Consider the following 219979-nt stretch of genomic DNA (forward strand, 5'->3'; position numbering starts at 1 on the left):
TCGGGCTTCTGGGCCTTGATGTGCGCCCGGCCAATCTGGTGCGTATCGGCGGTGTGCTCCTTCTCGTCGCCGGTGCCATCATGGTGGTGCGCGGCTGACCGGCTTGCCAGCGCCCCTGCAAGCGCGTATCACCCGCCCCCTTTCCACGGGCGTCCCGGTTCAATCCCGGCCCGTCCTGCGCGGAAACGAGGTAATTGCCCATGAAAGCCCAGTCACAAAGGCAGTTGCGCGCCGGCGAGCTTGTCCGCCGCGCGCTGGCCGACATCATTGCCGAAGGCGCCATCCATGATCCGGCGGTAGCCGGTGTGCCGGTGACCGTAACAGAGGCCCGTATGAGCCCGGATTTGCGTCATGCGACCGTGTTCGTCGCGGCCATGGGCCAGACGGACCGGGTGAAGCTGGCAAAGGCGCTCGATCACGCGGCCGGCTATCTCCAGCGCGAGCTCGCCCGCCGGATCGATCTGCGCTTCACCCCGAAGCTGCGCTTTGAACCCGATGACCGGTTCGACGAAGCCGCTCATGTGGACGAAGTGCTCTCGCGCCCTCATGTGAAACGCGATCTGGACTGAACCGGCATGGCACGCAGGAAAAAGGGAAATCCGGTCGATGGCTGGGTCTTGCTGGACAAGCCGGCTGAAATGACCTCCACGCAGGCTGTGTCCGCCGTGCGGCGCATTTTCGATGCCCGCAAGGCCGGTCACGCCGGTACGCTGGACCCGCTGGCGACGGGGCTTTTGCCCATTGCGCTGGGCGAGGCCACCAAAACGGTGCCGTTCGCGCAGGACGGGATGAAGACCTACCGCTTCACCATTCGCTGGGGTGTTTCCACCGACACGCTGGACGCGGAAGGCGAGGAGACGGCAGCAAGCGATGTGCGCCCTGAGCGTGAGGCCATAGAGGCCGTGCTGGGACGCTTTACCGGCGAGATCGACCAGATACCACCTGCCTTCTCGGCGATCCGTGTCGATGGCGAGCGGGCCTATGATCTGGCCCGTGCCGGTGAGATTGTGGAGCTGGACGCGCGCACGGTGCGCATTGATGATGTGCGCCTGCTTGATACGCCGACAGCAGACCTTGCCGTGCTGGAAATGGTCTGCGGCAAGGGGACGTATGTACGCTCTCTGGTGCGCGACATCGCCGCCGCGCTGGGCGCCGAGGGCCATGTCGCGGCATTGCGCCGGGTGGCGGTCGGGCCGTTCGATATTGCCGATGCCATCACGCTTGCCGGTCTTGAAGCCCTGAAGGCCGAGGCCCGCGAGGCGCAAGCGCTCGAGCCGCTGCACGCAGCGGCGAGTGAGCTGCCCGTGCTGGAGGTTACACCCGATCAGGTGGCGTATCTGAGACAGGGGCGGGCCATAGTGGTGCCGCCTCGCCGGGTGGAGGCGCTGCGGGCGCTACGCTGCGAACGCTGGATAGGCGACCGGGACTGTTCGCGCTCGGTGCTGGCGATGGATGGCGACGAACCGGTGGCCATTGGCGACCTTCAGGCGGGCAAGCTCTCACCCTGGCGCGTATTTGTGCCGGCTGGCACCTGAGCCTCGCGCCGATGTGAGCGTGAAATGGCCTTGCACGCCTTGCTATCGGCACACTTTGCGTCCATAAGCACCGCGCATGACTGCCGACCTTGCTGGACGGTGCCCTGGCAAGGCCGGAATTGATCGGCACTGAGGAGATGACGAATGTCAATCACTGCAGAGCGCAAGGCTGCGCTCATCAAGGAATATGCCCGTGAGGCCAACGACACCGGTTCGCCGGAAGTCCAGGTGGCCGTGCTCTCCGAGCGCATCGCCAACCTCACCGAGCATTTCAAGACTCACAAGAAGGACAATCACTCGCGCCGGGGCCTGCTCAAGCTCGTCTCCCAGCGCCGCCGCCTTCTTGATTATCTGGCCCGTATTGACGAACCGCGTTACCGGGTCCTGATCGCAAAGCTGGGCCTGCGCCGCTAGGCTCTGCTTCCCTTCAACGCCGGTCACCCCTGGTGACCGGCGTTTCCTTAAGGGCCGTGATGGTCATGGCCCTGTCCGTACGTACGAGAGAACATGTTCAATATTCAAAAAGAGACGATCGAATGGGCTGGACGCCAGCTCACCATTGAAACCGGCCGCATGGCCCGCCAGGCGACCGGATCGGTTCTGGTCACTTACGGCGACACAAGCGTGCTCGCGACCGCCGTGGCGATGAAACAGGTCAAGGACGGGATCGACTTCTTCCCGCTGACCGTGAACTACCAGGAAAAATACTTCGCAGCCGGCAAGATCCCCGGTGGCTTCTTCAAGCGCGAAGGCCGTCCGACCGACAAGGAGACGCTGACCTCGCGCCTCATCGACCGGCCGATCCGCCCGCTCTTCCCCAAAGGCTTCAAGAACGACACCCAGGTCATGCTGACCGTCCTGTCGCACGACATGGAAAACGATCCCGATATCGTGGCCATGGTCGGCGCGTCGGCGGCGCTGGTGCTGTCGGGCCTGCCCTTCCTCGGTCCCATCGGCGCGGCGCGCGTGGGTTACAAGGATGGCGGCTATGTCATCAACCCGACCATTGACGAGATGAAAGAGTCCGAGCTCGACCTCGTCGTTGCCGGTACCGGCGACGCCGTGATGATGGTCGAGTCCGAAGCCAAGGAACTGACCGAAGAGGTCATGCTCGGCGCCGTGATGGCCGGCCACGAGGCCTTCCAGCCCGTGATCGACATGATCATCCGCCTGGCGGAAAAAGCGGCGAAGGAGCCGTGGGACTTCGTGCCGGAAGACCATTCCGAGCTGGAAGCGAAAGTTCAAAAGCTTGTCGGCAAGGAGATTGCCAAAGCCTACACCATCAAGGACAAGACCGAGCGCTATGCTGCGGTTGGCGCCGCGAAGGAAAAGGCCATTGCCGAGCTTGCCCTGTCGGAAACCAATCCGGACGGTGTCGATCCGGCGGTGCTCAAGGGCGTGCTGAAAGATGTGGAAGCGTCTGTCGTGCGCGGCGGCATCATCAAGACCGGCAAGCGCATCGATGGCCGCAAGCTGGACGATGTGCGCCAGATCGTGTCGGAAGTCGGTATCCTGCCGCGCACGCACGGCTCTGCGCTCTTCACCCGCGGTGAAACCCAGGCCCTCGTCGTTGCCACGCTCGGCACCGGCGAAGACGAGCAGATGATCGATGATCTGACGGGGATGTATAAGGAGCGCTTCATGCTCCACTACAACTTCCCGCCCTACTCGGTCGGTGAAACCTCGTTCCGCCTGGCTCCGGGCCGCCGCGAGATCGGCCATGGCAAGCTGGCCTGGCGGGCCATGCGCGCGGTGCTGCCGGGTGCGGAAGACTTCCCTTACACGATCCGTCTGGTCTCGGAGATCACCGAGTCCAATGGCTCGTCCTCGATGGCAACGGTGTGTGGTTCATCCCTCGCGCTGATGGATGCCGGTGTGCCGATCAAGCGTCCGGTTTCGGGCATCGCGATGGGCCTGATCAAGGACCCTGAAGGCATCGCCGTCCTCTCTGACATTCTCGGAGACGAGGACCATCTGGGCGATATGGACTTCAAGGTGGCGGGTACCGAAGTGGGTATCACCTCGCTGCAGATGGACATCAAGATCGCCGGCATCACGAAAGAGATCATGGAAACCGCGCTGAGCCAGGCTCATGCCGGTCGCGCCTATATTCTCAACGAGATGAACAAGGCGCTTACCGGTGCCCGCGGCGAGCTCGCCGAGACCGCGCCGCGCATTGAGCAGATGAAAATTCCGGTCGACAAGATCCGGGACGTCATCGGCACGGGCGGCAAGGTGATCCGCGAAATCGTGGAGAAAACCGGCGCCAAGGTGAATGTCGAGGACGATGGCACGATCAAGATCGCCTCGTCGGACGGCGCATCCATCAAGGCGGCCCGCGACTGGATCCACTCGCTCACGGCCGAGCCGGAGCAGGGCGCGATCTATCAGGGCAAGGTGGTCAAGGTGATGGACTTTGGCGCCTTCGTGAACTTCTTCGGCGCGCGTGACGGGCTGGTGCACGTCTCGCAACTCAAAGCCGAGCGCGTCAATCACCCCAACGATGTCGTCAAGGAAGGCGACCTTGTATGGGTGAAGCTGATGGGCTTTGACGATCGCGGGAAGGTCAAACTTTCCATGAAGGTCGTTGATCAGGACACGGGTGAGGAAATCGCCGCTGAAGGCGACGCAGCGTAAGCTTCGTTCCCTTGCCTGACATGAAAAACCCCGGACGGTAACGTCCGGGGTTTTTTTGTTGCTGAAAACCAGTCCTGTGGTGGTTGACCCTCTGATCACTTGCTTTAAGAAACTTGCGCGCCGGGCGGGGCCGGCGCGCGAATCAGCGGGAGTTATCCAATAAAATGAAATATTTGTTTGCCGGTGCGGTGATAGCGGCCGCCATCGGGGGCTTTGCGCATGGCCAGAATCCGGTTGAAGGAGAACAGGCCTATTCACCGCTCGGTCAGTATGTCCGGGTAAATCCGGCGGTGAGCCTCGCCATGACCGATACACAGGAATTTGTGACCGGCGATGCGCCGTGGCTGCTGCGGGCGCGCCGCGCCGGTGTCATTGACGCCAATACGCTGACGATTGGCGGATACTTCAAGGCGGCACAATTCTTCGAACGGACGGACACGGCCGGGAAATTCCCGATCCTCAACCGTTTTCCCAACCAGCATGGCCCCGGCACGCGCAATGATGACTTCGTGGTCAATGCCGCGGGTATAGCCTTTACCGGAACGCTGGGTGACTGGCTGACGGGCTATCTGCAATACGAATACTCCGAAGTGACCTTCACCGGCGATCAGAACCAGGTGCAGGCGCGGGAATTCTACGCCGTCCTCGGTAATCTTGATGTGTTCGGCGGCTATATCGCCTATGGCCGCAAGACCATCGATTTCGGCGAGCAGACCGGCTACAATCCGTTCACCCACACCATCAACCAGCACTTCTTCTGGACGCTGGCGGACTCGCCTGTAGTCGAGCTCGGCTATATCGGTGATGACTGGCGTGTCTCTGCCACGCTTGCCGATGGTGACCGCATGCTGCGCACCGGCCAGACACTCGACCGCAATGGAGGCCTCGGCAGCAATTTTGCCCTGAAGGCGGAGCGCGTCTTCCGCTTCGATGAGGCGCGTGCCTTGCGCATCTCGGCCAGCTATCTGCACGACACGATCTACAACAATAATTTCACCGCCCACACCTTCCAGGCGATCAATCGCTTCGGGCCGCCCAACGCGCCGCGTCCGCCACGCGTCTATATCGCCGAGCGGGTTGGCCTGTGGGATGTGGCGGCGGAATACACCACGCCGCGCTACGATCTCGCGGTCGAATATACCCAGACAACGCGCCCCTGGGTGGCGGTGTCCTACAATAACGATACAGGACAGCCCCTGCCGGGCGCCCGAGAGCTCTCGGCGTTGAGCATTATGGGCCGTTACCGTACCGAAGTGGCCGGCTATGACGCGACGCTGGCGGCGGTGCTGTCCGGCTCCATTCTGGGTCCGGACGGAACCGAATTCGATGCTGTCTACCAGCACGTGATCAGCGGCGAACTTCACCTGAACCGCTTTGTCGATCTGGGAGTGGAGCTGGTGCTGAATGAAGGTTGGCAGCCCTTTGTCGGCATCCAGGATGTCGCTGACAGCAGCGTGCAATCGCAAGCCCTGCTGATCGGACTGACCGCCCGCTTCTGAGCGCGCATTCCGACAACAGACATGAAAAGCCCCGGACGGAAACGTCCGGGGTTTTTTTGTTGTTCTGGCCCGACCCGCGTCCGCCTTTTTGCAATCAGCTGCGCGGGTTTCTTCTGGATCCCCGGTCAAGCCGGGGAACCCGGTCTAGGGGTTTTGGTTCCACATTCCGGGGTCCCCGCCCCCGAGCGGGGACCCAGTACCCGCATGTTTGCAAAACAAAGCCCCGGACGTTTCCATCCGGGGCCTTGCATTCATATCGCTACGGAAGGTCCCTACGCCGCCGCGCGCTGACGCAGGACGTAGTGCAGGATGCCGCCATTCTTGAAGTAGTCGAGCTCGTTCTCGGTATCGATGGCGGCGCGCAGCGTCACCGTTTTCGAAGAACCGTCCGACGAAGTGATCACCGCTTTCACATCCGCCCGCGGAGTGATGGCCGAAACGCCGTCGAGCGTGACCGTCTCGTCGCCCTTCAGGCCCAGCGAAGACCAGCTCTGCCCGTCCTTGAAGACCAGCGGGAGCACGCCCATGCCGATCAGGTTGGAGCGGTGGATACGCTCAAAGCTCTCGGTGATGACAGCGCGCACGCCCAGAAGGCGCGTGCCCTTGGCCGCCCAGTCGCGGGAAGAACCGGTGCCGTATTCCTTGCCGCCAAAGACGACCAGCGGACGGCTTTCCTCGGCATATTTCATCGCCGCGTCATAGATGGACATCTGTTCGCCCGACGGGTGATGGATGGTCACGCCGCCTTCAACGCCAGGCACCATCTGGTTCTTGATGCGGATATTGGCAAACGTGCCGCGCATCATCACGTCGTGATGGCCACGGCGCGCGCCGTAGGAGTTGAACTCGAGCGGCTCGACGCCGTGCGTCTGCAGCCAGCGCCCGGCGGGGCTGGAGGCCTTGATGGAGCCGGCCGGCGAGATGTGGTCGGTGGTGATGCTATCGCCAAACAGGCCGAGTATCCGCGCATCCTTCACATCTGACGGCGGGGTCACATCCGTCGTCATGCCTTCAAAGAAGGGCGGGTTGGCGACATAGGTGGAGTCCGGCCAATCGTAGGTGAGGCCCGAACCGCTCTCGATGCCCTGCCAGTACTCATCGCCCTTGAAGACGTCGGCATAGCGGCTGGCGAACATGTCCGGCGTGACGGCCGAGCGGACCACTTCGGCGATCTCGGCGGATGTCGGCCAGATGTCTTTGAGATAAACCGGCTCGTTATTGCCGTCATAGCCGATCGGGTCTTCGGTGAGGTTGATATTCATCGTGCCGGCAAGTGCGTACGCGACGACCAGGGGCGGGCTCGCCAGATAGTTGGCCCGCACGTCCGGATTGACCCGGCCTTCAAAATTGCGATTGCCCGACAGGACCGAGCAGGCCACGAGATCGCCCTCGGCAATCGCCTTGGAGACTTTTTCAGGCAAAGGCCCGGAATTGCCGATACAGGTCGTGCAGCCATAGCCTACGAGATTGAAGCCGAGCGCATCGAGATCGTCCTGCAGGCCGGCGCGCAACAGATAGTCGGTGACGACCTGGCTGCCCGGCGCCAGTGACGTCTTCACCCAGGGCTGGACTTTCAGGCCGCGCTTTACCGCGTTGCGGGCGACAAGGCCCGCGCCCAGCATGACGGACGGGTTGGAGGTGTTGGTGCAGGAGGTGATGGCCGCGATCACCACGCTGCCATGACCGACCGAGTATTGCTCGCCCTCGACGCGCACCTGACGGGCGCCGTCCTCGAGCTTTTTAAACTCGGCATCGAGCACCTGCGCGAACTCGTCTGCGGCGTCTTTCAGGGCCACGCGGTCCTGCGGGCGCTTCGGCCCGGCGAGGGAGGGCTCTACCGAGCCGAGATCAAGGTGCAGCGTGTCGGTATAGACGGGCTCGTCGGTGCGTTCGGGGCGGAACATGCCCTGAGCGCGCGAGTATTCCTTCACCAGCTTGACGCGCGATGCGTCACGGCCGGTGGAGGCGAGATAGTCGATGGTCTCGTTATCGACGGGGAAGAAGCCGCAGGTCGCGCCGTACTCAGGGGCCATGTTGGCAATAGTCGCCGCGTCTTCCAGCGAGAGCGTATCGATGCCTGCGCCGTAGAATTCCACGAATTTGCCGACCACGCCCTTCTTGCGCAGCATCTGCACGACGGTCAGCACCAGATCGGTGGCGGTCGCACCTTCGGGCAGCTTGCCGGTCAGTTTAAAGCCGATCACTTCCGGGATCAGCATGGAGACCGGTTGGCCGAGCATGGCGGCCTCTGCCTCGATACCGCCCACACCCCAGCCGAGAACGGCCATGCCGTTGACCATGGTGGTGTGGCTGTCGGTGCCTACAAGCGTGTCCGGGAAGGCGTAAGCGACACCGTCCTCTTCCTTGGTCCAGACGGTCTGGGCAAGGTATTCGAGATTCACCTGGTGGCAGATGCCGGTACCGGGCGGAACGACGCGGAAATTGTCAAACGCGCTCGCGCCCCATTTGAGGAATTTGTAGCGCTCGCCATTGCGCTCGTATTCGCGCTCGACATTGCTTCTGAAGCTGTCGGCCGTGCCGAACGTATCCACCATGACCGAGTGGTCGATGACCAGATCGACCGGCACCAGCGGGTTGACGCTTTTGGGATCACCGCCAAGGGCCTTGGTGGCGTCGCGCATGGCGGCGAGGTCCACCACGGCGGGAACGCCGGTGAAATCCTGCATCAGAACGCGCGCCGGGCGGTACTGGATTTCGTGGGAGGACTTGCCGGTCTTGACCCATTCGGCCACGGCCTCGATATCGGCCTTGGTGACGGTCGAGCCGTCTTCAAAGCGCAGCAGGTTCTCCAGAAGGACCTTGAGCGTGTAGGGCAGTTTCGACACGCCGGTCAGGCCGTTCTTCTCGGCCTCTTTCAGGTCGAAATACTGGTAGGATTTGCCGTCTACGGTCATTTCGCGGCGGCATTTGAAGCTGTCCAGAGAAGCCATGTCACATCCTTATCGCGGGTCTGCCCTGCCGATGGTGCGGGGGAGAGGGATATCCCGCGATCCGGCTCGTCAGGCTTAAGAGGAGACGGTTTCCCGCTGGCCTACGCATATCGATGAGCGCATCCGGCGCGAAAGCCGCCCTTGGCGCGCCTTTTAGCCCTGCTTCCCCTGCGCTGCAATGCATCAAGGCGCTATTTCACCGGTCTTGGGGCCACAATGTCCCATTGGCGTGTGCGGGCATATTGCGCTAGTGGCTTGGCGATGAGCGTCACTGCCCTTGATACCACCGCCAGTCTTGGCGTTCAAAGCCTGATCCTGTCGCGCGGCGGGCGTGTGCTGGTGCGCGATCTCACTTTCAGCCTCAAGCCCGGTGAGGCGCTGGTGCTGACGGGCCCCAACGGCACGGGCAAGACGACGCTGCTGCGCGCGATTGCAGGTCTGGTCCGGCCCGATGCGGGCAGCATCACGGCGGCGCCTCTGGCGTATCTGGGCCATGGCGATGCGCTGAAATCCGCCGAGACGGTGATGCAAGCCATGTCTTTTGCGGCCCGTCTGCACGGGGCAGGCGATGGCAGGGCCGCTCTGGAGGTGATGGGCTTGAGCGCCCTTGTGTTTCGCACTTGTGGCCAGCTTTCTGCCGGGCAGAAGCGCCGTCTGGCGCTGGCGCGGATGACGCTCGACCCGCACGCCCGGCTCTGGCTGCTGGATGAACCGGCGGCCCCGCTGGACGCGGAAGGCAAGGCGCTGCTCGCAGCTCTGGTGGCGGATTTCCGCGCCTCGGGCGGCATGGTCATCGCCGCTACACATGCAGACCTTGGCTGGAGCGATGTGCGCACGCTCGAGATGGGTGTATCGGAGGCGGGTACATGAGCGCGTTTGCCGCCGTCTTCGTGCGCGAATGGCGTCTGGCGGCTGCGGGCGGCGGCGGACCGGCCGGGCCTGCCGCCTTCATGCTCGCAGCGCTGGCTCTGGTGCCGCTGGCCATCGGGCCGGACCCCGATATTTTGCGTGCGGCGGCGCCGGGCGTCATCGCCTTTGCGGCCCTGCTGGCCAGCTTGCAGGGCGCAGAGCGCCTGTTTGGCGATGATCTCTCCGATGGCACGCTGGAGCTTTACGCGCTCTCTCCGGTCTCCCTGACCGCGCTTTCGGTCATCAAGGCCGGCGCCTATGTCAGCGCGGTGCTCTGGCCTGCGCCTCTGATCGGGTTTGTGGCCGCCATGGCCTATGGCATGGACGGACCTTCTGCCGGAGCGCTCAGTCTGGGCCTGGTCCTGGCCCTTCCCGGTCTCGCGCTGGTGTCGGGTTTTGCCGGCGCGCTGGCGGCGGGGGTGAAGCGCTCCGGGCTGCTCATCGCGCTCATCGCCGCGCCGTTGCAGGTGCCGCTGCTGGTGTTCGTGGCGGGTGCAGGCCGCGCTGCGCTGGAAGGGACGGGCCTTGCCGGGGCAAACCTGATGCTGGCGGGTGCGTTTTCGTTGGCAGCCCTCGCGCTGGCGCCGTTCGGAATGGCGGCGGCGTTGAGGGGGCGGTTGGAGTGATTTTTCCCTCGTCCTTCGAGACGCTCACTTACGTTCGCCCTCAGGATGAGGGGAAAGATTACCCCGGCGCGCAGCGCCGCAAGGGCGACCGCCCGCCCGCAGCGATAGCGAGCCTGCGAGCGGCAAGCGAGGACCGACCCCACGAATGTGGGGGAGGACAAAAAAGGTGCGGCGCTGCGTCCGCTTGCGGATGAAGGGCGCAAAGTCTAGGTGAAGCCCGATGTGGAGCGCCTTTGCCAATCCTGAACGTTTCGAGCGTCTTGCGGCGCGGCTTGTGCCGTGGTTCGGCTGGGGCGCAGCGATCCTGTTTGCCATCGGCCTGCCCTGGGCGCTGATCATCTCCCCGCCGGACTATCAGCAGGGCGATACGGTGCGCATCATGTATGTGCACGTACCGTCGGCCTGGCTGTCGATGGCGGCCTATGCGGGCCTCGGCGGGGCGAGCTTTGTCTATTTCATCTGGCGCCACAATATCGCAGACCTCGCCGCGCAGGCGCTGGCGCCTATCGGGGCGGTCTTCGCCTTCCTGACGCTGGCCACCGGTTCGCTCTGGGGCCGGCCCATGTGGGGGACGTGGTGGGAATGGGATGCGCGCCTGACCTCCATGCTGGTCCTGTTCCTGCTGTATCTGGGATACATGGCCCTCAGGGCTGCCATCGAGGATGAGCGCCTCGCTGCGCGCGCGGGCGCGATCCTGGCCATGGCGGGGCTCATCAATCTGCCCATCATCAAATTCTCCGTGGACTGGTGGAATACGCTGCACCAGCCGGCCAGCGTGATCCGGCTTGACGGCCCGACCATTCACATGAGCCAGCTCTGGCCACTTCTCGTGATGGCGCTGGCGTTTACCGCGCTGATGACCGCGCTCGTCCTCATGAATGTGCGCAATATGAGCCTGGCAAAGCGCGCCGAGGCGCGCGCTCGCCGCCGTATCGAGGGGGAGGGCACGTGATGGCCGAGTTCTTCGCGATGGGCGGGCATGCGGTCTGGGTGTGGAGCTGTTATGGCCTCAGTGCTGGCGGCATTGCGTTTCTCATCTGGCTCAGCTTTCGCCAGAGGGCCAGGGCGCGCGAATGGCAGAAACTGTCCGGAGACGGCCAGCCATGAACCGGATCGTGTTCTGGGCGCCGCTGGGCGCGATTGCCCTTCTCCTTGTGGTGTTTGCCATCGCGCTGACAGGCGAACGTGAAGGCACGCCGGGCGATCCGATGACGGGGCGGGCGCTGCCGGAGCTTCCCGTTACGGAATTTGGCGCAGGGTTCGCCCATTTCGATCCTGACGTGATCGAAGGCCCGTACCTCTTGAACTTCTGGGCGAGCTGGTGCGCGCCGTGCGAGATCGAGCACCCGCTGCTGGAAGAGCTGGCGGCGGGCGGCATTCCCATTCACGGCATCACCTATGCCGACCGGCCGGAAAACAGCCTCGCCTTCCTGGCCCGGCTGGGTAATCCGTTCGCGACACTGGCCGCAGATCATGAGCGCCGCGCCGCGCTGGAGCTGGGCGTTACCGGCGCGCCGGAGACCTTCATCATTGATGGAGAGGGCATTATCCGTGCGCGCTGGCGCGGGGCGATCACGCCGGAGATATGGGACAGGCGTCTGGCGCCGGTCTGGAATGCGGCGGTGAGAGAGGCTGAGGCCAGCCCCGGCACGAGCGGCCGGTAGAGCCTACTTCTTCTTTTTCTTCTTTTTCTTCTTGTCTTTGTCCTTGGCGTCCTTCTTGGCCGCCTTGTCCTTGCCCTTGGGGCCGGCGTCCGGATCCAGCGCGCGCGATATGCGCACCAGCGCATCGACAAAGTTGGAACGCTTGTTCTTGGCGAGGACGGACAGGATCGCCTCATCCGCGGCTTTTGCGCCATCCACCGCAGTCTGATGGAGGGCGCGGCCCTCATCGGTCAGTTTCACCGCATTGGCACGTGCATCGCCGGGGGCTTTTTCGCGGGCCAAAAGCCCGCGCGTGGCCATGCGGCTGACCAGTTCTGCCAGCGTTGAGCGGTCAATCCCGGTGCGCTGGACCAGCTGGGTCTGGGTCTGTCCGTCGGCTTCTTTCAGCGCGCTCAAAACCGCAAACTGGCGCTGGGTGATCTCCACCCCGCCAGTGGCCGCCGAGAAGCGCTCGGAAGCAAATTGCTGAGCCCGGTGGAGGAGCTGGCCCGGCGAGGCGGCCAGATCAAATTCTGCCTTGTCACCCATAATGCCCTCTTCATCCGATGACTGAGCTTCGGCTAGACTACACGTGAAATGTCACGGTTCAATGTCAATTCCGTCCTGATACGGAAAAGGGGCGGTGTCAGGCAATCCATGAGGAGGCCAGCGCAGCATCATGCCAGACCAGCCGGTAAAGTTCGAACGCACCGTCCCGGAAGGCGATAACCGCACCCGCAATGTATGCTCCACCTGCGGATTTGTTGATTATGTGAACCCGAAAATCGTCGCTGGCTCTGTCGTGTTCAATGCGGCCGGGGAGATATTGATGTGCCGCCGGGCGATAGAGCCGCGTTCGGGCTTCTGGACACTGCCTGCCGGTTTCATGGAGCAGGGCGAGAGCGTGGAGGAGGCGGCGAAACGCGAAGCCTGGGAGGAGGCGTATGCGGTGATCGCGATTGAAGATCTGATCGGCGTCTATTCGGTGCCGCGCATATCACAGGTGCAGATTTTCTTCCGCGCGCGGCTTGCCGAGCCGGAGATCAGGCCCGGCCCGGAGAGTCTGGAGGTGCGCTTCTTCGCGCTCGACGATCTGCCCGAAGCCGAGTTTGCCTTTCCGTCGGTACGCTGGGCAGTCGACGATTATCTCGCCCGGCAGGGCAAGAGCGGTGTCGCGCCGGAAATGCGCACCCAGGCCAAGGGGATCACGCCTTACTGATACGCCGCCTCGATCAGCCTTATCGCGCGAGGGTCGCCCACCAGCACATCCATCTGCCGGTTCATCACATAGGCACCGGACAGGCCCGTTACCGGGTCTGCAAAGGCGCATGAGCCGCCAAACCCGTAATGGCCGACGGCCTTGGGCTCCGGGCCGAACCAGCCGGAATCGCGGTTCACATTCACGCCTGCACCAAACGCGATGTCGAAAGGCAGGACGCGGTCTTCGCCCGCCACGCGGATTTCCATCGCCTCGGCAGTGACCGCTTCGCTCAGGAGGCGTTCACCGCGCAAGAGCCCGCCTGCTGCGAACACGCCCATCAGCTCGGCCAGCCCTCTGGCGGTGGCGTGCGCATTGGCGGCGGGAAATTCGGCCGTGCGCCACTCGGCTGCGCCGCGCCGTCCGGGTGATGACCAGGCTTTCAGGAAGGCGGCCTGCTTTTCGGCATTCATCTTGCCCAGATGCGGCGGGCGGGGCGGCAATACGTGTTCGCCTGCGCGGGCATGTTCGGCTTCAGGCAGGCCGATATGGACATCAATACCGCGCGGTCCTGCGATAACTTCGCGAAGCAGCCCGCCAATCGTGCGGCCTTGTCGATCAGCCCGCCGGATGGCGGCATCGGCCAGAAATCCGAATGTGATCGGGTGATAGCCGCTGCCTTCACCCAGCGGCCACATTGGCGCCATGGCAGCAAGGCGTTCTTCTATCAGCTCGCGGTTGAACCAGTCAGACGCCTCCATGGCTTCGGTGAAGCCCGGCAGGCCCGCCTGATGGGAGAGCGCATCGCCGAAGGTGACGCGCTCTTTGCCTTCGGCGGCAAACTCCGGCCAGATACCGGCCAGCTTCGTATCGTAGGAGAGCCAGCCCTGATCGACAGCGTAAGCTGCCACAGTCGCGCTGATCGCCTTGCCGGTGGAGAAGACCGGGATGAGGGTGTCCTCGCTCCAGTCCCTGGTGCGCGCGCGGTCGGCATGGCCTGCCCAGATATCGACGCGCTTCTCGCCCTTCTCGTAAAGGGCAAAAGCCGCGCCGATCTCGTCACCGGCCTCGAAATTGGCGCGCATGGCGTCGGCTACGGCTTCAAAGCCGGGCGCGACATGTCCGTGTATCGTGATGCTCATGGGGCAAGGCCGTAGCCCGGCTTCGCGGCGCGATCAAGGCTTCAAAGAACAATGCGCATGGGCAGGCCGCGCGCGTCCACAGGCGGGTCGGGTGGCAGGCTCATCGCCTCACCGTGCGCGATGCGCCGGGCGGTCAGGGCGCACATCGCAGCGTCCAGTACATCGTCCGGCGCACAGCGGGTTTTGGGATAGGGGTGCGGGTCAACGATAGAGGCGGGGATGGCGTAGCGGGCGAGCAGAGCCAGGCGTTCGGCCCGGCCCTCCGCTGTCTTCTTGTTGTGAGCCATCGGCGACCCGCTCAGAAGGGCAAAACCCGCTTCCGGGTGCGTCTCGAAGACACGCGCGCTCATGTCAGGGGTCAGGGCTGCATCCACTTCGCGGAGCTTTTTGAACAACGCAAAGCTCTGTGCGGAGAGGCCGGGGCCCCCGGCAGCGCGGTTCAGGGCGATGGCCTCTGCATGGGTGGTGGCGGTGAGGGCGGCACGCAAGGGTGATGAAAACACGCTGGAGGCCCGGCTCTTCAGCAGCTTGCGCACCAGACGCTCGCACGCGCGGGCCGGCCCGCTGGGCGTGTCTTCAAACCCGATGGGAATGTCGATGGCGATGATGGCGGGCTTTTCCGGAGCATTCAAAGCATCGGACAGGGCGGGAAACAGCCGCAATCGCGGCTCTGTCCTGTGGCCGATGTCCAGCAGCAGCCCGACCCAGCCGGATTTGCAGCCATCCAGGCCGAGCACCCATTGCGGGGCTGTCATGGCATCGCGTCCAGCACCAGATCATGGCTGCCAGCATCAAGGCTGACGCGAATGACGCGCTCACAGGCCTTTGTGACGTGATCACACAAGGCCTGCCCGCCCTCGCCCCGGAGGTGCGCTACGAGTGCCAGCGCAGCCAGCAGATCGCCCGTTCCGTGCGGCACGCCCTCCAGCCGGTCGACGCTGGCAGAGCAGCTTGCCCCCGCGTCCGTCATCATGACACGCAGCCTGCCGGGGCCGTCCGGCACGGAGGTGACGAGGACGGGCCTTGCAAGCGTGCGTGCGGCGGCTTCTGCCGAGCTGGCATCAGTGACGGGCCTGCCCGTCAGGAAGGCCAGCTCGAACGCGTTGGGGGTGATGAGATCTGCCAGCGGGATCAGCCGGGCGGCGATGGCCTCTGCGGTCTCGCGCTTCACATAGAGCCCGCCTGCGGTGCCATCGGCCACGCCATCGCCGCAGATCGGGTCGACAAGGACGAAGAGGTCCGGGTTGGCCACCTTTGCGGTCTGGATAAAGGCGCTCGCGGCGCGGACCTGTTCGGCGCTGGCGAAATAGCCGGTCAATATGGCGTGTGCGCGGATGTGGGCACCATGGGCGAGCAGCCCCTCCAGCGCTCCGGAAAACACCGGGTCCGGGACAGCTCCGCCGCCAGGTGCGCCCAGGCCCGGATGGCGGCCGAAAATCACGGTCGGCACATGTTCGGGCGTAAATCCGGCGCGCGTGAGCACAGCGGCGCTCACGCCGCCGCCAACCCGGCTGCCCGCCACCAATGAGCTCAGGATAATGGCGCTGCGGTCCAAAGGGACTTATTCCAGCTCGGGCCGTTGCACGTTGACGGCAAGGCCCAGCCGGTCAAGGTCGAACTCGCCGGCGGGGCTGACAAGCGAAGGCAGTGGCACGGGCTCTGGCGGATCAAGTGTGATGACCAGCGTGCCGCCATCGCGCACAAAGTCGGACAGGGGCCGGGCGATGGCATTGATGAAAGGCCGGGGGATTTCGGCTGGCAGGGCGGAGAGCCCCAGCGCGATGAGCGCGGAGGCCTGCACGCGCATCTGCGCCGGAGTGACGTTGTTCATCTGGGCATAGGCCGAAAAGCTGCGGTCGAGAAGCGACTGGTCCTCCAGCCGGATTTCGAGCCGGTGCAGCCGGAGCAGACGTTCAAGGCGGGCCAGCGTGTCAGGATCATCCGTGCCGCCGGCGCGCGCGGCGGCGACCGCATCGCCATAGGCCTGCACACCGGAAATTTCCTGATGTGCCGACAGGGTCAGCCCGTCTTCCCAGACAAAACGATTATTGTTCTGGGTCCGGATCGTGTCGGTTTCGGGATCGTAGATGGTATCGGTCTCGAAACGCAGAACCACTTCCTCATAGCCGAGAAAACCGAGCACGTTATGGACATGTTCGCCCGGATCGCTGCCGCGCTCGGCCGAAAGGCGCATGGCGGGCATGGAGGCGAGCGTGCGCAGGCGCCCGGCTTCGGGTGTTACCTCTGCAGTGAAGCTGTCCATCTCGTAGACCACCCCGCTGGCCACGCCCGACAGGCCTGTCACAGAGAGACTGCGGTAGTAATCGGCCGGGTTGCCGGAAATGGCAGTCTGGAGAAGGGTCGCGGCCTCGTCGTCAAACAGGGAGGCGAGAAAGCGCGCGCCAACGGTGTCCATTTCAACGCTTTCGATCTCGAAGCGTGTAGCAGGGCCGTCAAAGCTGATGCTTTCGGCGCGTGCCAGTTCCAGTCCGGTTTCGTCCAGCCCGCGCAAGGTGATATTGGCGGCCTGCAAAGTGCCATCGCCCTCAGGCAGAGTTGCCGACAGGCCCGCCAGGGACATTTCGCGGAAACTGTAGGCGGCAAGATTACTGGCGAGACCGGGAAGCTTGTCTGTCTCGCCGGTGAAGGAAGCGGCGATGGAACGTGACAGGGCCGGGCCCGGCCGGTCGATGACGAGGCGCTCGAAGCGGGTCTCGCCGCCCTCCAGATCGGTGAGGACCGCATTTTCCAGTGTCAGCCGGTCAAAACGCACCGCGTCCTCTTCAAGGCGCGGTGCGGCGATCTCCATGATTTCGGCGGTGAGCCGGCTCTGCACGAGGCGGGGGCCGTCCTCGCCGCCCTCCTCGATCTCCAGTTCCGCGAGCAACAGCGTGAAGCCCTCGAACCGGAAGATGCCATTGGCAAAGTCGCGCTCCTCCCAGTCCGCCCGGCCGGGCTCTTCCAGTCCCAGTATGCGGGCCGCCTCGGCGGCGGCACCGGTGGTGACGCGCGTCGCCGGCGGCTCGCGCTCCTCCTGCCTGTCTCCGCACGCGGTCAGCAGCAGGGCGGAGAGACACAGGGAGGGCAGGACGCGCAAGAGGGACATGAGACGGGCTTCCGGGCTGATAGCGGGTGAAGCGCCAGCCTAAAGCGTCCAAAGCCGCAGAGCTAGACGCTCAGTCCTGCGGCAGTCTTGCCAGCAATCCCGCGATCGGATCTTCCGGTATGTCATCGTCTGACGGTTCGGGGAGCATCGGCTCGCCCGGGGATGCCGTCAGAAGGTTTTCGTCCTCCAGCGCGCTCAGGAGGCGCGCGAGCCTGTCGGGATCGGCCGCCGGAGCGCGCGGCATGCCGTCAGGCGCGGCGATGACCGGCGCATTGGCGATCAGCGAGGCGAAAATGCGGGCCGGTCCGGTGCCGCCCGACCCTGCATCGGTGGGAGCATTTGTGTCATTGCCGGTCCAGACGACGGCGACCATTCCGTCCGCCCACCCGGCGAACCAGGCATCGCGGAAGGCGTTGCTGGTGCCGGTCTTGCCGCGCACCTCGCGCCCGGGTACGGCGGCGGAGCGGCCGGTGCCGTAGCTGATGGTTGCAGCAAAAAGCTGGTCCATTTCGCGCACGACCCGCTCGGCCAGAACGACCGGGCCCGGCGATGTCCCGCGTTCCCACAGCGTGTCGCCGGAGGGTGTTTCGAGCCGGGTGACGGCATGGGTTTCCGCGGCCCGCCCGCCATTCATGAACGGCACATAGGCACGCGCCAGTTCCAGCGGCGTCACCTCGTAGGCGCCCAGCGACAGCGAATGGGTGTTCTCCATCGGGCTTTCAATGCCCAGCCGCCTTGCAAGGCGCAGCGTGTAGGCGCGCCCGGTGGCTTCGGCCAGCTGGACCGCGATGGAGTTGGACGAGCGGGCGAAGGCGCGCTCCAGCGTCATCTCGCCCTCATAGCGGTTTTCCCAGTTGGCCGGTGACCAGCTGCCATAGCTGACCGGCTCGTCGATCATGCGGTCTGCGGGAGACCAGCCGGCCTCGAAGGCGGAGGCATAGATGAAGGGCTTGAAGGCGGAGCCGGGCTGGCGGCGCGCGGCAGTCGCCCGGTTGAAGGGCGAGCGGGCATAGTCAGTGCCGCCACTCATGGCGGCTACGCCTCCGGTTGCATCCAGCGCGATAATGGCGCCATTGGCGGCGCCGCGCGCAATCTCGGGGTCTGCCAGCCCGCGCGTCAGCGCACCGTCGGCGGCACGCTGGGCGTCCACATCCAGCGTGGTGCGCACCACCACATCGCCTTCCCAGGACGGCGCATGCAGGGCCAGAAGGGTGCGCGCCTCGCTGGCGGCAAAGTCGGCAAACCAGCCGGCGCCCGGGCTGGAGGAGCCGCGCGAGACCCGGATAGGCGCGGAGGCGGCGATAAGCCTTTCTTCCTCGGTGATCCGGCCCGTCGCCAGCATCAGGTCGAGAACCACGGTGGCGCGCACGGCGGCGCGGGTGGTGTCATTGGCCGGCGAGTAGCGCGAGGGGGCTTTGAGAAGGCCTGCCAGCAGGGCAGCCTCGCCAATATCCAGCTCATGCGGCCCGCGCCCGAAATAGCGGCGGGCGGCGTTCTCCGCGCCCCAGGCTCCGGCGCCGAAATAGACGCGGTTCAGGTAAAGGGCGAGTATCTCGTCCTTGGTGAAACGTGTTTCCAGCCAGAAGGCCAGCATCATTTCCTGCATCTTGCGCCGCATCGTGCGGTCTGGCGTCAGGAACAGGTTCTTGGCCAGCTGCTGGGTGATGGTAGAGCCACCCTGCACCACGCGTCCGGCGCGCAAATTTGCCAGTGCGGCGCGGGTGGTGCCGATCAGATCGATGCCGAAATGGTGATAGAAGCGCCTGTCTTCCACCGCCAGCACGGCATCGACAAGGTGTTCTGGCAGGGAATCGGCGCTGATCGTGGTGCCGGAACTATCCCCGCGCCGCGCGATCACCCGCCCATGCCGGTCCAGAAATGTCATGGATGCGCCGGCAGGGGCTATGGCAAGCGAAGAGGTGTCAGGCAGGTCACGGGCAAGGGCGACCAGATACATGGCCGCCAGCAGGACCGTCACTGTTGCCAGTGCCGCCAGCGCGCGCACCAGCAACATCCAGGCCTTCGGGCGGCGTGTGTGCCTGCCGACAGGCACGCGTATGGAGGTGCGGGTCACGGTCTCTCGCAATTTTTGGTCACTGGGCGGTCATGAGCTAACGCCAACAGCGTTAAGGCGCCGTGAACCGTAACCGGTGACGCAAAACACCTTGCCAGCGCTGAGGCGAGAGGTGATCATCGCGCGAGCTTGAGGGAGCACATTCATCATGTCCTTGACGCGGCGCTTTGGGCGCACTGCCCTGCTTGCAGGTTTCACCACGGCGCTCGGTCTGCTGGCCGCATGCGCCAACGTGCCCGGTGAAACCGTCTGCCCCGAACGCGGACAGAATTCGGCCAGCTGGCCCTATTGTGCGCCGTCCGATCCCGGCGGCGGGGGCGGCATCATGCGGGATGACCGGATCAATCCGTCAGGCGGGCGCAACTAGGACGCACTGCCTGCCTTATGTGGAGCGCGCGGGCATGGCAGAAATTCCTTATGAAATACAGATATTTGCTGTAGCGCTTGTGGCCAGCCTGGTCATCGGGCTGCCGGTGCGCATTGCCGGCTGGCGGGCGAGCGTGATGGCTGTGCGCGGTTTCTGGCGTCTGACACGCCGTTACCGGATCTGGATATTGCTCATCGCCCTTGCCGGCATGATCGCAGGCCTGTGGAGCTTTGAAAGCATTCGCGGCCTCGTTTTCGGGTGGTGGAGCTAGCTTTCCCGCGAGACGGCCATCACCCCCTTTCCATTGGCGCGATTAGCTCGCAAACTGATCACTCAGCGAAATGCGGATCACGCATTCACGAATGACATGTCCGGGGAGGATAATCCGATGAGAGCTATGTGGCGCGCCGGGCTGGCGGCTTTTTCCGCACTGATCGTGCTGCAGGCCTGTGGCCAGCAGAGTGGCGAAACCCGCGATATTTCCGATGCAGATCGCGAATACCAGCACGTGCTGATGGAGGCGCTGCTGGATGCCGCGCCGGGCAGCGTGATCGAGATTCCTGCCGGCGTGTTCGTTATAGAGCGCGGCCTGTCACTGGCGAATGTGGATGGCGTGACGATCCGCGGCGCCGGCATGGATGAGACGATCCTCTCCTTTGCCGGACAGCGTGCGGGCGCCGAAGGCCTTCTCGTCACCAGCGCCAACAATTTCACCATTGAGGACCTGGCCATCGAGGATTCCATCGGTGATGCACTGAAAATCACCGGCTCTGAGAACGTCATCATCCGCCGGGTGCGCACCGAATGGACACGCGGCGCGTCCACCGATAACGGCGCTTATGGCATCTATCCTGTGCTGACCACGAATGTGCTGATCGAGGAATCGGTGGCCATTGGGGCGTCCGATGCCGGCATCTATGTCGGTCAGTCGGACAATATCATCGTGCGCAACAACCGCGCCGAGTACAATGTGGCGGGAATCGAGATCGAGAACTCGATGGACGCCGATGTCTACGGCAATACCGCCACCAACAATACGGGCGGCATTCTGGTGTTCAACATGCCGAACCTGCCCCGTCCCGGCCACGGCACGCGGGTGTTCGACAATGATGTGTTCGAGAACAATACCCGCAATTTCGGCCATGCAGGCACGCCGGTGGCCAATGTGCCGGCCGGTACGGGTATCCTGGTGAACTCCAATGATGATGTGGAGATTTTCAATAATCGCGTGGCGCGTAACCGCACGGCCAATGTGATCATCTCCTCGCTGCATTCGGCCGGCTTTTCAGAGCTCGGCGTGGAAAGCGATTTCGACCCGTACCCTGAGCGCATCCACATCCACTCCAACACGTTCGAGGGTGGCGGCAACAATCCTGACGGTATGGATCTGCAGGCCTTGCGTATCGCCCTGTTCGGACCCACGGGCCGCATCCCGGACGTGCTGTGGGACGGCTATGTGGACGAGGCGAAGATGGTCGATGGCACGCTGCCCGATGATTTGCGCATCTGCGTATCCGGTGCCGAGGTGCTGAACGCCGACGGCCCTGGCGGCTATGGCAATCCGCGCATCGTGACGGCCGAACATGATTGCAGCCATGCGCCGCGCGCTGCGGTGGAACTGCCTTTCTAGGCTGGCTTGATGATACGCGCCCTCACCCTCCTCGCGGCGGCATTTCTGCTGGCCGCATGTGGCAATGACGCCGGAGAGCCCCCTTCGCGGGCGCCGGTGGATATGGCGGCGTGGGAGGCCGAAACGGTTTTCCATGCCAGCGGCAATCCGGCGCGCCTGGAGGATTGGGGCCAGTTTCGCATTGAGGACGGGCGCCTGGTGCTGGCAGAGGGCGTCGTGCCCTACGGGCTCAACACGGCGCTTTTCTCCGATTATGCACTGAAGCTCAGGACGGTGTGGCTGCCGGAAGGCGCCGCGCCCGCAATCTGGCACGATACCGAGACGTTCGACTTTCCCGTCGGTACGGTGATCACCAAGACCTTCTACTATCCGCGCGGTGGCGGCGGTTTTGAAACCGTCGCGCTGGAGCTGGACCCCAATGCCCATTTCGACGGGGCGGCGCTGGACCTGTCTGCGGTACGCGTCATCGAGACACGCATACTGGTGCGCCGGGAAGAGGGCTGGGCGGCCATTCCCTATGTCTGGAACGATAATCAGCGTTCCACGCGCCTTGCCCGCGCAGGCGCGTTTGTGGACCTGACCCTGCTGGAGGCGGGCGGGCGCTCGGGCGCGCTATCCTATCAGGTGCCGGACGTGAACCAGTGCGCCCAATGCCACGTCACCAATGCCGCCGACGGGCAGGTGCGCCCTATCGGTCCGCGCGCCCGTCATCTCAACGGCGATTACGTCTATGCGCACGGAGAGCACAACCAGCTCGATCACTGGCGCGAGGCGGGGCTTCTGACTGGCGGTCCGGCCAGTGCTGGCGCGCCGCGTAATGCAGTCTGGCATGGCGAGACAACACTGTCAGGCATGGCGCTGGAAGCGGCCGCGCGCGCCTATATCGACATCAATTGCGCGCACTGCCATTCGCGCACGGGACATGCGCGCACTTCCGGCCTCTATCTGGAGCCCTCCGACCCTGTGGGGCCAGCCTTTGGCGTGTGCAAGCCGCCGATCGCCGCCGGACGCGGGACGGGTAACCGGCGCTATTCCATCGTGCCGGGCGACAGCCAGGCCTCGATCTTCACCTTCCGCATGGAAACCGTGCGGCCCGACGCGATGATGCCGGAGCTCGGGCGCAGCAGGGCGCACAGCGAAGGCGTGGCCCTGGTGGCGGCGTGGATCGATGCGATGGCGGGCGGATGCTAAATTGCCAGGCTGGTGCCAAGCCCCGCTTGGCGAAGCCCTCCCGCTGAGGCATTGTCAGCGCCACACGCGAACGGAGTTGATCTGCGCCATGAAACGCCTCGCCCTTGCCGCCGCCATGTCAGGCCTTGCTGTCAGTGCCTGCGCCACGACCTCGCCCACCTGCCGCGAGGCCGATGCCGCCGAACGCATGGCCTTTGGCCAGATCGTGGCCGGACACGCGGGCGGGCTGGCTGACAGCCTGCCGGAGGAAAGCGCGGCACTGGCCGGGCAGCTGCGCGGCGATGACCCGGCCCTTCGCCACCAGATTTTCGGCCAGCGCATGGGTGATTATTCGGTGCGTACCGTGCTGATGCAGCCGCCCTTGTGCGTCTATGAGCAGAGCGTATCGCCCACCGAGCGGATATCCTATGTGTTCCCCAATGGCCGCTTCCAGACGTTGAACCCTGAAGGTTCGACAGAGGCGAGCCTTGGCATGCCGGCGCGCGATCACGCCCGCTGCCATTTCCGTCTTATCGACGGACACTGGCGCCTGACCGATGCCTGCACCTCGACCTTCCAGACTCCGGCGCCAGTAAGCTAGGACGCCTCGCGCAGCGCATTGCGGAAGCCTGCCAGCTCGGCATCAAGGCGCTCGGCGGCCTGACCCAGCGCTCTGGATGAGCCGGTAAACCGGTCGGCTGCGTCATGTGTGCGCCCGGCGGCCGTGTTCACGCTGGCGATACGGTCGTTTATTCCGCCAGTCGATGCGGCGGCTCGCTCTGCCAGCTGGGCGATCTCGCTGGTAGCCCCTGATTGCTCGCCAAAGGCGCCGCGCGCGCTTGCCGAGGTAGCGCGGACTTCCTCGATTATCTGAGAAATGCGCGCCAGCGCATCACCGGCGCCGCTCGATGCCGAGCTGATGGCCTCGACGCGCGCCCGGATATCGGCTGTAGCCCTGGAGGTCTGTTCGGCCAGAGCCTTGACCTCGCTGGCAACGACCGCGAATCCCTTGCCTGCCTCGCCTGCCCGCGCGGCCTCGATGGTCGCATTGAGCGCCAGCAAATTGGTCTGCTCGGCAATGTCGGCGACCAGCCCGGCGATGGTTTCAACCTCGCGCCCGGCCTTGTCCAGTTCGCGCATGGAGGTGCTGGCTCTCGCCGCCTCATCTGTGGCCCTTGCCGATACGGTGTCGGCATTCTCCATGATGCGCGAGACTTCGCTAATGGAGGCAGAAAGCTCCTGTGCGGCGGCAGCCACGGCTTCAAAATGGGCAGACGTCTCCGCTGATTTTCCGGCGGCCTCGCGCGCGCCCTCGCGCGTCAAACCCGCATCGTTGCGCAGCTCGGCGGCCAGCCGGTCCATCTCGGCGGATACGTCATGCAGTTCCCGCAATATGTCTGCGACAGACCGTTCAAAGCTGCCGGCCAGCGTGTTCACCGCCTCACGGCTTGCCTCGATTTCGCGGGAGCGTTCCCGGTCGGCATCAGCGAGCTGGCGCGCCTGCATGTTGGCCGCTTGCGCTTCGGCGATGGCCATGCCGGCATTATCGAGCGCGTTGGTAATGCGCTGGCAGAGCCAGACAAGCGCGCCTGTCTGAACGACCACTATCGTGGCGTGCAGCAGGACCCGCCCGAAATTGGCGCCGTCGGGAAACACGGCGAAGGGCAGGGCGAAATTCAGTATCAGGTGATGAAAGGCGGTTACCGCCGCCGCCGCCAGCACGGCGCGCCAGTCACACAGCAGGGTCGCTGCGGCCAGCACGGCGAAGAACACCATGTGCATGTCCAGTTGCAGCGCCGTGCCGGATGCCATCCAGGTCAGCGCTGCCGGAAAGGCGATGAGGCCGGACGCGATAGTGATGCGCGTGGAGGCCGATTGCGGCGCGCTGCGCCAGGCCAGAAAGGCCAGTGCTGCCACCACAAGGAGGAAAATTGTCCCCGCCACCAGCTTTTCAGGGGCAACAAGGGCGGCGGCCAGCCCGTATACGGCGGTAAACGCCCCCAAGAGGGCAAGCAGAACACGTTGGGACTGGTCCCTTACGGCATCAATTCGGGTCACGGACGGCTCTCCCTTGGAGCAGACAGGCCAGGCCTGCAGGCCCAGCCGGACAATGGGGCAAAAACGAATATGGCGCCGCGCGCGCGCAGTGCTGCTGCGGCGGAGGCCTGTGGCACGCCTTCAGGCATGTCGGCGCGTATCAGCATGCCGCCGCCGAGAGGCTCTGCAGCCCGTGCGCCGGCCGAGGTGGCCGCCATCAGCGCGCCTGTGGGCGATGTTCCCGGTGCGAAGATGGCCAGCACCGTGCCGCCAGACGGCGGGGCCAACATGAGGGTTGGCGGCGTAAGGCAGACGAGCGCCAGCATCGCCGCCATGGTCCAGCCTGCATTGTTTTGACCGGGCTTCATAAAGCAGTGGTGTCCTGATTGCGGCCAGCGCCTGTTCGCGTTCCGCGCAAATTCAAGACCGTTCTATTCCCCTGTTCTGGCTAATAAACGGTTAGCCCTTCAGGCGCGCCGTCGAGCGCGCTGCATTTTTTGTGCACAGGGCCGGGGAACGTTTCGAAGGGGCATCGCATTGATCCCATGTCTGGCCGGTCTGCCCCCGCTTCCCCCGCAATGACGGACCGGCGCAACAGAGGAATGACAGACATGAAGACGTTTCTGATTTCTGGCGTTTCGGCTCTCGCGCTGGCCGGCATGGCTTTCGCGGCTCCGTTTGAGGAGGCCGATACCGATGGTGATGGCCGCATCTCGCTGAGCGAGGTCCAGGCGCTGGACAGCGCCACGACCGAAGCCGAGTTCACGCTCTATGATGTGGATCTCGACGGCGGTCTGGATGAAGACGAATACGCTGCTTGGCGTGTTGCCACGCAAGGCGATGCCGAGGCCGATTACTCCACCGACCCGGTGATGGATGATCCGATGGCCGATGATCCCATGGCCGAGGAAGATCCGGTTGAGCTGGAAGATGTCCCGGCTGACCCGTACGAGCCGTCCGCCGAGAAGTCGCTCGATGATCATGGCGACAAGGACGAGTATGGTGACGAGGACCGCGAAGAAGGCGGTGAAGGCGATTACAGCGAAAGCGACGCCGCCTACGGTGAAGGTGATGTCAGCCATGACGATGACGCCGACGCTGACGAAATCACCGAGGACCTCAATGAAGAACAGGCCGAGGATCTCGAATCTGACGCCGACGAAGACGGTGACGAGAACGAACCCTGGAAATAGGGTTTAGTTCCTGACACCGGCCTGGCCCTCCGTCACCCGCCTCCTCCCCGCCCAATCCCCGGAGGCGGGCTGGCGGGGGGTCCGGCACTCCAGGCGAGGCAGTGCGTCCCGCCACACGCCTTGCCCGAAGAGCCGCTCGAAAGAGCGGCTCTTTGCGTTCCGGGTGCGGGGTCTTACCCCCAGGGCCCGCCAAAGCCGGACCGGTCAGGACCCTTGCTTCCCGCAGGCCCGCGCGACCACGGCCCTTCCTCGCCCCACGGCCCGCCCGGATAGCGCCCGTCACCGGCCATCTGGCGCAGGCGCGCGATGCGGTTGGCGGTCGAGGGGTGGGTGGAGAACAGATTGTCCGCACCCTGCCCGTTGAGCGGGTTGATGATGAACATATGGGCCGTCGCCGGATTACGCTCGGCGGCAGGGTTCAGCGTGGTGCGCGCGCCGCGCTCGATCTTCTCCAGTGCCGCAGCAAGCGATATCGGGTTGCCCGCAATCTCGGCGCCTACCCGGTCTGCCTCATACTCGCGCGAGCGCGATATCGCCATCTGCACAAGGCCCGCCGCCATGGGCGCAAAAATCGCCAGCGCAATGGCGCCGATCAGCCCGCCCCGGTCACGTCCGCCGCCGAAAAACAGCGCGAAATTGGCCAGAAAGCCGATCGCGCCTGCCAGCGTCGCCGTCACGGTCATGGTCAGCGTGTCACGGTTCTTCACATGGGCCAGCTCATGGGCCATCACCCCGGCCACCTCCTCGCGCGTCAGGCGGGAGAGCAGGCCGGTAGTTGCTGCGACAGCCGCGTTGTTGGGGTCACGCCCGGTCGCGAAGGCATTGGGCTGTGGCGTGTCGATGACATAGACGCGCGGGCGCGGCATGCCTGCGCGGTCAGCCAGCGCAATCGTGTCTTCAGCGTAGCGGCGAAGCCCAGGATCGCGCTCATCGGGCGTAATCTCGCGCGCGCCGTGCATGCGCAGCACCATCTTGTCGGAATTCCACCAGGCCATCACGTTCAGCGCACCGGCAATGACCAGCGCAATCGCGGCGCCGCCCGGCCCGCCAATGAGATAGCCCACCGCGCCGAACAGGCCGGTCAGGGCGGCAAGCAGGATGAAAGTGCGCATCGTATTGGCGGTCATGGGAGGTCCTGTCAGTGATGGATGCTGCAAGGCATGCCGCGCACTGGCACGATGGCCGCGCGGCGACTAGATATCTGGTATGAGCGATGACACTTCACAAGAGACGAAACGGCCGTTGAGCGCTGCGGCGCAGCGTGCGCTGGCCGAAGCGGCCGAGCGCCGCAAGGCGGCTGAAAGCGCGGCAACGCTGCCCGAAGAACTGGGCGGCCCCAAGGGACCTGAGCCCACGCGCTATGGCGACTGGGAGAAAAAGGGCATCGCCCACGATTTTTGAGGCAATTCCGCCAGTGGCCGCGGACAGGTTTGCGTGCTCACCGGATTTGTCCGGCAAGGGCGGGATGGCGCAGCGGATGGCCCGGATGCCGGGCGGAATGCTTTTTCACTTTCAGGCGGAAGTCTCATGCCCATCTGCGGGCTATCCGCTGCTGGCAGGGCTGAAAAACGCGTTGCCGTATCCCCATTAAGCGCCACCAGGGCACAGTGAACCAGCTTTTGCGCCCCCTTGCGGGGACACGCCGGACACCCGGAGCGGCAGGCGCTATCACCTGCCCCCGGATCGTTTTCAGCCGCCGTCGCGAACCTCAGCCATCCCTCGAACCGGGACATGAAGCATAAGGGCAGCGTGTGAGGGGTTGGATAGATTGGGAGTGCGGCGCGTCCCCGGCCTGACCCGATTTGATTGTTTCCCCCGTCATTCCGGGCGAACCCCGCACTTGATCCGGGGGAGACCTGGAACCCAGCTTTTACATCCATGCCCGCAAAGCCGGGCAGTGGCGGGACTCCGCAGCGCGGACGCGTTGCGGAGCAAAAACATGCTGGGTTCCGGATAAGCGCTGACGCGCTTTCCGGAATGACGAGGCGAAGGGACATAGCGCAGTTCGAACAGCGCCTCATACTTGGAATCAGGAATATATTCCGATATTGTGGCTATATGCGGACTATTATCATTTGTTAAGCATGCTGACCGCGCCTTTGGCGGCCGCGCAGCACGTCATTCCCGGCCCGATAGAGGCTGAAGTCGTGCGTATCATTGACGGCGATACGATTGAGGTGCGTGCGTTTATCTGGCCCGGTCACAGCGTGGAAACGCGGGTGCGGCTGGCCGGTGTGGACGCGCCTGAAATCCGCCGCGTGCAATGCGAGGCCGAACGCGAGGCCGGACACAGGGCAAAGGCGTTTGTGGAAGGGCTGCTCGCGCCGGATGGCGGGATGCGCGCCCGCATTGCCATCCGCAATGTCCAGCTGGGCAGTTTTGCCGGGCGGGTGATCGCGGCCATGGATCTGCCGGACGGGCGCGATCTGGGCACGGTGTTGCTGGTGGAGGGGCTGGTGAGCCCTTACAATGCGCGCGGGGGCTGGTGCCCCTCTCTGGAATCGTCGCTGGAGACCGCTCAGGAGGCTTCGGCGAGCCGTTCCTGACGGCGCTTTTCCGCCTTGGCCCAAGCCTTTTCATGGAAATAATAGGCAACCGTCTGGACAGCCGGTTCGATCAGGCCGATGGCCAGTGCAGCGCGCCAGTCCCAGGTCAGAAGGAAGGCCACGGTCATCGCCACGAGCAAATGCATGACGGCGTAGGTGACGGCCTTGGCCGTATTGCGCGAGGGACGGAACAGGGCGAGGAAGCCGGGCGCGCACGGCCGGCCATCTTCCATGGTACCGTGCCGGTGCAGGAGCATTCTGAAGAATTCCGCCATGACCAGTGTCCTTGCGAGCTTGCAGGTCAGGATATGGCGTTAATTACGCCGTGCACAATGGATAGTTTCTATCAAATCCATTCAAGGCCTCGTCAGCCGGGCGTGACGAGGGGGGCCTCACCGCCCAGACTCAAGGCATGGCCGGCCAGATATAGCGAGCCGCAAATCATCACGCGCGGGCGCTCCACCAGATGGCAGGCATCGTGAACCGCCTCGCTCAGGCCAGCACTGGTCTGGACCAGGTGCCCGGCCTTGCGTGCGGCCTCTGCTGCGTCCTGTGCGCTCATCGCGCCTTCGCGTGCGGCAAAGCCCGAAACCGTAATGACAAGGGCTGCAAGGCCGGCAAACGGCTTGAGGAAAGCGCTTGCATCGCGCCCGGCGGAAAAGCCGCAGATCAGGACCAGCGTGCGCTCCTCACGGGATTCCAGCTCGCCCATGACCTGGGCCAGCACCTCGCCTGCGGCCGGATTATGCCCGCCATCGAGCCAGAGCTCGGCGCCGCCTGCTCTGGCAATATCGGCGAGCGGGCCGTCGACCAGGCGCTGCATGCGGGCTGGCCAGCGGGCGTGCGGCAGGCCCGTCCGCACCGCTTCCTCGGACAGTCCAAGCTGGCGGGCGACTGCGATGGCGCCGGCGGCATTGGCGATCTGGTGTGAGCCTATGAGGCCCGGCAGGGGCAGGTCCCAGACAAGGTTCTCCTCTTCATAGACCAGCCGGTCATGCTCCACATAGGCCCGGTAATCACGATCATGAAGCGTGATGACCGCCCCGGCCCTGAATGCGGCGCGCTCGATGGCCATGCGCGCATCATCGTCCTGCGGGCCCACGACACACGGCACGCCGCGCTTGATGATGCCGGCTTTCTCGCCTGCGATCTTTTCCAGCGTGTCGCCGAGATAGGCCTGATGGTCATAGCTGACCGGGGTAATGAGCGTGACGGCCGGATTTTCCACGACATTGGTGGCATCCAGCCGGCCGCCCAGCCCGACCTCCAGGATCAGCCGGTCCGCAGGCGTTTCGCTGAACAGGATGAAGGCGGCGGCTGTAGTGGCCTCAAAGAAAGTGAGCGGCTGGCCGGCATTGGCCGCCTCCACGCGTTCCAGGGCCGCCAGCAGGCGCGCGTCCTCCACCTCCTTGCCTGCCAGCACGATGCGCTCGTTAAAGCGCACCAGATGGGGTGAGGTGTAGACATGGACGCGCTCTCCGGCCGCCTCGCACATGGCTTTGAGGAAAGCCGCGCTGGAGCCCTTGCCATTGGTCCCTGCGATATGGATGGTGGACGGCAGGCGATCCTGCGGATTGCCGAGCGCCGTCAGCAGGCGCCGCAAGCGGTCCAGAGAGAGGTCCATGCTGGCCGGATGCAGGTTGGCAAGCCGGGCCAGCGCGTCGGGAATGGCCATCGGATCAGGCGGCAGGGGCGGGCACGTTGGCGCTGGCTGCAGGCCGCTTCATCAGCGTGCGCAGCACATTGCCCAGCACCTTTGGCAGGTCGCGGCGATGCACCACACGGTCCACCATGCCCTTTTCCAGCAGGTATTCCGCGCGCTGGAAGCCTTCCGGCAGTTTTTCGCGGATGGTCTGCTCGATCACGCGCTGGCCGGCAAAGCCGATAAGCGCGCCCGGCTCGGCCAGATGCACATCGCCCAGCATGGCGTAGGAGGCCGTGACGCCGCCCGTGGTCGGGTCGGTCAGCACCACAATGTAAGGCAGTTTCGCCTCGCGCATCATCTCCACGCCAATGGTCGTGCGCGGCATCTGCATCAAGGACAGGCAGCCCTCCTGCATGCGCGCGCCGCCAGCAGCGGTGAACACCACCAGTGGCGTGCGGCGCTCCACGGCGGTTTCAGCCGCTTTCAGGAACGATTCGCCTGCCGCCATGCCCAGCGATCCGCCCATGAAGGAGAAGTCCTGCACCAGAACGGTGGTCTCGATGCCCTGAATGCGCCCGACCGATATCACCATTGCATCCTCGCGGCCGGTCTTCTTGCGGGCGGCGGCCAGACGCGATGAATAGGGCTTGTCGTCGCGGAATTTCAGCGGGTCTTTCGCCACTTCCGGCAGGGCGATTTCTTCCCAGGTGGCGTCAAAGGTGTAGCGCAGGCGCGTTTCCGGATTGATGCGCACATGATGGCCGGCAGGCGTGACATGCAGGGCCGCTTCGAGATCCTTGTGGAACACCATCTCGCCCGAAACCGGGCATTTCATCCAGAGATTTTCCGGCGTGTCGCGCTTGTCGAACATGCGCGAAACACCCGGAGGGGTAAGCTTGGAAAGCCAGTTCATACGATTGTCCCAGGCTGCCTGTTGCCGCGATTATCGCGCATTATGGGTGGCCGATGCCAGTTCTTTGGCCAGTTTGACCGCTCCGGCCACACCGCCCTCTGCCAGCGCGTCCACAATCGCCGATCCGACGACCACCGCATCGGCGACTTTCGCGATCTCTGCAGCACGCTCTGTCGTCTTCACGCCAAAGCCTACCGCGACCGGCAATCCGGACGCCTTGCGCACCCGGTCGACCGCCCCTGAAACCACCGCTGTCTGGCCGATACCGGCGCCCGTGACCCCTGTGGTAGAGACGTAATAGACAAAGCCGGACGTGTTCTTGACCACTTGCGGCAGACGGTCATCGTCCGTGGTGGGGGTCGCAAGGCGGATGAGGGAAAGCCCGGCCCGCTCCATCGGCTCGCGAAACGGCGCGTCTTCCTCAGGCGGCAGGTCCACGCAGATCACGCCGTCCGCGCCCGCAGCTGCTGCCGCATCGACAAAGGCCTGATAGCCAAAAGCATGGAAGGGGTTGGCATAACCCATGATAACAACGGGCGTCGCCGCATTGGTTTTGCGGAACTCCGCGATCAGCTGAAGCACGCCCTTCAGCGTCATGCCGCTGTCGAGTGCCCGCAGGGCGGCACGCTGGATGGGCGGGCCGTCGGCCATCGGATCAGTAAACGGCGCACCCAGCTCGATAACATCGGCCCCGGCTTCGACAAGCCCGTGCATCACTTCCAGCGTCGTGGCGGCATCAGGATCGCCTGCCATCACATAGGCAACAAACCCTGCCTTGCCCTCAGATGCCAGGCGCGCAAACGTGTCAGAAAGGCGTGTCATGGATGGCCTTTACTTCCCAGATGAAACCCCGGACGCTCTGGCAGAGCGGTCCGGGGTCTGAATAACGCTTTATGCCTGATCGGCAAGGGGGCGGTGCGGCCTATTCCGCCGGGGTTTTGCGCTGGGCTTCCATGAAGGCGCGCAAGGCCGCGTTGATGCGGGTCTGATAGCCGCGCCCGCCTTTCTTGAAGAAGGCGAGCACATCCTTGTCCAGCCGCACCGTTACCTGCTGCTTGCCATGACCGGTGTGCCAGACAGCGTTGGCGAACTCCTCCTCGGTCCATTCGGGAATGTCAGAGGTATCGATCTCGTCGTCGGGAAGTTCCGCAAGACGGCGCAATGCCTCACGGTCCGCTTCCGTCAGCGGCGGCAGGTCTTCAAGTCTTACCCGGACCGTACGTCCCATAATAGAAAGCCCTTTCGTTGCGCTTGGCCGGGCGGGCCGAGATAAGCCGTGTGACGCTCTGCCGGTCGGTGTGGATGATGCTGACCATCAGCACGTTATCCAGCATGCCAATCGTCTTCAGGCGCACTTCACCATCAGGTGTTAGGCGAGCCGATGTGGTGACATAGTGGCCTTCGAACACCCGGACCGCCCGATCGAAACTGATCCCGTGCTTTTCCTGGTTGGCGCGGTTCTTCGCCTCGTCCCATTCGAACTCCATCAAATGTAACTACAAGTGTCGTTACATTCAAGGCGCATCGCTACAGCTCCACCCCTAGCGCCTGCGCCACCGAGAACACGTCCTTGTCGCCGCGCCCGCACATATTCATCAGGATCACGCCGTCCTTGCCCAGTTCCTTGGCGAGATCGCGCACGCGGGCGAGCGCGTGGGCGGGTTCGAGCGCCGGGATGATGCCTTCAAGTTTCGAGCAGAGCTGGAACATGTCCAGCGCCTCGGCGTCGGTGGCGTGGCGGTATTCGGCGCGCCCTGCATCGTGCAGGAAGGCGTGTTCCGGCCCGATACCGGGATAGTCGAGACCGGCAGAGATGGAGTGACCCTCTACGATCTGGCCGTCCTCATCCTGCAACAGATAGGTCCGGTTACCGTGGAGGATGCCCGGCTTGCCGCCATTGAGGCTCGCCGCGTGGTCGGGCGTATCGACGCCCTTGCCCGCGGCTTCAACGCCAATGAGGCGGACGCTCTCGTCTTCCAGGAAGGGATAGAACAGGCCCATCGCGTTTGATCCGCCGCCAATGCAGGCAACCGCCGCGTCGGGCAGGCGGCCAATGCGTTCCAGCATCTGCGCGCGCGCCTCACGGCCGATCACGCTCTGGAAATCGCGCACCATCGCCGGATAGGGGTGGGGGCCCGCCACCGTGCCGATCACGTAGAAAGTGTCGTCCGGATTGGTCACCCAGTCGCGCAGCGCCTCGTTCATCGCGTCTTTCAGCGTGCCGCGCCCCGACGTGACGGCATGCACTTTCGCGCCGAGCAGCTTCATGCGGAAGACGTTGGGCTTCTGGCGCTCCACGTCCGTGGCGCCCATATAGACCTCGCAAGGAATTCCGAAGCGGGCGGCAACCGTGGCAGTGGCGACGCCATGCTGGCCTGCGCCGGTTTCGGCGATGATGCGTGTTTTGCCCATCAGGCGGGCGAGCAGCACCTGGCCGAGGCAGTTATTGATCTTGTGCGCGCCGGTGTGATTGAGCTCATCGCGCTTGAACCAGATTTGCGCCCCGCCAAACTCTTCGGTCAGGCGCTCGGCGAAATAGAGCGGGCTCGGACGGCCGACGAAATCGCGCGCGAAATCCTCCAGCTCTTTCACGAAGGCCGGATCGTCCTTCCATTTGGCATAGGCCTTCTCGAGCGCCAGCACGTTCGGCATCAGCGTCTCGGCGACAAAGCGCCCGCCATACTCGCCAAACAGGCCGCTGGCATCGGGATAGTGGGAAAAGGCGTTGGGCTGGGTCATCAGATCAATCACGGGCTGGGAGAATAGGAGGTCTGATCTAGAGCGTGCGGGCAGATGAGGGAAGCACTCAGGTGCGCGGCCCTGCTTCAGGCGATGTCTGCGCCGAGCGCGGCCATGTCGTCAAAGAAGCCGGGATAGGAGGTGGCGATCATTGCTACGTCGTCGACCGTCACCGGGTCTTTCGCGCCGAGGCCCAGCACCAGCCCCGCCATGGCGAGGCGGTGATCGTGAAGAGTCTTGACCAGCCCGCCGCCCGGCACGTCGCCTTGTCCCATGCCGTGAACTGTCAGGCTGTCCTCGCCCAGCTCCACCTTCACGCCATTGGCGGCCAGCAGGGCGGCAGAGGCGGCCAGCCGGTCGCTTTCCTTGGCGCGCAGCTCTGCCAGACCCGTCATGTGTGTCACGCCCTCTGCGAACGCCGCGATCACGGACAGGATCGGGTATTCGTCAATCATGGACGGGGCGATGTGCGGCTCCACCTGGACGCCCTTCAGAGTTCCCGGCCGCACGGTGATATCGGCCAGCGCCTCGCCGGCGCGGCTGCCGGCGGGGGTTATGCTGATGTCCGCGCCCATCATCTCCAGCACCCGGTAGAGCCCGAAGCGGGCCGGATTGGTCATCACGCCCGTCACGGTGACAGGGCCGGTGCCCGCCACCAGCCCGGCCGCCAGCGGGAAGGCAGCAGAGGAGGGATCGCCCGGCACATGCACATCCGCTGCGTGCAGCGCCTTGCCGCCGCGAACCCGCGCAACGAGGCCCGCACCGTCACGCTCCATGGTCATGTCTGCGCCAAACAGGGGTGCCAGAGTCTCGGTATGAGCGCGTGTGGCTTCCGGCTCGATCACCACCGTCTCGCCCATTGCCCCAAGTCCCGCCAGCAATATGGCGCTCTTTACCTGCGCAGATGCCACGGGCGGCGTGTAGGTGATGGCATTCAGACGGGTAGAGCCGTTGAGTGTTACCGGCAGGCGGCCGCCATCGGCGGCGATGGTGGTGACGCCCATCAGGCGCAAGGGCGCCAGTACGCGCTCCATGGGCCGGGAGGACAGAGAGACATCGCCGGTAAAGCGGGCCGTGAGGTCAAAGCGGGCCGCAGCGCCCATCAGCAGGCGCACGCCGGTGCCGGAATTGCCAAGGTCAAGATCGCCGTCGGGGGAGCGCCATTGCGGTGCGCCTTTTACCTGCCATTGCCCGTCCCCTGTACGTTCCACATTGGCCCCCAGCGCGCGTACGGCCCCGGCGGTTGCCAGCACGTCTGCGCTTTCCAGCAGGCCCTCGATATGGCTGATGCCCTGCGCCATGCCCGCCAGCATGATGGCCCGGTGCGAGATGGACTTGTCCGGCGAGGCTGCCCGGATGCCCTCGATCCGGCTGCTTCTGCGCGCGGTGCGCGGGCCGGATGCAGCCGGATGCTCGGCTGCTTTGCCGTTGGAAACCATGGGTTTGACTTTCACGCTTGTAACGGGCTGAAAATCGGGTTTTGACAGCGCGGCGCAGACGTGGCAACAGGCGCGCCGCCTCAAAGACCAATCCAGCGCTGAAGGATCAAGTCCCGTGCCCAAACCCGATCTTGGCGTCAAGCGAATCTGCCCTGAAACCGGCAAGAAATTCTATGACCTCGGCAAAGACCCGATTGTCTCGCCGTTTACCGGCAAGGAATATCCGGTCTCCTATTTTGCAGAGGTCGTAATGAAACCGGCCCGCAAGTCGCCCAAGCCGAAGGTTGAGGACGACAAGGAAGAAGAAGGGCTGGAGGACGATGAAGAGCTGGAAGCGGCGGACGACGCGGCCGAAAGCGATGACGACGATGACGCCGACGATGATGCGCCCGAGCTCGACGAGGAGCCCATTGATCTGGGTGATGACGAGGACGAGGACGACGATGTTGCTCCGGTGAAGGGCAAGAAAGCTCCCGTTGACGACGATCTGGAAGGTTTCTCCGACGAAGAAGCCGATCTGGACGACGAGGACGAGGATGACGGCATCCTGCTGGATGAGGATGACGACGATTTCGACGCCGATATCGGCATCGAGGACGAGGATGACGACACCCCGTAGAAGGGTGCTGCAGGACACGCGGACGGCGATTGCGTTTGCCACTTGATCGGCGCACGCAAGCTGACTAGTTTCCGCGCTCCAATTCCGGCGGGCCCCAACCCGCCGCGCGATGAGACAAAGGGGCCATAGCTCAGTTGGGAGAGCGCTTGAATGGCATTCAAGAGGTCGGCGGTTCGATTCCGCCTGGCTCCACCATCACACCGGAAACCCCGCCCGCGAGATGCTGGCGGGGTTTTTGTTTTTTGCCCCGTCCGGTTGTCCGGTCCCTCCCTACCCGGTTTGTCTTCACCGCCGTTTCGCCTATCCTCGCTGCCAGAGCGATCAAAGAAGGGAGCGGGACATGGCCAGACAGGGTATCAGCCGCCGGGGTTTGCTGGGCGGCACGGCGGCGGCGGCAGGCGCGATCGGCGCCGTGGCCGCATCCTCGCCGGCACTCGGCAAGGCACTGCGCTCCGAGCCATCCCTTGAAGGCAAGACGATCCTGATCACCGGCGCGTCGTCGGGCTTCGGGCGGCTTGGCGCCGAGCATTATGCACGCCTCGGCGCGCGGGTCTTCGCCTCCATGCGCAATCTGCCCCGGCCTGAAGCCGATGAGCTTGCCGCCCTGGCAGAGGCCGAAAACCTCGCCATCGAATTGGTGGAGATCGATGTCACCTCCGATGCCAGCGTGGAACGCGGCGTGGCGGACGTGCTGGAGGCGACCGGGGGGACGCTCGATGTGCTGATAAACAATGCCGGGATCGCGCTTGCCGGACCGATCGAGCTTCAGGACATGGAGGCCACGCGCCTCATTTTCGAGACCAACACGTTCGGGCCGCACCGCATGGCGCGCGCCGTCCTGCCGGCCATGCGCGCGGCGGGCAGCGGCCTGATCGTACAGATATCCTCTCAGCTCGGCCGGGTGATCGTGCCGGGGCTGGGCCATTATTCGCCGGTCAAGTTCGCGCTGGAAGCCATGAGCGAGGCGATGGCCTATGAGCTCGTGCCCCATGGCATTGATGTAACCATCATCCAGCCGGGCGGCTATCCCACGCAGATCTGGGACAATGCCAGCGTTCTGACGGCTGCGCTGCTCGAGCGCGCACCGGAAGAGCGGCTGGCCGCCTATCCCGAGCTGGTGGCGGGGATGGGAACAGGCGGCGGGGGCGGCGACACCGATCCTATGGACATACCCGAGGCTATTGTGCAGCTGATTGCCAGCCCCGGCGGGACACGGCCCTTGCGTGTGGCCGTGCATCCCAATGCCCGGCCACAGCTGGGCATTAACGAGGTCAGCCGCGAGACACAGCTGGCCATGCTGGGCAGCTCGCCCTATGGCCCGTGGGTGAGGGATGTGCTGGAACGCTAAGCGGCGGACGGCGGAATTTCTGAACGTCCGCTAAATACTGCGCTCTGCCTGCGTTCAGCTGGCACATGGCAATGTCCTGCCCAGCAGCCGGGTATTGTCCGGCCCTGAACGGGAGTTTTGCCATGTCATGTTCTGAACACGACGCGTCCGAGAGGCGGCGGGGCCGCTTTGCCGCGAGGGCTGCCATCAGCGCGGCCATGCTGGCGCTGGGACTGTCGCTTCCGGGCACCGCGGCCGCCCAGCAACCCTGGTTCAACCCGCCCCCGCCGCGCGCGCCGGATATACGGCCGGGTGAAGCCTGCTCGCTCGTGCTGGTGCAGAGCCGCGGCTCGCGCCAGCTCATTGCACGCGCGGCGCCGGGCATTGCGGGGCACTGGTCCTTGAGCGTGCGCAGTGACGGGCTGGAAAGCGACCAGTCCGGTCCCCTGCAGGCCCGTCCCGGCGTGCAGGAGCTGACGCGGATGACGCTGGAAGGACAATTCCGCCCGGTAGTGGATCACAGTGCCGCGGGCCTTTACGGCCCGGTGGCCCGGCCCGGAGCGCGCCCGGTCCATGCCGTGCTGGTCGTGCGCGACAGGCGGGGCCGGGTATTGTGCCGTGCCGTACCGGAGCTGCGATAGGCGCATTCTTACAAGACTGTAACGCACCTGATCACACAGTTGCGACTTGCTCCTTGCGGGCTTGCCGGTAGGTTTTTGGCCAGCGGTCACCAGAACCGGGGGAATTCAAGTTGATAGCTGTCAGCACGGTACTGGCAATAACGGCGGCAGCGGCCCTTGGCACCGCGGTGTCCGGCCCGCCCATATTGCAGCCCGGCGCGCCGGGCGAGCCGAGCCGGGAGATAAGCGCGGAGCGTTCGCGTGCGCTCAGCCAGACGCGTCACACGGCCGCCGATACGCGCTTCATGCAGCACATGATCGTCCATCACCAGCAGGCGGTGGACATGGTCGCCCTGATCGAGGGGCGGACGGACAATCCTGCGATCATCGCCATGGGCAGGCGCATCTCGCGCTCACAGGATGATGAAATCACCATGATGCGCAGCTGGCTGGAGCGCCGCGGCGAGGCGCCGGAGGCCGATGATCTGCACAGGCATCATGAACATGGCGGCCATGAGCATCACCAACACGCTTCTGGTGATCCCGACGATATTCCGCTGATGACGGGCATGCTGTCGGTCAATCAGATGCGTGCGCTGGCCGCTGCTGAAGGGACCGCTTTCGACCGGCTCTTCCTGGAAGGCATGATTCATCACCATGAAGGCGCGCTTCTCATGGTTGACGAGCTGATGGAACAGCCTGGCGCCGGTGAAGACATCATCATGTCGGACTTTACCGGCCATATCGTGGCCGACCAGACGGCGGAAATCCTGCGCATGCAGAATCTTCTGGAAGACCTGCCGCCGGCGGACACGCCCGGCGCGGATCCGCACGCTCACCACCGCCATCAACATCACTAGACGCAAGGAAAGCCTGCGCAAAAACGGGGAAAGACCAGTTACGATGAAACATCTGCTAAAATGTACCGCCGCCATTGGTGCCCTTTCGCTGGCCATGGGCGCCGCGCAGGCCCAGGTGAATGCCGTTGGCGAAGATGAACGCACGGCGCTTGCCGGCGGGCTCACCGGGGCCGAAAGCGCGAGCTGGAACATGGCGCTGGAGCACAATGTGCCGCCCATCGACGCCTTCTTTGACGAGCGCGCCCTGTTTGCGCCTGCGCAGTTCATGGAAGCGATGCGGGCAGCGCGCGAGGCCGAGGAGCGCGGCGAGGAGGCCTCGCCGCCTGCTTTCACGCCGCTTGCCATGGCCAATACCGATTTCGCTTTCCAGGGCGACCATGTGATCATGGGTAATTATCATGGCTTTCTGGTCTACAATATTGCCGGTGACGCGCCCGAGCTGGTGACGGCGGTCGTATGTCCGGGCGGGCAGGGCGATGTGTCGGTGCACGGCGATCTGCTTTTCCTGTCGGTGGAGCATAACCGGGCGCGGCTCGATTGCGGGTCGGAGGCTGCCGAAGGCGATGTGAATCCCGACCGGTTCCGCGGCATCCGGATTTTTGACATTTCCGACATCACCGCGCCGCGCCAGGTTGCGGCGGTACAGACCTGCCGGGGATCGCACACCCACACGCTGGTGCCGGACCCCGCCGATGCGAACGTGATCTATGTGTATAATTCGGGTACCCAGCCTGTGCGCTCCGGCGACGAGCTGGAGTTCTGCTCGGATGGGCAGCCCGGCGAGAATCCGGAGACCTCGCTCTACTCCATCGACATTATCCGCGTGCCGCTGGATGCGCCCGGGACAGCGGAGCTGATCGACAGCCCGCGTATCTTTGCCGACCGTGAAACCGGCGAGATTGCCGGCCTGTGGCTTGGCGGGCGGATGGGCGTAGCCAGCCAGCGCACGGCCCAGACCAATCACTGCCACGACATCACGGTCTATCCCGAGATCGGCATTGCAGGCGGGGCGTGCAGCGGTAACGGCATCCTCCTAGACATCACCGATCCGGCCAATCCGACACGCATCGCGGAGCTGTTTGATCCGGACATGGCCTACTGGCACTCGGCGACCTTCAACAATGAGGGCGATGTCGTTGTCTTCACCGATGAGTGGGGCGGGGGCACCGCGGCGCGCTGCCGGGCCGAGGATCCGGCCAATTGGGGCGCCAACCTGATCGCCACGATCGAAGACAATGTGCTGCGCGGGCAGGCTTTCTACAAGCTGCCCTCCATCCAGGGGGCGAGCGAGAACTGCGTGGCGCACAATGGTTCGCTGGTGCCGGTGCCGGGCCGCGATATCATGGTCCAGTCCTGGTATCAGGGCGGTATTTCGGTGATGGACTTCACCGATCCGCAAGCCCCCTTCGAGATCGCCTATTTCGACCGCGGCCCGGTTGACCCGGACAATCTCATTGTTGCCGGTTACTGGTCTTCCTACTGGTATAATGGCCGCATCTACGCCAGCGAGATCGCGCGCGGTCTCGATGTGTTGCGCCTGGAGGCGGGCGAGCACCTGTCAGAGGCCGAACTGGCCGCCGCCGAGGCGGTGATGGAGACGCAAGTCAATCCGCAGACCCAGACCCGCATTGTGTGGGAGGATAGCGCTGTGGTGGCCCAGGCCTATCTGGACCAGCTGGCACGCGGCGAGTCGGTCGAGGCGCGCCTTCTGGAGCGCGCGGGCACGGAAGTCTCCCGCTGGGCCGATGGCCGCATGAACCGCGGCAATCTGCGCCGCCTGTCGCGTGACCTGATCTCGGCTGCGGCTGATGTCGAAGGCCGTGATGGTGCGCGTCTGACGGCCCTTGGCGAGCTGCTGGGCCGCGTCGCGGGCTAGCGGTTTCTCCCCACAGTCATGAGCCCCGTCAGCATAGGCTGGCGGGGCTTTTTCATGGCGCGATGCCTCCTGCAAGCGCCCTCTTGAACCGGCGCTTTGCACCCCCCATTTCTAATTTCGAGGGCATTGAAGAGGAGGTCCGCAAAATGGCTCCTGAAGAGTTTGAACAAGGCCAGTCCGGCACGCCTGCAACCGTCTATGTGCGCCCGATTGCGGCCGCAGATGTGTTCGAGCAGGTACAGCCCGGCAATGCGATTGAAATTGATGGTGTCACGCTGGAACCCGATCAGCAGTTATACGCTATCCATGATGAAGACGGGCGCCGTGTAGGCCTGTTTGCCGACCGCGATGCAGCCTTTGCCGCTGCGCGCTGGCATGGCGCGGCCCCGGTAAGCGTGCACTAGCACGCGCAACGAAAAGCGTGTCAGTCAGTCCCTCCCCCCGGACGGCACGCTTCACTGGAACGCCTCCCGGTCCCCCGCCGGGAGGCGTTCTGCGTTTTGGGGGTCCCTTGAAGTCCCGGGCGAGCGTCGCGAGACCCGGGACCTCGTGCAGAATAGGTCTGAGCGGACCCCGGATCGCTTCGCGTCCGGGGTTTCACAAGACGAGCTAGAGCCTCAGGGCTTCACCCTTTAGCAGGCGCGGCAGATCGCCGGTCTCACCGCCTGCCGTGCGCATGAAGAAGCGGCGGGCCTGCGGCACTGCATTGGCCAGTGACAGGCCAAGGCCGCGTACATGACGCAGGGCCGTGTTGTCGTTGGAAAACAGCAGGTTGAACATGTCTGTGCCGAGCGCCAGGGCGGCGGAATCGGTCTTGCGCCAGCGCTCATAGCGGGTCAGCACTGCCTGCGACCCCGGATCGAGCCCCGCGCGCAGGGCGTCGACCACCACTTCGGACAGTGCCGCTGCATCACGAATGCCCAGATTGAAGCCCTGCCCGGCAATCGGGTGGATGGTGCGCGCTGCATCACCGGCCAGCGCCAGGCGCTCTGCGGTAAAGCGCTCGGCCAGCATCAGGCCCAGCGGATAGATGTGCACCGGGCTGACCGGCTTCACCCGGCCCAGAAAGTCGCCAAAACGCGCTTCAAGCGCTTCCTGAAAGCCTTGGGGGTCGAGCGCGGCTATGGCGCGCGCAGGCGCATCCTTCTCCGTCCACACGAGGCTGGAGCGGTTGCCGGTCAGCGGCAATATGGCGAACGGCCCGCCGGGCATGAAATACTCGTATGCCACGCCTTCATGGGGCAATTCATGCTCCACGGTCAGCACAATGGCCGACTGGCCATACCGGCGGCCGAGCGACCGGATACCGGCCTGTTCGCGCAGGCGCGACATCTTGCCGTCACAGGCCACGATGAGCCGGGCCTTCAGACGGTCGCCGCCTTCCAGCGCCAGCTCGCCATGTCCGGCCTGCGTCTGCATGGCGTGCGCGCGGCGCGGCGCAAAGACCGGCAGGCCGGCCTCGCTTGCGCATTTTGCCGCTGCGATACGCGTATGGCGGTTTTCCACCATGTAGCCTAGCGGCTCGCCCTCCTCGCGCGGATGGATCTCGCGCCGGTCGAAATGCAGGCTGTCCACTCCCGGCCCGCCGGGTTTCAATCCGTCGAGCGGACGTCCGTCCACGACCAGAATGTCCTCGATACGCTGGGACTGGCCTTTGAGGTGCTTGGCAATGCCGATCTCTTGGAGCATGCGCCAGGAGGTGTAGGCGAGCGCGGATGCGCGTCCGTCAAAGGCGGTATCGGCATGCGCATCCAGCGGCAGAGCGTCGATAACGGCCACTTTCACGCCGGCACGGTGCAGGGCGAGCGCGAGTGTCAGCCCGGCAAGCCCGCCGCCGGAAATCACCACATCGCCATCAAAGAGGGTCTTGCCTGTCATGGACGCCAGACTAGCCGATCAGGCGCTCAAGGAAAGCGGGGCAAATGCCGCAGGGCGCGCTAGTTCATTCCTCCGAGCGCGCGCTGCACCCAGCCCAGCGGGCCGGTGAAGGCGAGCGGGCCGTCGGTGACGGCCAGCGCTATGCAGACCTCGCCCGGTTCTGCCACCGGCTTGTGCTCGATTTGCGGGTCAGCGACGCTCAGATCGCCTTTCGCGTAGCGGGCAAGCCCGTCATGGAAGGCGCCGCACAGCACGAGCGTGAACTCCTTGCAGTCATGGGTGTGGCGGGGCACGCCATGGCCAGGCTCCAGCCGGATCAGCTCGGCCTTGGCGCCGTCCTGACGCATAAGCTCCATGACACGCACGCCAGGCCCGGCAAACTGCCAGCTTCCGCCGGCCTCCAGCGCAAGATCACGCACCGGCTCCGGCAGGTTCAGAAGTTCATCGAGCGACTGGCTGGCCAGCCGGGCGGCCTGCTGGCGTGTTTCCGGGTTTACGCCCTGCGACGGACCGGCCTCGCCTGCCGAAGCGGCTTCGGCATCCAGAATGGCAAACAGGTCCTCCATCGCGCCAGCGCGCATCGAAGCGGGCGGCATCGAGGTCAGAAGCACGCCTGCGATACGCTCGGCATCATCGCATAGCCGGGAGATTTCAGGGTCGATCGCGGCCTGCGTATCCAGAAGGAGGCGCATGGGACCGGACAATGTGCCGGAGGCGTAAGCGGAGAAAATTTCGTCACCGAGGCGCTGGTGTGTCATGGCGGCAGTCTGGTCTCATCTGGATGCGAGATGGGGGATATTGATCGCACCTATAACACTTCAAGGGTTGGCCGATAGTTATTGCAGTCCGGGGTGGTCACAGATCCTCAGCGTCGAGATGCTTGCGCAGCTTGTCGAAGGCAAGGCGCAGGCGCGACTTCACGGTGCCCAGCGGCATATCGAGCTGATCGGCTATCTCGCGATGGGACAGCCCGTCGAAGAAGGCCAGCTGCAACAGTGAAAGCTGTTCTGGCGGCAATTCCTTCAGCGCGGCCTGCACGCGCAGATCGCGGGCGCTGGCATGGGTGGCTTCGTCAGGGGCAATGTCCGGCGGCGGCAGCAGGGAGGGTTCTTCCGGGTCCAGTGCGGGTTTTGAGGCGCGCCGCGCAATATCGATGCGCTTGTTGCGCGCTATGCGGAATATCCATGTCGAGGCGGAGGCCTGCGTCCGGTCAAACTGATGGGCCTTGCGCCAGACGGTGAGCATCACTTCCTGGGCGATTTCCTCGGCCAGCGCGTCATCCGCACTCAGGCGCAAAAGGTAGGATTTCACACGCGGCGCAAAGAAGTTGAACAATGTGGCAAAGGCCGCCCGGTTCTGCCGGGCGGTTTCCTCCACAAGCGCATCGAGCGTTTCGCGCCCCTGCGGGGCGTCAGTCCTGATCTTGAAGTCCGCCAAGGAGGATAATCGCTCTCGCGCCCCGGATTGCACCAAACAGACATGCACCTTAACGCGGTTTAAAGGGCTGCGCGCCTTGAAATCGCCGTTACCAGAGCAGAAACATAACCGGCCTGCAGTCAGCCGCCATCAGAGGAACCCGCGCCATGCGCCTCGCCCTTGCCTCCGCCGCCCTTTGCGCCCTTGCCGTTTGCGCTCCTAGCCTTGCCCAGGCGCCTGATTTTCAGGGCCAGCACAATGACTGGCGTGTCTTCACACGTGGCAGCGGGGCAGAGCGCATCTGCTATGCGGTTTCGCGCCCGACCGATTCCCGCCCCGGAACGGTAGATCATGGCGATGTGTATTTCTTTGTGTCCAGCTGGGCGAACGGGGCCGCGCGCGAGCAGCCGAGCTTTCTGGCAGGCTACGAGCTGCGCGCCGACAATCCGCCACGCGCCTCGGTCGGCTCTGACAGGGTGGGGATGTATGTCGATGAGCGCGAAGGCTTTGTCGAGGAACCGCGCGAGGAAGCCAGGCTGGTTGATGCCATGCGCCGGGGTGCCACCATGCGTATCGAGGCGGTCTCGGCGCGCGGGACCAATACCGCCTATACCTTCTCGCTATCGGGCGTGACAGCCGCGCTGAGGCAGGCCAGCGAGCTTTGCCGCTAGGAGGCCGTGCCCTTTGCCGGGCGGGCGTGGCGCTCCATGAAGGCGTTCATGCGCGGCACGATCTCCTCGCGGAAGCGCCGTCCGTTGAATACGCCATAATGGCCGACATCGGGCTGGATATAGTCCGCGCGCAGGGCTTCGGGCAGGCCCGAGCAGAGCGTATGGGCGGCCTGTGTCTGGCCGATGCCGGAAATATCGTCATTCTCGCCCTCGACGGTGAGAAGCGCGATATCGGTGATCGCTGACGGATCGACAACGCGGCCCTTCACCTCGAACTTGCCCTGCGGCAGGGCGTGGGCCTGGAACACATCGGCGATGGTTTCCAGATAGAACTCCTCGGTCAGGTCCATGACCGAAAGATATTCATCATAGAACTGGCGGTGCTTGTCGGTGCTGTCGCCATCGCCCTTCACCAGATTGGCAAAGTAGTCGTAATGGGCGTCGACATGGCGCTCATAATTCATGTTGATGAAGCCGGTGAGCTGCAGAAAGCCCGGATAGACCCGGCGCAGTGCGCCAGGATACACCGCCGGCACGGTGTGGATCAGATTGTCCCGGAACCATTCAAACGGGCGCTCTTCGGCCAGCTTGTTGGGCACGGTCGGGCTTTTGCGCGCATCGATGGGCGAGCCCATAAAGGTCATGGTGGCCGGACGCGCCGGATCCTTGTCTTCAGCCATCAGCGATAGCGCGGCCAGCACGGGCGGGCCGGGCTGGCAGACGGCGGCGACGTGGGCGCCCGGGCCGATCACCGTGATCATCTCGCGGACATAATCGGCATAGTCACCCAGCCCGAACCGGCCTTCCATCACCGGCACCATGCGGGCATCGGCCCAGTCGGTGATGTAAACCTCATGGGTTGGCAGGAAGGCTTCCACCGTGCCGCGCAGCAGCGTCGCGTAATGGCCCGACATGGGCGCAACCAGCAGGAGTTTCGGGTCGGCGAGCTGTGGCTCTTTCACCTTGCGCGCGGCGGCGAGTGCGGCGCGGTCGCGGGTGAAATGCACCAGATTGCAGAAAGGCTTCTGCCAGATGGTCTCGACTTCGACGCCCACCGGCAGGCCGTTCACCTCGGTGGCTTCAATGCCCCATTCCGGCTTGCCGTAATAGCGCGTCAGGCTTTCAAACACGTCGGCAGCGGCCGCCGCGGTACGCCCGGCCAGCGTGTCACCCATCGGGTTGAGCGGCGAGCGCAGCGTGGTGCGGGCCATATTGGCTGCGGTGCGCCAGGGCAGCATCGCTGCGCGGGTCATTTCCATAAAGGTGTAAAGCATTGAAAATCAGGCCTCCGGCCTAGCGGGTATCAGCGTCCCCAGGATTTCAGGACGGCGATCATGCGCCCTCTTCCTGTAAAAACCGTTGCAGGGATTGCGCAATGCGCCCGGGCGGCGTGGCGTGGGGGAAAACCTCCACAAAACGGCCCTCACGGTCCATCAGATAGATAAGCGAGGAATGGTCGATCAGGTATTCGGCCATCGAGGCGTCGGCTTCGGAGCGGGCATAGTAGACGCGGTAGGCGCGCGCGGCGGCGGCCACCTGTTCCGGGCTGCCGGTCAGGCCAATCAGGTCTTCGGGAAAGACCGGTGTCTCGACATATTGCGCCAGCGCTTCGGGCGTGTCGCGTTCAGGATCAAGGCTGATGAGAAGGGGCTGGAACTGGGCGCGCTGCGTCTCGTCCAGCTCCTGCAGAGCCTGCGCCATCAGCTGCAACGACATCGGGCAAATGTCAGGGCAATAGGTGAAGCCGAAATAGATGAGCATGGGCCGGCCTTCAAAGTCGGCATGCGTCACCGTCTCGCCGGTATGGGCCACAAGCTCGAAATCGCCGCCAATCAGGGCCTGGCCGCTTTCACGCACCCCGGGCGCGGCGTTGGTGCGCTGTCCGCTGGCATAGACCAGCGCGATAACCGCAATGATGACGCAGACGGCGCTGGCAATGACAGGAAAAAGCCAGGCAGGACGGTTTGACCAGTTCACGTGCGCGAACTCCCCGGTATGCTTCTGACGAATAGATAGGGCGCAAATCATCGTCCTGTCGAGGCGCTACGCTGCAACGCAGCACGACCCGGGAGAGCTGTCTTGGCCTTTTTCCACGCCGACGCTGATGAAAACAGCGCCGATCCGTCCCTTACCCCGCTTTTCGGGCGGGTCAGGCTGCGCACCCTTATTGTGTTGAGATGGCTGGCGGTTACCGGCCAGACCATCACCGTGTTCGGGGTGCATTTCATCCTCGGCTTCGACCTGCCGCTGGCCTTGTGCCTTGCCGCGATCGGTGCCAGCGCCGCTCTCAACCTTGTGATCGCCTACACCCAGCCCGTCCAGCGCTTTGCCAGCGAACCCGAAAGCTTCGCCCAGCTCGCCTTTGACGTGATGCAGGTGATCGTTCTGGTGGCGCTGACAGGCGGCACGTCCAACCCGTTTGCCTTTGTGGTAGCCGCGCCGGTACTCATCGGGGTGGCGGCCCTGCCGGTACGCTGGTGGATGACGCTGGCCGCACTGACCATTGCCGGATCGCTGGCTATGAGCGTCTGGCATATGCCCTTGCCGTGGAATGAGTGGGCGGGGCCGTTGAGCCTGCCGCCCCTCTATCAAGCGGGACTGTGGCTGGCACTGGTCATCACCATCGCCTTTACTGCCGTCTACGCTTGGCGGGTGGGCAGCGAGGCACGGCGCATGGGGGCTGCGCTGGCCGCAACCCAGAGCGTGCTGGCGCGCGAGCAGCGCCTGTCGGCACTGGGCGCGCTGTCGGCGGCAGCGGCCCATGAACTCGGCACGCCGCTGGCTACGATCCAATTGACGGCCAAGGAGATGGCGCGCGCTCTGAAAGACCCCGAATTGCAGGAGGATGCAGCGCTTCTGGTGTCGCAGGCCGAGCGTTGCCGCGACATTCTCAGACGCCTCTCACAGGCCCCCAGCGACACCGACCAGATGCATGACCGGATGGCTCTTGGCGATGTGCTGGACGAGGCTGCAGCCCCGCTGAAGGGTGTAGGGGCAGCCATACTGATTGATCTTGATGGCGCAGATGACACACCGCTCCTCCGCCGCCGGCCAGAACTGATCTATGCGCTGGGCAATTTTGTTGAAAATGCCGTCGACTTCGCCCGCAACGAGGTGCATCTGCAGGCAGGCTGGAGGGATGATCTCATCACGATCACTGTCAGCGATGACGGGCCGGGCTTTCCGGCCGATATCCTGTCCAAGCTGGGCGAGCCCTATATCACCACGCGCCGGCATGAGCCGGGGCCGGGCGGGCTGGGGCTCGGCGTGTTCATTGCCACAACGCTGATAGAGCGGCTGGGAGGCCAGGTCCGGTTTGAAAACCGGCCGGGTCGCTCAGGCGCGCAAGTGGTCATGACCCTGCCACGAAAGGGGCTTGCCCTTCCCGCCTGAGCGGGCATGGGCGGCGTCAGGCCTTTTACTTCCCGCCCGCCTGTCCTAGATCAGGTAACATATACTCATTGCGATGCCTGTACCTGAAAGGAACCGGGCCAAACCATGACAGAAATGCTCGACCTGCCCGCCGACCGCACGCTTCTCATCCTTGATGACGACGCGCCCTTTCGTAACCGGCTTGACCGGGCCATGACGCAGCGCGGCTTCGAGGTGACGGCAGTAGGCAGTGTCGCCGAAGCGCTGGAGGTGGCGCGCAGCGCGCCGCCGGCCTTTGCGGTTGTGGATCTGCGTCTGGAGGACGGGGACGGGCTGGACGTGGTGCGCGCCCTGCACCGGCAGCGCCCCGATTGCCGCGCGGTCATGCTGACCGGCTATGGCAATATCGCAACCGCGGTGGCGGCGGTGAAATCGGGCGCTATCGACTATCTCTCCAAGCCCGCCGATGCCGATGATGTGGTGAAAGCCCTGCTGGCTGCGCCCGGCACCAAGCCGGAACCGCCGGAAAACCCGATGAGCGCGGACCGTGTGCGCTGGGAGCATATCCAGCGCGTGTTCGAGCTGTGCGATCACAACGTGTCGGAAACCGCCCGGCGGCTGAACATGCACCGGCGCACCCTGCAGCGTATCCTCGCCAAGCGCGCGCCGCGCTAGGACTTGCCTGAATCCGGCACTTCGTCATCCGCCTGGCCTTCGGGCGGATGGGTGTGGAGTTGCAGGATATAGGCCCGCAGGCGCTGGCGCATCTGCCGGTGGTGTTCCACCATCTCTTCGGTGAGCACGACTGAAGGCTGCAGCGCGCGTTGTTCGTAGTCCAGTGTCAGCAGTCCATTCTCGTAGTGCGTGGTGTAGCTGAATTCGAAGGCTTCATTGGCAAATACGTCGCGAGTGTCCTGCAGCTGCCAGAAATTGCCGTCGCTATAGTCGATACCGCCCTCAATGATGTGGCGGCGATGGACCGGATACGCGGTTGCGACAGGCGAGCGCCGGTCCATCGCGGTTGCTGCCAGCATGTCGTCCAGCGTGTGGGGCCTGAGCCGGATCTCACGCACACCATCGGCGTCTGCAGGGCTTACCAGCGGTGCAACCTGCCAGCTGGCGGTGAAGATGAGCGTGTTCATTTCCTCGTCATCTTCCATCTGCAGGGGCGTCTCCAGCTCGGCGGACTGACGATAGCTGCTGTAGAACAGGGTGTAGGCCTGTTCCAGCTGGCTCAGCCCCATCTCGCGGACGATATTGCGCCACTGGTCCGCCATATGTCCGCGATGGGTCACCTCAATCGACCAGCTCAGCGGGTCTTCCAGTGACTGGTTCAGCAGTTCGAAGGATTCCAGAAAGACGGTGGACGCCACCGGCGGTTCGGCGGTGGCCATGCTGGTAAGGCGGCTCGCCTGGTCATCGAGAACCAGCACCAGCCCGTAATCGGGCTGGCTGCGGTTGAAAAGCGAGCCGCGCTGACCGGCCATCGCCGGCTCGAGCCAGAATGTATGGCCGTCAAGGCGGGCCTGGACGAAAACATGGTCGAAAAGCTGCGGGCTCGGCGGATAGCCGTCCAGTCCACGCCCGGCCGTGGTGTGGGCCAGAACCGGGTAGGCTTCGATACCAAGCGCATCCAGCAAAGCGAGCAGGAGCAAGGTCTTGGCCTTGCAGTCACCGGTACGCGTGCGCAATGTTTCGCTGGTAGAGGCTGGGACATAGGTGCCGTCACCAAGCAGGACGGCCTGATAGCGGATCTCATCCTGAACGAATTCCAGCGCGGCCGTCAGTTGACGTGCCGGAGCGCCATGAGCCTCGCGAAAGCGGGCAGCCAGCGCGGCGATCTCGGCATCGGGTTCAGCTGGCAGGCGGTAGAAGCTCCGGCCCCAGTCGGCCACACTCGCCCAGTCCGGCCAGGACGACACCATCAGGACCGGCAGTTGCGGGTGATCGGCGGGCGCGCCATCCTCCAGCTGGACCGGGGCAATGCGATGCGGGCCGAAACCATAGACGGTCTGTCCCCGGCGGTGCTCGACCGTCACGTCTTCCTCACTGGTGCCGATAACGCGGTAAGATGCGCCGCGGGGCCAGCTTGTACGGACGGAGAGCTGTTCGATTCCGGTTATCGAGGCCAGTGGAAAGCTGCGGGTATCGTGGGGCGCAAGCAGCGGATTGGCACCGGTCACGGAATAGGACAGATCGAGCGTATCGCCTTGGCGGACATCCTCGATACGGAGCACGGCCACTTCCATTCCGGTGATAATGCCGTAGGCCAGTTCCGGCTCCTGGCGGAGAAATTCGGCAGCCACCCGGCCCTCGCGGCTTTCGCGCTCGCCGCCGCGGATAATGACTGCCTCGTGAATGATAATGGACTGATAACGGGGGTCCAGATTGATCTGGAAGCGGGAAATTGCCGCCAGGCCGGCGCCGGCCACTGCCTCGATCACATAGCGTGTGTAGAGGCCGGCTTCGGGATTTCGAGCATCGTATTGGAAATCCGCGAGCAACAGGCGGGCGCCGCCTGTCGGTTCAACGCCAGCTGTGGCCGGGTCGGGCATCGGTACAGGCTGAACAAAGGCCGGGGCCGGTCCGAATTCCAGTGTGCGCGCGGACGCCGTTGCCGGGAGCAGTTCGCGTGCTTGCGGAGTGCGTGCGTCGTTGGTGGCGATTAACCCTGGCGGGTCCGCAGGGCCATCACCGGGATAGTGAAAGGCCAGATAGGCCAACGCCATGATCACGGCAAATCCCAGCCCGCAAAATGCGAGCACACGCCCAACGCTCATCGCCTACCCCCTCAAGCAAGCCCCTCTACGGTCAGTATTGTCGGGTATGGGCCGGGCTACAACCTGAATCTGCAAATCTCAGGACGTTCGGTCGAGCCGCATGGCCCTTTCGGCTGCGGTTCGGGCAAAGCGCAAGGTGATGGATTTGCGCCGGGCGGGGGCTAGCGGGTTGACCGGGCTTTCGCGCACGATGGCGCCCCCAAACCCGTCCGCGATGATGAGGCCGGTATGTTCGGGCAGCAGGGTGCGCGGAAACCGTTCCGATACGGCGAAGAAATACCGGTCACACCAGTCGAAATATTCCGGCCATTTGCCATCGGCGCGGAAATCGGCTGCGCCGGACTTCACCTCGACAATGACCAGCTCGCCTTTCGGCCCCAGTGCCATCAAATCCGCCCGCCGCCCGCAGGGCAGGGAAAATTCCGGTATGGCGGCAAGGCCAAAGCTTGCCAGCACACGCGCCGCCCCGCGCATCAGGCCTTGCGCATCATCAATGGCCGGGTTGGTCAGTGAGGCAATCGGGAGGGTTTCAGGCTTCATGGGCGAAATAGTGTTCGAACTTTGTTCTGTTTGCAAGCCTGGCCCCCGAGTCCATCTAGGCGGCCACGCCGCGCCGGGCTAGGTAAGAGGCATGACATCGATTTTCAAAGACCAGCTTGCCCCGTCCGAAGCCGATTTCCTCGATATCGCGGAAACGGCCTTTTCGTCCCTGCCGGAGGCCTTCCGCCAGCTATGCGGCAATGTGGTGATCCAGATTGCCGATTTTGCCGACGAAGAGACGCTCAAAGCACTTGAGATGGAAAACCCGTATGAACTGACCGGGCTTTATCACGGTGTTGATCTGACGGAAAAATCACTGATGGATCCAGCGGCGATGCCCGACCATGTCTTCCTCTACCGCTTGCCCGTATTGCTGGAATGGTGCGAGCGCGGGGATGTGAGCCTTGGCGATCTCATCACCCATGTGCTCGTCCACGAGATCGGCCACCATTTCGGCCTGTCAGACGATGACATGCACGCCATTGAGGACAGTGTGGATTAGGGTCCCTCTCAAACCCGCCCCGCCCAGTCCGGCACTATTTTGGTCGCCGGGCCGTAATGGCGCTCGTCAAAGAGCGTGCTGACCTCCCCCGGCTCCAGTGACAATTCCACCGTCCACGCGCCGGCGGCTTTGGCTTCGGTCACGAACCCCGCGGCCGGATAGACCGTGCCGGACGTGCCGATGGCCACGAAGAGACCGCACGCCGAAAGGGCCTCATAGATCGTGTCGAGGCCCAGCGGCATTTCGCCGAACCACACGACATGCGGGCGCAAGCCGCCTGCGCGTCCGCAGGACGGGCAGGGCGAGTCCGGCGTGATGGCGTGCTCATGTTCGAACAGATGGCTGCAATGGTTGCAGCGGCTTTTGAGCAATTCGCCGTGCATGTGCAGCACTGCGTTCGAGCCGCCACGCGCATGCAGATCATCGATATTCTGCGTGACGAGCAGGAAGCTGCCGCGTTCCTCGGCCTGCCAGATGAGCTCCAGCGCAGCGAGCGCGCGGTGGGCATCGTTGGGCTCAGCGGCGAGCAGATTGTCGCGGCGTGCATTGTAGAAGGCGTGGACGCTCTCAGGGTCGGCGGCGAAGGCCTCAGGCGTGGCCAGCTTCTGCCAGTCGAACTTGTCCCAGATACCACCCTTGTCGCGAAATGTGCCGAGGCCGGACTCGGCGCTGATACCTGCCCCGGTCAGGATCACGATATTGCGGGCCGCCCGGGCGTTCATCCGGCCGGGCGCTGAAGGGTGTAGACGGCAAGCTGCCCGGTCTGTCCAGAGCTGTCCTCGCCCGTCATCACGAAGCCGCTTTTCTCCAGAACGCGCCGCGAGGCAGCGGCGGAAACCAGGGTGCGTGCCGTGATCGCCGTCACGCCGGGCTGGCTGAACGCCCAACCCGCGAGCCCCTGGACGGCCTCGGTGGCCAAACCCTGTTCGCGGAAGCTTGGCAGCATGGAGTAGCCCACCTCGACCGTCCCGCTCTTGTCAGGCGGACCATAGAAGCCGCCATTGCCGACAAGGCGTCCGGGCGCATCATCGGCCCAGCGCATGATGAAAACCCAGCCGTGCCAGCCGGCCTCCGCAGGGCGATCCGTCAGACGGTCGCGCGTCTGCGTCATGCTTTCGGTATTGTTGAGCTCGGGTGGCCAGCTGGCTTCCGGTGATACGTTCAGTGCACGGAAAAACTGTTTGCGATCGTCAAGCTGAAGGCACGCCAGGGCCGTATCCAGCGCCACAAGGCGCAGGCGCGGCGTTGCCCACATCGGGCCTGCTGAAACGGTCTCGTGCGCTGTCATGGTCCCGCCTGCCGGGGAGTTGCGGTGCTGGGCGCAGTCTACATCTGCATCGTCCAGCCCTCTACCCCCATGGCTGCCTGCCGGATGGCTTCTGACAATGTGGGGTGGGCATGGCTGGTGCGGGCAATGTCTTCAGAGGCGGCGCGGAACTCCATGGCCAGAGCGATCTCGCCGATCATTTCGCCTGCGTGCGGGCCCATGATGTGCCCGCCCAGGATCTCGTCGGTCTTCGCATCGGCAAGGATTTTCACAAATCCGTCCGTATCGTGATTGGTGCGTGCGCGGCTGTTGGCCATGAACGGGAATTTGCCGGTTTTGTATTCCCGGCCCATCTCCTTGAGCTGTTCCTCGGTATAACCGACGCTGGCAATCTCGGGCCGGGTATAGACGACGCTGGGCGTGGCCAAATAGTTCACATGGCCTGCCTTGCCGGCGATCAGCTCGGCGCAGGCCGTGCCGTCATCCTCGGCCTTGTGGGCCAGCATGGGCCCGTGTGTCGTGTCGCCGATCACCCACACTCCGTCAGCCGAGGTCCTGAAGTGCTCGTTCGGGATGAAACCGCGCTTGTCGGTCTCGATGCCTACGCTCTCCAGACCCAGACCCTCGGTGTAGGGGCGCCGGCCTATGCAGACCAGCACCACATCGGCGTCCAGCACCTCTTCCTCGCCGCCGCTGGCGGCCTCGGTCTTCACTTTCAGTGCCTTGGCGTCCTTCTCCACGCCCGTCACCTTGCGGCCGAGCTTGAAAATCATGCCCTGCTTTTCAAACAGGCGCTTGGCCTGTTTGGAAATCTCGCCATCCATGGTCGGCAGGACCCGGTCGAGATACTCAACCACCATCACTTCCGATCCGAGACGGCGCCAGACTGAACCCAGCTCCAGCCCGATCACGCCTGCGCCGATCAGAACGAGCTTCTCCGGCACGCTTTCCAGCTCCAGCGCGCCGGTGGAAGAAACGATCTGTTTTTCATCAATCTCCACGCCCGGCAGCGGAGTGACCTCCGAGCCGGTCGCGATGACGATGTTTTTCGTCTCCAGCGTCTTTTCCGAGCCGTCTTCCAGCGTGACCGTAACCTTGCCCTTGCCGGCAATCTTCCCCTTGCCGTGGAAATGCTCGACCTTGTTCTTCTTCATCAGGCCGGCGACGCCCTTGGTCAGGCCCTCCACGGCGTCAGCCTTCTGGCCCATCATCTTTTCCAGGTTGAGCGTGATCTTGCCGGTGCCGATACCCATGCCGGCAAATTCGCTATTGGCCATCTCGTAGAGTTCAGAGGCGTGCAGCAGCGCCTTGGACGGGATGCAGCCGACATTGAGACAGGTTCCGCCCAGCGTCTTGCGCATCTCGATGATGGCCGTCTTCAGACCCAGCTGCCCCGCACGGATCGCGCAGTTATAGCCGCCCGGCCCGCCGCCAATGATTACAACGTCATACGTGTCAGCCATGAGATGTCCTCCGGCCCGGCAGATAGGAACGGGGAGGGGGTCCGGGCCTGTCATTTCGCAACCTAGCCAAGCAGGCCAGCGCGTCAATCACATCTGCCCGCAAGCCTGCCTTGCGGCCGTGCATGTCTTCAGCCCCAGCATCAGGGCTTGATCCGCGCGCCGGTCTGGCTTTTGATCCGCGAACGGGGGCTCGCTACGGGCAAAGGGACAGTACCGCTTGGAAACGTTTCTGGTATCGCTGGTGTCCGGGCTGATCGCGTCGGCCCTGTTCGAGGTCTTGCACAATCCCGAAAGCCGCAAGCGTTATGCGGGCGTTGCGCGCCTGTCGGGCCGGCTTTTTGTGTCCGATCACAATCGTCCGCGTCACAAGGCGGCCCTGTGGGCGGTCGCCGGGCTGCGCTGGACAATGGTTGCGCTCGGCGCCGGGGCGGGCAGTGCCGTGATGTCGGGCATGCTGAACGAGGCCAGCGCCGGCACGGTGGGCCCCAGCGTACCGGCCGCGATAGGCCTCGGCATTGTCAGCGGGCTTTACCTTGTCACGATCAGCCAGAGCCGCGGTTATCTGATACGCGGCATTGTCGCGCTGATCGCGGGGTTTGGCGTCGCTGTCGGCATATTGCGCCTGCTGGGCGGCGTGCCGTCAGCCGACGAGGCGGTAACCGCCATCCTTGTCTTTGGCCTGTCGATCGCGTTCTGCTGGCGCGCGCTGGGGCTGATTCCGGTGCTACGCCAGTAGATTTCTAGATATCCAGCAGCAGGCGCTCCGGCTTCTCAAGGCTCTCCTTCACGCGCACCAGGAAGGTGACAGCTTCCTTGCCGTCCACGATGCGGTGATCATAGGACAGGGCCAGATACATCATCGGGCGGATCACGACCTGGCCATTAATGGCGACCGGGCGCTCCTGGATCTTGTGCATGCCGAGAATGCCCGATTGCGGCGCATTGAGGATGGGCGAACTCATCAGCGAGCCATAGACCCCGCCATTGGAGATGGTGAAGGTTGCCCCTTGCATGTCCTCAAGGCCCAGCTGGCCGTCGCGGGCGCGCTTGCCGAGATCCATGATGCCCTTCTCGATACCCGCCAGCGATTTCTGGTCACAATCGCGCACCACCGGCACGACGAGGCCGCGATCAGTGCCGACCGCCACGCCGATATCATAGTAATTCTTGTAGATGATGTCGGTGCCGTCGATTTCGGCATTGACCGCCGGGATGTCCTGCAGCGCGGCCACACATGCCTTCACAAAGAAACTCATGAAGCCGAGCTTGATGCCGTGCTTCGCGGTGAAATCGTCCTGCACCTCCTTGCGCAGCGCCATGATCGCGCTCATGTCAGCCTCGTTATACGTGGTCAGCATGGCAGCAGAGTTCTGCGCTTCCTTCAGGCGGCGCGCGATGGTCTGGCGCAGCCGGGTCATTTTCACGCGTTCCTCGCGCTCGCCCGTCTCGCGCGGGGCGGACGCTTGCGCCACCGCAGCCGGTTCGGGTGCGCGCGCGCCCTGCTCCACGGCTTTGAGCGCATCGCCCTTGGTCACGCGGCCATCGCGGCCAGTGCCCTCGACCTTGGACAGATCAACCTTGTTCTCGGACGCCACGCGCTGGGCGGATGGCATCGCCTTAACATCGTCCGATGATTTGCTTTCCGCCTTGGGGGCTTCGGACTTGCTTTCCGATTTTGCAGACCCGCCGGACGCGCCTTCACGGATTTTCGCCACGACCTGGCCCGGCTCCACGCTATCGCCTTCCTTGACCAGCGCCTCTTCCAGCACGCCTGCGACCGGCGAGGGCACTTCAACGGCCACCTTGTCGGTCTCGATTTCCATGAGCGGCTGATCGACGCTGACGCTATCGCCGACTTTCACCAGCCAGTTACCGACCGTGCCTTCAGCGACGCTTTCGCCCATGACCGGAACCTTGGCATCGGTCAGCGCGCCGCCGGCGCCGGATTTCGCCTGATCGGACTTGGCCTCATCAGACTTGGCCTCGGATTTCTCCGCAGGCTTGTCGTCCTTTTTCGGTGCCTCGTCTTTCTTCTCGGCTTTTTTGGGTTCGGGCGATTTCGCCCCGGATGCGCCCGCCTCGAACTCGGCGAGTGCGGCGCCAATCTCGACCGTCTCGCCCTCTTTGGCCTTGATGGCGGTGATGACCCCGTCTTCCTCGGCGCGGACCTCTACCGATACCTTGTCGGTTTCCAGCTCGACCAGGACATCGTCCTTCTTCACGGACTGACCTTCAGATACCAGCCAGCTTCCGACGGTGGCTTCGGAAACGGATTCGCCAAGTGTGGGGACGGTGATTGCGCTCATGATACGGTCATCCAGATCGGGTGTGAGAGGGGTCAGTCTTTGGCGAGGGCTTCGTCGACCAGGGCCTGCTGCTGGGCCTGGTGACGCGAAAGCAGTCCGGTAGCCGTGGAAGCAGATGGCGCGCGCCCGACATAGCGCGGCCGCTTCGACTTGCCGCCCACCTTTTCAAGGCAGAACTCCAGATAGGGTTCCACGAAGGTCCAGCCGCCCATATTCTTGGGTTCTTCCTGGCACCATACGATATCGGCCTGCGGGAAACGCTTCAGCTCGTCGATGATGGACTTGGCCGGGAAGGGGTAGAACTGCTCCACGCGCAAGAGATAGACGTCATTTAGACCCTTGTTCTCGCGCGCTTCAAGCAGATCGTAATAGACCTTGCCCGAACACAGCACGACACGGCGGATATCCTTGTCGGCCACCACCGGTTCGGCGCGCAATTGCGCAAACTCGCCCCGGTCGGTGCGCACGCTGGTATCGCCATCATCCCACAGGACGCGGTGGAAGGAGGAGCCGGGCCCGAACTCGGAGAGATCCGACACGCAGCGCTTGTGCCGCAGCAGCGATTTCGGGGTCATGATGACCAGCGGCTTTCTGAAGCCGCGATGGATCTGACGGCGCAGAATATGGAAATAGTTCGCCGGCGTGGAGCAGTTGGCAACCTGCATATTGTCTTCGGCGCATTGCTGCAGGAAGCGCTCCAGCCGCGCGGAGGAGTGCTCCGGTCCCTGGCCCTCATAGCCGTGCGGCAGAAGCATGACGAGGCCGGACATGCGCAGCCATTTGCGCTCCGAGGAGGAAATGAACTGGTCGATGATGACCTGCGCGCCATTGGTGAAATCGCCGAACTGGGCTTCCCACATCACCAGCGTATTGGGCGCCGAGAGCGAGTAGCCATACTCAAAGCCGAGCACGGCTTCTTCCGACAGCATGGAATCGATCACTTCATAGCGCGCCTGGTCGTCGCTCAAATGGTTGAGGAAGGTATGGCGCTCCTGCGTTTCCTGATCGATCAGATGGGAATGGCGCTGGGAGAAGGTGCCGCGCCCGCAATCCTGCCCGGACAGGCGCACCGGAAAGCCTTCGGTGAGAAGCGTGCCGAAGGCGAGATGCTCGGCGGTTGCCCAGTCCAGCCCCTCGCCCTTCTCGATCGTCTCGCGGCGGTTGGTAATGACGCGTTTCAGGGTCTTGTGGATATTGTACTCTTCGGGAATGCGCGTCATCGCCTCCCCGACAGCCTTCAGGGCGTCGATATCCACCGCCGTCTGACCGCGCCGGTCATCCTCGTCCGGCAGGCCCAGGCCTGACCACACGCCATCCAGCCAGTCGGCCTTGTTGGTCTTGTAGGACTTGCCCAGTTCGAACTCATCATCGAGGAAGGCTTCCAGCTCACTCACCCAGCCATCGACATCCTCGCGGGTGACAATGCCCTCCTCGACAAGACGATCAGTATAAAGCTCGCGCGTGGTCGGGTGGCCGCTGATTGCCTTGTACATGAGCGGCTGGGTGAAGGAGGGATCGTCGCCCTCATTGTGGCCGAAGCGGCGGTAGCAGAACATGTCGATGACGACATCCTTGCCGAATTTCTGCCGGTATTCGGTCGCCACCTTGGCGGCAAACACCACGGCCTCGGGATCGTCGCCATTGGCGTGGAAGATCGGCGCCTGCACCATCAGGGCCACGTCGGACGGGTAGGGAGAGGAGCGGCTGTCACGCGGATCGGTGGTGAAACCGATCTGGTTGTTGACGATGAAATGGATGGCGCCGCCCGTACGGTGGCCGCGCAGGCCCGAAAGGCCAAAGCATTCTGCCACGATGCCCTGACCGGCAAAGGCCGCGTCGCCGTGCAGCAGAAGCGGCAGCACTTTATGGCTGGACGGTTCGCCCGTCTGCATCTGGTATTTGCTCATCTTGGCGCGCGCCTTGCCCAGCACGACAGGGTCAACGGCCTCCAGGTGCGAGGGGTTGGCTGTCAGCGACAAATGGACGTTATTGCCGTCGAACTCGCGTGTGGATGATGAACCCAGATGGTATTTCACGTCGCCGGACGAGAACTCGTCTTCACCGATTGTCGAGCCGCCCTGGAATTCGTGGAAGATGACGTGATAGGGCTTGCCCATCACGGCGGCCAGCACGTTAAGGCGGCCGCGGTGGGGCATCCCGACAATGATGTCGCTTACCCCCATGGCGCCGCCGCGCTTGATGATCTGCTCCAGCGCCGGAACCATGGCCTCGCCGCCATCAATGCCGAAACGCTTGGTGCCGGGATAACGCTTGTGCAGGAATCGTTCGAAGGCTTCGGTCTCGACGAGCTTGCGCAGGATGGCCTTCTTGCCGTTCTTCGAGAACGCAATCTCCTTGTCCGGCCCTTCAATGCGTTCCTGCAGCCACGCTTTCTCCTCCGGGTTGGAGATGTGCATGAACTCGATGCCCAGAGTGCCGCAATAGGTGCGCTTGAGGATGTCGAGAATCTCGCGCACGGTCGCTGTTTCAAGGCCCAGATAGCCATTGATGAAAATCTCGCGGTCGAGATCGGCCTCGCCAAACCCGTAGCTCTCCGGGTCCAGCTCCGGCTGCGGCTCGCGCTCGCCCAGCTTCAACGGGTCGAGATCCGCCGCCAGATGCCCGCGCATGCGGTAGGCACGGATCAGCATGATGGCTGAAATGCTGTCCTTGACCGCCGAGTGCACATCAGCGGGAGAGGCAGTTTCGCCCATGCGGGCTGCAACCTTTTCCGGCAGGCTGGGTACGACACTTTCAATATCGCCGAGCGCCGAGACCATCTCGCCATTGGACTTGCGCGGCCAGCCTTCGCGTTTCCAGCCCGGCCCCTTCGCGGCGCGCTTCGAGCTGGCGGCTTCATCGCCAACCGCGTCGAAAAACTTGCGCCATGAAGCCGGCACCGATGCCGGGTTGCTCGCATAGCGCGCGGCCATGTCTTCCAGATAGATGGCGTTGGCGCCAAACAGGAAGGAAGTGTCGAGGAAGGTCTGGTTCGAGGAGGAGCGAGCGTCGGTCATCTTGGCCCTTCAGGGCAGGTTATCGTGAGCGCCGGGGCGGCGCCGGGTTGCATAATCGACACTTATGCCTCTCCGGCGCAAAAGAGAAGCCCAAATGGGTGCAAATCGGCCCGTGGAACGGTAACCCGCACGAACGGGCGTGCTATTTGGGCGCTGACAGGTCCGATCACGCAAATTTGCCGCGGTGAGTTGCCGGTAGCTCCTTACCTGGCCCTTATGTGAAAGCGAACTTTAACCAGCAATTCATCGTGTCATTGAACTATCACAGCGAATGGCGTTCGCTGATGGCGAAGGCGGAACATATTCAGCAGCCCGCCCGTTTCGTGCCATGAGTACGCTTTCGATGCTCGCGCAGTACCGCCACTCGCTCAAAGGGGCGACCCATCTGGAGACCACCCAGCTCCAGCTGATCAATCTCGACTTGCTGAAAACACGCTACCAGGAGCGCTGGCCGAAGGTGCGCTCGCGCATCTTCGATACCTGCGAGCAGTTCATCCGGAAGCGTATTGGTCCGGGTGATGCGCTTTTGCGCGCCAATACCGGCTTTGTCATTCTGCCGGGGCCGGATCGTGAGGAGCCGCCCGAACAGTTTACGGCGCGCATCGAGACCGAGCTGAGGGCGTTCTTTCTGGGAACTGATTACCTCAAGGAGCTTGGGCTGGAGGCCGAAACCGTCAACCTTGCCGTGGCCGATCTGTTTGGCAAGGGTGCGCCCGAGCCGCGCGGAGAAAAGCCGGACGGACAAGATGCCACCAGCCCCAGGGCCGCCGGAAAGCCTGCGCCCGGGCCGCTTACCTTCTCGCCGTTCTCGCTGAGCTTTGAGCCGCTCTGGGCGTCGGCCACCGGCTATGTGGCGCTGCACCGCGTCCGCGCAGTGGGCCGCATGGATGTGAAAGGTCCGGTGGTCCGCGATCATAAGCTGTGCCCGGCAGAGGGCGGCGGCTTGCTGCGAAGCGCGTTCGACAAGGCGCTGCTTCAGAAGACGGCCTGCACGCTCCTGGCGTGCCCTGTTCCCGGGTTGGCCGCAGTCGCGGTGCATTTCGACACGCTGGCCACAGTGAAATACCGCCTGCCCTACATGCATGCCTTCGACGTGATCGGCGAGTCTGTCCGGGCGCGGCTGATGCTGCTCATTACAGGCATGCCAATGGATGCGCCCGCAGGCCTGATTACCGAAGTGACCCGGTTCGCGCGTATGCTGACGCGCCGGATAGTGGTCGATATTGATCAGGGCGCGCTGCGGCTTGAACGCTTTGATGACGCTGCCGTCGACATCATGTCCATGAGGGCGCCGGCCCTGTCCCAGTTCGAGCGCCGCCGCACGAATATCGGACAACTGAACGAGCGGATATGCCGCGCAGGGCGTATGCTGGCGATCGAAGGGTGTGACCAGGAAGGCCAGCTTGCCCTGGCGCACGCCCTGCGCCCGGCCTATCTGGGCGGTCTGACTGTCGGGCCGGAAACGCGCACGCTGAGCGCACCCTATTTGCTGGCATTGAAGCTCCCGTCCCGGCCGGAACGGGAGCCGGCAGATTGCGCCGGCTTCCCGCTCTGACAGCTGGAGCCCTAGCCTTTGAGGACGTCGACGAGTGTCTTGCCGAGACGGGCCGGACTGTCTGAGACGACGATCCCGGCGGATTTCATCGCCTCGATCTTGCTTTCCGCATCACCCTTGCCGCCAGCGACAATCGCGCCGGCATGGCCCATGGTGCGGCCCTTGGGCGCCGTGCGCCCTGCGATAAAGCCTGCCATTGGTTTCTTGCGGCCCTTTTTCGCCTCATCGCGCAGGAACTGGGCGGCTTCCTCCTCGGCCGAGCCCCCAATTTCGCCGATCATGATGATCGACTTGGTTTCATCGTCGGCCAGGAACATCTCCAGCACATCAATGAACTCGGTGCCCTTGACCGGGTCGCCGCCAATGCCGACCGCCGTCGTCTGGCCGAGGCCCTCGGCGGTGGTCTGGAACACGGCCTCATAGGTGAGGGTGCCTGAACGCGAGACCACGCCGACAGAGCCCTTCTTGAAGATATTGCCCGGCATGATGCCGATCTTGCACTCTTCGGGGGTCAGCACGCCGGGGCAGTTCGGGCCCAGAAGGCGCGAGTTCGACTTCTCAAGGCGTGCCTTCACCTTGACCATGTCCATGACCGGGATGCCCTCGGTAATACACACGATCAGTTCAATGCCCGCATCGATCGCCTCGATTATCGCTGCGCCCGCGCCAGCCGGCGGGACATAGACCACGCTGGCGGTTGCGCCCGTGCGCTCCTTGCCTTCGGCGACGGTTGAGAAGATCGGCAGCGAGGCCGCGCCGTCCATGCCGCTGGTCCAGCTCTCACCACCCTTTTTCGGATGGATGCCGCCGACCATCTTGGTGCCGAAATAGGCCAGAGCCTGCTCGGTGTGGAAGGTGCCGGTCTTGCCGGTCAGGCCCTGAACGAGAACCTTCGTGTCTTTGTTTACCAGTACGGACATGGGGAGACCCTTTTTGTCTAGGCGAGGAAATCTTCGATGAACGGATTGCAGACCCTGACCGGGCCATACATCTGCCCGTGATTGAGGTCTTCGGTGTAGACGAGATTGAGGCCGGCCTTGCCGGCGGCTTGCAGGATCAGACCGTCCCAATGAGAAATTTCGAAGCGGTGGGAGATGTCTATGGCGGAGATCACGTCTTCGGGGCCGGGTACGATAACTGTCTCATCCCTCAGGGTGCGTACCCAGTCCGCTGCCTCCTGGGCCGCATAGCCGAGTTTCCGGCGCAAGACGGAATAGACCTCCATCAACACCTGAGTAGAGACGGTCACGTCCCGGTTGAGGAGCAGGCTGCGCGCCATATCGCGCCGCTCTGGAGCTTCGCAATCTGTATCAGCAGCGTAGACGATGAGATTGGTGTCAAAGAAGGCCCCGCTCACGCATCACCTCCTCGTAAAATTCCTCGCGGTCGAAAGTCGGCTTGTCGCCACTCACCCGCCGCTCTCGCCGCTGGGAATTCTGGTCCGAAGCCTTGAACCGGTCGTTCCACTTTTCCATGCGGGCTGCCACCGACGACTCGCGCTTCACCTCGCGTTCGAGAAACTCGCGCACCATCGCATTGACGCTGGTGCGCCGTATGGCGGCGATAATCCGCGCCCGGTCGAGAAGTTCATCCTCGATGGCCAGTGTGAGATTCTTGGTCACGAAACTCGTGGCTCCACGTATCCTGTGTTACACATAACCTGTGGAGCAGGTGCGATCAATCGGGCAAATCAGGGGCGGAGGACTCTCCGATCTGTGTTTCAGACTGCATGAAGTACCGGCGCACGATCGTCACGCCCGTTTCGCCGGATTGGGCAGGCACAATGAACTCGATCTCATGCCATTCGCGCGGATAGACCGACAGGATCCGGCGGTAGCTGGTCGCCACCGGGTCGCCATTTGCATTGCGGGCCGCACTCCACATATCGTCCGCCGTCAGCCCGTACTGGTTCCGCAATGCTTGACCGTCAGCGCGGGTTAGATGCGGCGCGTGGGCGACACACACGTCGGCCATCTCGAAAGACCGGCGTTCGTAACCGCCCGCGGAGAATCTGCTGGAGCTGTTCACCTGCACAATGCTGCGATAGTTGATCTCGCCCGGCCCGAAGCGACCGCGCCATATGGTGGTCCTGGAACCCAGCCCGGTGGATGCGACCCAAGACTCGTCGACGAGTTCGGCGTCGATAGCGGGATCGGTCATGTACGCCCCGCCGTCAGCGCTTAGCCCAAGCCTGTCGGCCCGCGACTGAAACTCGCCAAATTCGAACAGTGCGTTGTTGCACAGGGCGGTGAGTTGCCCGTTCAGGCTGGACCGCATCCGGCGTTCATCCTGGCTGTCGCAAGCGGTGACGCTGAGCGTCAAGGTCAGAGCAGGAAAAAGCGTTCGGAACAGAATCGACAAAGGCGACATCCTTAAACAACAAGACAAACCGACGTTATTCGTCCGGCCGCCCGGACTGGCAAGCAATATCTCAAACGAAACCGGGCCGCCCCATGGGGCGGCCCGGGATCAAAGGATCAACGGACGGTGGGGCCGACCCCTACCCCTGCACCGCCTTCACGATTTTCTGGGCGGCGTCGTCGAGATCGTCGGCAGACGTGATGTCCAGCCCGCTCTCATTGAGGATTTTCTTGCCGAGATCGACATTGGTGCCTTCAAGGCGTACCACCAGCGGCACTTTCAGGCCCACTTCCTTCACCGCGGCGACGACGCCTTCGGCGATCACATCGCAGCGCATGATGCCGCCAAAGATGTTTACCAGAATGCCTTTGACGTTCTTGTCGGCGGTGATGATCTTGAAGGCGTGGGTGACTTTTTCCTTCGAGGCGCCGCCGCCCACGTCGAGGAAGTTGGCGGGCTCTGCGCCATAGAGCTTGATGATGTCCATCGTGGCCATGGCAAGGCCTGCCCCGTTCACCATGCAGCCGATATTGCCGTCGAGCGCCACATAGGCGAGGTCGTATTTGGACGCCTCGATTTCCTTTTCATCCTCTTCGGTGAGGTCGCGCAGGGCGCGGATATCGTCGTGCCGGAACAGCGCATTACCGTCGAAGGACACCTTGGCGTCCAGAACGCGCAAATGCCCGTCCTTCATCACGATGAGCGGATTGACCTCCAGAAGGCTCATATCCTTCTCGGTGAAGGCCCGGTAGAGGATGGGGGCGAGCGACAGCATGTCCTCGCGCGCGGCGCCTTTCAGCTCCAGCGCATCGGCGATCTTGCCGGCGTCGGACGAGGTTACCCCCGTTTCCGGGTCGATATTGATGGTGAGGATTTTTTCGGGCGTCTCTTCGGCGACCGCCTCGATATCCATGCCGCCTTCGGTGGAGACCACGAAGGCCACCCGGCCGGTCTCGCGATTGACCAGAAGCGAGAGGTAAAGCTCTGTCTCGATATCGGCCCCGTCCTCGATATAGAGCCGGTTGACCTGCTTGCCGGCGGGGCCGGTCTGATGGGTGACGAGCGTGTTGCCGAGCATGTCTTTGGCGTGGGCGATCACTTCATCGCGCGAGAAGGCGAGGCGCACACCGCCCTTGGCGTCGGCGGGCAGTTCCTTGAACTTGCCCTTGCCGCGCCCGCCGGCATGGATCTGCGATTTCACGACCCAGAGCGGCCCGGGCAGCTTGTCGGCGGCGGCGCCGGCCTCATCGGCAGAGAAAATGGCAACGCCATCGGCTACGGGGGCGCCAAAGGCTTTCAGGACGGCCTTGGCCTGATGCTCGTGGATGTTCATGGGGCAGCACTCACCTAGTTACCGGGGAGGGGCGGACCGGCAAAGCGGCCCGCCGCAGGAGAAGAGTCGCGTCGGCTTATACCATTGCCTTGCCGCAGTGCAACGCAAGGCATGTAGGCTATCGTGATTGCCGGTAAGTCAGGCGCAGGCCAGCCACGCAGGCGGCCCAGGCAAGGCCTGCACCCAGCCCTGAAGCGAGCAGCGGGACGGCAAGGGCGGGTGTGTCTCCCGGCGCCTGTGCCAGCCACAGAAAGCCCAGCTGGCCAGCCAGCACCGGAATGCCTGTTCCCACCAGAAGCCAGCCTATCCAGGTCAGAAAGGCCAGTGTGGCGAGGCGCTGCCGCAAGCTGAATGCCGCCGCCACGCCGATCATGGTGCCAAGGACGATGGCGATGATCACGACATGTCCTCCGTGCGGCGCGGTGCATCGTCTGTTTCGGGTGCATCGATCTCGGCCAGTTGCGCCGATGTGGCCATGAGATTGATGAAGGGCTCGCGCTCGTCCTCGGGCACGGCCACGCGTGCGCGCGATCGCAGAAGGGCGAACACGCACAAGGCCAGATTGCCAGCTGCGCCAACCAGGAAAAGCCCGCGGCTGCCGAGCACGCTTTCATAGGCAAAGCCTGCGATCAGCGGCCCTACCATGGATCCGGCAGCCCAGAGCAGCAGCACGCCCGAAGCAATTGCCGGTAATTCCTCGGCCTTTGCCCGGTCGGCTGCGTGCGCCACGGCGACGCCGTAATAGCACAGGCTGGCCGCGCCCCAGGCGCCGGCCATGACCGCACCCCAGAGAAGGCCCGGCATCACGAACAGAGCCAGAAGACCGGCCAGAATGGCCGCCAGGCCTGCGCTGACGGCGATCACGAGCCGGCGGTCGAGCCGGTCTGAAATGCGCCCCACCGGCCACTGGACGACCATGGAGGTGCCATAGATCACGGCCATGACAAGGGCGGCCGCGCCGGTGGCCCGCGCCGGATCAAGACTGTCGGCCCAGATGGGCACGAAAGCCAGAAGACCCGAATTGACCAGCCCGGCGGCGAAGGCGGCAAGCGCAGCGGTGGGCGCTATGGCAAACACGCGCCAGGGCGGGGCGCGTTCACCGTCCGGGATGGAGGGCTGGGCCCGGCGCGTCACGGTCATCGGAACCAGCGCCAGTGCCAGGAATATCCCGGCGACGATGAAGCTCTGGGTCAGCTCAAGCCCCGACATTGCGATGATGAACGGGCCGAGGATCAATCCGGCGCGCCCGATGATCTGATAGGCGGAAATGACCGCGCCGCGCCGCTGGGAAGGGGTTGCGTCAGCAATCCAGCTCTCGGCCACCGCGAACAGGCCAGCCGTGCACACGCCAAAGCCGAACCGGGCGGCCAGCCACCAGATGACGTGGGACTCCAGCGCAAGCAGGAGTATCAGCGCAGCCGACAGTCCGGCAAAGGCCGCATAGGCGCGGATATGCCCGATGCGGCGGATCGATCCGGGCGCGATCCATGCCCCGGCCATGAAGCCTGCGCCGTAGGCGGCGGCGACAAGGCCGATTGTCGATCCGGACCATCCGGCGGCCGCCATCGCCAGTGGCAGCGACACGCCGAGCACGCCGACAGAAATCTGAAGCAGCAGGGCGCCGCCAAGCACGGCACCGACATTTCTGTAAATCAGCATGGGCAGGGCAGTCCGGGGGCGTGTGAAGCGTGAAACTGAACGGATGCCAACTCATCACGCCCGCCCGTCCGGTTCAAGGCTGCGGGCGCAGGGGCGGCCCGGCTATCCCATCCGGGTAAGGCGGGCGGCACCCCAGTCAACCGAAAGCGGCCCGGCACCCCGCAAGGCGAGATAAAGGCCAAGAGCGCCCGCGACGAGCGCAAAGCTCCACCCTTGCGGCTCGATGGCGATGGTAAAGAAAGCCGCGCACAGGAGCACGCCGAGACCCGCGAGCCGCGTCAGAAATCCGGCCAGCAACACAACCGGCAGAAGCGTACCCCACAGGACAAGCTGGAAGGCAGCGGCCTGTGCGTCGGCGAGGCCGCCGAACCAGACCGAGGCTGCCGTGACAAGTCCCGGGTCCGGCTGGAACCAGCTGTGCCAGTCATTCCAGTCGCGTACGGGCTGGGCATTGGCCCGTGCCCAGCTCCACAGCGCGGCAGCAAGTCCGAGGCGAACGGCTATGCCGACAATGGCATCGATCGGTGTGCTGCCATGGCGGCGTGGCGGAGGACAGGGCGGACACCAGGAATCCATGGGGTGCGCGCCGGGGCCAGATGCTTCCCCGCCTGCGTCGGCATACAGCCGCAAGAATTGCGTCGTGCGTTGATCGCGCATCCATCCCCCCATTTCGCCAGATCATAATGCCGGGCACGTCCAGCGCAATCAGAACCCCTCCGCACGGACAGCACGGGGGGGCAGGTATGGCTTTGGCGCAACGGCGCTATCCGCCCGTGACCACCGTATGCATGAGCCGTCCGGGCAGGAAGCTGAACGCGCCGGGGATCATCAGCGCGCCGATATAAAGGCCCATGACCGTGCCGCGGTGCCTGGCGACCAGTCCTTTGCGGGCCGCGAGGATAAGGCTGGCCACCCCGATCAGTGTCAATGGCACGAAAATGTGGATCCAGCTGAAACTCCCGCCCGACCGGATGAAGATGGCTGTGATGGCAACGGTCAGCATCAGCGCGACCCAGACATAGCCGAGCTGGCGGTGGGGCAGCGTGCCTTTCGGGGCGATCAGCTGGACGGCCCCCAGCAGCACGGCCGCAATGGCCGCTCCCGCGTGAAGCTGGACATGCCAGGGCGCCTGGAAGAAGGCTTCGATATTCATTGGACCATCGCTCCGGACAGGCGGATGTATTCGACGCGGTCCTCACCGGCCGCCAGTGTCACCGCCGCCGCATCGAAGCGGGCCGGCCCGAACCGGCCGCGCGCGCCTGCGCTATAGCCTATCGGCTCGGAGGGAATGCGCATGGCACCGGTATCCAGCTCTCCATTGGCGTTCACATCATGATAGGCAATGGCGGCGTACTGGCCGGGCGCCAGGCCGTCGAACACGACAGTGACGCTGGCGCCGTCAACCGGGACACTGGCACTGGCAACCGCACCCTCGCCGAGCCAGCTTTGCGCATCGCCGTAGAGCGCCACGGAGACGTCTCCCGTCTGATCGGCAAATCCGGTCAGCTCGACGCGCAAGCTTGCTGTCTCTTGCGAGGTCCGGGCCGATGCCGCGAAGCCGCCAAGGCTGGCAGAGAGAGGCAGTATCACCGTGCCTGCCAGTGCGACGGACCCGGCAAAGCCTGCGAGCGCGTGTTTGAAACCGTGCAACATGTCTGGAATATCCCCTGTGGCTGCATGACTGTCAGAGGCGGCGCAGATGCGTGCCGCTGACCCGAGCCATTGCCGCAGAGCCTGTCCGGTTCCAGCGCCGTTTCGCTGATTGACTGGACCTGTTCGTGAATGGCGCTATGCCTGTCATTCACGTTTCGTGAGTGGCAGGAGGAGCAATGCTGCCGGTTTCTGAAAACGCGCAGACCGTGTTGCGCCGGTGGTCGGTGCGGGCCGTCTGGATTGTCGCGATCGGTACATTCCTCGCCATACTTGGCCCTTACGGCACCGGCCAGGTAGGCTGGCCGCGCGTATGGGTTTACTGGGTGGGGCTGATTGCGCTGGGTGCTGTTGTCGGCTGGACGGCCGGTCCGCTGGCCCAACGCCTGTTCCCCGGCCTGCCGGACTGGGCCCACTACGCTGTGGCGGGGTTTTGCATTTCCGTTCCCGTCACGGCGGCGGTTTTCACCATTAACATACTCATGCAAGGACGGGTCGTATGGTCCGCTCTTCCGGTAACCTGGTTTTTCGTGCTGGTTATCTGTGCGTTCGTCACCGGCATCGCCTGGCTGGCTGACCATATGCAGCTTTTGCGCGCGGCCGCGCACAGTGCGGCCGATACCGCTGCCACGGCATCTGCCGCCCTGACAGACAAGCTGCCCCATCGCCTGCGCCGGGCGCGCCTGATCGCCATGAGTGCGGAGGATCATTATCTGCGCGTGCGCACCGATGCGGGCGAAGCGCTGATCCTGATGCGTCTCTCCGACGCGGTGGCCGCGTGTTCTGCCCTAAACGGGGCGCAGGTTCACCGCTCATGGTGGGTGGCGCGTGACGCGGTTGCCGATGCGCGCAAGGGCGATGGCCGCGGCACGCTCATTCTCGAAGATGGCAGCGAAGTGCCGGTCAGCCGCAGCTATTATCCGGCGCTTCGCGAGGCAGGGTGGTTCTGATCTTCGCTTACTTGAACATGCCCTCGCGCAGATTGATGCCGTGTTCGGTCCAGGCCTTCAGCGCGCACAGCATCTGCATCCAGCCGCTGCAATTGCCGTAGGAGGCCTTCAAGCCCTCCGCCGTCTGGCGCCAGCCCTCTTCCTGCACGGACACCAGCGTGCGCCCGTCCTCCAGTGCCTCGAAACTCATCGTCACGCGCGTCTTGTAGGGCGCATCGGGCTCGTCGGCGTCCCAGTCGAAGACGATGCGCTCATTGTCGATGACTTCCACCACATTGACGGGGAAGCTGCCGGGAAAGTCATGAAACGACCAGTGGACGACCGCACCGGTTTCCAGCCGGCCCCTGGCGCCGCCAGTGGTAAAATAGCGCGACAGCGTATCGGGGTTCACCACTGCCTCGAACACGTCTGCGACCGGCCGGGCGATGCGTGCGCCGACCCTGAATTTCAGTTCCATATCCATGATGCACCTGTCCTGATTTTGAGGTTGCCCTGACGAGCCCAAATCATGTTATAAAAATATAACATGTCAAGCGATGATAAAATGGACCGTGTTTTCAAGGCTCTGGCGTCCCGCATCCGGCGGGAGTTGCTGGACTGCCTGAAGGATAATCCGCGCACGACGGGCGAGCTTTGCGAGCGCTTTGATACGCTCGACCGCTGTACGGTCATGCAGCATCTCAAAGTGCTTGAGCGCGCTGATCTGATCATCGTCCAGCGCAAGGGACGCGAACGCTGGAACCATCTCAACCCGCTGCCCATCCGGCATATCCAGGATCGCTGGATCGGACCGCATGCAGACCAGGCCGTCACCCTGCTGGACCGGCTGAAATCCGATCTTGAAGGAACAGACTAGCGTTTGCGCCAGAGGATGAGGGCGCACACGCCGATAACGGCGGCAATGGCGAGAAGCTCAAGAATGGAAGCGCCGAACAGGCGCGGCTCGGCCAGCGGGGCCAGCCGCGCGACCAGGCCGCCGACACCGCGCGCGGTTTCCTCGCCTCTGAAACCGGCCGCAACCGCCAGTGCCACCAGCACCAGCGCCACCAGAACGGCGAGCCGCATGCTGCCGCCCGGATCACCCGATGCGTTCTGGCGTGCGCGTGCCGCGCGGGCGCGGTGGGTGCGGGAGAGGAAAGGACGGCGGGTCATGGCTGCAAGCTAGCATCCCTGCGGGCGGGTTCAACGCCAGTGCGCCTATCGCCTTGTCTTGCCGGGCAGGCGATTTTGCGGCATAACAGACCCGCACGGGCGGCCGTTTCGGCCCGGCGGAATACTGGAAGACCCCGCGTGATACAACGCCTACCCCTTCAGCCTTCCCCGCATTGCAAGTCCGTTCGCCGCGACCGGGACGCCGGACGCGACTGAACTCTTGCGCCGGACGCGGCGCAGCACTACGGGAAAGGTTACCCCGAAAATGACGACCGGTACTGTCAAATTCTTCAATACCACCAAAGGATTCGGCTTCATCACCCCGGATGATGGCGGCAAGGACGTGTTCGTGCACATCACGGCTGTCCAGGCTGCTGGCCTGACGGGCCTGAATGATGGCCAGCGCGTGTCTTTCGAGACCGAGCCGGACACACGCGGCAAGGGCCCGAAGGCGGTTGATCTGCAACTGGCCGACTAAAGCTGCGCCCAAAGCTCCCTGATCAGGGGCGGGCATTGGCAAAAAATGGCGCGGAGGGGTTTTCCTTCCGCGCTTTTTTGTGCCCGAGACTGACATGTAATAGTATTACGTGATCACACCTTCGTGCGCCAACAGCGCCGATGTCTTTAATTGTCCGCGCACAGCGCTAGGATGCCCGCCGATTTCCTGAACTGAACCCCACGAACCATACCAAAGGTGAGGATATGATTGATCGTCTGATGTACGGCGCAGCCGCCGCAGCCCTGGTGCTGGCAGCCTGCGAGCAGCCACCTGCGGCCCCCGCACCGGAAGAAAACGGCACAAGCGAAGCTGAAATGTCCGCTTCTGACGCGGCGGCTGATGCCGCTGCCATGCCTGCCGCGGAAGGCGGCGCGCTGGCCGCGCTGGACAATAATCCGTTTGCCGAGGAGTGGACCGAGAATTTCGGCGCACCGCCGCTGGACCAGATCAACGAAGCACACTTCATGCCGGCGTTTGAGGCCGCGATTGCCGATCATGCGGCCGAGATCGCCGCCATTGCCGGCAATCCCGAGGAGCCGACCTTCGAAAACACCATGCTGGCCATGGAAATGTCGGGCCGTGGCCTTAGCCGGGTTGCCGCCGTGTTCGGCAATCTGACGAGTTCTGCGTCCAATGACGAGCTGCGCGCCATCCAGCGCGAAGTGAGCCCGATGCTGGCCCGCCACAGCGCGTCCATCACGCTGAATGGTGATCTGTTTGCCCGCATCGACACGCTCTACCAGAACCGCGCCGATCTCGACCTGTCGGAGCAGCAGGCCCGCCTTCTGGAAGTGACCCATGACCAGTTTGTGCGCGCCGGTGCGCAGCTGGGCGAGGAGGAGCGCGCGCGCTATGCGGAAATCCGTTCCGAGCTGGCCACGCTCTACACGCAGTTCTCCCAGAACGAGCTGGGCGACCGCGAGAGCTGGTACATGGAATTGCCGGAGGGCGCGCTGGAGGACCTGCCCGCCTCCATGGTGAGTGCTGCGCGCGCCGCTGCCCGTGCGCGTGACATGGACGGGGCCATCATCACGCTGGACCGTTCCAGCGTGGAGCCCTTCCTTGAAACCTCGCCTGATCGCGAGCTTCGCGAGCGTGCCTGGCGCGGCTTCTACAATCGCGGCAATAACGATAACGAGTTCAACAATAACCAGCTGATCCGCGATATTCTGGTGCTGCGCCAGGAACAGGCGCAATTGCTGGGCTTTGAGAGCTGGGCGCATTACCGCACCGCCGGCACGATGGCCGAAACGCCCGAAGCGGCCATCGACCTGATGGAACAGGTCTGGTGGCCTGCCCGCCAGCGCGCGCTCGAAGAGCTGGCCGACATTCAGGCCATGATCGATGCCGAAGGCGGCGATTTTGAAGCCGAGGGCTGGGACTGGCGCTACTATACCCAGCGCGTGCGCGAGGAGCGTTACAGCATCGATCCTGCCGAAGTGGCCCAATATCTTGAGCTCGACCGCATGATCGACGCGATGTTCTACACGGCCGGGCGCCTGTTCAATATCAGCTTCCACGAGCGCAACGACATTCCGGTCTATCATCCCGATGTTCGCGTCTGGGAAGTCCATAACGCCGAAGGTGATGTGATCGCCCTGTTCTACGGCGACTATTTCGCCCGCCAGGGCAAGCGTTCCGGCGCCTGGATGAGCTCGTTCCGGGCCCAGAACGGGATTACCGGCGAAATTCCGCTGATCCTGAACAATTGCAACTACAACCGGCCGGCGGAGGGCGAGCCTGCGCTGATCTCCTTCACCGATGCGACGACGCTCTTCCATGAGCTCGGCCACGGCCTGCATGGCATCCTGTCCAATACCGAGTATCCGTCCTTGGCGGGCACATCGGTGGACCGCGACTTTGTCGAATTCCATGCGCAGATTCTCGAGCACTGGCTGGCCCAGCCGGAAATTCTCGAGACCTATGCTACCCACTATGAGACCGGCGAACCGATGCCTGTGGAATTGCTGGAGCGGGTGCTGGAAGCCCAGACCTTCAATGCCGGGTTCGAGAATGTCGAATTCCTCAATTCCGGCTTTGTGGACATGGCCTTCCACCTGGAAGAAAACCCGTCGGAGATCGACGTGGAAGCGTTCGAAGCTGAAGTTCTCGAAAGCCGCCAGAATCTGCGCCAGATCCCGATGCGTCACCGCTCAACCCACTTCCTGCACAGCTTCTCCGGTGAGGGCTATGCAGCCGGCTATTACAGCTATCTGTGGGCGGGCGTGCTCGACAATGACGGGTTTGCGGTCTTCGAGGAAGCCGGTGACATTTTCGATCCCGAAGCCTCGCAGCGCCTCTATGAGGTGTTCTCCGGCGGCAATACCCGTCCGGCCATGGAGCTCTATACCGGCTTCCGCGGGCGGGAGCCTTCGGTGGAGCCGCTGCTTCGCAACCGGGGCCTGCTGACCGAGGTCGAAGGCTAGGCCAGCTTCTGCCTGTTGAATGGGAAGGGCGCGCTCCGGTTTCGGGGCGCGCCTTTTTCGTGAGCGGCCGCCGTGTTTCTAGGCGCTGAAATAGCCCTTCAGATTGCGCGCCGCCTGGCGGATGCGCTGCTCGTTCTCGACCAGCGCCAGACGGATATGGGTGTCGCCGCGCTCGCCAAAGCCGAGGCCCGGGGCAACGGCCACGCCGGTCTTGTCCAGCAAGTCCTTGGCGAACTCTACCGAGCCCATATGGGCAAATCGCTCCGGTATGGGTGCCCAGGCAAACATGGTGGCGGGCGGTGACGGGATGTCGAAGCCTGCCCGGCCAAAGCTTTCCACCAGCACGTCGCGGCGCTTCTGATAGGTCTCGCGGGCGAAGGCGACATGGTCCTGAGGACCGTCCAGCGCGGCGACAGCCGCGATCTGGACCGGCGTGAAGGCGCCGTAATCGAGATAGGATTTCACCCGTTTCAGAGCCGCTATCAGACGGGCGGACCCGGCCGCAAACCCGATCCTCCAGCCCGGCATGGAGTAGGTTTTCGACATGGAGGTGAACTCCACCGCCACCTCGCGCGCGCCCTCGACCTGCAGGATGGAGGGCGGCGGGTTGCCGTCGAAATAGATCTCCGAATAGGCGAGGTCGGAGATGAGGACGATATCGTTAGCTTTCGCGACCTTCACCGCCTCGCGGTAGAAATCCAGATCGACCACTTGGGCGGTCGGGTTGGAGGGGAAGTTCAGCACCATGGCGGACGGCGCGGGCACTGAGCGCCTGCACGCTGTCACCGCATCGGCGAGGAATTGTTCAGGCGAGCTGAAGCTGACTGCCCGCACTGCCGCGCCCGCAATGATGAAGCCGAACATGTGAATGGGGTAGGAGGGGTCCGGCACGATAATGACATCGCCCGGCGCTGTAATGGCCTGCGCCAGATTGGCCAGCCCCTCCTTCGAGCCCAGCGTCACGCAGACTTCCGTTTCCGGGTTCAGGCCTACATCAAAGCGGCGCTCGTAATATCGGGTGAAGGCCCGGCGCAGGGCGGGCACGCCCTGGCTTGCTGAATAGCGGTGGGCGCGCGGGTCGCCCGCCACCTCTTTGAGCTTTTCCACGATATGCGGCGCAGGCGCGAGATCAGGATTGCCCATGCCAAAATCGATGATGTCGCGGCCTTCCTTGCGCCAGGCGGCCTTCATCCGGTTCACTTCGGCAAAGACATAAGGCGGCAGGCGGCGTTCGCGGTAGAAAGGATCGTTTCCGGTCTGGCCCATGGCCGCCTATTCCTCGTCCCTGACAGGCTTCTTGCGTGAAAATATCCGTTTTACGGAATCGGCATTGGCGTGGCCGAGCGCGCCTTGCTGGAAGACCGATGCGGCGCCCCAGAGCACCAGGAACAAGGTGAGCAGCATGACCGCGGTGGTGCCGGCTATCTCCCACAGGGGCGGGTCGGACGGCAGGCGCGCAATCATGATGAAGGGCGTCCAGATGGGTACCCAGGACACGATCTGGACCGCCACCGAATCGATGGAGCGCATGGCAAAGACCAGGATCATCAGGGGCAGCATCAGCACCAGAATGAGCGGACTCATCAGCGTCTGGGCATCATGCAGCGTTTCGCAGAGCGAGCCGAGCGCGAGGAAGATGGCGCCATACATCAGATAGCCGACCATGAAATAGCCCAGTGCCGCCAGGAAGAGGCCGGGTTGTACCGCTTCGCCGATCAGGCCGGCCAGCTCCGGGTCGATTCCCTGCAGGAAGGTGCCCGCCAGCAGCATCACCGTCGTGCCGATCAGTCCCCACACGGCGAACAGGGTGAAGGATACGGCCGCGACACCCAGAAGCTTGCCGACCAGCAGGTCGCGCACCCGCACGGTAGACAGCAGCAGCTCGATGATCTTGCCGCCCTTCTCCTCGATCAGGCTGGTCAGCAGCATGTTGGCGACCGAGAAGATCGCGGTCCACAGCATGATCGCAAGGACTATTGCCACGATGAAGGGCGCCCAGTCGGCCGCGCCTACCTCGCTGTCATCGACGGTGGCGGGATTGAAATTGCGGATTTCCGGCTCAAGCGAAGACAGTTCGCGGATCTCGGCAGGGTCCAGCCCGCGTTCGGCAAGAGCCTGTTCGCGGACGTGGTCGCGCAGGGCGCGCCGGGCTGCGCCCGACAGGCTCTGCTCGGTAACATTGGTGGAGTAGTAGTTGATCAGCGGCAGGTCGGAACCGGCCTCCTGGCTGATGAACACGGCGGCGAACAGGCTGCGCGGACCGTCCGGCGTTGCCACCTGACGCTCGCCCAGCAGATAGGGCCGCAACCCTTCCAGCGTGCGGGCCGGTGCGTCCAGCCGTATCAGGCGTCCGGTGCCCGCCGCGATCATGTCGGCGCTGCCCTGCATGCCGAGGATTTCCAGCGCGTCGTCCAGCCCGTCCAGGCCGAGCGGATCGGCATCAAATGCCGCCAGCGCGCGTTCGCGTGTTGCGGCATCTGCCGACACGGCAGCGGCCGCCTCCAGGGCGGCGCGCGTCTGCTCGCGCCGTTCCCGCTCGATGGATGCCTGGATCACGTCATCAAGACCAGTATTGGTCTCGTCAATGATGACGTAATGGCGCACAGGCTGCGCCGACTGGACAAGCGCCGGGATCGACGCGCCGATGAGCATGAAAAGCGGCACCGAGGCGAGCGACAGCCAGAAGCCCCAGGTCGCCACATAGGACAGGTATTCGCGGCGGGCGATAAGATAGATGGCGCGCATGGCTTACTGGCCTTCCACAGGCTGAAGGGGGTCACTGGCCGATACCAGCCGGACAAAGGCATCATGAAGATGGGGGCGGACCGGCTCGAACCGGGTCAGGCGCACGCCCGCCTCGACGCAGGCACGCAGAACATGCTGGGGATCGATGCCGGCAGCCAGTGCGACCTGCCAGAGCGTGACCCCGTCCACGTCCTTCTCAAGGCGTGTAACCTCGCCGAAGCGCGAGAGCAGGGCGCTGATATCGTCGTCTGAATCAACACCGATGGTGACAAGGCGCGGCACGACGGCCAGCGCCTCATCCACCTTGCCATCAAAGATTTTCTGCCCTCGCGCCATCAGGACAATGCGGTCACAAATGCGCTCGGCCTGCGCCATGACATGGGTGGAGAAGAGTATGGTCCGGCCGGCGGCAGCCTGTTCGAGGATCACATCTTCCAGCATGGCCTGATTGACCGGATCGAGTCCCGAGAACGGCTCGTCGAGAATGATGAAATCGGGTTCGTGGATGATGGCCGCGATGATCTGGACCTTCTGGGCCATGCCCTTGGACAATTCCTTGACCTTCTTGCCGGCGCTGGCGGCCAGCCCGAAACGTTCGAGAGCCGCCGCGGCCCGGCGCCTGGCTTCGGCTGCCGGAACGCCTTTCAGGCGGGCGAACAGGGCGATGACCTGCTCGGCGGTCATCTTGCGGTAGACGCCGCGTTCCTCAGGCAGGAAGCCGACGCGGTCGAGCGCCCGCAGGGTGGGCGGCTGACCGAACAGTTTCGCACTGCCCGCATCGGGGCGGATAATACCCAGCGCCATGCGCAGCGTGGTCGTCTTGCCTGCGCCATTGGGGCCGAGAAAGCCTGTGATGGAACCGGCAGGCACGCTGAAGCTGACATCCCTGACCGCGGGAAAGCCGGAGAAGGTCTTGGTCAGTCCGCTTACGTCCAGGGCAGGCATTGTCATCGTCGAAAAATCCGGTTGTCTGGCGGGAAATCACACTATGTTGAACCGTGTTTAGGGTGCCCGTTCCGGCCTGTCATCCCGGTCAGCCCGAAATAGCGACGTCTAACACCGATTTAATGTCAGGAGAGCAGGCATGAGCCCCGCAGCAGAAGGATGTCCACTGGATTTTTCAACCCTGACACCGCCGCGCCAGCCGCGCTGGTATCTGGCCCTGCCGGAAGGCTTTGAAGCCGGGGCCGAGCCCCATGAACGCACGGCCGGGATTGCCTTGGCGCAGGCCGATGCTCTGGCGTGCTTCAAGGCCATTGCGCTGGATGCGCCGCGGACGCGAATTGTCCGCGAGGCGGGCGCCCAGCTGGAGCTTGAACAGAAAAGCGCAGTGTTCGGCTTCACGGACAAGATCACAATCGAAGCGATGGATGCCGGGCCAGGCATGGCCGCCCTGGCCATATATTCGCGCGCACTGATCGGCTATTACGACTTTGGTGTAAACCGCAAACGCGTGCGCCGCTGGCTGGATGCCTTCTATGCAGCGGGCAAGGCGAAATAAAGAAGGTCCAGCGACGGCGGCTCGGTGACGCCCAGCTGGCGCAATATGTGGCTGGCCTGGCCGCGATGATGGGTCTGGTGGTTGAACAGATGCGCCAGGATCACGCCCAGCGGCAATTCCTTGGCCTCGCCGCGCGTGTTTCCATAACGGATCACGGTCGCAAAATCGGCAGAGTCCAGGCCGGTGACATAGGTCATCAGCCGCTGGTCCTCCGCCTCGCGGGCGGCGCGCAGATCACCGAAATTTTCGTAGAGAATGGTGTCGAGACGGGCAGGAGCCTCGCCTTCGCCGGTCAGCCGGTAGAGCCAGATCCGGTCCGCCACCAGCAGGTGGTTGAGCGTGCCGTGGAGGCTGCGGAAATAGGCCTTCACATCCTTCTTGCGCTCGGTGTCTTTCAGCGCGGTCGCCGCGTCGTAAAGCCGGGCATTGGCCCATGCATTATAGGCGGCAAATCGGCGGAAATGATCGTGCACGGCTCTGTATTCCCTCGCTGACAGCGTTTCTCCCAGACGATCAGGTGTAGAGCAAGGAATGGTCCGGTCAAATCCCGGCCCGCACAATGGCAGGCCGGGAGGGTCCGATCCGGATTACTGGCGCGTGATTGCAGGCTGGACCGCAAATTGCGGCGCGATCCGCAGATCGCTCGCCCATTTGAGCTTTTCAAACAGGAGAAGCAGCGTGCCGTTATAGTCAACCACCCGGTTGATAAGCCCCTTGCGCGGCAGGTGCAGCGCGCTTTGCGGGTGCTCGTGATGGTGGTCGTGAATGGCCTCGCCACCTGTGAGCAGGGCGAGCGTCCAGTCAAGCCAGGCAGGCGTCTTCAGGTGCCCGAACACGTTCACGCCCAGCGTCGTGGCGTGAAACTGCACGCCGCGGGCCGTGACGGCGGCGGCATGGAGCAGGAAGGTCAGCAGGAGCGATCCGCCCGAGAGGAAGACGGCCAGATAGATCAGGGCCGGGATCACCAGATGTACTACAAGCGACAGCCAGTTATAGTGGTGATCGACCCATTTCACGCCCGGCATGTCGCGCAGCCACATGGCCAGAGGGCGCTGAAGATCATTGGGATCACGGAAGATGATCCAGCCAAACCATGCCCACACCTTGCTTTCATGCGGGTTGTGCGGGTCGCCCGGCTTGTCGGACAGGCGGTGGTGCTGGGAGTGGTAGTTGATCCAGTCCTTGAACCGGCCCTGCATCGCGATCACGCAATTGAGGGCGGTCAGCATCTGCGCGGGCCATTTCAGCTCGCCGGAGCGATGCTGCCAGATCCGGTGCAGGACACCGATGCCGAAATTGCAGATCACCAGGGTCACCGCGCCGACCGCCATGGCCAGCGGCACATACCACCAGTGGAAACTCAGGCCTTCAAGCGCCAGGCCAAGCACAATGGCGCCAATCATCCCGATGACACCTATGGCCGGGTAGATCAGCGCGGCAAACACGCTGGTCCAGTCCAGATTGCCCCAGCTTTTCTCGATGGCCTCGGAGCGGGGGCGGGCAACAATTTTCGTCAAACTCAAACCTCGACTTTAAGGGGCGGCCGGCCGCACAAGCGTGCGAATTGCGGAGCAAACGCTGGCACGATCTGCCACCTCTGACCAGCCGGTTTGGCCATCATGACCCCATCAAATTGACGTCATTATGACCGGAAAGTTCACATGCGTGCGGCTCGACGCCGCAGCCCCTATCCGCTATTCGACGGGAAACAGCCTTGCACCGGCCCGGAATCACCGGCCGGACGCAGCCAACATATCGGGAGGGATTTCCCCATGAGCGACAGCGTGTTTCCGGCCGGCAATCTGATGAAGGGCAAGCGCGGGCTTGTCATGGGTGTGGCCAACAAGAACTCGATTGCCTGGGGCATCGCCCAGCAGCTCGCTGCGCAGGGCGCAGAGCTCGCCTTCTCCTATCAGGGCGAGGAGCTGGAAAAGCGCGTGCGCCCGCTGGTGGAAAGCCTGCCCGGAGAGCCCTTCATGGTCACCGCCGACGTGACCGATGACGCCTCCATGGATGCCTGCTTTGAAGCCCTGAAGAAGAAGTGGGGCAAGATGGACTTCCTCGTCCACGCCATTGCCTTTGCGGGCAAGGACGAGCTGCAGGGCTCCTTCACCCACAACACGACGCGTGAGGGCTTCAAGCGCGCCATGGACGTGTCGGCCTTCTCCTTCGTCGACGCGGCCAAACGTGCCAGCGCGATGATGCCGAGCCGCGAGGAAGGCGGCGGCGCGATGATCTCCATGACCTATCTGGGGTCCGAACGCGTTGTGCCCAACTACAATGTGATGGGGGTGGCCAAGGCGGCTCTGGAAGCCTCCACCCGCTATATCGCGCGCGATCTCGGCCCTCTGGGTATTCGCGTGAATGCGATTTCGGCCGGCCCGATGCGCACGCTCGCCATGGCTGGCATTTCGGGCGGCCGCACGCTGATGAAGACCGGCAAGGACTGGTCGATGCTCAAGGAGGACACCCGCATGGAGGGTGTCGCCGGGGCCGCGCTCTACCTGCTCTCCGATCTTGGCCATTCGTGCACCGGTGAAGTGCTCCACGTGGATGCCGGCTTCCACGCGGTGGGCGTGCCGGATATCGGCGAGGAAGGCTAGGCGGAGTTCGACAGCCGGCCTCCGGCATGTTACATGTAACGGTCGGAGGGCGTCATGGGTATCAATGAACGGGTGAGCAAACATCGCGAAGCCCTGCGGGCAGCGGGCTTGCGTCCCTTGCAGATATGGGTGCCGGATACGCGCCAGCCGGGCTTTGAGGACGCGTGCCGTGAACAGGCCGCGCGCACCGCAGATGCCGACCGCGCTGATGCCGGTCTCAGCGCCTTTGCCGACGCGGCGCTCGCCGACCTGGACGAGCATTAGGGCGGTGAAGCGCGGGGATATTGTCATCGTCGCCATGCCGGGCGATTTCGGCAAGCCGCGCCCCGCGCTCGTGCTGCAGGCGGATTATTTCGCGCAGACGTCCACCGTCACGCTCGCCCTCATTTCTTCGACCCTCGTGGATGCGCCATTGCTACGGATCACGCTTGACCCGTCAGAAGAGAACGGGCTGCGGGCCCGCTCGCAGATCATGGTCGACAAGGTGATGAGCGTGCGCCGCGAGCGCGTCGGCAAGATTATCGGCAAGGCCGATTCCGACACGCTATTGAGCGTGAACAGGTCTCTTGCCGTGTTCCTGGGCTTTGCTTAGGGCCTGAATTTCATGCCCATCAGGGGCCGCAGGATCGCTATGCGTGATGCGGCCTCTGCGATGGCCCAGCTGCCAAGCAGCGTGATCGCGGCCACGAGCAGAAACTCGCCCGGTCCGCCAAGGCGGATATTCCACGCCGTGATCAGGTAGATCGCGCTGACCGTGATGGTCTGGTGGACGATAAAGACCGGGAAGATCAGCACGTTCAGCCGCGCGAGCAGGGCCGAACCGGCGCGTATGAGCCGTCTTGCCAGCCAGATCAGTGTGACAATCATCCACCAGGCGTAGGCAAGGCGCATGATGCGCCAGAGCGTGGCTTCCACAGGGTTGGCAAAGCGGGCATCGAAATCGAGATAGGCGAAGACCAGCAGGCCCGCGCCTGCCAGCGTCAGGGCCAGCGCAAGCGGTCCGGCCCGGTCTGCTACCTGCCAGAAGCCGTGTGACCGGCCTGCCAGCACACCGAAGATCACGAAAGTCAGCGAGTAGGCGTGGGTTGCCCAGTCCCACACCAGATTGTGGGTCGCCGGAAAGCTGTCAGCCAGCGTGAAGCGGATCAGCAGGAGGGGCAGGACGGGCAGGACGAGGAAGGCGGCAGGCCCAGCAGGCCCTTGCCACACCCGCTCCAGCCTGAAACGCGCCAAAGCGGGTGTATGGGGCAGGACAGGTGCCAGGATCAGCGCGTAGACGAGGATATAGACGACATACCAGAAGTGGTTCCACGTGGGTGTGACGATCGAGAACGCGCTGCCAAAATCGAGATAGTGCGGCCAGAAGGCGAGAATGCCGGGTTCGATCTCGCCGTTGGTGCGAAGCTCGAAATAGGCCTGCGGCATCACGATCACCGCCATGCCGAACACCAGCGGCACTAAGAGCCGCCAGACGCGCTCCAGCATGAAGCGGCCCGTGCCGAGCTTTCCTGCCAGCATGGCCATAGCCACGCCCGAGATGAAGAAGAGCAGGGGCAGACGCCACGGGCTCATCAGCATCATGGGCAGTTCCAGCGTGGTGCCCGCATACGCGCTTTTGACATGCCAGCCCCACGTCACATAGCCCATGCCGGTGTGATAGAGGATCAGCATGGCGAAGGCGAAGACGCGCAAGGCGTCGAGATCGGGGCGGCGGGCGGAAGGGATCCGCGCGTCCATCAGCCGAACCGCCGTCCCAGCCAGTCGAGGAGATGGGCGTTCAGGGTCTCCGGAGCTTCATACTGCGTCCAGTGGCCGATATCCTCGATGACATGCATCTCCAGATCCTTGCACAGGGCCGGCATCCATGCGGTGAGTTTTGGCGGCAGCATGAAGTCGCATTCGGCAGAGATCATCAGGCAGGGCATGGAAAGCCGGTGATCGACACCGCCCATGCGCTGCCAGTTCGCATCGAAATTGCGGTACCAGTTGATGCCGCCCCGGAATCCCGTTTGCGCGTAGATTCGGGCATATTGCGCGCGTGTCTGCTTTGGTACCACCACATCGTCTTCTGATTTCAGCCCGCCGCGCGCGACGAAGTTCTCAAAGCGCTTTGGCAGATGGGTGATGGAGGGCGGCAGCTTTTCCAGATCGGCCGAGGGAGGCGGCGCGCCGAAGACGAAGTCGAAGAAATCGCTTTCGCGGCCCGTGAACAGATTGTCTGCGGCCTCGTCCTGGAAGCGCACGATATAGTGTTCGTCCCCGCCCAGTTCGCGGAAAACCTCCAGTGGCGGCTTCGATCCACGTGGCAAATGGGGTGTGTTCACCCCTACCGCGCCCAGGAAGCGCTCCGGGATCAGACAGGCCGCGTGCCACATCAATATGCCGCCCCAGTCATGGCCCACCATCACCGCCTTCTCGATGCCAAGCGCATCTAGAAGGCCCGCAATGTCGCCGGTCAGCCGGTCGACATGGTAGGCGTCCACCTGATGGGGTGCATCCGATGCGCCAAAGCCGCGATTGTCCGGCGCGATGACCCGGTAGCCTGCGCGGGCCAGTGCCTCGATCTGCGCCGCCCATGACAAGGCCAGCTCTGGCCAGCCATGCAGGAGCAGGACGGGCAGGCCGCCGGCTGGTCCCGCCTCGTGAACGGACAGCGTGACCTGGCCCACATTGATGCGGCGGGCGGGCGGCATGGACGGGTGGGTCATCTAGCTCTCCCTCGCTATGGCGCGTCGGCGTGAGCTTAGAAGATCAAGGGTGAAGACGGCCAGTCCCGCCCAGATGAAGGCAAAGGTGATGGCGTGAGCAAAGGTGAATGTCTCGCCCCAGATAATGCCGACGCTGAACTGCAAGGTGGGGGCGACGAATTGCAACAGGCCGATCGTGGCAAAGTGCAGCCCCCTTGCCCCGATGATGAAGAGCAGCAGCGGCGCCACCGTCATCGGGCCGGTGAGAATGAGCAGTATGGCCTGTCCCGGCGCGGCGAGAAACGAGCCGCCTCCGCCGGAGGCTTCAAGGAAGAACAGGGCCACAAGCGAGGGCAGGGAGATGATCAGCGTTTCCCAGAACAGGCCGACACGGCCGTCGGTGGCGATCGTCTTCCTGATATAGCCATAGGCGGTGAAGGAGGCGGCGAGAAACAGCCCGATCCAGGGTATCTCGCCGACGGCCACGATCTGGTTGATGACGCCGATGACGGCAAGTCCCACCGCCACCATGCGCAAGCGTCCGAAGCGCTCGCCTGCGATAAACACACCAACCGCCACATTCATCAGCGGATTGATGAAATAGCCGAGCGATACGTCCAGTACGCGGTCGGCATTGATCGCCCAGACAAACACCCACCAGTTCGACGCGATGAGGATCGCGCTGAAGAGCAGCATCGCCATGGCCCGCCTGTCAGTCATCAGCCGCCAGGCGGTGGGCGCGCGGCCCGCCATCCAGACCAGAAGCGCCAGCAGGGGCACCGACCATACGGCCCGGTGCAGCACGATCTCGGTGGCGCTGGCAAAGCCCAGGAATTTGTAGAAGGCCGCTGAAAGCCCCCAGATCACATAGGCCGACAGGGCCGCCGCGCCTGCTCGTCCGGCATCCAGACGTCCGCTATCAGGTGGCGGTGCAACAGGAGCGGCGGACGGATCAGCAGGGGCAGCCATGCCCGGGCTCTTACTCCCGCTGGCACCTCAAAGTCATTCTGTTTCTTGCGTCAGATGCAGTACGGGCAAGCAAAGGCCCCGCTCCGGGTGGAGCGGGGCCGGTTGCACGCAAGGCCAGACAAGGTGCCTAGCGGTTTTCCATCATGGCGTCGCGAAGGCCGCGGAACTCATTGCCCTCATACCAGTTCGGCCATTCATCACTGTCGGCGATGCGGCGCGCGACGGTGTAGAGCAGGCGTGTATCCTCCTCCAGGCCGGACAGATCCCAGTCCGGGTTATATTCGTCGGCAGGCTGGTGGTAGCGGTTCATGCGGTAGGCCAGTGCCGCCGTCTCCACATATTCGCGGCCATGCTCGACATGCACCGAGCCGCCACCGGCATACAGCATGGGCACGCCGACGCGTGCCAGGCTGACATGGTCGGAGCGGTAGAAATAACCCGCTTCCGGGTTGGGATCGGGTGTGAGATAGCGTCCACCCTGGGCTTCGGCTTCTTCGCGCAGAATGTCCTCGATCTCCGACGCTCCGTAGCCCACAACCACGACATCTTCAGTGCGGCCAACGGGGAGTTCGCCATCGATATTGAGGCCGGCCACGATGGAATTGAGCGGCACGGTCGGGTTGGCTCCGAACCAGGCCGAGCCCAGCAGGCCTGACTCCTCGGCCGTCACGGCAACAAAGAGGATCGAGCGGCGCGGCTGCTCGCCCAGCGCAAAGGCTTCCATCATTTCCATGATGGCGGCGGTGCCGGTCGCGTTATCGACCGCGCCATTATAGATATTGTTCTCTGCCGAAAAGTTGAGCCGCACGCCCAGATGATCCCAGTGCGCCATCAGCAGGACATACTCGTCCGGTGCTTCGGCCCCTTCGACCATGCCGATGACATTGTTGGACGTCAGGCGGCGCAGGCTGGTGTGCAGTTCGGCGCTCATTGCCGCGCCCTCCAGCGCGACCGGCGTGAAGTCCGGTTCTGCCGCTGCTTCAGCCAGGGTGTCGAAGTCATGGCCCGTGGCGGCAAACAGCGCGCGCGCGGCATCAAGGTGGATCCAGCCCTGCACCGGCACCAGATCGGATGGCGGCATGTCGAGCGTGAACTGCGGGCCCGTCCATGAGGCAACCACCGTGTCCCAGCCATAGCTGGCCGGTTCGGTCTGGTGGACGATAATGGCACCGGCCGCGCCCTGACGGCCCGCCTCCTCATACTTGTATGTCCAGCGCCCGTAATAGGTCATCGCCTCGCCATTGAAGCGGCCGGCATTGGGCTGGGCATAGCCGGGATCATTGACGAGAATGACCACCGTCTTGCCCTCGACATCAAGCCCCTCATAGTCGTTCCAGCCATATTCCGGCGCCACGACGCCATAGCCGACAAACACCAGCTCGGTATCGGCGATGGCGACATGCTCTTCCGGGTTCTGGCTCCAGTAGACAACGTCCTGTCCCATCGTCATGCCCATGGGTTCGCCATTGACGGAGATGTCCAGGCGCGAACGCTCTTCATCCAGCGTTGCCTCGATCAGCGGTACGGGCTGGTACCAGCCCTCGGTACCGGCCGGTTGCACGCCTACACGCGCCAGCTCGTCGGCAATCCATTGTGCTGCGCGTTCACCGGCTTCAGCGGCCGGCGCGCGGCCCTCGAAACGGTCATCGGCAAGCGTCGCGATGCGGAAATGCAGGTCGTCCTGTGTGATCTGCGCGCTGGTATCGCCGGCTGGTGGCCAGTCTCCCGCATCGGCGGAGGGCTCGGCAGATGTTTCCGGAGCGCTTTCCCCGGCGGGCGCCCCGGCCGGTGCGGCAGGCTCATCACTGACGGGTTCACTGCAAGCTGCCAGCAGCGCGGCGGCCGCTGTCAGGGTCCACAAACGTAACATTATAACGCCCTCCCAAGGGTTTAGCGGATTTTTGGCCAGCATGCCCTGTCTGGCGTAAAGGTCCAAGCCTGCATTGCCGGTACTCGACAGGACGGGCTTGAACCGTTCAAGGTGCGCGGCCCGGCAACCACCAGTCCTGAGAGCGCCCGATGACCGATCCTGCCAGCCTTGATGCGGTCCAGCTCAGCCTTGGCCCCGTGTTTCAAAGCGTTCTGCCGGTCAGCCTGGCGGTCATCATGTTTGCGGTGGCCCTCACCTTGCGCGTGGAGGATTTTCTGGCACTGGCCAGACGCCCTGCGCAGTTTGCCGGTGCGGCCCTGACCCAGATCCTCCTCTTGCCGCTGGCAACGCTGGGCCTCGTCATGGTGCTGCAGCCCCAGCCCTCCATCGCGCTGGGCATGATCGTGGTGGCGTGCTGCCCGGGCGGGAATGTCTCGAACTTCTTCACCCATCTTGGCCGGGGCGATACCGCGCTTTCGGTGTCGCTGACGGCAACCTCCAGCCTTCTGGCGGCGCTGGCGACGCCGGTCTCCATATTGTTCTGGAGCGGGCTTTACGGCCCGACGCGCGAACTGGTCGATGCGCTGGATGTCGATGCGCTGCCGTTTGTCATGCAGACCATGGTAATCCTTGCCGTGCCGCTGGTCCTGGGCATGGCACTGGCGGCGCGGGCGCCCGGATTTGCGCGCCGCTTGCGGCCCGTCACGTCGATGCTCGCCATGGCGATCCTTGTCCTGATCATCCTTGGCAGCCTTGCGGGCAATGCGGACCTGCTGCTCATGGGCGCGGTCGCCATCTTGCCGACCGTCATCCTGCACAACGCCATGGCGTTGCTGCTGGGCTATGCGACCGGCTGGGCCTTGCGTTTCGATGCCCGCGGGCGGCGCGCCATGACGATTGAAATTGGCATTCAGAATTCAGGCCTCGGCCTTGTAATCCTGCTGGGTGCGCTTGGCGGGCTTGGCGGTGCTGCCGCGGTCATTGCCGTCTGGGGCATCTGGCATCTTCTGTCGGGTCTGGGGCTTGCCTATGCGTTCCGTCTGACCGACCATTTGCGCCAGCACAAACTTGCCGGAGGACGCCCATGACCCACCAGCTGAAGATCGTGAACGGCCTCGTCCATGACGGTTCGGGGGCGCAGCCCTACAGGGCCGATATCGCCATCGACCATGGCCGGATCAGCGCGGTGGGCACTGATCTGGGCGAGGCGCGCGAGACCATCGATGCAACAGGATGCATCGTGACGCCGGGCTTTATCGACATTCACACCCATTACGATGGACAGGCGACCTGGGATGACCGGATGGAGCCTTCCATCCGCCATGGCATCACCACCGCCATCATGGGTAATTGCGGGGTGGGCTTTGCGCCGGTGCGCAAGAACGACCATGACCGCCTCGTACGCCTGATGGAGGGGGTGGAGGATATTCCCGGCACCGCGCTCCATGAGGGCCTGAAATGGAACTGGGAGAGCTTCCCCGACTATCTCGATGCGCTGGAGGCGATGCCGCGCACGATCGATATCGCGGCCATGATCACCCACGACCCGCTGCGCGTGTATGTGATGGATGAGCGCGCGAGCTTTGATGCGCAGGCCTCTGACGAGGACATCGCACGCATGCGAAAGCTGGTACGCGAGGCGCTGGAGGCGGGCGCGATAGGTTTCTCGACCGGGCGCTCGGACCTGCACCGTACAGCCGATGGCGAGTGGACACCGGCATCCGAAGCTACCGCCAAGGAGCTCACGGGTATTGCCGAGGCCTTCAAGGGCCTCACCCATGGCGTGCTGCAGGCGGTGTCTGACTTTGACTTGCAACGTTCGGAGGAAGCCTTCCCGAAGGAGTGGGAGGTGGTGGAGAAATACGTGAAGGCGGGTGGCGGGCGCCCGGCTTCCATCTCCCTCATGCAGCGCGATCTGGCGCCCGATCAGTGGCGCGACATTCTTAAAGGAGTCGAGAAACTCAACGCCGAGGGCGTGGATATGCGCGTGCAGGTCGCCCCGCGCGCGATTGGCGTGTTCCTCGGTCTGCAATGCACCTTCCACCCCTTCATGGGCCACCCCTCCTACAAGGCGATCGCGCACCTGACGCTGGAGGAACGGGGCGCCCGCATGAAGGAACCGGCCGTCAAGGCGCAAATCCTCTCTGAAAAGCCCGACAAGGTGTCCGTCGAAGGCTCGTCGGTACCGCCGATAGCCGATGTGATGCTGGAAGCGATGGAGTTCGTCGCCGAGAAGCTGTTCATGCTGAGCGATGATCCCGATTACGAGCAGTCCGGCGAACAGTCGATTGCGGGCCGGGCCCGTGCGCGCGGCGTGTCAGTCTGGGAAGAGCTTTATGACACGGTGACCGCGCGCGACGGCAAGGAGCTGATCTATCTGCCCATCTATAACTATACCGAGATGAGCTATGACAATGTGCTGACCATGATGCGCCACCCGCAGGCCCTGATCGGGCTGTCCGATGGCGGCGCGCATGTCGGCACGGTCTGTGATGCAAGCTTCCCGAGCTATCTTTTGAAATACTGGACCCAGGAGCGCACGCGCGGCGAGCGCATGGAGCTTTCCCGCGCCGTGCAGATGCTCTCTGCCGACATCGCCGACTTCCTGGGGCTCAATGACCGGGGCCGGATAAGGGTGGGCCTGAAGGCCGATCTCAACGTGATCGATCTCGATAATCTCAAACTGGAAGCTCCGCACATGGTTGCCGACCTGCCCGCAGGCGGTCAGCGCCTGTTGCAAGGGGCAAGCGGCTACCGGGCGACCATCGTCTCGGGCGAGGTCGTGGTGCGTGATGACAGCGTGACCGAGGCCCGCCCCGGCCGCCTCATCCGCGCCGGCCGGCAAATGGCGATGGCGGCAGAGTAATCGCCATCGACAAGACGACCGTTCAGGCGCATGATTCAAGGCTCAGGGATCAGCGCGCCATCCGCCAAAGGGACGGATGGCAGACCGGCGCGCCCTGCCCGCCACGGCATGGGCCGTAATCTCGCGGGTCAGCCGGCGGAGTGACGCCCATGGCCAAAGGCCAGATGCGGGGCAATAAGGAAGCCAAAAAACCCAAGAAGGAAAAGCCGAAAGTGACGGCCGCCGCGCCGCCGCGTACGGCTATCGACCGGATGAAAGAGTCGCAGGACCGCTCCAAGGCGCGCAAGCCGAGCTAGGCGGTCCTAGCCGTTCAGCGGCTCAACCTCGCGCTCGATCTGTGACACGCGGTCGCCCAGTACGGCTATGTCGTACTGGGATTGCAGGCTGAGCCAAAAGGCTGGCGTGGTGCCGAGCGCACGCGCCAGACGGCAGGCCATTTCTGCTGATATGGCCTGCTTTGCGTTCACAATACGCGATATGCTTGCAGGCGTAGTGCGCAGGCGGGCCGCCAATGCGCTCGCGGACAAGCTTAGCGGCACCATGAAGTCCTCCTTGAGCACTTCACCGGGGTGAATGCCCAGACCCAGAAGAGGGATGTTAGCGCCGTCCATTTTTCAGCTCCGCTAGTGGTAGTCTGTGATCTCGACATCGGCAGGACCCGCATCGGTCCACACAAAACATACCCGCCACTGATCATTGATCCGGATCGAGTATTGTCCGGCGCGATTGCCCTTTAGCGGCTCAAGCCGGTTTCCCGGCGGGGCCCTGAGGTCATCGAGCGCTGACGCGGCGTTGAGCTGCGCCAGTTTGCGTGCGGCAATGCGGGTCACGCTCGCCCATCCGGCCTTTCGCGGCACATTTCCGGTTTCCGCAAACCTGCGGGCCTCCTGATCACGCCACGAAACGATCATACGACGAAAATATTACGCATTACGCAATGCGTCAAACTTTCACTTTCTCCACGCCGCCGCTCTCCACATAACCTGCCTCGAAGGGGCGGACATGGCGGATGGCGCGCTTGCGGCGCTCCCAGTCGGCCAGGATCGCCGCGCCATGGCGTGAGCCTGTGGCCTCGACATGCGCCTCGATCAGTGACCGGCAGCGGGCTTCTGCATCGGCGTCGAGATCGCTGACGAACACAGTCTCTGCATTGAGGCGCGGTTCCAGCCTGTCTCCCTCGTCCAGCACGAAGGCTTCCCCGCCGGTCATGCCGGCGGCGAAATTGTCGCCCACCTTGCCCAGGATCACCGCCACGCCGCCTGTCATGTACTCGCAGCCATTGGCGCCGCATCCCTCGACCACGACTGTCGCACCGGAATTGCGCACCGCAAAGCGCTGGCCCGCCCCGCCAGCGGCGTAGAGTTCACCCGATGTCGCCCCGTAGAGCACCGTGTTGCCGATGATCGCATCGCCCGGTGCCTCGCGAGTGCAACCGCCGAACGGACGGATGGCGATGACGGCACCGGAGAGGCCCTTGCCGACATAGTCATTGGCATCGCCTTCCAGCTCAATGCGCAAGCCCTTTGCCGCGAAGGCGCCCAGTGACTGGCCGGCAGAGCCGTTCAGATGAAGCGTGAGCTGGCCATCGCTTAGCCCATCTGGGCCGAACTTGCGCACAATGGCAGAGGAGACGCGCGTGCCGACCGCGCGGTCGGTGTTTCTGACATCATAGACAAGCTGCATCTTCTCAGCGCGCGAGAAGACGGCGCTGGCGTCTTTGAGAATCTGTTCGTCCAGGCTCGGCGCGACCGCATTGCGCTGGGTGCGCGTGGAGCGCGGCGGACGGGCATGGGGATCGACCCGGACCAGAAGCGGATTGAGGTCGAGATCATCGAGATGCTCCGCGCCCCGGCTGACCTGATCAAGCAGATCGGCGCGTCCGATCACGTCCTCGATGGAGCTCGCGCCGAGGCGGGCCAGAATCTCTCGCGCATCGCGCGCGATAAACGTCATCAGGTTGACCACATGGTCGGCCAGGCCGGTAAAGCGCTTGCGAAGTTCATCATCCTGCGTGCACACGCCGACCGGGCAGGTATTGGAATGGCACTGGCGCACCATCAGGCAGCCCAGCGCCACAAGGCTTGTGGTGCCGATGCCGAACTCTTCAGCGCCCAGCATGGCGGCGATTACGATGTCGCGGCCCGTACGTATCCCGCCATCGGCGCGCAGGGTGACGCGCTCACGCAGGCCATTGAGGGAGAGCACCTGATGGGCTTCAGAGAGGCCCAGCTCCAATGGCGCACCGGCAAACTTGATGGAGGTCTGGGGGCTTGCGCCCGTACCGCCCACATTGCCGGAGATGAGGATCACGTCCGCATGGGCCTTGGCAACGCCTGCCGCCACTGCGCCCACACCGGCCGCGCTGACGAGTTTCACCGCTACGCGCGCGTCGGGGTTGATCTGTTTGAGGTCATAGATGAGCTGGGCCAGATCCTCGATGGAGTAGATATCGTGGTGGGGCGGAGGGCTGATCAGCGTCGTGCCGGGAATGGCGTGGCGCATTTTCGCGATGAACTTCGTCACCTTGAAGCCGGGCAGCTGGCCTCCCTCGCCGGGCTTGGCCCCTTGTGCCACCTTGATCTCAATCTCGCGGCATTCATTGAGATATTGCGCCGTTACTCCGAACCGGCCCGAGGCGATCTGCTTGACGGCCGAGTTCATGTTGTCGCCATTGGGCAGGGGCTTGTAACGGGCGGGATCCTCCCCGCCCTCGCCGGAGACGGATTTGGCCCCGATCCGGTTCATGGCGACGTTGAGCGCCCCGTGGGCTTCGGGCGACAGCGCGCCCAGGCTCATGCCGGGCGTGACAAAGCGCTGGCGTATCTCGTTGACGCTCTCGCAGGCCGAAATATCGATGGCCGGGCCCAGGGCACGCATGTCCAGAAGGTCACGCAGCTGGATGGGGGGCTTGGACTGCTGCAGCTCCACGAACTGGCGGAAGGCTGAGTAATCCTCATTACGCACGGCTTTCTGCAGGGCGGTGACGCTCTGGGCCTCCACCGCGTGCACTTCGCCGGAGCTGCGCTGGCGGTAGAAGCCGCCGACGGGCAGGCGCACCGCGCCTTCCATTCCCCACGCCCAGCGGTGCAGCTCGGCAAGCTTCTGTTCAAGGCCGGACAGGCCCACGCCGGAAATACGGCTGGTCACCCCGCCGAGATATTCGGACGCCACCGCGCGCGAGAGGCCGAGCACCTCGAAATTGCATCCGCCGCGATAGGAGGAGATGACCGCAATCCCCATCTTGGAGAGGATTTTCATCAGGCCGGCATCGAGCGCCTTCTTCATCTGGAAAGCGCGCTTTTCCGGTGTCAGCTGGCCAAGGCCGCGCAGCGTGCGCGTCACCACCGTTTCAAAGGCGACATAGGGGTTCACGGTGGTTGCGCCGAGACCGATCAGCACTGCGCAGGCATGGGCATCCATCGCGTCGGCGGCGCGAACATTCAGCGAGACATGGGTGCGAAGGCCTTCACGCGTCAAATGCGTGTGGGCGGCCCCGACCGCCAGCGCCATCGGCACCGCGCAGCGCTCCGGCCCCAGCGCCTCATCGGTGAGGACGAGGTGCTGGGCCTTGCCGTCACGCACGGCCGCCGCGGCATCGGCGCGTATCCGGTCCAGCGCCTCCCGCAGCCCTGTGCCGCTGCCCGCAGCATCCTCTAGCGCGAAGGTGCAGTCGATCTCGGCCACACCCTCGCCCAGCACGCCGCGCAGGCGCTGATACATGCCATTGGTGAGAATCGGGCTGTCCAGCACGAACACATCAGTCTGTGTCTCGTCCGTCGCGAGGATATTGCCCAGATTCTTGAACCGGGTTTTCAGGCTCATCACCCGCCCTTCGCGCAGCGGGTCGATTGGCGGGTTGGTGACTTGCGAGAAATTCTGCCGGAAATAGTGGTAGACGGGCCGGTAGCGGGTGGAGAGCACGGCCAGCGGGCTGTCATCGCCCATCGAGCCGATGGCTTCCTTGCCGTCCTCGGCCATCGGCGCAAGGATGATCTCTATATCCTCCAGGGTGAGACCGGCCGCCGCCTGGCGGCGTGCGCGCATCTCCTCGTCCCACAGGACAGGTTCCGGGCCGGGCCCGACCTCAGCCTCGATATCGCGGATATTGGACAGCCATTCATCATACGGATGCTTGGCGGCGAGATGGTCGAGTATCTCGTTGGCATCAAAGAACTGCCCGGCATCAAGATCGACTGCCACCATGCGTCCCGGCTCGATGGAGCCGCGCCGCGCCACGCGCGATTGCGGCAAAGGCGTCATGCCGGTTTCAGACCCCACCACCAGCAGATCGTCATGGGTGCGCAGCCAGCGAAGCGGACGAAGGCCGTTGCGGTCCAGCCCTGCCACCGCCCAGCGCCCGTCACAGGCGGCCAGCGCCGCCGGGCCGTCCCACGGCTCCATCACCGAGTTGCAATGCTCGTAGAGGCCGCGCCAGCGGGCTGGCATGATGTCGGCCTTTTTCGACCAGGCCTCCGGGATGAGAAGGGCCTTGGCCATGGGCGCTGTGCGCCCGGCGCGTACCAGCACCTCGAACACCTGATCGAGGGCGGCAGAGTCCGATGAGCCGGCCTGGATGACGGGTTTGACCACGTCTTCGGCGTCGGCAAAGGCCTTGGACGCCATGAGAATCTCATGGCTTTTCATCCAGTTCACATTGCCCTTGAGCGTATTGATCTCGCCATTATGGGCGAGCATGCGAAAAGGCTGGGCGAGCTTCCATTCGGGGAAGGTGTTGGTCGAGTAGCGCTGGTGGAAAATGGCAAAAGAGGAGACAAAGCGCTCGTCGGTGAGGTCCGGGTAGAAGCGGTCAATCGCTTCGGCCAGGAACATGCCCTTGTAGATGATGTCGCGCGTGGAGAGCGAGGCGATGTAGAAGCCCGGCAAATTCTCCTCGCGTGCGCGCTTCTCGATGCGCCGGCGCACGATATAGAGCTGGCGGTCAAGGATATGGGCTTTCTTGCCGCGCGGATCATCAAACAATATCTGCTCGATCGCGGGCCTTGTGGCATTGGCTTTCTCGCCAAGGCAGGAGGGGTCGATCGGCGTTTGCCTCCAGCCATAGAGCCGGAAGCCCGCGCGCAGGATTTCGGTTTCCACAATGGTGCGGCCGCGCTCCTGCGCGGCAAAGTCCGTGCGCGGCAGGAAGATCATGCCGACGGCGACCGGGCCTTCGCCCGGAATGTGGCCGGTGCGCGCCACCTGTTCTTTAAAGAAATCCTGCGGCACGCCCACGCGCACGCCTGCCCCGTCGCCGGTCTTGCCATCGGCATCGACCGCGCCGCGGTGCCAGACCGCTTTGAGCGACTTGATCGCCAGCTCCACCACTTCGCGGCGCGGCTCGCCGTCAATCGCGGCGATCAGGCCGACGCCGCACGCATCGCGTTCGGAGGCGGGGTCATAGCTGCCCGCCTCAATCAGGCGCTGGCGCTGTTCCAGATAGGCGTTCATCCCGGTCATTCGGCAGGCTCCAGCTCACGTGTCTGCGCAGATTCCGCGCGCGCCATCAGATCGGCATGAATGGTGGCGGCAGCGTCCTGCCCGTCCTTTATGGCCCACACCACCAGCGAGGCTCCACGCACGATGTCTCCGCCCGCATAGACGCCGGGAATGCTGGTGCGGCAGCGCTCGGTGACGCGCACGGTGCCGCGCGGGGTCAGTACAGGCCCGCCGCCGCCACAGGCGGCATCGACATCTTCTGCCTCATAGCCGAGCGCCGCGATGACCAGGTCACCGTCCAGATCGGTTTCTGCGCCTTCCAGCACAATGGGCTGGCGGCGGCCGTCACGGTCCGGCGCGCCCAGCCCCATACGCTGTACACGCACGCCCGAGAGGGTGGTGGCATCACCCTTGAGTGCCAGCGGGGCGGAAAGCCATTCAAACACGACGCCTTCTTCCTCTGCGTGGGTCACTTCGCGCAAGGAGCCGGGCATGTTCTCACGGTCTCGCCGGTAGAGGCAGGTGACTGAGGCTGCGCCCTGACGGATCGCCGTGCGCACGCAGTCCATCGCCGTATCGCCGCCTCCAATGACGACGACCTTGCGCCCTTTCGCCTGCAGCCGGGCTTCATCGGCAATCGTCTCGCCAAAGCCGCGCCGGTTGGAGGCGGTAAGGTAATCGAGTGCGGGGATCAGGCCGTCACTGCCCGCACCCGGACAGGTGAGCGCCCGCGCCTTGTAGGTGCCGATGGCCAGAAACACCGCGTCATGGCGCTCGCGCAGCTCCTCAAGGCTCACATCACGGCCCAGCTCAGTGTTGAGCTGGAAGGCGACACCGCTTTTCTGCAGACGCTGTGTGCGCCGTTCCACCACCGATTTGTCCAGCTTGAAATTGGGAATGCCGTAAATCAGCAGACCTCCGGCCCGGTCGTGCCGATCATAGATGGTTACGCTGTGTCCTTGTTCGCGCAGACGCTCCGCCGCGGCAAGGCCCGCCGGGCCAGCGCCGACAACACCGACGCTGAAGCCGGTTTCGCGCTTGACCCGGATGGGCTGTATCCAGCCCTCTTTCCACGCTGTCTCGGTGATGTGGGTTTCGACCGCACCAATGGTGACCGCACCATGGCCGGACTGCTCGATCACGCAAGACCCTTCGCACAGGCGGTCCTGCGGGCAGATACGGCCACAGATTTCCGGCATGGTGGAGGTGGCGCTGGAGCGCTCCCAGGCCTCTTCCATGCGGCCTTCCGCGGCCAGCATCAGCCAGTCTGGAATATCGTTATGCAGCGGGCAGCCCGACTGGCAGAAGGGCACGCCGCACTGTGAACAGCGCGCGGCCTGATCGGCACCCGCCTTGGGATTGAAGGGCCCATAAATCTCGTCGAAATCCTTGCGCCGCTCCTTCGCGGGGCGCTTGGCCGGGTAGCTCTGGTCCAGCTCGGTGAAACGGAGCATGGCGCTCTCCTTCGCGGCGAGAAGTGATTGAAGGCGGATGTCTGGTGCGCGTCAAACCGGGTGTACGCTTTGTCCGGACATGTGCTGCATTGCAACATGAAGATGACGGGCGCGCAAGCGGGATCAGGCCCGCCCTGCCAGCCGTAATTGACAATCATTCGCAGACATGAGACATGCAAATGAGAATGCGTCGCGATAAGGCGCTTTCCCGGCATCAAAGGTTCGCCCGCCCATGTATGTATGCATCTGCAACGCCCTGAAATGCTCGCAGTTCCGCGAGGCCGCGCAAGGCGGCGCGCAGGACGTGACGAGCGCGTTCAAGGCGTGCGGGGCCAAGCCGCGCTGCGGGCGCTGCTTTGAAGAGGCGGCCAGCCTGATCGAGCAATCGCTGGCGCCCATGGAGCCCATGCCGCACGCCATCGCCGCCGAATAGGGCTGGCTGCAAACGCCTCTTAGAAACAAAAGCAAACAAAATCAGGGGCTTGGGCTTTCGTCTTGGCGCTCCATCCTGTAGTCTGTGCGCAAATCAGGCAAACCGGCAGGAGGCGAGGGCCATGAAAGGCGATAGCGGCGTTATCGAGCATCTCAACAAGGCGCTCAAACTGGAGCTGACCACGGTCAACCAGTATTTCCTGCATGCCCGCATGTTCAAGAACTGGGGCTTCAACAAGATCGCCAAGATCGAGTACGAGGAATCCATCGACGAGATGAAGCATGCCGACATGCTCATTGACCGCATCCTCTTCCTCGAAGGCCTGCCTAATGTGCAGGATCTGGGCAAGGTGATGATCGGCGAGACGCTCAAAGAATGCCTGGAGCTTGATCTGAAGGCCGAACACAAGGCCCACCCGATCTACAAGGACGCCATCGCCCATTGCGAGGAAGTGCGCGATTACGGCTCACGCGACCTTCTGGAAGTGATCCTGAAATCCGAAGAAGAGCATATCGATTTTCTCGAAACCCAGCTCGAAATCATCGGCCGCATCGGCGAGGAGCGCTATATGCAGTCCATGCTGGGCGAGCAGGAGGCGGGGTAAGGCGGGCTGCCTGGCGGCGTCTTGGTCTAGCAGACGGAGGTCCCGGATAGCCGCTATGCAGCTTCCTGGATTTCAACGAACATATGCTTTTGAACTCCCGGAAAGCGCAGAGCGCTAATCGGGGACCTGTTGCAAGGTGAAGCGGCAGGTTCCCCTGCTACGCTCTCTCCGCACTTTTCTCTCCCTTCCCGCCTTGCCAGCGCGGCCCTGAACCGTTAAGTCCAGACCTCGTTACAGAATAACATTACGGCAGCGCGCCCACCGGCGCTGATCCTGCCGGTCTGGAGTTCTCTTGGATTCGGTGGCGCTCACGCTCGTTTTTGCCCTGCTGGCCGCCGGTGTGGTGCTGCTCACGCTCGCCGGCATGCGTTTTGCCGCGCGCTATACGCGTGCCCATTCGCCCCTGCTTGCCGCGTTCTCCGCCGGCCTCTTGCTGACCATCGCTATCCTGCATCTGATCCCGGAGTCGCTCGCCGGGTCGGATATCGCGCTGTGGATGGTCGCGGCGGGTCTGGGGCTCGGCATCGTGTTGCGCAGCCTGTCGGCACGAATCGCGCCTGACCGGGTAAAGGCCGCCGCGATGGCGCCCGTATTTGCGATTGCCCTGCACGCCAGCTTTGACGGGCTGACCTACACGATTGCCTTCGCTTCGGACTCCTTTTCCGGCCTCGCTGCGGGGGCGGGCCTGCTCCTGCACAAGCCCGCCGATGCTGCCGTGTGCTTCATCCTGTTGCAGCGCGCAGGTGTCAGCGATGGCCGCGCCGCATTCTGGTCCTTTGTGGCTGCGGGCGCTTCCACCCTGGTGTTTGCAGGCATTACCGCACCGTTTGCCGGCGCGTTGTCGCCTGCGCTGGTAGCGGGTCTGCTGGGGCTGGCCGCTGGCGTGCTGATCCATGTCTCGGCTGCGCATCTTCTGGTCCATGCGCGCACGGGCGGGCTTCGCCGCGCCGCGCCGATGGTGGTGCTGGGGATTGTCGCGGCAACTGGCCTGACGGCGGCGCACAGGGCCGGACACGACCATCACCACCACGCCCATGACCATGATCATGCGCATGACGATGCGCTGGTAATTTCTGCCGCGCCGCATTTCGGCCCTGTCGGCGGTCCAGCCTCATCCCGGAACGCTTCAGGCCCTGCCAGCGTTCACCGTGTGAGCCAATCAGGAGAGCAGCCATGAAACGCTTCATCCTTGCCTCGCTTCTGGCCGGAACGGCCCTTGCCCCCGCCTTCGCGCAGGAACACGAGCACCGCCACGCCGGAACCCATGTGCACGGGCTTGCCGAGCTGGCTGTTGCGATGAACCCGGACGGCACGCTGGTCGCGGAACTGGAAAGCCCGCTCTACAATCTCGCCGGATTTGAACGCGCACCGCGTGATGAGAGTGAGTATGCGCTGGTGGCGGCGGCTATAGCCGCGCTGGAGAGCGATGCCCGCCCTGCCTTCAACGCAGAGGCCGGCTGCGCACCGGGTGAAACGCAGCTCGAAGGCTTCCCGCCCGCGGGAGCCGAGGCCCCCGGTCACAACCATGATCACGAGCATATGGAGCATGATGGCGGGGAGGCGCATGACCACGCCCACGATCATGATCACGATCATCACGCGGATGATCATGACGAAGTGTCCGATGCAGCCGCGCACATGCACGATCATTACGGCGATCACAGCGAAGCCGAAACGCCGCCCCGGGACCACGCCCATGACCATGAACATGCGCAGGGTCACAGCGAGGATGATGGCGAGCCGCGCTATTCTGACGGCTTTGTGACCTGGACATTTGCCTGCACATCGCCAGATCGGCTGACCCGTATTGATGCGAGCGGCCTGTTCGACGGCTTTGAGCGTCTGGAGCGCATAAACATTCAGTTTTTCGATGGCGTTCGCAGTGCGTCGGACACGCTCACGCCAAGTTCCGCGGCGCTATCCATCCGCTAAAGACGTTATATTGTAACGTGTAAGCCGTGCTTGCCGCGAGCCGGGTGTGTGCACACATTCGGGCCATGGTGTTACGCACGCTTCTGATCAGCCTGTTTCTGACCGCCAGCCTTTTGGCGGGCGCCGCCCGTGCCGGTGACGGCGACAATGTCCGCTCCATCGTGTGGGCCGACCTGTTGCCCGAGGGCGAAAGCGAGCGCCTGTCGCGCCTGCAACAGATGCAGGCGGTCGAGCTGGGCTTTGATCATTTTGGAACCGAGCAGTTCCCGCAGATCATGAGCTTTGCTGCTGTGGAGGAGCTGGATGGACAGCGTGTGCGTCTGGGCGGATATATCCTGCCGTTTGACTATTTCTCCGGCGGCCGGGTGACCCGGTTCCTGCTGGTGCCTTATGTGGGTGCGTGCATTCATGTGCCGCCGCCCCCGCCCAACCAGCTTGTCTATGTGGAAACCTCCGAGCCGGTGGCCGTCGAGGGGCTGTGGGATCCGGTCTACGCCGAAGGCGTGCTGCGCATACAGCGCCAGGATACCGACCTTGCCAGCGTGGCCTATACGCTGGAGCTGGATTCAATCACGCCTTACCGGCCGTGATGGTGCCGCCGCGCAATTGCCCCATTAACGGACATTAACCGCCATTCTTGGCCGCTAGCCATGACAGGCCGGAGATGCCGACTCCGGCTTGGCGCGCGTCCGTGAGCATCAATCTTGCGAAGCGTGTGCCGGGATCCGCCCGGATGTCCCAGCGCGGCACACAAATCGCACTGAGGGGGGCGATGGAGCGCCAGCGCGGCGCCGTGGCGGGTCCCACCTCGCGCCAATAGAGCGCTTTGAATTCCCCGAGTTCCGAAATATGCTCGCCCCGACTCATCGAGGGGAAACTCATGCGCAAAACCATCATGTCCGGCCTTGCCGCGGCCGCGCTGGCAACGGGCGCTGCCCAGGCACAGATCAGCGAATTCCGTCTGGGCGTTGTCGCCCATGATCTGGCCCGCAATATCGAGGACGGGGTGCAGATAAGCGGGCAGATCGTATTCGACAGCCCGGATTTCCTGGCGCCGGTCTGGTCACCGCGCCCCTATCTTTACGGCTCGTTCAACTCGGCGGGTAATACCAATCTGGGGTCCGCGGGCTTCTTGTGGACCGGCAATTTCTCCGAGCGCTGGTCGGTCGATGGCGGTTTCGGCGTCGCCTACCATGATGGCGTGCGCGACGTGTCCCAATTGCCGCCGAGCGATCCGGACCGTATCCGTCTGGCCAATTCACGCGCTCTTCTGGGCTCGCGCTTCCTTTTCCACACCCAGCTGGGACTCGACTATGCCGTGACGCCCAGCGTGGCTGTGGGTGTGTATTACGAGCACTTCTCGAACGGGCAGATTCTCGGTCAGGGCCGCAATCAGGGCCTGGACGAAATCGGCGCACGCATCAGCTGGCGGTTCGGCCGCTAGCGGCTCTTCATTCGAACCATTCAGACCCGAGCGCCGGTCCCTGGGCATCAGGGGCCGGCGTTTCGCCGTTTGGATCGCTGCCGCGCGGCACATAGGTCCAGGCGCCAAGGATGTCCCAGCGCCCGGCACCAGGCGCGCGCACCTGCATGACATAGGCAAAGGCGCCGTCATCCAACGGGGCCCACCGCGCGCGCAAATCCTCGCGCACCGACCCTTCCTCGCCGCTGTCGCTCCAGCCGGTCATGACCAGCGCGCCATTGGCATCGATCTCCCCCGACAGGTCGTAATAGAAGAAATCGGGGTTATAGGTCTCGCGCCACTGGCCGGTATCGGGGTCAACGAAAAGGGCGCGCTGGAGCGTGTTGCCGTCGCCGCCCTCGACCATTTCCACGACTTCGCAGGCATCGGCATCAAGCACGTAATAGCTCTGCCCGCCATAGATGCCGGTCTGTTCGTAGCGGTTCCAGTCACCGGACAGGAAGACCAGCTCTTCCAGCGTGGCGGTGTCGCATTGCGCTGATGCTGCGCCGCTGAGGCCAGCTATACCCGCCAGCACGACAGGAATGGAAATTCTCATGACTGCGCCCTCCATGACAAAGCCCTGCTGGCAGGAATGAAGCCACAAAGCGGTGCAATCTGCCAGGGAAAACCGTGCCGGAGAGGGCGCATTCCGGGTGATCAGAAAAGGCCGCCGGGGCTGGCCGGGCCGGTTGTGCCTGCCGCCGGTGCGGCGCCGTTCGGATCAATGCCGCTGGGCACATAGGTCAGGAGCGCCCAGTCAGTCCAGGTGCCGGTTTCAGCATCATGTTGCTGGAAATGCTGGATCACGTGACCGTTCTCCAGTTTTTGCCAGCGCCCCCGGAAACCGGCGCTGCGATGACCTGCGCCGGGACGGAAATAGGTGATCTCGCCTTCAAGATGCATGGAGTCATCGCCATAGGGTGCGCCTGAATAGTCGATATGGACATTCGCGCTCACCCAGATCTGACGCCATTGGCCGGTATGGAGATCGACAAAGTTCAGGCTGTGCCCGTCCATTCCCGCGCGCACGGGCTGCCAGTGCTCGTGCAGGACACGCCCGCCGCCGCCCGCCGATATCCGGTTATGGCCCGCGAACGCGCCATCGGCCCCGTACACATTCCAGGCCCCTTCCCAGAAATCAAAGGCCGAGTGGACTGCGCTTCGAGAGCATCCGGACTGCTGGCTGTGCGCCGCCCCGGTCATAATGATGGAAAGCCCGGCACATCCGGCCAGAATGAGAGTCCTCGTCAGCATAGCCGGCGCTCCTTGCCTTCATGTGAGTCCAGCCTGGCCGATCTCTCCGGGCCGGGACAATCCACATTCACGTGAGCACGCGCACTTGCGGGCCGCGCCCGCGCCCTTTAAGCCGTCATTCCGCATATCAAGCGGAGTTTCTCTCATGGCCAATGTAGTCGTCGTCGGCGCCCAGTGGGGCGACGAGGGCAAGGGTAAGATCGTCGACTGGCTGTCCCTCAGGGCCGATGTTGTGGCGCGCTTCCAGGGCGGGCACAATGCCGGCCATACCCTCGTTGTTGACGGCGTGACCTACAAGCTCTCGCTGATGCCGTCGGGGGTCGTGCGCGGCAAGCTCTCGCTTCTGGGCAATGGTGTGGTGGTTGACCCGTGGGCGTTTCTCGCCGAGGTCGAGAAAGTTCAGGCTCAAGGCGTCGCCATTACGCCGGACCTTGTAAAGATTGCCGAAACGGCGGCCCTCATCCTGCCGGTCCATCGTGATCTCGACGGCTTCCGGGAAAACCGCGATGACGGCATGAAGATCGGCACGACGCGCCGGGGCATCGGGCCGGCCTATGAGGACAAGGTCGGCCGGCGCGCGGTGCGCGTGATTGATCTGGCCGACGAAAAGGGACTGCGCGCACGCATAGCCGACCTTCTGCACCATCATAACGCGCTGCGGCGCGGATATGGCGAGGCAGAGTACGCCGCCGAAGAGCTGGTCGCCTCGCTCCTCGAGATCGCGCCGAAAATCCTGCCCTATGCCGCGCCGGTCTGGCGCCTTCTGGATGATGCCATCGCTGATGGCCAGAAAGTCCTGTTCGAGGGCGCGCAAGGCGCCTTCCTGGACGTTGATCACGGCACCTATCCGTTCGTGACCAGCTCCAACACGGTGTCGGGCCAGGCCGCTGCCGGTACGGGCGTTGGCCCGGGCAAGACCGGCTATGTGCTGGGTATCGTGAAGGCCTATACCACGCGCGTGGGCGAAGGCCCGTTTCCGACCGAGCTGACCGACGAGACAGGCCGGTTGATCGGAGAGAAGGGCCATGAGTTCGGCACGGTCACCAGCCGCCAGCGCCGCTGCGGCTGGTTTGACGCGGTGCTGGTGCGCCAGTCTGCCAAGATCAACGGGCTTAACGGCATCGCGCTGACCAAGCTGGATGTGCTCGACGGGTTCAAGACACTGAAGGTCTGCACGGGCTATGAGCTTGACGGCGAGACCATTGACCGCCTGCCTGCCTCTACCGCCGATCAGGCGCGCGTGACGCCGGTCTACGAGGAGATGGAGGGGTGGAGCGGCTCCACGAAAGGCGCGCGCTCCTGGGCCGATCTGCCGGCCGAGGCGGTGAAATATGTGCGCCGGATCGAGGAGCTGATCGAGGCGCCGGTCGCCATGCTCTCCACCAGCCCGGAGCGCGAGGACGTGATCCTGATGCAGGATCCGTTCAGGGGGTGAGTTGGCCGTTCGTGGGATGCAGTTTGTCCTCCCCCGTTTACGGGGGAGGTGTCAGCGCAGCTGACGGAGGGGCGACCTTTCGTGCAATCCCCCCCGGCTCTTCGAGCCACTCCCCCCGTGAACGGGGGGAGAAAACGCGATAGTTGTTACTCCCCGACCCGCTCCAGGCCGGCCATTCGCCGTGCAATCCGGGCATGACCCTCGAGCTGGCGGGCGGTTTCCTCTGCTGACGGGTTCGTATCGGCAAGGTCCAGATCCGTGGTCCCGCCCAGCACGACCGAGCTGCGGCGCGGAAACATGTAGAGTATCCCGTTCTCATACGCCGTATAGGCATAGTCCAGCTCCGGCTGGGGCAGGAGCATGGTCAGCTGGCCTGCCATGGGGCGCAACTCATCATCGCCAAACACATCGCGCGCGCCGAGACCGGTACAGTTGACGATCACGCGTTCAGACAGGCGCGCAACGTCCGAGGGTGTCTCGAACCGCGCGGTCACTATGCGCCCGCCTGCGTTCTCGAAATCACTCATCAGGGCGCGCAGATAGATATCCGGATCGATCATCAGTACATGGTTTTCGGTCACCGATGGATAGCCGAACCAGCGATCGGGGTCGGTATGGCGCACAAGGCCGGGGTAGAGATGATCGAGCGGCTGGGGCTCTCTCGGAGCATCAGGTGTGCGCAGCGAGAAATCATACTGGCGCAGCCAGTACACCCCGTAACGCGGATCATTGGCGAAGTGCTGGAAGGCGCGCTGGCTGGTCCGGGCGGCATCGATGAAACGGGCCATGAAGGCCTCGTCGATCGATGTGCGGCGATAGAGGCTGGACGGCCCCCAGACCGCACCGGCGATATTGGAGGTGGTGTGGGGTGGCAGCGCCTCGGCATAGATGGTCACATCCATCCCCCGGCGGCGCAGAAGCAGGGCGGTCGTCAGCCCGATCACGCCGCAGCCCAGCACGGCCACGGAGCGCTCATTCGTGGCGGCCAGCAGCGCGCGCTCTGCTTCAGCGGCGGTGCCCCAGCTCATCGTCACGCCTGCGCCGCCATGGCCGTAGTGGTGAACAAGTGTCTTGCGCCGGTCAAAGCGCTCGGCGCGTACCACATAGCCCGCTTCGCGGAAGGGCCTGAGGCCCACCACCTGACGGATGATGCGGCGCGCGGAGATGTCGGCGGGCACGAAATTGGGCGGCTGGTCCAGCGAGGGCGTCAGCGCCGGGGCCCGGCCTGCCGATACCAGAGGCGCAGCTGCCAGGCCCAGCCCGGCACCGGAGAGGAGTTTCAGCGCGGAGCGGCGGTCCATGGGCAGGCCTCACTGGTTGGTCGAAGGCGCCAAGCCTGCCCCGGGACCGGCCAAAAATCTATTCGGCGTTCAGCATTTCCTCGCGGATACGCACCGCCGTGTCGGGAAAGTCTGTAAACACGCCATCGACGCCCAGTGCGAACAGGGCCCGCAACTCATCATCGGTATCGCCGTCTGCCAGAAGCGAAGGCGCATCGTCGCGGTGCGTCCAGGTATGGACCACGAGGCCCAGAGCGTGTGCGCGCTCCAGATAGCCCGTGCTGGAACCATCGGGGTTCAGCAGCAGGCCCTTGTATGCGCCGATGGCATCGGCAAATTCGGCCACCTGTTCCAGGCTGTAGCCATTCATGTCGCCGCCCGGCTCGCTGCCATAGTGCAGCATGGCCAGAGGCAGCGGCGTCATCGGGCGCAGGCGCTCCAGAAACGGTGCATCAAAGGACTGGATAATGACGAGGGCGGTATCGGTGTTGAGGCCGCGCGCCTCCAGCTCGGCGATCAGGATGGGGGCGGGATCGAGACCCATGGCGGTATGTTCGGCCGGTAGCTTGATTTCCGGCTCGACCGGGATTTCGCAGGCGCAGGCCGCTTCGGCCTCTGCAGCGAGATCGAGGAATTCGCCAAACGTCATCACCGTGTCGAGACCGTCATGTTCATCAGACCGGCCGGGATAGACCTGCCTTGCGCCAAGCGAGCGCAACTCCTCGGCGGTGAAGTCCATCACCCACCAGTCCTCGCGTCCCATCAGCTCGCGGCGGCGGTCGGCGAACTCGGGCCTGTCGGCCACGTCGGTAGAGGTTGAGAGATACGGGTCATGGCGTACGATCAGTACACCGTCGCGCGAGACCATGAGATCGGGTTCCAGGATGTCCGCGCCCTGTTCCAGCGCCAGCATATAGGCCGAACGGGTATGTTCGGGCCGATAACCGCTTGCGCCTCTGTGTGCGATGATGGCGGGCAGCTCACCGGTCAGCGTCGGGAAGGTGCCGATCTCGCGCGTGTCCTCGGCCAGCTGGCCTGTCACCTGCCCGGGCGTGCGTTCGGGCAGGGCGGGTTCGTCTGCCGGCGGCTCGCCTGCCGGATTGCAGGCGGCGAGCGCCACTAGCAGGGCGGGCAGGAGAAGACTGGTGCGCAAGATTGACATGGATGGCCCCCGGCTGGATTCGCTTCGGGCAGGAGGTTAGCTGCACCGGCGCGTGTTTGGCAGTGACAAATCCATGACGCGCACCCTCAGGGGCAAACGAAAGACGCCCACCGTTGCCGATGGGCGTCTTTGCATTCCGGCGGTGCGGAAAAATTAGTCGCGGCTCTCGATGCCGTGGCCCGAGGTGCGCTCGGCGATACGGGCGGACTTACCGCGGCGGTCGCGCAGATAGTAGAGCTTGGCGCGGCGCACATGGCCCTTGCGCTTCACTTCGATGCTTTCCACCAGCGGGGAGTAGAGCGGGAAGACGCGCTCGACGCCTTCGCCAAACGAGATCTTGCGCACGGTGAAGCTCTCATTGAGCCCGCCGCCTGAGCGCGCGATGCACACGCCTTCAAAGCGCTGGACGCGCTCGCGCTCGCCCTCGCGGATGCGCACGCCGACGATCAGCGTGTCACCGGCGGAAAATTCCGGGAGCACTTTCTCGCCAAGAACGCGCGCGGCTTCTTCCTGTTCGAGCTTCTGAATGAGGTTCATCTCGTCTCTCCATCCCGCCGCTGATATCTCGCCCAGAGATCCGGACGGCGGTCCTTCGTTGCCTGTTCTGCCTGCTCACGCCGCCAGTGAGCGACCTTTCCATGGTCGCCGCCCAGCAGCACGTCGGGGATCTCCCGCCCCTCCCACACCCGCGGGCGGGTGTATTGGGGATATTCGAGGAGATCACCCTCGAAACTCTCGTCTTCGGTTGATGCCATCTTGCCCAGTACGCCGGGGATTAGCCGCACGCACGCCTCGATGAGGTATTGCGCGGGTATCTCTCCACCGGCAAGGACGGCATCGCCGACGCTTACCTCTTCCATGCCGCGCGCCTCGATGACCCTCTGGTCGAAGCCTTCAAAGCGCCCGCATACCAAAATCACGCCCGGCCCTTCCGCCCACTCCCGGACCATGGTCTGAGAGAGCGGTTTGCCGCGCGGTGTGAGGCAGATCAGCGGGCGCGCATCGCGCTCCACACTGTCTACCGCCTCCGCAATCACATCCGGGCGCAGCACCATTCCAGGGCCGCCGCCAGCGGGGGTGTCATCAACGGAGGCGTGCTTATGACGGGAAAATGCGCGGATGTCCACCGTCTCTAGCGCCCATTTGCCCTCTTTGAGCGCAGTGCCGATCAGCGACACGCCAAGCGCGCCGGGAAAGGCTTCCGGATAGAGGGTGAGAACGGTGGCGGTGAAGGTCATGGGAGGGGGTGTATGCGCCAGCAGGCGCTACGGGGCAAGGGGGTGCGCTTACCCCGCATCGCACAGATTGGGAAGGGCAGACGGATCGGGCGGCGGCGTGGGCTGCTCGAGCCGCCTTCCCGGCATTACTATCACCCGGGATTCCGCTGACACCTGTTCATCCAGACAATACGCGGTGTCAGCTGGTGCGAACCGATAACGTTCTGCGGACACTCGCATGGCATCGGTGAGCAAGCGGATCACGAAGGTGCTGTTGTGATTGCTGATGCACTGTACGTCAGGCGCGGGGTCAGCGCCGTTGGCCGCAGGACGCAGAGCGAGTGCACACATCATGTGACGGGCGCGATTTTCAACTGCGCGGGCAGGGAAGACCGGCACGCCTCTGACAAGAACCTGACCGAGCGACGGTCTCCATGCACCGCCCTCCGCGCGCTCCATCAGCAATGTATCCGCCGTTTCATGGACAGCTCGATTGCCCCTGCTGGTGATACGCTGATGCGGCAATGGCAGATCCACCCTGGCAATCGCGGCTTCCGCGGCGGACTGGATAGCGGCGGCGTCTTCGTGATCTGCCGGGCAGGCCACGGTGAAGCCGGCTGGTCCCTGATCGGTTATATCGTCCCCCAGTGCCGTCAGAGTGCAAGTAACAGGCTGGGAAGCGGTCAGAGCGATTGCCAGTATCAGGATCATCGTGGCCGCCTATCCCGCTTCGCAGAGGTTTGGCAGCAAGTCCGGATCGGGAGCAGGAGGCGCTTCTTCCTGCTCGCCGGTGGCCCGGTCCAGCTGGGTGGCGGCAATCTCGAAGCGTCTGTCGTCGCAGTAGGAGGCGTTAACAGGCGCAAAGCGCCAGAGAGGCGCCAGTTGCATCATTGCTGCGGTTTGCTGGCGTACGACCGTATCTATTGCGGGGTTGCTGATACACGCTGCATTCGGCTGCGGATCCGCCCCGTTGGCGCCGGGCGTGAATCCGATCGCGCAGAGCATGTTGACCGATCCTCGCGCGGTGGTCCGCCCGGACAGTACAGGCGCTGCCTGCACCAGTGCCTGCGCGGGGGCAGGCTGCCAAACACCGCTTTCACTCTGCATGGTTATCTGGCGCGCCGCCCACAGCATGGGCGGCGGATTTCCGCCCTGACGGCGCGGGCGCGGCAGCGGCAGATCCATCGCGGCGATGGCGGCTTCTGTGGCGGCCTGGATAGCGGCGGCGTCTTCGTGATCTGCCGGGCAGGCTACGGTGAAGCCTGTGGGCCCACGTTGCTGGATGTCACGGCCCTGCGGGGTGAGACTGCACACTACCGGTTCGGATATCAGCGCCAAGGCACTTGCCAGTATCAGGATCATCGCGGGGGCCCCTTCACAACTTCCGGGGGAAGATTAGGCAGGCGGGCCAGGAACGCGCAAGCGCAAACAGACCCGGCGGCTACTCCTCCACGCCCTCATCACCGGCATCGATTGTCTCGGGCGGGTTGATGACGAGGCGGGATTTGGCAATCTCCACAACAGGCACGGCTTCGCGGGTGAAGGGGATGAAGAGCGCGCCTTCGGGGGTGGTGAGCTCCAGTATCTCGCCCGCACCGAAATCATGCACGGCCTTCACCCGGCCAGCCGGAGAGCCGTCCAGATGCTCTGCCGTCAGGCCGATCAGGTCTGAATAGTAGAACTCGTCCTCATCGGGCTCGGGCAGGGCGGCGCGCGGCACGTGCAGGAGCGTGCCCTTCATCGCCATGATCTGTTCGCGGGTGACCGGTTCCTTGAACGACACGATTACGGCCTCGCCGCCGGAGGACCGGGCGGTCTTGGGCGTGAGGATGGTCTTGCCATCCTTGTCCAGGAACGGGCCGTAGGAGGCGACATTGGCCGCCTCGCCAAAGGCGCGCAGCTTCGCCTCGCCCCTCACCCCATGGGCGCCGACAATGGCGGCAATGACGATGAGGGGGTTGGTCATGTCGTGGTGGTTTCCTGATATAATGCCCCTCGTTCTTCGAGACGCTGTCTTGCGAAAGCTCCTCAGGATGAGGGGCAATTTGCCTTGTGTCGAAACCTGATCCCTCATCCTGAGGAGGCCGAAGGCCGTCTCGAAGGGCGAGGGATCATAACTTCTGCGGCTTGAAGCCGCGTGAGGAAAGCTCCGGCAGCACGGAGAACTCCCCGCGTATCAGCGCTTCCTTCTTGGCCCGGCTCCAGCCTTTGATCTGGCGTTCGACCGAGATCGCCTCGGTGATGCGGTCAAACCCTTCGGAAAACACCAACTCTACGGGCAGGCGGCGCGACGTGTAATCGCCACCGACGCCCGCCTGATGCTCGCCGATACGCGGTCCCAAGTCTGACCCGCGCGCCGAGCCGGTGTAATATGAACCGTCAGCGCAACGCAGAATGTAGACCCAGGCGTTCATTGCTGCGCCTCAAACCCTCGTCCTTCGAGACGCTCGCTGGCGCTCGCCCTCAGGATGAGGGTTTGGTTTGATCGGCGCAATGTTGTCATTCCCTCATCCTGAGGGCCACCGCAAGGTGGCGTCTCGAAGGACGAGGGAATGACGACGTTGAGGCTGATTAAGCCTTTTCTTCTTCAGCCGGGGCTTCCTCGGCAGCGGCCTCTTCGGCCGGGGCCTCGGCGGCAGCTTCTTCAGCAGCCGGCTCTTCAGCAGCGGCTTCTTCAACCGCTTCCTCAGCCGGAGCGGCCTTGGCTTCGGCTTCAGCGGCCTTTTTGGCTTCTTCCTTCTCGGCGCGCTCGGCAGCGCGTTCCTTGGCGGCCTGACCCGGCTCGGCCTTTTTCGGGTTATTGCCCGCTTTCCAGTCATAGAGGCCTTCAGCGGCGAGGAAGCGCGCGACGCGGTCGGTCGGCTTGGCGCCTTTCTTGATCCATTCGGCGGCTTTCTCGGCGTCGAAGGTCACGCGCTCGGCGTGGTCTTTCGGCAGCATCGGGTTGTAGGAACCGATACGCTCGATGAAGCGGCCATCGCGGGGATCGCGGCTGTCAGCCACGACGATGCGGTAGTAAGGGCGTTTCTTGGCGCCCGCGCGGGCGAGACGGATTTTAACAGCCATGGTGTGAAGTCCTTTTGGTGTTGAAACGATTATTTCTTCTTCGGGAAGCCGGGCGGCAGGCCATCAGGCCCCAAAGGTGCGCCAGTGCCCGGCAGGCCCGGCAAACCACTTAATCCCGTTGGGGATTTTCCTTTCAGCAGGTCATCGGCAGCGCCCCCGAGGCCGCCACCAAGCCCTCCCAGACCGCCGCCCATGCCAGCGCCCATTCCGGGGGGCATGCGCCCGCCCGGCATGCCGGGAAGGCCCTTGCCCTTGCCGGCGCGCTTCATCATGTCGGCCATCTGGATATGCATTTTCAAAAGCCGGTTCACCTCCGGCACGCCGACGCCCGCGCCGGCCGCGATGCGCTTTTTCCGGCTGGCTTTCAGGATATCGGGTTTCGCCCGTTCCTGCGGCGTCATGGAAAGGATGATGGCTTCCTGGCGTTTCAGCGCCTTGTCATCAAACCCGCTGGCGGCGGCCTGCGCCTTCATCTGCTTGTTCATGCCGGGCAGCAGGCCCATGATGCCGCCAAGCCCGCCCATTTTCTGCAGCTGGACCAGCTGATCGCGCAGATCATTGAGGTCGAACTTGCCCTTCGCCATCTTTTTGGCGAGGGCTTCGGCCTTCTCATGGTCAATCTCGGCGGCGGCCTTTTCCACCAGCGAGACGATATCGCCGCGTCCGAGAATGCGGCCCGCAAGGCGTTTCGCATCGAAGGCATCAAGGCCATCGATCTTCTCTGACGTGCCGAGAAACTTGATCGGCAGGCCGGTGACCCAGCGCATGGAGAGGGCCGCGCCGCCGCGCCCGTCACCATCCATGCGGGTGAGAACAAGCCCGGTCAGTTTCAGCCGCTCATTGAAGCGCTTGGCGGTTTCCACCGCGTCCTGACCGGTCAGCGCATCGGCGACCAGCAATATCTCGCGCGGACGGGTCTCGGAGGCGATTTTCGCCGCCTCGCCCATCATCTCCTCGTCCAGCGTGGTGCGGCCTGCGGTGTCGAGGATGACGACGTCAAAGCCCTGCAGGCGGGCCGAACTCATCGCCCGGCGCGCGATCTCAACGGCTGTCTGGCCCGCAACGATGGGCAGGCTCGGCACGCCGGCCTTCTCGGCCATCTGGGCAAGCTGCTCCATGGCGGCCGGGCGGCGCGTGTCGAGCGAGGCGACGAGCACCTTCTTCTTCTCGCGCTCCGCAATGCGCTTGGCGATCTTGGCGGTGGTGGTGGTCTTGCCCGAGCCCTGCAGGCCGGCCATGAGGATGGCGATGGGCGGCTCGCCTTCCAGCGACAGACGCTCCGGCTCGCTGTCACCGCCCAGCAGTTCCACCAGCCCGTCATGGACGATCTTGATGACCTGCTGGCCGGGCGCGACCGAGCGGATGACCGCCTCGCCAACCGCTTTTTCCCGGACCTTGGAGATAAAATCCTTCACCGCAGGCAGGGCGACATCGGCTTCCAGCAGCGCAACGCGGATTTCGCGCAGCGCCGCGTCCACGTCCTTTTCAGACAGCGCGCCCCGGCCGGTGATCCGGTCGAATACGCCTGACAGTCTTTCGCTCAGCGCGTCGAACATGTTGCCGTCCAAACCCTTGGTCTGCATACCGCGCAAACGCAAAACCACCCCGCCGGGCGAGCCTTCGCCGGGCAGGGCACCTTCCCAGCCTCCGGGAGTTGTTCCGCCCCGTCGATGCGGGAAGCGGCTCCGTGTGCTGGCAAGGCAAGCGGTTAGTGCGCTTGCTTATGAGGGCGTGGCATTACGCGCGGGACGGCCAAGAGTCAAGGAAAGAGGGGCTTTACCTGTTTGCCCGCCCTCGTGCTTCGAGACACCGCCTGACGGCGGCCCTCAGCATGAGGGCTGTGTATGTGCTTACTCCCCCTCATCCTGAGGGCGAACGAAGTGAGCGTCTCGAAGGACGAGGGGGTTATTCCGCCAGCCGGTCCAGTATGCGCGCCCAGGAGCGTATGCCCTTGCGGAAGCTTTCCAGCTCATACTTCTCGTTCGGGCTGTGGATATTGTCGTCCTCAAGGCCGAAGCCCGCGAGGATGGTATCCATCCCCAGATGCCGCTTGAAATCGCCCACAATGGGGATGGAGCCGCCACAGCCCATGAGAGCCGGCTCGGTCTCCCACTCATCGCGCAGCGCCTCCAAACACGCCTGCAGGGCCGGATTGGTCACGTCCACGGAGAGGGCTGGCGCGCCGGTATCGCGGCGCGCGAATACGGCCTCACAGTCGGCGGGCAGGCGGCTCGTCACATGCGCCTCAAACGCCTTCCACACTTTTTCCGGGTCCTGACCTGGCACCAGGCGGAAGGAGATTTTCGCGCTGGCCTCGGCCGGGATCACGGTCTTGAAGCCTTCGCCGGTATACCCGCCCTTGATGCCGTTGATTTCGGCGGTGGGCCGCGTCCAGATCTGTTCGAGCACCATGCGGCCTTCTTCCCCTGCGGGCACGGAGAGGCCGATATCGCCGAGGAAGCGGCTTTCAGAGAAGTTCAGCGCCTTCCATTGTTCCAGCACGGGCGCAGGCACGTCCTCCACGCCATCATAGAAGCCCGGCAAGGTCACCCGGCCCGTCTCGTCATGAAGATCGCCGAGGATCTGCGTCAGCAGGGTGATCGGGTTGCGCGCCGCGCCGCCATAGAGCCCGGAATGGAGATCGCGGCTCGCAGCCTTCAGGGTCACTTCGCCTGCCGTCATGCCGCGAAGGCTCGCCGTGATGGCGGGCGTCTTGCGGTCCCACATATTGGTGTCGCACACGAGGGCAAAGTCCGCCTTGATCTCCTCGCCATGCTCGGTCAGCCAGGGCTCAAGGCTGGGGGAGCCGCTTTCCTCCTCGCCCTCGAAGAAGATCGTCACCTTGCAGGGGAGCGATCCGGTCTCTTCCTTCCAGGCGCGGCAGGCCTCGATGAAGGTGCGCAGCTGGCCCTTGTCATCGGCGGCGCCGCGCGCGCGGATGTATTTCGATCCATCGGCTCTGGTCTTGATCTCCGGCTCGAACGGGTCAGCTTCCCACAGCTCCAGCGGATCAACGGGTTGCACATCATAATGGCCGTAAAAGAGCACGTGGGGCGCATCGGCTGTCGCCCCCTCATGGTGGGCCACGACAAAGGGATGGCCAATCGCCGGCGCAACGCGGGCGTCAAAGCCAAGGCCCTTAAGCTCATCGGCAAGGCTCTGCGCGGCCTTCAGGCACTCATCCTTGTAGGCCGGATCGGTGGAGATGGACTGGATGCGCAAGAGCTGGTCATAGCGCGCCAATGCCGCGTCGAAATCCGCCTCCTGACGGGCCAGAACCGCGTCCAGCGTGCTGGATGATTTGGTGTGTCCGTCCATGGCGGTCTCTCCGGTGGCGAAGGGTGGTGTAAGGCGTGAGGGCCTTACTTAAGCCCCGGCGGAGAGGCGGGCAAGGATGGGGGGCGGCGTTAAAACCAGCGTTAGCTAATTGAAATTAATTTCGAAGCAGCTCGTAGTCGAGCGATTGTGCGACGTAAAAAAAGAAGGCTGGTATGGCTGACCGAAAGAACCAGCATTTTGTGCCCAGAACGCTTTTGAAGCCTTGGACTTTAGAGTGCAGTGGCAAGGCAATAAATTTGTTTAATATTAGATTAAAAAATGGAATTCAAAATGCACCAGTAAAAAATCAATGCTCAAAGAATTATTTTTATGGGAAAGATCTGAGGTTAGAGAAATTCCTTGGAGTTGTTGAAGGAATATTCTCAGAAATTATAAGAGGGCTGCCTACCGCCAATAATTTAGAGTTGGGACAGCATCTGTCGATACTGCGAGAGTTTTGTTTTCTTCAGCATCTGCGGACTGAGAGGTCGCTTGCCGAAGAGGCGGTGATGTTGCGAGAGATGTATGATCGGATATTTCACAATGCGTTGCCCGAGGGACATAATGTCCCAACCCACGAAAGAATTGTCGAGGAGTCTATGCAGCGCTGGCATGAAACAGTTAAATATACAATAGATCTAAAAGGGGTTTTTATTTTAAACAATAGCAATACTCCATTTATCATATCGGACGACCCTGCTATTCATACAAATAAATTTCATATAAGAAGGTTACGCAGTACAAACTTCGGGATTCAAAACTCAGGTATGATATTGACTATGCCGCTCTCACCTAGAATGGCCGTGATGTTCTATGATGGGGATGTATATACAGTTCCAGATAAAAATGGATTTAAATTGACAATGAGTTCAGATGCTGATGTCAAGGCCCTAAATGAGCTACAATACTTAAAAGCAAATGCAAATATATACTTTGCAGATTGGAATAAATTAGAAATTATTCGGGAGGAATTCTGTGATATTGTAGAAAGAAGGTTGCCCGTCCATTTTCGATTGAATCTGTTGGTTCCAGTAGAAGGCAAGGAGGGTGTCTTTAAGATGGCAGACGATCAGTCGGCAAATCCAGCTGGTCGGAGTATGATCCACATTGAGAGTGTCTCGTTTCAACCCCGTTCGTGGCCATCACAATTGCGCTTTAGATCGAAGATGTTTGGCTACTCCGACGGAAGCAGCGCCGGGCTTTTACGGCATCAATGGGCGATAGAAGCGGGCATGGATAAGAGAAACAAGGTCAAGCTGTAGGCACCCCACCTTCCCATTTCCTCCCTCATCCCCTACGTCTAGCGCCTGATCCGCCCGCCAAAGCTGAAAGCGCTATCCCATGCTGAAAATTGCCTTCCAGATGGACCCGATCACGGGCGTCAACGTGAATGCGGATTCCACCTTCGATATTGCGCTGGAAGCCTTCTCCCGCGGCCATGAAATCTGGGTCTATGAGCCCAAGGACATGGCCATGGAGGATGGCAAGGTGCGCGCGCGGGCGCGCCGCGTTACCGCCCTGCAGCGCGTGCAAGGCGAGCATGTGGTGCTGGACGAGGCAGTGGTCATGGACCTTGCGGGCGTCGACGTGATCTTCCTGCGCCAGGATCCGCCCTTTGACATGGCTTACATCACCTCCACCCACATGCTGGAGGCGTTGCAACCCGGCGTGCTGGTGGTCAATGACCCGGCAGAGGTGCGCAACGCCCCTGAAAAGCTGTTCGTCACGCGCTTTGAAGGGCTGATGCCGCCCACCCTCATTTCCTCCTCGCTGGCTGATATCCGCGCCTTCTTCGAGGCGCACGGGCGCGACATCGTGGTCAAGCCGCTCTTTGGCAATGGCGGGGCGGGCGTGTTCCGCATCCGGGATTCTGCCGAGAACCTTGCCTCGCTGCTGGAACTGTTCGCACAGGTCAGTCGCGAGCCGCTGATGGCTCAAGGGTTCGTTCCCGATGTGCGAAATGGCGACAAGCGCGTGATCCTTGTGGATGGCGAGCCTGCGGGCGCGATCAACCGCGTGCCGGCCGAGGGTGAGGTGCGCGCCAACATGCATGTCGGCGGCAAGGCGGTGCAGTCCGACCTGACGGAGCGCGATCTCGAAATCTGCCGCATTATCGGCCCGGAATTGAAGGCGCGCGGCCTCGTCTTTGTCGGGATCGACGTGATCGGGGACTATCTGACCGAGATCAATGTCACCTCGCCGACCGGCATTCAGGAGCTGCGCCGCTTCTCCGGCATTGATGTCAGCAAGATGCTGATCGACTGGGTGGAGGCAAAACGGGGCAAGTCCTCGTGATCGATCCGCTGCACCTGAAAATGCAATGGGCGCTCTCCTATCCGTTCACGCGGCCGGAGGGCGATTTCCTGTTCGTGGATGGCCGCACGCTCGATATCCGGTCGCGCCGTGGCCCGATAAGCGGCTGGCAGGTCGTGGATGGCGGCCATATCCGCTCTCTCGCCGAAGTGGTGGGGGCGGAGAGGGCGGCACGGCTTGATGAGGGCGCGTATCACCCGGTAGTGGCGGTGGGCTCCAACGCCGCGCCGGTGCAGCTTCAAAGGAAGTTTGCGCGGTATATCGATGACGTGGTGATCCCGGTCGTCGCGGTCAGCCTGCCCGGCCATGTCATCGCTTGGGCCAACCGTATCGCCGCCTATGGCTCGGTGCCGGCAACGCTGGCCGACGAGCCGGGCGCGAGCGTGTCGGCCTGGGCGACCTTGCTGTCTCCGCGCGACTACGCGCTGATGAACGCCACCGAAGATCTGGGCGTCGTTTATGAGGCGGTGCCAGTGGCGGTGGAGGGCGCGCCGGAGGCCGTGCACGGGCCGTTTGAGGCCTATCGCTGCCTGACCGGGCATTTCGATGTACGCGTCAGCGCGTTTAGCGCGGTGAACTCGCGGCTTCCCGCCGGCAATCAGTGGACCGCGCAGGAGCTTGCCATAGCCCGCCTTGGCCTTGAAACGCCGGTCGACAGGTTTGTGGCGGAAACGGTCAGCGATGCGACGCTGGCGGCGCAAAGGGACAGGAAGCTGAGTGGGAAGTGAGTTGTCATGGCCCGGCCTCCACTCCTTACAGTCGTCATTCCAGAAGCCCGAAGGGCTATCTGGAACCCAGTCGTTTTAAAATCGCTGGGTTCCGGGTCTCCCCCGGATCAAGTCCGGGGTTCGCCCGGAATGACGAAGAGAAGGGGCTGTGGTGCAGGACGGCCTGAGATCACCCCACCAGAAAGGGCCTGCCGCAGCGCACATCGCGCAGGTAAAGCTCTGATTCCGCGATTGTCAGGCCGAGATCGGTCAGCAGGGTATCGACGACGCCGAGCGAGCTGTTCAGCGCGCCCGATAGCGGCAGGCCGAGGCCCAGCAGATTGATTTGCGCGCCAAGGCCGGAGCGGATCACTTCCGGCCGCCCGCTTTCCACATGTTCATGGGTGAGCACCGCCTCCACCTCGCGCCCGGAGGAGAGGTCTACCCGCAGAAGTGAGCCCAGCAGGCCCAGCGCGCCGGTGATACGTGCCTTGGCCGGTGATGTCTGTACCGCAAAGCGCGCCTCGGCCCGCCCGTCGGGATGGCAGGTGAGCGAGACAAGGCGCGCGCTGGCGGTGGCGTTCTCTATCTGAACTGAGAGACGGCCGAGCCCCGCACCCACGCTGACATCAAGGCCGAGCTGGCGGGTGTGCGCCACTGCCCCTTCCAGCCCGGCGCCGTAGACGGAGGCAGATTGAGGCGGCTGGCCGACACCCAGATCGATGCTCGCCAGCGGAGCGTTCACGGCCAGGCTCACCTGCCGCCCGCCTTGCGCGGCGAGCGCGCTCGCCATGACCAGATCGGCCAGGCCGATATCGGCCCCGCTGGCGAGGCTTGCCAGCGTCATGGCCGGGTCAAGGCTCAATATGTCGCCAATGCGCACCTGCCGGCCCGCATGGGATGAGTGGCGGGAGAGCACATCAAGGATGGCGGGCGCGTCAGAGCCCATGGCGGTGACCGCCGCGCTCAGCGCCTCGCCGAGCCTCACCCGGCTGTCCAGAAGCGTATCGTAGCTGGCCGCCGTCAGCCCGGCCTCCAGCGCCAGCGCGTCCAGAAAGCCCGGGACCGAGATGCGCGCATCGGCGAGAGCGCGATAGTCCATGACGGTAATCTGGCCCGAATAACCCGTCAGCGCGGCCAGCACCGCGCCGGAATACCCGCCTTCAAGGCGTACAAGGCGTGAGGCGATGGCAAAGCTGACCATGTCCTGCCGGGCAGCAGTGGCCTCGGCGCGGGCGCGCCACTGGCGGTCACCCGCGCGTATGCGCGAGGTGTTTACCGAGCGCAATTCCACATGGGCGGCATTATAGGGCTCGATACGCGGGCGGAAGCGTTCATGCGGCTCACGCTCCGGGGCGGGCTGGTACAGGCCCGGCTCGACGACGATATCGAACCGGTCCGGGTCAAAGCCCTGATCGGAGAGGACGGCTCTGGCGCGGGTGAGCGAATAGTCCTGGTCACGGACGGCGATCAGGGCGATGAGATCGGCCGTCGCCTGCAACTCGCGCTTGTGCAGATGGTCAAGAATTTGAGTGAGCGTCAGCACCAGAAGCAGTGCGCCTGCCGCGATGCCGCTGGCCATGAGGGGCGCAGCTGCGCCAGATGTATCCCGGATAAAGCGCGCAATCATGACAGCCCTCCATCGCGGATGACCTGGCTGTAAGTGACCTGATCAGAGGGCAGGGGCAGCAAGCCCCGGAACACATAGGCCGGGTGGGCGCTGGCATCGTAACGCACCACGATTTCGGTAAAGCCTGCCTGCGGTATCTCCACCGCCACGCTCGCCCGCTCCGGGTCTATCAGGAAGTATCGTGGCAGTGTGTCAGCGACATGGCGCTCCACAATGGCTGCGCGCTCGGCCGCGGAGAGGCCTGCAATGGATGAGCGGGCTGCCTCGGCGGTCAGTTGCTGCAGGCTTATATGCGTTGAGAAAAGCAGCCCGTAGGCGATGGTGCCTGCCAGCAGCAGGATCATCAGCGGAGCCAGCAGCGCGAACTCTACCGCCGAAACGGCCCGTGTATCGCGCAGGAAGGGGCTGCATGCGAGAGCAGCCGGGAACAGGAATCGCATCACGCACCTCCTTATTGCAGGGATACAATATGCAACCTGCAAGTGCATAGGTACGCGAAACGGATTAATGCAACTTATACGAGCATGGTAAATTTCAAGCGGCGGGCTTCAGGCGGGTGGCGAGCGCGCTTACCCGCCAGACGATCCAGACCGCTGCCCAGACATTGCCCAGAAACGGCAGGGGCAGGATGAAGGCAAGCGCGATCAGCTTGTTAGGCTCAAACAGCCAGATGATCACGGCCAGAAAAACGAAGCCGAGATAGAGGTCGATCAGGGCAACCACGCCCCACGGGTCCTCTACCATGGCCGAAAAGCTGGCGCCGATACTGGCAGCTTGCGACGCCCAGAGAATGCTGGCCAGGAGGGCGATACCGCCTGCGCCAAGGAGGATGCGAAGAAGGGTCATGGCTGACTCCCGTACGGGTGAGGTTGCCCTCACCGATACGAAGCGCAGCCAATGCCGGTTCAGCCTTGCCTGGTATCGTCAGCCGCTTCCGCTGGCATCGGCATGTCGGCAGGCGCGCGATAGCGTTCCTCGTCGAGTTCGCCCTCCCATTTGGCGACCGCGACGGACACAGCCGCATCGCCGGTGACGTTCAGTGCGGTGCGGGCCATATCCATGATCCGGTCCACCGGCAGGATGAAGCCGACAATGATGGCGATCTGCTCTGGCGGCACGTTGAATGTGCTCAGGACGATCGCCAGCAGGAAGAGACCCGCGCTGGGTATGCCGGCAGCGCCGATGGACGCAATGGCCGCGGTAAAGGCGATCATGAAATAGTGCGTCAGCGTCAGGTCATAGCCAAAGGCCTGGGCCGTAAACAGGGCCAGAATACCCAGATAGAGCGCCGTGCCATCCATGTTGATCGTGGCGCCAAGCGGCAGCACCGAACCGGCCACAGACCGCTTTACACCCAGATTGTCGACGACATTGGTGATGGTGACAGGCAGGGTCGCCGATGACGAGGCGGTGGAGTAGGCGACGGCCTGCGCATCGACAATGCCACGCACGAAGTTCAAAAGCGGCAGGCGCAGGACGAACTTTATCAGCCCGCCATAGACCAGCACGGCGTGGGTGAAGAGCCCCAGATAGACGGTGAGGATAAGAAGCCCGATGGAGGCAAAGGCCTCCAGCCCCTGGCTGACCGTGGTGTAGGCGACGAGCGCGAACACGCCGAACGGGGCCACTTCCATCACCATATGGGTGACTTTCAGCACGACATCAGAGGCGGAGTTGAACAGATCGCCTACCGGCTTTCCGGCCTTGCCCGCCATCAATATGCCGATGCCCAGCAATACCGCGAAGAAGATCACGGCGAGCACATCACCATCGGCGAGGGCGGCGACCGGGTTGTCCGGCACGATGGCCATGAGACGGCTCGCCAGGCTCTCGGTCTCGGTGGAGACGGGCACAGCGTCCGCGCCGCCCAGGTCTGCGCCCGCGCCCGGCTGGAAGAGCAGGCCAAAGATGATGCCGATAATGTTGGCAAAGAAGGTGGTGCCAAAGTAGAGCGCGATTGTCTTGCCGCCGATGGGGCCAAGGCGCTTGGGATCACCCAGCGCGTATACGCCCGCCACCAGCGTGGTGAGGATCAGCGGCACGATAAGCATGCGGATCAGGCGGATGAAGAGATCGCCGACCGGGCGGACATAGCTCTCGATCAGATTGGTGGCGGCCTCTGCGCCCATCATCTGGGACATCAGGGCCCCAAAGCCGATGCCCAGAACCAGCGCGCCCAGCACGCGCTTCCACAGCGCCGTTCCAAACCACCATTTCATGTGAGGCGCTCCCCGCAGCAAAGCATGAGCGTCATAGCCTAAGCGCCGCGCGCGCAGCGTCAATCAGGCGATGCGGCAGGCAGAAGGGAGAAGCGGATCAGGAGCGGGCCCGGCGCTGGCGGGTCAGGGCATCAAAGCCCTTGATGAAGGCGATGCGCGCCATCAGTACGGCCCAGATGGAGCCGATCACCAGAAGCAGAACGCCATGGGCCTCGCCCGCCCAGATGCGCGAGACAAGAATGATGGCCAGCGCAAAGATCATGTGCCGGCCGACATGGCGCCATGTCAGGTCGCGATAGCGTGATGCCCGGCGCATGGTGCGCGCCGAAAACCAGCGCCACGCGCTGCCCGCCTGCCCGGCATCATGCCGGTCGCGGTCGGTGGCGCTTTGCGCGATATGGTGCATCGTATCAGCCATAAGATCAGGATACGGAACTTAATCGCGTTCGTCAACAGGAATCAAATAGCTGATTTTTCGTCGCTTAAATCCTTTACGACACTTCTATGACTGTCACAGTTTTTAATAAAGTATGAGCGGGCGGGCGCTGCAAACGAAAACCCCGCCGCGGGGGCTCCGCAGCGGGGCTTTCCGGGGTGCCGTGTGACGAGGGCGCTACACGCGCTCAGATCAGGCCGCGGCGGCGGCTTCGGCCTCAATCACGCTGGCGGCGGCATTGACTACCGAGGCGATGCGCACCGCGGTCTGGATCTGGTCAGCCGTGATGCCATGCTGACGCAGCTCTGTGTCATGCGCATCGATGCACATGCCGCAGCCATTGATGGCCGAGACGGCCAGCGACCAGAGCTCGAAATCGGCCTTGTCGACGCCCGGATTGGCGATGACATTCATGCGCAGGCGGGCGGGCAAGGTCTTGTAGTCCTTGGCCGAGGCCAGGTGCACGAAGCGGTAATAGACATTGTTCATGCCCATCACGGCGGCGGCGGCCTTGGCGGCGTTCACCGCTTCGGGCGACAGCGTGCCCTCCACTTCACCCAAGACCGCGCGGATCAGCGCCGCATTGCCTGTCGCCCAGGCCGAGGCCAGGAAGCAGCCATATTTCTTCTGGTCGTCCAGCGCGGTTTCGCGCGCCAGCGAGGAGAGGTTCAGCCGGATGTCCTTGGCGTAGTCGGGAATATGCTCTTTGAGGCTCTCAAGGCTCATGGGAAGGCTCCGTGATTTCGTGTCTTGCAGATATGAAAACGGGCCGCGCCGGGAGGAGTGACGCGGCCCGTTTTGCAGGGCTTAAAAGGGGTGAACCCTTTAGGCCGCTTTGAGCGTCTCGCCGCCGACCGCGCGGTTGCACGGGCACAGCTCGTCAGTTTGCAGCGCGTCGAGCACGCGCAGCGTGTCTTCCGGGTTGCGGCCGACATTGAGATTGGTCGCATAGACGTGCTGGATCGTGTTCTGGTCGTCCACGATGAAGGTGTAGCGATAGGCCACGCCTTCGGGCGAGCGGATGCCGAGCTGGTCCACCAGCGAGCCCGTGGTGTCGGCAAACTGCCACTGGTTCAGCTTGTTGAGGTCGGCATGTTCGCGGCGCCAGGCCAGCTTGCAGAACTCATTGTCGGTCGAGCCGGTCAGCACGACGGCGTCGCGGTCGGCAAATTCGTCATTGAGCTTGGCAAAGGCGACAATCTCGGTGGGGCACACGAAGGTGAAGTCTTTCGGGTAGAAGACGATCACCTTCCACTTGCCCGGGAAGCTGGCCTGCGTCAGCGTCTCGAACGCGGACTCGCCGTTTTCCTCATGGTGGTTGAAGCCCGGCTTCACACCGGTGATCTCAAATTCGGGAAGTTTCTGGCCGATACCCAGCATCGTCGTCTCCTGTCTGACTTGATATGATTGGCAACGCCGCATTGCGGTGTTTGCTGTTGCAGCAAATGCTATGCTGCGTTTGCGAAAGCAAATCGATTGTCTCTGGATCAGCGATAGGCTATCTCGATAGCCATGAGCGCGAATCTTCCCACATTGCGGCAATTGCAATTCCTCATCGTGCTGGCAGAGCATGGCAATTTCAGCCGTGCCGCCGAGGCCGCCCACGTCACCCAGCCCACGCTGTCGGCCGGTATCAAGGAGCTGGAGCTGAGCCTTGGCACCACGCTGGTGGAGCGTGGCGCCAGAGGGGCCAGCCTGACGCCCGCGGGCGAGGCGGCAGCGGCACGTGCGCGCACCATTCTCACCGAGGCCGAAGACCTGGTGCATGCCGCACGCGCAGCAGGCGAGCCGCTCGCCGGGCAGTTCCGCCTTGGCGTGATCCCGACCATTGCGCCTTTCCTGCTGCCGCGTGTCCTGCCCGCCCTGCGTGACGAGTTTGGCCAGCTGGAGCTGTTCCTGCGCGAGGATCTGACCCCGCGCCTTGTCGATGCTCTGAAAGAGCGCCGGCTGGATGCCGCGCTGATCGCGCTGCCCTATGAGGCCGCAGGAATCGAGACGCGCGCCATCGCCATGGACGAGTTCCTGTTTGCCTGTTCCCCGGATCACCCTCTTGCCGATGCCAGCCCGCTTGATCCGGCGATGCTGGCGGACGAATCCCTGCTCTTGCTGGAAGATGGCCATTGTCTGCGCGATCACGCCTTGAGCGTATGCTCGGCCAGTCACAGCGCGGCGGGCCCCGGCTCGGGGCGCGCTGATGCGGCCAGGTCGGACTTTGCCGCCACCAGCCTGCACACGCTGGTGCAGATGGTCAGGAGCGGGCTGGGCGCAACCCTCCTGCCGCGCCTGGCGGTCGATGGCGGTGTCGCCGAAGGGCTGGGCCTTGTCATCAAGCCCTTCAATCCGCCGGTTGCGGGCCGCGAGATCGGCATGGCCTGGCGGCGCGGCTCTGCGCGTGCGGACGAGGCTGCAAAACTGTCCGAGGCGGTCAGGGCAGCGCTGGCGCCGCGCTGATCTTCACGCTCGCGCAATAAAAGCAGTACATAGCTTGCGGCGACTTGCCGCCTGGGGAGACGTGCCGCCATGAGCCTGATGCTGCTGGTCCTGATCGCGATCGTGCAGGGCCTGACCGAGTTTCTGCCCGTTTCCTCCTCTGCCCACCTCATACTGGCCCCTCTGGCCTTTGGCGTGGAGCCGCAAAGCGTGCTCATCGACGTGATGGCGCATCTGGGCTCGCTGCTGGCGGTCATGGTCTATTTCCGCAAGGAGATCGGCGAGGTGATTATGGGCGTGCTGGCCTGGTTCTCCGGCCGCATGACGCCGGGCGGGCGCCTTGCTCTGCTGGTCGTCATCGCCACGCCGCCGGTGATGATCGCGGCGGGCATTCTCTACTTTACCGGCTGGATGGATGCGGTGCGCTCTCCGGCCATCATCGCCGCGGCGACGCTGGTCTTTGCCCTGCCGCTCTGGCTGGCTGACAAGTATGGCGCGCGGGTGAAAGCGGTGGAGACGCTCACATACAAGGATGCGGCGCTGATAGGCCTTGCGCAGGCGGTGGCGATGATACCCGGCTCCAGCCGGTCTGGTCTGATGATGACGGCGGCGCGCATGCTGGGCGCCGAGCGCTCTGCGGCAGCCCGCTTTGCCATGCTGACCAGCATTCCCGTCATTGCCGCCTTTGGCCTGCAATCGGGCATCGATCTGGCGCGCGGCGAAGATCCCGGCGCGAGCCTCACTGACGGTCTGATCGCGGTTGGGCTCTCATTTGCGGCGAGCCTTGTGGCGATCCACCTCCTGCTGAAGCTGGTGGACCGGTTCGGCTTCCTGCCCTTCGTGATCTACCGCATCGCGCTGGCGTGCGCGATCCTGGCTGTGATCGTGTTTGTGGTTTGAAAATCCCAACACGTTGAAACCCCGGACGCGAAACGATCCGGGGCTTTGAGCCTGTTTTTTGTGAGGTCCCGGCTTTGCGCTATCGCTTGGCCGGGATTTCACCGATTGCGGGTAAACCCGCCCTACTCGGCCGCGGCGAACTGCCCGCCCTGGCGGAAGCGGTAGAGATAGCCCGGCACGACCGATTCCACCGAGGCCGGGCTGATACCCAGATCGCCAAGCCCCGGCGTGCCGTCTGCCACCACATTGTCGCTCTTCAGCAGCGTCACCTGGTCGCGCGTCAGCACGGTGGGCACGAAGGGCAGGGCACCCGCCAGCTCTCCGGCAAACCCTATCCCATAGGCGGCAAGCCACGGCACCGGCACCAGAAGCCGGGGACGCCGGATGGTGGCCGTGATGTATTGGAGCAAGTCCTTGAAGCTGTAACTTGCCGGTCCGCCAAGCTCATAGGTCCTGCCTTGTGCAGCCGGGCTTTCCAGTGCGGCCAGCACTGCCGCGCCGACATCACCGGCCCAGACCGGCTGGAACAGGGTCTTGCCGCCGCCGATCAGCGGCAAGGCGGGCGTGTAGAGCGCCATCTGGGCAAACCGGTTGAAGAAGCTGTCCTCGGCGCCGAACACGATGGACGGGCGCAGGACGGTGGCGGTGGGGATGGCGTCCAACACCGCCTTTTCGCCTGCGGCTTTGGTCTGGGCGTAGAGCGACTTGCTGTCAGCATCGGCACCAATGGCCGAAATCTGCACAAAGCGGCTAATTCCGGCGTCCTTTGCGGCCTGTGCGATCGTCTGCGCGCCTTGCGCCTGTACCGAGCGGAAGGTCTGGCGGCCTGACTGGGCCAGAATGCCGGTCAGGTTCACAACTGCGCTGGCGCCTTCAACCGCGCGCTCGATGGAGGCCTTGTTACGCACATTGGCCTGAACCAGCTGTATCTGGCCAACACTGGCCATGGGCTTCAGGTCAATGGCGGTGTGGGGCAGGCGCGTAGGCACGCGGACCCGGTAGCCGGCCTTGACCAGAGCGCGCACTGCATAGCGCCCGATAAAGCCCGAGCCGCCAAACACCGTGATCATTTCATCGCGCAGCATGTGGCCTCTCCCTTGAGCCTGGCGGTTTCGCGGTCCAGCGGCTTGCGAACACCGTCGATGTCGGTAGCGGATAGACCAAATTTGCGCCCCGTTGGCAACGCCGCACAAGGCGCGTTGACAGCGCCCGCGCCCGCATTTATCACCGCGCCTCCGACGCCTTCAGAAATATGCCCAGGTGGCGGAATTGGTAGACGCGCTGGCTTCAGGTGCCAGTTCCCGCAAGGGAGTGGAAGTTCGAGTCTTCTCCTGGGCACCATCAATTTGTCGATGGCGACACACAAAAGCGGCCCCTTGCGGGGCCGTTTTGCGTTTCAGGTGTTTGCAAGCGGCAGAGCGGCCCTAGCGCTGCAACAGCCATGCGCGGGCTTCGGTTTCGCAGGCGAAGGGTTGCAGCTTTACCGCAAAGGCGCGTGCGGTGCTTTCCATCACCATGTAGGGCCGTGTGCGTTCGCCATGGGAGACATGGGCGCAGCGGCGCGGTGACAGCTCGTCCATGATAAGCTCGATCGCATTGACCAGGTCGGCGATCTCGTAGGCTATGCTGGTCTGGGTGGTCTCGATCAGTACGCCATTTATCCGCGTGCCGCGGCCGGCAGTGACCATGCGTTCAGCGGCATCACGCAACACGGTGCCCGTCAGTTTGCCGGCAAGACGCAGCGTCAAGATGCCGTGAATATCGGTCTCGATGCGGATCGGGTCCACATCGGGTGTCTGATTGTCGAGAGGCATGGGGAGATGGCCTTTATGGCTCTGGGTGGCAGGTCGGTTATCTCGGGATAACCATGCCTAGGCCGGGATTGTTGCCAAATCGTGGCACACAGCGCGCATGGCACCCTTGCATATATGCAAGGGATACGGCTTGCAGGCCCCAGGCAGCCCTAGAAGCGATAACGCAGATTGAGCGCGAACAGCGGGAAAGAATCATACTTGTCGAGATCGCGCCGCGCCTGTTCCACCTGCAGTTCCAGATCGGCGAGGAAGGCCGGATCATTGGCCAGCAATCCGGTCACTTCATAGCTGATGCTGGGGGTGCCTTGGCGGTAGATGCCCGCTTCAACACTGACTTCCACCGGACCGTTCCAGGGGCGGCCAGCCAGACCTGCACCGGCAAACCAGGCATTGGGCGCAAACCGGGCCTCGCCCGTCAGCCGTCCGACGTCGGCGGCAGCATAGACATTGTCACCGATCTGGTAGTCGCTGGCCGGCTGGGCGTTGTAGACCGCCTTGTTGAAATTGTAACGGGCACCGGCCGTGAGGAAGAAGACGCGGCGGAACGGAAAGAAATCGATGCCCGCTCCGACGCTCGCCAGACGCAGCGAGAAATCGCTGGCGATATCGGCGACTGTCTGATCGTCGGAATAGACAAGGCCGGCGGCATGAGCGCGGATCTGCAGATAGTCGTTTATCCTGTAACCACCCTCCAGCCCGACGCCCAGCGTGCCGGCGCGTATGCCCACGAAGGCGCGCTGGTCGGCATCGGTCGAGGCGGTAAAGGCGCCGGAACCGGCGGCGGGTGGTGGCTGGGCACCGGCAGCGCCAAGCGACGTCGAAAGCAAGACAACAATCAGCATGACAGCGAAGGTTAGCGATGACCGGCTTTGGCCGCAACCTCCGGACGTCCACACGCCTCATCCGCCGCAGGCCTCCGATTGACGCCGCGCGCTATATCGCCCCATAGGGTAGGATGACAGACGAAGCAGGAACCCAGCCCATGAGCATTCACTTCCACAAGAACGATCTGCCCGCCGGGCTGGAGCTTGGAAAGCGTGTGGCCATCGACACCGAGACTCTTGGCCTGTCGCTGGTTCGTGATTCCCTGTGTCTTGTGCAGCTGTCGGCCGGGGACGGGGATGCGCATATCGTCCAGCTGGACCGCTCTTCCTACGACTGCCCGAACCTGAAGGCCCTGCTGGCGGATGAGGGTGTGGAGAAAATCCTGCATTTTGCGCGCTTCGATATAGCCATGATCGCGCGCGATCTGGGTGTCACGCTGCGGCCTGTGTTCTGCACCAAGATCGCCTCGAAGCTGGCGCGCACCTATACAGACCGGCACGGGCTGAAGGACGTGGCCCGTGAAATTGCGGGCGTGGAACTGTCCAAGCAGCAGCAAAGCTCTGACTGGGGCGCAGACGAGATCAGCGAGGCCCAGCTGAAATACGCCGCCGATGACGTGCTGTACCTTCACCGGATCCGTGACGGGCTGGAGTCCATGCTGATCCGCGAGGGGCGCATGGAGATGGCGCGAGCCTGCTTCAGCTTCCTGCCCACGCGGGCGGCCCTTGATCTGGCCGGGTGGGCCGAGACGGATATTTTCGCGCACAGCTAGCCATGTCACAGGGCGGGCATTCGCGCGCCTGCCTTGAAATGGCCGTGGCAAGGGTCCACAAAGCCGTGCGGGGACAATTTTCAGGCATCGGGTATGAGCACGCTGACATTCGCAGCAGCCGAGCCATCGGCAAGCCGGGCGGTCGAGGCCGCGCGCCTGCGTGCGCGTGTCGTGCGCAATGCGCGCATCGTCCTGATCGTGCTGATCGGCGCGCTGGCCGCCAATCTGCTGGTGCAGTCCTTGCTCTCCGGTGACCGGGAGCCGGCGAGCCGGCCGGCGGCCGTGGGAAGCGGGGAGCGGATCATCAATCCGCGCTTTACAGGACGCGATGCGAACGGGCGTGCCTATGTGCTCACGGCGGACTCGGCTGTCCGGCGGATGGTGGGGCTGGGAAACCTCACTGACCTTGAAAATCCGCGCATCGACTACGCGCTGCTGTTTGGCGGGTCGCGCCGGCCCGATGCATCCGAAGTATTGTCGCGTCTGGGTGTTTATGATGATGCCACGCGTACCTTGCGCATGTCCGACACGGTGCGTTTTTCCACCCGGTCGGGCTATGAATTCCGTACGGAAGGCGCTTCGATAGACTTGAACGAAGGTGTGGTATACGGCGAGGAACCCGTGCAGGGGCGTGCGCCCTGGGGCGGCGTGCAGGCGTATGGATTCGAACTGCATGAGGATGGCCGGCGTTTGCGCTTTACCGGGGGCGTGGTGACGCGCTTTTATGTCGGTGACGGCGCGCCCGCGCCCGAGGAGGACCAATGAGGCTGATTATTGCCGTTACGGCCCTGGCGGTTGCCAGCATGGTGAGTGCTGGCGCTTTCGCCCGGCAGGAGGCACCCGACTTCCTGGACATCAGTTCTGATGATCAGGAAATCCTCGATCAGCAGGACCGCGTCCGGTTCATCGGCAATGTCAACGCCGTGCGCGGCGACACGCGGCTGCGCGCCGACGAAGCCGAAGCCTGGCTGGCACGCAATCCCGAGACGGGGCAGCGCCGGATTGAGCGTATCACCGCTCAAGGCGATGTATTCTACGTCACCGCGACCGAGACTGCGCGCGGCGACCGGGCCGTCTACACCCTGTCAGATGAAGTCATCGTGCTGACGGGCGCCGTGGTCCTGACCCAGGGCTGCAATGTCTCCACCGGGCAGGAATTGCGGATAAATCTGCAAACCGGCATTTCGCGCCTTACCGGCGGCAATGGCCGCGTGCGCAGCCTGTTCTTTTCGCAGGATGAAGAACGCCCCGCCGGGAGCGAGAACTGCCCGTCCCCGCCGGTTCCCGGTCCTGCGCCGCGCAGCTATGACAGCGATTTTCCGGCTTCCGGATCTGGTGCTCCGGCCGCGAACTAGGGCCTGTCCTCAGGACAGACGCGCTCGTGTGCGTCTGGTGCCGGCTTTACAGCCCTGCGGTCTTGTCATGAGGGTGCTGCCCCTTGCAAGGATGGGGCCAGTTGCGCGTGCTTCACCAAATGTTAGGCCTGCGCCAGTAACCCTGTTTATCGGGATTTGAGGGTGGTGCCGGGAATGACCATGCCAGACAGCAGCGCTGACGGCCTCCATGTCGATTCGATCGGCAAGGCGTTCGGCAGGCGTGTCGTGGTGAAGTCGGTTTCACTCAAAGTGTGCCGCGGCGAGGTTGTCGGACTGCTCGGCCCCAATGGCGCGGGCAAGACCACCTGCTTTTACATGATTACCGGGCTGATACCGGCCGATCATGGCCGTATCGTGCTGGATGGAGAGGACATTACCGCCTTTCCGATGTTCCAGCGCGCGCGTCTGGGGATCGGTTATCTGCCGCAGGAAGCCTCGATTTTCCGTGGCATGACGGTCTATGAAAATGTCACGGCCACGGCGGAGATCGCCGAAAAGGACAAGACGGCACGCAAAAAGCTGGTCGAGGACCTGCTCGAGGAGCTGGGTGTTGACCATTTGCGCGACAGTCCGGCCATGGCTCTCTCGGGCGGTGAGCGCCGCCGGGTGGAAATTGCGCGCGCACTGGCAACGCGTCCCGGTTTCATCCTGCTGGACGAGCCGTTTGCCGGCATCGACCCGCTGGCGATCGCCGATATCCGCGATCTGATCCTGTTTCTCAAACAGCGCGGGATCGGCATTCTCATTACCGATCACAATGTGCGCGAAACGCTGCAGATAACCGATCGCGCAGCGATCATTCATGACGGGCAGGTGTTGTTCGAGGGCAAGCCCGAGGCCGTGCGCGCCGATCCGTCCGTGCGCCGCGTCTATCTCGGCGACAGTTTTCAGTAGGGCAAGACCGGATGACGAAGCTCGGACAAAGGCTGGAGGCAAGGCAGGGGCAGGGTCTGGTGATGACCCCGCAGCTCCAGCAGGCCATCAAGCTGTTGCAGCTGAACAATATGGAGCTGGCCGAGTTCGTCGAGGAAGAGCTGGAGCGCAACCCGCTGCTGGAGCGTGATGAACGCCCCGAGCCGGGAGGAGAGGATGAGCGCAATGCGGCCATGGATTCTGGCGATCCGCATGGCGAGCTGAGCTTTGATGCGCCGTCGGCTGCAGCCGACGAGGCGCTCGATGCCGACCGCGAGGCGATGTACGCCGACAGCGCGCCCGACATGGCCGGAGCCAGGGATACCGGCGGGGCGGTGGACTGGTCGCGCGCCGGCAAGGGTGGCGGCGGCTTTGATGGCGAGGATTTTGACGCCGCGGCGCATGCCAGCCGCGAGAAAACCCTGCGCGAGCATCTGCACGACCAGCTGGCGGATCTCGCACTGACCAGTGCGGACCGGCTCATCGCCGCCCATCTGATCGATCTGGCTGACGATGACGGCTATATGCGTGCCGATCTTGGCGAAACCGCAGAGCGCCTTGGCGTTACCGTCTCCGAGGTGGAGGCGCTGCTCGCGCGCCTGCAGGCGTTCGAGCCAGCCGGCGTCATGGCGCGCGGGCTGCAGGAGTGTCTGGCGATACAGCTGGCCGAGCGTGACCGTCTGGACCCGGCCATGGCGGCCCTGGTGGATAACCTGCCGCTGCTGGCCAAGCATGACTATGCCGGCCTCCGGTCGATCTGCGAGGTGGACCAGGACGATCTTGAGGACATGATCGCCGAGTTGAAGCGGCTGACGCCCAAGCCGGGCCTTGCCTTCGGTTCTGACAATACGCGTGCTGTCGAACCGGACGTGTATGTGCGTGAGCGCCCGGATGGCAGCTGGGCGGTGGAGCTGAACACAGACACGCTGCCGCGCGTGCTGATGAATAACCGGTATGCCGCGCAGATCGCGGGCAGCGCCCGCTCGGCGGAGGAAAAGACCTTCATCACCGAATGCGCGCAGAATGCCTCATGGCTGGTCAAAAGCCTCGATCAGCGCGCCCGCACCATCCTGAAAGTGGCCAGCGAGATCGTCCGCCAGCAGGATGCGTTCCTGGCCAAGGGCGTGGCCTGGCTGCGGCCGCTGAACCTGAAGACGGTCGCGGACGCTGTGGGCATGCACGAAAGCACGGTCAGCCGCGTCACCTCGAATAAATATGTGTCGACGCCGCGCGGCCTGTTCGAGCTGAAATATTTCTTCACCTCGTCCATTGCCTCGGCCGATGGCGGCGAGGCGTATTCCGCCGAGGCGGTGCGATACCGTATCAAGGCCATGATCCAGGCCGAAACCATCAACGAGATCATGAGCGATGATGCGATTGTCGACCGGCTTCTGGCTGACGGGATCGAGATTGCCCGGCGCACCGTGGCAAAATACCGCGAGGCGATGAATATCCCCTCCTCGGTGCAGCGCCGCCGCATGATGAAGCGTTAGCACGCTGGTGCCCGAAACCTGTCCTGCACGTCATTAACCAGTTATCTGCATTGACGCCCCCGCCCGGCTTGCTACCGTCACTGCATCCGGTACAGAACCGGATATTCGGCCACGCGTTGTCTTGAAGCGCCAGGGGCCTTTTTGAAAAAGGGCTCCTGCAGCCAGCGCAACGCGCCAGCGGCAGATGGAGTCATCATGCACATCCAGTTTGTTTCCAAAGGTATCGACGTTTCTCCCGCCCTTCGCGAACGCATTGAGGGCAAGGTGGAGGAGGGTACGGCGAAGTATTTCAGCCGTCCCGGCGAGGCGTTTGTAACCGCCGCCAAGGAAGGGTTCGGCTTCCGGGTGGAATGCGCCCTGCACCTGCCTTCGGGCGCCTTCCTGCAGGCCACCGGCGAGGGGGCGGATGCCTATGCGGCTGCCGAGATTGCCGTCGGACATCTGGAAAAACGCCTGCGCCGTTACAAGCGCCGCCTGAAGGATCATCACGCAGAGAACAAGTTGGAACTGCCCGCGGAAGAAACACCCATTGTGGTGTTCCGCGGCAATGGACGCGCCGTCACGCTGGATGAAGATGACAGCGATCTTGATGATGGCGGCGCTACGGGCGGCAGCGAGCCGGTGATTGTCGCCGAGACAGTGGGTGAGCTGCGCACGCTGACGGTGTCGATGGCGGTCCATGAGATGGACGTGCTCGATACCCCCTTCATGCTGTTTCGAAATGCGGCAAGCGGATCGCTGAATGTCGTCTACAGACGCCCTGATGGTCATGTGGGGTGGATTGATCCGGCCCGAGAGGCTAAAGACGGCGCCGTTCGCTGAACGGGGCCTTTTTCCGGCCCGCCGACAAGCAAAGGCGTGACATGGCATTGTCAGACCTGATCCCGCCCGGAGGGGCGGTGGCAGACCTGCCCGGCACAAGCCGCAAGCAGGTTCTCCAGTCATTGTGTGACCTGGCACAGCGCACCTTGCATGTGCCTGCGCGAAGGGTGCTGGATGCCGTCATGGAGCGTGAGAAGCTGGGGTCTACGGGTGTCGGCGATGGCGTGGCCATCCCCCATGCCCGCACCAGCGATGTCGACCGTGTCTGCGGCGTGTTCGCACGCCTGAAAACGCCGGTTGATTTCGACGCCATGGACGGACGCCACGCCGATCTGGTCTTCCTGCTTCTGGCACCGGAAGATTCCGGGGCTGAGCATTTGAAGGCTCTTGCGCGCGTTGCCCGGCTCTTCCGCCGGGAGGATATCCGCACCGCGTTGCGCGCGGCGCCTGATTCAGCGGCTGTGAACGCCATTCTGTCGGGGATGGCCCATACGGACGCGGCGTAGGGCGCGGATCAGCGCTGCATCCCGGCTTCGATGTGTCCGTCAGCGTGCACGATCGCGTGCTTCATGCCTTGCGAATTGTATTGCGCGCTGACATGGCCCTTTGAATCCACCGCGATAATCCCGCCATCCCCGCCAAGCTCGGCGATATCGTCGAGCGCGCCCTTGACGGCCTCGTCGAGCGAAGATCCCAGGTAGCGCATGCGTGCGGACACGTCGGCCGCCGCATTGGCGCGCATGAAGTATTCTCCCTGGCCGGTGCAGGACACGGCAACACGCGCATCGGCCCAGGTGCCCGACCCGATAATGGGCGTATCGCCGACCCGCCCCCAACGCTTTCTGAGCGTGCCGCCGGTAGAGGTGGCGCCGCACAGAATGCCGTCGCTGTCGAGCACAACGCAGCCGACCGTTCCAGTCGCGATCTCGCGCCCATCCGGTACGGCGGCGGGCTGGTAATAGCTGTCCGGCTCTGCAATCTCCTCGATTTTGTGGGTGCGCGCGATATCGGCCGCGCCCGCGCCGGCGATCAGCACGTGAGGGGTTGAGTCCATGACCACGCGTGCAGCCGTGATGGGGGAGATGAAGCCTTCCAGCGCCGCCACTGCGCCCGCCTTGCGCGACGGCCCCTCCATGATGGAGGCGTCCAGCTCGTAGCGGCCGGCCGTGTTGGGCGAGGCGCCCCGTCCCGCCACGTAGAGCGCGCTTTCCTCCATGGCCCGTACCAGCTTCACGGCGACATCCACCGCGTGTCCGCCGCCTGCGAGAAGCGCCCGCCCCTCTTGCGCCAGCGCGCGCAGATGCGCGACTTCACGCTCGTAGGAACGCTCGGCAAGCACGCCAGCTCCGCCGTGCAGGACAAGGGCGGTCGGTCGGGTCATGAGCGGGTCTCCGTCTGGCGGGATGCGGCAAGGAGAGGCTCATAACATCCCTGTGCTTCCCTCAGAAGCGCCAAGGCGCTATTTCGTCAGGCAAAGCGTGGTGCATTTGCACATCGCTGATGCAGCAACACGGCCATTCCAACGGGGAGAGAGATCATGCAGTTCAAGGGCGCAAGCGCGGTTATCACGGGCGGGGCATCAGGTCTGGGCGAGGGCACGGCCCGGCGCCTGGCCGCTGAAGGATGCAAGGTCGCAATCTTCGATCTCAACGAGGAGCGCGGCGAGGCACTGGCAAAGGAGCTTGGCGGCGTGTTCGCCAAGGTGAATGTCGCCGATGTGGACAGCGTCAAGGCCGGTTTTGAAAAGGCCCGCGCCGCCAACGGGCAGGAGCGCATTCTCGTGAACTGCGCCGGGATTGGCTGGGCGGAGAAGACCGCGCGCCGCTCCTCTTCCGGTGATATTGTCGGCCACCAGCTCGACAAGTTTGCGCTGGTCATCAACATCAACCTGATCGGGTCGTTCAACTGTGCCGTGCTGGCTGCCGAGGGCATGCTCACCCTTGATCCGGACGCATCGGGCCGCGGTGTGATCATCAATACCGCGTCGGTTGCCGCGCAGGACGGCCAGATCGGCCAGGTTGCCTATTCGGCGTCCAAGGGCGGCATTTATGGCATGACCCTGCCCATGGCCCGCGATCTGGCGCGCGAGGGCGTGCGGGTGAACACCATCCTGCCGGGCTTTTTCGAGACACCGATCTATCAGCAAATGCCGCCGGAAGTGAAAGTGAACCTCGCCAGCCATCTGCAGTTCCCGCAGCGCTTCGGCACCCCGGCTGAATACGCCGATCTCGTCGCTTTCATGGTCGGTAATGATTACATCAACGCAGAATGCGTCCGCCTTGATGCCGGTGCGCGCATGCCCCCGAAATAGGGGTTCGGCGGCTTCTGGTGCCACACGCCTCTGGAGCAACTATCACTTCGTCATTCCAGAAGCGCCGCGAGGCGCTATCTGGAACCCAGTCACCTGTTAGCTCTGCACATCCGTGCGTCGCGCCTCGCATTAGCCCAGGCGCGCGTTGGCGCTTTTCAAGCCGCTTTGCGGAGCAAAAAAAGCTGGGTTCCGGCGTCCGCCGGAATGACGAGGATGGAGGGTATGAGGGTCACCGCATACCTAACTGCAATTCATTCTCAAATGCTATTGGCAGTGTCCCGCGTATCCTGTAGGTGAGACTTATTCTCACTTTCATCCGACGTCAGGGACGACGCCAACCATGCGCACGCTTCTTCTTGCCAGCACGGCCGTACTGGCTCTCGCCGCCAATGCCGCCGCTGAAAATTCCAGCGACACAGACATCAATGTCGAGACCATCACCATTATCGGCCTGAAGGGCGATGCGCGCGAGGTGGCCGGTTCTGCCACCCTGCTGCCGAGCGAGGTCCTGCAGGTTCAGGACTATACCGATATCGGGCGTGTGCTGCGCCAGGTGCCGGGCGTGAACATCCAGGAGGAAGATGGCTACGGGTTACGTCCCAATATCGGCCTGCGCGGCACTGGCCTGGACCGCTCTGCCAATATCGTCCTGATGGAAGATGGCATTCTGGCCGCACCTGCGCCCTACTCGGCGGCAGCGGCCTATTACTCGCCCTATGTGGGCCGCATGGCCGGCGTGGAGATCGTCAAGGGCGCGGCCGGGGTACGCTATGGCCCGCGCACGCAGGGCGGCTCGGTCAATTTCCTGTCCACGCCGGTGCCGGAGAGCTGGTCGGGGCGTCTTGCCATCACGGCAGGTGAAGAAGAGGCGCGCCGCATTCATGCCTATGCCGGTGGTATGACGGAAGTCTCGCAAGGTGTGCGCCTCGGCGGGCTTGTCGAGGCCTATACCGACAGCGCGGACGGCTTCAAGACCATCGATTTCAACACCGGGCAATCCACCGGGTTTGACCTGACAGACTTTGGCGCACGTCTGCGCGCCGAATTTGATGGCGTGGGCGTCACCCATGCTGTGGAGTTGCGCTACCAGACGTCCGACGAAACCTCCGACGAGACCTATATGGGCCTCACCGATGCCGATTTCGCGGCCAATCCCTACCGGCGCTATGCCGCCAGCGCGAACGACAATATCGTGGTCGACCAGTCGCGCTGGGTGCTGCGCTATGACGCCGCTTTCGACAATGGTCTCAATTTCACCGCGCTGGGCTACCGCAACGAGGTGGCGCGCAACTGGTTCAAGGTGGAGGGCGTCAATGCCGGGGCCGGGCGCCGCTCTCTCGGTGCGGTGCTGTCCGACCCGGCCACCTATTCGGCGGAATACGCCATCCTGACGGGCCAGCCGGGCCTGGTTTCCATCGATGGCGCGGTGATCAGCCGCAATAATAACCGCTCTTATCTGGCTGAAGGCGTACAGGCCGAGCTGGCGGGCAATGCGGCCCTGCTGGGTGCGGACCATCGCTGGCGGGTGGGCGTGCGCGCGCACCGCGACTCTGAAGACCGTTTCCAGAACGAGGTCTTCTACCGCATGGACAATTCGCAGCTGGTGCAGACCGGCGCACAAACACCCGGCCAGCATGATAACCGCATCAGCGAAGCCGAGGCGCTGGCCATCTTCGTCCAGGACGAGATCAGCTTTGGCGCGCTCACCCTCGTGCCGGGCCTGCGCTATGAACGCATTGAGGGCACGCAGACGCGCTGGGCCGCCACCGACCCGGCCCGTACCGGCGCCACGACCGTCACCGGTAGCACAACGGATGTGCTCATCCCGGGCCTCGGCGTGCGCTATCAGCTGAGTGACAGCGTCTCCCTTTTCGGCGGTGTGCACCGTGGCTTTGCTCCGTCCTCGCCCTCGTCACAGAGCGATCCGGAAGATGCGGTGAACTGGGAAGCGGGCGTGCGCTGGACGGGCGGAACCGCCTTTGTAGAGGCGGTCGGCTTCTTCAACGACTATTCCAACCTGATCGGCACGTGCACGGCCTCCACGGGCGGGGGCTGCACGATCGGCGCGCAGTTCGATGGCGGCGAAGTGGATGTGCGCGGACTGGAATTGTCGGCCGGTATCGATCTGGCCGCTTTTGCCGGCTGGAGCGGCGTGTCGGTGCCCGTGCGCGGCGCCTACACCTGGACCGATGCCGAATTCCAGACCGCCTTCCGGTCGGGCTATGGCCCCTGGGGCAATGTGCAGGCGGGTGACCAGCTGCCCTATCTGCCGGAGCATCAATGGTTCGCCTCGATCGGCCTTGAACAGGGCCGTTTCGGCAGCCAGCTGGCCGTGACCTGGAATGGCGAACGCCGTACGGTGGCAGGGCAGGGTGCCATTCCCGCCGCCCAGTTCCTGGACTCCTACGCGGTGGCTGATCTGGCCGTCTGGTATGATCTCAGTGATGCGCTGCGCGCGCGGGTGCAGGTCAGAAACCTCACCGATGAGGTCTATGCCGCCTCGCGCAGCCCGGCGGGCCTGCGCCCCGGTGCGCCGCGTGCGGTGCTGTTCGGGCTGGCAGCCAATTTCTAGCCGAAGGCTTGCCTGAACTGAAAAGCCCCGGACCATCGGTCCGGGGTTTTTTGCTTTACAGATCAAACACTACTGAACAGGCGGGCGGACCAGCGGACCCAGATTGCGGATCACATCAACCGCATCGAAGGCATCCGGGCTATCGGGCGTTTCGCCGCGGCCGAGCTGGATCTCCGCCATGGCTTCATAGCGGGTCACCTCGCGCAGATTGACATCATCCCAGAACGGGTCGCGCCAGCCATACCAGCCATGGCGCGGATGGTAGTACCGGTAGAAGACATCAAACCGGTCATAATAGCGCGGCGAACTGCCGGTGAAGCGGCGCTCCGCCTCGGTGTCCCGGCGGATCAGGCGGAAATAGTCATAGCCCTGCTCGCGGGTCAGCTCTGCAGCCCGGTAGAGCAGGAAGGTCTCAACCGACTGACGCTCGGTCAGCGAATTGCCGGAAAATCCGACCATGAACCGGTTCTGCTCGATCTGCTGTTCGGAATAACCAAACCCGCCGGCAGTGGCGCGCTGGTAAGGCGTGGACTCGGCGCAAGCGGCCAGAATGGCGGCGCTGGCGGCAAATCCGGCGATAAGGCGCTTCATGGCTCATACCTCCCAAATGGATTTCATCCCAACCTCTCAACCAGTATGGAGCGCAATCGTTCCGCGGCAAATCACATCTGCGCGGGCTCTCCTTCAGGTCAGGCAGTCAGCGGCAGGAGTCCGAGCCGGTCCAGTTCGGCCTTCAGGGCGGGTGCGCCGGTGAAATGGTGCACGGCGAAACCGGCTCTTGCACCCGCCTCGATATTGTCCAGCCGGTCGTCGATGAAGAGCGTTTCTGGCGGCGGTGTGCCTATGCGCGCTGCGGTCAGGGCGTAGATCGCCGGGTCTGGCTTTACGAGCCCTTCCTGCCCCGATATCACCGCTGTTTCAAAGAGGCCGAAGGCCGGATAGAGGGCCAGCACGTCGGCCCATTTTTCCGCCGGCATGTTGGACAGGGCGTATTGCGGCACGCCGCGCGCGTGCAGGGTTTCGATCACGCCGTCCATGCCCGGCATATAGCCGCTGAACATGGCGTTCCAGCCGGTGTCCCATGCTTCGATGAGCGCAGCCCTGTCGGGATGCTGGCGGATCAGCGCCTCCCGGTTGGCAGCCATGCTGATGCCCCGGTCGTGGGCTTCATGCCAGTCCATGGTGCACACGGACATGAGAAAATCCCGGCGCTCTTCAGCATCCGGGATCAATCGGCGATAAAGGTAATCGGGGTTCCAGTCGGCGAGCGTGCGGCCGAGATCCCAGAGGATCGCACGCACGGACACAGGCCGGCGCGCCCGTGCTAGCCGGCGCGGGCCTTGAAGCGCGGATCGGTTTTGTTGATCACATAGACACGGCCACGGCGGCGCACCACCTGGCAATCGCGGTGCCGGGCTTTCAGGGAGCGGATGGAGCTGCGCACTTTCATGGTCTTGTCTCGTACCTGGAGCGGGACCGGAGCACCCGCGTTTTCAAGGGAGCGCAGGTGTTACAGTCCACCCCGGTCCAAGTCAACCGGGGCGTCCTGCCACTTGCACAGAAAGGCGAAGGCCTACTCGATCAGGCGCACATACCGCTCGCGGGTCGTGTCGAGCTGCGGGCATTCCATGATGATGCGGATATCGTCATAGTCGCGGTCGGTCCAGCCCATCTGGGTCCAGTTGGACGTGCCACCGGGCAGGCCTGGCGGGCGGTCCTCCCAGCCGTAATACATGAAGCGGCCGGGGCTGCACCCTTGCTCGGCGCGCTGGGGCGTCCGGTTGGTGCCTGCCGGGATGACGCCACCCTGGCTGGCCGGCTTGCACTCATCCATGCTGTCGCACAGCACGGTCTCGAGAATATCGTATTGCAGGCCGTTATGGTGCTCCTGCCCGTTCACGTGCACGGTGTCGGTGAAGTAGCGGTGGCGGCACGGATTGGGAAAGCCGGCGGTCGGGCTGTGCTGGCACCAGTTATGGTCATTGTTCGGATTCTGGTCGATCCGCTCAGGGTTGTTGCGCGAGAAGCGCAAATTGTAGAGCTCGAAGCTGATCGTCTCGCCCTCCTCGCAGCGCGGCCACTGATACTGGTTGGGCCAGCGGGTGAGGAAGTTGATGCCGTTATTGTCCTGCACCGGGGTGCGCTGTGTCCGGCGTTGTGCGGGTGTCTTGTCAGCATCCGGGTCAGGATCGTAGCAGTACACATAGATGCGGTTATAGTCGCCCGCTTCCGGGTCCAGCCAGCTCACCTCGGGCGGCTCATATTGCAGCATGGGCTGATGCAGGCGTGCGGTTGAACGCACCGAAACGCGCACGCTGTCGCTGATGCCGGGCAAGGCGTGGATAAGTACGGTGGACACGCGCGCGCTGGCATCGACGCGGAAATCCAGCCCGTTCCATGCACCGTCAATGTCGAGGTCTGACAGGCCCGACCCGCCAAAGGCGGCGGTCACGCGGTCATTCATGGCATTGATCTGGGCGGCATGATTGCTTTCGGGCCCGCCGACAGCGGCGTTGAGGGCGGTGGCGTCCGCCTCGGCCTGCAGCGCGGTGCGCACATTGATCAGGCGCGCGGTATCCACCGATACGCCCGCCATCCCGATCACGGGCACCAGTGACAGCGCAAAAATCACCGCGATATTGCCAGCCCGGTCCGTCAGGAAGCCTGATAGCCGTTTCATGTCCATTCGCCCTTGCCCTGACCGGCACACACGCCGGCCCATCCCTGATGAGACATGCAGAACTCATGCCCGGATTCCGTCGCGGAATTTAGCAGGCAAGGCTTAATGAGGTATGAGAAAAGATAATTAATTTAGTGTGTTAGCGTAAACCTTCCGCTAACCATGGCGGGGGCGGCGTTCATCGCGCATTGATCTTCTGCGTGCTAACAGGAACACTTGACGTATTGCGGGATTGGCCAGACCCGAGGGTGAGGATCCATATATGCTGACTATCCATCGTTTTTCGCGCCGCGCTGCCAGCCTTACAGGCGCATGGCTGGCGGGGTTTGTCCTGGCGGTCAGTCCCGCCGCGGCTCAGGACATTCCCTTCAGCGCCTGGCGGGACGGTTTCGCGTCCGATCTGCGCAGCGAGGGCGTCGACCCGGCCATAGTCTCGTCCATGCTGGACGGGCTGGAGCCTGACCCGACGGTCATTGAGCGCGACCAGACGCAGCCCGAGTTTGTCCGCCCGATCTGGCAGTATCTCGAAGGCGCTGTCTCACCTGCGCGCGTGGCCAACGGGGAACGCGCCGCGGCGCGCATTTCCGGCACGCTTGTGGCTGTCGAGGAGCGTTTCGAGGTCGACCGGCATATCCTCACCGGCATATGGGGTCTGGAAAGCGCCTATGGCGAGATCCAGGGCAATTTCGACGTGGTGCGTTCGCTGGCGACACTGGCCTGGGAGGGCCGCCGGCGCGGCTTTGCCGAGGCGCAGCTGCGGGCAGTCGCGCAGATGATCTCGCGCGGCTATGCCACACGTGATGATCTTCTGGGCTCGTGGGCCGGCGCCATGGGCCAGACCCAGTTCATACCGGCCACCTATATGGAACGCGCCGTCGATTTCGACGGCGACGGGCGGCGCGATATCTGGCGCAATGAAGGCGATGCGCTGGGCAGTGCGGCCAATCTTCTGGCCCGCGCGGGCTGGGAATACCGCCAGCCGGTCTTCACCGAAGTGCGTCTGCCGCAGGGGTTTGATTTTGCCGGCTGGAACGAAAGCCAGCGCCGCACGGTGGCTGAGTGGGCTGCGCTGGAGATTGATCCGGCATCCGGCGAGTGGTCAGCCGATGATCTCTACCGGTCGGCGCGGCTGGTGATCCCGGCCGGGGCCAATGCGCCCGCCTTCCTGGTCTACCGTAATTTCGAGGCGCTCTTGCGCTATAATAACTCGACCGCCTACGCGCTGGGCGTGGCCTATCTCGCCCGCGCGTTCGAGCATGGCGATGCAGGCATGGCGACGGGCTGGCCGGTGGACAATCCGCCGATCACGCGCTCCCAGTCGCGCGAACTGCAGGAAGCCCTTGCGCGGCTGGGCCATGATCCGGGCGGGCTGGACGGCGTTGTCGGCCCCAATACGCGCCGCGCCATCCGCGCTTTCCAGAGTGCAAACGGGATGGAGCCGGACGGCTATGCGGGGCTGGCTCTCTATAATGCGGTGATGGCAGCAGACCGGGCGCGTTAGACGCTCCCTCAATTTCCGTGAAACCCCGGAAGCGCGCAGCGCTATCCGGGGTCTCTCTTCATAGTCCTGCAACAGGTTCCGGCTCTGCGCTTCGCTTGGCCGGGAGTTCAGGGTTGTAGGAGGGCGCTACACCACCCCGCCGCTATCCTCGTCTTGCTCAAAGGGCTGGGCGGCGACGCGTACGCGCGGATGGAAGACAGCCACCCCCAGCGCCACGACAGACAGGACAACATTGAGCATAAAAGGCGCTGTCGGGCCTACAGCCTGATAGAGCCAGAGCCCCGACAGCGGAGCGATGAGGAAGCCGAGGCCGGCGGTCGCCGCCGTCACGCCGGCGGCGCGGCCCTGTTCAGCAGGGCTGACGGCGAGGCTTGCCCCGCCGGTGAAGCCGGAGCGGGCAAAGCCGAAGCCCAGCGAGTTGAGCAGGAAGCCCAGTACGATGGAGGCATAGCCGCCCGAGAATATCAGCTCGATCTGCCCGGCGAGCGTCAGGCCCGCCCCGATCAGCATCAGCATGCGCGGTGAGACCTTGAGTGCCGGTATGGCCACCAGCTGGGCAAAGATCAAAGCTGCCGCGCCAGCCGTCAGCGCGACACCGGCCAGCTGCAGGCCTGCCGTGGTGTCCAGCTCCAGCCGGTCCATGACGAAAAAGCCGATGGCCTGCAGGCTCGCTGCCTGTACCAGCCAGGCGGCGCAGCCATAGAGCACGAAAGCGCGCACTCGCCCGTCTGCGGCAAAGGCAAACTGAGCCAGCGGATTGAGCGGACGGCGGCCGCGCTCCTTCGGCGGCGTGTTTTCCGGCAAAGTCAGGCGCACGATGATGGCGCACAGCCCGACCAGCACCGCGATCATCACCATGAAGGGCACCATGCCGATCCGCTCGGAAAAAGCGGCGGCGAGGGCCGGGCCGATAATCCCGCCGAGCGCGAAGGCCGCCGTCATGCTGGCCAGCGCCTGCGTGCGCTCGGCAGGGGCGGTGCGGTCAGCGACATAGGCCTGGGCTGCCGGGCCGGTGGCCGAGCCGAACGCGCCGAACAGGGCGCGCGCCAGCGCCATCGCCAGCACGGCGACAAGGGGCGGCAGAAAGCCGCTCTGGCCTGCCCAGGCGCCCGCGGCAAGGATCAGGGTGGAGGCGCCATAGGTCGCCAGCCCGAAAATGACCAGCGGGCGGCGGCCATACTGGTCGGACAATCCGCCCCAGACCGGGCTCATCGTCAGATACATCAGGGCCGACAGGGTGTAGATCGCGCCGACATAGATCTCGGCAATACCGATATCGCGCGCCAGCGGCGGCAATATCGCAAACAGCATGGAATTGCCGACCCCCACCGCCATCAGGCAGATGAAGAGCAGGCGGAAGGCACCGCGCCGGTCCGCCCGTGTCTGCTGGTCTGCGTTCAAGGGCATGGGGCAGGCATAGTCCGGCCTGCGCCGCCCGTAAACGCTCCGCTAACAGCATGAAAACCGGGCTTTAAGCATCTTCGGGTAGAAACGTCCCGAAACCGGACATGGGCCGGGGGAAGAGAAGCGGAAAAATCCGCCCTTCCACCCGGTCCGGCCAGAACGGCCCCGGATGAGTGCGGGATGGTGGGTATATGTTTCAGATAATCGGCATTGTCTGCGTGTTCGCTATGGTGTTCGGCGGCTTCATGCTCGCCGGTGGCCATTTCGACGTTATTCTAAAGGCGCTTCCCTTCGAGCTGATGATGATTGGCGGGGCGGCGATGGGCGCCTTCTTCATCGGCAATTCGGGCAAGACGGTCGGCAAGACCGCAGGCGATCTCTCAAAACTGTTCGCGGGCCCGAAATGGAAGCCGCAGGACTATCGCGATCTGCTCGCTCTCCTGTTTGCGCTGACCAAGACGATGAAGACCAAGGGTGTCATCGCGCTGGAAGCCCATATCGAGAAGCCGCATGAAAGTGCGCTCTTTTCGAAGTATCCACGCATCATCAAGGACCATTTCGCGGTGGATTTCATCTGCGACACGCTGCGCATGATGACGATGAACCTTGAAGACCCGCACCAGGTCGAGGACGCGATGGAAAAGCAGCTGGAAAAGCACCATCACGAAGCCTCCGGCCCCGCCCATGCCCTGCAGAACATGGCTGACGCGCTGCCGGCGCTCGGGATCGTGGCGGCAGTGCTGGGCATCATCAAGACGATGGGCGCGATCACCCAGCCGCCGGAATACCTTGGCGCGATGATCGGTTCGGCGCTGGTGGGTACCTTCCTTGGCGTGTTCCTGGCCTATGGCTTTGTCGGTCCGTTCGCTACGCGGATGAAGGAAGTCTATGACGAGGAAGCGATTTTCTACAAAATCATCCAGAGCGTTCTGGTTGCACACCTGCACGGCAACGCGGCCCAGATTTCTGTCGAGATCGGCCGGGGCAATGTGCCCAGCGCCATGCAGCCCACCTTCCTGGAACTGGAAGAAGCGCTGGCCAATGTCGGGTCGGAATAAGCCAATAAGAAGAATAATCGGGGGAAGCACCTTGAACGGGCCGGGGCACATGCTCCGGCCCTTTTTGCTGGCCGGACATGCAGGCATTGCCCGTCCGCCCCTTCGCGTGTAGCCGGTTGACCATGAGCGGCAGCCTCGTCAGACCCTTTGCGCATATCGACTGGAGCGAGCCCGGCACGCCGCGCGCGGCCGGGGGCGATGTCTATTTCTCCGCGGAGGACGGGCTGGCCGAGACACAGGCCGTGTTTCTCGATGGTTGCCGCCTTCGCGAGCGGTTCGCCGCTGGCGGCACCATCATCATCGGCGAGCTGGGCTTTGGCACGGGGTTGAATTTTCTCGCCGCGTGGCAGCTTTTCGAGGGCGTCGCACCGGCAGACGCCCGGCTGCATTTCATCTCGCTGGAAGGCTTTCCCTTGAGCCAGGGCGATGCGCGCCGCGCCCTGTCGGCCTTTCCGGCGCTGGGCGGGAAGGCCGATGAGCTGGCAGATCAGTGGCCACCACCGCTCAAAGGCCCGCACAGGCGCGTCTTTGCAGGCGGGCGTGTCATGCTGACCGTTTTCCATGACACGGTGGAAGCCGCGCTCCATGAGATGGATTTTGCCGCCGACGCCTGGTTCCTTGACGGGTTCGCGCCTGCCCTAAATGGCGCGATGTGGTCAGCCGATGTGTTTGCCCACATGGCCCGCCTGTCAAAGCCGGGCACGCGCCTTGGTACGTTCACGGTGGCAGGGGCGGTCAGGCGGGGCCTCCAGGGCGCGGGCTTCACGGTTGAGAAGGTGCCGGGCTTTGGCCGCAAGCGCGAACGGCTGGAGGGCGTGTTCGAAGGCGGTGTTGCCGCGCCCGTGCCTGCCAAGCCCGGCAGGATTGCCATTATGGGCGGCGGCATTGCAGCGGCCAGTCTTGTCCATGCGCTAAAGGCTCGCGGCCTGACCCCGGTTGTCATCGCGCAAGGCGGCTTGGGCGCAGGCGCCTCTGGGGGCATGGCCGCGCTCTTTACCCCGCGCCTCGAAGCCGCTGACCGGCCCCATGTGCGTGCCACGCTCGCCGCCTTCGATCACGCCCGCACGCTCTATTCCAGGCTGGACGGGTTTCACCCGACGGGTGTCTTGCGGGCACCGTCCGGCCATGATGGCGCCGGGCGGCTCAGCCGTATCGCAGACATGATGGCCGGTACGGGCCTCAGCGGTGTTGATGATGGCCTGATACTGGAAAAGGCGGGCTGGGTGGAGCCGTTGCGGCTTTTGACCGCGCTCGCCGGGGATGTGCCGGTTGTGGACGCGTATGCGGCGCGCGTTGAAAGGCACAGCGCGGGTGGCTGGCGGGTGTTGGACACCCAAGAAGAGCTGCTGGCCGAGGCCGACCGGCTCATCCTTGCACCGGGCGCGGATGCGCTGCCCGAAGGCCTCGATATATGTTTGCCGATGGAGCCGCTGCCGGGGCAGACCGCGCGCTTTGCGTATGACGGCCCGCCAATTCCGCAACCCATGGCATGGGGGCATTATCTGGCCCCGCTGCCCGATGGGTCTGTGCTGGCGGGTGCCACGCACGAGAGGGGCGAACGTTTCACACCAGAACAGGCGGCAGAGGCTATCCGCTCGGCGGTGGGCGCGTTTGATCCGGATATCGGTGCCGGGCTCGGACCCGTTCTGGAACACTGGGGTGCGGCGCGCTGCGTATTGCCGGACCGGCTGCCCGCGGCAGGCCAGGCGGTGCGCGCCGATGCCAGCGTGATAGACGGGCTCTACATGCTCACCGGCTTTGGCGCGCGCGGCTTTGCCCATGCGCCCTTGCTGGCCGAGCATGTGGCGAGCCTCATCTGCGGCGAACCGTCCCCGCTGGAGCGTTCCGGCGCGGCCAGTCTCGACCCGGCGCGTTTCGCGTTAAGGGCGTTGCGCAGACAGGGGAAATCGCCCGCCGGTTGATGCCCGCTCCGGTCTGAAGCTTGCACATCCCGTCCCGGAGGCCAGGCACGCTGGCCCGTAACGGGACGTTTGATGACACTGCCGCTGGACACATCGACGCTTCAGGGCCGCCCGGTGAGGGGCGCAGACCGGCGTGTGCGCCCGCGTCATATCTGGTTCTTGAACTCCGCCTTTGACCGGATCGGGTTTGACGTTGCGCTGGAGCGCATTGTGAAGCGCGATCCGGAACGCCCCTTTGCCTTCGTCGTCACTCCCAATGTTGACCATCTGGTGCGCCTGTCACGAGGGGGCGAGCTGGCGCCGCTTTACGCGCAGGCCTGGCTGACCGTATGTGATAGCCGGGTGCTGGAGCTGATCGCTGCCTTTTCAGGTGAAGAGGTGGCGGTGACGCCCGGCTCTGACCTGACAGCGGCCCTGTTCGAACACGCCATCGACCCGGCCGAGCCGGTAGTGGTCATTGGCGGGGATGAAGATGTCATTGCAGGTGTTACGGCGCGTTTCGGCCTGAAGGATGTGCGCTGGCACCAGCCGCCCATGGGGCTGCGCACCAACCCGCAAGCGGTTGCCGATTGCGCGGCCTTCGTCGCGGCAAATCCGGCGCGTTTTGTCTTCCTGTGTGTGGGCTCACCGCAGCAGGAAATGATCGCGGCGGCGTGCATAGAGCGTGGTGACTGCACAGGCGTCGGCCTGTGCGTGGGCGCCTCCCTCGATTTCCTCTCCGGCAAGACACAGCGCGCCCCGCAATGGATGCAGCGCGCCCGGCTGGAATGGCTGCATCGCCTTCTGGAAGAGCCAAAGCGCATGTGGCGGCGCTATCTGGTCGATGGTCCGCAAGTCCTGCTGATCTGGTGGGAATGGCGGCGCGCCCGGGCGAGGCTGCGCGCGTTTGAAAAATCCTTCGCCGCGCGGCTGGGCGCCTGATGGCCGGGCTTGACCCCGGTACTTGATTCGAGGGCGAATAGTCGCTTGTCTTGTGAAACCCGCTTGTGACCAGCGGGCAGAAGAGGCGGGGGCTTTCTTGCATGCCGAACAAGCCGGAACGGCCATCGCGCCGGGATTTCTCATGGTTTCATACCTTGCGTGTGCGCTGGGCCGAAGCCGATCCGCAGGGCATTGTCTTCAACGGCAATTATTTTCTCTATTTCGACGTCGCGCTGACCGAGTTCTGGCGCGCGGCGGGCATGAAGCTGCCCGATGACCTGACGGCGGAGGGCAGCGAATCCTTTGCTGTCAGCGCGCATGCCGACTTCTACGCACCGGCCGTGTTTGACGAGCTGATCGAGATCGGTGTGATGCTGGAGCGCGTGGGCAACAGCTCGGCGACCTTCCGCCTCGGGATTTTCCGCGGCGACGAAGCGCTCACCGGTGGACGGATGATTTATGCCTGGGCGACGACCGCGCTGCCGCGCACGCCCTGTCCGCCGCCTGCTGCGCTGATCGAGAAGCTGCGGGCGATGCAGCGTTAGGGCCTCGCGCCGCTGTGCCGGGCCGCGTGGAGCACCCGGCGCAGTCGCAAGACCAGCAGGGTCAGGCCGGACAGCGTGAACAGAAGCGCAAATCCGGCAGCACTGATGAGAAGCGGATTATTGATATTGCTGCCATCACGGTAATCCATGATGTGCAGGCGCCAGAACACGTCAAACAGGCGCCAGCTGTCGGACCGGCGCGAGACGATTTGGCCTGTGTCGGGCGCAATGAAGATCATCCGTCCGTCATCACCGTCGATAGCCACCCGCCATACTGGCACCGGCCCGGCATAGTACCAGGGTGCTTCCTCAAGCCATTCTGCTGTTCCGGCGGTTCCGGGTCCTGCATAATCGCCCCGTGCGACCGCCTGCGCGCCCGCCGCATCGAGAGGGGTCAGGAGGCGTGTTGTGCCGGCATCAACGAGGGCTGTCCGGTCACCGGACTGCAGCAGCCAGGCCGGGCTGGAAAGGTGGGAAACGAGGCGTGCGCTGTCCAGCGTGCGGAAACCGGCTGCCCGTGCAGCAGCAGCCAGGTCCGTCACAGTGCCGGGTTCTGCCGCCAGCGGCGCCGCCGGCGCCATGCGGTGTTCGCCGCGGACCTCGCCGATCGGCATGAGGGCCATGCCGAAGCCACCGCCAATCCAGAGCAATACCTGAAGCCCGACGACAAGCGCCGACCATTTGTGAACCCGCACTACCCATCTCTGGAATTTCACTATGCCATCCCGCCATTTGCCGACCGGCTTTCATTTGCCCGGACAAGCGCGACGGCGCAAGCTGCAGAGCTGACCGTGCAGCGCGCAGGCGGGCCGCCATAAACTGCACATTTCATCGGGAAATGGTGGGCGCGACAAGAGTCGAACTTGTGACCTCTACGATGTCAACGTAGCGCTCTAACCAACTGAGCTACGCGCCCGGTCCGCAAGCCTGCTCGCGAAACGAGCGGGCGATATAGCCCGCGCGCCCCGCCTGTGCAAGCATTCCTGCTGAATGTCGATAATTGGCTATGCCGCTTCCATGGCGCGGGCGACCTCGTCGACCAGATCGCGCAAATGGAAAGGCTTGGAAAGCACCTTCGCCTCGCGCTTGGCGGACAGGCCTGCATTGAGCGCCACGGCTGCAAATCCCGTGATGAACATGATTTTCAGGCCCGGATCGATTTCCGCGGCGCGGCGCGCCAGCTCGATCCCGTCAACGCCGGGCATCACGATATCGGTCAGCAGAAGCTCGAACGCACCGGCCTGATCGCCCAGCGCATCAAGGCCTTCCTCACCGTCGGCCACCGTTTCCACCTCGTGCCCGGCGCGTGTCAGCGCCTTGGCCAGGAAGTCACGCATGGAATCGTCGTCTTCTGCGAGCAGTATCTTGGCCATAGCCATCCCCTCCGGAGTGTTTTTATCCACCGCAAAGGCACTCTAGGGCAAGGAGGTAAAATTCCGTTGAACGCCGCGCCACCTCCTGCAGCGATTTTTCCGGCCGCGGTGACGCTTGGCGATTGACGCTGCGGGCGTGGGGGAGATGATAGGCAGATGAGCCCTGATCCATCCCCGAATACGCCCGCTGACGGGTCTGCCGCCGTCGAGGTGCTGAGCCCGGCCGTGCGTGTGTCGCCGGTTGTCTTTGCCTCGCCCCATTCCGGGTCCGATTACAGCAAGGGCTTCCTTGAAGGGGCAGCACTGCCGCTGAAAGTTTTGCGCCGGTCCGAAGATGCGCATATCGACGTGCTGTTCGGCACTGTGCCGGAATTGGGGGCGCCGCTGGTGCGGGCGCTGTTCCCGCGATCCTATGTGGACCCCAACCGGGCGGAGTATGAGCTGGATCCCATCCTGTTCGGGCCGCGCGTCCACGCGCTGTCCGGCCAGATAAGCCAGAGGGCATCTGCCGGGCTGGGCGTTATCCCGCGCCTTGCCGGGGAAGGCAGTGCGATCTACGAGGCGATGCTGCCTCTGGATGAGGCCTTTGAGCGTCTGGCTTCCTGCTACCGGCCCTATCACGCCGCTCTGGCAGGGGAGCTGGCAGCGGCTCGCGACCAGTTCGGCCAGTGCATTCTCATCGATTGCCACTCCATGCCGGCAGCGAGCGCCCGGGGCGCCGACATTGTCCTGGGAGACCGGTTTGGCTCGTCCTGTTCGCCCGAGCTGACCGGGCATGCCGAACGGATATTCCGTTCACTGGGCTTCAAGGTTGTGCGTAACCGGCCTTATGCTGGCGGGTTTGCCACCGAGCGCTATGGCCAGCCGGCTGAAAGCAGCCACGCCTTGCAGATCGAGATCAGCCGGGCGCTTTACATGGATGAGCGCACGCTGGAGCCGCACCAGGGTTTCGCCCAGCTCAAGACCCGGCTCGAACGCTTTGCCGCTGCCCTTCTTGACGCGTACCGGACGCAAAGCCTCGCGGCGGAATAAACTACAGGTTGTTATTAGTCGCAAAGCACGCTAATGATAAGCGTGCGGCGCGATTCGCGCCGTCCATGCGGAGGCGGCGAGGACACATGCAGCCACAGGTGACAGACAGCGCAGCCGCGCCGGTCAGGCGTCCCAATATCGACCGGCATGTCGGTGAGCGGCTCCGGCGGCGCCGGCGTCTTCTTGGCCTGACCCAGAAGGAGCTGGCCGACCGGGTCGGGATACGTTTCCAGCAGATCCACAAATATGAGACAGGCATCAACCGCATGTCTGCCAGCCGGCTGTTCGAGATAGCCGAAGCGCTGGGGGCGCCGGTTGAGCATTTCTATGACGGGTTGAAAACCGGCGGCGCGAGCGGCGATTTGCACGGCGACCTGCTTTCCCGGCGCGAGACCATGGAGCTGGTAAGGGCGTATTACCGGCTGGGACGGGCGCCGCGCCAACGCTTTCTTGAACTGGCCAAGACGCTTCAGAGCGCGCTTGACCCGGCGGTTCGCAATAGCGATACCGGACAGGCCTGATACATCGCGCCGCCGCTTTTCAGTCAGGAGGCCCATGCGGCGCACCGGCCTGAAGCGGGGGATCGCAATTGGACCGATATGAGAGCGACCGTGCCTTGCTGGATGCACTGGCGGATGCGGCGCGCGCGGCAATTCTGCCCCATTTCCGCAATGGTATAGCGGCTGACAACAAGGCCCCTGACGGGTTTGATCCCGTGACGGCTGCTGACCGGGCGGCCGAGGCCGCCATCCGTGCCCTGCTTGACGAGCACCGCCCCGGAGACGGCATTGTCGGCGAGGAGGATGAGGCCAAACCATCACGCTCGGGCCGGACATGGATCATTGACCCGATCGACGGTACGCGCGCCTTTCTGGCGGGCCTGCCCAGCTGGTGTGTACTGATCGCGCTGGCGGAGGAGGCGGGACCGGTCCTGTCGGTGATTGACCAGCCGCATATCGGCGAGCGTTTCTTCGGATCGACAGGGGCTGCCGGTCGCAGCGCCCATCTTCGGCATGCAGGCCGGCTGACCCCGCTGACCGTCCGGGGCGGGCGCAGCCTGGCCGGGGCGATTGGCGAGACAACCGACCCCTATCTGTTCGAGGGGGCGGAGGCGGCTGTCTTCTCTCAGGTCAGCGGCCGCGCGCGCCTGATGCGCTACGGGCTGGATGCCTATGGATACGCGATGGTGGCGCAAGGCGGGCTCGATTTCGTGATCGAGTCCGGACTTAAAACCTGGGATGTGGCTGCGCTGGTACCGGTCGTGGAAGGCGCAGGCGGTATCCTGACCGACTGGCAGGGACGCCCGGCACATGGCGGCGGACAGGTGGTCGCGGCCGGCAATGCGGACCTGCATGGGGAGTTGCTGGAGGTGCTGGCTGTGGCGGCGCGCTAGCGGGTTTCCACCACAATCCGGCGCGGTGGCGCTTCCAGGATGATTTCACCGCCGGCGCGGGCCGTGCGGGGTGTCATGCGCAGATACAGCGTGTCGTGCAGGGCGGCGAGTTCGCGGCGTTCACCCCGCGCTGTCACATGCCAGCCATCGGGGGCGGGCCCGTCAAAGCGGAACACGACAACGTCAAAACGCGGCGCCATCAGCGCGGCAAGCCCCATGGCGTGACGCTGAAAACTGTCCACCTGCGCAACCGCGGATGACAGATCGGCAAGGGCATAGTGCCGGGCCGGCTCCAGCTGCAGGCGGATTTCCAGACGGATGGCGGGTAGCGGCGCCTCGCCGTCATGCAGAAGCCGCGCGCCACGGGTCACAAGGCCGGGTGCACGGGCTTGGGGCGGCAACACCAGATAGCCGTCATCATCGACGCCCAGCGCCAGCAGCCGCCCGTCAGACGCTTCCAGCCAGAAGCTGCTGGCAGCATCAGCGTCCGCCGGAGCCGGATCGAGCCGGTAGGCGGGCATGAACAGGGCTTCGCCGTCTTCATGCCGCGCCGTGTATTGCCGCCAGAAGGGCAATAGCCGCTCAGCCGGATAGGGGTTGAGTGCAGAAGCGGGAGGCGGGCTGGCATGCACCGTACCCGCCCAGCCCAGCAGCAGGCAGGCGGTGAGGGTCCGCAAAAGGAAGCCGATCACTCTGCCCCCGTGCTCTCCGGCTTGCGGAAGAGCAGGGTCATGCGATCCGACTCGCCAATCGTCTCATAGGGCGACCGGTCAAAGTCCGGGTCCGGTTCTTCCCCGCGCGGGGAAGAGCGCAGAACCGGCGGCAGGGTCCATACGCCGAACGGATGATCGGTCGTGTCCGCCGGGTTGGCGTTGATTTCGGAGGAACCCACCAGCTCGAACCCGGCTTCGGTCGCCAGCGCGATGACATAGTCTTCCTGCACATAACCATTGGCGGCGCGCGGGTCTTGCGGCTGGCTGGCGGGCAGGCGGTGTTCGACCACGCCCAGTATGCCGCCCGGGCGCAGGGCTGCGTAGAAATCGGCAAAGGCTTTTTCCTCGAAGCCGCGTGCCATCCAGTTATGGACATTGCGGAAGGTCAGCACGGCGTCGGCGCTGCCTTCGGGCACGATCGGGCCGGTATCAGGGCCGAAGCTTGCTATCTCGATCTCGCCAAACAGCGGCGCCGAAAAGCGTTCGGCATAGCTGTCGATAAAGGCCTGTGTCTGGTCATTGCCGGCGGGGTCGAAATGGGCGGCGACATAGGTGCCGCCATTGGCGGCGATCCAGGGGGCGAGCACTTGTGTGTACCAGCCGCCAGCAGGCCATATCTCCACAATCGTTCCGGATGGATCGACGCCAAAGAATTCCAGTGTCTCGCGCGGATGGCGCCAGACATCACGCACGACCGCATCTGCGCGCCATTCGCCCGCGACGGCCCAGGCAAGGGAGCCTGTTTCCGGTTCGGTGGACAGGCCCGCATTCTCGCCGGTTGCTGGGCCCTCCTCCGCTCCGGCTTCCGTTTCGGCCGTGCCGGCGTATGCGGCCGTCCCGTCAGACCCGTCATCAGGTGTTTCGCCGTCCGGCTGCGCCGCGCTTTCTGCTTCTGCATCGCCGGCCGTCGCAGCCACCATGTCAGCGTCCGCGCCTGCCGGCTCTGGCGCTTCGCTGCCGGCATTGTCCCCGCACGCCATAAGCGGCAGGCACAGGGCAAGAGCGGACACGGTGAAGAGAAGGCGCATGCGGCAGGTCCTCCTGGCAGGTGTGACAGTTTCGGGTGCCAGACTAGCGCCGCAATCGCTGACAGCAAAATTGCAAAACACCGCAAAGTCCCTCTTGCGCACCCGCAAACCCTCACCCATGTCAAAAAGACCGGGGCGCCTGACGGGCTCCGGCGAGTACTGAAACCCCTGGTGCCTGCCTCTGGCTCCGTGCGCTCATTCGAGGCGCGGACATTTCACCGGAGGACACCGGACTGATCGCTTCTGAAGGAGGATCTTCATGCGTACCATCGACTACACACCGCTTTACCGCACGATTGTCGGCTTTGACCGGCTGGCCAACATGATCGACTCGGCGGCCAAGCAGGAAACGGGTAATGGCTACCCGCCCTACAATATCGAACAACTCAGCGAGCACGAATATGTCATTGAGCTGGCCGTGGCCGGGTTCGGTGACAATGATCTCGACGTTCAGGTTCAGGAAAACGTGCTGACCGTGGCGGGCAAGCGCGAAAGCGATGACGGCGAACCGCGCCAGTTCATCCATCGCGGCATTGCCGAGCGGTCCTTCGAGCGCCGCTTCCATCTGGCCGACCATATCCAGGTGCGTGATGCGCGCCTCGAGAACGGCCTTCTGGTAATCCGCCTCGAGCGCGAGATACCCGAAGCGAAAAAGCCGCGCCAGATCGCCATTAACGGCAAGTCCGGCGCGAAGCTGATTAGCGGCTCGAAGACCAAGGCTGCTTAAGACGCATACCGCTGCGAACGCCGCAGCGAAGGCTGGCCAGCTGACCGGGACGGTGCGGTTTTTCCCCTGCCGCAAATCCGCTCCGGCCGATCTGCCAGCAGACTGACATGAAGACGCCCGCGTGCTTTTCCCCTGGCACGCGGGCGTTTTTTTTGCGCCCAGATATGAACTCCCGGACGCACGCAGTCCGATCCGGGACCTTGTGCAGGAGAAGCGCAGGGAGGACCCGGATCGCTTCGCGTCCGGGGTTTCAGCTAACGGGGCTTATTCCCCCAGCTCGTCCTTCAGCCGGGCTATCGCCGCGTGCCAGAGCTTCGCACTCATGTCAGAGGGCATGCGCCAGTCCCCGCGCGGGGAGAGCGCGCCCGCAGAGGTGAGTTTCGGGCCATTGGGCACGGCAGAGCGCTTGAACTGGCTCTGGCCGAAAAAGCGCGCGTGGAACACCTCCAGCCATTTGAGGATATCGGCCATGGTGTAGTGATGGCGGTCGCCTTCAGCTACATGGTCGGGCCAGTCGCTGCGTGAATTCATGCCCCATGCAGTATCCTGCAGGAAGGCGATCTTTTCCGGCCCGAACCCGTAACGCACGACATAGTGCAGCGTGAAATCCTGTAGCGGGTAGGGGCCGATCACACCTTGCGTGCTCTGAATCGCGCCGTCCGCGCCTGCGGGGACCAGTTCAGGGGAGATTTCGGTGGCGAGGATTCGTTCCAGCACCGGCGTGGCCGTTTCGCCTGCCCGCCCCGTGCGCGCCGCCCAGGCAATCAGGTGCTGGATCAGTGTCTTGGGCAGGCCCGCATTGACGTTGTAATGCGACATGTGATCGCCAACGCCATAAGTGCACCAGCCCAGCGCCGCTTCCGAGAGGTCGCCTGTGCCGATCACCAGCGCGCCTTCATGGTTGGCCGCGCGGAAGAGATAGTCGGTGCGCAGGCCCGCCTGCACGTTCTCGAATGTCACATCGTACTGGGCGCGTCCTTCAGCGTAAGGGTGGCCGAGATCGGCCAGCATGCGCTCGGCCGCCGGGCGGATATCAATCTCGCGCCGGGTGACACCCATGGCATCTGCCAGCGCGATGGCCTGTTCATGCGTCGCCTCGCTGGTGGCAAAGCCGGGCAGGGTATAGGCAAGAATATTCGCGCGCGGCAGGCCCAGCCGGTCGAAGGCACGCGCGGTAACGATGAGGGCTTGCGTGGAATCCAGCCCGCCAGAAATGCCGATGACAGCGCGCTTTATGCCGCTGGAGCGCAGGCGCTGAACCAGTGCCTCGCTCTGGATGGACCAGGCCTCGAAGCAATCCTCGTCCAGACGTTCCTTGTCTGCCGGCACGAAGGGGAAGCGCCGGATGGCGCGCTCCAGCGTCAGTGTCTCATCCAGCGGCGGAGCAAGCGTGAAGCCAATCTTCCGCCAGCCTGTCAGGCGCTCGCGCGCATTGCGGGCAGAGTCCCGGAAGGTGGAAAAGCGCAGGCGGTCCTGAACGATCCGCTCCACATCGATCTCGGTCACGAGGCCTGTATTATCCTCAAAGCGCGGGCCGCTTGCGATAGTCTCGCCCAGCTCGCAGGCAATTGTCTGCCCGTCCCAGGTGAGGTCCGTCGTGCTCTCGCCACTGCCGGAGGCGGCGAAGATATAGGCGCCAAGCGTGCGCTGTGACTGCACGCGCACCAGGGCCTCGCGCTCGCGCGCCTTGCCGATAAGGGCGTTGGAGGCGGAAAGATTGACGATAATGTTCGCGCCGGCCAGCGCGCCATCAAGGCTCGGAGGCTGGACCGCCCAGATATCCTCGCAGATCTCGGCCATGAAGCTGAAGCCGGGCAAATCGTCTGCGGCGAAGACGAGTTTTGTGCCAAAGGCTGCGTCCTGCCCGGCATAGCGGACCGTGTCCGCCACGGCTGAGGGGCCTTCGGCGAACCAGCGCTTTTCATAAAATTCGCGGTAATTGGGCAGATAGCTCTTTGGCACTATGCCCAGAAGCCGCCCGCGATGGATGATGAGGGCACAGTTATAGAGCTGGCCGTCGACCGCTACCGGCGCGCCTGCCACGATCACCGGCATGAGATCGCGCGAGGCTTCGATAAGGCTTGCAGCAGCCTGCTCGGCGGCCCGCAACATCAGGGCCTGATGATGCAGGTCGTCCAGCGCATAGCCGGTCAGCGACAGCTCGGGGAAGAGCACCAGTGCGGCGCGGCTCTCATCAGCCTTTCTGGCCAGTGTAATCTGGCGTGCGGCGTTCTCGGCCGGATCGCCCGGCGCTACGTGGGGCGCATAAGCGGCCACACGTACAAATCCGTGGCGGTAGAGGTTGTGAAAAGCCGGCATGACGCCCCTTTTGCTCATATTGAGTATTTCACGGGGTGCCAGAGACGCCTTTCCAACTCAAAAATCAAGGGGGGGCGGGGAAAGTCTAGGCCGCCGGTTCCATCAGCGAGCGGCCGATGGCCAGGAAACGCTCGCGGCGCTTCCGGCGCAGGGTGGCCGGATCAAGACCTTCCAGGCTTGAGAGGTTTTCCTCCATCGCGTCTCCTACCGCCTTGATGGTGGCGTCACGGTCGCGATGAGCGCCGCCGACCGGCTCGGGGATGATCTTGTCGATGATTTTCAGCCCGATCAGGTCCTGCGCCGTGATCTTCATGGCGATCGCCGCATCGCGCGCCTTGGCACCGTCGCGCCAGAGGATCGAGGCACAGCCCTCCGGCGAAATCACCGAATAGATGGAATGCTCCAGCATCATCACCGTGTTGGCAGACGCCAGCGCCACCGCGCCGCCCGATCCGCCTTCACCGGTGATGACGGAGATTATGGGCGTGCCGAGCGTCAGGCAGCGCTCGGTGGAGCGGGCAATGGCTTCAGACTGGCCGCGTTCTTCCGCGCCAACACCGGGATAGGCGCCAGCTGTGTCCACAAAGGTCAGGACCGGCAGGCCGAACTTGTCAGCCAGATCCATCAGCCGCGCCGCCTTGCGGTAGCCTTCAGGGCGGGCCATGCCGAAATTGTGCTTCAGGCGCGTCTGGGTATCGTGGCCCTTCTCATGGCCCATGACCACCACGGCGCGGCCGCGGAACCGGCCCAGCCCGCCGACAATGGCGTGATCCTCGGAGAAACGCCGGTCGCCGGACAGCTCCTCGAAATCGGTGATAAGACCGGCCAGAAAGTCTTTCAGGTGCGGGCGCTCAGGATGGCGCGCCACCATGGTTTTCTGCCAGGGGTCGAGCTTCGCGTAGAGGTTTTTCAGCTGGGTCGCCGATTTCTGGCGCAGCTTGGCCACCTCGTCAGCCACGTCCGGCGCATCCTCGCCATTGCGTTCGGAGACCGATTGCAATTCCTCGATCTTCGCATCGAGCTCGGCAATGGGACGTTCGAAATCAAGATAGGTGCGCGTCGGGTTGGACATGGATCCCCTGATTGAAGGCTACCGGCCAAGGATCGCTGGCCGAACGGGCAAACTAGCCGCGACATCGTGTTGTCACAAGCTGGCTGTCAGCAAGGCTATTTGCGGCTCAGCGGGTGGGCATCTTCCATCAGCGAGCGCAGGCGCGCCTCGAGCACATGGGTATATATCTCGGTCGTAGAGACATCGGCATGGCCGAGCAGGGTCTGCAGGCTGCGCAAATCCGCGCCATTGGCCAGAAGATGCGTGGCAAAGGCGTGGCGCAGCACGTGCGGCGAGACACGCGCCGGGTCGAGGCCCGCTTGCACGGCAAGTCCCGAGAGCATCTGGGCGAAGCGCTCGCGGGTGAGATGGCCTCCCTTCGCAGCCGATGAGCAGAAGAGATAGCGCTCTGCCCGGGCGCGCAAGGGCGATGCCTTGCCGGGCAGGAAGTCCTCCCGGACGCGCCTGTAGGCGTCGACTGCCTCCAGTGCGGCGGGTGTGAGGGGCACGATCCTGTCCTTGCTGCCCTTGCCGGTGACAACGACATAGCGTTCGGCGCGCGAGAAGGCAGCTAGCGGCAGGGTGACGAGTTCGCTGACCCGCAATCCCCCTGCATAGAGCAGTTCCAATGCGGCGCGCAGGCGCAATCCTGCCGGCCCTTCGATCGTATCTGCGGCGTCGAACAGGCGGCCCACTTCGGCCTCGGAGAGGATTTTTGGCAGGGCGCGGGCCTGTTTTGGGCCCTTTTGCCCGGCGGTCGGGTCGTCGCCGCGCACGCCCTCCTTCAGGAGGAAGCGGTAATAGCGTTTCAGCGCGGAGAGGCGGCGCGCGGCCGTGGCGGGACTGAGGCCATCAGCGGCCAGCGACTGCATCAGGCGTTCAATGTCTGCTGGTCCGGCATTGTTCAGGGAAACGCCAAGACGGGCCAGCCGCGTGCCGGCATCATCCAGATCGTGGCGGTAGGCGGCGAGCGTGTTGGCGGCCGCGCCGCGCTCCGCGCTCAGCATGTCGAGGAAAAGCGCTATGTGCGATGCGCTCACGCGCTCTCCTCGGCCAGCGCCTCCAGTATCAGCTGCAGGGCCTCTGCCCGGTGGCCTGCCCGTTCCAGCAGGTAGCTTGCCAGTGCATAGGCCTGCGCGCTGCCATTGCTGGTCTCGATCAGGCCAGCGGCCAGCAGCAAGACTTCAGCGCGCGAATTGTTGACCAGCGACAGGGCGGCCATGGATGCAAAATCGGCTTCCCGTCCGGCTGTGCGGTCTTCAGCGGGGGCAGAAAGCAGCTGAACGCGCACCGCCTCGGGCACGGATGCGCCGAGCGCCGCCAGCCCGGCCAGCTGGGCCAGACGCTCGGGTCTGCCATCCTCTGCCCGCGCGGCCAGAATGGCGCCAAACGGGCCGGAGCCGATATCGTCGGCGGCTATGCCTATGGCCATGTCGAGTGCAACCATGACAGCCGGAGAGGGCGGCTCCCACGGGTCTCCCTCCGGCAGATTTGCAAAACCGGGTGGCGGGGAAAGCATGCCGGGCTGTCCCGGCACGTCCGTCTGCCATTCGCCATTACCGGCCGGTTGGGGCACGTCGCGCTCGGGGCCGGAGAGCAGGGCTTCCCGCCACCGCCAGGCGAGCTCCAGCTGGCCTTCAAGAGCCAGCGCCAGAACAAAGCGCGGGCCATGGGCCAGTGTCTGTTCATTGATCGGGAAGGTCTCGATCTCCATCGCGTAGGCGCGGGCCACTTCGGCAAAGCGCCCCTCGCCGACAGCGTCATCAAGGCGCGCCGCCAGCGCTTCGGCGGCGATGAGCCGGTCCATGTCCTGCTGTGCGATGGCGGCCAGGGCTGCAGCCCTGTCGGCGCCTTCCATGGCCATGGCCGCCTCAAGCGCCTCGTCCAGATACTCCGGCAAGGTGATGGCAGGGCCGGTGCGGGCAGCGGCGCGTTCCAGCCATCCCGGTGCGTCTTCGGCGACGGTGATGCGTTCTTCCGGCGCGAGCGAAATGGCAATCGCCATCTCCAGCCCTGTCGATACCGGCCGGGCCGCCGGCAGGCCGCGATCAAGGACAAGTGCGTCAAAGTACGCACCGAAATTGCCGCCGCCTTCGGACGAGCGGGCAAGATCGGCGGTCAGTTCGGCGGCCGGAAGATTTCCCGCGAGCGCGAGGCAGACCGCGCGCGCACGCAGCCAGTAAGGCTCGTCGCGTCCGCGCAGCAGACCTTCGGCGGTGCGGCAGGCGGCCTCTGTCTCACCCAGCGCAAACGCAGTTTCGGCGTGCAGACGTGACAGGGCACTGGACTGGTTCAGGCGGGGCGTGCGCTCAAGAAGCTGATAGACCTGCTCCACCCTGCCAGCGGAGAGGGCGCGGTCTGCACGCAGCGCGGCAAGGGCGAAATTGTCCCGCCCGCCCCGCGGCGGCTCGCCCGAAGCCAGAAGCACGCGCTCTGCCAGACGGGCTGCGCCGCCATGCCGCCACCCCTGGCCATCGCTGGCCGGCAGCGCTTCCAGGATGACCCGCAATGCCCCGGCATCGCTGGAGGACCAGATATTCTGCGGCAATACACTGCGCGAGCCGATCTGGAAGGGATCGACCGCGCCCAATTCCTGCACCTCAATGGTGCCGGAGGGCTGCTGCGTCATGGCCGGCGCGGTCAGCAGGGCCGCACACAGGCCGAGCGTGCTAATCACCAAGCGCATCGGTCACCTCGATACGCACTTCGCTCTGCTCCGGCGTCATGGTGTCGGCCATGACAAGCAGGATGGCGAATATGGCCCCGACGCAGATGACGCCGATGCCCACTCCAATCAGCAGTCCGCGCATGATAGGCGTCCCTCGTTGCTGGTATGCGGTTCGCGATATTCTACACTAGCGCGGACAATGCGGCGTTTTCCAGACATCGCACGCGGCGGTAGTGTCTCAGTTTGAAATTTAGCAGCGCAGTGAAGCGACTCAGCCCAAACTCTCGCATCAATAGATGCTGGAGACAAAAATGGCCGATACGCCCAACATCCCTGACGGGAACGGAACGCCTCAACGCGTTGCATATGACCTTTTGAAAAGCATTGCGGCAGCAGAGGGCAAAAACCTCCGGGTTGCCGATAGCGCTGACAAAGAGTGGATTCTCGATACGTATGCAGAGTGCCTTTGGGCTACTTCTGGTTACCGTAAACCAAAATAAAGTCGAAAATCCGCTGAGCGAGTTCCACCACATCGCCGTGATCCCTAGGCGGCGGGCTGGCGCTTTTTGTAGGCACCGCGCTTAGCCGGGCGCTTCGTGGCTTCGTTCGTGTCCACCCGGTCAAGAATGTTATCAAAGCTCCAGAGCGTATCAGAAACGCCAGCGGCCATCGCCGGGCTGACTTTCAGGCTCTTGTGAACCCGGCAAAAATTGTAATGCACGATGTAGAGCGCGAGCGCGTAGATGTGGTTATCCAGTTTCTTGCTGAAACCGTTTGTCAGCCAGGTGAACCGGCGCATGGACATTCGCATGGTGAGGTTCTGGCGCTCGACATAGGACGTTGAGACGTGCTTGCCGTCCGGGTTGCCCTCGATCCGGCTCTTGCGGATACCGACACACTCAGCCGGGCTATACCGGCCCTTGAACGCTTCCGGCGCGTCACCGTAGAGCTTCACAAGCTGGGCATAGTCCACATCGCCGCCAAACGCGCCCTCAACGGCTTCCAGATAGGCTTTGTGGCCATCGGTGGTCAGTTGAACCCGGTTGGCGAGGCGGGCGCGCAGATCGTCCATCAGCACCATGGCGGACTGGCCAGAGCGGTCACCGACATAGAAGCTCAGGATCATCTTGCTGTCAGCGTCTAGAGCCGTCCACGTCCACACATCGCCCGCACCTACCGGAGCGTTATCGGCCTTCGCCACATTCTTTTGCTTGGCGTAGCAGAACGACCAGATTTCATCGCACTGGACGCGGCTGGCAGTGACTTCGCGCACCGTCTCATCGTGAAGCTGCAGGCAAGCCTCGCCAGCGTCGATAAGCAGCTTCGTGACCGTATTGATGGACACGTCAGCCACACGGCTGATGGACCGCATGGACGATCCCTCAACCAGCATGGCGAGGATTTGGGCGCGTTTGTGGTGAGGCAGCTTGTTCATGCCCCTTTTCTAACTGAACAAATTTCAGTTAGCAAGCATTTTGTTCATTTTAAATGGTTTATGATTGCTTCGAAATCGTCTCTCATAATGTCGTGTGTCACCCAGGTGGGAAGTTTCAGCTGAGTGGCCACTATTTCCATAGTAGCGTTCCCCTCATTAAGGGCGTCGCGCAACTCTAGTCGCTTTTTCTCTGTGCAAAGAACTCCGATGGCGCGCCAATACGCTTTGCCTTCTGCAGCAAATTGCGGGCTAGTTGGCAGATTTGGGTCTCCAAATTTTTCAATTTGCATGGAGAATTTTTCTGCCGTGTTTGTCTTCTCTTCCTCCTCATCGAAGGTGTGCATTAGCTCCTTCGTGAATACGATACGCCTGTCGGTTTTCGGTATATCCCGAGCCAGTACGATGAGGATTTCGTTCTTTTCGACTGGAACGGGCGGACCTAACGGCCCTTCAATATAAAAGCCCCGCAAAACCTCCGGGTTCAGATGCCCGGTCCACTGCTCATGCACGCGACAAACATGAGTAAGATCAATAATTTGATCTCTTATCCAGCTAGTCTTCACTCGCCCGTTGGGTTGCGTCTGAACGCGTTTATACAATTCAGAATAAGCCATAAAAAAATGCGCCACCTGCAGTTACAGATGGCGCATTAAGACAAGCGAATCAGTTAAGCGTCAAGGTCGGCTTCGACGTTCAGTTTCTCTTGAGCGCCACCATTCTCCGCATCGACAAAATACCGATTGATTTCACCGGCAATATCATCCGCGCTCACGTCTCTATTTGAGCCCGGGAAAAACTTCACATTTTGAACGGCGCTATCTTCGAATAACCGCCGTTTAAGCAGTTGTACGTTAATTTGCATGGTCGGCCCTCCAACGCGCTTCTGACGCACGTTTTGCTATCTCTCTCCGCTTCGCAGCTGAGAGCCCTTCGGCCCTCGCTCGCCCGCCCGCGCTTCCGCGTTTGGCGGTTCTGGTGTCCTCCACCTCGCCCGTGGCGATCTTCGCGACCATCACCGCACACGCGTTCGTGTCGGCTGGTCTGCGCTCGCCATTTGGTCCCTTGGGCATGGTGCTCCGTGTCTCTCTGAGCGTGAAATCTTTTCACGCTCCGGTTAATAAGTAGTGCGTGTCGTGGAAAAATGCAAATTTTTTCCTTGACACCGAATCCGAACTTCGTAAGCCCGATTCGCTTGACTCTCAGCGACGTGCTGAAGGTCTAAGAACATTCTGTCAAGCCTGTGTGGCTTAATGATGGCGCTTTCCTCAGCAGTGAGGCGAATTTGCCGCGATTGCTCCATTTGTCGCATTTGCCAAGTTTTACACTCCGCGATTCTCGCGCTTTTGCCTAAGGCTTTTGCTGCTTCGTTCCATTCTCCACCACTTTTGACAGTGGTTGGATAGTTTGAAGGGAGCGTTGCTCGCTGGCTTAGCAAACGTTCGCTAAGCTTCTGGATAATCCAACGTCTAGCGAACGGCGTTCGTTCCGAACGGTTCAAATTTCAAACTGAGACACTACCCACGCGGCAATTGCTCATTATCTCTCACACGCTTATAGCGTGAAAGCATCATGGATCGTGTGCAAATCGCAAAAAGGCTCGGCCGTCCGCTGGTTCTGGTCGGCCTGATGGGGGCGGGCAAGACCAGCATAGGGCGCCGGGTGGCAGACCGTCTGGGCTGGCGCTTCCGTGATTCCGACCATGAGGTGGAGGAAGCAGCAGGGCGCAGCGTGTCCGAGATATTTGCCGATTTCGGCGAAGCGGCTTTCCGCGACGGTGAGCGCCGCGTGATTGCACGCCTCCTGGAGGAGCCGGGCCATTGCGTTATCGCGCTGGGCGGTGGCGCTTTCATCCATGACGAGACACGCGCCCTGATAAAGGACAAAGCGCTGTCAGTATGGCTGAAGGCCGATATCGACACGCTGATGGAGCGGGTCTCCCGGCGTGATACACGCCCGCTCTTGCAGACAGACGATCCACGCGCGGTTATGGAGACGCTGCTGGCCGAACGCGGACCGGTCTATGCCGAGGCCGATATTCACGTGACATCGCCCGATGCGACCCATGAGGGCGCGGTGCTGGCGATACTGGAAGCCATGGCAGAGCGCGTGGAGGCACAAGGGTGAGCGAGCTTTTCCGTATTCCCGTCAAGGCCGCCTCGCGTGCCTATGATGTGCTGGCGGGTGCCGGCGCACTGGAGGCTGCTGGCGCCAGTCTCGCCCGGCTGTGTCCGCGCGGGCGCGCGGTCATTCTGGCTGACGCGGCCGCGCTGGCGGGACATCGCGCGCGGCTGGAGAGCGTGCTGGCCGGGGCCGGTCTGACGCCTGACTTCATTCTGCTGGACGGCGGTGAGGGGGTCAAAAGCTGGGATGCGTTGCGCATCGTCATGGATGCGCTTCTGGACCGTGAGATGGCCCGCAATGAGTGCCTGATCGCTTTCGGTGGCGGCACGGTGGGCGATCTGGCCGGATTTGCCGCGTCGATCATGAAGCGCGGATGCGGCTTCATCCAGATGCCCACAACCCTGCTGGCACAGGTGGATTCCTCTGTTGGCGGCAAGACAGGTATCAATACACGCCACGGCAAGAATCTTGTCGGGAGTTTCTATCAGCCGGATCTGGTGATTGCCGATAGCGGCTTTCTGGAAAGCCTGCCCCGGCGCGAGCTGGCGGCTGGCTATGCGGAGATCGTGAAGGCCGGCCTGATAGCCGACAAACCCCTGTTTGAACGCCTGGAAGCAGGCGGAAGCGGCGATCCGCTGGCGCTCGGCCGTCTGGCAGCTTTCATCGCTGATGCGGTGCGTTTCAAGGCGCGGATCGTGGCAGAGGATGAGCGCGAAGCGGGTGTGCGCGCCCTGCTCAATCTGGGGCACACCTTCGCGCATGCCTTTGAGGCTGATGCGAGCAAGGGCGCGCTGATCCATGGCGAGGCAGTTGCCTGCGGTATCGTCATGGCGCTGAAATTTTCGGCCCGGCTCGGCCTTTGCGGGCCTGACGGGGCAGAGCGGGCTGCCGCCGTGCTGGGCAGGGCCGGACTGCCGGTTTCGATCCGTGATTTGCCGGGCGGGCCCTATGACCCAGCTTCGCTGACGGCGCGCATGGGGCAGGACAAGAAGAATGCCGGTTCGGGCATCACGCTGGTGCTGGCCCGCGGCGTGGGCGAGGCCTTCATATCGCCGGGGCATGACCCGGCACAGATCAACGCTTTCCTCGAAGGAGAGGTCTAGATGGATATCGCGTTAGAGCCGTGGATGGGTTGGGCGTTTGCCTCCATCGTCCTGCTGCTCCTCTTGTCCGCCTTCTTCTCGGGCTCCGAGACCGCGCTGACGGCCACGTCCAAGGCGCGCATGCTGGCGCTGGAAAAGGAAAAGAATGGTGCAGCGGCGCGTGTCGGCATCCTGATCGAGGACCGCGAGAGCCTGATCGGGGCGATCCTTTTGGGCAATAATCTGGTCAATATCCTTGCCTCCTCCATTGCGGCGGCGGTGTTTCTGGCCATGTTTGGCGAGGCGGGCGTGCCGATTGCCACACTCGTCATGACGGCGCTGGTGCTGGTGTTCTCCGAGGTGATGCCCAAGACCTATGCGCTGTCCAACCCGGACCGGCTGGCCATGTTCGTGTCCTTGCCGATCCGGATCGTGACGGCGGTGTTCGGGCCCGTGGTGGCGGGCGTGCAGGTGGTGGTGCGCGGCACGCTGCGCCTGATCGGTGCCGATGTCACCGGGCCGGTCCTCTCTGCCCATGAGGAGATACGCGGCCAGATCGACCTGCATCTGCAGGAAGGCGGCGTGGTCAAGCATGACCGCGACATGCTGGGCGGGGTGCTCGACCTGCGCGAACTGACCGTCGATGACGTGATGGTTCACCGCAAGAACCTGCTCATGCTGGATATCGACCAGCCGGTGGAGCAACTGGTCGAAACGGCGCTGACCAGCCCGCATACGCGTCTTCCGCTCTGGCAGGGGGAACCGGAAAACATTGTCGGCATTCTGCATGTGCGTGATCTGGCGCGCGCGCTGCACGGCGCGAGCGGCGACAGCTCCAGAATCGATATTGCCGGGCTGAAGCGCGAGCCCTGGTTTGTACCGGAGACGACCGAGCTGTTCGATCAGCTCAATGCCTTCAGGACCAAGCGCGAGCATTTCGCGCTGGTGGTCGATGAATACGGCGCGCTGATGGGCGTGGTGACGCTGGAAGATATCCTGGAAGAGATTGTCGGCGAGATCGAGGACGAGCACGATCTGGCCCCGCCAGGTGACTTCAAGCGTGAAGCCGATGGTTCTGTCATTGTGGATGGCGCGACGGGCATTCGCGAGATCAACCGTGCGCTGGACTGGGAATTGCCCGATGACGAGGCGGTGACGATTGCCGGTCTTGTCATCCACGAGGCCCAGACCATCCCGGAGCCGGGCCAGCGCTTCCGTTTCCATGATGTGCAGTTCGACATACTCGAACGCCGCCGCAACCAGATCACACGCGTGAAGCTCACCCCGCTGGGCGAGGAGGAATAGGCCTACTCCTCCTTCCCGCCCTTGATGACGGTGAAGCGCGGGCGGGCCCCAGGCGGTGACGGTACTGGCGACGGCGCTGGCGCGGGGGTGTTGCCGGACGGGTGCGGTGTCTCCGGGACATCGGACACATCGTCATTGATGTCCCGGATATTGGCTTGGCGTTCCGGGCGTTTTGAAGAAAAGCCGGAGCGCCGGGCCTTGTCCTTCGGCTTGAAGCTGGAGCGCTTCCAGGGTCTGGTTTCCTTGCCCTTGGCTTTCGCTTCCAGCTCTTTCAGCTTGGCGGCCTGCAGCTGGGATAACGGCTCATCGAGCGAGCCCTTATCCGGATCGGTAAAGGCGGAACCGAACGTGTTCAGCCGTTCCTCCACGCTGCCGAGGAACTCATCCTCCCATTCGGTGAGGAGGGCACGCGCCTCACGGGCGGCCTCGGCATCGCCATCGGCTTCGGCCTCGGCGAGCGCCCGGCGCACCCGGTCGAGGCGGCGCAGGGCTTTCTTCTTCTTGCGCTCGTCAATCTCGCGGCTCATGGCCTCGCAAGTGTATACCGATAGAGGCTCCAGGCTATCTAAAGATCGCCCAGCGCGCCGAGATAGGTTTCCAGCACCGCTTCCATTTCCATGCGTTCCTGGCGGTCCTGCTTGCGGATGCGGATGACCTGGCGGAGCACTTTCACGTCAAAGCCATTGCCCTTGGCCTCGTCATAGACCTCCTTGATGTCGGCCATGATGGCCTTCTTTTCCTCTTCGAGCCGCTCGATGCGCGCAACGATGGCGCGTAATTGCTCATCGGCCTTGGGCGTGCCGCCCTGGACAGGTGCGCTGGCGGCATCGGAAGAAGGCTGGTTGAAGGGTTCGGCCATGGGGCGTCCTCATCTGGCAAGGGGCTTGTCTCTGGCCTGATGGCTTAGGACGCGAACGCCAGCCGGGCAATGCCACTATGTGCCTAATCCACACCTGCCGCGCGTGTCCGTACGGCGCGGATCGCCTCGGCCACCTGGTCTGCATGGGCAAAATGGGGATTGTGGCCAGCCCCTTCGATCAGGATCAGTTCGGCATTGGGCATGGTTTCGGCCACCGGCACGGAATGCCGGTTGGTCGCCACTACGCTGTCTTCAGTGCCTGCCAGAATGATCGTGGGCTGCGTGATCTCGCCATAACGCCCTTCCTGGGCTTCCAGATGCGCGTTGACATTGGCCATGTCTGCAGCATTGGCCTTCCACACGCGCGCCTCCAGCAGGAGGGCGAGGGCGGTCTCTTCCACATAGCCCTCAGGCACGGGTTCGGGCGCAAAGGCGCTGGCGGCGCCCGATTCCAGCTGGGCCCGGCCATAGGTCGGCACGATGAGCCGCGTGATCACCGGGCCTATGAACGGCCAGTGGGTGGCCCGGTTGTAAAGCGCGGCCTCGCCCACATTGGCCCGGATGGCGGGGGCGATCAGCACAATGCCTGACACGGCTTGCGGATGATCCATGGCCAGACGCAGCGATATGGCTGAGCCCCAGGAGTGGCCGGTCACGATGACCGGGCCGGCTTCCACGGCGCCCAGAAATTGCGCGATCAGGGCGGCCTCGGCTTGCGGGTTCCAGCGGCCGGATGGGCGCTGCGAGTGGCCAAGGCCCGGCCGGTCCAGCCAGATCACGCGCTGGTCTGACAGTGCGTCTCCAAGCCCCATGAGCGGTTCGCGCAGATTTGCCGATGCGCCGTGCAGCACCAGTACGGGCGGCGCGTCTGCCGGTCCGGTCACGTGATAGTGCAGGCGTGTGCCCTCAATCTCGATGAACTGGCCAATGGGTGAAAGCGGATCATCGCCAACAGGCATGGCACGGCCTCCGGCACAGGCGGTGAGCGTCAGAAAACACGCGGTGAGAAAGGTCAGATTAAAGCGCACGGCCTGCCAGCTGGTTTTCAAGGCGTGCGCGAGCCTGACGGGCTTGCGGATGCCAGGGATGGACACGTAATGCCTCTTCATACGCAAGCAGGGCCGCTGCTGGTTCACTTGCCTGTTCGAGTGTGCGCCCCAGCAGCGCGTAGGCATCGAACCGCCGCGGTTCCAAGCTGACAGCCTGCGTTAGCGCATCAAGCGCGAAATCCCAGTCGCCGCCCGCCATGGCGAGCCGGGCCGATGCCACCCAGCCCTCGGCGAAATCGGGCTCCAGAATGCGCATGTGGGCGTAGGCGCGCTCGGCCGCCGCGGTGTCACGCTCGGCGATGGCCTGCTCTGCCCGGTCCAGCAATAGCGAGGCGGTGGCTCCGCCCGACTGGCGCCAGATAGAGCGCACCTCATCGGCGATCGCTTCGCCTTCGCTTTCCGACGAGGCTGCGGCGAGCGCAGCCAGCCGCTCATCCAGGCGCTCTTCCAGTGTCATGGACGTGCGGGTGTCGTCCTGCCCTTCCGGGGTCAGGGTAATTCCGGGCGGCACCGCGGCGAGCGCCAGAACCAGCGAGGCGAGGAACGCAATCATGCACGCAAGGATAGCGGCGTGATGCGGCGCGGCAAGCCGGTGGTCTCAGCGTCAGGCCCGAAACCTTTATGAGTACAGGCCCTAGTGAAGCTGTTCCATGAGTACAGCGCCGCGCCATTCGGCGGGCCGGACCAGCCCTGCATGGGCAATGCGCACCGAGTGTATGACGGCTTCTATTTCGCGCCGCCAATGGTCGAGAAACTGTTTCAGGCGCGGAAAATCCGGGGCGATGTCCTGCGTCTGCCAGCTGAAGCTCTGCAGCAGGCTCGGAAAATCCGGGCGGTAGTAGAGGATTTCCGCCGTCGTCAGGCGCGCGCCCCTCAATTGCGCGGCAAAGTCTGTCTCGCTCATGGCCCTCTCCATAACCGACAGGGGAAAGCTTGACGAAAGCCACCCTGTCAGGCAAGAGCCTGCACACAAAATCCTGAATGATTTCTGTATGTTGTTAGCAGCCAGATGGTCTGTGTGCTAACAGCTAGCCGCCCGTGCGGCGCGCCTCATTGATGCGGCCGCGCAGGACCAGCGCCTCGACATTCTCGCCATCGCGCGCCAGTGCCTCGCCAAGGTCTGCGGCGGCGGCGTCCAGATTGCCCTGCTCGAGGTGTGCCTGCGCCCGGATCTGCCAGCCACGCACCAGCGCCGGATCAAGCCTTATGGCATCGCTGGCCGCCTGCTCGGCCATGTCCCAGTTTTCCTGCAAGACGGCCGCCTCGGCCACCCCTAGTGCCAGGCCCGCATCATCGGGTCCGAAATCGCGGCCCCGGCTGAAGGCGCGCCCGGCATTGGCCGGTTCACCGGCAGCCAGCCAGGCATCCCCTGCCTGACCGAACATGATGGCGCGCGTGGCGTCGGTGGCGACGACGGCGCCTTCGGCTGTGCTTTCAAGCCGGCGCGCAGCAATGCCGTATTGCTCCAGCGCGACCTGCGACAGGGCGATGCAGTGCATGGCAGGCCAGCTGCCGCCTTGCGCACGCCAAGCGAGGCCTTCCTCGTAGGCGGCCTCCGGGTTTTCATTGATCAGGTTCAGGCAGGCCTCGTACTGGACCTGTTCGAAACTGGCCCCGGCCTCCTGCGCCAGTGCCGGTCCGGCGAGCCCCGAAAGCAGCGCAGTGGCGCTCAAAATCCCGCAAATGCTGCGCATCGGCCTATATCCCGTCCCTCTTGAACTGGCAGGCACGCTAACGTGTCAGACCCGCCATGGTCTATGGGTGATACCATGAATGTGCTCTTCCTGGGCTTTGGCTATGTCGCGCGTGCAACAGCGCGCGCACTGGCCGGGCGCGCCAAAATGACAGCCACCACGCGCGATGCTGCCAAGGCGGACAGCCTTGTGGCGCAGGGCATCACACCTGTTTTCATGCGCGATAATGCTTGCGCGCTGGAGGATGCCGTGCGCGCTGCCAGCCATGTTGTGGCCAGTGCGCCGCCGGGCGGGGATGGTGATCCGTTCCTGCCCCTGATTGATCCTGACCTCGTGAAAACCCGCTGGACCGGCTATCTCTCCACCACCGGCGTCTATGGTGACCGGGGCGGGGGCTGGGCCTTTGAATGGGATCGTCTCGATCCGGTCGAGCCGCGCTCGGTCCGCCGGGCACAGGCCGAAGCCCGCTGGCAGGCCGCGGGCGCCAGGGTGTTCCGGCTGGCGGGCATTTACGGCCCCGGCCAGAGCGCGTTTGACAAGCTGCGCGAGGGGCGTGCGCGCCGCATCATCAAGCCAGACCAGGTGTTCAGCCGCATCCATGTGGATGATATCGCTTCGGCCCTGTTGCTGGCGATGGCGCGGCCGGAGGCAGGCGGCGTGTTCAACCTCGCCGACGACTTGCCCTGTGCGCAATCGGATGTGGTGCTGGCGGCAGCGCGCCTTCTGGGCATGGAGCCGCCGATGGAAGAAGCCTTCGATCCGGGTGCGATGAGCCCGATGCAGGCGAGCTTCTATTCGGCAAACCGGCGGGTTTCCAATGCCAGGGCCAAGCAGGTCTTAAGCTGGCGGCCCGCCTTCCCCACGTATCGCGAAGGGCTGGCGGCGATTTACGAGGCTGAAAACGCGTCCACCGCGCCCGCCCCGTAAAATCCGCGCGCGCGCAGGGCCATCAGATCGGCGAGCTCCACCCCGCCGAGCGCGAGAACGGGCGTTTTCACCTGCCGCGCCATACTGGAGGCCCGGATGAGCCCCAGCGGCGCGCCTGCGCTGGCGCTATTGGAGGTAAAGACGGGCGACAGGAACACGCCATCGGCAAGGCTGGCCGCGCGGCGAAGCGCAGCAGGGCTGTGGGCCGAGGCCGTAACCAGAAGATGCGGCGCTTTCAGCCGCCAGCGGCGTATCTGTTGCACCTGACGCTCCGGCCAGTGGACACCGTGCGCTCCGGCTGTCAGGGCCAGCACCGGATCGGCAGCGATGAACAGAAGAAGGCCCTGTCTGCGGGCCAGCCGGGCCAGCGGGACGGCGAGGCATTTAAGGTCATCGCGCCCGAAATGGCGCAAAATCATTCCGGTGCCTGCGGGCAGGGAGGCGGCCAGGGCGAGCGGATCGGGCGTGCGTGCCGGGTCGGTAAGGGCGAACAGGCGGGGCAATGCGGCAGCGCGGCGGCTTGCCAGCGTGCGCGTTGGCGCATAGTTGAGGCCCGTCATGACACACACTCCAGCAGATTCCCGCACGATCGCAGAGCGCCGCAGCGCCATCCTTGAGGAATTGGCCGCCGCCGCCAAGGCTGGCGGGCGCGCGAGCGCAGATGTGACGCTGGTTGCCGTTTCGAAAAAGCAGAGCGAGGCCCGCATCGAGGATGCCCTTGCCGCCGGCCAGCGCGTGTTTGGCGAAAACCGGGTGCAGGAGGCGCAGGCGCGCTGGCAGCAGCGGCGCGAACATTATCCTGATCTGGAGCTGCGTCTTGTCGGCCCGCTGCAGACCAACAAGGCCGAGCATGCGGTCGCCCTCTTTGACGTGATCGAGACGCTGGACCGCGAAAAGCTCGCCCGCGCAATCCTCAAAGCCATGGACAAGACCGGCCGCTCCCCGCGCCTCTATGTGCAGGTCAATACTGGCGAGGAGGCGCAAAAGGCCGGCATCGCGCCCAAGGACGTGCCCGCCTTCGTGGCGGAGATGCGCGCCCTGATGCCACAAGGCATTGAAGGCCTGATGTGCATTCCCCCGGTGGAGGAACCGGCCAGTCTGCACTTTGCCCTGCTCGGCAAACTCGCAAAGGCGGCGGGCGTTGAAAAACTCTCCATGGGCATGAGTGCGGACTACGCCCTTGCCGCCCGCCTCGGCGCGACGTCGGTGCGCGTCGGCTCGGCCCTGTTCGGGGAGCGGGAAGGGTAGGGGGTTTTGACCTCCGCACCCTCTCCTTTCGTCATTCCGGAAGGCCCGTCAGGGACTATCCGGAACCCAGGCTTTTTGAAAAAGGGCTGGTCCCCGGCTCGGGGGCCGGGGACCCGGTGTCTATCACCGCGCCTCTCAACCGGGTTCCCGGGCTTGACCCGGGATCCATTCTTTTTGTTCTTCCGGATATCAGACCCTTATCCCCCACCCTTCGTTTCCCCGACGAAAGTCGGGGTCCAGAAAAGTGGACTGGGCACTGGCTTACGCCGGTGAAACGCGACAAGAGGGAGTTGGAGCCTGTCACTCCTTCTCCACATACACCTCACCGCCCAGCTCCTTGAACTTCTCGCTCATCTCCGCCATGCCCTGTTCGGCCTCTGCCTCGTTTGGCGCGCGCGCCGTGCCGAACTGGTCGCGAATGTCCTGCGTGATCTTCATAGAGCAGAATTTCGGCCCGCACATGGAGCAGAAATGCGCCACTTTGTGGGCCTCTTTCGGCAGGGTCTGGTCGTGGAAATCGCGCGCGGTATCGGGATCGAGCGAGAGGTTGAACTGGTCCTCCCAGCGGAACTCGAAGCGGGCGCGGCTCAGCGCATCATCGCGCAGCTTGGCCGCCGGGTGGCCCTTGGCGAGATCGGCCGCGTGGGCGGCAATCTTGTAGGTGATGACGCCGGTTTTCACATCGTCGCGGTCGGGCAGGCCCAGATGCTCCTTCGGCGTGACATAGCAGAGCATGGCGCAGCCGAACCAGCCGATCATCGCCGCGCCGATGCCGGACGTGATGTGGTCATAGCCGGGCGCGATATCGGTGGTGAGCGGGCCCAGCGTGTAGAAGGGTGCCTCGCCGCACGCCTCCAGCTGCTTTTCCATATTCACCTTGATCTTGTGCATGGGCACATGGCCCGGCCCCTCGATCATCACCTGACAGCCGCGTTCCCAGGCGATTTTGGTCAGCTCGCCCAGCGTTTCCAGCTCGGCAAACTGGGCGCGGTCATTGGCATCCGCGATGGAGCCGGGGCGCAGGCCGTCACCCAGCGAGAAGGAGACGTCATAGGCGCGCATGATCTCGCAGATTTCGTCAAAGCGCTCATAGAGGAAGCTCTCCTTGTGGTGGGAGAGGCACCATTTGGCCATGATGGAGCCGCCGCGCGAGACGATGCCGGTCACGCGGTTCGCGGTCAGCGGCACATAGGGCAGGCGCACGCCGGCATGGATGGTGAAATAATCCACCCCCTGCTCGGCCTGCTCGATCAGCGTGTCGGCGAAGATGTCGAAGGTCAGGTCCTCGGCGATGCCGCCCACCTTCTCCAGCGCCTGATAGATCGGCACCGTGCCGATGGGGACAGGTGAATTGCGCAAGATCCATTCGCGCGTGTTGTGGATGTTCTTCCCCGTAGAGAGGTCCATCACCGTGTCCGCGCCCCAGCGGATCGCCCAGACCATCTTGTCGACCTCTTCCTCCACTGAGGAAGCGACGGCCGAATTGCCGATATTGGCGTTGATCTTCACCAGGAAGTTCCGCCCGATCACCATGGGCTCCAGCTCGCCATGGTTGATGTTCGCCGGCAGAATAGCCCGGCCGCGCGCGATCTCGCTGCGTACAAATTCCGGCGTCACGAACTGGGGCACTTCCGCGCCGAAGCTTTCGCCATCTGCATGGCGTTCAGCGGCACCGGGCAGGGCGCGGGCGCGGCCCAGATTTTCGCGCTCGGCGGCGTAGATCATCTCCTCGGTGATGATGCCGGCCCGCGCAAACTCCATCTGCGTGACGGGGCCTGTGCCGGCGCCGCGAAGGGGCGTGTGACGCACCGGGAAGGCGCGCGCGAGATATTTGCCGGTGGCTCCGCCATTGTCGAGCGGGGAGAGCGGGCGGCCTTCATATTCCTCCACATGCCCCCTTGCCTTCACCCACGCGGTGCGAGTGCGAGGCAGGCCCTTTTCGACATCGATGGTTGCCGCAGGATCGGTATAGGGGCCGGAGCAGTCATAGACGCGCACCGGCGGCTCCATCGCGGTGGGGTGCAACTCCACCTCGCGATGCGGGACGTTGAGGTGCGGCGCGGCCTCGGGGCGCGAATACACCCGGCGCGAACCGGCCAGCGGCCCTGTGGTGACTTTGGGGGTGGGAAATTCGGACTGACTGACGGGCTTGTTCATGGCGGTCTCCTCGCGCATTGCAGGCCATCGCGGGCGGAGAGAGGCCGGTTGCCGGGCGCCGGTCGCGCGCCCTTCAGAGCCGTTCCATCCCGACGCCGGCATGACCCGGATCCGGTCCTGAGGGTGCTGTCTCAGCCCCGTACAAACACGGGACGCCCCTTGGAACTATTGCTGCGCACCATGAGGGAATCGCGGTTCCGGCGCAAGGGGAAGGGGAGCAGTACCCATTTTCTCAAGCGTCATGCCCGCGCAGGCGGGCATCCAGAGATCGTCGGGCGAAGACAGTGCCAAGCGGCTCTGGGTTCCCGCCTGCGCGGGAACGACGACCGGGAGGGCGGGCCTAATAGTTAACAGTTGCGTTACCGTTCGGCACACGTTTTGCGTGTACACCTCCAGACACAACCCGTAGTCGCAAAAATGGACAAGTACATGCGAACGCTCTTCGCCCCCGGTCATGGCCGGCTGGAAGATCAGGACAATCTTTTTACCCCCATGCGCATGGCGTTTGCAGGGATCGTCCTCTACGCGCACGCGCTGATGATGGTGCTGCCCTGGCCGGTCATGGGCCCATGGGCGCAAACGATAGACTTTGCAGGCCAGCATGCGCTGAACGCGTTCTTCGTGCTCTCCGGCTACATGATACTGGCGAGCCTGCGCGCCTCGCGCTCCGTGCTCGCCTATGCCATCAACCGGGTGTTTCGCGTCTTCCCGCTCCTCATCGTGGTCACGCTGCTGACCGTGATGATTGCCGGTCCCGCGCTTTCCGGCATCGCCCCCCTCGACTATCTCGCCCGCGCAGAAAGCTGGGCCTATGCGCTGGGCGTCATCTCTCAGGCCCATCCCACCGCGCCCCTGCCCTTTGAGGCCTCAGGCCTTCAGGCAGCGCAGAGCGCCAACGCGCCCTTATGGACCGTGCGTTATGAACTGATCGGCTATTCAGGGCTGGGCGTGCTGATGCTGGTGGGTGCTCTGCGCAAGGGTTGGGCGCTGCCAGTGCTTCTGGCGGTGATAGTGGGGGTGAGCGCGTTACACGCCAATACCGGCTATACTGGTCCGCACCCGGAGGGCGTCTCTGCCGCCTTGCGCTTTGCCACCGGCTTCCTCCTGGGGGCGGTGCTGTGGGACTGGCGTGACCGGATAGGGCTTAGCTGGGCGCTGGTGCTGGCAAGCATATGCGCGGCAATTGCCACCTATGGGACACCCTTCCACCAGAGCTTTGACATCCTGGCGACAGCCGTCCTCGCGCTGCGGGTAGGTTATCTGAAACTGCCAGCCACCCGCCTCTGGCAGCGCATCAAGGGCGTGGAAGACCTCTCATACGGCATTTACATCATTCACTGGCCCGTTGGCCTGTTGATCATGGTGCTCGCCAGTCAGATCGGCTTGCAGCCGGGTACAACCAGCGTTGCGCTCGCAATGACGCTGATCTCGGTGGCGCTGGCCTGGCCCTTGCGGATCTTTGTGGAGCGGCCATTCCAGCGCTGGGGCAGAATTATCGCGCGGGGGCGCTGGGCCGTGCGCGTGGCTCGGGCACCGGCGGCCGAGCCGCCGCCCTTTCCCCGCCGGGTGCAGGCGCCTACCAGAGCCCGAAACTGCCGGCCAGCAGGACAAGGCCCAGTAGGGCCGCCACAGCGCCCCAGATCAGCGAGACGAGGGGGTTTGTGAACCAGGGCGCAAAGAACGCCATGAAGCGGTTCTGCAGCCACATGATCAGCGCGCCTTCAACAATCGCGGCCCAGCCGACAAGCGTCACGATAATGGCGAGCGGATTATCCCAGCGTGTATGCAGGGCAGCCACTGTCAGGCCGATCAGAAGGGCAAGAATGCCCATCGTGAAGATGATCGCGATGTCATCTTGCAGGCGGGCGATCAGGCGGGTGACCAGCGTGCGGTCGATCAGTATCGCCACGCCCGCGACGAGCATGTAGCCGCCCAGAATCTGGGCAAGGATTACCGTTATTTCAGCCATGATGGCCTCTCCATCACGGCATCGTCCCCAGCCTCAAAACGCTACGTCCGGCGGGCAGGAGGTGCAAGCACCAACACAAAAAAGCTGGATCCCGGGTCGAGCCCGGGAACCCGGTTGAAAGGCTTGATGATAAACACCGGGGTCCCGGCCCCCGAGCCGGGATCTATTTTTTAGTGGCTGCGAGATTCCGGTTCAGCTTTGAAAGGGGCTGCGAGTGAAGCCCTCCCGGTTACCTACCGCACCGCTGCCTCGGCCCCGCGCATGACGCGCAGCACATTGCCGCCCCACAGCTTGGCGATGTCTTCTTCCGAATAGCCCCGGCGCAGCAGTTCTGCCGTCACGTTGGGCGTCTCGGATGCATCGTCCCAGCCGCGCACGCCGCCGCCGCCATCAAAGTCGGAGACTATGCCGACATGGTCGATACCGGCGACCGAGACAGCGTGGTCGATATGGTCGGCGAGGTCGGAGACGGTGGCATCCGGGTATTCGGCGCGCAGCGCGGCCACCCGTTCCTGATAGGCCGCGCGGCTTTCAGGGGTGGAGCGCTCCCACCCGCCCGGCTGGTCCAGCCCGAACTCGGAACGCAGCTCGGCAATCGCCGCCGTCAGGCCCGGATCAATCGCACGCAGGTAAGAACGGAAGGCGACCATCTGCGCCACGCCGCCATTATCGCGGATGGCTTCCAGCAATTCATCGGTCAGATTGCGCGGATGGTCATAGACCGCCCGTGCGCCGGAATGGCTGGCAATGACCGGCGCGCGCGACATCTGGATCGCTTCGAGCGAGGTCTGCGGACCAACATGGGAGATATCGACCATGATGCCATGATCATTGAGCAGTTCGACGAGGCGGCGCCCCAGGTCGGTGAGGCCTGGATCGCCCATCGGGTCGCCGGCCGAGAGATCGGGGTTGGAGCTGCCGCCGAACTGATTGTTCCTAAAGTGGGTAAGGGCGGCATAGCGCGCGCCTCTGGCGGCCCAGAGCGGCACTTCCTCCTCGATATTCTCGCCCATGAAATAGCTGTTCTCGATACCGATCAGGGCAACGAGGCGCCCTTCGGCATGGATCGCCTCCACCTCGTCGGCGGTGGTGGCCAGCGCAATGCGTTCCGGGTTCGCGCGCACCATGCGCATGATCGCCTGATACGTCTGCTCGGCGCGGGCGCGCGCGGTCGCATAGCCCTCGCCGGTCAGATCACGCTGCTGCACATAGACAATGAAGAAGGCGGCATCGAGCCCGCCGGCGCGCATCTTGGGCAGGTCGACCTGCAGGCGCGTCCAGGTATTGGGGTCGAGGGTATGCGTGGCATAGCCGGACGGAATATCGACATGGGTGTCGAGCGTGAAGATGCGGTCATGGATTTCGCGCACCTCCAGCTCGGAGAGTTCCTGTGCGAGCCCCGCCCCGGCAATAAACGGTGCGATGGCGGCGGCAGTGATGAATTTGCGCAGCATGAGAAATCTCCCCGTGGACCATGTTGTCGGCAGCTAAGTCGCTGGCACTGCGAAGGGCAAGGTGCGGGGGTGTAGTTGGGGGCCTACCCCTCCATACCGGCTTCCGAGATCACCGTGCGGAAATAGCTGACCATGCCGGGCAGGGCGTCGATGCGGATGCGTTCATTATCGCCATGGATACGCGAGAGATCATCCATCTCCATGCGCATGGGCGCATAGCGGTAGATATGGTCGGCCACATGCTTGAAGGCGCGCGAGTCCGTGGCGGCGGTGAGCAGGTTCGGCACGACAGGAGCATTTTCGGGCAGGTGGCTGACCGCAGCGCCGGCAATGATCTCCCAGGCCCGGCCAGAGGTGGGGCTGATCGGCGGCGCATCCGAGATACGGCCCACCGGCTCTATCGTTACGCCTTCGAGATGACTCACCGCGCCGCGCATATGGGCAAGCGCACTTTCGGCGCTGTCGCGCGGGTGCAGGCGCAGATTGATGGTCGCGCGCGCCTCCTGCGGCAGCACATTGGCGACCGTGCCGCCGGTGATGATGGTCGGCGCGATGGTGGTGCCGATGGTGGCTCTGGTCGCGTCATCGGCCATCATCTGACCACGCAGGACCGAGCCGAAAAGCACAGGGCGCGCCATGACAAAGCCCGCCATCCCGTCCATGTCCGGGGCGAGCGCGCGCATCATGTCGGGGACGGGGTGGTCGATGCGGTGCTCGAAAGGCTCATCCACAATCGCATTGACCGCGCGGGAGAGGAGGCCAATGGCGGTTTCCGGTGGCGGGGTGGAGGAATGCCCGCCGCGCGCACGCGCCGTCACCTCCACCGAGAGAAAACCCTTCTCGCCCACACCGATCAGGCCGACCGGCCCGCCCGTCATGGGGAAGTTTTCAAGCGAGGTGCCGCCTTCATCCAGCACGAACCAGGCCCGGCGTCCCTCAGCCTCCAGCCGCTCGGCCATGGCCATCGCGCCGGTGCCACCCACCTCCTCATCATGGCCAAGCCCGATATGGATGGTGCGTTCGGGCGTGAAGCCCTCTTCCAGCAGGGTCTCCATCGCGGCGATGAGCATGACGAGGAAGCCCTTCATGTCGAGCGTGCCGCGCCCCCAGACATAGCCATCGGCAATCGTGCCGGAGAAGGGCGGATGGTCCCACTGATCCTCGGTGCCCGGCTCCACCGGCACCACGTCCTGATGGGCGAGGATCACAATCGGATCGAGCGCGGGGTTCGTCCCCTCCAGCGTGTACCAGAGCGAGCCGTGCAGGATGTCTTCGGGCGCCATCCGCTCATGGACCAGCGGGAAGCTCATCGCCAGCCAGTCGCGGAAAGCGTCGAACTCGGCGCGGCTGGCGTCCGGGTTACCCATCTCGGAAATGGTCTCGAACCGGATCGCCTCAGCCAGCGTCAGCGCCAGTGCCTCTGCTGAGCGGCTGGAGGGGTTCGGCTCGATGGCCTCGGGCGTGGCGGGAGGCTGCGCACAGGCACTCAAGGCCAGCAGCCCTGCGCCGACAATCGCTGCGAGATGATGTTTCATAGGCCCCGCCCTCCCCGTAGTTCTCATTGTGTTGCAAGGAGGCTAGAACGCGGCTGATGAAACGCCAAGCCACGAGGATGCCATGAGCACAACCGAGACAGACCTGCCGCCAGAGCCTAAGGGCCGCGTGTTGATAATCGCTGGATCGGACAGCTCCGGCGGGGCGGGCATTCAGGCCGATATCAAGGCGGTGACGGTGCTGGGCGGCTATGCGGCGACGGCTATCACCGCGCTGACCGTGCAGAACACGAAGGGCGTTACCGCCGTTCATGGCGCGCCGATGGAGATCGTTTCGGGTCAGATCGCGGCGGTGCTCGATGATATCGGCGCGGACGCGATCAAGACCGGCATGCTGGCCAGCAAAGAGGTGATCGAGACCGTGATCGCCGCGCTGGACGAGGCGGGCGCCGAACTGATCCCGCTCATCGTTGATCCGGTGATGGTGGCGAGCTCCGGCGCGCGCCTGATCGGCGAGGATGCGGTTGAAGCCCTGAAAACAAAGCTGATCCGCCGGGCCACGCTTATCACGCCCAACGTGCCCGAAGCCGAGGCGCTAACCGGCATCAAGGTTGAAGACGTGGAGGGCCAGCAAGCAGCAGGCGAGGCGCTCTTGAAGCTTGGCGCGCGCGCGGCGCTCATCAAGGGCGGGCATCTCGATGGCCCGCAGGTGATCGATGTGCTGGTGACGCGCAATGGCATGCGCGTCTTCTCCCGCCCGCGCATCCGCACCCGCCACACCCATGGCACGGGCTGCACGCTGGCGAGCGCGATAGCGGCCCTGGTGGCGCAGGGCGCGCCGCTGGACAAGGCGGTGGAGGAAGCGGGCGACTACCTGCACGAGGCGATACGGCGTGCGCCGGGCTTTGGTTCAGGGGCGGGGCCTGTTCATCATGGATGGATGCTGGATATGGAGCCGGCTTCGGAGGCGCCCTCCGGCCCGCTGGCGGCCGGGCTGGCCGGACTGTCGGGGCCCGGCAAGGACACATAGGCGGTTTCACCGCCCGCGCCCGCCTGCAGCAGGATAAGCGCGGCAAGGGTGATCTCGGCCTGCGACGGGGTGCGCCAGCGGGGTCCGGCATGTTCCGGCCCGCGCCCGGCCAGCCAGTCCATGGCGTCCAGTCCGAGTGCAAAACGGACAATGTCCGGGCCCTGCAGCGCGCGCTCCAGCACACCGGGCAGGGCACGGTGGCGGGCGATCTGGCGGGCAAGCGCCAGTGCCATGTATTGCTGCATCCGGTCATCGTCTGCGGTGCTGGCAAAGGCGCGGTCCACAAATAGCGTGTCACCGGCCAGCCACACTGCCTGACGGCGCCCGCCCGCCAGATTGATGCTGACCAGCCGCACCAGTGCCGCGCAGGCGGGTTCCGGTTCAAGCACCAGATCAAGCCCTTCCGGCCCGCGCTGCACGCGCAGACGCGCCGCGCCCCGGCGCAAGGCGGCCGGAAAGGTGCGGGCGCGCAAATCATCGTGCCAGCGGGCATTGGGTTCGCTCCAGTGTCCGTTCAGGCTGAGGAGCACGTCGCCGGGACGCAGACCAGCGCGGGCGGCAGGGCTGCCCTCTGCGACGATCCAGACGGCGGCACGCGGATCTGCGCCAAACGCGGCCCGGACCTCATCACGTTCGCCCGCCGGCCAGTCGGCGATATGGGTGGTGACAAGCCCGGTGAAGGGATGGAGGCGGTGGCAATAGGGCGCGTTTGCGGTGATGAGGGGCGTGGCCAGCGCTAGGATTCGCGCCTGCAGCCGGGTCTCCTCGGCCACGGCAAGGCGCGGCTCCATGCCGGGGGTCAGCTGGGTGGAGAGCGTGGCGCAGGCGGCAAGGCACAGCGCGGCGCCGCCGGCCAGGATACCGGCCGCCATTCGCTTGCAGGTTGAAGCCCAGCCCGTCATTAACCATAGCGTGGATTCGGTGTGCGCCGGTTTCAACCGGAATCTGATCTGATCCGCAAACTGAGCATTTGACGTTAGCCGATGCGCGTCTTACGCCATCGTTCACCGATGCACGCCATCAGCCGGATTTGCCCCATGCCGAGCCAGCCCTCCATACGCCCGTCTGATCCGCGTTTTTCCTCCGGTCCAACAAGGAAGCGCCCTGGCTGGGAGCCTGGCGCGCTGGGTACCGGCTCTCTGGGGCGCAGCCATCGCGCAACCCTGCCAAAGCAGCGCCTGGGTGAGGCGATAGAGCGGGCCGGGGCCATCCTCGAAATCCCGGCTGACTACCGGATTGTCATCACGCCGGCCTCCGACACGGGCGCGTTCGAGGCTGCAATGTGGTGCATGCTGGGCGCGCGGGGCGTAGACGTGTTCAGCTGGGATGCGTTCGGCGAGCGCTGGCTGAAGGACGCGAAGAACCAGCTGAAACTGCCTGATCTGCGGGTCTTCGAGGCCCTCTATGGCGCCCTGCCGGACCTGTCGCAGGCGGATCCGGCGCGCGACACGCTCTTTACCTGGAACGCGACTGCTGCGGGCCTGAAAGTGCCCCATGCCGACTGGATTTCGGACAATCGCGAGGGTCTGACTTTTTGCGATGCCACATCGGCGGCCTTCGCGATGGAATTGCCTTGGGACAAGCTCGATGTGACGACATTCTCCTGGCAGAAATGCCTGGGCGGCGAGGCGCAGCACGGCATGATCGTATTCTCGCCGCGCGCGCGTGAACGCTTGCGGGACTGGCGGCCCGCATGGCCGGTGCCGGGCGTGTTCTCGCTCTTTGATGCCGGTGATGAGCAGTCGGCCATGTTCGAAGGCTCCACCATTAACACACCCTCATTGCTGGCGACCGAAGACTTTCTCGATGCCTTGCGCTGGGCGGCGAAAGAGGGCGGGCTTTCCGGCCTGGTGGCGCGCTCACAGACCAATCTGGCGGTGCTGGAGGCCTGGGTGGAACGCACGCCCTGGATCGATTTCGTGGCCGGGGACGAAGCGGTGCGCTCGAACACCTCGGTGACGCTGAAATTTGCCGGGCCGGACATGGCCGGCATGGATGATGAGGCGGTCCGGGCGCTCGCCAAACGCATGGCCCAGCTGCTCGAACGCGAGGGCGCCGCGCTGGACATCCTGGCCTATGGCAAGGCCCCGCCGGGGCTTCGCATCTGGTGCGGCCCGACGATTGACGCGGATGATCTGGCTGCCCTCTGCCCCTGGCTCGACTGGGCGTATGAAGAGACGAGGGGGTAGGAAGGTTTCTGAGCCTTCCTCTCGTTTTCCCGACGAAAGTCGGGACCCAGAAAAAGACTGGGCACCGGCTTGCGCCGGTGAAACGCGAGATTGGCGTTGTTACCGTGCAGGCGGGAACCCGGTCGGGGGTCCGGAGGATGACAACACCTACCCCAGCCGCTCCACGGTCAGATTCCCGTTCGAGAACACGCAGATCTCTGCAGCGATCTCCATCGCCTTGCGGGCAATCACTTCCGGGTCTTCTTCGTAGGAGAGGAGTGCGCGGGCCGCTGATAGCGCGAAATTGCCGCCCGACCCGATGGCCGCGATGCCGTGTTCGGGTTCGAGCACATCGCCAGCCCCTGTGATGAGGAAGGTCTCGGTCGCGTCGGCCACTATCAGCATGGCTTCAAGACGGCGCAAATAGCGGTCCGTGCGCCAGTCCTTGGCGAGCTCCACACAGGCCCTTGCGAGCTGGCCGGAATGGGCTTCCAGCTTGCCTTCAAGGCGCTCAAAGAGGGCAAAGGCGTCGGCGGTCGCCCCGGCAAAGCCTGCGATCACCTTGCCGCCGCCAATGCGGCGGACTTTGCGGGCGCTGGATTTGACCACCGTATTGCCGATGGAGACCTGACCATCACCTGCCATGGCAACGGCCTTGCCCTTGCGCACGCATATAATGGTCGTGCCCCGCCAACCGGGAAAGGCGCGCTCTTCGCTCATGGGTTATTGTCCTTCGTCAGTCGTTTGCACACAGACATGGCCGGTCGGCGCTGGCAGTGCAAGGCTTTCTCCTGCCCCTACGCGGTTTGACGGGACACGAAAATCGTCTAGGAGAAGCGGCTCTCCGCAAGACCGCTCCGCCAGAGATGAAGGCCGCCCCATGAAGCCGTTTCCCGATCGCTACAAGCCGCAAGATGCTGAGACGACATGCAATGCGCGCTGGCTGAAGGACGAGGCCTTCAAATGGGACCCGTCACTGCCGGCCGAGAGCGATTATGTGATCGACACGCCCCCCCCGACCGTCTCCGGCACGCTGCATGTCGGCCATGTCTACAGCTATACGCAAGCCGACATCATGGCGCGCTATTTCCGTATGGCGGGCAAGAACGTGCTCTATCCCATCGGCTGGGATGATAACGGCCTGCCGACCGAGCGGCTGGTGGAGAAGAAGAAAAAGGTGCGCGGCGGCACCATGGCGCGCGAGGAATTTGTTGCGCTCTGCCGCGAGGTGATCCCCGAATACGAACAGCAATTCCGCGACCTGTTTACCCGGCTCGCCCTGTCTGTCGACTGGAGCCGGGAATACCAGACTATCTCCGATGAAAGCCGCACCGTCTCGCAAATGTCCTTCCTGGACCTCTACCGGAAAGGCCTCCTGGAGCGGCGTCTTGAGCCCACTCTGTGGGACCCGGCGGACCGCACGGCGATTGCGCAGGCGGAAGTGGAAGAGACCGAGCGCGAAGGCAAGCTGAACCATGTCGCGTTTGAAATTGAAGGCGGCGGCGAACCGGCCGTCATCGCGACGACGCGCCCCGAGCTGATCGCCGCCTGCGGCGCGCTGATCATTCACCCGGAGCACAAGCGCGCCAAGGAGCTGATTGGCAAACGCGCGATCACGCCGCTCTATGGCGTGCCGGTGCCGATTGTCGCTGATGAGACGGTGGACCCTGAAAAGGGCACCGGCATGGTGATGTGCTGCACGTTCGGTGATGTCACCGACATCCAGTGGTACCGCACGCACAAGCTGCCGCTTCGCATCGTCATCGGGCCGGACGGCAAGATGATCGAACATCTCGACATTGGGTCTGACGACTGGCCGAGTGTCGATGTGGAGGGCGCGAAAGCCACCATCGCTTCGCTCGCTGGCCAGAAGGCGGAAGCGGCCAAGGCCGCGATCATCGATATGCTGCGCGAGAAGGGCGTGCTCCTGAAGCAGGAAACGACCCATCAGGTGATCCCGGTCGCCGAGCGCTCGCGCGCGCCGCTAGAGATCATTGTCACGCCGCAATGGTTCATCCGCACGCTGGATTTCAAGGATGAGATCCTCGCCAAGGGCAGGGAAATAAGCTGGAAGCCCGAATACATGCGCCAGCGCTTTGAAAGCTGGGTCGAGGGGCTGAAATGGGACTGGGCGATCTCGCGCCAGCGCCATTTCGGCGTGCCGCTTCCCGTCTGGTATTCGCGCCGTCCGGGCGAAGAGGGCAAGGTGATCGTGCCGGACACGGCTGACCTGCCTGTCGATCCGACGACCGACCTGCCGCGCGGCTATACGCGCGACGAGGTGGAGGGCGAGCGCGATGTGATGGACACCTGGGCGACCTCATCGGTCAGCCCGCAGCTCGTGACCCGCTCGATCAATGAGGATTTCGCGCTGGACATGGATGTCCACAAGCGCCTCTTCCCGATGAGCGTGCGCCCGCAGGCCCACGAGATCATCCGCACCTGGGCCTTCTATACGATTGTAAAAGCTCTCCATCACCAGAACACGGTGCCGTGGAACACGATTGCGATTTCAGGCTGGTGCCTTGCCAGCGACGGCTCGAAAATGAGCAAGTCCAAGGGCAATGTGATCGATCCGATCAAGCTCCTGGACGAGTATGGCGCGGATGCGGTGCGCTATTGGACGGGCACCTCGCGCCTCGGCCATGACACGGCACTTGCGCCCAACGTGCTCAGCCAGGGCAAACGCCTCGTCACCAAGCTGTGGAATGCAGTCAAGCTCGCCCACATGGCGCTGGAACAGGCGGAGATTTCGCCCGTTTCGCCGAAAGCCGACATTGAGGCGGGCCTCATCACCCATCCGATGGACAAATGGCTGCTGGGCGAGCTGTCCGAGACGGTAGAGAAGGCCACGAAGGCGTTTGAGGCATACGAATATGCGCAAGCATTGCGCGTAACCGATGATTTCTTCTGGCGGACCTATTGCGACAATTATCTGGAGATCGTGAAAAGCCGTACCCGGTTTGAAGGCAAGCCCGATGCCGGTCAGGTTTCGGCGTTGCACACGCTCTGGCATGCCAGCATCATCCAGCTGAAACTGTTCGCGCCTTTCATCCCCTATGTCACCGACACGCTGCATGACGTGCTGGCCGGCAAGGAAGGGGCTGACACGCAAACCCTCCATGCGCGCGGCAATTGGCCGAAGCTCGAAGAGCAGGCGGACAAGGACGGTTTCCGCGCCGAGGGCGACGCGTTCGTGTCGATCCTTGCCGGTGTGCGCAAGGTGAAGAGCGAGCTTCAGGTCTCGATGAAGGCGCCGGTCCAGGTGCTCACGGTCGTCAGCGATGCCGATCAGGACATTGCCGATCTGATCGGACCGGTCGGCGATGATCTCAGGGCCGTCACCAATGCGCAGGAAATCCGCATGGGGCTGGCGCCATCAGGCGCGCGCATTTCGCGCTCACCCGATGAGCGGTTCGAGATTGCGCTGGAAATGGCGCCGGCAGAGGACGGGGCGTAAGGCAGCGCGGCCTCAGGCAGCGCGTGATCCGTCGGCTGGCTGTGTCAGCGGTAAGGTGAAGTGGAAGTGTGAGCCCTTGCCGGGGGCAGTCTCAACCCAGATCTCCCCGCCATGACGCTCCACGGCCTGCTGACAGATGGCAAGGCCGATGCCAGTGCCGTCATACTCTTCCCGCCCGTGCAGGCGCTGGAAGGGCGCGAAGACCTTCTGCGAAAAGCGCGGGTCAAAGCCGATGCCGTCATCGGTCACCGTGAACTGCCAGCCCGTGCTCTGCCGGGTGGCTGATATCGACACCGATACACCCTCGCCCTTGCGGTATTTGAGGGCATTGGAGACAAGGTTCTGCAAAAGCAGGCGCAGCAGGGTGGGGTCACCCTCAACCACCGGCAGGCCGGAGGTTTCGATGTGCGCGCCGGCTTCGCTGGCCATCAGTTCCAGCTCGGCGAGAATTTCCTTCATCAGATTGTCCATGTCGACAGGCCGCACCTCGAGGGGCCGCTTGGACGCGCGCGAATAGCTCAACAGATCATCGATCAGCCGGCGCATGCGCCCGGCCGCGTCGACGAGAAATTCGAGGCTGCGGTCGGTTTCGGCGTCCAGCATGCCCTGATGGCGGCGCTTGATGAGGCTGGCGAAGGCGGAAATCTTGCGCAGCGGCTCCTGCAGGTCATGCGAGGCGACAGCGGCAAACCGGTCCAGCTCGCGATTGGTGCGCTCCAGCTCTGCGGCGTAGCGCTTGAGCTCGCGGTCCTTCGCCAGTTTCTCGGTCACGTCGATACTGATGCCATGTATGGCGACGGGCTTGCCATCCGGCCCCCGCTCCACCGTTGCCGAGGAGATGGTGTCCATGATGGTGCCATCGGCCCTGGTCATCTGGGTATAGATATCATCCATACCGCCTGCAGCGATCAGGGCATCCATGCCGCCAAGGCGCTCCATCATTGCCCGCGAGGCAGGGGTGAGGAAGTCATTATATGGCTGGCCGATCACCGCCTCGCGCTCATGGCCGGTGGAGGAGAGCCAGTATTCACTGACACCCAGGATTATCCCTTGCGGGTCTGTTGAGGCCAGCATGACTGGCGTTGTCGTATATATCTGGCGCAGGCGCTCGCGCTCGATATCGAGCGCTTCGGCGAACTGCTTTTCTGCGGTGATATCAATGACGACGCCGCCGGATCTTATGGGCTTGCCGCTCTCGTCCCACGCTGTTGGCTGGCCTTTGGAGCGCACCCAGCGCCAGCTATCGCCATCGCGAAGCCGGTAATCGATCGGGCCAGCGGCCCTGCCTGCCATGATTTCTGCCAGTGCCTTGCGCGCCAGCTTGCTGTCGTCCGGGTGGATGATGGGCTGCCAGTCGGCGGCTTCCAGCGCGTCCTCGCCAATCTTGCGGCCCATCCATTCCAGCAGGCGGCCGCGCACCGACTGGATGCCGGTCTGGAGATCGATACTCCAGATGGCCGAAAGGCCCGCATCCATCGACTCGTTCAGGCGCTTTTCGCGTTCTTCCAGCTCCAGCTCGAGCAGGCGGCGTGCGGTGATATCAAACAGTGTCCCGATCGCCTCGACCGGTTCGTCCTTGGCATTATAGGCGCTGATGGCACCGCGATCCTCGATCCACCGCCAGCCACCTTGCCCGTCAGCGACGCGATAGACAGCGTTGAGGCGTTCGCCACCGATCATGGCGCTCACCCCGGCTTCGCACAGATGACGGTCCTCGGCGCAGATCAGGCCTCGCCATTCATCAAGGGTAAGCCTGCCGTCATGGCCCGCCGGCAGACCCATGATGAGACGGGCAAACTCGGAGAGTTCTACCTGTCCGGTCCCGATGTTCAAACGCCAGGTGCCCTGGTGGGCGCTTTCCAGCGCGCGGGCCAGCCGTTCCTCGCTGTGCGCCAGGTTCTGCTCCAGCGCCTTGCGGTGCGAGATATCCAGGACAATGCCGGCGCAGTCAGCGCGGTGGCTTTCCGGGCCAAGCCGGCTGCCGCGTGCCTCCACCCAGACATATTCGCCGGTGCGATGGTCCATCACCCGGTATTCTGCCGTCCGGCTCTCGCCGGGCTGGCTTTTCATTATACCGCCGACCGAGCGATCAAGGGTGGAGCGGTCCTCCGGATGGACAAGGTCGCGCCAGCGTGAGAGCGGGACCCAGTTCTCCATGCCATCCAGGCCGAGCATGGCCCGGATTTCGCCTCGCGGCAGAAATTCGCCAGCCTTGTAATCAACCTCCCATGCGCCGAGCGTCGCCGCCGATACGGCGTGGGACAGCAACCGTTCGCTATCGGCCAGCCGGCGCTCCTGTTCCTTGCGGCGGGTCGTCTCGGCAAATACGCCAGACGCGCGCAATGGTTTGCCGTTACTGGTCTGGGCGCTGATACCGCCCCGCAGGCTGAGCCAGATCCAGTGCCCGCCCTCTGTGCGCACGCGGAATTCGACATGGGTGTTGCCGGTACTCGCCATGGCCGCCAGCGCATCGCGAACGCGTGCCTGGTCACCCCGGTGGATACGCGCCCTGAAGTCGTCGGTGGGCAGGGTGAGCGGTCCTTCAGGCAGCCCAATGGCCGTCAGGATGGGGCCGGAGAGCGTGACCAGGCGTTCCGCGTAGTTGTAGGACCAGCCGCTCAGTCCGGCCCGGTCGAGCACGCCTGCCAGATCGGTATCGAGCGCTTCAACTATCTCTTCGCGATGATGAGGCAGCTCATACCAGAAGCCGAAAGCCTTCATCGAACGCCGACGGCCATCGGTTGACGGCTCGAGCTCCCCCCAGCTGCGATACCAGAGCCAGTGGCCGCTTTCGGCGCGCAGGCGGAAGGTTTCGTCATAATGGCCGCCGAACTGCAGCCCCATAAAGGCGGCGTAGACGCGTTCTGAATCGTCAGGATGCAGCCGGCTGCGAAGAACGCCCTCGTTCATTTCCTGCGTTCCGGGACCCGCTCCGAGCGCGAGATTGACCGGACCTGTCATTGTGCCGTTGAGCGTTTCGAAATCGAATGTCCAGGTGCTCAGGGCGAGGGCGTCGACCAGCAGCCGGGTCCTGTTGCGTTCGATGCTGGCGCGCGCCTCGGCCCGATCGTCTGCCGCCACATCGTGGACCAGCCCTGTCACCCGCAACGGATTGCCATCCCCGTCACGCTCAACGACACGCACATCATGGCGTGTCGGCACCCAGCCGCCTTCGCGCGTGCGCATCCTGCAGTGAAAACTGATGACCGTGTCGGCGCCTGACGCATTGCCTTTGAGCGCGGCGCGCGCGCGTGCCAGGTCTTCCGGATGCAGAAGTGACAGCCAGCGAGCCAGCCGGAGGGGCTGGTCGGCGCCGCCCGGGCCGACAAAGCGCTCAAGCAGGCCGGACACCACGACGCGGCGCGAGCGGAAATCGGCGCTGTACGCCCCTTCGCTGTGCTCCTCGAACGCCATGGCCACGCGCTGGCGCGCCGCGCGCAGCTGCATTTCACGTTGTGACATGTCCACAGCCGGTTCGATGGTGGCCAGACGCATGCCAGGCTGGATGCGGCGGATATGCAGGCGTACGGCGCATGGCTCCCCGTCGCTGCCGCGCAACAAAGCCGTGTCCACGATTTCATCGGCCTCGGCATTGCGTGATCTTTTCCACCGGGCAGTCAGCCCGTCCAGCGGATCGCAATAGAGCTGGGCAAGGCCGTGTCCCGGTCCGACATGTTCAGAAAAGCTGGCGGAAAACCGGGCGTTGGCTGCGACAATGCGTCCGTCATCATCCAGCAGCACGCATGCGCCAGGCAGCGCGTTGAACGCGTGTTCGAACATCTGCGCGCTGACCATTATCCGTCTTGTTCCGTTTCGGCCCGGCCGACACGAATCAGCCGTTTGTGCGTATAGTAATGGAAGGAATATTAAGCAGGAGCTATCGTTCCGGCCTATCCAGCGATTTGGGCGCTTGCCCGGCAGAGATTTTTAGTGAGGACGGATTGACCGACGCATCTGCGCCGATCCTTGAAGTTCGCGGCCTGAACGTGCGCTTTGATACGCCTGATGGTGAAGTGCACGCCGTACGCGGCATCGACCTTGAGATACGCTCCGGCGAATGCCTGGCGGTTGTGGGAGAGTCCGGTTCCGGCAAGAGCCAGACCTTCCTCGCTGCCATGGGGCTGCTGGCCTCGAACGGCAGGGCAGATGGCTCAATCCGCTATCGTGGACAGGAAATTCTCGGATTGTCGCCCAAGCGGCTCAATACCGTGCGTGGCAAGTCCATGACGATGATCTTCCAGGATCCGCTGACTTCGCTGACACCCCATATGCGGGTGGGTGACCAGATGAAGGAAGTGCTGGCGGCGCATTTGTCGCTGAAGGGCGAGGCCGCCGAGAAGCGCTGTATGGAATGGCTTGACCGCGTGCGGATCCCGGAGGCCGCCCGGCGGCTGCGCCAGTATCCGCATGAGCTGTCTGGCGGCATGCGCCAGCGCGTGATGATCGCGATGTCGATGCTGTGCGGTCCGGACCTTCTGATTGCTGACGAGCCGACCACGGCGCTCGATGTGACGGTTCAGGCCCAGGTGCTCGACATCATGGACGAGCTCAAGGCGGAAACGGGCGCGGCCATCGCCCTGATCACCCATGATATGGGCGTGGTGGCGCGCATGGCCGACCGGGTGCAGGTCATGCAGAACGGCGCCTATGTGGAGACCGGCGGCGTTGATCAGGTGTTCGCAGAGCCGGCCCACGCCTATACGCGCATGCTGCTTGATGCAATGCCGCGCCTCGACAAGGCCGACCGGGTTACCGGGCCGATCACGCAGACACGCAAGGCCGTGGAAGGCGAGAAGCCCGTTCTCGAGGTGCAGGATCTCAAGGTCTGGTTCCCCGTGCCCGTCGGTGGCGGCCTCATCCCCAGGACCATCCCTCTCAAGGCCGTTGATGGCGTCAGCTTCGACCTCCTGCCCGGCGAGACCATCGGCGTCGTGGGGGAATCGGGTTGCGGAAAGTCCACGCTGGCGCGCGCGATTCTGCGGCTGGTCGAATCCACGGACGGCGCTGTCAGCTGGATCGGTACCAACCTGCTGGAGAAGAATGCGCGGGACATGCGTCAGGCACGCAAGGACATGCAGATCGTGTTTCAGGATCCGCTCGCCTCGCTCAATCCGCGCATGACTATCGGCGCGTCTATTGCCGAGCCGCTGATCACGTTCCGCCCGGAGGTGCGCGGCAAGGAGCGCGAGGAGCGGGTGCGCGCGATGATGAAGCGTGTCGGGCTCGATCCCGACATGATCAACCGGTATCCCCACGAGCTCTCCGGCGGCCAGAACCAGCGTGTCGGCATTGCGCGCGCGATGATCCTCAGCCCCAAGCTGGTGATCTGCGACGAAGCGGTGTCAGCGCTGGACGTGTCCATCCAGGCGCAGATCATTGACCTGCTGGCGGATCTCCAGCGCGATCTCGGCCTGTCCATGCTGTTCATATCGCACGATCTGTCGGTGGTGCGCGAAGTGTCCCACCGGGTGATGGTGCTGTATCTGGGGCGGATCGTGGAGTTCGCCACGCGTGATGCGATTTATGATGATGCGCGCCACCCCTATACGCGGGCGCTGATCTCTGCGGTGCCTATCCCGGACCCGCAGATCGAGCGCAAGCGCGAGCGGATCAAGCTGTCGGGCGACCTTCCCAGCCCGCTGGACAGCCGGGCACAGCTGCGCTTCCTGAAATCGCGCCTCGTGGACGGAGACGATGTGGAGCAATACCGTCCCAAGCTGATTGAGGTCACGCCCGGTCACTGGGTCGCCGAACACGACCCTGTCTGACATCTGAAATTGCCGGTCAGGAGGCTTGCGCGGCTGCAGTGTGGCAGGAGTGTGAAGCCTTTTTCATTTGAAGCTCGCTCAGCGTGCCTTAGTTTCGCCCGAATGATGAACACGGCCATGATCCGGGGGAACTCCATGAAAACCGTCCATGCAGGCAGGAGCCTGTTCGCCAGCCTATTGTTTCTGGCACTCGCAGCGTGCTCCGGTGACCCGGCGCAAACGGGCCAGCAGCCGGCGGACGAGCCCGCAGCTTCGGGCATCGAAACGGAGTTTGCCCACCTGACCAGCGGTATTCCCGCCGATCCGGGCATGCGCTTTGGCCAGCTTGATAACGGCATGCGCTATGTGATCATGCCCAACTCCACGCCGAGCGGGACAGCAGCGCTGCGCCTGGTATTCAATGTCGGCTCGCTGGCCGAGGCCGAGCATCAGCGCGGCCTTGCCCACTTCATCGAGCACATGGCCTTCAATGGCACGACCAATGTTCCAGAAGGCGAGATGATCCCGCTGCTGGAGCGCTATGGCCTGGCGTTTGGCCCGGATACCAATGCGTTTACCGGTCAGCAGGTGGTCGGCTATCAGCTTGATCTGCCGTCGGTGGACGAGCAGATCGTCAAGACCGGCCTGTTCCTGATGCGCGAAACGGCCACCGAGATGGTGATGGACCAGGACGCGATTGACGCAGAGCGGGGCGTTATCCGCGGCGAGATGCGTTTCCGCGATACGCCCATCCAGCGCTTCCTGATGAGCTATTACGGCTTTCTCTATCCCGACACGCTGGTGTCCGAGCGCAGCCCTATCGGTACCGTTGAGGTCATCGACAATGCGCAGCGCGATGCATTCATCGAGTATTACGAGGACTTCTACGTTCCGCAGCGCGCGCTTCTGGTGGTTACCGGCGATGTTGATGCCGATGCGGTCGAGGCGATGATCCGCGACGGGTTCGAGATCGAGCTGCCGGGTCTTGAGGTGAGCGCGGTTGAAGGGTTTTCCACCTGGGAAGCGCCGGCCGATGCGCCGCCACATCCCGATATCGGCTCGGTCTCAGCGGTTGACGCTCCGCGCTTTGGCTATTTCCACGATCCGGAAGTGTTCACGCTCATCAACTATGATGTTGTGGTTCCCGGCGGGCCGCGGGCTGACAGTGCGCAGGCGCGCGTTGACTCCACCTTGCGACAGCTGGGCAATGCCATCGTGCAGCGCCGCCTGCAGTCGCAGATCAATTCGGGGCTGTCACCGCTGGTACAGGCCAGCTTCTCCTATTCCAATGATTTCGATCTGGCGCATCGTGCCGGCGCGTTCGCGGTGTCCTCGCCCGAGCGCTGGCGTGAAGGGCTCGCCGTGATCGAGCAGGAAGTGCGCCGGGCCATGGAGCACGGTTTCAGCCAGGCTGAGCTCGACGAGCAGATGTCCAATCTGCGTACCAGCATACGCAATGCGGTCAATGCTGCGCGCACCCGCCGCACGCCGCAGCTGGCGGACGGCATCTGGCAGGGCTGGCTGGGTGAAACGACGCTGAACCACCCTTCCTGGCAGGCCGAGTGGCTGGAGGCGAGCGAAGAGCAGCTCACACTTGAAAATGTCGAGGCCGCGTTCCGTGCCATGTGGGCGGCGGCTCCCCCGCAGATCTATGTGGCCGTCAATGAACCGCTCGAAGACGGGGCAGCGGCTGTACAGGCCGCCTGGGAGGAGTCGCAGGCCACACCGGTCGATCCGCTCGACGATGCGGGCGCTACCGAATTTGCCTATACCGATTTCGGCCCTGCCGGTGAGGTGGTGTCGCGCGAGTATGTCGAGGATCTCGATTTCCACCAGATCGTTTTTGCCAACGGCGTGCGGCTCAACGTCAAGCAGACGGACTTTGAGGACAATATCATCCGCATCCGGGCCGAGTTCGGCGCCGGTGACCTGACGCCCCAGCCGACGCAGGCGGCCGGTACCATTCTGGGGGCTGTGTTTGGCGGCGGCGGCCTGGAAGCCCATGACCGGGACGAGTTGCAGCGCCTGTTTGCCGGCCGGTCGGTGGGCTACGGGCTGGGCGTGGGAGCGGACAGCTTCTCGTTCACCTCGGCCACCACGCCGGAAGATTTCGAGCTGCAGATGCAGGTGCTGACGGCCTTCATGGTGGCGCCAGGCTGGCGCGATGACGGGCTGAACCAGTTCCGCTCGATTGCAGAGGAAATCCGCCGTGGTCAGAACGCGCAGGCCGTACAGGTGGCCGTGAACCGGGTCAGCCGGATGCTGCGCGATGGCGATCCGCGCTGGGGTTTTCCCGAACGCGCGGAGATCGAGGCGTTCACGATGGATCATGCCCGCGCGCTGGTGGCCGAGGCGCTGAGCTCGGCTCCGCTGGAGATCACCATTGTGGGTGATATCGCCCCTGATGCGGCCATTGCGATGACCGCCAGCACGTTTGGCGCGCTGCCTGCGCGTGCGGAGAGCTGGCCGGACTATGATGATGCCCGCCAGATCAGCTTCCCCGATGCGCGCGAGGAGCCCGCTGTTGTGGAATTCAACGGCCAGGCCGATAGCGGTATGGCGAACATCTACTGGCCTGTAGGCGACGCGTTTGACGCGCGCCGTGCCCGCGCAATCGATCTCATGGCAGAGGTTTACAGTCTCAAGGCCACCGAACGCTTCCGCGAGCGGGAGGGGGCTACCTATTCCCCGATCGTGTCCAGCCAGGCGTCCATCATTTTCCCCGATTACGGCTTTCTCTGGGTCGGGCTGGATGTGGACCGTTCGGAAGTGGAGCGCATGTACGATATCGCCGACGAACTGGCAGCGGCCATGGCGTCCGGTGACATCACCGAGGACGAGCTGCAGCGCGCCCGCCAGCCGGTGCTGGAACGCCTGAGCCAGAGCATGGAAAGCAATCCGATGTGGCTGGGGCAGATCAGCCGCTCGCAGACCTATCCGGAGCGTCTCGACCGGCTGCGCACGGCGGCCGAGGACTATAACGCGGTCACGGTTGAGGAGATCACCGCGCTGGCGGCGGAATACCTGCAGCCGGAACGGGCCTACAGGGTTTCGATCCTGCCGCGCGATGCGGCTGCAGCCGCAGAATAGCAGGCCCGGCGGGCAAAGCGGCCTGGCATTGCCAACGGCAGTGCCAGGCCCCGGATTTCATGGAGAGTGACGTGATGAAGTATCTGGCCTTGGGTATCAGCGCAGCCCTGACGCTGTCGGGGCCGGTGTTTGCGCAGGACGCGCCGGAGCGTGTCACGCGCGGCAATCTGGTGATGGAGAATATCCCCGAGATTCCCCGAGAGGTGCGTGAACGCCTGCGCCAGTACCAGAATGTGCGCGGGGCGGGCTTTTCCGATTTTGCGCCCGATGGCGGGATCTACATCACCACGCGCTTTGGCGAGACGAACCAGATTCACTATGTCGCCCAGCCCATGGGCGCGCGCCGCCAGATCACCTTCTATGACGAACGCACCAGTGGCGCCAGCGTACGTCCGGACGGCTCCGGCCAGTTCCTGTTCACCCGTGATGTCGGTGGTGACGAGTTTTTCCAGGGTTTCCTGTTCGATCCGGAGCGTTCGCGCTCTGTACAGTTCACCACCGATCAGATCCGCAATCAGGGCTTCTCCTGGTCGCGTGATGGCCGGATGATCGCGTGGGCCGCCGCCGGCTGGGGTGATGCGGACTACACCATCTATATGGCCGATCCGGCCGACCCTACGACCGCGCAGGAGGTGCTGCAGGGCGAAGGGGCGATGAGCCCGGTCGACTGGTCTCCCGACGGGTCGCGCCTGCTGATCGGACGCTATTTCTCGATCAATGAGGCAAGGCTATACGTGCTCGACATCGAGCAAGGCACGCTCACCCAGATCAATCCCGACGAGACCAATGCCTATGGCGCGGCCCGGTTCTCGGCCAGCGGTGACAGCATTTTCGTCGTCACCGACGAAGGCGCGGAGTTTCGCCGCATCATGGAAATTCCCGTTGATGGCGGCGAAAAGCGCGTGGTGGCCGAGCATGACTGGGACGTGCAGGCCATGGCGCTGTCACCCGACGGCTCGGTCATCGCCTACACGACCAATGAGGGCGGCATCTCGGAGATATACATCATCAATGCGGCCACCGGCGAAAGTCTGCCCGGGCCGGATCTGCCTGTCGGCCTGATCGGCGGTATAACCTTCAGCCCGGATGGCAACCGTATCGGCTTTACCCACAGCTCGGCAGCTTCTCCCGGCGATGCTTGGGTCTATGATCTTGTCTCGGGCGAGCTTGTGCGCTGGACGCAGTCGGAAGTGGGGGGGCTGGACACCAGCCGCTTCTCGGCGCCCCAGCTGATCAGTTTTGAAAGTTTTGACGGCCTTGAAGTCCCGGCCTTCATCCACCGTCCGTCCGGTGAGGGTCCGCACCCGGTCATTGTCTCGATCCATGGCGGACCGGAAGCGCAGGCGCGGCCCGGTTTCAGCTCAACCTTCCAGTACTGGCTGCAGGAGCTGGGCGCGGCTGTGGTGGTGCCCAATGTGCGCGGCTCGGCCGGTTACGGCAACGAATATGTCAATCTGGACAATGTGTTCCTGCGCGAGAACTCGGTGCGCGATATCGGCGCGCTTCTCGACTGGATCGCTACCCAGCCTGACCTCGATGAAAACCGCGTGGTGGTCTATGGCGGCTCGTATGGCGGCTATATGGTCCTGGCTTCGCTGGTGCATTATTCCGACCGGCTGGCGGGCGGCATCAATATTGTCGGCATCTCGAACTTCGTGACCTTCCTGGAAAACACGGCCGGTTACCGTCAGGATCTGCGCCGCGCGGAATATGGCGATGAGCGTGACCCTGAGGTGCGTGAATTCCTGGAGAGCATCTCGCCTGCCAATCACGCCCACCGCATCACGGCGCCACTCTTCATCATCCAGGGCGCCAATGATCCGCGCGTGCCGCTCTCCGAAGCCGAGCAGATCCTTGCCGCGGTGCGTGAGGCGGGTGGCGATCCGTGGTATCTTGTCGCCATGGATGAGGGTCACGGCTTTGCGCGCCAGTCCAACCGCGACTTCCAGCGCGAGGCGGAAACCCTGTTTCTGAGGGATGTTCTGGGGCTCGACTGATGCGCCTGTCTGCAATCCTTGCGCTGCTGTTTTTCGTGATCTCTCCGGCTGGGGCACAGGACTTGCCTGCGCCCCAGCCGGAGCGCGCCATAACCGCCAGCGTGGTTGTGGACCTGCCAGCGGCTGAGGCCTGGCGGCTCTGGACCACGAATGAGGGCGTCACGAGCTTCTTTGCGCCAGCGGCCCATATCGAGCTGCGCCCGCAAGGCCCGTTCGAGTTCTATTTCGCGCCGGATGCGGAGCCGGGCCAGCGCGGCTCGGAAGGCACCATCATTCTGGGCTATCAGGAAAACCGCATGCTGTCGGCCAGCTGGGCGTTGCCGCCCTACATGGCAGACGTGCGGCCCCATCACACGCATTTGCTGATCCGGTTCGAGCCGCTGGGCGAGGCGCGCACCCGCGTCAGCCTCGTCCATTCCGGCTGGGGTGAGGGCGAGGCGTGGGACACGGCTTTCACCTATTTCGAGCGCGTCTGGCCGCATGTTCTCAGCTCCATGCCATCGGCGGTAACTGACGCGGCGGGTGACTGATTGCGTCCATCTGGTATGAAGGGGCAGGGCTGATTGCAGCCTGCCTGTCACCAAGCTCTGGAGAGTGTTCATGCCGATCCGTCTTGCCGCCACAGCTTCTATTGCCGCGCTGGTCCTCGCCGCCTGTGGCGAGAGCCCTGCGCCTGAGGAGAGCGCCCCGGCGGACGCCGCACCTCCGGCGCAAGAGGCGGCACCGGTTGATGCGAATGATTCGGATGAAATCACGCTCTCCCCGCTCGAGCCGGAGGAAAGCGCCGAAGCCTTTCGTGCTCGCGTGGAAGGCATGAGCGAAGAAGATCAGACGGCAGCCGTGTTCCAGCGCGAGCTGCGCGCCGCACGCGGATGCGAGCCCGGCAATGCGCCGCTGCACCGTTTCGAGCCGCGTGAGCGCGGCGAGGACGAAGCAAGCGCCGATTACAATGCTGCGATCGCGGAAGAATTCCTTCGCAGCAATGTCGAACAGCCGTGCGTCTACACCACGCCATCGGGCTTGCAATACCGTATCGAGCGGGCAGCAGGCCCCGCCAATCCCTCGCCGGTACGCGGCGAATATGTGCGCGTCCACTATGCCGGCCAGCTCCTGGACGGCACCGAGTTTGACAGCTCCTACGCGCGCGGCGAACCGGCCGAATTTCCCTCCGACCGGCTGATCGCGGGCTGGGTGGAGGCCCTGCCGCTGATGCGCGTCGGCGAGAAATGGACACTCTATATCGCCCCGGAACTGGCCTATGGCGCACGCGGCACGCCGGGCGGGCCGATCCCGCCTAACGCGGCGCTGGTCTTCCAGCTGGAACTGCTTGGCCTGCCGGACCGCGAATGAGCCGGAGCCCGCAAGCCATCGCGCTGCTCGAACGCCTGATCGCGTTCGACACCACCTCGCGCAATTCCAATCTCGCCCTGATTGACTGGGTGGAGGACTATCTGACCGGGCTGGGCGCGCGCTGTCAGCGTGTGCCGAGCCCGGACGGGCTGAAATCCAATCTGCATGCCTTTATCGGCCCGGAAACCGATGGCGGGGTGATCCTCTCCGGCCATACGGATGTGGTGCCGGTCGACGGGCAGAACTGGTCGACCGATCCGTTTGTGCTGACGGAAAAGAACGGCAAGCTCTACGGGCGCGGCACGTGCGACATGAAGGGCTTTGTCGCCTGCGCGCTGGCGGCTGCACCCGATCTGGCAGCGGCGCCGCTCAAGCGCCCGGTCCATTTTGCCTTCTCCTACGATGAGGAGGTGGGCTGTCAGGGCGCGCCCTCCATGATCCGGGCGATCGCCGCCGGGCACCCGAAACCGTCTGCCGTGCTGGTGGGCGAGCCCACCGGCATGAAGGTGGTGACGGGTCATAAGGGGCTATACTCGGTGCGCGTGGAGATCACCGGCCGCGAAGCGCATTCCAGCCTGGTCAATGCCGGCGCGTGTGCGGTGACCAATGCCGTGATCCTGATGGAGTTCCTGCGCCGCGAGGGCGAAGCCCTGCGCGCCGCAGCTCCTGAGGACAGTCCGTTCGATCCGCCCTTTGGCACGCTGACCATTGGCCGGATGGGCGGCGGGTCGGCGATGAATATCCTTGCGAAAGACGCCTGGTTCGAGGCGCTGATGCGCCCCGCGCCCTGGGACGACGGTCCGGGGGTGGGGCGGCGCCTGCGCGAACTGGCTGCCGAGGTGGAGGCCGATATGCGCCGGACAGCGCCGGAAGCGTCAATCCGTATCACCGAAGTGTCCAACGTGCCGCCCTTGCGCCCCGAAAAGGATGGCGAGGCCGAGGGCATTGCCCGCGCCCTGACCGGCGATAATGCGCCGCGCGTGGTCTCCTACGGCACTGAAGGCGGGCAGTTTCAGGATGGCGGCATGTCGGCTGTCATTTGCGGGCCCGGCCATATCGATCAGGCTCATCAGCCTGATGAGTTCGTAGAGATCAGCCAGCTGGAGGCCTGCATGGTTTTTCTGAAGAAGCTGGAACAGCGCCTGAGCGCCTAGTGAAGTTCCACCACCGTTTCACCGGCCTCCAAGGCAGCGCGAATTTGCGGTCAAGCTTCTGAAAACCGCTCGATGAGGCGGTTCGTGGACATGTTGCCGACGCGCACCCAGACCAGCCGGACGACGGGGTTTTAGCGCAGCGAAAGGTTCAGAAAATCAGCGTCCTTTGTCATGATGACCCGACCCTCTGCCTGGGCGTGCTCGCATAGAAGGGTGTCAGGCGCGCGCTCAAGCCCGGCATCATGGGCATGAATGGCGTCGGCTTCTCCGGGTGCAAGCCAGCTGGCTAGCGCTCTTGGCAATTGCATATCGACAAGGAATGCGGGCGCGCTCACTCCGCCGCGATCACGCGGTGGCCGGTGAGCCGGGCCGCATAGGCCAGTTCAGCGCGGATATCGTCGGCCTCCAGGTAGGTGTAATCAGCCAGAACGTCTTCGCTGGACATGCCAGAGGCGAGCAAGCCGAGTATGTCGCTGACCCTTATCCGCAGACCACGCAGGCATGGTTGCCCTCCCATCACGGCGGGATCGGTGGTAATGCGCTCGAGCAGGTTTGCGGTCATCGCTTCACCCTTGTTCGAGAGGCCATTCTACACTGCGGCGAGTCCCACCGCAAAGCATCGCGGCTCGTGTATGGACGCGGGGCGGGGAAGCGTCTAAACCCCGTGCGCAATTGCCCGGCGCGGCGTTGCCGCTGCAGGGTTCCCAAAAGTTTCTAGCGGATTTTCAAGGAGCGCGTCATGGCTCTTCGGGTGGCGATCAACGGGTTTGGCCGTATCGGGCGTCTGGCCCTGCGGGCGGTGCTGGAGCATCAGCGCTGGCACGAGGTGGAGGTCGTTGCGATCAATGACAGCGCCACGCCGGAGGTGAACGCACACTTGCTGACCTATGACAGCGTGCATGGCCGCTATCCGCGCGAGATCAAGCTGTTTGATGACGGGTTTGATGCCGGTTTCGGCAAGATCACCAAGGTCTCCAACCGTGATCCCTCCCAGCTGCCCTGGAAGGATCTGGGCATTGACCTCGTGCTGGAATGCACCGGCAAGTTCAACGACAAGGCGGCGGCTTCCGCGCACCTCTCCTCCGGCGCGAAACGCGTGCTGTGCTCTGCACCGGCCAAGAATGCCGACAAGACCATCGTCTACGGCGTCAATCATGCCAGCCTGACGGCGGATGACATCATCGTCTCCAACGCCTCGTGCACCACGAACGGTCTCGCCCCCGTGGCCAAGGTGCTCAATGACGCGATCGGCATCGAGCACGGTCATATGACGACCATCCATGCCTATACCGGCGACCAGCCGACGCTGGACCGCAATCACAAGGATCTGCACCGCGCGCGGGCCGCTGCCATGTCGATGGTGCCGACGACGACCGGCGCTGCAAAGGCCGTTGGCGAGGTGCTGCCCGAGCTGAAAGGCCGCCTTGATGGCTCTGCCATCCGCGTGCCGACACCGAATGTCTCTGTGATCGATCTGGTGTTCACGCCGGGCCGCGAGACCAGTATCGAGGAAATCAATGCGGCGATCTGCGCGGCCGCTGACGGGCCGATGAAGGGCGTGCTGGGCTATGACAGCCTGCCGCTGGTCTCCATCGACTATAATCACGATCCGCGCTCGTCCATCGTCGCGATTGACAAGACCAATGTCATCGGCGGCAGACTGGCCCGTGTGATGACCTGGTATGACAATGAATGGGGCTTTGCCTGCCGTATGATCGATACGGCGGTGGCGATGGGCCGGCTGATCTAGGAACCGAACAGACCCATGAGCGAAGGCAAGATCGCCCGTCTGGAAGAAGCGCAGGTTACGGGCAAGCGCGTGCTGGTGCGCGTCGATTTCAACGTGCCGATGGCCGATGGCAAGGTCAGCGATGACACGCGCCTGAAATCGGCCCTGCCGACGATCGAGTGGCTGACCGGCAAGGGCGCGCGCGTCATACTGCTTGCGCATTTCGGCCGTCCGAAAGGCAAGGCCGATGCCAGCCAGAGCCTGAAGCCGGTGACCGCGCCACTGTCAGACCTGCTGGGCACGCCGGTGCGCTTTGCCGGTGACTGCGTGGGCCGGCTGGCGGAAAAGGCGGTGGCCGAGCTGAAGGACGGCGATGTGCTCCTTCTGGAAAACACGCGTTTTCACGCCGGTGAAGAAGCCAATGATGCGGAGTTTGCCGCGCAGCTGGCCGCGCTTGGCGATGCCTATGTGAACGATGCCTTTTCGGCGGCGCACCGCGCCCATGCCTCCACCGAAGGCGTGGCCCGCCTGCTGCCCGCCTATGCCGGTCTCGCGCTCCAGCGTGAGCTGGACCATGTGACGGCAGCGCTGGAGAACCCTGAACGTCCGCTGCTGGCTGTCGTCGGTGGGGCGAAAGTATCGACCAAGATCGACCTTCTGATGAACCTTGTGACCAAGGTGAACCGGCTGTTCGTCGGCGGTGCCATGGCCAATACCTTCCTGGCGGCCAAGGGCGTGGATGTCGGCAAAAGCCTCTACGAGCCCGACCTGCTGGCCACGGCGCGTGAGATCATTGCGGCGGCGGAAAAATCCGGTTGCCAGCTCATCCTGCCTGAAGACGTAGTTGTCGCACGCGAGCTGAAAGCCAAGGCCGCGCGGCGCGTGGCGGGCCTTGATGAAATTGCCCGCGACGAGATGATCCTTGATTGCGGCCCGGCGACGATTGATGCGCTGGCCGATTCCATCGAGAGCGCAAAGACGCTGGTCTGGAACGGGCCGCTGGGCGCGTTCGAGATGGCCCCGTTTGACACCGGCACGGTAGAGGCGGCCCGCTTTGCCGCCCAGCGCCTGCGTGAGCGCAAGCTGGTGGCGGTTGCGGGCGGCGGTGATACGGTGGCCGCGCTCAATCATGCCGGCGTGGCGGACGATTTTACCTTTATCTCCACCGCGGGCGGCGCGTTTCTCGAATGGCTGGAAGGCAAGCCCCTTCCGGGTATAGAGGTTTTGCGGCGGGCGCCGGAAAAGAATTAGGGTCTGGCAAGCTGGCCCAGGCCGATGGCAAGCAGGATTTACGGGGGAATGTGACTATGGATATCGACGCGCTCTACGAAACCGCGATGCGCATGGTGGCGCCCGGCAAGGGCATTCTGGCGGCAGACGAGTCCACCGGCACGATCAAGAAGCGCTTTGACACGATCAAGCTGGAATCGACCGCCGACAGCCGCCGGGACTGGCGTGAAATGCTGTTCCGTACCGAGCCGGCGATGAGCGAGCATATATCCGGCGTCATCCTCTATGACGAGACACTGCGCCAGAAAGCCAAGGACGGCACGCCGCTGGCCGAGCTGATCGCCAAGACGGGCGCCGTGCCGGGCATCAAGGTGGATACGGGCGCGAAACCGCTGGCTGGCGCGCCGGGCGAGATGATCACCGAGGGCCTCGACGGTCTGCGCGAGCGTCTGGCGGAGTATCATGCGCTGGGCGCGCGTTTTGCCAAATGGCGCGCCGTGATCAATATCGGTTCTGGCGGCGATGACAGCGTGCCGTCCCAGTACTGCATCAACACGAACATGCACGCGCTCACGCGCTATGCGATGCTGTGCCAGGAAGCGAACATTGTTCCCATCGTGGAGCCGGAAGTCATCATGGATGGCGACCATGATATCGACCGTTGCTACGAGGTGACCGAGTTCGCTCTGAAGCGCCTTTATGCGGAACTGTTCGATCAGGGCGTGGTGCTGGAAGGCACGATCCTGAAACCCAATATGATCATTTCCGGCACGAATTGCGCCACCCAGGCGAGCCGCGAGGAAGTGGCCGAAATGACCGTGCAGTGCCTGACCAATTGCGTGCCGGCCTCGGTGCCAGGCATTGCCTTCCTGTCGGGCGGGCAGTCGGATGTGGACGCCACTGCGCACCTCAACATCATGAATGCGGGCTTTGACTTGCCCTGGCCGCTGACCTTCTCCTATGGCCGCGCGCTGCAGGCCGCGCCGCTGGCCGCTTGGGGCGGCAAGGATGACGCCGCTGGCCAAAAAGCCTTCAATCACCGGGCGAAGATGAACGGCCTTGCCGCGCTCGGCGAATGGGATGAGGGCATGGAGGGGTAGGCGCCTTCTGCCTGTACTCATGAAAAAAGGCCCGGCATTGCCGGGCCTTTCGCGTTTCAGGTTTGGGTAAACCCGGAACCTAATACTCGGTGAAGTACACCACCGCCTGGGCCGTGCCGCCCGAATAGGTGCCGACCCAGATGTCATACTGGCCGGAGCCGGACAGGGTGACGCGCGGGTTCAGACCGTCGAAATCGTCATTGCAGTACCAGCGGCCATCCGGGCCGTTGACGACGATGGTGGTGTCGGCGTTCGATTCAGCGCCGATGGAGATGCGGCCGCCATTGAAATTCAGGCGGACATCCGGCGCGTCGGAGATGGCACCGGCGCAGGCGCCGCCCAGATGGCCGGCATCAATAGTGCCGCCAGCGATGACGTTCACGACCTGCGGGTCCGGCAGGAAGCCGGCGCTGAGCGAATACGTGCCGAAGTTCGGGTTGAGCCCGTAATTCTGGGCGGACGCAGCAGCGCCCATGGCCAGCGCGGCCAAAGTGGCGCAGGCAACAGTTCTGGCAATCATGAAAGTCTCCATAAGGAACGGGGCATGAGGCCCCCTCAATGCCAGCGCATGATTGTACTCACCGCTAACATCTTGATTGATAGCAGGCTTCAATAAGGGAACTAAGCGGTTTCTTTGCCGTCGCACAGTTTGCCGCCGGGCGGCCAGCGAAACGGACGGCCTGACCGGCTTCCGCTGGCCCTTCGAAGCGTGTAACCAGCAAACCCATGTCACGCTGCCAACTATATCTCATCACCCCGCCGCGCATTGATGCCGGTTTTGCCGAGCTGCTGGATTCGGTGCTGGCCGAGGGTGTGGCAAGCGTCCTGCAGCTACGCCTCAAAGATCAGCCTGAAAATCAGCTGCCGGGCCTTATCCCGCCGCTGGTGAAGGCAGCCAAGCGCCACGGCGTCACCGTGCTGATGAATGACCGGCCGGATCTTGCCGTGCATTATGGCATGGACGGGGTGCATGTCGGGCAGGAGGATGCGCCCTATGCCCAGGCGCGCGCGGCGGTGGGCAAGACCGGCATTGTCGGCGTCACCTGCCATGACAGCCGCCATCTGGCGATGACAGCCGCGGAAAAAGGCGCAGACTATGTCGCCTTCGGCGCGATGTACCCAACTGCCACGAAATCGCCCAAGGCATCGGCTTCTGTCGATATCATCGAGTGGTGGAGCGAAGTCTTTGAGGTGCCATGCGTAGCGATTGGCGGCATTACGCCGGAAAATGCCAGCCCGGTGATAGAGGCGGGCGCGGATTTCATCGCGGTATCGGGCGGGGTGTGGAACCATCCGGCCGGTCCGGTGGAGGCCGTACGGGCCTTTGGAGCGCTGCTCTCGGCGCGCTGAGCGCGCTGTCGCTGGCCACATCGTTGGCCGCTGCACAGGAACCGGCCCTGCCGCCGGGCCTCGCCGGCGAGGCTGAACGCAACCGGTCCGGGGAATCGATCGAGGAGCGCAGCCCGTCCGATCAGGCCATGGCACGGGCATCTGCTGCCTATGTCACCGGCGACTATCTCAGTGCGCGCGTCCATGCCGAAAGGGCCGCCGCCGCAGGCGAGCCGCGCGGCGCGACGCTTGTGGGGCACATATTGCTGCACGGGCTTTCAGGGACAGCTGACGACACGGGCGCGGTGCGCTGGCTTCGCCGGGCGGGCGAGCAGGACGATATCGATGCGCTGATCATTCTGGCCTCACTGGCAGCCGAGCGGCGGGGCGGGCTGGAGCCATTTCAGGCACGTGAATTTTTAAGTCAGGCCGCCGAAACCGGCGATGCGCGCGCCGCCTTCGAGTACGGCGCGCATTTGCGCGATACCGGCGATCCGGGCGTGTCGCACCTGGCGCTGGACTGGCTGCGGCTGGCCGCAGAGGCAGGCATGCCGCGCGCCATGGCGGCCTATGCGGCGGCGCTCGATGACTGGGTGCACGGGCCGAACGATCCAGCGTTGGCCCGGCCCTGGTATATCCGTGCCGGCGAGGCCGGTGATGCGCCGTCTGCTGCCATTGCAGGCATTATGCTGATCAACGGAGAGGGCGGCGATGCCGACGAGGATGCCGGCCGGGCGATGCTGCGCATGGCCGCGGAGATGGGCCTGCCCGCGGCGATGGGCGATTATGCCCTGCTGCTGATGCAGGATGCTGAAAGCACGGGCGGGGATTTTCATGAGGCGGCCAGCTGGGCGCGCCGCGGAGCCGAGGCTGGCGATGCGCAGGCCCAGTTCCTTTACGCGGGGGCGCTGGCGACGGGCCGGGGCGTCTTGCGCAATATGGAACAGGCCTATGTGTGGGTCAGGCGGGCAGGCTATCCGGGGGACAATTCGCTGGCGGATGATCCGCAGCGCGACCGGCTGGAGGCGCAGCTGGAGGAGCTCTTTACCCACGATACGCTGGCCCGGCTGGAAGCCGAGGCCAACGCCGGAATGATGGGCAGATTCCGGCTCAATCCGGCCGGGGACTGAAAGGGCGCATACTGGCGGGCCTGATGATCTCCAGCCCGCCGGAGTCCTGCCCATGTCCAACGCTTTCGCTGCAGCCCTCGCCCATGTGCTGATCCACGAGGGCGGGTATGTCGATCACCCGGATGATCCCGGCGGCGCGACGAATTTCGGCATCACGCTGGCCACGCTGCAGGGCTGGCGCGGGCGCAGCGTGACCAGGGCGGATGTCCGCACGCTGACGAGGGGTGAGGCGGCCGAGATCTACAAGGCGCGTTACTGGGATCAATGCCGATGTGACGAGCTGCCGGGGCCGGTGGCCTTCATCGTGTTCGATGCGGCGGTCAATCACGGGGCAAGCCGGGCCGTGCGCCTGCTGCAGGAAGCGCTGGGCGTTACCGCCGATAGCCGCATCGGACCGGCAACGCTGGCCGCCGCCAGACGGGCGGACCCGCGCGGGCTTGTCAGCGAGATAGCCGCCCGGCGCATGGTGCTCTACGGCAATCTCGCCCATTTCCGCACATTTGGCCTTGGCTGGTCGCGGCGCCTGATGGGGACGCTTGTGGGGGCGTTTTCCCGCGTCCTGACCTTCCAGGCCTCCTAATCGGTGCGCACGCGTATGTAAGCCCGGTCGTCAAACGACACGGCATCCGGGCCGACGGCCTTGGTCGTGGCAAATTCGCCGATACGCAGCGGATCGCGCATGAGGTCGTCTTCGAGACGCTGTTCGGCTTCTGCCAGCGTTGCGGCGGGACCCAGATAGCCATCAGAACACAGGACGATGTCTGCGCCGGGCGGTACCGGGAAAACCTCCACGCGGCCGATACAACGCCCGGAGCCGTCGAGCACTGCGTAGGACAAGGGGTCTTCGGCCGGCCCGTTCTCAAACATGTCCTGCCGGCGCAGCAGGGGCAGGATAGCTTCCCGGCCCGGGTCTGAAGCGCGCAAGGCGAGCGCGTCGTGGCCTTCCAGCAAGTAGGTGCGCAGCAGGGCGGCACGATAGGCAGCGGCAATACGGTCCACGAGCTTTTCGCCAGGATGGGTCTGCTGGCCAATCCGCACCGAAATATCGCCGACCCGCCAGATTTCCCGCCGCGCCCGGCTGTAGATGGCGCAAACTGCCTTGGGTGTTTCGCCGTCTGTGCGTGATGCGGCTGCGCTGATTGCGCTCTCGATGCGGCGAAAGGCGTCATCGGGCGCAATGCCGGCTTCGAAAGAGGCGATTGCGGTCATCGCGGCTTCGGCCGCCCGCGCACCAGGGCTGGGCTGGTCCTTCATCGCCTGGCCCGACTTGGCTGTTGCGCCGTCTATAACGGCAACGAAGCTGGCGCCGGTAAAGAGGCGGTCCTCGCCCCCATCATCGCCGCCCTGTTTGGAGCGCAGGAAGGTTTCAATCACTTTCATGCGTGCGTGCCAGGTTTGAGCGGGCGGAAAAGTACGGTCTTCATTGTCAGATCAAGATGCTGGTCGACGGTGATCTCTGCCAGACACAAAAACCGGCGTGGCAGGAAAAAGCGCTTCTCGATCAGGTCTTCACGCAAGAGACGCCCTGCGGCGCCGGTTCCATATGTGTGGCTGCCGGCGAACAGGAACACGCGCCGCCCATTGCAGAACGGGTTATCCGTGACAAGTACCAGCGCGTAATCCTTTTGTACTGCGCCGTTGCTCACCAAGGTCTCGTATCGCACGCCATCCAGAACGATGATGTTCTCGTCGTCCGGGTCAAACCGCAAGCCGACATCGTCAAACACCGCATCAAGGAAGCGCCGGGTGACGGTGTTGTTCTTCGAACCTCCGACAAGGACAAGGTCGCAGCGCACGGCCTCCGCCGGCATGCTCTCGCTCATGTATACTGTCGGGTCGGCGTCCTCCCCATATGCCTGCTTGAGACTGTGGGTAATGTCGCTCAAGGCGCGAACCTGGCCGACCCCGGTGGCATAGCGGGTATACTTGCCGGTGTTGGTGGCTGCCGAGGTTGCCACGCACAAGGACATCTGGATGGGGCTGCGCAAACGCCAGAAGCCGCGGTGACGGCGCCGTCTTGCGATCCGCAGGACAACGGTGGCCGCGCCGGCACCTGTCGCAAGCGCTATCAGCACGTCCAGCGTCTCGATGAGTTGCACGATGCGATCGAGGATATCCACGCCGCTTCCCCGCTATTGCCTTTGCCGTCACCTTTCCCGGAACCGTGCAACGAGGCAAGGTCAACGTCCCCACTCCCCAGCAGCCTTGCCGCATGACGCTGCCGCTGATACACCCGCGCCCGATTTGATGTGGCATCCCTGCCGCCTTGGCCGGCAGGGGTCAGTGGGAAGTTTTCCGATGAAGATCAACGGTAACGAAATCAAGCCGGGCATGGTGATCAAGCACCAGGACACGCTGTGGACGGCGGTGAAGGCCGACCATGTTAAGCCCGGCAAGGGCGGCGCGTTTGCGCAGGTCGAGCTGAAGAACATCCTTGATGGCCGCAAGCTCAATGAGCGCTTCCGCTCGGCCGACAAGGTGGAGCGCGTGCGCCTCGATCAGCGCGACTATCAGTATCTCTACCCGGAAGGCGAGATGCTGGTCTTCATGAACACCGAAAGCTATGAGCAGATCTCGCTGCACATCGATTTCGTGGGCGAGGAGCGTGCGGCCTATCTGACCGATGGCATGATGGTCGTGGTCGAGTTCTACGAGGACAAGCCGATCGGCGTTGAGCTGCCCCAGCATGTGGAGCTGGAAGTCATCGACACCGAGCCGGTGGTCAAGGGCCAGACGGCGGCCAATTCCTACAAGCCTGCCATCCTGACCGGGAATATCCGCTCTGCCGTGCCGCCCTTCGTGGGCGTGGGCGAACGTGTGGTGGTGGCCACCGAAGACGGCAGCTACGTACGCCGCGCTGAAATGGGAAGCTTCTGATTTGGCGCAGGTTTCTGCCCTCATGCAGGTGATGACCGGCGCCGTGCGCAAGGCGGGCCGCAAGCTCGCGCGCGATTTTGGCGAGGTGGAACACCTGCAGGTCTCGAAGAAGGGCCCGGCCGACTTCGTCTCCACGGCGGACGCCAAGGCCGAGGAAACCCTGTTCGAGGAGCTGTCAAAGGCGCGTCCCGGCTATGGCTTCCTGATGGAAGAGCGCGGGGTCGTGGAAGGGACGGACAAGTCCCACCGCTGGATCGTCGACCCGCTGGACGGCACGACGAATTTCCTGCACGGCCAGCCGCATTTCGCCGTGTCGGTGGCGCTGGAGCGCGAGGGCGAGCTGATCGCGGGCATTGTGTATAATCCCGCTACCGATGACTTCTTCCACGCCGAAAAGGGCCGCGGCGCCTATATGAATGACCGGCGCCTGCGCGTGTCGGGCCGTATCCAGTTCGATGAATGCGTGATTGCGACCGGCATGCCGTTTGCCGGCAAGTCCGGTCACGCAAAATTCCTCACCGAGCTGCACGCCATCATGCCCCATTGCGCCGGTATCCGGCGCTATGGGGCGGCCTCGCTCGATCTGGCATGGACGGCAGCGGGCCGGTTTGACGGGTTTTTCGAACGCAATCTCAAAGCCTGGGATATTGCAGCGGGCATCGTGCTGGTGCGCGAGGCGGGCGGCTATGCCGGTTCACTCGATGGCACGGGCGATGTGCTGGAGACCGGCCATATCGTGGCCGGCAACGAGTTCACCTTTGCCGAGCTGAAAAAACGCCTCGCCAAGGCGGGCGGCTAGCTGCTTCCGCCCAAAAACAGACAAGAAGCTTGTCTCTGATGGTCAAACGGGTCATGCCTTGACCCCTGCCGGAACAGAGGGACAGCTCACCCATGCCTTCACGCGAACTGCCGTTGCCGCCCGAAACCCCGCAGCCGCGCAAGGTGCGTTTTACAGGGCCCGGTCAGTATATCATCTGGATGGCGGTCTTCCTTGCGGTGGTGGCCGCGCTGGCCGCTGTTCTGCATGAGCCGCTGATCACCGCGTTCCAGGCTAATGCCGCGATCAATGGCGTGATCCTGGGCGTTCTCCTGATCGGCATTCTCTACACCTTCCAGCAGGCCCTTGCGATCGGCCCCAGCGCACGCTGGCTGGTCAAGCTGCGTGACAGCGCACACCCCGACCAGCTGGGCAATCCGCCTTCGCTCATCGCGCCGATGGCGGCGCTGATAACCGATGCGGCAGACGGGCGCGCGCGCCTGTCGGCGGCGTCTGCCCGGGTGGTGCTGGATTCGGTGGCCGCGCGCATGGCCGAAAGCGGCGCGTTCACGCGCTATTTCGGGCGTCTCCTGATCTTCCTCGGCCTGCTCGGCACGTTCTACGGCCTGCTTCTGGTGGTCTCGGATGTGGGCGAGGCCGTGCGCGCCGTTTCGGCGACCTCCTCTGGCGCTGGCGAGGTGGAAGCGGCCCGGCTCATGGCGGCCATTGAAGACCCGATACAGGGCATGGGTACGGCCTTTGCCTCCTCGCTTTTCGGTCTTGCCGGCTCGCTCATCATCGGCTTTCTGGAACTTCAGGCCAGCCGGGCGCAGAACCGTTTCTATAACGAGATCGAGGAATGGCTGTCTTCCATCTCGCGCCTGTCGGCGGCGGCGCCTGTGGGGTCTGGTGAGGGTGATACGTCGAGCGCGTATGTGGGCGCGCTTCTGGAGCAAACCGCCGATACGGTGGACCGGCTCGCTTCCACCATGGAGCGCCATTCACGCCAGCTGGAAGTGACGCTGACCCGGTTTGCCGATGATGCGGCGGAAGCCAACCGGGAGGCCGCGCGCCTGCTTCGCGACGAGATCAAGGTGCTGGTGCGTGCGCTGGAAGCGCAGGCCCGGCTCAACCGCCGGGACCAGTAAGCCATGGCGCTCTCCCGCCTCCAGCAATTGCGCGAGACCGATAACGGCGATTACTGGCCGGGCTTTGTCGATGCGCTGGCCACGCTCCTGCTGGTCATCGTCTTCCTGCTCGCCGTGTTTGTGACGGGGCAGTACGCGCTCTCCACCGCCCTGACGGGGCGGGACGAACAGCTTGCTGATCTCAATGCGCGCCTGTCCCAGCTCGCCAACGAGCTGAACATGGCCGAGGCGGAAAATGCCGAGCTGACCCTGCGCGTCAGTACGCTGACGGCCGAAAATGAGAGCCTTTCAGAGCAGCTGGAGGCGACCACGGCGCGCATCACGGCGCTGGGTGACCAGCTGGATGAAGCTGAAGAGCTGTCCGACGAGGCACAGCTGACCATCGCCATGCTGTCTGAACAGATGGAGATATTGCGCATGGAGCTGGCGCGCCTTAATGCCGCGCTGGAAGCCTCCGAAGCGCGCGAGGCGGAGCTGGAAACGCAAGTCATCAATCTTGGCTCGCGCCTCAATGCCGCGCTGGCGAGCGAGGTGGCCCGATTGTCGCAATACCGTTCGGAATTCTTCGGACGCCTGGTGGAGATTCTCGGTAACCGCTCGGGCGTGCGGGTGGTGGGCGACCGCTTCGTGTTCGAGACCGATGTGCTGTTTGACTCCGCCTCTGCTGAACTGTCTCCCGAAGGCCAGGAGGGGCTGCGCCCGATAGCCGCCGCCATAATCCAGCTGACCCGTGAAATCCCGGACGATATCGAATGGGTGATCCGGGTGGACGGGCATACCGATGTGCGCCCGCTGGGGCCGACCGCGCAATTCTCGTCCAATTGGGAGCTGTCGACCGCGCGTTCGCTGTCGGTCATCAACTGGCTGGTGGGCGAGGGCGTGCCGGCCAACCGTCTGATGGCGGCAGGGCTGGGCGAGCATTACCCCATCGCGCAAGGCCGCACCGAGGCCGACCATGCCCGTAACCGCCGCATCGAGCTGAAACTGGAAGCGCGGTAGGGGTGCCATCACACTCCCGCGACGATTTCCACAGGATTCTGTACCCCGGCGGGGGCGTTAAGTTCTTGGGAAAAAACGCACTGAGTCTTGATCGCCCGCATGGTCTTGCGCCGCAGGCCTAGCGCGTATATACACCGCGGCTCATTTCTAGCAGACTTGTTCCGCCATACCACAGGCCAAGGCCGGTCTGGGCAGGGCGGACATTGAAGGCGGGAGCCGTCACATGAAACAGGATATCCACCCCGACTATCACTTCATCGAAGTGGTGATGACGGACGGCACCAAGTTCAAGACCCGGTCGACCTACGGCAAGGAAGGCGACCAGATTTCGCTGGATATCGATCCGCGCACCCACCCGGCCTGGACCGGTGGTTCGCAAACCCTCGTTGACCGCGCGGGCCGCGTTTCGCGCTTCAAGGACAAGTTCAAAGGCTTCGGTGTATAACCGCCCACCCCCCTCACCTGGGCGCGTGTCGCCAAGACACGGCCGGGGCCTTTAGAAGAACGCCCGTAGCTCCCCTCAGCTGCGGGCGTTTTTTCGTCTTTGGTTCGGGCAACGCATCCCCCGGTCGTAGCCGGCGCCGGGCCGCCTTGCGATATTCGGCGAATACCCGCCTGCGCGGGCACAGGCATTCGTGGGCGGCCGTTCGGCCTTTTGGCCCCTGACGGGGCCGGAAAGTCACCCCGGCGCGTAGTTTTCCTGATGCTCCGCACATCCGTGCGTCGCGCCTCGCATAAGCTCGGGCGCGCTGCCTGTCCTCGATTTGATCGGGGATCGCGCTTGCGGCGCTGCGTGCCGAACTATCCGCTAGCTCCGTCCGGCAAAGGCGCTTTCCAGTGCTGACCATTGGCCAGCGAGCGGGTTCTGGCCCGGCGCTCCGCCGGGTGCTTCGCGGAAGAGATTGTCATCAAGGCGTTTCAGGCGCTCGTGAAGGCTCTGCGAGCGGGCGACGAGATCGCCAAGGCGGGGCGGGCAGGGGTCATCGCCAGCTGGCCACATGCCCTCGCGCGGATGTGTCTTGCCGCCGAGGCGGTACTTCTCGCTGGCCGCTTCAAAGGGCGTCATCTCGCCTTCGCTCACCGCGCGCTGGGTGAGAAGCCAGGAGGCGGACTGCATGAGCTGCGTGGTGAGCGTCATGGATTCAGCGGCATAGGCGAGCGCCCCGGAGCGCCCGAGGCGCTTGGCATCGTCACGTCCCGGCCCGTCCAGATAGCTGGCGGTTTCCTCCACCAGATCCATGCCCTCACGGAACAGGCGGCTGAAATGTTCGGACGCCGCAAAATCGGCCACACGGATGGCCGCTTCGCTCGCTGCGCGGTCTGTGCCGGACTTGCCGGTTTCGGTTTCCATCACGCCCCTCATCCCTCACGCATGTCCCGGCCGCCTTGCGGCGCGGGCGTCAATCGGTGCAGCACCTGCCTTGCCCATATCGGGACGCAGCATGCCTGTCTGGCTGCCTACCTAGCAAGGCCGGGGCCAGTTCGCGATATTTTTCAGGCCTTTTTGAAGAAGGCCTCGGCAGCGCCCAGCTTGTCCTGCTTGTGATCAATCATCGCCTCGGCCCGTGCAATTTCGCTTTTCAGCGCCGCAATGCGTTCCTGCAGGTCCGCGACGGACAGGCTGGAAACATCTTCTCCCGGTGTGATGGTGAGCCGTTTGCTTCGCGGCAGTTCATCGTCAAACATGGGTCATCACCTCCCTGTCATGCCGTGTGCACATATCGGCTGCCTGCCGTCATTATGGGCTGCACAATAGCGCAATCCGGGCCAGCATGCGCCCCCCAATTGTGTGCAGATACGGATAATCAGCCATGAAGCCTGCCTACGCGACACGCATTGTCACCGCCCCGGAGCCGGGCGGCCCGGACGCGCTGCGGGTGGAGGAGATCACGCTGGATCCGCCAGGCCCCGGCGAAATCCTGATCCGGATCGCGGCAGCGGGCGTGAACCGGCCTGACGTGATCGAGCGCATGGGCTTTTACCCGCCGCCGTCCGGCGCGCCGAAGGGGCTGGGGCTGGAGGTGTCCGGCACGGTGCTGGCGCTGGGCGAGGGGGTGAGCGGGTTTGATACCGGTCAGAGCGTGTGCGCGCTAGTGGCCGGCGGCGGCTATGCGGATATCGCGCGTGCGCCCGCTGGGTCAGTGCTGCCGGTGCCGGAGGATATGGATATCATCGCGGCGGCAGGCCTGCCCGAAACCGTCTTCACTGTCTGGACGAATGTGTTCGAGGCAGGTGCGCTGAAACCCGGTGAGCGCCTTCTGGTGCATGGCGGGTCGAGCGGGATCGGCACCACGGCCATCCAGATGGCCAAGGCCCATGGCGCCATCGTGATGGCAACGGCGGGCAGTACAGACAAGTGCGACATCTGCCGCAGGCTGGGCGCAGATCACGTGTTCAATTACCGGGAGGACGCTTGGGTTGAAGGCGTGAAAGCGGCAGGTGGCGCGGATGTGATCCTCGACATGGTGGGCGGGGACTATGTGGCGAAGAATCTGGCCGTGCTGAACCGCTTCGGGCGGCTTGTGCAGATCGCCTTCCTGAAAGGCTCGCGCGTGGAGGTGGATCTGATGGGCCTCATGCTCAAACGCCAGACCGTCACCGGCTCGACGCTGCGTGCCCGCTCAGCCGGGGAGAAGGCCGCGCTGGCTCAGGCCGTGCGCGTGCATGTCTGGCCGTGGATCGAGGCAGGCAAGGTCAAGCCGTTGATCGATTCCACCTATGCGCTGGCGGATGTCGCAAAGGCGCATGAGCGGATGGATTCCATGGCCCATTCCGGCAAGATATTGCTGATCCCCTGAGCGTTCCTGCAGTGTCAGGAAAACCCTCTTTCATGGCGCGCGCTCACGCGTTATAAGCACCGCAAATCCCGTCATTGTTATCCGGTGTCACGAACGCCAGCTTGACGGGTCGGATCGACCGAAACCCGGCGGACCGCGCCGGGTTTTCTTATGTCTCCGGCGCATCCCCTCGACAAGGAGCCAATTGCCATGTCTGACATCCTCATGCCCAAGGCGACAGCCGTCTGGCTGGTCGACAATACCAGCCTTTCCTTCGAGCAGATCGCCGATTTCTGCGGCCTGCACCGTCTGGAAGTGAAGGGCATTGCCGATGGTGATGTCGCGGCGGGCGTGCGCGGATCAGACCCGGTCGCTACCGGACAGCTGACATCGGAGGAGATCGCGAAGGCTGAGGCTGACCCCAGCTACCGCATGCAGGCCAAGCGCCCGAAATATGCCGAGCTGCAGGAAACCGTGCGCAAGAAGGGGCCGCGCTATACCCCGCTTTCGCGCCGCCAGAACCGCCCTGACGCGATTGCCTGGCTGGTGCGTAATCACCCCGAACTGACCGATGGCCAGATTTCCAAGCTGGTCGGCACGACCAAGACCACCATTGAGGCAGTGCGCGACCGCACGCACTGGAACTCGGCCAATATCAAGCCGACCGACCCGGTTTCGCTGGGGCTTTGCAGCCAGATCGATCTCGATGAACAGGTCCGCAAGGCCTCCAAGCGCCGTAAGGAGATGGAAGACGCCGGTACGGTCAAGATCGAGGAAGATGTGCTCAAGCCGGCTGAAGAGACAGCACCGGCAGCCTCCGGCCCGACCACGCTCGACGAGCTGTTCGGCAAGAGCGCGCCGCAGGATGGTGACGAGGATTAGGCTGCACCGGCGTTCCGTTTTGGAGCGTGATATGCGCGAAAATCGGTCAAGATCAGGAGCAGGCCCGATGGAAGGGCCGCTCCCTTTCGAGGGACTGCGACGTAATAGGGGGCGATTTTCGCCATGCCTCTTCGAGGCGCGGCGGATTTCGCTCCTGACGGCGTCGAGCCGTCCTTGTGGAGAGAGGCTCCACGGCAGCCGTCTCTCCTTGCCAGGAACCAAATCCGCTACGCCCCGGCAAGCGGCTACAAGCCGCGTGCCTCATTCAGCAAAGAGTCGGAGCGAACTAAAGTTCGCTCCGGGGCCCGAAACCTGAATGCCGGTGCAGCCTAGTCCTCGTAATCCTCGCGCTTCATCACATAGTTGAGCGCGAGGCGGCCACCGTCTGCATAGATGCAGCTGCCGGTGATGTAGCTGGCTTCACGCGAGGCCAGGAACCAAGCGATGGAGGCAATCTCGTCCGGGTCGGCGATCCGGGCGAGCGGTGTCCGCGACAATACCATGTCCATCGCTGCCTTGTCCTCGTTCACCGATTTGAGCATGTCGGTGTTGACCGAGCCCGGCCCTATGGCATTCACCCGAATGCCGTAGGGGGCGAGTGACAGGGCCATGGCCTTTGTCATCTGGTTCAGCGCGCCCTTGGATGTGGAATAGGCCAGCTGGTCGGCAATCGAGACCACGGCGTTGATCGAGCTCATGTTCACGATCGCATAGCGGCGCCGGGCATCGTCGGCGCGGGTGTCATCGTCCTCGATCTGCCGGGTCATCTGGCGCGCAGCGGCGCGGGCCACCAGGAAGGCGCCGCGCAGGTTCACGCCCAGCACCTTGTCGAAATCGGCCAGCTCCAGCGACAGGATGTCCCCGCGCGCCAGCACGGCGGCATTGTTGACGAGGATATCGAGCTGACCGAAGGCCGAGAGCGTCTCGGCCATGAGATTGGCCACAGAGAGCTTGTCGGAGACATCACAGCTGACAAACAGGGCGCGTCCCTTGGCGGCGCCAAGATCCTGTGCCAGCGCTTCACCGGCCTTCTTGTCGATATCGGAGATGACAACGCGCACGCCTTCATCGGCCAGACGCCGCGCGCAGGCCGCGCCTATGCCGCTGGCTCCGCCTGTGACGATGGCAACGCGTTCCGAACCGGCCATGCGGCAAACTCCCGTGTCAGAATGGACAGGCCCTAGTCGCCGCGCGCAGCGCTTACGCGGGCATAATCACCGGCTATCGTTGTATTGTCCGGCTCCAGCTCGTAGGCGCGGGCAAAGAGCGGATAAGCCTCCTCATCTTCGCCGACCTGCTCCAGGGCCGCTGCCAGGGAGTGGAGAATGGCGCCCGAATCGGGCTCTGCCTCGACGGCCGCATAGCAGATATCCATGCCTTCAGCGGCCCGCTGCGCCCTGACCAGCGCCCAGCAAAGCGCGTTCAGCGCCGAGCCGTCATCCGGCGCAATGGCAACGGCCTCGCGCCCGTCTTCGACCGCGCGGTCCATAAGCTCCAGCTCGATGAAGGCAGCTGAGCGTCCGATCCATCCGCCGGGCGAGTCCGGGGCCAGGCGTATCGCATTGTCGTAGGCGGCGATGGCCTCCGTGCCGCGGTCCAGCTCCATATAGGTGCCACCCAGAAGGATGTGGACGAAATCGTCCTGCGGCATGCCGCGCTCGGCGATCAGCAGGTCTTCCAGTGCCTCTTCCGGACGATCCAGCTGCAACAGAGCAACCGCGCGGTTGCGCCGTACGATCGGGATGTCGGTATTGCCGCCATTATCGCGCAGAAGCGCGATCACCTGGTTATAGGTGAAAAGGGCCGCCTCGCTCTCTCCAAGCGCGAGCTGGCTCGCCCCCAGGCGCACACGCAGCTCGGCCTCGGTCTGCCAGGGATGAAGGCGCGCGGACAGGCAGGCGCGCAAGGCGGCAACAGCGGCCTCGGCGTCACCTGAGGCCATGGCCTCATTGGCGTCTGGACAGGCAGCTGCACCTTGCGGATTGCCGGCAGATGGCTGGGCGAAAGCCGGGGCTGCCAGACAGCCAAGCAGCAGCAGGACAAGCGCACGGGAGAAAGTCAGCATGGCGGGCCTTTGGGCGCGGGTTTCAGATCTGGTAGCGCATGATAGGCATGGCAGGTGGCCCGGTCCATTGGGGCGGGCAGGGATGTGCCGTCAGCCGATATGGTCCATGGGCAGGGCGCCCGCGTTGAATACCGATGAATGCCGGCGCTCTTCATAAACGGACAGGACGGGCGGCGGGAAGCCAGGGTCGGCAAACATGCCTGCGGCGACAGCGACAAAACCGGGAGCACCAGCCAGCTCGCAGAAGACGGTGGATGCGCACAGCGGGCAGGAGTGGAAGCGTGTTGACTGGCCGCTATCGCCCTGACGGCGCCACTGGCGCGTCTCCCCGCTCATTGTCAGGTGTTCGCGATGGAAGCGGGCCTGCACCACGTACACGCTTCCGGTGCGCTTCCGGCACTCAAGGCAGTGGCAGATGGCAACGCGCACCGGTTCGCCCTTGCACTGCACCTGCAACTACCCGCAACTGCACGAGGCCGTGCGATGGGTCATGCCTGCTTCCTCCGGTTCAATCCGGTCTGTAAGCGGTAGTTCTGACCCGTATCACGAAAAAGGGCGGACCATTGTTGGTCCGCCCTTCGGTCATGTGGTGAATTGCCGCAAAATGCGTCAATGTTGGCGCCGGAGGGTTTCAATTTCCTCCTTGAGGCGCAATTTCTGTCGTTTGAGTTCCGCAAGGCGCAGCGTATCTGCCGAAGGGTGCTTGAGTTCTTTCTCGATGCGGCTTTCCAGTTGCGTGTGACGTTGGTCAAGCTCACGGATACGCGCTTCAGCTGGCATGTGTAGCCTCCTTCGCTGGATCAAGGACCAGAAGTGAAACATCAAACCCCCCTCCCTAGCAATGGTGAAAAATGTCCGTGTAGCGGAAGGGTTTCCCATGTCTGAAGCCAAGTCCTTGCCCCGGCGGATGATTGTCGGTCTGTCGGGCGCGTCTGGTGTTGTTTACGGCATGCGCGCCCTTGAGGCCCTGCATGATCTGGGAATCGAATCCCATGTCGTGGCCAGCAAGGCCGCCGAAATGACACTCGGCTACGAAATGGGCCTGAAAGCGGCCGATATCCGCGCACGGGCAAGCCATACCTATGCCTTTCCCGATATCGGTGCTCCCATCGCGTCCGGCTCCTTTCAGACGCTGGGCATGCTGATTGCCCCGTGCTCGGTGCGCACGATGAGCGAGATCGCGACCGGCGTGACATCCAGCCTTCTCACCCGCGCTGCCGATGTGGTGCTGAAGGAGCGCCGCCGTCTGGTGCTGATGGTGCGCGAGACGCCGTTTCACCTCGGTCATCTGCGCACCATGACACAGCTGACCGAGATGGGCGCCATCATCATGCCGCCCTTGCCGGCCTTCTACGCGAGACCTGAGACCCTTGATGACATGGTGGACCAGTCCGTAGGCCGGGCGCTGGATCTCTTTGGCCTCGACTGGATGCCGACACGGCGCTGGGGGGAGGATATCAAGGAGGGCAGGCGCCCCGGCGCAGCCCGCAAAGGCAGGGCGTGATGCAAGGCTCGCACGGGCAAGGCCTGTGGGATTTCTCCGTCACGCTCTATGCGCATGCGCCGGTGAAGGCGGCTACCCTGGCGCTCCAGGACGCCGGTCTGGACGTGAATATTGCCTTCTGGATTGTCTGGACGACAGGGCAGGGGCGTGATCCCGGGCCGATGCTCGATGATGCGGTGCGCGTCACTGCTGACTGGCATGCCCTCGCCACCGGGCCTTTGCGCGGTGTCCGTGATGCCTTGAAACACGTGCCGGCCCCCGTTCCAGCTGCACCGGCGCAGGCATTGCGCCAGCAGGTTCTCGATGCCGAGCTGGCAGCTGAAAACATCGCTCAGGCGCTGCTGGAAAAGCTCGAGACAGTGGGCCTGGCCTCGTCGTTTTCCTGGCCGGAACGGGCCCTTGCGGGGCTGGAGCTTTATGCCGCGCACGCGGGTAGCAGCGCACCCGTTATCCATTTCAAAGAAGCCATTTTCTCCGCGCTCGAAAAAGGGTAATGTCCGCGCCCCGCAGACCGGGCTGGCCCCGGGCGGGAAACGGTCTTGTCCACGTCTTTGCAATCGTCACCTGCCTTGCCCGGCGGGCCGGTTGCATTCCAGAACAGGTGTATTGGCTGAGAATGTTCGGTGATCTGGACGAAGATGCGCTGATTGCCAAGCTGGCCGAGCTGCGCCGCGAACATCGCGCGCTGGACGCGGAAGTGCGCGCGGCGCAGGAGTGCGGAGTGGTCGATCAGCTCAAGCTGGTCCGGCTGAAACGCCGCAAGCTGATGCTCAAGGACATGATCTTCGCCATCGAAGACCAGCTCAATCCCGACATCATCGCCTGACCATCAGTGCGGGCGAAAGCTCGACGCGGGCGGTTTGCCGCTTTAGCTTTCCGGCAAGGACAAGATTGCAGGGAGGCTAGATCCATGAGTTTGCGTCTCAGACACCGCCTGGCGGCGGCCGTGCTCGCCAGTGCCTTCATCGCCGTGCCGGCTGTGCATGTGCCCGCGCTGGCGCAGGAGCAGGAGCAGGAAGAGGCCAGAAGCGTTTCCATCAATGATCTGTTTGCGCTGCGTCAGGCCGGTCAGGTCATGATTGCACCTGATGGCGGTGCGGTTGTGTTCACTGTTTCGGTGCCGCGCGATATCCGCGCGGGCGACAGTGACGGGGCGCCGTCGCTTCACCTTTATGCGGCGGACTCACCGGGCGCTGTGCGGGCACTGGTCGCGGGTGAAGATACGGTCAGCGGTGTCGCGCTGCATCCTGATGGCGAGAGCGTCACCTTCATGGCGCGCCGGGAAGGTGATGAGCGTCCGGCCCTTTACCGCATCGCCCTGGCGGGTGGCGAGCCGGAGCGCCTCTATCACCCGGACACCGCCATGCAGGGCTATACGGTGTCTGCTGACGGGCGCTGGGTCTATTTCATCGGCCGTGACCCGGATCAGCCGGATGACAGCGCGCTGCGCGAGCGCGGCTTCCGGGCGAATGTCTACGAGGAAAACCAGCCGTTTTCCCATGTCTGGCGGGCAGGCCTGGGTGATAATGAGCGCGCAGCTGAAGCGCTGGACCTGACCGGTCACGCTTCGGCCATCGAGCTGAGCGCGGATGGTTCGCGTCTTGCCGTCACACTGGCGCCGACGCCGTCCGTGGACGATTCCATGATGGAACAGCGCTGGACCATCGTCGACACGCAGAGCGGCGATGTGATCAGCACCATCCAGACGCCGGGCAAGCTGGGCATGGGCCGCTTCTCGCCTGACGGATCGCAATTTGCCTTTCTGGCTGCGATCAACCGTTCTGACGCGACGGCGGGCACGATCCATGTCGCGGATGTCCAGACCGGCGAGTACGTACAGGTGGCGGCCGATGCCGAGCAGCATATCCGCAGCTTTGAATGGCATGACGGGCAGGTTTTCGCGCTCGCCCATGTGCGTCAGGACAGTGCCTGGGTGACCTACACGCCTGAAGGCGGAGAAGTCTCGCGCGAAGCCCATGGCGGCTATGTCGCCCATTCGCTGAGCCTGGATGCCGATGGCGGGCATATCGCGTTCGTCGCCGACAGCCCGGCCCATCCGCGTGACGTGTATGTGGCCCGTCCGGGCGAGGCTCCGGCGCGCTGGGCCGACCTCAATCCGTGGCTGGCGAACCGCACGCTGGGCGATCAGCGCGTGGTGCGCTGGACGGCGCGTGACGGTGTCGAGGTTGAAGGCGTGCTCATCACCCCGCAAGGCGAGGCGCCCGAAAACGGCTGGCCGATGATCACCGTGGTCCATGGCGGGCCGGAAGCGCACGATCATAATGGCTGGCTTACCGGCTATTCGCGGCCCGGCCATATCGGCGCCGGCGAGGGCTTCGCCGTCTTCTACCCGAACTATCGCGGCTCTACCGGGCGCGGCTTTGCCTTCATCGAGTTGGACCATCTCAACCCGCCGGGCGAGGAGTTCGAGGATATTGTTGATGGCGTCGGCTATCTCGCCAATGAAGGCCTGATCGACCCGGCCCGCGTCGGCATTACGGGCGGCTCCTATGGCGGGTTTGCGTCTGCCTGGGGCGCGACCGTTGCCAGCGAGCATTTTGCCGCCTCGGTGCCGTTCGTGGCGCTGACCGATCTGGTGTCCTTCATGGGCAATACCGACATTCCGGTCGAAATGGTCGATGTCCACTTCATCCACTATCCGTGGGAGAACTGGGAGTGGTATTTCGAGCACTCACCGATCATGAACGCGCACGGCTCGACGACGCCGACGCTGGTCATGCATGGCGAGGTGGACACACGGGTTGCGCCCTCGCAGGGCTATATCCTCTACCGCTATCTCAAGCTGGCGGGCGAGGCGCCGGTGCGCCTTGTCACCTATCCGGGTGAGGGTCATGGCCTGCGCAATGCGGCGGCGCAGTTTGACTACGCCCACAGGCTGATGGGCTGGATGCGCCATTACCTGCAAGGGCCGGGCGGCGAAATCCCGTCTTCGGAGCTCGACTACGACGCGCTTCTGGCTGCTGACTAGCCAGAGCCGCCAATGTTTCCTGCCGCCGCGCGTCTCCGAACGGGCGGTGGCAGGCATTTTCATAATCATATGAGGACCGGAACATGACCGAGACGGATTTGCGCGTGGACGGCAAGGTGGCACTGATTGCAGGCGCCAGCCGTGGCATTGGCGAGGCGGCGGCCAAGCGCCTTGCGCGTAACGGGGCCATCGTGATCGCGGCAAGCCGCAAGGTGGAAGACTGCGAGCGCGTAGCCTCGGAAATCCGCGAGGCGGGCGGCAAGGCGCGCGCCATGACGCTGCATCTGGGCAGCGCGGGAGACCGCAAGGCGGCGCTGGAGGCCATCCGCAAGGAAGAAGGCCGGCTCGACATCCTCGTCAATAACGGCGCGACCAGCCCGTATTTCGGCCCCGTTGAAGACACGCCCGAAGA

The 219979-nt window shown here is 63.8% G+C and carries 227 protein-coding genes, 3 tRNA genes, 2 pseudogenes and 1 riboswitch (2 of these 233 only partly in view); of the genes and pseudogenes, 110 read left to right on the forward strand and 122 right to left on the reverse strand.

The window, feature by feature from the left end:
- The 6 genes from IEV75_RS00285 to IEV75_RS00310 form a co-directional block, all read left to right on the forward strand.
- Window positions 1-98: the end of a DMT family transporter gene (locus IEV75_RS00285; RefSeq protein ID WP_188450551.1), read on the forward strand. The gene continues 364 nt to the left of window position 1, outside the view; only the last 98 of its 462 coding nucleotides appear in the window; the start codon falls outside the window, past its left edge; it ends in the stop codon at window positions 96-98.
- A 102-nt stretch (window positions 99-200) separates the two neighbouring features.
- Window positions 201-569: a 30S ribosome-binding factor RbfA gene (gene rbfA / locus IEV75_RS00290; RefSeq protein ID WP_188450552.1), complete on the forward strand. Its 369-nt coding sequence runs from the start codon at window positions 201-203 to the stop codon at window positions 567-569.
- Between the two features lie 6 nt (window positions 570-575).
- Entirely contained in the window at window positions 576-1535 is a 960-nt protein-coding gene (gene truB / locus IEV75_RS00295; RefSeq protein ID WP_188450553.1) for a tRNA pseudouridine(55) synthase TruB, read from the forward strand.
- Between the two features lie 144 nt (window positions 1536-1679).
- A complete protein-coding gene (rpsO, locus tag IEV75_RS00300; RefSeq protein ID WP_188450554.1) occupies window positions 1680-1949 on the forward strand; it encodes a 30S ribosomal protein S15 in 270 nt (89 codons plus the stop codon).
- Between the two features lie 93 nt (window positions 1950-2042).
- The gene (pnp, locus tag IEV75_RS00305; protein ID WP_188450555.1) at window positions 2043-4172 is read left to right on the forward strand and encodes a polyribonucleotide nucleotidyltransferase; all 2130 of its coding nucleotides are present in this window, start codon (window positions 2043-2045) and stop codon (window positions 4170-4172) included.
- Between the two features lie 164 nt (window positions 4173-4336).
- Window positions 4337-5671, forward strand: coding sequence for a hypothetical protein (locus tag IEV75_RS00310; RefSeq protein WP_188450556.1), 1335 nt, complete (start codon window positions 4337-4339; stop codon window positions 5669-5671).
- A 272-nt stretch (window positions 5672-5943) separates the two neighbouring features.
- On the opposite strand, the gene acnA is transcribed toward IEV75_RS00310, so the two are convergent.
- Window positions 5944-8622, reverse strand: a complete 2679-nt coding sequence (acnA, locus tag IEV75_RS00315) for an aconitate hydratase AcnA (RefSeq protein ID WP_188450557.1) — start codon at window positions 8620-8622, stop codon at window positions 5944-5946.
- 261 nt (window positions 8623-8883) lie between these two features.
- On the opposite strand from acnA, the gene ccmA reads away from it, so the two are divergent.
- The 5 genes from ccmA to IEV75_RS00340 all read left to right on the forward strand — a co-directional run bounded on the left by ccmA (window position 8884) and on the right by IEV75_RS00340 (window position 11821).
- Entirely contained in the window at window positions 8884-9492 is a 609-nt protein-coding gene (gene ccmA / locus IEV75_RS00320; protein WP_188450558.1) for a heme ABC exporter ATP-binding protein CcmA, read from the forward strand.
- A complete protein-coding gene (locus IEV75_RS00325) occupies window positions 9489-10157 on the forward strand; it encodes a heme exporter protein CcmB (protein WP_188450559.1) in 669 nt (222 codons plus the stop codon). The genes ccmA and IEV75_RS00325 overlap by 4 nt, the downstream gene beginning before the upstream one ends.
- 220 nt (window positions 10158-10377) lie before the next feature.
- Window positions 10378-11109 carry a heme ABC transporter permease gene (locus IEV75_RS00330; protein ID WP_188450560.1) on the forward strand — a complete coding sequence of 244 codons (732 nt, stop codon included), beginning with the start codon at window positions 10378-10380 and terminating at the stop codon, window positions 11107-11109.
- Window positions 11109-11264, forward strand: a complete 156-nt coding sequence (gene ccmD / locus IEV75_RS00335; protein WP_188450561.1) for a heme exporter protein CcmD — start codon at window positions 11109-11111, stop codon at window positions 11262-11264. The genes IEV75_RS00330 and ccmD overlap by 1 nt, the downstream gene beginning before the upstream one ends.
- Complete coding sequence (locus IEV75_RS00340) at window positions 11261-11821, forward strand: DsbE family thiol:disulfide interchange protein (RefSeq protein ID WP_188450562.1); 561 nt, start codon at window positions 11261-11263, stop codon at window positions 11819-11821. The genes ccmD and IEV75_RS00340 overlap by 4 nt, the downstream gene beginning before the upstream one ends.
- Before the next feature lie 3 nt (window positions 11822-11824).
- On the opposite strand, the gene IEV75_RS00345 is transcribed toward IEV75_RS00340, so the two are convergent.
- Window positions 11825-12349: a MarR family winged helix-turn-helix transcriptional regulator gene (locus tag IEV75_RS00345; protein ID WP_188450563.1), complete on the reverse strand. Its 525-nt coding sequence runs from the start codon at window positions 12347-12349 to the stop codon at window positions 11825-11827.
- A gap of 130 nt (window positions 12350-12479) precedes the next feature.
- On the opposite strand from IEV75_RS00345, the gene IEV75_RS00350 reads away from it, so the two are divergent.
- Window positions 12480-13019, forward strand: coding sequence for an NUDIX hydrolase (locus IEV75_RS00350; protein WP_188450564.1), 540 nt, complete (start codon window positions 12480-12482; stop codon window positions 13017-13019).
- On the opposite strand, the gene IEV75_RS00355 is transcribed toward IEV75_RS00350, so the two are convergent.
- The 5 genes from IEV75_RS00355 to IEV75_RS00375 all read right to left on the reverse strand — a co-directional run bounded on the left by IEV75_RS00355 (window position 13013) and on the right by IEV75_RS00375 (window position 19320).
- Window positions 13013-14140 (reverse strand): serine hydrolase domain-containing protein, encoded by a 1128-nt coding sequence (locus IEV75_RS00355; RefSeq protein WP_188450565.1) that lies wholly within the window; start codon window positions 14138-14140, stop codon window positions 13013-13015. The two genes, IEV75_RS00350 and IEV75_RS00355, sit on opposite strands and share 7 nt — an antisense overlap.
- 41 nt (window positions 14141-14181) lie before the next feature.
- Window positions 14182-14895, reverse strand: a complete 714-nt coding sequence (locus IEV75_RS00360; protein ID WP_188450566.1) for a DUF429 domain-containing protein — start codon at window positions 14893-14895, stop codon at window positions 14182-14184.
- The gene (locus IEV75_RS00365; protein WP_188450567.1) at window positions 14892-15635 is read right to left on the reverse strand and encodes a bifunctional hydroxymethylpyrimidine kinase/phosphomethylpyrimidine kinase; all 744 of its coding nucleotides are present in this window, start codon (window positions 15633-15635) and stop codon (window positions 14892-14894) included. The genes IEV75_RS00360 and IEV75_RS00365 overlap by 4 nt, the downstream gene beginning before the upstream one ends.
- Before the next feature lie 66 nt (window positions 15636-15701).
- Complete coding sequence (locus IEV75_RS00370; protein WP_188450568.1) at window positions 15702-17246, reverse strand: aq_1923 C-terminal domain; 1545 nt, start codon at window positions 17244-17246, stop codon at window positions 15702-15704.
- 70 nt (window positions 17247-17316) lie between these two features.
- A complete protein-coding gene (locus IEV75_RS00375) occupies window positions 17317-19320 on the reverse strand; it encodes a transglycosylase domain-containing protein (RefSeq protein ID WP_233351697.1) in 2004 nt (667 codons plus the stop codon).
- Window positions 19321-19468: 148 nt separating this feature from the next.
- On the opposite strand from IEV75_RS00375, the gene IEV75_RS00380 reads away from it, so the two are divergent.
- The 5 genes from IEV75_RS00380 (at window position 19469) to IEV75_RS00400 (ending at window position 23088) form a co-directional block, all read left to right on the forward strand.
- Window positions 19469-19687, forward strand: coding sequence for a hypothetical protein (locus IEV75_RS00380; RefSeq protein ID WP_188450569.1), 219 nt, complete (start codon window positions 19469-19471; stop codon window positions 19685-19687).
- 34 nt (window positions 19688-19721) lie between these two features.
- Window positions 19722-19958, forward strand: coding sequence for a hypothetical protein (locus IEV75_RS00385; RefSeq protein ID WP_188450570.1), 237 nt, complete (start codon window positions 19722-19724; stop codon window positions 19956-19958).
- Between the two features lie 126 nt (window positions 19959-20084).
- Window positions 20085-21317, forward strand: coding sequence for a parallel beta-helix domain-containing protein (locus IEV75_RS00390; RefSeq protein WP_188450920.1), 1233 nt, complete (start codon window positions 20085-20087; stop codon window positions 21315-21317).
- Between the two features lie 9 nt (window positions 21318-21326).
- A complete protein-coding gene (locus IEV75_RS00395; RefSeq protein WP_188450571.1) occupies window positions 21327-22508 on the forward strand; it encodes an SO2930 family diheme c-type cytochrome in 1182 nt (393 codons plus the stop codon).
- A gap of 88 nt (window positions 22509-22596) precedes the next feature.
- The gene (locus tag IEV75_RS00400; protein WP_188450572.1) at window positions 22597-23088 is read left to right on the forward strand and encodes a hypothetical protein; all 492 of its coding nucleotides are present in this window, start codon (window positions 22597-22599) and stop codon (window positions 23086-23088) included.
- Here IEV75_RS00400 and IEV75_RS00405 read toward each other — a convergent pair.
- Window positions 23085-24545, reverse strand: a complete 1461-nt coding sequence (locus tag IEV75_RS00405; RefSeq protein ID WP_188450573.1) for a methyl-accepting chemotaxis protein — start codon at window positions 24543-24545, stop codon at window positions 23085-23087. The genes IEV75_RS00400 and IEV75_RS00405 overlap by 4 nt on opposite strands.
- Complete coding sequence (locus IEV75_RS00410; protein ID WP_188450574.1) at window positions 24542-24892, reverse strand: hypothetical protein; 351 nt, start codon at window positions 24890-24892, stop codon at window positions 24542-24544. Before IEV75_RS00410 ends, IEV75_RS00405 begins: the two co-directional genes overlap by 4 nt.
- A gap of 243 nt (window positions 24893-25135) precedes the next feature.
- On the opposite strand from IEV75_RS00410, the gene IEV75_RS00415 reads away from it, so the two are divergent.
- Window positions 25136-25717, forward strand: a complete 582-nt coding sequence (locus IEV75_RS00415) for a penta-EF hand family protein (RefSeq protein ID WP_188450575.1) — start codon at window positions 25136-25138, stop codon at window positions 25715-25717.
- Between the two features lie 173 nt (window positions 25718-25890).
- On the opposite strand, the gene htpX is transcribed toward IEV75_RS00415, so the two are convergent.
- On the reverse strand, window positions 25891-26844 hold the full coding sequence (gene htpX, locus IEV75_RS00420; RefSeq protein WP_188450576.1) for a zinc metalloprotease HtpX: 954 nt from the start codon (window positions 26842-26844) through the stop codon (window positions 25891-25893).
- 79 nt (window positions 26845-26923) lie between these two features.
- Between htpX and IEV75_RS00425 the strand changes: the two genes are divergently transcribed.
- Window positions 26924-27118 (forward strand): DUF1674 domain-containing protein, encoded by a 195-nt coding sequence (locus tag IEV75_RS00425; protein WP_188450577.1) that lies wholly within the window; start codon window positions 26924-26926, stop codon window positions 27116-27118.
- Window positions 27119-27801: 683 nt separating this feature from the next.
- The gene (locus tag IEV75_RS00430; protein ID WP_188450578.1) at window positions 27802-28263 is read left to right on the forward strand and encodes a thermonuclease family protein; all 462 of its coding nucleotides are present in this window, start codon (window positions 27802-27804) and stop codon (window positions 28261-28263) included.
- Here IEV75_RS00430 and IEV75_RS00435 read toward each other — a convergent pair.
- From IEV75_RS00435 to aroA, 8 genes are all read right to left on the reverse strand, one after another.
- A complete protein-coding gene (locus tag IEV75_RS00435) occupies window positions 28236-28538 on the reverse strand; it encodes a DUF2061 domain-containing protein (RefSeq protein WP_217978638.1) in 303 nt (100 codons plus the stop codon). The genes IEV75_RS00430 and IEV75_RS00435 overlap by 28 nt on opposite strands.
- A 92-nt stretch (window positions 28539-28630) precedes the next feature.
- The gene (locus IEV75_RS00440; RefSeq protein ID WP_188450579.1) at window positions 28631-29938 is read right to left on the reverse strand and encodes a bifunctional folylpolyglutamate synthase/dihydrofolate synthase; all 1308 of its coding nucleotides are present in this window, start codon (window positions 29936-29938) and stop codon (window positions 28631-28633) included.
- A gap of 4 nt (window positions 29939-29942) precedes the next feature.
- Window positions 29943-30821, reverse strand: a complete 879-nt coding sequence (gene accD, locus IEV75_RS00445; RefSeq protein ID WP_188450580.1) for an acetyl-CoA carboxylase, carboxyltransferase subunit beta — start codon at window positions 30819-30821, stop codon at window positions 29943-29945.
- A gap of 30 nt (window positions 30822-30851) precedes the next feature.
- Window positions 30852-31643: a tryptophan synthase subunit alpha gene (trpA, locus tag IEV75_RS00450; RefSeq protein ID WP_188450581.1), complete on the reverse strand. Its 792-nt coding sequence runs from the start codon at window positions 31641-31643 to the stop codon at window positions 30852-30854.
- Window positions 31644-31743: 100 nt separating this feature from the next.
- A complete protein-coding gene (locus tag IEV75_RS00455; protein WP_188450582.1) occupies window positions 31744-32049 on the reverse strand; it encodes a BrnA antitoxin family protein in 306 nt (101 codons plus the stop codon).
- Window positions 32021-32308: a BrnT family toxin gene (locus tag IEV75_RS00460; RefSeq protein ID WP_188450583.1), complete on the reverse strand. Its 288-nt coding sequence runs from the start codon at window positions 32306-32308 to the stop codon at window positions 32021-32023. The genes IEV75_RS00455 and IEV75_RS00460 overlap by 29 nt, the downstream gene beginning before the upstream one ends.
- Window positions 32309-32348: 40 nt before the next feature.
- The gene (gene trpB, locus IEV75_RS00465; RefSeq protein WP_188450584.1) at window positions 32349-33560 is read right to left on the reverse strand and encodes a tryptophan synthase subunit beta; all 1212 of its coding nucleotides are present in this window, start codon (window positions 33558-33560) and stop codon (window positions 32349-32351) included.
- A gap of 86 nt (window positions 33561-33646) precedes the next feature.
- On the reverse strand, window positions 33647-34999 hold the full coding sequence (gene aroA, locus IEV75_RS00470; protein WP_188450585.1) for a 3-phosphoshikimate 1-carboxyvinyltransferase: 1353 nt from the start codon (window positions 34997-34999) through the stop codon (window positions 33647-33649).
- A 115-nt stretch (window positions 35000-35114) separates the two neighbouring features.
- On the opposite strand from aroA, the gene IEV75_RS00475 reads away from it, so the two are divergent.
- The 7 genes from IEV75_RS00475 (at window position 35115) to IEV75_RS00505 (ending at window position 40705) form a co-directional block, all read left to right on the forward strand.
- Window positions 35115-35618, forward strand: a complete 504-nt coding sequence (locus IEV75_RS00475) for a TIGR02300 family protein (RefSeq protein ID WP_188450586.1) — start codon at window positions 35115-35117, stop codon at window positions 35616-35618.
- Between the two features lie 119 nt (window positions 35619-35737).
- Window positions 35738-35813: transfer RNA gene (locus tag IEV75_RS00480), tRNA-Ala, on the forward strand.
- Between the two features lie 145 nt (window positions 35814-35958).
- A complete protein-coding gene (locus IEV75_RS00485) occupies window positions 35959-36966 on the forward strand; it encodes an SDR family oxidoreductase (protein WP_188450587.1) in 1008 nt (335 codons plus the stop codon).
- A 122-nt stretch (window positions 36967-37088) separates the two neighbouring features.
- Complete coding sequence (locus tag IEV75_RS00490; RefSeq protein ID WP_188450588.1) at window positions 37089-37586, forward strand: hypothetical protein; 498 nt, start codon at window positions 37089-37091, stop codon at window positions 37584-37586.
- 110 nt (window positions 37587-37696) lie between these two features.
- Entirely contained in the window at window positions 37697-38425 is a 729-nt protein-coding gene (locus IEV75_RS00495) for a DUF305 domain-containing protein (protein ID WP_188450589.1), read from the forward strand.
- Between the two features lie 43 nt (window positions 38426-38468).
- On the forward strand, window positions 38469-40301 hold the full coding sequence (locus tag IEV75_RS00500) for an LVIVD repeat-containing protein (RefSeq protein WP_188450590.1): 1833 nt from the start codon (window positions 38469-38471) through the stop codon (window positions 40299-40301).
- 146 nt (window positions 40302-40447) lie between these two features.
- Entirely contained in the window at window positions 40448-40705 is a 258-nt protein-coding gene (locus tag IEV75_RS00505) for a DUF1150 family protein (protein ID WP_188450591.1), read from the forward strand.
- 205 nt (window positions 40706-40910) lie between these two features.
- On the opposite strand, the gene IEV75_RS00510 is transcribed toward IEV75_RS00505, so the two are convergent.
- From IEV75_RS00510 to IEV75_RS00520, 3 genes are all read right to left on the reverse strand, one after another.
- Window positions 40911-42179, reverse strand: coding sequence for an FAD-dependent monooxygenase (locus IEV75_RS00510; protein ID WP_188450592.1), 1269 nt, complete (start codon window positions 42177-42179; stop codon window positions 40911-40913).
- Between the two features lie 59 nt (window positions 42180-42238).
- Window positions 42239-42937, reverse strand: a complete 699-nt coding sequence (locus tag IEV75_RS00515) for a ChrR family anti-sigma-E factor (protein ID WP_188450593.1) — start codon at window positions 42935-42937, stop codon at window positions 42239-42241.
- A 97-nt stretch (window positions 42938-43034) separates the two neighbouring features.
- On the reverse strand, window positions 43035-43616 hold the full coding sequence (locus IEV75_RS00520) for a sigma-70 family RNA polymerase sigma factor (RefSeq protein WP_217978651.1): 582 nt from the start codon (window positions 43614-43616) through the stop codon (window positions 43035-43037).
- Window positions 43617-43762: 146 nt separating this feature from the next.
- Between IEV75_RS00520 and IEV75_RS00525 the strand changes: the two genes are divergently transcribed.
- Window positions 43763-44266 carry an invasion associated locus B family protein gene (locus IEV75_RS00525; RefSeq protein ID WP_188450594.1) on the forward strand — a complete coding sequence of 168 codons (504 nt, stop codon included), beginning with the start codon at window positions 43763-43765 and terminating at the stop codon, window positions 44264-44266.
- Here the strand turns inward: IEV75_RS00525 and IEV75_RS00530 are convergent.
- Entirely contained in the window at window positions 44263-45540 is a 1278-nt protein-coding gene (locus IEV75_RS00530) for a polyhydroxyalkanoate depolymerase (protein ID WP_188450595.1), read from the reverse strand. The two genes, IEV75_RS00525 and IEV75_RS00530, sit on opposite strands and share 4 nt — an antisense overlap.
- A 58-nt stretch (window positions 45541-45598) precedes the next feature.
- Window positions 45599-46243: an SCO family protein gene (locus tag IEV75_RS00535; RefSeq protein WP_233351699.1), complete on the reverse strand. Its 645-nt coding sequence runs from the start codon at window positions 46241-46243 to the stop codon at window positions 45599-45601.
- Window positions 46244-46345: 102 nt separating this feature from the next.
- Here IEV75_RS00535 and IEV75_RS00540 point away from each other — a divergent pair, with 102 nt between their 5' ends.
- Both IEV75_RS00540 and IEV75_RS00545 read left to right on the forward strand, forming a co-directional pair.
- The gene (locus tag IEV75_RS00540; RefSeq protein ID WP_188450597.1) at window positions 46346-47659 is read left to right on the forward strand and encodes an ActS/PrrB/RegB family redox-sensitive histidine kinase; all 1314 of its coding nucleotides are present in this window, start codon (window positions 46346-46348) and stop codon (window positions 47657-47659) included.
- Window positions 47660-47764: 105 nt separating this feature from the next.
- Window positions 47765-48313 (forward strand): ActR/PrrA/RegA family redox response regulator transcription factor, encoded by a 549-nt coding sequence (locus IEV75_RS00545; RefSeq protein ID WP_188450598.1) that lies wholly within the window; start codon window positions 47765-47767, stop codon window positions 48311-48313.
- Here IEV75_RS00545 and IEV75_RS00550 read toward each other — a convergent pair.
- Together IEV75_RS00550 and mmcB are read right to left on the reverse strand one after the other, a co-directional pair.
- Window positions 48310-50418 (reverse strand): DUF3857 domain-containing protein, encoded by a 2109-nt coding sequence (locus IEV75_RS00550; RefSeq protein WP_188450599.1) that lies wholly within the window; start codon window positions 50416-50418, stop codon window positions 48310-48312. The genes IEV75_RS00545 and IEV75_RS00550 overlap by 4 nt on opposite strands.
- 78 nt (window positions 50419-50496) lie before the next feature.
- The gene (gene mmcB / locus IEV75_RS00555; RefSeq protein ID WP_188450600.1) at window positions 50497-50958 is read right to left on the reverse strand and encodes a DNA repair putative endonuclease MmcB; all 462 of its coding nucleotides are present in this window, start codon (window positions 50956-50958) and stop codon (window positions 50497-50499) included.
- A 91-nt stretch (window positions 50959-51049) separates the two neighbouring features.
- Between mmcB and IEV75_RS00560 the strand changes: the two genes are divergently transcribed.
- Complete coding sequence (locus tag IEV75_RS00560; protein ID WP_188450601.1) at window positions 51050-51460, forward strand: metallopeptidase family protein; 411 nt, start codon at window positions 51050-51052, stop codon at window positions 51458-51460.
- Window positions 51461-51468: 8 nt separating this feature from the next.
- On the opposite strand, the gene IEV75_RS00565 is transcribed toward IEV75_RS00560, so the two are convergent.
- The 3 genes from IEV75_RS00565 to lpdA are packed head-to-tail and all read right to left on the reverse strand — an operon-like array spanning window position 51469 to window position 54190.
- Window positions 51469-52182: an NAD-dependent deacylase gene (locus IEV75_RS00565; RefSeq protein ID WP_188450602.1), complete on the reverse strand. Its 714-nt coding sequence runs from the start codon at window positions 52180-52182 to the stop codon at window positions 51469-51471.
- Complete coding sequence (locus tag IEV75_RS00570) at window positions 52179-52748, reverse strand: GNAT family N-acetyltransferase (RefSeq protein ID WP_188450603.1); 570 nt, start codon at window positions 52746-52748, stop codon at window positions 52179-52181. Before IEV75_RS00570 ends, IEV75_RS00565 begins: the two co-directional genes overlap by 4 nt.
- A gap of 38 nt (window positions 52749-52786) precedes the next feature.
- Complete coding sequence (lpdA, locus tag IEV75_RS00575; RefSeq protein WP_188450604.1) at window positions 52787-54190, reverse strand: dihydrolipoyl dehydrogenase; 1404 nt, start codon at window positions 54188-54190, stop codon at window positions 52787-52789.
- A gap of 217 nt (window positions 54191-54407) precedes the next feature.
- Here lpdA and IEV75_RS00580 point away from each other — a divergent pair, with 217 nt between their 5' ends.
- Window positions 54408-54926, forward strand: a complete 519-nt coding sequence (locus tag IEV75_RS00580) for a hypothetical protein (protein WP_188450605.1) — start codon at window positions 54408-54410, stop codon at window positions 54924-54926.
- Between the two features lie 4 nt (window positions 54927-54930).
- Here the strand turns inward: IEV75_RS00580 and odhB are convergent, their stop codons facing one another.
- Window positions 54931-56496, reverse strand: coding sequence for a 2-oxoglutarate dehydrogenase complex dihydrolipoyllysine-residue succinyltransferase (gene odhB, locus IEV75_RS00585; RefSeq protein WP_188450606.1), 1566 nt, complete (start codon window positions 56494-56496; stop codon window positions 54931-54933).
- 32 nt (window positions 56497-56528) lie between these two features.
- Window positions 56529-59513, reverse strand: coding sequence for a 2-oxoglutarate dehydrogenase E1 component (locus IEV75_RS00590; RefSeq protein ID WP_188450607.1), 2985 nt, complete (start codon window positions 59511-59513; stop codon window positions 56529-56531).
- A 328-nt stretch (window positions 59514-59841) separates the two neighbouring features.
- Here IEV75_RS00590 and IEV75_RS00595 point away from each other — a divergent pair, with 328 nt between their 5' ends.
- Window positions 59842-61068: a hypothetical protein gene (locus IEV75_RS00595; RefSeq protein ID WP_188450608.1), complete on the forward strand. Its 1227-nt coding sequence runs from the start codon at window positions 59842-59844 to the stop codon at window positions 61066-61068.
- A gap of 11 nt (window positions 61069-61079) precedes the next feature.
- Here IEV75_RS00595 and sucD read toward each other — a convergent pair whose 3' ends face one another.
- From sucD to IEV75_RS00645, 10 genes are all read right to left on the reverse strand, one after another.
- Complete coding sequence (gene sucD / locus IEV75_RS00600; RefSeq protein WP_188450609.1) at window positions 61080-61988, reverse strand: succinate--CoA ligase subunit alpha; 909 nt, start codon at window positions 61986-61988, stop codon at window positions 61080-61082.
- A gap of 17 nt (window positions 61989-62005) precedes the next feature.
- Window positions 62006-62425 (reverse strand): PIN domain-containing protein, encoded by a 420-nt coding sequence (locus IEV75_RS00605; protein WP_188450610.1) that lies wholly within the window; start codon window positions 62423-62425, stop codon window positions 62006-62008.
- Window positions 62406-62690 (reverse strand): DUF6364 family protein, encoded by a 285-nt coding sequence (locus IEV75_RS00610; RefSeq protein WP_188450611.1) that lies wholly within the window; start codon window positions 62688-62690, stop codon window positions 62406-62408. The genes IEV75_RS00605 and IEV75_RS00610 overlap by 20 nt, the downstream gene beginning before the upstream one ends.
- Before the next feature lie 55 nt (window positions 62691-62745).
- On the reverse strand, window positions 62746-63429 hold the full coding sequence (locus IEV75_RS00615; protein WP_188450612.1) for a hypothetical protein: 684 nt from the start codon (window positions 63427-63429) through the stop codon (window positions 62746-62748).
- Between the two features lie 139 nt (window positions 63430-63568).
- A complete protein-coding gene (gene sucC / locus IEV75_RS00620) occupies window positions 63569-64762 on the reverse strand; it encodes an ADP-forming succinate--CoA ligase subunit beta (protein WP_188450613.1) in 1194 nt (397 codons plus the stop codon).
- A gap of 118 nt (window positions 64763-64880) precedes the next feature.
- Entirely contained in the window at window positions 64881-65162 is a 282-nt protein-coding gene (locus IEV75_RS00625; RefSeq protein WP_188450614.1) for a hypothetical protein, read from the reverse strand.
- A complete protein-coding gene (locus IEV75_RS00630; protein ID WP_188450615.1) occupies window positions 65159-66421 on the reverse strand; it encodes an MFS transporter in 1263 nt (420 codons plus the stop codon). Before IEV75_RS00630 ends, IEV75_RS00625 begins: the two co-directional genes overlap by 4 nt.
- Before the next feature lie 102 nt (window positions 66422-66523).
- The gene (locus IEV75_RS00635) at window positions 66524-67078 is read right to left on the reverse strand and encodes a hypothetical protein (RefSeq protein ID WP_188450616.1); all 555 of its coding nucleotides are present in this window, start codon (window positions 67076-67078) and stop codon (window positions 66524-66526) included.
- A 106-nt stretch (window positions 67079-67184) separates the two neighbouring features.
- The gene (locus IEV75_RS00640) at window positions 67185-67574 is read right to left on the reverse strand and encodes a DUF2306 domain-containing protein (protein ID WP_188450617.1); all 390 of its coding nucleotides are present in this window, start codon (window positions 67572-67574) and stop codon (window positions 67185-67187) included.
- Window positions 67571-68074, reverse strand: coding sequence for a DUF2141 domain-containing protein (locus tag IEV75_RS00645; protein WP_188450618.1), 504 nt, complete (start codon window positions 68072-68074; stop codon window positions 67571-67573). The genes IEV75_RS00640 and IEV75_RS00645 overlap by 4 nt, the downstream gene beginning before the upstream one ends.
- A gap of 176 nt (window positions 68075-68250) precedes the next feature.
- On the opposite strand from IEV75_RS00645, the gene IEV75_RS00650 reads away from it, so the two are divergent.
- Window positions 68251-69021, forward strand: a complete 771-nt coding sequence (locus IEV75_RS00650) for a LytTR family DNA-binding domain-containing protein (protein ID WP_188450619.1) — start codon at window positions 68251-68253, stop codon at window positions 69019-69021.
- 7 nt (window positions 69022-69028) lie between these two features.
- Here IEV75_RS00650 and IEV75_RS00655 read toward each other — a convergent pair whose 3' ends face one another.
- Window positions 69029-69478: an SRPBCC family protein gene (locus tag IEV75_RS00655; protein ID WP_188450923.1), complete on the reverse strand. Its 450-nt coding sequence runs from the start codon at window positions 69476-69478 to the stop codon at window positions 69029-69031.
- Between the two features lie 69 nt (window positions 69479-69547).
- On the opposite strand from IEV75_RS00655, the gene IEV75_RS00660 reads away from it, so the two are divergent.
- Complete coding sequence (locus tag IEV75_RS00660) at window positions 69548-69877, forward strand: ArsR/SmtB family transcription factor (protein ID WP_188450620.1); 330 nt, start codon at window positions 69548-69550, stop codon at window positions 69875-69877.
- Here IEV75_RS00660 and IEV75_RS00665 read toward each other — a convergent pair.
- Window positions 69874-70173, reverse strand: a complete 300-nt coding sequence (locus IEV75_RS00665; protein ID WP_188450621.1) for a hypothetical protein — start codon at window positions 70171-70173, stop codon at window positions 69874-69876. The two genes, IEV75_RS00660 and IEV75_RS00665, sit on opposite strands and share 4 nt — an antisense overlap.
- Before the next feature lie 265 nt (window positions 70174-70438).
- Here IEV75_RS00665 and IEV75_RS00670 point away from each other — a divergent pair, with 265 nt between their 5' ends.
- Window positions 70439-70651: a cold-shock protein gene (locus IEV75_RS00670; protein WP_127568954.1), complete on the forward strand. Its 213-nt coding sequence runs from the start codon at window positions 70439-70441 to the stop codon at window positions 70649-70651.
- 371 nt (window positions 70652-71022) lie between these two features.
- Window positions 71023-73098, forward strand: a complete 2076-nt coding sequence (locus IEV75_RS00675) for a M3 family metallopeptidase (RefSeq protein WP_373290494.1) — start codon at window positions 71023-71025, stop codon at window positions 73096-73098.
- 78 nt (window positions 73099-73176) lie between these two features.
- Here the strand turns inward: IEV75_RS00675 and IEV75_RS00680 are convergent, their stop codons facing one another.
- The 3 genes from IEV75_RS00680 to IEV75_RS00690 are packed head-to-tail and all read right to left on the reverse strand — an operon-like array spanning window position 73177 to window position 76794.
- The gene (locus tag IEV75_RS00680) at window positions 73177-74364 is read right to left on the reverse strand and encodes an LL-diaminopimelate aminotransferase (protein ID WP_188450622.1); all 1188 of its coding nucleotides are present in this window, start codon (window positions 74362-74364) and stop codon (window positions 73177-73179) included.
- Between the two features lie 6 nt (window positions 74365-74370).
- Complete coding sequence (locus tag IEV75_RS00685; RefSeq protein ID WP_188450623.1) at window positions 74371-75843, reverse strand: ABC transporter permease; 1473 nt, start codon at window positions 75841-75843, stop codon at window positions 74371-74373.
- A 3-nt stretch (window positions 75844-75846) separates the two neighbouring features.
- Window positions 75847-76794: an ABC transporter ATP-binding protein gene (locus IEV75_RS00690; RefSeq protein WP_188450624.1), complete on the reverse strand. Its 948-nt coding sequence runs from the start codon at window positions 76792-76794 to the stop codon at window positions 75847-75849.
- A 133-nt stretch (window positions 76795-76927) separates the two neighbouring features.
- On the opposite strand from IEV75_RS00690, the gene IEV75_RS00695 reads away from it, so the two are divergent.
- Window positions 76928-77344 (forward strand): DUF1499 domain-containing protein, encoded by a 417-nt coding sequence (locus IEV75_RS00695; protein ID WP_188450625.1) that lies wholly within the window; start codon window positions 76928-76930, stop codon window positions 77342-77344.
- Here IEV75_RS00695 and IEV75_RS00700 read toward each other — a convergent pair.
- A complete protein-coding gene (locus tag IEV75_RS00700; protein WP_188450626.1) occupies window positions 77320-77817 on the reverse strand; it encodes a DinB family protein in 498 nt (165 codons plus the stop codon). The two genes, IEV75_RS00695 and IEV75_RS00700, sit on opposite strands and share 25 nt — an antisense overlap.
- 114 nt (window positions 77818-77931) lie before the next feature.
- Window positions 77932-78861 carry an acyl-CoA desaturase gene (locus tag IEV75_RS00705; protein ID WP_233351703.1) on the reverse strand — a complete coding sequence of 310 codons (930 nt, stop codon included), beginning with the start codon at window positions 78859-78861 and terminating at the stop codon, window positions 77932-77934.
- 255 nt (window positions 78862-79116) lie between these two features.
- Here IEV75_RS00705 and IEV75_RS00710 point away from each other — a divergent pair, with 255 nt between their 5' ends.
- The 3 genes from IEV75_RS00710 to IEV75_RS00720 are packed head-to-tail and all read left to right on the forward strand — an operon-like array spanning window position 79117 to window position 80539.
- Entirely contained in the window at window positions 79117-79947 is an 831-nt protein-coding gene (locus tag IEV75_RS00710; protein WP_188450627.1) for an enoyl-ACP reductase FabI, read from the forward strand.
- Between the two features lie 54 nt (window positions 79948-80001).
- Window positions 80002-80211: an antitoxin MazE family protein gene (locus IEV75_RS00715; protein WP_188450628.1), complete on the forward strand. Its 210-nt coding sequence runs from the start codon at window positions 80002-80004 to the stop codon at window positions 80209-80211.
- A gap of 4 nt (window positions 80212-80215) precedes the next feature.
- Window positions 80216-80539, forward strand: coding sequence for a type II toxin-antitoxin system PemK/MazF family toxin (locus IEV75_RS00720; protein WP_188450629.1), 324 nt, complete (start codon window positions 80216-80218; stop codon window positions 80537-80539).
- Here IEV75_RS00720 and IEV75_RS00725 read toward each other — a convergent pair.
- From IEV75_RS00725 to IEV75_RS00740, 4 genes are all read right to left on the reverse strand, one after another.
- Window positions 80536-81684 (reverse strand): acyltransferase family protein, encoded by a 1149-nt coding sequence (locus IEV75_RS00725; RefSeq protein ID WP_188450630.1) that lies wholly within the window; start codon window positions 81682-81684, stop codon window positions 80536-80538. The two genes, IEV75_RS00720 and IEV75_RS00725, sit on opposite strands and share 4 nt — an antisense overlap.
- A complete protein-coding gene (locus IEV75_RS00730) occupies window positions 81684-82655 on the reverse strand; it encodes an alpha/beta fold hydrolase (protein ID WP_233351704.1) in 972 nt (323 codons plus the stop codon). Before IEV75_RS00730 ends, IEV75_RS00725 begins: the two co-directional genes overlap by 1 nt.
- Window positions 82656-83603 (reverse strand): EamA family transporter RarD, encoded by a 948-nt coding sequence (rarD, locus tag IEV75_RS00735; protein WP_188450631.1) that lies wholly within the window; start codon window positions 83601-83603, stop codon window positions 82656-82658.
- Window positions 83604-83730: 127 nt separating this feature from the next.
- Window positions 83731-85473 carry a M28 family metallopeptidase gene (locus tag IEV75_RS00740; protein WP_188450632.1) on the reverse strand — a complete coding sequence of 581 codons (1743 nt, stop codon included), beginning with the start codon at window positions 85471-85473 and terminating at the stop codon, window positions 83731-83733.
- 149 nt (window positions 85474-85622) lie between these two features.
- Between IEV75_RS00740 and IEV75_RS00745 the strand changes: the two genes are divergently transcribed.
- From IEV75_RS00745 to IEV75_RS00755, 3 genes are all read left to right on the forward strand, one after another.
- Complete coding sequence (locus tag IEV75_RS00745) at window positions 85623-86561, forward strand: bile acid:sodium symporter family protein (RefSeq protein ID WP_188450633.1); 939 nt, start codon at window positions 85623-85625, stop codon at window positions 86559-86561.
- Entirely contained in the window at window positions 86558-88339 is a 1782-nt protein-coding gene (locus IEV75_RS00750; protein WP_188450634.1) for an N-acyl-D-amino-acid deacylase family protein, read from the forward strand. Before IEV75_RS00745 ends, IEV75_RS00750 begins: the two co-directional genes overlap by 4 nt.
- A 149-nt stretch (window positions 88340-88488) precedes the next feature.
- Window positions 88489-88635, forward strand: a complete 147-nt coding sequence (locus IEV75_RS00755) for a hypothetical protein (protein ID WP_188450635.1) — start codon at window positions 88489-88491, stop codon at window positions 88633-88635.
- A gap of 6 nt (window positions 88636-88641) precedes the next feature.
- Here IEV75_RS00755 and IEV75_RS00760 read toward each other — a convergent pair whose 3' ends face one another.
- Genes IEV75_RS00760 through IEV75_RS00775 form a run of 4 tightly spaced genes read right to left on the reverse strand, consistent with a single transcriptional unit; the run spans window position 88642 to window position 95229 of the window.
- A complete protein-coding gene (locus tag IEV75_RS00760) occupies window positions 88642-88950 on the reverse strand; it encodes a HigA family addiction module antitoxin (protein WP_188450636.1) in 309 nt (102 codons plus the stop codon).
- Between the two features lie 12 nt (window positions 88951-88962).
- A complete protein-coding gene (locus IEV75_RS00765) occupies window positions 88963-89250 on the reverse strand; it encodes a type II toxin-antitoxin system RelE/ParE family toxin (RefSeq protein WP_188450637.1) in 288 nt (95 codons plus the stop codon).
- Between the two features lie 31 nt (window positions 89251-89281).
- Complete coding sequence (gene gltB / locus IEV75_RS00770) at window positions 89282-93796, reverse strand: glutamate synthase large subunit (protein ID WP_188450638.1); 4515 nt, start codon at window positions 93794-93796, stop codon at window positions 89282-89284.
- Window positions 93793-95229 (reverse strand): NAD(P)-dependent oxidoreductase, encoded by a 1437-nt coding sequence (locus IEV75_RS00775; RefSeq protein WP_188450639.1) that lies wholly within the window; start codon window positions 95227-95229, stop codon window positions 93793-93795. Before IEV75_RS00775 ends, gltB begins: the two co-directional genes overlap by 4 nt.
- A 232-nt stretch (window positions 95230-95461) precedes the next feature.
- On the opposite strand from IEV75_RS00775, the gene IEV75_RS00780 reads away from it, so the two are divergent.
- The 6 genes from IEV75_RS00780 (at window position 95462) to IEV75_RS00805 (ending at window position 99642) form a co-directional block, all read left to right on the forward strand.
- Complete coding sequence (locus tag IEV75_RS00780; RefSeq protein WP_188450640.1) at window positions 95462-95662, forward strand: (2Fe-2S)-binding protein; 201 nt, start codon at window positions 95462-95464, stop codon at window positions 95660-95662.
- Between the two features lie 121 nt (window positions 95663-95783).
- Window positions 95784-96266 carry a bacterioferritin gene (bfr, locus tag IEV75_RS00785; RefSeq protein ID WP_188450641.1) on the forward strand — a complete coding sequence of 161 codons (483 nt, stop codon included), beginning with the start codon at window positions 95784-95786 and terminating at the stop codon, window positions 96264-96266.
- A gap of 301 nt (window positions 96267-96567) precedes the next feature.
- Window positions 96568-97443, forward strand: a complete 876-nt coding sequence (locus IEV75_RS00790; RefSeq protein WP_188450642.1) for a ZIP family metal transporter — start codon at window positions 96568-96570, stop codon at window positions 97441-97443.
- A complete protein-coding gene (locus tag IEV75_RS00795; RefSeq protein WP_188450643.1) occupies window positions 97440-98198 on the forward strand; it encodes a ZrgA family zinc uptake protein in 759 nt (252 codons plus the stop codon). The genes IEV75_RS00790 and IEV75_RS00795 overlap by 4 nt, the downstream gene beginning before the upstream one ends.
- A gap of 65 nt (window positions 98199-98263) precedes the next feature.
- Window positions 98264-98788, forward strand: coding sequence for a DUF3299 domain-containing protein (locus tag IEV75_RS00800; protein ID WP_188450644.1), 525 nt, complete (start codon window positions 98264-98266; stop codon window positions 98786-98788).
- 290 nt (window positions 98789-99078) lie between these two features.
- Window positions 99079-99642, forward strand: a complete 564-nt coding sequence (locus tag IEV75_RS00805; protein ID WP_188450645.1) for an acyloxyacyl hydrolase — start codon at window positions 99079-99081, stop codon at window positions 99640-99642.
- Window positions 99643-99649: 7 nt separating this feature from the next.
- Here the strand turns inward: IEV75_RS00805 and IEV75_RS00810 are convergent, their stop codons facing one another.
- Both IEV75_RS00810 and IEV75_RS00815 read right to left on the reverse strand, forming a co-directional pair.
- Window positions 99650-100219: a hypothetical protein gene (locus tag IEV75_RS00810; protein ID WP_188450646.1), complete on the reverse strand. Its 570-nt coding sequence runs from the start codon at window positions 100217-100219 to the stop codon at window positions 99650-99652.
- 101 nt (window positions 100220-100320) lie between these two features.
- The gene (locus tag IEV75_RS00815) at window positions 100321-100917 is read right to left on the reverse strand and encodes a hypothetical protein (protein ID WP_188450647.1); all 597 of its coding nucleotides are present in this window, start codon (window positions 100915-100917) and stop codon (window positions 100321-100323) included.
- Window positions 100918-101062: 145 nt separating this feature from the next.
- On the opposite strand from IEV75_RS00815, the gene IEV75_RS00820 reads away from it, so the two are divergent.
- Window positions 101063-102352, forward strand: coding sequence for an adenylosuccinate synthase (locus IEV75_RS00820; RefSeq protein ID WP_188450648.1), 1290 nt, complete (start codon window positions 101063-101065; stop codon window positions 102350-102352).
- Between the two features lie 146 nt (window positions 102353-102498).
- Here IEV75_RS00820 and IEV75_RS00825 read toward each other — a convergent pair whose 3' ends face one another.
- The 7 genes from IEV75_RS00825 to rimM form a co-directional block, all read right to left on the reverse strand.
- Window positions 102499-103653 carry an FAD-dependent oxidoreductase gene (locus tag IEV75_RS00825; RefSeq protein ID WP_188450649.1) on the reverse strand — a complete coding sequence of 385 codons (1155 nt, stop codon included), beginning with the start codon at window positions 103651-103653 and terminating at the stop codon, window positions 102499-102501.
- 58 nt (window positions 103654-103711) lie between these two features.
- Entirely contained in the window at window positions 103712-104794 is a 1083-nt protein-coding gene (locus IEV75_RS00830) for a glycerophosphodiester phosphodiesterase family protein (RefSeq protein ID WP_188450650.1), read from the reverse strand.
- A gap of 153 nt (window positions 104795-104947) precedes the next feature.
- A complete protein-coding gene (gene rplS, locus IEV75_RS00835) occupies window positions 104948-105331 on the reverse strand; it encodes a 50S ribosomal protein L19 (protein ID WP_188450651.1) in 384 nt (127 codons plus the stop codon).
- A complete protein-coding gene (gene trmD, locus IEV75_RS00840) occupies window positions 105328-106032 on the reverse strand; it encodes a tRNA (guanosine(37)-N1)-methyltransferase TrmD (protein ID WP_188450652.1) in 705 nt (234 codons plus the stop codon). The genes rplS and trmD overlap by 4 nt, the downstream gene beginning before the upstream one ends.
- Before the next feature lie 48 nt (window positions 106033-106080).
- Window positions 106081-106722, reverse strand: coding sequence for a hypothetical protein (locus tag IEV75_RS00845; RefSeq protein WP_188450653.1), 642 nt, complete (start codon window positions 106720-106722; stop codon window positions 106081-106083).
- A gap of 9 nt (window positions 106723-106731) precedes the next feature.
- Entirely contained in the window at window positions 106732-107373 is a 642-nt protein-coding gene (locus IEV75_RS00850; protein ID WP_188450654.1) for a hypothetical protein, read from the reverse strand.
- Between the two features lie 79 nt (window positions 107374-107452).
- The gene (gene rimM, locus IEV75_RS00855) at window positions 107453-107977 is read right to left on the reverse strand and encodes a ribosome maturation factor RimM (protein ID WP_188450655.1); all 525 of its coding nucleotides are present in this window, start codon (window positions 107975-107977) and stop codon (window positions 107453-107455) included.
- 161 nt (window positions 107978-108138) lie between these two features.
- Here rimM and IEV75_RS14020 point away from each other — a divergent pair.
- A pseudogene (locus tag IEV75_RS14020) lies at window positions 108139-108207 on the forward strand (hypothetical protein); the annotation flags it as partial.
- A gap of 2 nt (window positions 108208-108209) precedes the next feature.
- On the opposite strand, the pseudogene IEV75_RS00860 reads toward IEV75_RS14020, so the two are convergent.
- From IEV75_RS00860 to IEV75_RS00875, 4 genes and pseudogenes are all read right to left on the reverse strand, one after another.
- A pseudogene (locus IEV75_RS00860) lies at window positions 108210-108425 on the reverse strand (GIY-YIG nuclease family protein); the annotation flags it as partial.
- A 157-nt stretch (window positions 108426-108582) separates the two neighbouring features.
- Entirely contained in the window at window positions 108583-109077 is a 495-nt protein-coding gene (gene rpsP, locus IEV75_RS14025; RefSeq protein ID WP_188450657.1) for a 30S ribosomal protein S16, read from the reverse strand.
- A gap of 29 nt (window positions 109078-109106) precedes the next feature.
- Window positions 109107-110633: a signal recognition particle protein gene (ffh, locus tag IEV75_RS00870; RefSeq protein WP_188450658.1), complete on the reverse strand. Its 1527-nt coding sequence runs from the start codon at window positions 110631-110633 to the stop codon at window positions 109107-109109.
- 349 nt (window positions 110634-110982) lie between these two features.
- Window positions 110983-112395, reverse strand: coding sequence for a M20/M25/M40 family metallo-hydrolase (locus tag IEV75_RS00875; protein WP_188450659.1), 1413 nt, complete (start codon window positions 112393-112395; stop codon window positions 110983-110985).
- Between the two features lie 173 nt (window positions 112396-112568).
- On the opposite strand from IEV75_RS00875, the gene IEV75_RS00880 reads away from it, so the two are divergent.
- From IEV75_RS00880 to IEV75_RS00890, 3 genes are all read left to right on the forward strand, one after another.
- Window positions 112569-113657: a DUF4238 domain-containing protein gene (locus IEV75_RS00880; protein WP_188450660.1), complete on the forward strand. Its 1089-nt coding sequence runs from the start codon at window positions 112569-112571 to the stop codon at window positions 113655-113657.
- 79 nt (window positions 113658-113736) lie between these two features.
- Window positions 113737-114690, forward strand: a complete 954-nt coding sequence (gene gshB / locus IEV75_RS00885) for a glutathione synthase (protein WP_188450661.1) — start codon at window positions 113737-113739, stop codon at window positions 114688-114690.
- Window positions 114687-115436 carry a hypothetical protein gene (locus IEV75_RS00890; protein WP_188450662.1) on the forward strand — a complete coding sequence of 250 codons (750 nt, stop codon included), beginning with the start codon at window positions 114687-114689 and terminating at the stop codon, window positions 115434-115436. Before gshB ends, IEV75_RS00890 begins: the two co-directional genes overlap by 4 nt.
- A 169-nt stretch (window positions 115437-115605) precedes the next feature.
- On the opposite strand, the gene IEV75_RS00895 is transcribed toward IEV75_RS00890, so the two are convergent.
- From IEV75_RS00895 to IEV75_RS00925, 7 genes are all read right to left on the reverse strand, one after another.
- Window positions 115606-117045, reverse strand: coding sequence for a Tad domain-containing protein (locus tag IEV75_RS00895; RefSeq protein WP_188450663.1), 1440 nt, complete (start codon window positions 117043-117045; stop codon window positions 115606-115608).
- Complete coding sequence (locus IEV75_RS00900) at window positions 117042-117485, reverse strand: TadE/TadG family type IV pilus assembly protein (RefSeq protein ID WP_188450664.1); 444 nt, start codon at window positions 117483-117485, stop codon at window positions 117042-117044. Before IEV75_RS00900 ends, IEV75_RS00895 begins: the two co-directional genes overlap by 4 nt.
- A gap of 94 nt (window positions 117486-117579) precedes the next feature.
- Window positions 117580-117891, reverse strand: a complete 312-nt coding sequence (locus IEV75_RS00905) for a hypothetical protein (RefSeq protein WP_188450665.1) — start codon at window positions 117889-117891, stop codon at window positions 117580-117582.
- Window positions 117892-117950: 59 nt separating this feature from the next.
- On the reverse strand, window positions 117951-119264 hold the full coding sequence (locus IEV75_RS00910) for a dicarboxylate/amino acid:cation symporter (RefSeq protein WP_188450666.1): 1314 nt from the start codon (window positions 119262-119264) through the stop codon (window positions 117951-117953).
- A 97-nt stretch (window positions 119265-119361) separates the two neighbouring features.
- A complete protein-coding gene (locus IEV75_RS00915; protein ID WP_188450667.1) occupies window positions 119362-119682 on the reverse strand; it encodes a hypothetical protein in 321 nt (106 codons plus the stop codon).
- A gap of 210 nt (window positions 119683-119892) precedes the next feature.
- A complete protein-coding gene (ahpD, locus tag IEV75_RS00920) occupies window positions 119893-120426 on the reverse strand; it encodes an alkylhydroperoxidase, AhpD family (protein WP_188450668.1) in 534 nt (177 codons plus the stop codon).
- Between the two features lie 99 nt (window positions 120427-120525).
- Complete coding sequence (locus IEV75_RS00925) at window positions 120526-121080, reverse strand: peroxiredoxin (RefSeq protein ID WP_188450669.1); 555 nt, start codon at window positions 121078-121080, stop codon at window positions 120526-120528.
- 132 nt (window positions 121081-121212) lie between these two features.
- On the opposite strand from IEV75_RS00925, the gene IEV75_RS00930 reads away from it, so the two are divergent.
- On the forward strand, window positions 121213-122151 hold the full coding sequence (locus tag IEV75_RS00930) for a hydrogen peroxide-inducible genes activator (protein WP_188450670.1): 939 nt from the start codon (window positions 121213-121215) through the stop codon (window positions 122149-122151).
- Window positions 122152-122220: 69 nt separating this feature from the next.
- Entirely contained in the window at window positions 122221-123030 is an 810-nt protein-coding gene (locus tag IEV75_RS00935) for an undecaprenyl-diphosphate phosphatase (protein ID WP_188450671.1), read from the forward strand.
- A gap of 122 nt (window positions 123031-123152) precedes the next feature.
- Here IEV75_RS00935 and IEV75_RS00940 read toward each other — a convergent pair whose 3' ends face one another.
- Window positions 123153-124115, reverse strand: coding sequence for a complex I NDUFA9 subunit family protein (locus IEV75_RS00940; protein ID WP_188450672.1), 963 nt, complete (start codon window positions 124113-124115; stop codon window positions 123153-123155).
- Window positions 124116-124284: 169 nt separating this feature from the next.
- On the opposite strand from IEV75_RS00940, the gene IEV75_RS00945 reads away from it, so the two are divergent.
- Window positions 124285-124371: transfer RNA gene (locus IEV75_RS00945), tRNA-Leu, on the forward strand.
- A gap of 83 nt (window positions 124372-124454) precedes the next feature.
- Here IEV75_RS00945 and IEV75_RS00950 read toward each other — a convergent pair.
- Together IEV75_RS00950 and IEV75_RS00955 are read right to left on the reverse strand one after the other, a co-directional pair.
- Window positions 124455-124844 (reverse strand): hypothetical protein, encoded by a 390-nt coding sequence (locus IEV75_RS00950; protein ID WP_188450673.1) that lies wholly within the window; start codon window positions 124842-124844, stop codon window positions 124455-124457.
- Between the two features lie 149 nt (window positions 124845-124993).
- A complete protein-coding gene (locus tag IEV75_RS00955) occupies window positions 124994-125686 on the reverse strand; it encodes a hypothetical protein (RefSeq protein ID WP_188450674.1) in 693 nt (230 codons plus the stop codon).
- 140 nt (window positions 125687-125826) lie between these two features.
- Here IEV75_RS00955 and IEV75_RS00960 point away from each other — a divergent pair, with 140 nt between their 5' ends.
- The 7 genes from IEV75_RS00960 to ptsN all read left to right on the forward strand — a co-directional run bounded on the left by IEV75_RS00960 (window position 125827) and on the right by ptsN (window position 131550).
- Window positions 125827-126441 carry a ribonuclease D gene (locus tag IEV75_RS00960; RefSeq protein WP_188450675.1) on the forward strand — a complete coding sequence of 205 codons (615 nt, stop codon included), beginning with the start codon at window positions 125827-125829 and terminating at the stop codon, window positions 126439-126441.
- Window positions 126442-126534: 93 nt separating this feature from the next.
- Entirely contained in the window at window positions 126535-127206 is a 672-nt protein-coding gene (gene lptC, locus IEV75_RS00965; RefSeq protein WP_188450676.1) for an LPS export ABC transporter periplasmic protein LptC, read from the forward strand.
- A complete protein-coding gene (locus tag IEV75_RS00970; RefSeq protein ID WP_188450677.1) occupies window positions 127203-127796 on the forward strand; it encodes an LptA/OstA family protein in 594 nt (197 codons plus the stop codon). Before lptC ends, IEV75_RS00970 begins: the two co-directional genes overlap by 4 nt.
- A gap of 174 nt (window positions 127797-127970) precedes the next feature.
- Window positions 127971-128711, forward strand: a complete 741-nt coding sequence (lptB, locus tag IEV75_RS00975; RefSeq protein WP_188450678.1) for an LPS export ABC transporter ATP-binding protein — start codon at window positions 127971-127973, stop codon at window positions 128709-128711.
- An 11-nt stretch (window positions 128712-128722) separates the two neighbouring features.
- Complete coding sequence (gene rpoN / locus IEV75_RS00980; protein ID WP_188450679.1) at window positions 128723-130222, forward strand: RNA polymerase factor sigma-54; 1500 nt, start codon at window positions 128723-128725, stop codon at window positions 130220-130222.
- 195 nt (window positions 130223-130417) lie between these two features.
- The gene (hpf, locus tag IEV75_RS00985) at window positions 130418-131044 is read left to right on the forward strand and encodes a ribosome hibernation-promoting factor, HPF/YfiA family (RefSeq protein WP_188450680.1); all 627 of its coding nucleotides are present in this window, start codon (window positions 130418-130420) and stop codon (window positions 131042-131044) included.
- 41 nt (window positions 131045-131085) lie between these two features.
- Entirely contained in the window at window positions 131086-131550 is a 465-nt protein-coding gene (gene ptsN / locus IEV75_RS00990; RefSeq protein WP_188450681.1) for a PTS IIA-like nitrogen regulatory protein PtsN, read from the forward strand.
- Window positions 131551-131558: 8 nt separating this feature from the next.
- Here ptsN and IEV75_RS00995 read toward each other — a convergent pair whose 3' ends face one another.
- Complete coding sequence (locus IEV75_RS00995; protein WP_188450682.1) at window positions 131559-132425, reverse strand: isoaspartyl peptidase/L-asparaginase family protein; 867 nt, start codon at window positions 132423-132425, stop codon at window positions 131559-131561.
- A 156-nt stretch (window positions 132426-132581) separates the two neighbouring features.
- Between IEV75_RS00995 and IEV75_RS01000 the strand changes: the two genes are divergently transcribed.
- Together IEV75_RS01000 and IEV75_RS01005 are read left to right on the forward strand one after the other, a co-directional pair.
- Window positions 132582-133355: an SDR family NAD(P)-dependent oxidoreductase gene (locus IEV75_RS01000; protein WP_188450683.1), complete on the forward strand. Its 774-nt coding sequence runs from the start codon at window positions 132582-132584 to the stop codon at window positions 133353-133355.
- A gap of 340 nt (window positions 133356-133695) precedes the next feature.
- The gene (locus tag IEV75_RS01005; protein WP_188450684.1) at window positions 133696-135927 is read left to right on the forward strand and encodes a TonB-dependent receptor family protein; all 2232 of its coding nucleotides are present in this window, start codon (window positions 133696-133698) and stop codon (window positions 135925-135927) included.
- Window positions 135928-135996: 69 nt separating this feature from the next.
- On the opposite strand, the gene IEV75_RS01010 is transcribed toward IEV75_RS01005, so the two are convergent.
- From IEV75_RS01010 to IEV75_RS01025, 4 genes are all read right to left on the reverse strand, one after another.
- Window positions 135997-136518, reverse strand: a complete 522-nt coding sequence (locus IEV75_RS01010) for a CC0125/CC1285 family lipoprotein (RefSeq protein ID WP_188450685.1) — start codon at window positions 136516-136518, stop codon at window positions 135997-135999.
- 98 nt (window positions 136519-136616) lie between these two features.
- Window positions 136617-137228 carry an HAD family hydrolase gene (locus IEV75_RS01015; protein ID WP_188450686.1) on the reverse strand — a complete coding sequence of 204 codons (612 nt, stop codon included), beginning with the start codon at window positions 137226-137228 and terminating at the stop codon, window positions 136617-136619.
- A 23-nt stretch (window positions 137229-137251) separates the two neighbouring features.
- Window positions 137252-137377, reverse strand: coding sequence for a type B 50S ribosomal protein L36 (gene ykgO, locus IEV75_RS01020; protein ID WP_036511313.1), 126 nt, complete (start codon window positions 137375-137377; stop codon window positions 137252-137254).
- A gap of 123 nt (window positions 137378-137500) precedes the next feature.
- Complete coding sequence (locus tag IEV75_RS01025) at window positions 137501-138607, reverse strand: TadE/TadG family type IV pilus assembly protein (RefSeq protein ID WP_188450687.1); 1107 nt, start codon at window positions 138605-138607, stop codon at window positions 137501-137503.
- A gap of 262 nt (window positions 138608-138869) precedes the next feature.
- On the opposite strand from IEV75_RS01025, the gene IEV75_RS01030 reads away from it, so the two are divergent.
- On the forward strand, window positions 138870-140108 hold the full coding sequence (locus IEV75_RS01030) for a lytic murein transglycosylase (RefSeq protein WP_188450688.1): 1239 nt from the start codon (window positions 138870-138872) through the stop codon (window positions 140106-140108).
- A gap of 126 nt (window positions 140109-140234) precedes the next feature.
- Here IEV75_RS01030 and IEV75_RS01035 read toward each other — a convergent pair whose 3' ends face one another.
- A complete protein-coding gene (locus IEV75_RS01035) occupies window positions 140235-141515 on the reverse strand; it encodes an MFS transporter (RefSeq protein WP_188450689.1) in 1281 nt (426 codons plus the stop codon).
- A 188-nt stretch (window positions 141516-141703) separates the two neighbouring features.
- Here IEV75_RS01035 and motA point away from each other — a divergent pair, with 188 nt between their 5' ends.
- The 4 genes from motA to IEV75_RS01055 all read left to right on the forward strand — a co-directional run bounded on the left by motA (window position 141704) and on the right by IEV75_RS01055 (window position 145958).
- Complete coding sequence (gene motA, locus IEV75_RS01040) at window positions 141704-142570, forward strand: flagellar motor stator protein MotA (RefSeq protein ID WP_188450690.1); 867 nt, start codon at window positions 141704-141706, stop codon at window positions 142568-142570.
- A 122-nt stretch (window positions 142571-142692) separates the two neighbouring features.
- On the forward strand, window positions 142693-144492 hold the full coding sequence (mnmC2, locus tag IEV75_RS01045) for a tRNA (5-methylaminomethyl-2-thiouridine)(34)-methyltransferase MnmC2 (RefSeq protein ID WP_188450691.1): 1800 nt from the start codon (window positions 142693-142695) through the stop codon (window positions 144490-144492).
- Window positions 144493-144564: 72 nt separating this feature from the next.
- On the forward strand, window positions 144565-145413 hold the full coding sequence (locus IEV75_RS01050) for a WecB/TagA/CpsF family glycosyltransferase (RefSeq protein WP_188450692.1): 849 nt from the start codon (window positions 144565-144567) through the stop codon (window positions 145411-145413).
- A 101-nt stretch (window positions 145414-145514) separates the two neighbouring features.
- A complete protein-coding gene (locus tag IEV75_RS01055) occupies window positions 145515-145958 on the forward strand; it encodes an acyl-CoA thioesterase (RefSeq protein ID WP_188450693.1) in 444 nt (147 codons plus the stop codon).
- Here the strand turns inward: IEV75_RS01055 and IEV75_RS01060 are convergent.
- The 3 genes from IEV75_RS01060 to cpdR all read right to left on the reverse strand — a co-directional run bounded on the left by IEV75_RS01060 (window position 145955) and on the right by cpdR (window position 147331).
- Window positions 145955-146674, reverse strand: coding sequence for a PepSY domain-containing protein (locus IEV75_RS01060; RefSeq protein WP_188450694.1), 720 nt, complete (start codon window positions 146672-146674; stop codon window positions 145955-145957). The genes IEV75_RS01055 and IEV75_RS01060 overlap by 4 nt on opposite strands.
- A gap of 123 nt (window positions 146675-146797) precedes the next feature.
- Window positions 146798-146874: transfer RNA gene (locus tag IEV75_RS01065), tRNA-Val, on the reverse strand.
- A gap of 88 nt (window positions 146875-146962) precedes the next feature.
- The gene (gene cpdR / locus IEV75_RS01070; protein ID WP_188450695.1) at window positions 146963-147331 is read right to left on the reverse strand and encodes a cell cycle two-component system response regulator CpdR; all 369 of its coding nucleotides are present in this window, start codon (window positions 147329-147331) and stop codon (window positions 146963-146965) included.
- Between the two features lie 156 nt (window positions 147332-147487).
- Between cpdR and IEV75_RS01075 the strand changes: the two genes are divergently transcribed.
- The 3 genes from IEV75_RS01075 to IEV75_RS01085 all read left to right on the forward strand — a co-directional run bounded on the left by IEV75_RS01075 (window position 147488) and on the right by IEV75_RS01085 (window position 149756).
- The gene (locus tag IEV75_RS01075) at window positions 147488-148363 is read left to right on the forward strand and encodes an N-formylglutamate amidohydrolase (RefSeq protein ID WP_188450696.1); all 876 of its coding nucleotides are present in this window, start codon (window positions 147488-147490) and stop codon (window positions 148361-148363) included.
- A gap of 86 nt (window positions 148364-148449) precedes the next feature.
- Window positions 148450-148884 (forward strand): helix-turn-helix domain-containing protein, encoded by a 435-nt coding sequence (locus IEV75_RS01080; protein ID WP_188450697.1) that lies wholly within the window; start codon window positions 148450-148452, stop codon window positions 148882-148884.
- A gap of 68 nt (window positions 148885-148952) precedes the next feature.
- Complete coding sequence (locus IEV75_RS01085; RefSeq protein ID WP_233351705.1) at window positions 148953-149756, forward strand: inositol monophosphatase family protein; 804 nt, start codon at window positions 148953-148955, stop codon at window positions 149754-149756.
- On the opposite strand, the gene IEV75_RS01090 is transcribed toward IEV75_RS01085, so the two are convergent.
- Complete coding sequence (locus IEV75_RS01090) at window positions 149753-150448, reverse strand: hypothetical protein (RefSeq protein ID WP_188450698.1); 696 nt, start codon at window positions 150446-150448, stop codon at window positions 149753-149755. The genes IEV75_RS01085 and IEV75_RS01090 overlap by 4 nt on opposite strands.
- Window positions 150445-151497 carry a class I SAM-dependent methyltransferase gene (locus IEV75_RS01095; protein WP_188450699.1) on the reverse strand — a complete coding sequence of 351 codons (1053 nt, stop codon included), beginning with the start codon at window positions 151495-151497 and terminating at the stop codon, window positions 150445-150447. The genes IEV75_RS01090 and IEV75_RS01095 overlap by 4 nt, the downstream gene beginning before the upstream one ends.
- A gap of 259 nt (window positions 151498-151756) precedes the next feature.
- Between IEV75_RS01095 and IEV75_RS01100 the strand changes: the two genes are divergently transcribed.
- The gene (locus IEV75_RS01100; RefSeq protein WP_188450700.1) at window positions 151757-152224 is read left to right on the forward strand and encodes an Hsp20 family protein; all 468 of its coding nucleotides are present in this window, start codon (window positions 151757-151759) and stop codon (window positions 152222-152224) included.
- A 264-nt stretch (window positions 152225-152488) separates the two neighbouring features.
- Here IEV75_RS01100 and IEV75_RS01105 read toward each other — a convergent pair whose 3' ends face one another.
- The 5 genes from IEV75_RS01105 to IEV75_RS01125 all read right to left on the reverse strand — a co-directional run bounded on the left by IEV75_RS01105 (window position 152489) and on the right by IEV75_RS01125 (window position 158404).
- On the reverse strand, window positions 152489-154543 hold the full coding sequence (locus IEV75_RS01105; protein WP_188450701.1) for an NAD(+) synthase: 2055 nt from the start codon (window positions 154541-154543) through the stop codon (window positions 152489-152491).
- Window positions 154544-154628: 85 nt separating this feature from the next.
- The gene (locus IEV75_RS01110; protein ID WP_188450702.1) at window positions 154629-155615 is read right to left on the reverse strand and encodes an acetyl-CoA carboxylase carboxyltransferase subunit alpha; all 987 of its coding nucleotides are present in this window, start codon (window positions 155613-155615) and stop codon (window positions 154629-154631) included.
- Between the two features lie 95 nt (window positions 155616-155710).
- Window positions 155711-156634, reverse strand: coding sequence for a site-specific tyrosine recombinase XerD (locus IEV75_RS01115; protein WP_188450703.1), 924 nt, complete (start codon window positions 156632-156634; stop codon window positions 155711-155713).
- Window positions 156631-158280, reverse strand: a complete 1650-nt coding sequence (locus IEV75_RS01120) for a hypothetical protein (RefSeq protein ID WP_188450704.1) — start codon at window positions 158278-158280, stop codon at window positions 156631-156633. The genes IEV75_RS01115 and IEV75_RS01120 overlap by 4 nt, the downstream gene beginning before the upstream one ends.
- Entirely contained in the window at window positions 158264-158404 is a 141-nt protein-coding gene (locus IEV75_RS01125) for a hypothetical protein (protein ID WP_188450705.1), read from the reverse strand. The genes IEV75_RS01120 and IEV75_RS01125 overlap by 17 nt, the downstream gene beginning before the upstream one ends.
- A 169-nt stretch (window positions 158405-158573) precedes the next feature.
- Between IEV75_RS01125 and IEV75_RS01130 the strand changes: the two genes are divergently transcribed.
- The gene (locus tag IEV75_RS01130; protein WP_188450706.1) at window positions 158574-158762 is read left to right on the forward strand and encodes a hypothetical protein; all 189 of its coding nucleotides are present in this window, start codon (window positions 158574-158576) and stop codon (window positions 158760-158762) included.
- Window positions 158763-158806: 44 nt separating this feature from the next.
- On the opposite strand, the gene IEV75_RS01135 is transcribed toward IEV75_RS01130, so the two are convergent.
- From IEV75_RS01135 to IEV75_RS01145, 3 genes are read right to left on the reverse strand one after another with little or no spacing between them, the layout of a single operon-like run.
- Complete coding sequence (locus IEV75_RS01135; protein ID WP_188450707.1) at window positions 158807-159697, reverse strand: IS1 family transposase; 891 nt, start codon at window positions 159695-159697, stop codon at window positions 158807-158809.
- 44 nt (window positions 159698-159741) lie between these two features.
- Window positions 159742-160311, reverse strand: a complete 570-nt coding sequence (locus IEV75_RS01140) for a hypothetical protein (RefSeq protein WP_188450708.1) — start codon at window positions 160309-160311, stop codon at window positions 159742-159744.
- A gap of 53 nt (window positions 160312-160364) precedes the next feature.
- Complete coding sequence (locus IEV75_RS01145; RefSeq protein ID WP_188450709.1) at window positions 160365-160559, reverse strand: hypothetical protein; 195 nt, start codon at window positions 160557-160559, stop codon at window positions 160365-160367.
- Window positions 160560-161266: 707 nt separating this feature from the next.
- Between IEV75_RS01145 and IEV75_RS01150 the strand changes: the two genes are divergently transcribed.
- From IEV75_RS01150 to IEV75_RS01160, 3 genes are read left to right on the forward strand one after another with little or no spacing between them, the layout of a single operon-like run.
- The gene (locus tag IEV75_RS01150) at window positions 161267-161821 is read left to right on the forward strand and encodes a shikimate kinase (protein ID WP_188450710.1); all 555 of its coding nucleotides are present in this window, start codon (window positions 161267-161269) and stop codon (window positions 161819-161821) included.
- Entirely contained in the window at window positions 161818-162921 is a 1104-nt protein-coding gene (gene aroB, locus IEV75_RS01155; RefSeq protein WP_188450711.1) for a 3-dehydroquinate synthase, read from the forward strand. Before IEV75_RS01150 ends, aroB begins: the two co-directional genes overlap by 4 nt.
- Window positions 162922-164205 carry an HlyC/CorC family transporter gene (locus IEV75_RS01160; protein WP_188450712.1) on the forward strand — a complete coding sequence of 428 codons (1284 nt, stop codon included), beginning with the start codon at window positions 162922-162924 and terminating at the stop codon, window positions 164203-164205.
- 2 nt (window positions 164206-164207) lie between these two features.
- Here the strand turns inward: IEV75_RS01160 and IEV75_RS01165 are convergent, their stop codons facing one another.
- The 6 genes from IEV75_RS01165 to IEV75_RS01190 form a co-directional block, all read right to left on the reverse strand.
- Window positions 164208-164732, reverse strand: a complete 525-nt coding sequence (locus IEV75_RS01165) for a hypothetical protein (protein WP_188450713.1) — start codon at window positions 164730-164732, stop codon at window positions 164208-164210.
- 38 nt (window positions 164733-164770) lie between these two features.
- Entirely contained in the window at window positions 164771-165064 is a 294-nt protein-coding gene (locus tag IEV75_RS01170) for a DUF2312 domain-containing protein (protein WP_188450714.1), read from the reverse strand.
- Window positions 165065-165147: 83 nt separating this feature from the next.
- A complete protein-coding gene (locus IEV75_RS01175; RefSeq protein ID WP_233351706.1) occupies window positions 165148-166158 on the reverse strand; it encodes an alpha/beta fold hydrolase in 1011 nt (336 codons plus the stop codon).
- Window positions 166082-166666 (reverse strand): tetratricopeptide repeat protein, encoded by a 585-nt coding sequence (locus tag IEV75_RS01180; protein ID WP_188450715.1) that lies wholly within the window; start codon window positions 166664-166666, stop codon window positions 166082-166084. Before IEV75_RS01180 ends, IEV75_RS01175 begins: the two co-directional genes overlap by 77 nt.
- Before the next feature lie 81 nt (window positions 166667-166747).
- Entirely contained in the window at window positions 166748-167017 is a 270-nt protein-coding gene (locus tag IEV75_RS01185) for an usg protein (protein WP_188450716.1), read from the reverse strand.
- Window positions 167018-167141: 124 nt separating this feature from the next.
- Window positions 167142-167807, reverse strand: coding sequence for a tetratricopeptide repeat protein (locus IEV75_RS01190; RefSeq protein ID WP_188450717.1), 666 nt, complete (start codon window positions 167805-167807; stop codon window positions 167142-167144).
- A gap of 75 nt (window positions 167808-167882) precedes the next feature.
- On the opposite strand from IEV75_RS01190, the gene IEV75_RS01195 reads away from it, so the two are divergent.
- On the forward strand, window positions 167883-168734 hold the full coding sequence (locus tag IEV75_RS01195) for a Rossmann-fold NAD(P)-binding domain-containing protein (RefSeq protein WP_188450718.1): 852 nt from the start codon (window positions 167883-167885) through the stop codon (window positions 168732-168734).
- Here the strand turns inward: IEV75_RS01195 and IEV75_RS01200 are convergent.
- Window positions 168695-169294: a thiamine phosphate synthase gene (locus IEV75_RS01200; protein WP_188450719.1), complete on the reverse strand. Its 600-nt coding sequence runs from the start codon at window positions 169292-169294 to the stop codon at window positions 168695-168697. The genes IEV75_RS01195 and IEV75_RS01200 overlap by 40 nt on opposite strands.
- On the opposite strand from IEV75_RS01200, the gene IEV75_RS01205 reads away from it, so the two are divergent.
- Window positions 169293-169982 carry a YggS family pyridoxal phosphate-dependent enzyme gene (locus IEV75_RS01205; RefSeq protein ID WP_188450720.1) on the forward strand — a complete coding sequence of 230 codons (690 nt, stop codon included), beginning with the start codon at window positions 169293-169295 and terminating at the stop codon, window positions 169980-169982. The genes IEV75_RS01200 and IEV75_RS01205 overlap by 2 nt on opposite strands.
- Before the next feature lie 300 nt (window positions 169983-170282).
- On the opposite strand, the gene thiC is transcribed toward IEV75_RS01205, so the two are convergent.
- Window positions 170283-172139 (reverse strand): phosphomethylpyrimidine synthase ThiC, encoded by a 1857-nt coding sequence (thiC, locus tag IEV75_RS01210; protein WP_188450721.1) that lies wholly within the window; start codon window positions 172137-172139, stop codon window positions 170283-170285.
- A gap of 70 nt (window positions 172140-172209) precedes the next feature.
- A riboswitch (TPP riboswitch) is annotated at window positions 172210-172309 on the reverse strand.
- Window positions 172310-172568: 259 nt separating this feature from the next.
- Here thiC and IEV75_RS01215 point away from each other — a divergent pair.
- Window positions 172569-173804, forward strand: a complete 1236-nt coding sequence (locus IEV75_RS01215; RefSeq protein ID WP_188450722.1) for an acyltransferase family protein — start codon at window positions 172569-172571, stop codon at window positions 173802-173804.
- On the opposite strand, the gene IEV75_RS01220 is transcribed toward IEV75_RS01215, so the two are convergent.
- The 3 genes from IEV75_RS01220 to IEV75_RS01230 all read right to left on the reverse strand — a co-directional run bounded on the left by IEV75_RS01220 (window position 173716) and on the right by IEV75_RS01230 (window position 177097).
- Window positions 173716-174108, reverse strand: a complete 393-nt coding sequence (locus IEV75_RS01220) for a hypothetical protein (RefSeq protein WP_188450723.1) — start codon at window positions 174106-174108, stop codon at window positions 173716-173718. The two genes, IEV75_RS01215 and IEV75_RS01220, sit on opposite strands and share 89 nt — an antisense overlap.
- 233 nt (window positions 174109-174341) lie before the next feature.
- Entirely contained in the window at window positions 174342-175562 is a 1221-nt protein-coding gene (locus tag IEV75_RS01225; protein WP_188450724.1) for a dipeptidase, read from the reverse strand.
- An 83-nt stretch (window positions 175563-175645) separates the two neighbouring features.
- Window positions 175646-177097: a M20/M25/M40 family metallo-hydrolase gene (locus IEV75_RS01230; RefSeq protein ID WP_188450725.1), complete on the reverse strand. Its 1452-nt coding sequence runs from the start codon at window positions 177095-177097 to the stop codon at window positions 175646-175648.
- Between the two features lie 82 nt (window positions 177098-177179).
- Between IEV75_RS01230 and thiD the strand changes: the two genes are divergently transcribed.
- Complete coding sequence (thiD, locus tag IEV75_RS01235) at window positions 177180-178085, forward strand: bifunctional hydroxymethylpyrimidine kinase/phosphomethylpyrimidine kinase (RefSeq protein WP_188450726.1); 906 nt, start codon at window positions 177180-177182, stop codon at window positions 178083-178085.
- Here the strand turns inward: thiD and IEV75_RS01240 are convergent.
- Complete coding sequence (locus tag IEV75_RS01240; RefSeq protein WP_188450727.1) at window positions 177986-178957, reverse strand: PDZ domain-containing protein; 972 nt, start codon at window positions 178955-178957, stop codon at window positions 177986-177988. The genes thiD and IEV75_RS01240 overlap by 100 nt on opposite strands.
- A 165-nt stretch (window positions 178958-179122) precedes the next feature.
- Here IEV75_RS01240 and IEV75_RS01245 point away from each other — a divergent pair, with 165 nt between their 5' ends.
- Window positions 179123-180274 carry a phosphoserine transaminase gene (locus IEV75_RS01245; RefSeq protein ID WP_188450728.1) on the forward strand — a complete coding sequence of 384 codons (1152 nt, stop codon included), beginning with the start codon at window positions 179123-179125 and terminating at the stop codon, window positions 180272-180274.
- Window positions 180275-180421: 147 nt separating this feature from the next.
- Here the strand turns inward: IEV75_RS01245 and hslV are convergent, their stop codons facing one another.
- Window positions 180422-180973 (reverse strand): ATP-dependent protease subunit HslV, encoded by a 552-nt coding sequence (gene hslV, locus IEV75_RS01250; RefSeq protein WP_188450729.1) that lies wholly within the window; start codon window positions 180971-180973, stop codon window positions 180422-180424.
- Window positions 180974-181133: 160 nt separating this feature from the next.
- Here hslV and IEV75_RS01255 point away from each other — a divergent pair, with 160 nt between their 5' ends.
- On the forward strand, window positions 181134-183713 hold the full coding sequence (locus IEV75_RS01255) for a valine--tRNA ligase (RefSeq protein ID WP_188450730.1): 2580 nt from the start codon (window positions 181134-181136) through the stop codon (window positions 183711-183713).
- Window positions 183714-183725: 12 nt separating this feature from the next.
- Here IEV75_RS01255 and IEV75_RS01260 read toward each other — a convergent pair whose 3' ends face one another.
- A complete protein-coding gene (locus IEV75_RS01260) occupies window positions 183726-187508 on the reverse strand; it encodes a PAS domain-containing protein (protein ID WP_188450731.1) in 3783 nt (1260 codons plus the stop codon).
- 146 nt (window positions 187509-187654) lie between these two features.
- On the opposite strand from IEV75_RS01260, the gene IEV75_RS14000 reads away from it, so the two are divergent.
- The 6 genes from IEV75_RS14000 (at window position 187655) to argE (ending at window position 197051) form a co-directional block, all read left to right on the forward strand.
- On the forward strand, window positions 187655-189481 hold the full coding sequence (locus IEV75_RS14000) for an ABC transporter ATP-binding protein (protein ID WP_308418863.1): 1827 nt from the start codon (window positions 187655-187657) through the stop codon (window positions 189479-189481).
- Between the two features lie 135 nt (window positions 189482-189616).
- Complete coding sequence (locus tag IEV75_RS01270; protein WP_188450733.1) at window positions 189617-192550, forward strand: M16 family metallopeptidase; 2934 nt, start codon at window positions 189617-189619, stop codon at window positions 192548-192550.
- Window positions 192551-192624: 74 nt separating this feature from the next.
- Window positions 192625-194547 carry a S9 family peptidase gene (locus tag IEV75_RS01275; RefSeq protein WP_188450734.1) on the forward strand — a complete coding sequence of 641 codons (1923 nt, stop codon included), beginning with the start codon at window positions 192625-192627 and terminating at the stop codon, window positions 194545-194547.
- Window positions 194547-195077, forward strand: coding sequence for an SRPBCC family protein (locus tag IEV75_RS01280; protein WP_188450735.1), 531 nt, complete (start codon window positions 194547-194549; stop codon window positions 195075-195077). Before IEV75_RS01275 ends, IEV75_RS01280 begins: the two co-directional genes overlap by 1 nt.
- A gap of 70 nt (window positions 195078-195147) precedes the next feature.
- A complete protein-coding gene (locus IEV75_RS01285) occupies window positions 195148-195897 on the forward strand; it encodes an FKBP-type peptidyl-prolyl cis-trans isomerase (protein WP_188450736.1) in 750 nt (249 codons plus the stop codon).
- A complete protein-coding gene (gene argE, locus IEV75_RS01290; protein WP_188450737.1) occupies window positions 195894-197051 on the forward strand; it encodes an acetylornithine deacetylase in 1158 nt (385 codons plus the stop codon). The genes IEV75_RS01285 and argE overlap by 4 nt, the downstream gene beginning before the upstream one ends.
- 131 nt (window positions 197052-197182) lie before the next feature.
- Here the strand turns inward: argE and IEV75_RS14030 are convergent, their stop codons facing one another.
- Complete coding sequence (locus IEV75_RS14030) at window positions 197183-197359, reverse strand: DUF5615 family PIN-like protein (protein ID WP_373290495.1); 177 nt, start codon at window positions 197357-197359, stop codon at window positions 197183-197185.
- 23 nt (window positions 197360-197382) lie between these two features.
- Window positions 197383-197613, reverse strand: a complete 231-nt coding sequence (locus IEV75_RS01300; RefSeq protein WP_188450739.1) for a DUF433 domain-containing protein — start codon at window positions 197611-197613, stop codon at window positions 197383-197385.
- Between the two features lie 177 nt (window positions 197614-197790).
- On the opposite strand from IEV75_RS01300, the gene gap reads away from it, so the two are divergent.
- From gap to IEV75_RS01315, 3 genes are read left to right on the forward strand one after another with little or no spacing between them, the layout of a single operon-like run.
- Window positions 197791-198801 carry a type I glyceraldehyde-3-phosphate dehydrogenase gene (gap, locus tag IEV75_RS01305; RefSeq protein WP_188450740.1) on the forward strand — a complete coding sequence of 337 codons (1011 nt, stop codon included), beginning with the start codon at window positions 197791-197793 and terminating at the stop codon, window positions 198799-198801.
- A 15-nt stretch (window positions 198802-198816) separates the two neighbouring features.
- Window positions 198817-200031: a phosphoglycerate kinase gene (locus IEV75_RS01310; protein ID WP_188450741.1), complete on the forward strand. Its 1215-nt coding sequence runs from the start codon at window positions 198817-198819 to the stop codon at window positions 200029-200031.
- A 56-nt stretch (window positions 200032-200087) separates the two neighbouring features.
- Complete coding sequence (locus IEV75_RS01315) at window positions 200088-201110, forward strand: class I fructose-bisphosphate aldolase (RefSeq protein ID WP_188450742.1); 1023 nt, start codon at window positions 200088-200090, stop codon at window positions 201108-201110.
- Window positions 201111-201189: 79 nt separating this feature from the next.
- Here the strand turns inward: IEV75_RS01315 and IEV75_RS01320 are convergent, their stop codons facing one another.
- Window positions 201190-201630, reverse strand: a complete 441-nt coding sequence (locus tag IEV75_RS01320; protein ID WP_188450743.1) for a peptidase S1 — start codon at window positions 201628-201630, stop codon at window positions 201190-201192.
- 206 nt (window positions 201631-201836) lie between these two features.
- Between IEV75_RS01320 and thiE the strand changes: the two genes are divergently transcribed.
- Genes thiE through IEV75_RS01335 form a run of 3 tightly spaced genes read left to right on the forward strand, consistent with a single transcriptional unit; the run spans window position 201837 to window position 204149 of the window.
- Window positions 201837-202460 (forward strand): thiamine phosphate synthase, encoded by a 624-nt coding sequence (gene thiE, locus IEV75_RS01325; RefSeq protein ID WP_188450744.1) that lies wholly within the window; start codon window positions 201837-201839, stop codon window positions 202458-202460.
- A gap of 23 nt (window positions 202461-202483) precedes the next feature.
- On the forward strand, window positions 202484-203569 hold the full coding sequence (locus IEV75_RS01330) for a tetratricopeptide repeat protein (protein ID WP_188450745.1): 1086 nt from the start codon (window positions 202484-202486) through the stop codon (window positions 203567-203569).
- Window positions 203570-203621: 52 nt separating this feature from the next.
- Window positions 203622-204149 carry a glycoside hydrolase family 108 protein gene (locus IEV75_RS01335; protein ID WP_188450746.1) on the forward strand — a complete coding sequence of 176 codons (528 nt, stop codon included), beginning with the start codon at window positions 203622-203624 and terminating at the stop codon, window positions 204147-204149.
- On the opposite strand, the gene IEV75_RS01340 is transcribed toward IEV75_RS01335, so the two are convergent.
- Window positions 204146-204949, reverse strand: coding sequence for a hypothetical protein (locus IEV75_RS01340; protein ID WP_188450747.1), 804 nt, complete (start codon window positions 204947-204949; stop codon window positions 204146-204148). The genes IEV75_RS01335 and IEV75_RS01340 overlap by 4 nt on opposite strands.
- Window positions 204946-205689 (reverse strand): hypothetical protein, encoded by a 744-nt coding sequence (locus IEV75_RS01345; RefSeq protein WP_188450748.1) that lies wholly within the window; start codon window positions 205687-205689, stop codon window positions 204946-204948. Before IEV75_RS01345 ends, IEV75_RS01340 begins: the two co-directional genes overlap by 4 nt.
- Before the next feature lie 178 nt (window positions 205690-205867).
- Here IEV75_RS01345 and efp point away from each other — a divergent pair, with 178 nt between their 5' ends.
- The 5 genes from efp to rpmE all read left to right on the forward strand — a co-directional run bounded on the left by efp (window position 205868) and on the right by rpmE (window position 209795).
- Window positions 205868-206446, forward strand: coding sequence for an elongation factor P (gene efp / locus IEV75_RS01350; protein ID WP_188450749.1), 579 nt, complete (start codon window positions 205868-205870; stop codon window positions 206444-206446).
- Between the two features lie 22 nt (window positions 206447-206468).
- Window positions 206469-207245: an inositol monophosphatase family protein gene (locus tag IEV75_RS01355; RefSeq protein ID WP_188450750.1), complete on the forward strand. Its 777-nt coding sequence runs from the start codon at window positions 206469-206471 to the stop codon at window positions 207243-207245.
- Between the two features lie 92 nt (window positions 207246-207337).
- Complete coding sequence (locus IEV75_RS01360) at window positions 207338-208351, forward strand: hypothetical protein (protein ID WP_188450751.1); 1014 nt, start codon at window positions 207338-207340, stop codon at window positions 208349-208351.
- A 3-nt stretch (window positions 208352-208354) separates the two neighbouring features.
- The gene (locus tag IEV75_RS01365) at window positions 208355-209350 is read left to right on the forward strand and encodes a peptidoglycan -binding protein (protein ID WP_188450752.1); all 996 of its coding nucleotides are present in this window, start codon (window positions 208355-208357) and stop codon (window positions 209348-209350) included.
- A 223-nt stretch (window positions 209351-209573) separates the two neighbouring features.
- Window positions 209574-209795 carry a 50S ribosomal protein L31 gene (gene rpmE / locus IEV75_RS01370; RefSeq protein ID WP_188450753.1) on the forward strand — a complete coding sequence of 74 codons (222 nt, stop codon included), beginning with the start codon at window positions 209574-209576 and terminating at the stop codon, window positions 209793-209795.
- A 363-nt stretch (window positions 209796-210158) separates the two neighbouring features.
- Here the strand turns inward: rpmE and rcdA are convergent, their stop codons facing one another.
- Both rcdA and IEV75_RS01380 read right to left on the reverse strand, forming a co-directional pair.
- Window positions 210159-210701 carry a protease adaptor protein RcdA gene (gene rcdA / locus IEV75_RS01375; RefSeq protein ID WP_188450929.1) on the reverse strand — a complete coding sequence of 181 codons (543 nt, stop codon included), beginning with the start codon at window positions 210699-210701 and terminating at the stop codon, window positions 210159-210161.
- A 143-nt stretch (window positions 210702-210844) separates the two neighbouring features.
- A complete protein-coding gene (locus tag IEV75_RS01380) occupies window positions 210845-211036 on the reverse strand; it encodes a DUF1192 domain-containing protein (protein ID WP_188450754.1) in 192 nt (63 codons plus the stop codon).
- A 125-nt stretch (window positions 211037-211161) separates the two neighbouring features.
- Here IEV75_RS01380 and IEV75_RS01385 point away from each other — a divergent pair, with 125 nt between their 5' ends.
- On the forward strand, window positions 211162-212148 hold the full coding sequence (locus IEV75_RS01385; RefSeq protein WP_188450755.1) for an NAD(P)H-quinone oxidoreductase: 987 nt from the start codon (window positions 211162-211164) through the stop codon (window positions 212146-212148).
- Window positions 212149-212337: 189 nt separating this feature from the next.
- Window positions 212338-213009, forward strand: coding sequence for a DUF1013 domain-containing protein (locus IEV75_RS01390; protein WP_188450756.1), 672 nt, complete (start codon window positions 212338-212340; stop codon window positions 213007-213009).
- A 329-nt stretch (window positions 213010-213338) separates the two neighbouring features.
- Here IEV75_RS01390 and IEV75_RS01395 read toward each other — a convergent pair whose 3' ends face one another.
- From IEV75_RS01395 to IEV75_RS01410, 4 genes are all read right to left on the reverse strand, one after another.
- Complete coding sequence (locus tag IEV75_RS01395) at window positions 213339-214157, reverse strand: SDR family NAD(P)-dependent oxidoreductase (protein WP_188450757.1); 819 nt, start codon at window positions 214155-214157, stop codon at window positions 213339-213341.
- Between the two features lie 32 nt (window positions 214158-214189).
- Window positions 214190-215074 (reverse strand): tetratricopeptide repeat protein, encoded by an 885-nt coding sequence (locus IEV75_RS01400; RefSeq protein WP_188450758.1) that lies wholly within the window; start codon window positions 215072-215074, stop codon window positions 214190-214192.
- Window positions 215075-215164: 90 nt separating this feature from the next.
- Window positions 215165-215524 carry a GFA family protein gene (locus tag IEV75_RS01405; RefSeq protein ID WP_444542679.1) on the reverse strand — a complete coding sequence of 120 codons (360 nt, stop codon included), beginning with the start codon at window positions 215522-215524 and terminating at the stop codon, window positions 215165-215167.
- A 159-nt stretch (window positions 215525-215683) separates the two neighbouring features.
- Window positions 215684-215854, reverse strand: a complete 171-nt coding sequence (locus IEV75_RS01410; protein ID WP_188450759.1) for a YdcH family protein — start codon at window positions 215852-215854, stop codon at window positions 215684-215686.
- Window positions 215855-215951: 97 nt separating this feature from the next.
- On the opposite strand from IEV75_RS01410, the gene IEV75_RS01415 reads away from it, so the two are divergent.
- From IEV75_RS01415 to IEV75_RS01435, 5 genes are all read left to right on the forward strand, one after another.
- The gene (locus IEV75_RS01415; RefSeq protein WP_188450760.1) at window positions 215952-216578 is read left to right on the forward strand and encodes a UbiX family flavin prenyltransferase; all 627 of its coding nucleotides are present in this window, start codon (window positions 215952-215954) and stop codon (window positions 216576-216578) included.
- Window positions 216578-217072: a TIGR02444 family protein gene (locus IEV75_RS01420; protein ID WP_188450761.1), complete on the forward strand. Its 495-nt coding sequence runs from the start codon at window positions 216578-216580 to the stop codon at window positions 217070-217072. Before IEV75_RS01415 ends, IEV75_RS01420 begins: the two co-directional genes overlap by 1 nt.
- A gap of 122 nt (window positions 217073-217194) precedes the next feature.
- Entirely contained in the window at window positions 217195-217404 is a 210-nt protein-coding gene (locus IEV75_RS01425; RefSeq protein ID WP_188450762.1) for a YdcH family protein, read from the forward strand.
- An 84-nt stretch (window positions 217405-217488) separates the two neighbouring features.
- Window positions 217489-219567, forward strand: coding sequence for a S9 family peptidase (locus IEV75_RS01430; protein WP_188450763.1), 2079 nt, complete (start codon window positions 217489-217491; stop codon window positions 219565-219567).
- Between the two features lie 83 nt (window positions 219568-219650).
- On the forward strand, window positions 219651-219979 hold the 5' portion of the coding sequence (locus tag IEV75_RS01435; RefSeq protein ID WP_188450764.1) for a glucose 1-dehydrogenase. It continues 448 nt past the right edge of the window; only the first 329 of its 777 coding nucleotides appear in the window; its start codon is at window positions 219651-219653; its stop codon lies off the right edge, out of view.

Source organism: Glycocaulis albus (assembly GCF_014639075.1).
GTDB classification, from domain to species: domain Bacteria; phylum Pseudomonadota; class Alphaproteobacteria; order Caulobacterales; family Maricaulaceae; genus Glycocaulis; species Glycocaulis albus.

Excerpts from the sequence above, each read along its gene's own strand:
- rbfA (WP_188450552.1), top strand. The coding sequence starts at position 201 with ATGAAAGCCCAGTCACAAAGGCAGTTGCGCGCCGGCGAGCTTGTCCGC.
- truB (WP_188450553.1), top strand. The coding sequence starts at position 576 with ATGGCACGCAGGAAAAAGGGAAATCCGGTCGATGGCTGGGTCTTGCTG.
- rpsO (WP_188450554.1), top strand. The coding sequence starts at position 1,680 with ATGTCAATCACTGCAGAGCGCAAGGCTGCGCTCATCAAGGAATATGCC.
- pnp (WP_188450555.1), top strand. The coding sequence starts at position 2,043 with ATGTTCAATATTCAAAAAGAGACGATCGAATGGGCTGGACGCCAGCTC.
- IEV75_RS00310 (WP_188450556.1), top strand. The coding sequence starts at position 4,337 with ATGAAATATTTGTTTGCCGGTGCGGTGATAGCGGCCGCCATCGGGGGC.
- acnA (WP_188450557.1), bottom strand. The coding sequence starts at position 8,622 with ATGGCTTCTCTGGACAGCTTCAAATGCCGCCGCGAAATGACCGTAGAC.
- ccmA (WP_188450558.1), top strand. The coding sequence starts at position 8,884 with ATGAGCGTCACTGCCCTTGATACCACCGCCAGTCTTGGCGTTCAAAGC.
- IEV75_RS00325 (WP_188450559.1), top strand. The coding sequence starts at position 9,489 with ATGAGCGCGTTTGCCGCCGTCTTCGTGCGCGAATGGCGTCTGGCGGCT.
- IEV75_RS00330 (WP_188450560.1), top strand. The coding sequence starts at position 10,378 with ATGTGGAGCGCCTTTGCCAATCCTGAACGTTTCGAGCGTCTTGCGGCG.
- ccmD (WP_188450561.1), top strand. The coding sequence starts at position 11,109 with ATGGCCGAGTTCTTCGCGATGGGCGGGCATGCGGTCTGGGTGTGGAGC.
- IEV75_RS00340 (WP_188450562.1), top strand. The coding sequence starts at position 11,261 with ATGAACCGGATCGTGTTCTGGGCGCCGCTGGGCGCGATTGCCCTTCTC.
- IEV75_RS00345 (WP_188450563.1), bottom strand. The coding sequence starts at position 12,349 with ATGGGTGACAAGGCAGAATTTGATCTGGCCGCCTCGCCGGGCCAGCTC.
- IEV75_RS00350 (WP_188450564.1), top strand. The coding sequence starts at position 12,480 with ATGCCAGACCAGCCGGTAAAGTTCGAACGCACCGTCCCGGAAGGCGAT.
- IEV75_RS00355 (WP_188450565.1), bottom strand. The coding sequence starts at position 14,140 with ATGAGCATCACGATACACGGACATGTCGCGCCCGGCTTTGAAGCCGTA.
- IEV75_RS00360 (WP_188450566.1), bottom strand. The coding sequence starts at position 14,895 with ATGACAGCCCCGCAATGGGTGCTCGGCCTGGATGGCTGCAAATCCGGC.
- IEV75_RS00370 (WP_188450568.1), bottom strand. The coding sequence starts at position 17,246 with ATGTCCCTCTTGCGCGTCCTGCCCTCCCTGTGTCTCTCCGCCCTGCTG.
- IEV75_RS00380 (WP_188450569.1), top strand. The coding sequence starts at position 19,469 with ATGTCCTTGACGCGGCGCTTTGGGCGCACTGCCCTGCTTGCAGGTTTC.
- IEV75_RS00385 (WP_188450570.1), top strand. The coding sequence starts at position 19,722 with ATGGCAGAAATTCCTTATGAAATACAGATATTTGCTGTAGCGCTTGTG.
- IEV75_RS00390 (WP_188450920.1), top strand. The coding sequence starts at position 20,085 with ATGTGGCGCGCCGGGCTGGCGGCTTTTTCCGCACTGATCGTGCTGCAG.
- IEV75_RS00395 (WP_188450571.1), top strand. The coding sequence starts at position 21,327 with ATGATACGCGCCCTCACCCTCCTCGCGGCGGCATTTCTGCTGGCCGCA.
- IEV75_RS00400 (WP_188450572.1), top strand. The coding sequence starts at position 22,597 with ATGAAACGCCTCGCCCTTGCCGCCGCCATGTCAGGCCTTGCTGTCAGT.
- IEV75_RS00410 (WP_188450574.1), bottom strand. The coding sequence starts at position 24,892 with ATGAAGCCCGGTCAAAACAATGCAGGCTGGACCATGGCGGCGATGCTG.
- IEV75_RS00415 (WP_188450575.1), top strand. The coding sequence starts at position 25,136 with ATGAAGACGTTTCTGATTTCTGGCGTTTCGGCTCTCGCGCTGGCCGGC.
- htpX (WP_188450576.1), bottom strand. The coding sequence starts at position 26,844 with ATGACCGCCAATACGATGCGCACTTTCATCCTGCTTGCCGCCCTGACC.
- IEV75_RS00425 (WP_188450577.1), top strand. The coding sequence starts at position 26,924 with ATGAGCGATGACACTTCACAAGAGACGAAACGGCCGTTGAGCGCTGCG.
- IEV75_RS00430 (WP_188450578.1), top strand. The coding sequence starts at position 27,802 with ATGCTGACCGCGCCTTTGGCGGCCGCGCAGCACGTCATTCCCGGCCCG.
- IEV75_RS00435 (WP_217978638.1), bottom strand. The coding sequence starts at position 28,538 with ATGGCGGAATTCTTCAGAATGCTCCTGCACCGGCACGGTACCATGGAA.
- IEV75_RS00440 (WP_188450579.1), bottom strand. The coding sequence starts at position 29,938 with ATGGCCATTCCCGACGCGCTGGCCCGGCTTGCCAACCTGCATCCGGCC.
- accD (WP_188450580.1), bottom strand. The coding sequence starts at position 30,821 with ATGAACTGGCTTTCCAAGCTTACCCCTCCGGGTGTTTCGCGCATGTTC.
- trpA (WP_188450581.1), bottom strand. The coding sequence starts at position 31,643 with ATGACACGCCTTTCTGACACGTTTGCGCGCCTGGCATCTGAGGGCAAG.
- IEV75_RS00455 (WP_188450582.1), bottom strand. The coding sequence starts at position 32,049 with ATGGGACGTACGGTCCGGGTAAGACTTGAAGACCTGCCGCCGCTGACG.
- IEV75_RS00460 (WP_188450583.1), bottom strand. The coding sequence starts at position 32,308 with ATGGAGTTCGAATGGGACGAGGCGAAGAACCGCGCCAACCAGGAAAAG.
- trpB (WP_188450584.1), bottom strand. The coding sequence starts at position 33,560 with ATGACCCAGCCCAACGCCTTTTCCCACTATCCCGATGCCAGCGGCCTG.
- aroA (WP_188450585.1), bottom strand. The coding sequence starts at position 34,999 with ATGGTTTCCAACGGCAAAGCAGCCGAGCATCCGGCTGCATCCGGCCCG.
- IEV75_RS00485 (WP_188450587.1), top strand. The coding sequence starts at position 35,959 with ATGGCCAGACAGGGTATCAGCCGCCGGGGTTTGCTGGGCGGCACGGCG.
- IEV75_RS00490 (WP_188450588.1), top strand. The coding sequence starts at position 37,089 with ATGTCATGTTCTGAACACGACGCGTCCGAGAGGCGGCGGGGCCGCTTT.
- IEV75_RS00500 (WP_188450590.1), top strand. The coding sequence starts at position 38,469 with ATGAAACATCTGCTAAAATGTACCGCCGCCATTGGTGCCCTTTCGCTG.
- IEV75_RS00505 (WP_188450591.1), top strand. The coding sequence starts at position 40,448 with ATGGCTCCTGAAGAGTTTGAACAAGGCCAGTCCGGCACGCCTGCAACC.
- IEV75_RS00510 (WP_188450592.1), bottom strand. The coding sequence starts at position 42,179 with ATGACAGGCAAGACCCTCTTTGATGGCGATGTGGTGATTTCCGGCGGC.
- IEV75_RS00515 (WP_188450593.1), bottom strand. The coding sequence starts at position 42,937 with ATGACACACCAGCGCCTCGGTGACGAAATTTTCTCCGCTTACGCCTCC.
- IEV75_RS00525 (WP_188450594.1), top strand. The coding sequence starts at position 43,763 with ATGCGCCTCGCCCTTGCCTCCGCCGCCCTTTGCGCCCTTGCCGTTTGC.
- IEV75_RS00530 (WP_188450595.1), bottom strand. The coding sequence starts at position 45,540 with ATGCTTTACACCTTTATGGAAATGACCCGCGCAGCGATGCTGCCCTGG.
- IEV75_RS00545 (WP_188450598.1), top strand. The coding sequence starts at position 47,765 with ATGACAGAAATGCTCGACCTGCCCGCCGACCGCACGCTTCTCATCCTT.
- IEV75_RS00550 (WP_188450599.1), bottom strand. The coding sequence starts at position 50,418 with ATGAGCGTTGGGCGTGTGCTCGCATTTTGCGGGCTGGGATTTGCCGTG.
- mmcB (WP_188450600.1), bottom strand. The coding sequence starts at position 50,958 with ATGAAGCCTGAAACCCTCCCGATTGCCTCACTGACCAACCCGGCCATT.
- IEV75_RS00560 (WP_188450601.1), top strand. The coding sequence starts at position 51,050 with ATGACATCGATTTTCAAAGACCAGCTTGCCCCGTCCGAAGCCGATTTC.
- IEV75_RS00565 (WP_188450602.1), bottom strand. The coding sequence starts at position 52,182 with ATGAACGCCCGGGCGGCCCGCAATATCGTGATCCTGACCGGGGCAGGT.
- IEV75_RS00570 (WP_188450603.1), bottom strand. The coding sequence starts at position 52,748 with ATGACAGCGCACGAGACCGTTTCAGCAGGCCCGATGTGGGCAACGCCG.
- lpdA (WP_188450604.1), bottom strand. The coding sequence starts at position 54,190 with ATGGCTGACACGTATGACGTTGTAATCATTGGCGGCGGGCCGGGCGGC.
- odhB (WP_188450606.1), bottom strand. The coding sequence starts at position 56,496 with ATGAGCGCAATCACCGTCCCCACACTTGGCGAATCCGTTTCCGAAGCC.
- IEV75_RS00590 (WP_188450607.1), bottom strand. The coding sequence starts at position 59,513 with ATGACCGACGCTCGCTCCTCCTCGAACCAGACCTTCCTCGACACTTCC.
- IEV75_RS00595 (WP_188450608.1), top strand. The coding sequence starts at position 59,842 with ATGAGTACGCTTTCGATGCTCGCGCAGTACCGCCACTCGCTCAAAGGG.
- sucD (WP_188450609.1), bottom strand. The coding sequence starts at position 61,988 with ATGTCCGTACTGGTAAACAAAGACACGAAGGTTCTCGTTCAGGGCCTG.
- sucC (WP_188450613.1), bottom strand. The coding sequence starts at position 64,762 with ATGAACATCCACGAGCATCAGGCCAAGGCCGTCCTGAAAGCCTTTGGC.
- IEV75_RS00630 (WP_188450615.1), bottom strand. The coding sequence starts at position 66,421 with ATGCTGATTTACAGAAATGTCGGTGCCGTGCTTGGCGGCGCCCTGCTG.
- IEV75_RS00635 (WP_188450616.1), bottom strand. The coding sequence starts at position 67,078 with ATGCGCGATCAACGCACGACGCAATTCTTGCGGCTGTATGCCGACGCA.
- IEV75_RS00640 (WP_188450617.1), bottom strand. The coding sequence starts at position 67,574 with ATGAATATCGAAGCCTTCTTCCAGGCGCCCTGGCATGTCCAGCTTCAC.
- IEV75_RS00645 (WP_188450618.1), bottom strand. The coding sequence starts at position 68,074 with ATGTTGCACGGTTTCAAACACGCGCTCGCAGGCTTTGCCGGGTCCGTC.
- IEV75_RS00650 (WP_188450619.1), top strand. The coding sequence starts at position 68,251 with ATGCTGCCGGTTTCTGAAAACGCGCAGACCGTGTTGCGCCGGTGGTCG.
- IEV75_RS00655 (WP_188450923.1), bottom strand. The coding sequence starts at position 69,478 with ATGGAACTGAAATTCAGGGTCGGCGCACGCATCGCCCGGCCGGTCGCA.
- IEV75_RS00660 (WP_188450620.1), top strand. The coding sequence starts at position 69,548 with ATGTCAAGCGATGATAAAATGGACCGTGTTTTCAAGGCTCTGGCGTCC.
- IEV75_RS00665 (WP_188450621.1), bottom strand. The coding sequence starts at position 70,173 with ATGACCCGCCGTCCTTTCCTCTCCCGCACCCACCGCGCCCGCGCGGCA.
- IEV75_RS00670 (WP_127568954.1), top strand. The coding sequence starts at position 70,439 with ATGACGACCGGTACTGTCAAATTCTTCAATACCACCAAAGGATTCGGC.
- IEV75_RS00675 (WP_373290494.1), top strand. The coding sequence starts at position 71,023 with ATGCCTGCCGCGGAAGGCGGCGCGCTGGCCGCGCTGGACAATAATCCG.
- IEV75_RS00680 (WP_188450622.1), bottom strand. The coding sequence starts at position 74,364 with ATGGGCCAGACCGGAAACGATCCTTTCTACCGCGAACGCCGCCTGCCG.
- IEV75_RS00685 (WP_188450623.1), bottom strand. The coding sequence starts at position 75,843 with ATGCGCGCCATCTATCTTATCGCCCGCCGCGAATACCTGTCCTATGTG.
- IEV75_RS00690 (WP_188450624.1), bottom strand. The coding sequence starts at position 76,794 with ATGACAATGCCTGCCCTGGACGTAAGCGGACTGACCAAGACCTTCTCC.
- IEV75_RS00695 (WP_188450625.1), top strand. The coding sequence starts at position 76,928 with ATGAGCCCCGCAGCAGAAGGATGTCCACTGGATTTTTCAACCCTGACA.
- IEV75_RS00710 (WP_188450627.1), top strand. The coding sequence starts at position 79,117 with ATGAGCGACAGCGTGTTTCCGGCCGGCAATCTGATGAAGGGCAAGCGC.
- IEV75_RS00715 (WP_188450628.1), top strand. The coding sequence starts at position 80,002 with ATGGGTATCAATGAACGGGTGAGCAAACATCGCGAAGCCCTGCGGGCA.
- IEV75_RS00725 (WP_188450630.1), bottom strand. The coding sequence starts at position 81,684 with ATGGACGCGCGGATCCCTTCCGCCCGCCGCCCCGATCTCGACGCCTTG.
- IEV75_RS00730 (WP_233351704.1), bottom strand. The coding sequence starts at position 82,655 with ATGACCCACCCGTCCATGCCGCCCGCCCGCCGCATCAATGTGGGCCAG.
- rarD (WP_188450631.1), bottom strand. The coding sequence starts at position 83,603 with ATGGCTGCCCCTGCTGATCCGTCCGCCGCTCCTGTTGCACCGCCACCT.
- IEV75_RS00740 (WP_188450632.1), bottom strand. The coding sequence starts at position 85,473 with ATGTTACGTTTGTGGACCCTGACAGCGGCCGCCGCGCTGCTGGCAGCT.
- IEV75_RS00745 (WP_188450633.1), top strand. The coding sequence starts at position 85,623 with ATGACCGATCCTGCCAGCCTTGATGCGGTCCAGCTCAGCCTTGGCCCC.
- IEV75_RS00750 (WP_188450634.1), top strand. The coding sequence starts at position 86,558 with ATGACCCACCAGCTGAAGATCGTGAACGGCCTCGTCCATGACGGTTCG.
- IEV75_RS00755 (WP_188450635.1), top strand. The coding sequence starts at position 88,489 with ATGGCCAAAGGCCAGATGCGGGGCAATAAGGAAGCCAAAAAACCCAAG.
- IEV75_RS00760 (WP_188450636.1), bottom strand. The coding sequence starts at position 88,950 with ATGGACGGCGCTAACATCCCTCTTCTGGGTCTGGGCATTCACCCCGGT.
- IEV75_RS00765 (WP_188450637.1), bottom strand. The coding sequence starts at position 89,250 with ATGATCGTTTCGTGGCGTGATCAGGAGGCCCGCAGGTTTGCGGAAACC.
- gltB (WP_188450638.1), bottom strand. The coding sequence starts at position 93,796 with ATGACCGGGATGAACGCCTATCTGGAACAGCGCCAGCGCCTGATTGAG.
- IEV75_RS00775 (WP_188450639.1), bottom strand. The coding sequence starts at position 95,229 with ATGCTCCGTTTCACCGAGCTGGACCAGAGCTACCCGGCCAAGCGCCCC.
- IEV75_RS00780 (WP_188450640.1), top strand. The coding sequence starts at position 95,462 with ATGTATGTATGCATCTGCAACGCCCTGAAATGCTCGCAGTTCCGCGAG.
- bfr (WP_188450641.1), top strand. The coding sequence starts at position 95,784 with ATGAAAGGCGATAGCGGCGTTATCGAGCATCTCAACAAGGCGCTCAAA.
- IEV75_RS00795 (WP_188450643.1), top strand. The coding sequence starts at position 97,440 with ATGAAACGCTTCATCCTTGCCTCGCTTCTGGCCGGAACGGCCCTTGCC.
- IEV75_RS00800 (WP_188450644.1), top strand. The coding sequence starts at position 98,264 with ATGGTGTTACGCACGCTTCTGATCAGCCTGTTTCTGACCGCCAGCCTT.
- IEV75_RS00805 (WP_188450645.1), top strand. The coding sequence starts at position 99,079 with ATGCGCAAAACCATCATGTCCGGCCTTGCCGCGGCCGCGCTGGCAACG.
- IEV75_RS00810 (WP_188450646.1), bottom strand. The coding sequence starts at position 100,219 with ATGAGAATTTCCATTCCTGTCGTGCTGGCGGGTATAGCTGGCCTCAGC.
- IEV75_RS00815 (WP_188450647.1), bottom strand. The coding sequence starts at position 100,917 with ATGCTGACGAGGACTCTCATTCTGGCCGGATGTGCCGGGCTTTCCATC.
- IEV75_RS00820 (WP_188450648.1), top strand. The coding sequence starts at position 101,063 with ATGGCCAATGTAGTCGTCGTCGGCGCCCAGTGGGGCGACGAGGGCAAG.
- IEV75_RS00825 (WP_188450649.1), bottom strand. The coding sequence starts at position 103,653 with ATGGACCGCCGCTCCGCGCTGAAACTCCTCTCCGGTGCCGGGCTGGGC.
- IEV75_RS00830 (WP_188450650.1), bottom strand. The coding sequence starts at position 104,794 with ATGTCAATCTTGCGCACCAGTCTTCTCCTGCCCGCCCTGCTAGTGGCG.
- rplS (WP_188450651.1), bottom strand. The coding sequence starts at position 105,331 with ATGAACCTCATTCAGAAGCTCGAACAGGAAGAAGCCGCGCGCGTTCTT.
- trmD (WP_188450652.1), bottom strand. The coding sequence starts at position 106,032 with ATGACCTTCACCGCCACCGTTCTCACCCTCTATCCGGAAGCCTTTCCC.
- IEV75_RS00845 (WP_188450653.1), bottom strand. The coding sequence starts at position 106,722 with ATGATCCTGATACTGGCAATCGCTCTGACCGCTTCCCAGCCTGTTACT.
- IEV75_RS00850 (WP_188450654.1), bottom strand. The coding sequence starts at position 107,373 with ATGATCCTGATACTGGCAAGTGCCTTGGCGCTGATATCCGAACCGGTA.
- rimM (WP_188450655.1), bottom strand. The coding sequence starts at position 107,977 with ATGACCAACCCCCTCATCGTCATTGCCGCCATTGTCGGCGCCCATGGG.
- rpsP (WP_188450657.1), bottom strand. The coding sequence starts at position 109,077 with ATGGCTGTTAAAATCCGTCTCGCCCGCGCGGGCGCCAAGAAACGCCCT.
- ffh (WP_188450658.1), bottom strand. The coding sequence starts at position 110,633 with ATGTTCGACGCGCTGAGCGAAAGACTGTCAGGCGTATTCGACCGGATC.
- IEV75_RS00875 (WP_188450659.1), bottom strand. The coding sequence starts at position 112,395 with ATGGACGGACACACCAAATCATCCAGCACGCTGGACGCGGTTCTGGCC.
- IEV75_RS00880 (WP_188450660.1), top strand. The coding sequence starts at position 112,569 with ATGGCTGACCGAAAGAACCAGCATTTTGTGCCCAGAACGCTTTTGAAG.
- gshB (WP_188450661.1), top strand. The coding sequence starts at position 113,737 with ATGCTGAAAATTGCCTTCCAGATGGACCCGATCACGGGCGTCAACGTG.
- IEV75_RS00895 (WP_188450663.1), bottom strand. The coding sequence starts at position 117,045 with ATGATTGCGCGCTTTATCCGGGATACATCTGGCGCAGCTGCGCCCCTC.
- IEV75_RS00900 (WP_188450664.1), bottom strand. The coding sequence starts at position 117,485 with ATGCGATTCCTGTTCCCGGCTGCTCTCGCATGCAGCCCCTTCCTGCGC.
- IEV75_RS00905 (WP_188450665.1), bottom strand. The coding sequence starts at position 117,891 with ATGACCCTTCTTCGCATCCTCCTTGGCGCAGGCGGTATCGCCCTCCTG.
- IEV75_RS00910 (WP_188450666.1), bottom strand. The coding sequence starts at position 119,264 with ATGAAATGGTGGTTTGGAACGGCGCTGTGGAAGCGCGTGCTGGGCGCG.
- IEV75_RS00915 (WP_188450667.1), bottom strand. The coding sequence starts at position 119,682 with ATGGCTGATACGATGCACCATATCGCGCAAAGCGCCACCGACCGCGAC.
- ahpD (WP_188450668.1), bottom strand. The coding sequence starts at position 120,426 with ATGAGCCTTGAGAGCCTCAAAGAGCATATTCCCGACTACGCCAAGGAC.
- IEV75_RS00925 (WP_188450669.1), bottom strand. The coding sequence starts at position 121,080 with ATGCTGGGTATCGGCCAGAAACTTCCCGAATTTGAGATCACCGGTGTG.
- IEV75_RS00930 (WP_188450670.1), top strand. The coding sequence starts at position 121,213 with ATGAGCGCGAATCTTCCCACATTGCGGCAATTGCAATTCCTCATCGTG.
- IEV75_RS00935 (WP_188450671.1), top strand. The coding sequence starts at position 122,221 with ATGAGCCTGATGCTGCTGGTCCTGATCGCGATCGTGCAGGGCCTGACC.
- IEV75_RS00940 (WP_188450672.1), bottom strand. The coding sequence starts at position 124,115 with ATGCTGCGCGATGAAATGATCACGGTGTTTGGCGGCTCGGGCTTTATC.
- IEV75_RS00950 (WP_188450673.1), bottom strand. The coding sequence starts at position 124,844 with ATGCCTCTCGACAATCAGACACCCGATGTGGACCCGATCCGCATCGAG.
- IEV75_RS00955 (WP_188450674.1), bottom strand. The coding sequence starts at position 125,686 with ATGCTGATTGTTGTCTTGCTTTCGACGTCGCTTGGCGCTGCCGGTGCC.
- IEV75_RS00960 (WP_188450675.1), top strand. The coding sequence starts at position 125,827 with ATGAGCATTCACTTCCACAAGAACGATCTGCCCGCCGGGCTGGAGCTT.
- lptC (WP_188450676.1), top strand. The coding sequence starts at position 126,535 with ATGAGCACGCTGACATTCGCAGCAGCCGAGCCATCGGCAAGCCGGGCG.
- IEV75_RS00970 (WP_188450677.1), top strand. The coding sequence starts at position 127,203 with ATGAGGCTGATTATTGCCGTTACGGCCCTGGCGGTTGCCAGCATGGTG.
- lptB (WP_188450678.1), top strand. The coding sequence starts at position 127,971 with ATGACCATGCCAGACAGCAGCGCTGACGGCCTCCATGTCGATTCGATC.
- rpoN (WP_188450679.1), top strand. The coding sequence starts at position 128,723 with ATGACGAAGCTCGGACAAAGGCTGGAGGCAAGGCAGGGGCAGGGTCTG.
- hpf (WP_188450680.1), top strand. The coding sequence starts at position 130,418 with ATGCACATCCAGTTTGTTTCCAAAGGTATCGACGTTTCTCCCGCCCTT.
- ptsN (WP_188450681.1), top strand. The coding sequence starts at position 131,086 with ATGGCATTGTCAGACCTGATCCCGCCCGGAGGGGCGGTGGCAGACCTG.
- IEV75_RS00995 (WP_188450682.1), bottom strand. The coding sequence starts at position 132,425 with ATGACCCGACCGACCGCCCTTGTCCTGCACGGCGGAGCTGGCGTGCTT.
- IEV75_RS01000 (WP_188450683.1), top strand. The coding sequence starts at position 132,582 with ATGCAGTTCAAGGGCGCAAGCGCGGTTATCACGGGCGGGGCATCAGGT.
- IEV75_RS01005 (WP_188450684.1), top strand. The coding sequence starts at position 133,696 with ATGCGCACGCTTCTTCTTGCCAGCACGGCCGTACTGGCTCTCGCCGCC.
- IEV75_RS01010 (WP_188450685.1), bottom strand. The coding sequence starts at position 136,518 with ATGAAGCGCCTTATCGCCGGATTTGCCGCCAGCGCCGCCATTCTGGCC.
- ykgO (WP_036511313.1), bottom strand. The coding sequence starts at position 137,377 with ATGAAAGTGCGCAGCTCCATCCGCTCCCTGAAAGCCCGGCACCGCGAT.
- IEV75_RS01025 (WP_188450687.1), bottom strand. The coding sequence starts at position 138,607 with ATGAAACGGCTATCAGGCTTCCTGACGGACCGGGCTGGCAATATCGCG.
- IEV75_RS01030 (WP_188450688.1), top strand. The coding sequence starts at position 138,870 with ATGCTGACTATCCATCGTTTTTCGCGCCGCGCTGCCAGCCTTACAGGC.
- IEV75_RS01035 (WP_188450689.1), bottom strand. The coding sequence starts at position 141,515 with ATGCCCTTGAACGCAGACCAGCAGACACGGGCGGACCGGCGCGGTGCC.
- motA (WP_188450690.1), top strand. The coding sequence starts at position 141,704 with ATGTTTCAGATAATCGGCATTGTCTGCGTGTTCGCTATGGTGTTCGGC.
- mnmC2 (WP_188450691.1), top strand. The coding sequence starts at position 142,693 with ATGAGCGGCAGCCTCGTCAGACCCTTTGCGCATATCGACTGGAGCGAG.
- IEV75_RS01050 (WP_188450692.1), top strand. The coding sequence starts at position 144,565 with ATGACACTGCCGCTGGACACATCGACGCTTCAGGGCCGCCCGGTGAGG.
- IEV75_RS01055 (WP_188450693.1), top strand. The coding sequence starts at position 145,515 with ATGCCGAACAAGCCGGAACGGCCATCGCGCCGGGATTTCTCATGGTTT.
- cpdR (WP_188450695.1), bottom strand. The coding sequence starts at position 147,331 with ATGGCCAAGATACTGCTCGCAGAAGACGACGATTCCATGCGTGACTTC.
- IEV75_RS01075 (WP_188450696.1), top strand. The coding sequence starts at position 147,488 with ATGAGCCCTGATCCATCCCCGAATACGCCCGCTGACGGGTCTGCCGCC.
- IEV75_RS01080 (WP_188450697.1), top strand. The coding sequence starts at position 148,450 with ATGCAGCCACAGGTGACAGACAGCGCAGCCGCGCCGGTCAGGCGTCCC.
- IEV75_RS01095 (WP_188450699.1), bottom strand. The coding sequence starts at position 151,497 with ATGCGCCTTCTCTTCACCGTGTCCGCTCTTGCCCTGTGCCTGCCGCTT.
- IEV75_RS01100 (WP_188450700.1), top strand. The coding sequence starts at position 151,757 with ATGCGTACCATCGACTACACACCGCTTTACCGCACGATTGTCGGCTTT.
- IEV75_RS01105 (WP_188450701.1), bottom strand. The coding sequence starts at position 154,543 with ATGCCGGCTTTTCACAACCTCTACCGCCACGGATTTGTACGTGTGGCC.
- IEV75_RS01110 (WP_188450702.1), bottom strand. The coding sequence starts at position 155,615 with ATGTCCAACCCGACGCGCACCTATCTTGATTTCGAACGTCCCATTGCC.
- IEV75_RS01120 (WP_188450704.1), bottom strand. The coding sequence starts at position 158,280 with ATGCGCTTGGTGATTAGCACGCTCGGCCTGTGTGCGGCCCTGCTGACC.
- IEV75_RS01125 (WP_188450705.1), bottom strand. The coding sequence starts at position 158,404 with ATGCGCGGACTGCTGATTGGAGTGGGCATCGGCGTCATCTGCGTCGGG.
- IEV75_RS01130 (WP_188450706.1), top strand. The coding sequence starts at position 158,574 with ATGGCCGATACGCCCAACATCCCTGACGGGAACGGAACGCCTCAACGC.
- IEV75_RS01135 (WP_188450707.1), bottom strand. The coding sequence starts at position 159,697 with ATGAACAAGCTGCCTCACCACAAACGCGCCCAAATCCTCGCCATGCTG.
- IEV75_RS01140 (WP_188450708.1), bottom strand. The coding sequence starts at position 160,311 with ATGGCTTATTCTGAATTGTATAAACGCGTTCAGACGCAACCCAACGGG.
- IEV75_RS01145 (WP_188450709.1), bottom strand. The coding sequence starts at position 160,559 with ATGCAAATTAACGTACAACTGCTTAAACGGCGGTTATTCGAAGATAGC.
- IEV75_RS01150 (WP_188450710.1), top strand. The coding sequence starts at position 161,267 with ATGGATCGTGTGCAAATCGCAAAAAGGCTCGGCCGTCCGCTGGTTCTG.
- IEV75_RS01160 (WP_188450712.1), top strand. The coding sequence starts at position 162,922 with ATGGATATCGCGTTAGAGCCGTGGATGGGTTGGGCGTTTGCCTCCATC.
- IEV75_RS01165 (WP_188450713.1), bottom strand. The coding sequence starts at position 164,732 with ATGAGCCGCGAGATTGACGAGCGCAAGAAGAAGAAAGCCCTGCGCCGC.
- IEV75_RS01170 (WP_188450714.1), bottom strand. The coding sequence starts at position 165,064 with ATGGCCGAACCCTTCAACCAGCCTTCTTCCGATGCCGCCAGCGCACCT.
- IEV75_RS01180 (WP_188450715.1), bottom strand. The coding sequence starts at position 166,666 with ATGATTGCGTTCCTCGCCTCGCTGGTTCTGGCGCTCGCCGCGGTGCCG.
- IEV75_RS01185 (WP_188450716.1), bottom strand. The coding sequence starts at position 167,017 with ATGAGCGAGACAGACTTTGCCGCGCAATTGAGGGGCGCGCGCCTGACG.
- IEV75_RS01190 (WP_188450717.1), bottom strand. The coding sequence starts at position 167,807 with ATGCGCAGCATTTGCGGGATTTTGAGCGCCACTGCGCTGCTTTCGGGG.
- IEV75_RS01195 (WP_188450718.1), top strand. The coding sequence starts at position 167,883 with ATGAATGTGCTCTTCCTGGGCTTTGGCTATGTCGCGCGTGCAACAGCG.
- IEV75_RS01205 (WP_188450720.1), top strand. The coding sequence starts at position 169,293 with ATGACACACACTCCAGCAGATTCCCGCACGATCGCAGAGCGCCGCAGC.
- IEV75_RS01200 (WP_188450719.1), bottom strand. The coding sequence starts at position 169,294 with ATGACGGGCCTCAACTATGCGCCAACGCGCACGCTGGCAAGCCGCCGC.
- thiC (WP_188450721.1), bottom strand. The coding sequence starts at position 172,139 with ATGAACAAGCCCGTCAGTCAGTCCGAATTTCCCACCCCCAAAGTCACC.
- IEV75_RS01215 (WP_188450722.1), top strand. The coding sequence starts at position 172,569 with ATGCGAACGCTCTTCGCCCCCGGTCATGGCCGGCTGGAAGATCAGGAC.
- IEV75_RS01220 (WP_188450723.1), bottom strand. The coding sequence starts at position 174,108 with ATGGCTGAAATAACGGTAATCCTTGCCCAGATTCTGGGCGGCTACATG.
- IEV75_RS01225 (WP_188450724.1), bottom strand. The coding sequence starts at position 175,562 with ATGCTGCGCAAATTCATCACTGCCGCCGCCATCGCACCGTTTATTGCC.
- IEV75_RS01230 (WP_188450725.1), bottom strand. The coding sequence starts at position 177,097 with ATGAAACATCATCTCGCAGCGATTGTCGGCGCAGGGCTGCTGGCCTTG.
- thiD (WP_188450726.1), top strand. The coding sequence starts at position 177,180 with ATGAGCACAACCGAGACAGACCTGCCGCCAGAGCCTAAGGGCCGCGTG.
- IEV75_RS01240 (WP_188450727.1), bottom strand. The coding sequence starts at position 178,957 with ATGGCGGCCGGTATCCTGGCCGGCGGCGCCGCGCTGTGCCTTGCCGCC.
- IEV75_RS01245 (WP_188450728.1), top strand. The coding sequence starts at position 179,123 with ATGCCGAGCCAGCCCTCCATACGCCCGTCTGATCCGCGTTTTTCCTCC.
- hslV (WP_188450729.1), bottom strand. The coding sequence starts at position 180,973 with ATGAGCGAAGAGCGCGCCTTTCCCGGTTGGCGGGGCACGACCATTATA.
- IEV75_RS01255 (WP_188450730.1), top strand. The coding sequence starts at position 181,134 with ATGAAGCCGTTTCCCGATCGCTACAAGCCGCAAGATGCTGAGACGACA.
- IEV75_RS01260 (WP_188450731.1), bottom strand. The coding sequence starts at position 187,508 with ATGGTCAGCGCGCAGATGTTCGAACACGCGTTCAACGCGCTGCCTGGC.
- IEV75_RS01270 (WP_188450733.1), top strand. The coding sequence starts at position 189,617 with ATGAAAACCGTCCATGCAGGCAGGAGCCTGTTCGCCAGCCTATTGTTT.
- IEV75_RS01275 (WP_188450734.1), top strand. The coding sequence starts at position 192,625 with ATGAAGTATCTGGCCTTGGGTATCAGCGCAGCCCTGACGCTGTCGGGG.
- IEV75_RS01280 (WP_188450735.1), top strand. The coding sequence starts at position 194,547 with ATGCGCCTGTCTGCAATCCTTGCGCTGCTGTTTTTCGTGATCTCTCCG.
- IEV75_RS01285 (WP_188450736.1), top strand. The coding sequence starts at position 195,148 with ATGCCGATCCGTCTTGCCGCCACAGCTTCTATTGCCGCGCTGGTCCTC.
- argE (WP_188450737.1), top strand. The coding sequence starts at position 195,894 with ATGAGCCGGAGCCCGCAAGCCATCGCGCTGCTCGAACGCCTGATCGCG.
- IEV75_RS14030 (WP_373290495.1), bottom strand. The coding sequence starts at position 197,359 with ATGCAATTGCCAAGAGCGCTAGCCAGCTGGCTTGCACCCGGAGAAGCC.
- IEV75_RS01300 (WP_188450739.1), bottom strand. The coding sequence starts at position 197,613 with ATGACCGCAAACCTGCTCGAGCGCATTACCACCGATCCCGCCGTGATG.
- gap (WP_188450740.1), top strand. The coding sequence starts at position 197,791 with ATGGCTCTTCGGGTGGCGATCAACGGGTTTGGCCGTATCGGGCGTCTG.
- IEV75_RS01310 (WP_188450741.1), top strand. The coding sequence starts at position 198,817 with ATGAGCGAAGGCAAGATCGCCCGTCTGGAAGAAGCGCAGGTTACGGGC.
- IEV75_RS01315 (WP_188450742.1), top strand. The coding sequence starts at position 200,088 with ATGGATATCGACGCGCTCTACGAAACCGCGATGCGCATGGTGGCGCCC.
- IEV75_RS01320 (WP_188450743.1), bottom strand. The coding sequence starts at position 201,630 with ATGATTGCCAGAACTGTTGCCTGCGCCACTTTGGCCGCGCTGGCCATG.
- thiE (WP_188450744.1), top strand. The coding sequence starts at position 201,837 with ATGTCACGCTGCCAACTATATCTCATCACCCCGCCGCGCATTGATGCC.
- IEV75_RS01335 (WP_188450746.1), top strand. The coding sequence starts at position 203,622 with ATGTCCAACGCTTTCGCTGCAGCCCTCGCCCATGTGCTGATCCACGAG.
- IEV75_RS01340 (WP_188450747.1), bottom strand. The coding sequence starts at position 204,949 with ATGAAAGTGATTGAAACCTTCCTGCGCTCCAAACAGGGCGGCGATGAT.
- efp (WP_188450749.1), top strand. The coding sequence starts at position 205,868 with ATGAAGATCAACGGTAACGAAATCAAGCCGGGCATGGTGATCAAGCAC.
- IEV75_RS01355 (WP_188450750.1), top strand. The coding sequence starts at position 206,469 with ATGCAGGTGATGACCGGCGCCGTGCGCAAGGCGGGCCGCAAGCTCGCG.
- IEV75_RS01360 (WP_188450751.1), top strand. The coding sequence starts at position 207,338 with ATGCCTTCACGCGAACTGCCGTTGCCGCCCGAAACCCCGCAGCCGCGC.
- IEV75_RS01365 (WP_188450752.1), top strand. The coding sequence starts at position 208,355 with ATGGCGCTCTCCCGCCTCCAGCAATTGCGCGAGACCGATAACGGCGAT.
- rpmE (WP_188450753.1), top strand. The coding sequence starts at position 209,574 with ATGAAACAGGATATCCACCCCGACTATCACTTCATCGAAGTGGTGATG.
- rcdA (WP_188450929.1), bottom strand. The coding sequence starts at position 210,701 with ATGGAAACCGAAACCGGCAAGTCCGGCACAGACCGCGCAGCGAGCGAA.
- IEV75_RS01380 (WP_188450754.1), bottom strand. The coding sequence starts at position 211,036 with ATGTTTGACGATGAACTGCCGCGAAGCAAACGGCTCACCATCACACCG.
- IEV75_RS01385 (WP_188450755.1), top strand. The coding sequence starts at position 211,162 with ATGAAGCCTGCCTACGCGACACGCATTGTCACCGCCCCGGAGCCGGGC.
- IEV75_RS01390 (WP_188450756.1), top strand. The coding sequence starts at position 212,338 with ATGTCTGACATCCTCATGCCCAAGGCGACAGCCGTCTGGCTGGTCGAC.
- IEV75_RS01395 (WP_188450757.1), bottom strand. The coding sequence starts at position 214,157 with ATGGCCGGTTCGGAACGCGTTGCCATCGTCACAGGCGGAGCCAGCGGC.
- IEV75_RS01400 (WP_188450758.1), bottom strand. The coding sequence starts at position 215,074 with ATGCTGACTTTCTCCCGTGCGCTTGTCCTGCTGCTGCTTGGCTGTCTG.
- IEV75_RS01410 (WP_188450759.1), bottom strand. The coding sequence starts at position 215,854 with ATGCCAGCTGAAGCGCGTATCCGTGAGCTTGACCAACGTCACACGCAA.
- IEV75_RS01415 (WP_188450760.1), top strand. The coding sequence starts at position 215,952 with ATGTCTGAAGCCAAGTCCTTGCCCCGGCGGATGATTGTCGGTCTGTCG.
- IEV75_RS01420 (WP_188450761.1), top strand. The coding sequence starts at position 216,578 with ATGCAAGGCTCGCACGGGCAAGGCCTGTGGGATTTCTCCGTCACGCTC.
- IEV75_RS01425 (WP_188450762.1), top strand. The coding sequence starts at position 217,195 with ATGTTCGGTGATCTGGACGAAGATGCGCTGATTGCCAAGCTGGCCGAG.
- IEV75_RS01430 (WP_188450763.1), top strand. The coding sequence starts at position 217,489 with ATGAGTTTGCGTCTCAGACACCGCCTGGCGGCGGCCGTGCTCGCCAGT.